The organism is Paenibacillus herberti (assembly GCF_002233675.1).
Lineage (GTDB): Bacteria > Bacillota > Bacilli > Paenibacillales > Paenibacillaceae > Paenibacillus_O > Paenibacillus_O herberti.
In genome coordinates, this window is the sequence record NZ_NMUQ01000002.1 from 1 (window position 1) to 230,686 (window position 230,686).

The window sequence follows — 230,686 nt, forward strand, 5'->3', positions numbered from 1 at the left end:
TTGACTTGCTTCACTCGTTGTTCAGTTTTCAAAGAACAAATTCGTTTCGACGCTTACCGGACAGCTCGTCCGTTTCTTGCGTCCCAACCGTGTATCTCTCGGCCGGAATTAGAATATACCATATATATTTGAGATTGCGCAACCCTTTTTTATAAAAAAGTTGATTTTTTTTCGCAAATAGCCTTTTTAACTAGTGTTTAAACCTGTTTCTTCATTATATGCATTTAAATTAAGGATAAAGTTATGTATCTACTGCCCCTAAAACATTCGGATTAAGCATGAACAGCAGCTCCATCCTCCACCATTGCAATGAGTTAGGCATAACCGTTACACCTCAAACCCAGAAAGCATATGGGGCGGTATTAATTGAGGACATGATCTGACGGGTGGGACAAGCAAACAAAAATAGGGCTTGCGTTAAAAATTATTAAACATTAAATTATATTTAACGTTAAGTTAATTTGAATGAATTCAGTATTGAATTAGCTTCCTATACGAATGGAGGTTTTTTGTGAATATCCCCGCGGCCCAAGCACAAGCACAAACAATACCCGCTTCCCCTATGCGTGCTTTAAGATTCCAGAAAGCTTTCTTAATCCTGCTAGCCGCAAGAATGGTAACCCGATTCGGAGATTCAATTGATTCCATCGCCTACAGCTGGATGGTCTACCAGCTTACAGGTTCCAAGATGCTTATGGGCAGTCTGTTTGCGTTGAATTTTGTTCCCGGAATTCTGTTCAGCTTGTTCGCTGGTGTCCTGGTTGATCGCTTGCCAAAAAAGCAGCTCCTGTTCTTCACCTATGCCATGAGAGGCACAATCGTTGCACTGACTGCCTTTTTGCTATGGAAGGGTTGGCTTCAAACATGGCATCTGTTCCTGTTCACCTTCTTGAATTCCACCTTGGAATGCTTTTCGAGCCCGGCTGAAACATCGCTTGTCCCGCGCCTTCTACCTAAACCTCTGCTGCTTAGCGGCAATTCTCTCAGTACATCCGTGTCCCGTATATCCGAGCTGGCTGGCCTTGCCGTAGCGGGTGGCATAATTTCTTGGATAGGATTATCCGGCGCCATTCTAGTAGATTCGATAACGTTTTACCTTTCTGCCCTCCTCCTTCTTTTACTTCGCATCCCTAATGGAGAGCCTCTGGATGAAACTGATGCTGATCAGGGTAAGGCAACCACAACTCCAGACCGTGATTTCTGGAAGGAGCTCAAACATGGGCTGTCTTTTGTCCGATCTCAAACTCTTATCCTCTACACCTTGCTCACAGGAGCCGTACTCAATTTATGTCTAACACCAATGAACGTTATGAATGTCGTTTACGTGGAAGAGGTCCTTCATTCCGGCCCGATCACCTTGAGTACTCTGGGAATATCGCTCATGTCCGCAATCATTCTTAGCAGTCTGGGACTAAGCGCATGGGGCTCCAAGTTCCGAAAAAGCTCCCTCGTTGTTATAGGCTGTATGCTGCTTGGAACAGGTCAAGCGTTATACTACGTTCCCACTCTACTAACATGGCAGCCGCTTGTCGTTGCGGGATTCGCAGCCTTTATAAGCGGGTTTGCCATTCCTTTCATCAACACGCCCTTATCTACCTATATCATGGAGGTCACGCCTCATGCGATGCTCGGCAGAGTAAGTTCTCTTTCCTCCATGATCGCCTTCTTATTTATCCCAATTGGCTCCTTGACCGTAGGCGCGGTTGGCAGCTTCATTCCAGTTCAGACGCTTTATTTAGCCGCTGGCCTAATGATGTTTGCTCCCGCCCTCTTTCTAATGACGCGGAAGAATTTTATGAAAATATAGTATACTGGGGCTAGTCCCTACATCTGCAGGCAGACAGGAGTGGCCACTATCGAAACGAAGGTACTCAAGACAATTGAGGAGATCCGCATCTTCTCTGATCCTTACCGTATGAAAATTATGAATCAATTTCACAAGGCCGAACGACCTTCTACAATTAAGCAAATCGCCGATCTGATGGGAGAGGTTCCTGCCAAGGTTTATTACCACGCGCGCAAGCTTGAAAGCATCGGACTGCTTGAACTTATAGAGACCAAATTGATCAACGGTATTACGGCCAAATATTACATTGCTTTCGAAGGCAGCGTGCATATAAACCGGGATGATGTGGATGAATCGATTAAGACAATGTTTGCTTCCGAATCCCAAAAGCTTGTCGCCCGCTTGTTTGATGACAGCAAGAAGAAGTATATGCAGAATCAAGTTTCCGATAAAACGCGAGTCGGCACTCTGATCAATAGCGATCTCTACATGACGCCGGAAGAAGAGGCTGAACTCGTTGAATACTTGATGCAATTCGTAAGCAAGCATGGCAAAAGGACACGGCCGGAGCAAATGGGCTACAATTTCTTCTACTCGCTTTCAAATTCAGAGGAGTAGGCAAAGGGTTGTGCGGCGGTAGCCCACAGGCAACCCGAGATTGGACAAACGCATAAACGGGCCGAGTGCAGCTGGAATAGACTGTATGAACCCGTTTTTGCGAAGGATGAGATGATGTGAGGATAGATCTGGGCTGCGGGGCTGCAAAACATCCCGGTTGCACGGGCGTTGACAAACTGCCGATGCTAGGAGTCGATCTTGTACATGACTTTGATAATCCATGGCCGATTGACGATAATTCCGTAGATTTTGTAATAGCCTCCAATAGTCTGCAGTACGCAGCCGACCAAGAGCGCTTAATCCAAGAAATTCATCGAGTCTGCCGACATGGAGCCATCGTCTGTATCACTGCTCCATACGCGCATGCTTCTGTTCATTTGGCCAACCCTCATTACCGTCAGCTGCTGAGCGAGCAGTCACCCCGTTATTGGACGCCCCACCCGGTGTGTTATGTCGATCCAGACGAATATCACTTTGCAGCTGAAAAAAGCTGGTCCCTGTCGCCTAACGTTCACAACGACCTCGGCGAATATACAGGCTTCCCGGATCAGTCTAATAGGATAGTTCCAGATCTTCGATTGGTCCGGTTGGAGTTTTTCTATTTCCCTCAATACGAGGGATTATATGAACCGCATGAGCTTTCTCTGCTACGGCAAAGCCAGATGAATGTCGCTCATCACTTCATGATGCATCTTATCGTAATTAAGCAACCTATCCCGGAGGATGAAGTGTTGTGGCTCGCCGCACAGCCGATGGAGGAGCCCGCATATGCCGCAACTCTTCGCTTCCCCTTATTCAGTGGTAAAGATGAACCGTTTCTATATCCGGGGCCGCTCAATCCATTGCTGACGACAGGGTCAGAACGGGAAGTTGCAGGCAGGGCCCCCGCTGAGCAACAAGCGGTAGGCGGATCTCAGCCGGCGAATAACCAAGGCGCTGGCGCGAGCCCGCTTAGAGCAGTAACCGATCAAATACGAGGGAAACACCCTAGCCGAAAAGGCAACCGTAGCCAAAACAAAAAAAGTACTCCTTCAACCAAACGCCCGCTAAAGCGAGCCAGTGAAAAAGGGCGGACAAAACCAACAAAATCTCGATATAGCTGAACGAATAGCCAGGCTCTGGATCGTGAGCTTCATCTTCAATTGTTAGATGATGTCTAACAATTGAAGGTGCAGTTCAATTGATTCCGAGGCCTGGCTTTGTTTTGCCTACCATCGTCATGCTGAGAAGGCTAAAAGCTAAAACTACCGCCCCGCCCGCAAGTTATACTTGGCCGTCGACAATACGGCGGGCAGTCTAACGGCAGGCATTTGCAGCCGCATATTTTCTTTACTACTCAGCCAATAACCTAGTGGAGAAATGGAATAAGAAGCCCCTGGTTCCAGCACGACTCCATCTGCCAGCTCGAACACCGCATAATTTCCCGAAGTGCTGCCGATGCGATATAGCGCAGTGAATGCTTTGCCGCCACCTGTTCCGCGCAGCTCCAGCCGCCGCCCCACCAGCTGTTCGCCATTAGGCTCACGAGAGAAGCGAATCTCCAGCTGGCCAGAGCCCACCGCGCGCAACGAGCGGAGTGAGAGCGACGGGTTCGAGGGGTACGCCGCAGAAGCGGTAAAGGCATCCTGCCCAATTCGGGCCCAATCGGAGCGTATGGTATAACGCTGGCCGGGGGTGAAGGCATAGCCGGTGGGTAGTCGAAAGCGCGGTGCTTGTTTTCCTTTTAACAGCTGAGTACCTGAAACGTAGTGCGCCTCAAGTGGCTTGCCGTTATCTGGTACGATCCCAATGGATAGACCGTCGAGCGGCGGGACAATCTGGAAATAGCGCCCATCATGCACATTGTCAGAGCTAAGCTCAAAACCACCACCTGGAGTTGGCTCACCTCTATCGGCGATCGTAACTATGGCATAGTCAAATACGCCGTCAACAAGCGAGCTGCGCAGCTCCACTGTATCAGAAGCTGTCTGAACAGCCTGGCGAAAAAAGAGTCGGTCAACACCTGCCCGAAAGCCCAGCTTGTCACCGCCCCGAAAAGAGCAGGCATAACGCGTACCCGGCTTCTGTAGTGAGGTTGGCACGATGTAAGCCGCTCTGGAACCAGTTTTGAGCACCGGACTTCCTGTTACCACTAACCCACCGCTAATCTTGAAATAGACCCTTGCGGCTACTGCCTCAAGCTCATCAGCGGCAAGCGGCTTGCTGAACACAATTTGAAGCGAAACAGGACTAAGAGCTTCCGCATGGACGAGCTCTTTTGGGACGTATTTGGCGAGAGCTGTTGACGGTAATTGGAGAGAGGGCTTGAGAGCGAAACCAGCCTGGGAGGCATCTTTAATCGGCTTTCCCGATCCTTTGGCGCTTTCATTGCGCCAGCCAGTGCGCCAGCCCGGGCGAAGTCCACCGAGCTCTCCTGCAAATCCTCGTTCCGTCGAAAGTTCCGTACTAACCTTGTAATGCCAACCGGCATAAGGTGGACAGTCAGAATTCAATATGTCGAGCACCGTATGAGCACCTTCATCTCTGCTGAAATAGCCGCTAGCCTAAGTTATGCGCCATGTTAATTCAAGGTGTATTTCGAATTGGGCCGGCGAATGCTATTATGGAGCTATACTCACAATTCGAATATCACGCATTTTTTGCTCGATAGGCCAATCTATGGAGCGCTTGGAGGCAATAACAATGGAATCCAAAAAATATAATATCGCCGTGGAGGCGACGCTGGACGTCATCGGTGGGAAATGGAAAACCGTCATCCTCTGCCATTTGACTAAAGGCAAAAAGCGCAGCTGCGACTTTCTCAACCTAATGCCGCATATTACACAGAAAATGCTCACTCAACAGCTTCGCGAGCTGGAGCGGGATGGCATCTTGAGGCGGATTGTATACAATCAGATGCCTCCCAAAGTAGAGTACGAGCTGACGGAGTATGGCTGGACTTTGGACGGTATACTGACAGCTCTATGCAAATGGGGAGACTGTCATTTGACCCGTACGTATGGAGATAAGTTCGAAGTGTTGCAGGAGAACGTTTTGACGAGGAGATAAACGAGCAGCAGCAAAAGGCCGGAGGGGCGAGCGCATATGCGCTTATCCCTCCGGCCTTAGCTTTGTAAAGATGGACAGCGCAATTCGCGCCGCCTCAGTCAGCCAATCGCGCCTCGTCGGCGATGCTCTGAATGCTCTCCGCCGAAATCGTCAGCAGCGGGTAGTCGTCTCCATCCTGCTGACGTCGCAGCGCTCGCTCTTTGAAGTAGCGGGGACTTCCCTCGCCCATCTCCTCGTCGTAGAACAGCAGCATGGCATCGCTTTTGCGGACGAGCAGGCTATCGCGGGCAGTCAACTGCCAAACGCCCTCATAAGGCTGCTTGCTGACGCTGGCATGGTGGTCTACTTGGCGCAGCAGCCCTTCATAATAGAGCTTGCGGTCTTCTTTCCATTTCTCATCCACATTGGCATAGGCGGTCAGGATCGATATTTTAAGCTGCGGATAATCCCGCTTCAGCTCCAGTGCTGCTTCTACCGCCCATAGATCAAAACCGATTGCCCCCGGCGATAACAGCCATTCCAGTCCGTCGTCCAGCAGCGGCACGAGCCGACTCGTCACTGCCGCCTTGATGAAAGGAATCGCCTCATGCTTCTGCGAAAAAATATTCAGCTCATGCGCTCGGTATCCCGTCGCGAGCAAATTCACAATGCCAGCCAATACTGCTGCTCCTTCCGTCTGCCGCCGACCTTAGTCTCCAGCTGCTTCCAGCAGCAAATCTGGCGTCTCGCCAGCCGGCAGCTCCTGCACCTTGCGCAGCTTGCGCTCGATTGCGCGAGAGCGAACCGAAGCAGCATCGATAGAGTTGCTGGCTTCCTGCAGCTTTTTCTGTGTTTTGTCCAGCAGCTCACCGAACTTGCCAAACTCCGTCTTCACCGCGCCGAGTACCTGCCATACCTCGCTGGACCGCTGCTGGATCGCCAGCGTCTGGAAGCCCATCTGCAGACTGTTCAGCACCGCAGTCAGCGTAGTCGGCCCTGCAATAATGACCCGATACTCGCGCTGTACCTGCTCCCATAGGCCAGGCCGCCGCAGCACCTCGGCGAACAGTCCCTCCACCGGCAAGAACATAATACCGAAGTCGGTTGTATTCGGCGGATCGATGTACTTGCTCTGGATGCTCTTCGCCTCTTGCTTGATGCGTGTATCCAACTGTTTCGAGCAATCGGCCGCAGCAGCGTGATCATCCGCGTCCAAGGCGTCCAGCAGCCGCTGATAGTCTTCAATCGGGAACTTCGAGTCGATCGGAAGATACAGCCACTGCTTGGGATTATGCTTGTCGGGAATGCGGACTGCAAATTCTACCCGTTCGCTGCTGCCGCGCTTCGTAGCGGCGTTGCGCTCGTACTGCTCCACAGTCAGCGTCTGCTCCAGCAAGTTGCCGAGCTGGATTTCGCCGAGCGTGCCGCGCGTTTTGACGTTAGTCAACACCTTGCGCAGGTCACCGACGCCGCTGGCCAGATTTTTCATCTCGCCAAGTCCCTGATGCACCAGTTCTAACCGCTCGCTAACTAGCTTGAACGACTCACCGAGCCGCTGCTCCAGCGTTGCATGCAGCTTCTCGTCCACCGTTGCACGCATCTGCTCCAGCTTGATGCCATTGTCCTCTTGCATCTGGCGCAACTTCTCCTCTACCGTGCCGCGCATCAGCTCCAGCTTCGTCTCATTTACCCGTGCCAGCTCACCAAGTCGCTCAGAGAAATGATCCAGCAGATGTTTCTGCTGCTGCGCCATATCGTTCATATTGCCCATCAGCATACGGTTCGTCGCGTTCAGCGCCGCCGCAAGCTCCTCACGGCTCTGCCGATCTGAGGCCGCCGCCTCTTGGCGGGTCTGACCAGCCTGTTCGGCGCTGTCCCTGCGCAGCTCGCCGCGCAGCCGATCCAACTCAGCCCGCAGCTCAAGCACCAATACCGCCTGCGAGCCTCGGCCGTCGCCGCGCCGGTTCATAAGCAGCAGCGCAAGTCCAGCCAGGATGATGACTTGAAGCCCCAGTATGATGTAGATCATGCCGAATTTCCTTCTTTCCCTCAAGCATCCTTTAATTAACGTCGGACGGTATCTCTACCACCCGAGTAATACGTATCAGTCAGACTGCCGGGAAAAATAATTTTGCAGCCCCTCCGCGATTGCTCTAGCCGCAGACCGCTGATAGCTGGAGTTGCGCACTTCTTCCTCGTCCTTCTTGTTGCTCAGGAAACCCAGCTCCACCAGAACCGATGGCAGGCGGTTCTCCCGCAGCACATGATAGTCGCCGAAGGCGATGCCATTGCTGCGCAGGCTCAGCCCCTGCAGCTCCGTTTCCACCGCTCGTGCTAGCGGAGCGTCTTTGCTTTTGGAGTAATAAAACACGAGCGAGCCGCTAGCCTTGTTGGTCGCGGAATTATAGTGAACGCTGATGAAGGCGTCTGCCGCAACGGCCGTCTTGACCCGTTCGGACAAGGCTGGCTTCTCATCGTCCTCGTTTCGCGTCATCACCACACTCGCGCCGCGCTCGCGCAGCTCTTCGACCAGCAGCAGCGAAGTGCTGAGCGTGAGATCCTTTTCCTCCGTGCTATGCGTCTTGCCGATCATACCTGGATCGCTGCCTCCATGCCCCGGGTCAACGGCAATGAGCTTACCCTGCAAACTGCCTCGTGAAGAGGAGGCAGCTGTCGGGCCGAGGCCTTTGCCGGAACTCTTCGAAACGCTGCTGCCCACATACTGACTGCTCATCCACCCGGTCTGGCCGGACTCAGTTGTAACGCGGCTCCAATTCCCTTGCTTTTTGAGCCGTTTTACCAGGTCTCCGGTCGACACGCTTCCAATGACGGCGTAGCCGGCGCCTGGACCGCTGCGTAGTCGGACTCCGCTGCCGGAAACCTCGTTCCATACTTCGGTCGACGTCTGTTTTAAATTCTCTGCTCCGCCTTTATTACCGGAAGAGGAAGCTTCTACGAGATAATGCGCGGCCGCCCATCCCTTAATGCCGTTTCCGCTAACTTGAGCCCAACCATACTTTTCGTCCGACACTTGCACAACTGTCCCTTGCTTCAAATAACCCTTTACGGTCGAACGGCTGTCCGCATCCTTATATACTGCGAGCGATTTGGTCCCAACCTTGTAGCTTGCCGCAGCGGCTTCAGCCGCCGGACGATCCTGCCAAGCAGGAAGCAACAGCATAGCCGCCAACAGCAACAGTGATATTTTACGAATCATTCCTGTCCTCCTTCTCGCTTATCCGCGAACCTCAAGCACCGCTTCCTGCTCCAAGGCGTCGTAAATGAGATGAAGCTCCTTGCCGTCCAGATACCATAACTGATCCTCTTCCATGAAAAAGACCAGTCCTTCCGCCACTTCCCGGAGCCCCGGGGATCTCGATTCATCCTTCATGATGCCGAGGGATAATCCTGGCTGCACGCTACCGCATCCTCCCAGACGCACGAAGACGCGTAGCTGATCGCCCTCGACTAACCCTAGCTCCTGCTTATACCAGCGCGCCGCGTCCGGCTCTATGACCAGTTTCATGTTCCCGTGCTCCTTCCTCCCAGCTACAGGGACAGCTCCCGATCTGCTAGACTCTATTGTTAGCAGTATTTGCTAGATTCGAGGATAGTATAACAAAGGCCGGGCGATTAGGGCCAGCATGAAGGTGTTTCTATGAATAAACTCTCATCAGAAATGGAAAATGGTTCCGGAAAAGTTAACAGAAAATTCTTCTGAAGAAAACCGTTTCTGCCCGTCGCGGGTCTAATAGGTGATGGGAATTTTAAACATTTTTAGCGAATCATTTCAGCAGCAAGCAAAGGAGAGTCTATGGACAACCTGGAGCCTATCGACAAAATGAAGCTGGCTGCCAAAGCAGTAAGGGGCGACGAGGAAGCCTTCCTCGCATTAATGGATGCGGAGCGGCATCGCATGAGCCGAATCGCGGCCGCTTGTCTGCATAATGAGTCCGACGTTCTCGAAGCGATTCAAGAGACGGTGTGCCGCGCCTGGCTCAAACGGCGCGATTTGCGCCAACCGGAGTTCATGAGCACTTGGCTCGTGCGGATCCTGCTCCGTGTTTGCACGGATGAGCTATCCCGGCGCAAACGCCAGCCTGCATATGGCCGCGTCGACGAGCAACTGGAGCAGTTAGGAGCGGAGCGCTTCGGCGCAAAGGGCAGCATGGACGAAGCGGAGCAAATAGCCGGACGGCTAGACATGGATGCGCTGATCGAATCCTTGGAGCCTCCCTATCGGGAGGTCATCCAGCTCAAGTACGGACGAGACATGACACTTATGGATATTGCAGCAGCGCTGGAGAAGCCGCCCGGCACAGTCAAAACCTGGCTCCACAAAGCACTGAAGCAGCTGCGAGGGCAGCTCCCGGCACCCGCGCCGAGAAAGGAGGAGCAGCATGGAAAACGAAGTTAACACCGCCGTTCAACCAATTGATGACGAACGGCTTAAAGTGGCCATCCGCTCCGGCCTGGAGCGGGGCAAACGTCAATTCGTGCCTCGCCGCCGCAAACGGCTCAGCCTCGGAATTGCAGCTGCGCTCATCTGCCTTTTAGTCGCGACGGCTGGAGCAGCCAAAGTTTCCCCCGCCTTTGCCGAGGCGCTGCAGCGCATTCCGAGCCTGGGCATTTTTCTCAAGCTGATCAACGAGGACACGGCACTTCTCAGTTCCATCGATCAAGACCTGTTGCAGCCAGTCGGTCAAACCGTGGAGAAAGAGGGCAAACGACTGACCGTCGAAGCACTGATCGCCGATGATCGGCGGCTCGTTATTTTTTACAGTACGAATATGAGCGGTGGTTATGATGGCGGTCTTCGCTTCGATCTCTACGACGAACACGGCAAAAGCTTGGGTGGCGCTCTAACCACCGATCATGTCTTTACGGATAATGCACAGTTGCAATCTAGCGGGAATGAAGATTACATTGATCTCCTTCTAGACCATGGAGAAAAAATGCCTTCTAAAGTCCGGTTTCTGGCTTTGCAGAATGGAACAACGCTAGAGTTCGATCTCGTAATTGATCTAGATCGCTTTGCAGGCATGATGCGCAACTATGAGATTAACCAAACGATCGAGATTGACGGGCAGAAGCTACATGTCGTAAGAGCCCGCCAATCCCCGTTAATTCTGGAGCTCATCGTTCGAAAAGATAAAACCAATACGAAGGAGATCCCAGGCTTCGTTAATCTCAGGCTGCAGGATGACTCCGGCCGATCATGGTCTAGCGGCATCACCTTTATCGGCGATGAAATGAGTTTATTTTTCAAAAATGGCTACTTTCAGAAACCGAAACGGCTGACGCTGCTTGCCGATGGATTGTTTATGTTCCAGAAGGGGCAGAAGGTCGTGGTCGACTTAGAAAAAAATATAATGTTGGAAGCGCCGGATGACAGGTTATCGCTTGGCACCGTTGATCCTAGATTCCAGAGGGATGGAGATGACTTCAGAACCTTTGCGATAACTCTTACTGGCTTAGATGAGATTGATCAACTCCGGAGGGGCGGCAATATCCTCTCCTATAACTTTATAGATGCTAACGGGGCGGTCCATCCTCGTGCTGAGGTAAATGGAACATTTACAACTAGCTTAAGCAGACAAGACAATGAAACATCCATGTACTATCCGATTCTTCGCAAAAAATATCCGCAGCCGCTGACGTTCACGGTCATGGATTATCCAGGTTATGTGCTTCAACCGATTGAATTGGAACTGATTCCCTGATCAGGAGTCGTAATGATGTGCCTATCACAGGGAATTAAGGATTAAGAGATTAATGAAGAAGAGGAAGTCCATCGGCTAGAGCCGACTGGATTCCCTCTTCTTTTTGGGGAGTGGGCTACGGCGGTCAGCAGCATCTATAAGATGGACATAAGATGGACTAGAGGAACTAACGGGGGAACGTTTGCGCCTCCCGGGGAAGCTCCATCACTTGATGAAGATACTCGGTCATCCGCTCATCCTCACTAGTGGGATAAAGGCATCCAAGATGCCGAGCTACCTCCTCCCCGGTCTCACGGAACAGCTTGGCGGCCGCGAACAACGCCTCCCAAATTTCTACGTAGGAGGAGCCCGGATACGTCTGCATCAGCCCATCCCAGATGTCTGCGGAGACGCAGCTCTCCAAGTATTTGCGGTTTTTGCCAACGCTTAGCGAGAAGCCGGTTTCAAAGCCGACCTTCCACTCTAACATTTGCAGCAGCATCGGGCGCATAATTTCATTGAGATGGTCCAGCGCAAAAAGAATTTCCCGTCTCCACAGCCCTTTTGCCACGTAAGTAGATGTCATCCAGAATTCGTTGCGACAATCACTAAAAAATGCCTCCGAAGGTCTCTGTACGTGATAATCCTCATCCGTCGAGGGAGAAACGCTCGGGAACAGGCCGTCCTTATCGAGCAGCACCTGCATCAGCTTGTCTTCTGTGACGTAAACTTCTGCCTCATCGGCCGGAATGAGCGTCAGATCCAGCTTGTTGCCATCCTCGAATAAAATAAGATAAGAAAAACGCCGTCCAAGCTCAGCCGGGAAAAGCTCCATCGCCTCCGGTGTTTGCAGCAGCAGTCTCGCTCCAAAGCGGTCGATCCAGCTGGAATCAGCCTTGAAAGACTCCAACTCCGACACCAGGTAGCTGATATCGTAATCCTGAAACAGATCGCGCGGCACGTTCGGATTCGTTCGTGAGCCTTCGAGTGTAGCAGCCCTGATGCGGTCATCGGTGCGGGCAGTTTCCAGGAATAGCTCCATCATTTCCTTTTCAGATCGCATGTTCGCCACATCTCCTTTAAGGTCAAGGCTATTTCTAGTGGTACTATGAGCGGGATTATTAGCGATTATGAAAGCAAGCCTACGAGCAGCTATACAAGCATGTTTATAATATATCAAAATAGGCCGTCGCTCGATTAAAGAGCTCTTCTGAATTAGGCTCGCTCGGGAGCCGATTCAGCCAGTCAGGCTGCCTATCGAATGCCCGGCGTTGATCAACTGTTTCGAATTGGTGTGTTTTATCCAGCCTACTCTCCAGCTCCAACAACGCCGACAGCACCAAATGGCTGCGAGCCTCGCCCCATCGGCTTCGGTATTTCCACGCCGTTTGCCAGGCCTGCTCCATCGTCATCCGGCGCAGCGGCTGTAGACAGCATGCCCAGCGAATTAAATCAAAGGGCTCCCCGCCTACGGCGACAAGCTCCTCGCTCCACCCGTCGTAAACTCCGCAGCTCAGCTGCAGTACAGCATAACGACAGAGCTGTCGATCAGTTCCAATTCCATGATAGCGGTCCAGCAAATAAATCTGCATGCCTGTGAGCGGCAGCATCTCAGATGACTGCGCCTCGGGCGCAGCCGGAGACGTGGTCGCTGGAGGCGTGACCGATGGCGTGGTTGGTCGCACGGTCGGAGGCTTGGCCCGGGCCACAGTCGAAGGCGTAACCGAGAGTGTGGCTGACGGCTTGAGCGTTGGAGCGGTCGGACGCATGGCAGTAGGCTTTGCAATAGGCGTGGCAGTAGCCGAGAGTATTGTGGCCTCTCTTTTTGCAGCTTCCAGTTGCATAGAAAGAGCTCGGACAGATAAAACGGATACAGTGAGAGCTGGCACAGCCGTGAGGCGTTTTTTTACGAACAATCGGGGGTCATCTTCCTCAGCTTTTGAACGAGTTCTGGAATTTCTGATCATGTCTCATCCTCCATATGTACCCTTTAGAGACAACAATAGAGGATGAGCAGTCAAATTGCGGTAAACGTTCGCTCCAAAACCGTAAAAGTTTCATAAAAAGAAACCTTCCTGCGAAGGATGTCAGAGAAAAAGTTGATCGGTGAAGTCATTATGTAGCGGACAGACCCTGCTCAACTAGACTAATTAGCTCCTGGATATGGTCCGGATGAGAGGCGATCAGGTACGGTTCGGGGTTCATGCCGACAAAAGGCTCTCCGCTAAAGTCGGTTACCACTGCGCCTGCCTCGCGAGCAAGCAGCAAACCTGCATATAGATCGTCGCCCTCCGAATTGTACAGCACCATCGCATCCAAATCGCCGCGTGCCAGCATACACCACTGAATGGCAGGCGCCCACAGGCGCAGTACACGTTTGAAACTTCCCTCCAGATGATGTTTCAACGCTAGGACTCGTTTATCTTTGCCGACGATATGCCCTTGAATCCAACCAACGGTCATCTTCGGGACTGAAGGGCTTCGCCGAATGGAAATCGGGAGGCCGTTGCACTCCGCCCCTTTTCCTTTTTCAGCAACATAGAGCAGGTCCAGATGCGAGTCGCAGATGACACCAAGTACAGGCTCCTTGCGGTACAGAAGCGTAATAGACACCCCGTAAACCGGTAGACCAATTGCGTAGTTATTCGTGCCGTCCAGCGGATCGACCAACCACAGCCAGTCTCCCTCCACGCCTCTCCAGCCGGTTTCCTCGCTGCGAATCGCATGATCCGGGAACGCATCAAGAATATGGCTAATAATGACCTCCTCAGCAAGCGTATCCGCTATCGTGACCAGATCACCATCCTCTCCCTTTTCCTCGATCTGCTTGTCCTTCGTAAAATAATCCCGCGCCAGCGCACCTGCCTCTCTTGCCGCCTCAGTGGCGATTTTTCTTGCCTTTGGCAATACAGAGTTGATTGGGGGTTCCATATTCTCTCATCTCCATTCAGTCTGAACTTGGGGTTATCCTTTTGCTACCTTCTAGCATGGAAGAATAAACCTATAGAAACAAGGTACACAACAAGTAAAACTATTTAGTGATGGGTTTGGAATGTAAGTAGCGCGTGGTTATAAGATGATAGATAGGGGCTGGATTGCAGAGGAACTCCAATAACTTAGCAGGTTGGGGGCGTACTCAGCCTACTCCGTATGTAGGTGTAGGGGTGCTGCAAGAAAGGACTGTATGCTTGCTTATCCGTCTGTATGCTTCCTGCTAATCCGTCTGTATGCTGCTTATTCGTCTCGTGATGGAACTTGGACGTAGTCGTTTACTAACTTCTGAATGGTTCATTGCAGTTAGTTATCGCGGGTACATATCCCGAGCAGGTCCAGACCGAGTATTAGCCTAGTCGCGTGGGCTTCGCACAAAGGTGTGCCTAATGCTAACGGAACTCAGAAGCGTTATTATCGGTAAATCGGCTCATTTTCTGAGCTAACGAATCTGAGAGAGCTTATTCGACCCCTGTGCACCAAAAAATTCGATTTTAACGAGGAATAACGCGTCTCAGTTTCTTTACAATCCCAATCGTATCCAATTCAGCCAAATAGCGCTTCTGAGATCCGTTACGGCCTCCCGCGTTTGAGTCCAGTTCGTTTCGTTGTAGGGGGAGTCTTTGGTCGTTGCGCACGAATTGCCCGGATCTTTTCCTCCACTCTGACTCTTTGACGATTCATTATCCGATATCAGCTAATGGAAATGGACTTCCTCGCTCTACTCCTCTTCGCCTTGGAACAAAACAATAAACCCGTGTGTCGCATCGGCGACAAAACGGGCTTCCAGTAGACAGTCGAAGCTTGAGTGCAGGAATGATAGGCTTTTGGGCAGGGGTTGCAGGCCCGCCTTCCAGGCCGGATTGGCAGACTATGTTTGCAGACTGGAAAACTAGACTTCAGACTATCAGACTGTGCTTACAGACTGTGCTTACAGACTGTGCTTACAGACTGTGGTTACAGACTGTGCTTACAGGCTGTGCTTGCAGACTTTCTTTCGGCAAATTCGCTTGCCTGTTCAACTCCAATAGCGACGTGTGGCGCAATACTCAAAGTAAAGTTCGTAGCTTTCGTCAAACTTTACGAGCTCAACGCAGCGGCCTGTACGTGGAGAATGAACCATTCGCCCGCCGCCGGCATAAATGCCGACATGATGAATGCGTCCTTTACCCTCCTCATAGGCGAAGAACAGTAGATCGCCCGGAGTCAGATCTTCTCGCTCCACAGATATTCCCTCCAGAGCCTGGTCAGCAGCGTCGCGTGGAATGAGGAAGCCGGCAGCAAAGTGCATGCTGTAAACAAGACCCGAGCAGTCATAGCCAAAAGAGGAGACGCCACCCCACAGATAAGGCAGACCGAGGTAGCGCTTCGCCTCCTCGACGATGATGCGCCCGGCATGGCGTCCGTTCGCAGAAGACACAGCAGCTCCGAGAACCTGCCGCCGCTGACTCACTTCGGAGTTGCGCAGCAGACCGCTGCTTCCTTGAGGAAGTTGAACCTGTACCCACTCTCCCTGCCCCGTCAGAACAGGGAGCGCAGTGAGAAAGCTCAGCTCCAACCAAGGCTGCGGCTCGCAGTCGTCTTCCATAGCACCGCGATGCAACCATGCGCTTTCCGCTGTGACTACGGCCAGCAACACGTCAGCTGTATCTGATTCTATCTGCAACAGCTCAGCAGCGTTTGAGCCTACCTGTATTTCCCCAATTGTACCCGGGCCAGCAAGCAACGCGTCAGCTGTGACGAAGTCCACAAGCGAAGCTTCCGCTGGCTCAAAAACCAACTGAGCCAAAGGCATCCAGCCTCGGTAACCAAGCGGCTCCTTGCGCGTGCGCTGAGAAGGTGCGTAAATCTGCGCCCAACCATCCTGCTCCGTAGCCACGAGCACCTGCTCACCGAGCAGCAGTTGAGTTTGTAGTCGGTTTCCCTCGCTGAGATCAAGCCGCTGCTCATACGGCATGCTTCCGAGCCAACCGCGCACATCTGCCGGTGATGCCAACGCCGGAGCGTCCAGCTCCCTGGCATAACCCGGACCAGTCCATACCCCTGCCACGTTCACAGCGACGCGTGCTTTCTTTAAGCTTACCTCGGTCATGTGCCATGCCTCCTTCAAAATTGAATTCGTCATGCTTCATGCTGAATGAACTTTGCATTCAACATGCTCTATGCCAGATAAGCTTCAGCTTCATAAGCTTTATTCCCTAAAGCTTGAATTCGCCATGCGCCTTGCAGGTTCCTGTCAAAAACAGTTTCCTTAGCCTATACTTATCCCGTTCAGCTTCCCATAGCCTATGCATTGCAACTAATGCGTCTCCTCATGTAACAAACATAGAAATCAATCCCGGCACGATATAGGAGGCAATATTCGTCAGCCCCCTCCTTTCAAGTTGGCTCGCCCTAATTGCTTCACACCTAAATCTCCTCCATTTCTCGCGAGGGATTAGAGGGAGTGAGAACGCTAAAAAAACCAGCAAAAGCGAGCCAGGTGAATGACCGCGTTTGCTAGGTTTTGAAAATCTCTGTACCGGAAGTGGGTCGTGCCCACCCTTTCCGGCCGTTATTGTTCAGCGACGACTGCGCATCGCCGACAACTGTATAAATGTTTACTCCTAGAAATCGCGAAGACCCATCCCTATTTCTTCTTGAGAAAAATCTCGGTCATAGCCGCGGCAAGCTCCGTCTCCGCAGCCGTGAACACATGGCCATCCTTGGCATCGTCCAGACCGTTCATCGCATAAACAAGGCCCATGCCGGTGTCGGGCTCGAAGTACATCCCGCTGCGCAAACCGTAAGCATCCCCTGCTTGGCCAACCATCAAACGTCCGGGGAAAAGATCGCGAGTCCGCTGCAGCTGCAGGCCGCTCTCGCGATAAAAGCCTTCTTGCGGCTCCCGCGTCCAGTGCTGACTCAGCATATCTTGAACCGTACGCGCCTGCAGCAGGCGCACGCCGTTCCGCTCACCCCGACCGGCAAGCAGCTCAAGCCAGCGAGACAGATCCGTAATCGTCGTCCGCAGTCCGCCTTGAGGCTCGAAAAGCGAGCCATTCACACCGGGCACATATTCGCGAAGATCGGGTTGATCAGGACGAACACCCCGACCAGCATCGGCAGCGGCTATGTACTGGCCCGTGGCAGAATCCCGCTCGTATAGAACAGCCAGCCGATTGGGATCATCGATATCGTCCAAATTGAAGCTTGAATCAGTCATGCCAAGCGGCAAGAGCAAATGTTTGCGGCAGTACCGGTCGAATCGCTCGCCGCTCAGTCGTTCCACAATCGTCGCCATCACAATGGCACCGAGATTGGAGTATTCATAACCAGCCGGATCGCCCGGCGGCTTGTCCCCCCAAAGCTTGGTCGGCTGCCAACCCCCTCCGGGCATTAGCAGCTCCGATAATGGAAGCATCGGCTCCTGGCGTGATGCGGCGGCGAACCCCTTGTATTCATCCCGCAGTCCGCTCGTATGAGTCATCAGATGGCGGAGCCTGATTGACTCTTCCCGATGGAGCGGGTGGCGCAGCGGTAGACCAAGCAGCCGCCCGACATCGTCATCCAGGCTACACCGTCCTTGCTCTACCAGTTGCAGCAAAGCTACAGCCGTAACTGTTTTAGCAATGGAAGCGATGCGGAATATCGTTTTGTCAGTGACGGGAAGCTTTCTTTCAATGTCGGCTTGGCCGACGTTCCCCTTCCAAACGACACGGCCGCGAATGAGGAAAGCGCAAGCCATTCCGACGATTCGGCGGCGTTCCGCCACTTCCTGTATTTTCATCAATACTTTGTCCGGCTTGCTCATGGGTCGTTATTCAGCCTCCTTTCGTGCAGGTTTACAATTGCTACGATTATCTCCTCGAGAGCAACAGAACGTCAACCCTGGCACCCTTCTATCTACTAGAAACAAAATAAAGCCGACTCTTTAGCGAGCCGGCTCTATCTATTGGCTTATGCTTCCTGATTCTGTTGCTGCTCCATCGCCTGCAAAGCCTCTTCGGGAATGTCGCCTTGCTCAATACGCCCTTCTATATAACGGATGAACGGAACGACAAGCTCGGGGTCGAACTGGCTACCCGTACAACGTCTCATTTCATCGAGCGCTTCATGGAAGGACTTAGTGCGCTGATATGGCCGCTCGGTTGTCATCGCATCAAAGGAATCGATGATACAGAGCATGCGAGCCAGCCTCGGAATCTCCGTCCCCTTGAGAGCATGCGGATAACCGTTGCCGTCATAACGCTCATGATGCAGCTCCACCAGCGGCACAAGATCGGCGTATTTGCCGGTCGCCAGAAGAAATTCCTTGCCAAACGTCACATGTTTCTTAATAAGCTCCCATTCATCGCTGGTCAGCTTGGCACGCTTGTTTAGCACTTCGCGCGGCACTTCGAGCTTGCCGATGTCGTGAATCAGTGCACCGAGAATGAGCATCCTCCGCTCTTCTTCGCATAGGCCGAGCACCTCCGCCATATCTACCGCATATGAATAAACACGCTTGGAGTGTTTGAAGGTGTAAACATCCTTGGATAGGAAAACCCGAATCTGCTGCTCAAGCTCATTGATTTCATGCTCGAATAGCTGCGGCAGATAAGTCTGCTCGCCATATATCGTGACCACATTTTTACCTTTGGATTTTGAAATATACATAGCGCGGTCGGAAAAACCTACAAGCTGTGATTTCTCGAACGTGTCGGAGTTCATTTCCATAACGCCTGCAGAGAAGGAGATGCAGCCATGAGGCAGCACATCAACACCGTCAAAGGGTGAGTTGTTGATTCTTTTGCGCAGCTGATTGATGAACATCCGGGCCTTATTCTTGTCCAGTCCCGGCATGATAATGGCAAACTCCTCGCCTCCGTAACGGGCGCAGACGAACTCATGGGATTGGCATTCTTCTTTGATAATGGAGCCGATGAAGCTTAGTAGCTTATCCCCTTGAGGATGACCGTGCAAGTCGTTGTATTTCTTGAAATCGTCTAGATCCAGCATGGCAAAAGAGAACGATTTGCCTTCCTCGCGATAAAGCTTAATATATTCATCCAGCTTCTCTTCCAGATAGCTGTGGTTAAACAATCCGGTACGTTGGTCCTTGTTGGCTTTGTCATTGAGTTCGTGATACATGAGGAACAGTTGCTTAAAAACGTGAGAAAGAAGAACCGCAATAATCAGGAACAAAAACAACCCAAAGAACCCCGTCTTCAAAATCATGATGACCAAAACAAGAGAAAATAAAAGGATACCAATGTAGGCAAACAATGATTCTCGAACGAAAAGGGCTAATATTGGAATCAATTGGTTTCGGTATAACAAGAAGAAGTAGGCCGCTACAAGCGATATATTTACAACAAAGTAGGCCAACAGAGCTAAGACGAATGCATATAGCTCATCGGCTTTAAAGTCTCCGAATGTTCCGCCCATAAGTTTAAAGGCCCAATAAGCGCCACATATCATGGATGAGTATGTAATGAAATTATAATAATGCTTCCACCAAGGAACATGATGGCGATTAAATATAATAACGACCGTGCTGACAAGCAGAACCATAAGCGAAAACTGTGGTCCATATATAAATAAAGATGCCAAAAATATGGTAGAATCCATTGATTGGTGATTGCCTTCGGGGGGGTAGCTTATACATAAAATATTCAAGGAGAATAGCTCCTGCAACCATCGCATAAAAGATAACCCAGTCTTTACGAGCTAGCGAAAAACCATCAGGCCAAAAAAAGGATATGAACAGCAACGTGCCCAGAAAGCAAATTGCTACCACTAGCCATTCCTTTGGTTTAAGGACTAGTGTTAACCGTTGGTGACCGCGCATGTCATTCTCCCCCATATAAATATAAAAAAGGAATCAGAAGAATTCTCTTCCGACTCCTAACCGTTCGGATATCCTTAACCTACTCTAAACCCTGAAGTCAGAGCGACTGCTACGGAACCAAGGATAGCAAGATTAAAAAGAATAATTTTAACATTAACCTTTTTCATTTCTGCTCACCTCCTTTCCTATAAGTATAAATCTACACTGCCTGTTCTGATAAAGCAGCGGATTCATCTTTTTTAGGCTTGGACAATAATTGAAACAAATATAGAAACACTCCTACATTAATAACAACATCCCCAATGCTGATGGCCTGGCTTCGAGGATACGGGGGACCCAACGGGATAATATCTCCTAAGAAGGAAAGCCGAGTGGATTCGTTCATTAAGAAGTGCTTGGTTACTGCATCCCCACTCTTGAGCATTTCTGTATAAATCGGATCAAGTACAGCGGCCGCCTCCAAAGCAACCGGCATCCGTCCACCATTTGCCAGCATTACGGCGAAATTGAGCAGCACGCCAACAAGAATGATACCCAGTCCTTGTTGATGACGGTTGAGCCATAAGAGCGAAATCCCCGTTACATAGATGACGATATAAAAGTAACCGTTGAATTGGGCAAAGAAAGTAAACTTTTCCTGTAAAAAAAACAAACCGAATTGGACAAGCAACAAAACCGGGAAAACCCATCCATATCGAATCTGGATGTTTGATAGAGCAATCAGACCATTTTTCCAACCAGCCCGGATAAACCCTACAATTAGCCCTAGCAGGATCCCATCATATACCATGCATCCGGCTCCTTCTCGACGGCATTATCATTATTCCAGTAAAAATCTACAATTACCAACATTTGTACACGGCAATTATAAAATGATCATAGGAACCTAGTCAATATGATCTAAGTAGCATATCCTACTCTTTTTTGCACATTGGTCCTATTGACTTCATGGTATGAAGCCCGCTTTTTGTCGAGAGAACCCATCATTATTCTGATCTACTAGTCCTATTGTTATGGGTAATTGCATCCAAGTGGGTAAAAAGTCTGTCAAATATTATTTTATATCTGGAAGATTAAGTAGGTTTAATCGACAGTAAAATTACGCTAAAAAAAGACAAAAAAAAGTCGACCACATGGGATCGACTTTTTAAAAAGGCAAAACATTGGCCGTTTCAGGCTGGCTGCGCGGTGCTCGCAGCACTGCGGCTCCGCTCGCCGCTGCAACCGCGGCTGCTGCCACTGTTACTGCGTCACCCACCACAGCCGCAGCAGGAGATGCTACAGCGACCTGTACCTGCACCACTGCTCCGCCGCCTGTCGCATGCAGCTCCAGAATCGCTTGCAGCGCACGGCGGGCACCCTCTACGGGTTTGTGCCGGGCCGCGTTGCGACGCAACCGCGCGCGCAACGAGGAATGGGCTAACACCTGGCGTAGCCGCTCCAGCAGCTCATTGCGGCTGCCTGCTTCCAAAGCGGCGCCTAGTCCCGCCAGATAAGCGGAGTTTTCTTGTTCTTGGCCTGGAATCGGCTTGAACAAAATCATCGGCAGCTCCTGTGAAAGCGCCTCGGACACGGTAAGTCCGCCCGGCTTAGTCACCATGACATCCGCAGCCGCCATCAGTTCGTGCACGTAAGGCACGTAGCCTGTCAGCAGCACGCGATGATGGCCCTCGATCCCTGCCAGACGTTCCTGCAGCTGGCGGCGCAAGCGGTCGTTATGGCCACATACGATGATGAACTGGGCTCTTGGCAATACCGACGACTCCTCCAACAAACGCATAATGCTGCGCCCGATCAGTCCATCCCCACCGCCCATGACCAAAATCGCGGGCAAGGACTCATCCAGCCCATGCTTGCGGCACAGCGCCTTACGATCGTAGGCCTTGCCGAATTGGGACCGCACGGGAATTCCCGTTGCTACCACTCGTCCCGGTGACACGCCTTGCGCGATCAAAGCCTGACGAAGCGGCTCCGCCCCAACGATATAACGATCGGTGCCAGGATGGATCCAGTAGCTGTGACGCGCGTAATCGGTCAGCACGGTTACAGACGGTACACTGGTAAGCCAATTCTGTTTCAGGTAGGACATCGCTGCAGCTGCTGCCGGAAAGGTACTCACAACGACCGTTGGCTGCATCTCCTCCAGCAGCTGCAGCATCCGCTGCGTGCGGAAGGTTCTGAGCTGCTTGAACAGCGAGGATAAGCGATTCTCCTCTCTGGTCGCACGGTACAGATAGCCGTATACCAATGGTAACCCCTTGATTCCCTGCATGTAGCAGAACCTGCTGACCGAATGGAGCTTGGGATGCGTCCATTTCATATAATCCACAACCCGTACCTCGGCGTCCGGGGCAGCTCCTGCTGCTGCCTCCGCAATCGCGCGCGCTGCCTGGTTATGACCCTCTCCCAGCGTTCCGGTCAGGACTAGGATTCGTTGCTGTCCCCTCGCACACACGTCTGCTTCCTCCTCTAGCTTCATCTTCCTGCTATACACGTACAATCCAGCAGGCCAGACAAGCTCCTCAATACATTATACATACGGCGCTGAGCGGGAAAATAGTCTGCCTATGCGCTTCAATCCGCCACATGATGTAATAATATCTCTGAAGAAAAGCTTACTCCGTCAAGCGCCGAGCGGCTACCGACTACAGCCTATTCCTTCTCCTGGACTAAAGGCTGGCTACTGCTCCAACTGCCGACCCTCGTACTGCCGGATCGCCTCGCGAGCCTGCTCAGGGATTTCGGTGGACCGGCCGCTGGCCGTATCGATGAGCACAACTGCTCCCCGGCCTGCCGCCTTCAGCTGATCTTCCACCGTCAACGCATAGTGGATATCAATGGAAGAGCGGCCTAGCCGGGCTATTTTGACATGGAGACGCAACTTATCCTTCAAATAGATCTGAGCCAAATACTGGCACTCCAGATCCGCTACGACGGACACTGTCTTGTCGCTGAATAAATCCTCTGTAAGATTCAAATTCTCGAAGTACTCTATTCTTCCCTGCTCAAAATACATAAAATAACTTACATTATTTACATGTCCCAGCATATCCGTCTCGCAATAGCGGATTTTCAGCGGAATGGAAAACTGGAAGCTGTCCAGCCAGGCCTGGCGGTCCGGCCCCATAAACTCGCCTTTGCTCACGTCGGAAGTCCCCTTTGCGAATCATATCCTGATGTTTCAGTCTTACCCAGTCATCAAGCAGGATAGCATGCCGGCCCGGCTCCGCACAACCAATTGAAGCAAGCTTCCAAGTTTCAGAGCAGCCGAAGCAGCCCGTACCGCATGGCGATCCCTGTGACCAGACATACTGATAAAACAACGGAACAAACAGGGGGCTGACAAAGATGGATAGACTGGAACGAATCGTGCCAGCGATGGAGGGCTTTGGCTTCCGTGCGGCAAAAGGGCAGACGATACGCGTCACGGATGTGAATGGGGAGCAGGTGGCTGATTTTGTCGTATACCGGGCGGATGACCCTACCGAAAGGATCGATCCCAATGTGACGATGGATGCCTTACATAAAATGAAAGTTGTCCCCGGAGATATTCTCTACTCCAACAAGTATCAGCCGATTCTCACCGTGCTTAAGGATGATTGTGGAGTGCACGACTTTATCAATGCCGCGTGCCGGAGAGAAATGTACGAGCTGCTGTACGATAAAAAGGAACACCCCAGCTGCCATGACAATCTTAGCCTGGCTCTTGCCGAATTCGGCCTTTCTGAGCCCGATCAGCATTATCCGTTCAATCTGTTCATGAATACCGTAATCGGCCCCGACGGAAGCATCACGGTCAAACGGCCGGTATCCCGTGCCGGCGATTCCATTGAATTGCGTGCCGAAATGGATTTAATCTGCGCGATTTCCGCCTGCCCCTGCTCCGAGAGCGAATGTAACGGGTACGTCTGTACTCCAATTCGCGTCGAGGTGTATTAGAAAGGACGACCCCTGAATAGAATGTGGCGTGAACAAGCATGCGGAGGGATGAAGATGAACTCTTTTTTGAGCTATGTCGTGCTCGGTTTGGCACTCAGCGCCCCGATCGGTCCGATCAATGCGGCTCAACTCGACAAGGGAGCCCGTTTGGGCTTCATGCATGCCTGGCTTGTCGGGTTAGGCGCAATGGCGGCAGACGCCTTGTACATGCTTATGATCTACTTCGGCGTCGCTCATTTCCTGGATACGGAGTTCATGAGAACTCTGTTATGGTCATTCGGCTTTTTTGTACTTGTTTATACGGGCATTGACACAATGCGCTCCTCCACTCTCCCACTGGAAAAAGGCGCTGCCGGATCAGCCTCTAAGCTCGGCTCTCTGCGCACAGGCTTCCTGATGGCGCTGCTTAATCCGCTCAACATCCTCTTCTGGCTCGGCATCTACGGCTCAATCATCGCCGGAAGCTCCGGCCAGGGCGGCCTCTCGCTGCTGCTCCTGCACAGCACTGGAATTTTTGCCGGCATCCTGCTCTGGGATGTCATCATGGCCACGCTGGCGAGCACGCTTCGACGCTTCGCCAGCAGCCGCCTTTTGCAAGGCATATCCGGCGCTGCCGGGCTGTCGCTGGTCGTTTTTGGCCTTTATTTCGGCTGGAAGGCTGTCCAGCAGCTCGCCGCTTAAAGACAAAGCTTCTTAATCCGGGACGTACACCCATGCCCCTTCCCCGTCATACGATGGCTCGACGGATGAAGAAGGAGCATGGACGAATGGCAATGCTTTATGACAAACGAGCAATCGACGAGCTTGGCAGCAAGCTTGAGCCGTGGCAGCAGACTGCCTGGCGCGATTTTGGCTCCATCATCGCGGATGATGCCAATACCTACCCCTGCGTGCCTGGACGCCAGGGGTATTTGACCGGCAGCTTGCGTTATGGATTCGCTGCCGATCCCCGCAGTCCGCAAGCTGCCCGCGACCTGGCGTCTCTTCTTGAGCAGTACGGGCCAATCGCGCGCAGCACCGGAAAATATGCTTCGCTGGCTGTATTTTTCCATACCCCGGAAAGACACGCTACACCCGAGCAGTATGAAGCCTGGTTCTGGCAGTTGCTCAGCCGCGTTTCCTTGCATGATAAACAGCCATGGCCAGCAGATATTCCCCGCGATCCGAGCCATCATGAGTGGGAGTTCTGCTACGGGGGCGAGCCGTACTTCGCCTTCTGCGCTACACCCGCTCACCGGCTTCGCCGCAGCCGCTCCTTTCCCTGCTTCCTGGCGGCCTTTCAGCCTCGCTGGGTGTTCAAGGAGATCAATGATTCCACTCCTTTCGGGAGAAATATGAAGAAAATTATCCGACAGCGCCTAGCCGATTACGACGATGTCCCGGCCCATCCGTCCCTGAAATGGTATGGCCAGCAGGACAATCAGGAATGGCAACAGTATTTTCTTCGGGACGACAACAGCTCACTGGAGCGATGCCCTTTCCTTAGCGGTAAACTAGTGCTTCCGCCCCATGAGTCGACTGGCTTGCCGAGGGAGCATAAGGAGGAGCCGATCATTCGCGTCAGCAGCGTGGAGAGTGTAATCACTGTTAAAAAAGTTACTACTTAGGAGGATGACCAGATCCCGTTTGACAACAACAAAACGAAGCGAGACTCGCGTTTGGTGAAGGTCAAACAGAAGGTTCCCGGGAGTTTTCGAACGACGGAAAGAGCCCGGCAATTCACTCGAAGCGCAGTCTGGTTTCGACGATCATGAAGCAGTAGCTGGAGCTGCTCCCTTCGCTTGTCTCAGCCTTGTCAGGGCAACTACGGCTTAGATAGGCCTGAGTCGTACTACCAAATCAATCTCGTATTGATATGGTCATGCACAATTTGTATGATTTTTCACTCAACATGCATTCGGGTCGTGCTCATATTTTGGATATTGTATGATAAATCATTCAAAATGGCTGGACATAGGCGACGAAAGATGGGCTTTGTATGTTTTATCACACAAAGTGTTGAAAAGAGGCGGCTATAAACCGAATTTTATACGATAAATCGTACAAAAAAAGTTGCGTTGCCCACGAAAGCCGAGTTCAAACCCTATTCCATTCAAATCGAGAGGAGAAGCACGCCCCGATGATCCTGCACAGCGCAGGATTATTCGGACATTTTCATTTACCTATATAGGTACCTAAGTAGTTACTAAAAAAGAACGACAGACGGACGGAGCAGGGAAGCCGTGAGAAATAACATGAAAAGGAGGAGAAGCCGTATGTATCAGACGGCCCCTCCTCCTTGTCTACCTTGTCCTCGGCTGGAGCTTTTGGTCACGGCTCCGGCAAGCTGCGGCTTTGCCGCCTTCCAGCGCCGGCTCATGAATGCCGTGACAGCGGCGACGACAGCCGCAATGGCCAAGCTGACCCAGAAGCCAGGTCGTCCCGACGGCTCTGCAAGTGCTCCAGCGACCGCAGCTCCCATGAGCAGAATAGCTCCCCAGGCTTTTATTTGCCCCCATACTCCAGGCCGCTCAAGCTTTAGGTAGGAGAGCGTAATCACCATCCATACATAGAGCAGCACGATTCCACCGGCGGTAGCCAGATGCTCGAACAGGCTGCGAGGCATAAGCAGCGCCAGAATGACTGAGATAGCCATCCCTCCGGCGTTCACAAGCAGAGCGGGGAGCGGCAGCTTTTTCTGGCCAATCGTCTTGCCTGTCCATACCGGTGCATCGCCTTCCTCGGCGAGCGTCACCAGCATCGTAGAGACACCGTAGAGAGAGGCGACCAGGATGCTGAAGCCCGCTATAATAAGCACCCCATTCAGCGCATGCACAAGAACATTCAAACCAAGCTGCTCTAGAACAAGAATGAACGGACTGATCTCCGGCTTGATTTCTGCTGCCGGGACAAGCAGCATGGCAAGTCCAATGGAGCCGATGTACAGCACGGTGATTAAAATCAGCATAATCGCACCAGCCTTAGGGGCTTCCTCGGGCTTTCTCAGTCCCGCCGCCATGAAGCCCATCACTTCGATGCCACTGAAGGCATAGAAGGCATAGAGAAGCCCTTTCCAGGCGCCGAGCCAACCGGGTGCAGCCGCTTCAGCCATGCCGGACGGCGCCTCGTCAGGGATTGCCGTGCCGCGTAGCAATAAAAACGCCACTATGGCGATGAACATTATAACCGCCGCGATTTTGACGATTGCGAAGAGATTTTCCGCTTTGTTGATGCCGCTTGAACCGAGCACGACGACGAGCAGTGCCAGGACGGCATACCCAGCCGCGAATACCCACAGCGGAACACCGGGCAGCCACACTTGTGAGAACAGCCCCAGCGCAGTCAGTGTGCCGCCCAGAATGAGCAACTCGGAAAACCAATAGATCCAGCCTGTGCCGAAACCTGCCCAGCGGCCGAAAGCCTGCTGAGCGTAGGTGCGGAAGGACCCTTTGTCCGGGTTGCTGGCAGTCATTCGCGCCAGTGCACCGTAGACGATATAGGTCGAAACGGCGACCAGCAGGAACAACGGCAGCACAAGCCAGCCGCTTTTTCGCACAGCGATGCCGGAACCGAGAAAAAAAGCGGTGCCTATCGTACAGCCTGCCCCAAAAAGCGATAGTTGCCACCACGGCAAATTGCCGGAGCTTCCCCTCATGTCCTCATCCCCTGTCCGGGGTAGGTTGGCTTATTATAGGAGGAAATATCCGCAAAAAAGCCGAAGCTGTCGACTCGACCGATGGAGTCTCGCCCTCGCATCGGTCCATCTATAAGCTTTACTGCGGTTCCGTTTCGCTGCTTCTTGCCGTCATTCTCTCGATGGAAAAATCGACCAGTTCGCGCTGCGGTAGCAGTTTCGCCAGACAATCCCCGATGCGCCCGCTCCGGACGTCAGGATACATCTGCTCAAATGCCTCACCAATCTCGTTAAAATCGCTATCGTCATATTCAAATTCCTCGAATTCCACCCACTGGCGGACTCCATCGACAAGCATAGGCGCACCTTGCCGAACCAGGTGTTTACCCGGCCAAGAGGCGCGATTCTCGGCCAGATGAAGTGATGTATTACTCCTATGATCGACACCGAGCAGCAGCACATAACCGCCATGCTCGTAGATCCGGGCAAGCGGCGACTGATCGCCCAGTCCGAAATCCAGCGCATGCTCCCGCAAAATCGTTTCGGCAAGCGGGCCGCGGGCTGTGAAGCTCGTTTGCGGGTGATTGCTGCGTAACGTGCCGTCCTGGCAGCGGAAGCTTTCGGCAATCACTCCCATGCCCCGCGTCGCGGTTAAATCAGTCCGGTAAGGGGGCATCTCGGCACGAATGATCGGCCACCATGCTTCAGGCACCGGCGGGCGGCACCAATGGGACGGCTCTGACAGTTCGCCCGTTTGCGCTGGCATGACCAGCGTTCCTTGAGGTCCGATCGCTTCCTCCAGCGCCTCGATAACAGCTTGGCTTTTTCCAGGGATCCAGCGGTTGAACGATTTCATCGAGGAATGAACCAGCAACGTCATCCCCTCACGAACCCCAACGTCCTGCAGCCCCTTTACGATGTCGGCCCGTGTCAGCGGCCATTCTTGGTCATAAATACTCACAGCAAGTAGCTCCCTCCCCATGCTACTAGCTTATCAGACTGCTCGCGGAGCAGCAGGGTAGAAAACGGTTTTAGCCATTCGGTCAGGACAGCTGTGTCCAGCGTGGCCACATCTCGACCGGATTGAGCTCGTAGACTTCTTTTTGACGGAACATGAACTGCTGCATGATGAACTCCCGCCGCAGCGTCGCGAAATCCGGATGGAACTGCACAATGAATTCGTTGATCTCTTTCTCGGGATAGGCCCGGCCTGGCTCCAGCTTCTGCGCCAAATGCTCCAGCACAACGAGCTTCTTCTTGAACTGCGCCGGAATGCTCTTCAGCCTGCCCTCTTTGTCGATGAAACTGCGCAGAACGCTTGCCCTGAACTTCTCCTTGGCCGCTTCCTGCTCCAGTGCTTGGAGCTTCTGCCCTTCCTCGTCCATCTCCTGTCCCCCCTTGTCTGAATGACTATGCCGCCTGGAAATAAGTTCCTCCGCCGCGCCAGCTCCTGCGTGCAGTAAATAGTTGTTCAGGGAAAAATAGATCGTATTTTTATCCCGGCGTTCCTGGATCAAACCGGCCTCGCGCAGCTTGGTCGCATGATGGGTAATCGTTGCTGGCGTGAGCGACAATCGCTCGGCCAGCGTCATCCCGTTCAGCTCACCGTCCGCCAACAGGATCAGCATGCGGACTCTCGTCGCATCCGCCAGCGCTTTGTGATAGGCAACAACCTTTTCCAGTTGCATGCTCCTTCAACTCCTTAGCCATTTATCTAATTAGATATTATTTAAATTTGATTGGTTTGTCAATGGATGTTGAATGCACCAAGCAGGTCAGTTAGGCCGCTCTGGCCAAGGTGCTTTCATACATCTTCACGCGCCGCGATGGCGGCAATCGCAGGTTATATTGCGGCATTAGGTTTGCCGGAGAGGTGACCACGCCAAAAACGGGCATCCCGCAAACTAACCGTGGCCGGGATGCCCGTTCTTAATCCACCTTATCCTTGTCCTCTACCCTACACTGCTCAATGACGTTGGCGGTTGGACCGATAATCAGCCCCACACCTGTCATTAACAGATCTTTTCAAGCGTTCTCTCAGCCATTGGCTCCGTGCCAGCACTCCTTGTCGGCGGCAGTGATTTTGCCGGACATGTCCGCGATCGTAACCGCCGCAAGCCGGTCCTCCAGAGCTGCTTGAGCGGCGCGCATCTCCACTTGCAGGTCGGACTCGATCCCCCTGCCTACCGGACAGGCTGGATTCGGATGCTCATGAAAGCTGAACAGCCCTTCCGTAGCGGCCGACTCCACGGCGCGATAGACGTCCAGCAACGTCACTTCCGCAGCACTGCGGAGCAGCGTAGATCCGCCGACTCCTGCTCTCACTTCTATTAGACCGGCCTTTTTCAACATCCCAAGCAACTTGCGGATGATGACCGGATTGGTGTTGACGCTCCCAGCGAGAAAATCCCCTGTACAGGCTTGCGGAGAGACCGCAATCAGCGTCAACATATGAACAGCAACAGAAAAACGGCTGCTGATCTGCTTCATCGGTTAGCCCCCTTTTTGATTGTAGCCATCTTAGTGTTAATGCGGGACAAAGTCAATCCTTCCCGAGATGCGCCAGCAATGCTTGCAGAAGATGCGCAACAGCGGCTAGGCTCAATGAAAGAGGTTTGCGTTATTCTGATCGAAGAGAGGTTGTGGGGCATGGAATGGGCTAAAAAAATGAATGCTGCGCTGGATTATTTAGAAAGCAACTTGACCGGCGAAATTTCATACGCCGAAGCGGCGGCAAGAGCAGACTGTCCCGCTTACCACTTTCAACGGATGTTTTCTTATTTGGCTGGATTTCCGCTGTCCGACTATATTCGCAGGCGCAAGCTTACATTGGCGGCAGCAGATTTGCAAGTCGGTGGGAGCAAGGTAATCGACATTGCTTTGAAATACGGCTATGAATCTCCGGAGGCTTTTACCCGAGCTTTCGGCCAGCTACATGGCTTGGCACCTGCTGAAGCCCGGAAACCTGGCGCAAGGCTCATTGCATGCCCTCGCTTGACCTTTCAATTCGAGCCTCTGGGAGGACTGAATATGAACTACCGCTTGGAGAAGCTGCCTCCATTTCGCACAATCGGCATGAGCGCAAGAGTGCAGACGAATACTGCATTCGAAGAGGTCCCGATATTATGGGGCAAAGCTGCAGAGCAAGGAGCTTTCGCTCGGTTCATTGAACTGGGCGAACCAGGGGGACCACCGGGCATCCTCGGCATCTGTGCCGGTGGAAGCTGGGGACAGGGGGAGGCTTTTGATTATATCCTGGGGACGGTATCGAGACAGCCCGCTCCGGGTGGCTGGACAGACATCGATTTCCCCGAGTCGCTCTGGGCAGTCTTTGAGGCAGAAGGTCATCCGGAAAAGCTACAAGAGATCTGGTCCCGGTTCTACCGGGAATGGCTGCCTGCCGCTGGTTATGAGCTCGCTGACTTGCCTGCAATCGAAGCTTATTTGCACCCGGAGGAGAATCGCAATGAGCTGTGGATTCCGGTCATCAGCCGGGCATAAGGAATATGCGTCTCTTAAAACTAGCGATGCTAGACCGGTCATTACGTCAGGTTCCCCCCGTTGAAAGAACCTTAGGAGTATAATAGAGACAGCTACAGGTTTCTATTTCATGTTTAGGGGGAAACAAAAGTGAAAGCTTTTCTGTTTGATATGGACGGAGTCATCATCGACAGCGAGCCGCTGCACTTCGATGTAGACATCGAGACAGTCGCCGGACTAGGCGCAGTCATTGACCAGCATGGATTGGAGCCATATGTCGGCATAACCAATCCTGAGATGTGGAAGGCGCTGCGGGAGCAGTTCGGCTTCAAGCCCTCTGTTGCAGAGATTATCGAGCTGCAAATGAATCGCAAGCTCGCGGTGCTTGGAGCGAGCGCATATGAGCCCATAGACGGCATTCGTGAACTCATTGATACTCTTAAGGAGCAAGGCATTCCAATGGCCGTTGCTTCCTCCTCTCCTCGCGTGTTTATTGAGGGGGTGCTGAACAAGTTCGGCCTGCTGGAAGAGTTCGGCTGTATCGTCAGCGGTGAGGAAGTACCTCAGGGCAAACCGGCTCCAGACGTATACCTGGAGGCGGCTCGTCAACTTGGCGCTGCTCCTGATACCTGTGTCGTGCTGGAGGATTCGCGCAATGGATTGCGTGCCGCCAAGGCAGCCGGGATGCGGGCCATCGGCTTCCGTAATCCTAATTCAGGGAATCAAGACTTATCGGAGGCCGATTGGATCGTCGAGCGAATCCGTGAGATCCGCCTCGATGAGCTGTAAGCGATAAGTCCTCGTTCCTCTTCAAACAAAAGGTCCTAAGAGCAGATTACCTGCCTTTAGGACCGTTTTGTTTCGCTGTGCAATTTTATTTTGCAACTGGCTCAAACCGACTTAGGAACAATCTGCATAATCCCCTGGAGCATCGAATGGAAGTGCCCCACATACACCGCAGTCGAGAAATGGTCCCGGATGTGCTGCTCTCCGCGAATGCGGATTTGCTCGCGGTATACCACATCCTGCATGAGCTGGTAAGCGCCCTTCGCAGCCTCTTCGATGTTGCCGCGCGGATAAAACTTGCCCGTCTTGTCGGGAATGATGAAACGCTTCACGCCACCTGAATTTGTTGATAACACCGGACAGCGGCATAACATCGCCTCCGCCACCGCGTATCCAAAACCCTCGCGGATCGAAGTGGACAACAACAGGCCGCCCGAATCTCCGATAATGCTGAGATAGTCAGCCATCTGCGAATGGGGGACGTTGGAGCGGACCGTCAAGCGCCCGGCGAGAGGGGATGTTTGCATCCAATGCTCAAAATCAAGCTGCTCCTGCGGCTCGCATAGATCAGCATCCACGAACATCCACAGTTCCATTTTCGGAAATGCAGGTCCCAACCACTCGGCAATAGCCAGAAATTCGCGCCAGTTCTTGTTCTTCTCGATTCGTCCAATCCAACCGAGAATCTGCTGAGGAACGATTGGGAAGCGCGAATAACCGAAGCTTTCTGTGTCCAAGGGATCGTCAAAGCAGAAATGCGGCATCTCTGGAAAAGTGCTCTGCATTAGCTGTTCCAGATGCTTCGTCACGGGATAAAGAAATCCATCTGCACAGGAACGCAACGTACTTCCAAAATCATGCAGGAAAATCCGCGCCATTTCCGGTGTGCCGAGTCCCTGTACCTCGAAAATAATACGTCCGCGGTAACCACTCATCCGGATGTGTTCGAGCAGGAGGACATAGGAGCAGACGATTATAACATCATACTTCTCACGGTGGATCAACTTGGTAATATCGGCGAAGCTCTGCGATACAAGAACGGTGATGCCAGATATATTTTGCAGCCCTCCGCCTCCATTGGTATACAGCAGATGGCATTGCAAGCCGCTCGCCGTTAGTGCGCGAGCGCGGATTCGATTAAGAGTCTCCATCCCGCCGCTTGGCGTTGAAAAGATGAGCAGAATCTTCATATTAGTTCACCGCAGTCGCGGTCACAGCAAGCATATGGGCGCATGAAGGCGCACCTCCGGCGGCTAGATTTGTTCCAGCGTATGCTTGCCCCTTTCGGCCCGTGTGGATTCACGCCTGTTCCCATGCAAGCTCATACCCGCCGTTGCTCGCGCACAACCGCTCCCCTATGCACATCTAGTTCGCCGCTGTATTCCACGAGGCCGACTTCGCAGCCATCTCCAATCACAACCCGTGCGCCGCGTACAATGCCAGCCGTCGTGCGCTCCATGTAAATATCATCGCCCTTAATGGTCTGCGCAGACAATCTATTCTCAGTCGAAATCGGCAGCAGCTTATGCCACATCGATCGGCTCCAGTCGCTCTCGCCAACAACCTCGATCCGGCTCGCTGTAAGTTCTCGGATGATGCTCTTCCCTTCAAGCTTCAGGCGCAGCTCTCCCGTGCTCAGTACATCAAGCTTCAGCTTGCCTTCGCAGATCAGGCGCTCCGACTTGCAACTACCATGAACTTTCAGTCCGCCGTTAACTTTAATCTCCCGGGCCAAGATGGACTCTTCTACACTCAGCTTGCCATTAACTAAGCAGAGCTCCGTTACGAGCTGTCCCGCCACTCCTGCCATGCCATTGATATCGATAGTTTCCGCCTTGATGGAGCCCTTGAAATCAGCCGTCCCATTCACAACCAAGCTCTCGCTGTCGAGGTCCTCACGTACCGATGCAACCCCATCAATTTTCGTCTTGCGAGCCAAGCCGCCTTTCAGAACCCCGATACCGCTAAGCTGCCTATCCTTCCGTTCCTTGTGCTGAGTTCCACCCGTCCTGTGCTCCATATTTGTCTCCTCCTTCGGTTTGGCTGTCGCTTAACGCCTCGTTCCATACTTGATGGAAAAAGATTACCACAAGCCTGACGCTTCAGGCATCGGACGCAGGACGGAGAAGCTCCTACAGCGGGGGACTATATAAAACACCCGAACTTGCATGTTAACCAATCAACATCCCCATAAGAGATAGGGCAACCGAGCTTTGTCCCCTCGTTTAATTCAGACTAAATCTCGATCTCATGATTTCAAACGATACCCCGCACCGTGTTTCCCATTTCTGGCGGACAAGAAAATAATCGAACAAGTTGAAATCGTACTAATTTGACGACATCAATAGAACTCGTCAAAACTAGGTAGGTTTATATTGAGCAAAATCAGATAAGGTTTAATTTCGACAAAATAATCTAAAAAACGTTCAAAATCGTCAATGATAATTGCCTCATTCCCATACTTCTTAATGTAGGTCTGAAGCAGTGTATATGCAAAAAAACTCCCGGCAAAGGGAGCTTCCAGAATGACGAGCTTACACTTTTAGAATAACGAGCTTGGTTTAGAATAAAGAACTTACTTTGGCATAAGACAAAGTATTCTTGATATAAGAGGAGTCGCTATAATACTTGGCACCGGACTCAAAGCTGATGTACAGATTCCCCTTGATGATCTCCATTCCCTCGGACATATTGGGGATTTTGATCGTTTTTTTGTGCGCGGGCGATGTCTGCTTGGTGTAGATCATTAGATAACTCGGGTTGTTGCGCCCATACGACTGCGAGAATAATAGATGGTTATCCGTCACCGCCACTCCCTGCACCTTCGCCGGCGTTTTGTACGTGTTGATTGGACTGGTGGAAGGATTCTCGGAGCTGTTGAGGTTGTAACGGTATAGGAAGGACTGGTTCTTTTCGTCAAAACGACCTACATACAGGTCACCGTCCGCAACTGTCGCGTAAGAGGAAGCCTTGAGCTTGAAACCTTTGTTCAGCTTCAGGCGGCTTTTGTTGTTGGCACTGGCCAGATCACTGAGCTTGTAGCGGAGCATATTGTAATTGGAGTCCCTCGACGAGGTGGAGGAAGCGATCCACAGATAGGACTTGGAAACACCCATGCCCCCCACATGACCCTTGTGATAGATACCGCCGGATTTCTTCTCATCCTCCACATAAACGTTTTTGACGAATTTACCTGTCTTCGCGTCGACAACAGCGATGAGACTATTTTTTGCGAGAGTTGGCTGGTTCTTATTGTGATAAAAGTAAGAGATCAGAATCCAGTTTTTGTCCGGATAGTAGGTCAGCCCTTGTGGAACATAGTGCGTCGTGTTCAGGTTTGGAATTTTCGGCCCTTTTTTGAACAGATCATGATAGGTCAAAAAAGGAGTTATGGCTGCCGCTGCCTGCTGCGGCTGGGCCGTCAACATTGCTCCTAGCGAGATAGCCGCCGATAAGACTAGCAGCTTGAGCCTGCGCATCATAGACAAGGGTCGCACCTCCAAGATTATCTTGTTGTTCCCTATACTTATACAGTTCGGGAGCGAAGTAAACTTGGGAGGGCATGAATTTTCAGGGCTGCTTGGCCCGGGCTGGGCTTATCTTCGAGATTTTTTTTATATGCTCGTCCAGGATGGTGTCTCGCTCACCTACAAGGGAACGTTCGGCTACGCTCCCATCTTTGCATCTCCAGTTCTTTCAGTAATGACTCTGGCCATTGGTACGGATCTGTTCCATATAGCGCTAAAATCGCATACACCCAGCGATCTATGCCAAAAGCTACGCAACCCGAATGTAGAAAAAGGTTATTTTCATCGACTATGCGAAATTCTTTGCAAAGAGTATCTTTTACATTGTTAAATGACGCAATTGAAAAGGAGGATTCTTTTTGCTTGATATTCACAACCAACTCATATTTCATGTTAGACATCAATTGGTATTGCTGCTTAACCGCATCTTTAGGGAAATAAAACGGATCATGAGCGGTTTCGATTTTTCCTGAAAACCCTAGTCGCTTAAACATTTCCCATATATCTTCCATAATCAGATTCCTAATATATTCTACGTATTCGGGAGTGCCAACAAATACAATTTCCCGCATCTTAAATTCATTGAGGCGATGTTCTCCCAGTCTCCAGTAAGCCTCATGTCTAAAGCAGGTTCCTACGGAAGTGAGCAACAAAGGCTCATTCAAGGTAGAATTTTTCAATTCTTCATAACAATGAAAACACACTGCGGGAGAAAGCAAATAATTAGAAGTACGCAAATATTTATGATATTCGTCGTCATCCTTTACTTGCTCCAGAACAGCATTTTGGTGTGGAAATTCAGATACCGCATAAAGATTTTGCGGGAAGCTTTTAATATAAATATAGGCTTCTGTAGGAATAATATTGATTTCATGAATTGAGTCAAACAACTCGTCCAGTCTATCGGACTCAATTCTTCGACACCGGCCTCGGCCAATGCCATTGGACACCACGCTTCCACTGTTCGTTAACAAATCATTGTGTTCTTTGGACAAATCAAAATACGTAAGCTGTCCGTTAAAAGCAGTCCATTCGACGCTGACATTACCCAAACTATCTTCCAAAACCTTTGTCATTTGTACAATTTGCCAGATTTCATCTTCAGTTACTTCACAAGGCACCGGAGTCTGGTACCATTTTTTGTTCCAACGCAATAATCTCATATCAAACTCATATTTGTAAGGAATAGAGTACACTTCTTGCAAAGCGATCTCTCCATCCAACGTAACCTCATACCGGGAAGGAATTTGTCCGTCCTTCCACATACCATTAAATCCACCGTTAATCGTTTCAATGATGATACGGTTTCCTATTTGTTTGGAATATCCAGACTTTTCAGGCTGCGGGAACTCGGATATGCATACAACCGTCAGGCTGTGGTCTTCGCCTATTGCTTGCAAACGCTCATACAGTTTGTCCGCTTCGCTCGGCATTCTGTAGTAGCCTTCGTCTATTCTTATTTCCAATAGTTCTGTCCTAATTCGTTGTTGCAAAGCCTGAACATCTGCCATCGTTAACTGTTGTTTTTCATAACAGAAGAAACCGATAGCTGACGGCCTGATCTGATTTCGTTTCAGAATAAGCCGCGCCCAATATTTTTTGTTCAGATGATGTTCAATAGTCGTTTTGCACGAAAAATGTTCATGAGTATGTAACAATACGTATACCTCTTCCTCTTCATACCATGCGGCATGTTTGGGAGATGCTACAGTTCTGTTTCGGGTAATCGGCCTGCACTGTGTAATGTAAAGCTGGCCTTCCCTGACTCCCCATTCCACATCTACGCTGCAACCCATAATACGCTCTAACTCAAGCAACAAATTGCGCAACTCGCAGAGTATTTCGGCACTCATTTTATCGTCTGCCGCCGGTTCTTTGTCCCGGTCGAGCAAATACGTATGGGGCTCTACCAGTCCGTCTACCAATAAGCTGCAATCTCCCTCAACCATCTCGACTCTTATGCCGCTTTTATTGTCACCGTCACGATACGAAGAGAATGCTATCCCTGAATGGTCAAAATGGATAAACTCCTGGATCAGCAAATGTATTTTTTTAGGATAGTCTCCTAACAAGGTCAAAACCTTATTGGAATAAGCGCTTAGCCAGCAGTCCTTTATTCCTCGCCACAAATCGTACCAAGTGCTTTGTACTGTACAACTTTCGTATATGCCCGCCATACTACTAGAATTTGTATCCTCATTATCTGCCGAACTTCTCACAATAAGCGTTGGAGACAGCTCTTCACAAACCTGAATTAACCAACGTTTAGTCCTATCATCGGGTACTAAGCTTTCAATGATCTCCCGCAAAGTCGAGGATCGATACAAAATAAGATCGCCTTGTGTAGCCCTAAAAAACTCCTCATATTGTCCGCTTGCTTCGATTCTCATCATGAGCATGTCAAAGGGGACAATAAACCCTCGTGGTATTGGGATACAATGAGCTGCAAGTTTATTCAGCGCATTTGCCTTGCCTCCCACATCGATTTCATACAGGCCATCCAGCCTCTTAATCATGCTTTTCACTGATTCATTCACCTCACACCATTTTCTGTTGGAAAAACATATTGCGATACAAGGGAGACGTCTCCATTAGATTCTGGTGTTTTCCTTCAGCCGCCACTTCGCCCTGATGCAGCAAAATCGTTCGATCCGATATCAAAACAGACTGCAGGCGATGCGTAATAATGATAAACGTCATATCGGACATATAATCTCTTATCCCTTGCAACAGACGTAGTTCAGACTCGTGATCCATCTGCGATGTTGCTTCATCAAACACTACAATTCGAGGACGTTGCAAAACAATGCGCGCCACCGCCAACCTTTGGCGTTCTCCCCCTGACAAACTGCTCCCTCTCTCACCGATAACGGTATCAAGGCCTTCCGGAAGACTCTCAATCCAACGATCAATCTGAGCAAAACCGCATGCTTTCCAAATATCATCTTCCGTAGCCTTTGGATTAGCCAACAGCAAATTATCACGTATAGATAAGTTAAATAACATACTGTCTTGCATAATAATACCGATTTTTCGGTTCAATTGGTCTTCGTTAATCTCTTGCACCTTCAAAGTATCATTTAACAAAACAATGCCTTCCTGCGGCTGTAACACACCCAACAGCAGTTTCGCTATGGTAGATTTGCCGCTGCCGCTTGCCCCGATAATAGCTAAGCACTCACCTGGATTTACATGAAAATTAATCTGTTTTAACACAGGTTTTGTCCCATAGGAGAATTGAATATGGTGGAAACGTATAGTCCCGTTAAAATGTCGAATATCTGTGAGCGGTTTAGGTTCGACCTGGCCCATATCTAGCGCTTTAAGAACACGTGAAATGTTGGGCTTATGCTCTTGAAGAAGCACATCCAACTCGTTAATTTGTCCTAAACTGCGAAAAGCCTGGTCATAGTAGCTCATAAAAAGGACAAGCGCACCTATTGTAAGTTCTCCGCTAATAATGAAGATGCCGCCGATAAAATAGATATTAAGCTTGGTAACAAAAAAGTCTTTGACGGAAATAAATGTCCGATTTGCAGTCCAAAACAACTGCTTTTTGAAAAAAAGACGGCTTAGTCGCTTCCAATAGAAGGTAAAGGATATTTCTTTTCTTCTCTCCAATCGAAATGACTTTACTTCCTTCCATTCCTGGAGCGTCTCCTTTAACCATTCCTCATAAGAAGAATACAAATTACGATGCTCCTCGGAAGTTCTGTATACTGTTTTTCCAAGCCATCTAGTCATCCAAAAGGACAGCGGGATAGAAATAAAACCGATAAGGGCAAGCTTCCAGTTGATCCATAACATTAATCCGGATAAAAAAACTAACAGAAGCATGTGATAGTAGTATTGAATGATATGCTTTTCCGGAAAAAGCGATACAATTTCTACATCATTATCAATTTGATTTTTAAGTTCGCCAGTTTGCATGGCGTTAAACTTCTGGTTGTACCATCGCGAATAGTTGCGCCAAAGCATTTTTCGAATCCGAAGGGTTAGCAGGTTGGACATTCGATTTCTTGTGCTTGTTGATATAGTTAAAAGAATTGTTTCCAGCCCATATGAAACAAGATATCCAATAATAACAACACTCAGCAGAAATAACTGCCCTTCGATCATCACTTCGTCAATTAATAGTTTGTATAAATACGGGGTTGCCAACGTTAGCGCAAGAAGCAAAAATTGCAGTAAACCTAACCTTAAAAATATCTTTCTGCGGTTGGCAATATACTTTGAAATATTCCGAATCACTAGCGTTGCATAAACCTTCACTATAAAATAAATTGAATATTCAAACACACTATCGATGTCAACAAAACCAAAAGGTCGAACTCTCCTTAGAGGTAGCTCTGTCCATTTGGTAATTTATGTATATACGAAATGAGTTCCGACAAACCTGTTTTCTGGCTCTTGCGATTACGACGATTCGCTTCGTTTACGACCCGTTGACTTCCGACTCGGTGGACGATGGATTCGATTCAGCCAGTGCTCACTCGGTTTCCACAACAATACGTTTAGCCACCGGCTTAACTGCAGCAGAGAATGTGGCGTCTTCGTGTCCTGTTTCACCAGCACCAGCAGGCAAAAGGCAATCAGCCCGATCCAAATCTGGTTGTGCACAGCACGATCACTTGTTCCGTAAAACCGCTTGATTCGCAGATGCTGCTTCATCCATTTAAAGAACGTTTCTATCACCCAACGGCTCCGGTACATCGCCGAAATTTCATCGCTTGTCCGATCAAAATGATTCGTAACGAGAATCAGCTGATTTCCCTCTGAATCGGAAGTTTCAATCATGCGGAATTCATGTTTGGCTCGCTTTTGTGAGGAGCCGATCCGTACACGTTCGTCCATTGTCACCAAACTGCCAGTTGGGATCTCAAATGACTCGATCGGCTCAATAACAGCGTTGTTTTTCAGCCGTGTCACGAAATGAATCCCGCGCTCACTGTACGAGTCAAACGCCTTGTAGTCCACGTAACCGCGGTCAAACACATAAGTGACGCCTTCCTCATCGATGAGCGAGTCCATTTGGGTCCGGTCATTTTTCTTGGCGGGTGTAATCGTCGCGAATTCAGGAAGAACGTCGTCTTCGCCAACAAAAGCTAGACGCAGATGAAGCTTGATGCCCGCTTTCGTTTTGCGAAATTGCGCCCACTTATACGTCTGCAGACAAAGCGAAACCGTCGTAGAATCGATGATTTTGATCGCATGCCGGTCTCCAAGAGCCGTGTATTTCGATACGATCTTCTTGGCCAATTGCTCGAAAACATGCCGAAGCAGCTCCGGATCGACCCCATTGTTTTTCCGGCAAAGTTGGCTGGACGAGATGGACTCAAATCCGAGTTCGTGCTGGAAGGCTTGACTCAGCAAATCATCTGCAATGCTCCTAAGGCCCTCCCGCTGATGCAGTTGAGCGTGCAAAAACAGCTTGAGATATGCAGTCGTCGTGAGCTTTTTAACATACGCATCCTGGCGAGTTTCGGCGATTCGATCTGTGAACGTTTTCGTAAAAATGGGTGCAATCCATTTACCAAATGAAGAAAATAGGGTATCCTTATCCATGCGCTAATCCTTTCAGTGGATTATGGACAGGTACTACCTCCCATATCTATTGTAAAGGATTTTTTTGTGCATGTACGATGAGATAACTCAATATTTCGAAAGTTTCGAAAACATTTATGCAACGCTAGTGATTCCGAATATAGGATCCTCGTTCTGATTGGTTATACCAGCGCATCTTTTGTGTACCACCGCCTTTGCTCGCTAAACAGCTCATTAAAGATCTGGCATCTCTCCAGAAGCTCTGGTATTGTTCCGCAATCTGCCACTTTCCCTTGATTCAAAACGATGATCCGATCAGCTTCGCTAATGGTTGAATAGCTATGAGCAATTGTAATCATTGTTGCTCGATTTTTAAGAGTACGAATAACCGTCTGCAATGCTTGCTCCGCCGCACCATCCAACGCAGAAGTAGCCTCGTCAAAAACGATAATTTGCGGGTTTCGAAGCAGCACTCTCGCAATCGTCAATCGCTGAAGTTGTCCGCCGGACAAGCTTGCTCCTTGCTTTCCGATGACAGTATCCAGTTTCTCAGGCAATTGTTCGATTTCGCTCCGTATAAAAGCTTTTTCGCAAGCCGTCCAAATCGCTTCCTCGCTAAAACGCCTATCTCCCAACGTTATATTGCCTCTTATTGTGTCTTGAAAAATAACACTTCGCTGGTTGACAACTCCCACATTTTTACGCAAATTCATAACAGAGTAATCACTGACCGGGCGCCCATTGATATAAATTTCTCCCTCATTAATTTGGTACAATCCTTGCAGCAACTGAATGAGAGAGCTTTTTCCCGCTCCGCTTTTTCCTACAACAGCTACATGTTCTCCTTGATGTATTTGCAGGGATAAGTTCTGATACACCTTCTTTTCTCCGTAAGAAAAATGTACGTTTTGAAATACAATTTCGCCTTGCGCGAGTAACAGACCGGTGCTGCCTTTCGTCTCTTCGTCTTCTTGAAGAACGGCAGCAATGCGATTGAGGGAAACTATATTTTTTTGCAATCTCATCGAAGCTTGAGCCAGATTGCGGAACATATCACTTATGATCGTAAAATACATTAATGTAGCGATTACACCTCCTACAGTAAACAAATCCCTATAAACGAGAATGGTTGAAACGGTAAAAATAGCAAGCTGTACAATGAGAACCAGCAACAAATTCATGCGCTCCGAAACAAACTCGATTTTATCTTTTCCTACCTTTGCTCGAAGAAGCGCAACCTGTTTACTAACAAACTCCCTGCTTGCCCAACGATGCTGCCCGAACATTTTAATTTCCCGAATTCCCGAAAGCATCTCAAATAACCAGCTTGTCATCTTACCGTATATGCTTCGATGCTCATCAATTTTTTTATATGCACGAGCGTTAATCATTCGATTCACATAATAAGAAACCGGCACAATAACCGCCACCAAAATAGCTACCGTAACATTAAGAAGCGCGACAAGGCTTATAGCTGTAATCAGTTTCAGTGTATTGGCAATAACATAGAATACATTCCAATGAATAAAGTTCATAAACTCATCAGCATCTTGGTTAATTACGGCAATCGCTTCGCCAGTCTCCAATTTTGTAAGCCGGCTAGCCTTAGCATTCATAAACTTCCTGAGCACTTTACGGCGAACATCATAAACAAATCTGGTAACCAAATATGACCATACGGTGTTCAATACAAAATGAAGTGACTGCTCGCCGATAAAAATAAAACCATAGCTAATGACGATGAGAATAAAAAATTCCATGTTCTTTTTGTAAAACACTTCATCAATTAGCAATCCGAATATATATGGGTAGCTCATTGCAATAACCGATGTTGCAATGACACAAATGAATAGATTGATAAAACTCCATTTAAATGGTCTCATTAGCGATAAAATTAAAGTAATTCGCTGCCTTGTGTTCATATATCACCTATATCATATTATTTAATTTTATCTATAACTCTCTCCTTGCCCACAACAATACTCCCTTTAACCAACTCATCGGCCAGCGTATCCGAAACACCAAACTCAGTAATTACTTCGTTGGAATCAGGCAGAGCAATTATAGTCGCCCCACCCTCTTTTACAATGACAGCTTGAAAGGCTGCCCTATACTTTCTGGCCCCGCTATACCAATAAATTTGGGTGACCGTCTCTTCTCCTATCGCTTCATTTGTTTCCAGTGTAAGAGTATAGCTCCCCGATTCAGATTGCGAAAAACTCCCGTCTGCCGCAAATTCCCGATCAATCTGATAGACAAACAAGCTGTAATAAACGAATAACCCAATCGTCAAAGTCAGCATTATCGAAATAAGCGGAGTTTTAACAACCAGTTTGAACCAAAAATTAGCAGCTTTTCTCTTTCGCTTCATGATTGCTCCTCATTTTTTTCTAATGATATATTTTTCTAAAACCAGGTAGTCCAAGTCTATTGTCAGAAAACACTTCACCGCATCCATTGGACTCTCTACAATCGGCTCTTCATTATCATTAAAAGATGTATTTAAAAGTACTGGCACACCTGTTTCTTTGTAGAATGCTTCCAGCAATCCGTGAAGAACAGGATTTATCTTTTGGCTTATGGTCTGTACACGACCAGTGCCATCGTAATGCGTTACGGACGGAATCACTTCATGCTTAGCGTCATGAATCGGCGGTACAAACAACATATAGTGCGAGGGATGCTCCATAGCAAAATATTGCGTTTGGTGTTCCTCCAAAATGATCGGTGCAAAAGGCCTAAACGGCTCTCGGTGTTTGATTCTTAAATTTATAGTATCCTTCATATCCGGGTTTCTCGGATCGGCAAGAATGCTTCGGTTACCTAATGCGCGAGGTCCGATTTCAGATTGTCCGTGGAAAAAACCAATGATGTTGCCTTCTGCTATTTTTTTGGATACCATTCCAAACAGATCGACAGGCTCCTCTACCGTAATGACATCCTTGTAACGGTTTAAGGCATCCTCGACGTCATCATTTGAATACGTTTTACCTAAATAAGGGCTGAAGAACGAATTCGCTGGCTGCCAAGGCTGATCGCCAATAATAAAATTGCCATACAATGCGCTGCCGATAGCTGTTCCCGCATCACCGGCTGCCGGTTGAACAAATATCTTTTTAAACGGAGTATGCTCCAGTATTTTGTAGTTTGCCACACTATTCAGCGCTACGCCGCCTGCTAAACATAACGTATCAACTTTGGTTTTCTTGTATAAATATCGGCATAACTTAATAATTGCATCTTCGGTATGATACTGTCCTGCATAGGCCAAATTTGCTTTCCGCTGAAAAAGATCGTGGTCGTTGGTGGCAGCAGACAAAATTCGGTCGATAAACGTATTCATAAGACTAATATGCTCTCTCGTCAGCTTATAACTGCCAGTTTCCGCAGAACACTCATAAAACTGGGAAAACTCATCCACATAGGTATCCTGACCATACGCGGCTAATCCCATTGTTTTTCCTTCTTGCAAAAACTTAAATCCTAGTCCCCGCGTCAATGTTAAATAAAAGGCACCCAACGAGTTTTCAAATATAGGCTTTTCTCCTAGCCGATCCAAATGACCCGACACATTATGAATGAGCTCAATATTTTTTTCTTTGGCGCAATAAAAGACACTGTCTCGTTTTGTGCTTCTTCTCCACGTACTGGGCTGCCGTATCCGTCGATGACAAGAATTGCCGATTCTTTGAATCCAGACACATAGTATGAACTACATGCATGTGCAAGATGGTGGTTCATAAGGTGAATTTGGTCTTTATACTTTTCATAAAACTTAGGATCCAAAATATCGTTTCCTACAATGTAATCAATATCATCTATTGTTAGGCTATGAGCCTTCAACACATACTCCGCAGAGCGGCATCTAACCGCCTTCAATCCCAATCCTAATGAATGTTTTATTCTCGTTATTCTTTCCTCTTCTATAGCCGCTTCTACCTGTCCGTCTATAACCAGACAAGCAGCAAAATCATGATTGGATCCGCCAAGGCCTAAAACCTTCATTTGTCTATCTCCTTCTTGTCTATATTTATGGTGATAGCGAATAGCCGGAAATGTTCATTGTAATCCAAAATAATTGATGCGATATGCGTTGGTGTCGGCAATTCAACCGACAGTACCGTTATTCTTCCAAGTTGTGGGATAAGCTCGACTTGTCCCGTTTCAACCCTTGTGAGTTGTCCAGCCAATACAACCGGTGTTTGATGCTTAGACTGGCTGGCGAGCCAATGGGCGCCTTGCACAGTATGAACGCTCCTTGTCCCCTCGAAATCATAAAATTGTATAGCGACCGGAGATGCCTCAGTAAAGGCCGCCAGCAAATAAACCTTGCGGATTGGCTCATCAGCAACAATCGGAATGTGCTGACCTTGAGCTCTTACGTGGTCATTTGTCTCCCCATCGTATACAGGGAAGGAAAAAGAGACTTCTTCATTCCACCAAATACTTTTAGAGGGCAGATCATGCGCCAAAAAGAACGTATCCTTATAAAAATAAGCTGGTTTGTCAAAACTTCCGAATGCCCTGTGATTCATATATTCCTCTAGCGGGACATGCTTCATTTTGTCCACACGCACATTGGGTTTCATTCCATCCACATCTATCAAACTGGCAGCAATCGGATGCAGAGACTCCAAAATGGCTTGTTCCAATCGAGAAATCTCTTCCAACTTTTCGGAAACTCTTCTCAACACAGGCTTTGCATTAGATGAATACGATGCTTTGATCAGCATAATTCTCAAGTTATCCCATTGTTTTGAGCAAAGGTTTAACTGATGCCTAATTCCTTCCGCTCGTTGATCCTGAAAATATTCAATTGCTTCAGCAAACAATTTTCTGCCTTGACTGATCTTAATCAACCTCTTGAATAATGGCGAAGCCCACCACTTGTCCTGATATCTCTTCACTTCCTCTTCATAATTAAAGTGCAGCTCAATATCTTGGGAAAATGCCACAATATCATCAACCATATTATGAGTAACCGATAATTTTTTTACAGTACAGGTAGCCGCTTCTTCAAAAGTCAATGTTGCGTCTGGCTTGCCAAGATCACAAATGGAGTAACACACGCTGCTGTAATGATAGAGGGCACTTGCCGGCAGTTCTTCCCGTTCTTTAACAAAAAATCCGTCTACACAGGTAAACATACGGCTTCGCGAATTATATCCTATAACTATCACAAAATGCATATTATGGTATTTCTGATAACCGGGATCCCATGGGCACCAGTACGCATCAACAAACATGATGATAGGTTTATTTCCTCGAAGATGATTGTCTATGATCGAAATCATCTCATCAGCGCTATCCGGCTGGTATTCCGTAATTTGTATGCCGTGATATTTCTTCAATAGCGGAAATGTATCATCCATATGGGGGCTGATTCGGTCTCCGGTAACACTTAAAGTATCATACTCTCTTCCTCTGAAACCAAATCCCCACTTCCCCAAAAACATAAGCTCAAATGATTTCCCTCAAGACGTTGCGATAGAAATAATCTGCGACTCCAAACAATTCAGTGTGCTGTGCTTATATGGTTTTATATCCGTAATCAATTGGTCCACAATCCTTCCATTTTATTTGAAGCAAGGAATGATATGCCGACCCATTGTTTCACAAGCTGATTCGTCCAAATAACCGGAAACGAGGAAGTAATCAACGCCTATATCTCGATATTGCCCCAACTTGTCTGACACTTGCTTAAAACTGCCTACAACCGTTAAACCGACGGACCTGCTAACTTCAGAAAGTCCTGCCCATAAATGCTCTTCCACCCATAAATCATGTTGATCCTTAAAATGCTTATTATTTCGAATGCCCACCGAGTCTACTTCATTTAAATACATTTTTGTAATTTTTTTATGAAAACCCGAAAACTGTTCGTGTTTCTGATAAGCTATTTCAATAGCTTCGTCTTGCGCTGCTTTGGCCAATATATCAATATAAATACCGATTTTAAGAGTGCGATTTCGCAATGCAGCTTCATGTTTCAGTTGCTTAATCCTATTTTTCAAATGTAAAGTCGTGTCTGCATAACAAATCATCACATCGCCGGCTGATAAGGCAACCTCAGAGGCTGCTGAAGAACTGCCAGCAATAAACAGCCTCGATTGTCCTTCAAATTGCGGCTGCACTTCAAGATCACTGTAAGAAAAGTTCATCCCATTAAAATTAGTTGTTCCCTGCATCAAAAGCCGCATGCACTTTACAAATTCATTGGTTCGTTTATAACGATGTTCGTGAGAAGGGAAGTCTCCGCCTGTGAGAGATTCTTGTTTAATCCCCCCCGTTACAATATTCAGATCGAAGCGGTCCCCCATTAAATAATGGATAGAGGTAAGATTTTTAAGCGTAATGTGAGGCAATAGCATGTTTGTGTTCTGGGCCACCAAAAACCGCACACGGCTTGTATCTTGACACATCATCATTGTCAAAATCCATGGATCGAGCGCTTGCTTGGCGCTTGCAACCAGAACTCCGTCAAAACCATATTTTTCTGCGTCCACTGCCTGTTTTCTGCATTCATTCACATCTGAAACAGGTAAAGCCCAACAAAATTCCATAGTTCTTCTCCTATTTGGTTTTAGTGTGGTTAGCTCATTTCAAATAACTCCTCATGATCTCTTGATTTCCATATATAGACTTAAGCAATTTTCGATATGAATGATCTGGTTTTGCATGCCGGTTTATTCGCGTATAATTTGCAGCTTGTCATGGTTTAGAAAGTCTGTGCGAAGACGACGTGCTACAACTCTCTGTCATCGCTAAAATATCCCAAACCGTTTCTATAGATACACCTTTAGCGCTTTTTCGGAGCAGTACCGTAACCCGTCCCTCATGTTCTAATGGATTTTCCACATAACAATATACGGGAAGGAAACGTACAAATGGCTCTAACATCCGTTCTCCTCGCATGGATCAAAAAATGATCTGGAATCAACTGATCTTCTCTCACTAAATAAATTCCCGGCTCGCTTATATCCACATATCTTTTTGTTATCCATATCGGTCTGCAAGATTCCACACCCAGTATCTTATCCGGGAGTATATGTTGCATCCCTCACTGTGTGTATAGAAGTATTGAAAAACTTAACGCAGTAGAAGGACAGTTTTTCGATAAACCTGAGATCAATTCAAAATAGTCAGCGGGGCAGACCTTTGAATCACAAGTGTATTGATGTGCATTATTCTCGAATACAATTTTGATTTTCTGTTACTACTTAGGTACAACATTCTGATTAACTCGAAATCTTGAATACCATATGCTGTGTTTTGAATCTGTTAGGCATGTTTATTGTTCATCATTATTAGGCCGCTTTACTGGGGGAGTTATCAATATAGTAGATCAACTGTTGATTTCACACTAAATTTCCTATATAGGTACCTGAGCAGTTACGATTTTCTCCGAGAAGGATCTTTCATACACGGCGAATTCATGAACCCATATCTTTCTACATAAATCAACAAGGCTTTTCTTTTGAGCACGTTGATAATAAGAGGTTTCCGTCGTAACTATTCCAGTTCCCGTCAACTTCGTCCAATCTTGTTTTGCATCGCTCATCCAATCGAGATCCGTTGTATAAATATAGGTTCGTTTTTCGATTCGTCCATGTCCCTTTTCGAATGTGCTGTGAGCTTGAAAGCCCCTAATTATGATTCCGTTTAATTGCTTGAATAAACACTTCTAATACTTTGAATTCATCGTTTTCAATTTTTTCAACATATGAGGACATAGATTTTAATAACCGTCTCTCATTAGTGATGTGATATTTGATCATGAGAGATCTGAGTATGTCGCACTTTTTCTCAATACCTTCATACATGGAATATATTTCTTTCAAATTTGTTTTAAGCACGTATTTTTCAAGGTAATCCAACCGTAATAGCATGCATTTTTTATGTTCCCATAATAGCTGAAAGGCATGTTTACTTAAATATCCCCCAACAGATACTTCTTCGATATGTTCAACAAAATCTTTATATACATCCATGCCGAACCTACAAGGAAGGGGATTCCTTAGGGATCTATAATTCTGTGAAGTATCTCGAGAAAAAAAGTAGTCCTCTAGTTGATGAACCATATTGGGTATATCAAAACAATACACTGTTTCTCGGTTAAATTTGAATAAAACCAAATAGTTATCATAGTTGTACTGAACATTCATTTCAAGATAAGCTTGCTTCACTTGCTCGAATGTTGCGGTTGATCTTGTAAATTTCCCTCCCGAAAAAAAACCGGCGGTGCGAAAATATTTATCGTTATAATCATATCCATATATTAATATCATATGAGGAAAACGAAATTTCTGAAATGCTGAGGATTCTGGGATATAAAATTCATCAAGATGGATAAAGACGTAATAACTATAAATGAGCAAATTCACTTCCAGTAAACTGTAAAACAAAAAAGAAGAGAGACAAAGCATTCTCCTTGTGGTAAAAAGTAGTCACCACAACTGATTTTCACCAAGGAGAAATTGCTATGTCTCATACTGCCATCCTACCCGATCATGCCGCACTTCGCAATTACTTGTTACAACACCGGTTACCGCTGTATTTTTCTAAGCCGGTCGTGGCACATATCGAGACATACATGGCGGCGGCTGCAGCGAAAGGTTTTCGTGGCAAGGTAGTGGATCTAGCCGAGTATAGTAGCTGCCACCGTACGACACTTGGGCATTTTCTGGCCGAAGGCAAGTGGGATGAAGCGGTGTTGCAAAACAAAGTCAAGGTCGAATCACTTCGGTACGTGGTTCAAATAGCCAAGCAGACAGCAGAGCCGCTGTTTGTTATTCATGATGATACGATCTCCAAGAAGACAAAGCCTTCGTCACAGGCGCAATCTCCGATGGAGCAGACCGGGTTTCATCATTCTCACTTGGAAGGAAAAGTGGTTTGGGGCCATCAAGTTCAAGCGACGGTGGTCCAAAGTAACGACACTTCTTTGATCCATTCCATTGACTTGTACGACAAAACGAAAACGAATCCCGACGGCACGGTGTATACAAAAATAGATCATGTGTGCGATATAGCCGCTACGCTGCCTCTTCCGCCTCATGGCGGTTACGTGCTTGTGGATTCTTGGTTCACTTGCTCTCGCGTAATCGACAGCTACGCCTCTGCTGGCTACCATCTTATTGGTGGTCTTAAAACCAATCGGATTATCTACCCGCAAGGGATCCGTATCTCCCTAAAGGATTTTTCCGCCCATATCCGCAAAGAAGACGTTCGCCTTGTGACCGTGAACGGAACTTCATACTGGACATACCGATATGAAGGCGCCTTGAACGATATTGAAAATGCTGCCGTTCTGCTGTGCTGGCCGGAGCAAGCGTTTGGTGTGCCTAAAGCGCTACGCGCTTTTTTGTGCACGGATGTTTCCTTGGATACGGAAACGATTTCCATGTATTACAGCAAGCGTTGGCCCATTGAGATTTTTTTCCGCCAGTCCAAAAACAATCTTGGCTTCGATACCTACCAGGTTCGTTCAGCAACGGCATTTACCCGCCTGTGGGCGTTGCTGGCTTGGACACATTTGTACTGTACTACAGGGTTAGGGCAACCCTGCCCTTTTGGCGAAGGATTGCGTACGGTTCGGAAGCAAGTCCAACTGGACCGACTTCAGTTTGTCTACGATTGCGGCAAGAACGGCATTCCATTTCACGTAGTTCGTGAACAGTTCAAGTTGGCTTGACCTATTTTGGGATTTTTTGTATCCGTTTTTGCTCATTTATAGGTACAGATATGCAAAAGATATGCAACCGTTTCTTCCTTACCGTAGTTCGTGACCCGGACGTGCTTGAACTCAGCCGTCCGCATGTGAAACAACTCAGCAAGCCTAATCATCTTCTCATCCCTGGGTTGCGTTCCCCGACCGCCTTAAGAACAAGCTGCTCGAAGGAGAGCGCGTTCATTTTCATCTTCGTCAAGATGTCAAGCTGACTCTCGCCGACTTGATTCCCTGCTCAAGACCGACGGAGAGCGGGAACAGATAAAAAATAACAATCCGGAGAAGCGTGACTCCACCAAACGATCAGGGTTCCGATAGAATCAGCTCATGCGCGGTATTCGCCGACTGGAACCGGTTGTCGTTGTAGATAAAACACATCTGCTCGATCGGGAGATGCTGGAGAAAGTGCGTTTCTTGCTTCATTTCAAGATTGATGCGCAGAGCCCCATGGCACTATTTCTCGTCGGGCAGAGCGAGCTTTGGGACAAGCTTCGGCTTCAATTCTACGCAGCGATTCGTCAGCGGATTGATCTATAGTGTAAGCTGCCCTACTTCGACCGCTCCCAAGCCGGTGAGTATCTGAAGCGTCAGTCAGCGTATGCCGGCACAGATCATGAGATATTCTCCGATGAGGCGGTGAATGAAGTTTACCGATTTTCGGGCGGATCGGCCAGACTCATCAATAAGTTGTGTACCCACTGTCTCATCTACGGCACCCAAATCAAGCGCCGCATCATTGATGATCATATGGTGAATCACGTTATTCAGGTGAAGTGTCGTGAACGAGCCTTGGAACCGGATGGCGTATGATCAGGAAGTGAATAGCTGGTTTGTCCAGCTAGAGGAAAAAGCTTATCCCGTTTATTGTGGGGAGTGCTTCGAAATTCGCATTGGTGACCACGGAATCCCATCTCGGATCGAAATTAACCGTCATTGGAGCATAATCATGAGAGAAGCACGATTTAACTTGAGAAACAAGGACATTTACCATATTCGATTCGTTTAACAGAAATGGGAAAGCCGAAACATCTCGGCTTTTGCGTTAATCAAGTCTCTATGGACATGATTACAATCAGACCTTGTACAGCTTACGCGATCATTTTCTGAACACTATGGATTAGCAATAACAATATGCGCCTGACTCAAAACAAACGAGTACAGGCACATAAAAGCTATCGAATGGTACGCCGTACATCGTGGCCGACGGATGTTCACCCCTTGGTTAATATGTTTGCCGATCGGTCGAATCGCTCGTTACGTGCGATAGCCGTCCTCTTCATGCAAAGCAGCGTATTTGTTAGTATGCAGAAAATACAGCCCCATCTCCTTCACCTTCAACCCGATGGAGCGTTCAAGCTCTTGCCTATAAGCTTCTACCTGAGGCCGATAGAAAACCGTGAACAATGCCTCATCTCCCGGCTCGAAAATATCCGTCTTGAAATCGACAATGATCCAGCCGTCCCCTTCCTCGAACAGAAAGTCGATGACGCCTTTGAGATGCAGTGTCTCGGGAGGAGGGGAAGAGGCAAAGAATCTCGGCACTGACGGAGCTTCAAGTGCGCTGCCAGCGAGGGAGGGCTGCTCCTCAGCGTTAGTAAGTACGGCAGCAGTGCGAGCGGCAGCGTCGTCTTCCATCTGCTCCGCGCTGCGCACAGTGCGCAGCGTAAGCTCATGCACGCGGCGGCGTGCCGCCAGCGCGCGCTGCCAGAGCGGATGCGCCAGCACTTGCTCCAGCATGAGCCGCACATCAGGCAAAAACCGCGCTGCCATGCCCTCCTCTTCCGCAATCAGGCGGATGCGAGGCTCAAGCTGCGCCAGCGGCTGGCCCTGGCCAAGCAGCTCTATGCAGCGATGCACCGTGCTGCCAAAAGCCATGCCGCGCCCCTCCGCAGGACGCGGCGGCTGCGCCTGATTGGACTTGGCCAGCTCCGTCACCGACGCGGTGCGATAGGTCGGCCGGGCAAGCCTAGTCAACAGTTGCTGCGCTGCGCGATCCTCAGCCGCCTGGTCATGCCAGGCGTTATACTGCTCCGGCGCTGCCGGTTCCAGCTCCGGGATGTGGAGCTCCCGGGCATCAACAAGACTGCTCTTCAGCGGGCTCCATGGATCGATGGCTGGTCGATCCGGGTAACGGCTGACGATGAGCAGTTGCTTCGGTCGGGTGACAGCGACGTAGAGGAGGCGCTCTTTTTCAGCGTTCAGGAACAGCCGCTCTCGCTCTGCCAGCTCCGTCCAACCCGGCGGATGAGCGATCATCTCATCCTGATAGCCCACACGCCGCGTAATCGTGAAATATCCCTTAGCTTCTTCTCCGGAAACGCGATCCACATGTTCCGAGGCATCATGGTCAAACTCGCCCGCCGGGCAAGCTAGCAGCACAACCGGTGCTTCCAGCCCTTTGGCCTTATGCAGGTTCATTACCTGCACCGCGCTGCGTCGCCCGGCGAAAAGCTCGCCGCACTCCGTGCCGTTCGCCGAAGACATAGCCGTCAGCCATCCGCTCAGCTCCGACCAGCTGCCGCAAACGAGCGGATCTTCTTGCAGCTGATGCAGCAGCTTAACGATCGTCCCTGCTCGCATCGAGCCGGATGTACGCACAGCGGCGAGCGGCAGCAAGCCAAGCTCCTCCATTATTCGCAGCAGCACGCTAAGTGCTGGCGTGTTGCCCCGTACTTCGGACGCATAAGCGGCCAATCGCTCCAGCGCCACATACGTCGGCATCGCTATTTCCGACACTTCGGAGCGCTCCGGTAAATAGCGATATGTGAGCGGAAAGCCCTCCATTTTATAATGGTAGAGGGCATTGTCGCTGGCGCTGAACAGCATGCCCTTCAGCACAGCAAGCAGCGCGATCCGGTCATCCGGATCGTTCAAGCTTTGCGCGAGCAGCGCCAGCGCACCAAGCTCCTCAAACCTCGCAGCACTGCCGGAGGTGACCGACGGAACGCCGTAAAGCTCAAGATTTTCCGCATAGAGTTGGATGAACTCGCGTCTTTTCAGCAGGATGAGAAAATCACCCGGCTCCGCGTTACGCAGCGTAAGTCCACCTTGGCCTCGCTCTTGAATGAGCAAATTACCCTGGCATGCCCAAGCGATATACTTCGCCACTCGCTCAGCGTCTTCTTGCGCAATCGCCTCCTTGCCACCCGGCAGCTTCGAGATCGTAATTGTATGAACGCCGTGCAGCGCCCGCTTGCGGTCGGATGGGTCGGGGGCTGTCGTTGCCATTTTCACAAAGGCTGCCTGCTGCTCCGTCTCCGTCCGCGGGAAGCGCGAGTTGAACTCATAGTTCACGAACTGCCCGATCGCCTGCACCGAGCGAAAATTAGAGCCAAGCTGCAGCACTTCACCACAGACTGCGATCCGCGCCTTCACCCCGTTGTAGATGGAAATGTCGGCGCGGCGGAACCGATAGATGGACTGTTTCGGGTCACCGACGACAAAAAGCGAACCTGGCTTCGGCACAGCGCGCCTCCAATCGGACTCCTCCGGGTCCGCCCCCGTCAGCAGGAACATCAGCTCGGCCTGAATCGGGTCGGTATCCTGGAACTCATCAACGAACAGCCGGGTATACCGCTCCGAGAAAAAAGCACGCACCTCCGCATGCTCCCGCAGCAGCGCCGCTGCTCGCATGAGCAGATCCTGAAAATCCAGCAGCCCGCGCTCGCCGCGCAATCGCGCCGCATGTTCCACGGCTGGCAGCACGAAGCGCAGCGCCAGCGGATAAATATGCTCGCGCCAGCTGCTCATGAAAGGCTGCAGCACCGTGATCTGCCAATGCTGGAAGCGGTCGCGGAACTCTCTCGCCTTCTCTTTGTCCGTCCAGCGGACTTGCGTGACGTTAAGTTTCTTTTCAAAGCGTTTGGCCAGCTCCAGCACGCGCAGATCATCATGGAGCCCATGCAAGCGAATCAGATTGCGCCCATCGCGCACCAATTCTTGCAGCGCGTCCCAGCCCTTGTCCGATTTCTGTGAAGGGATGTATGGGGTGGCCTCCTCCAGCATCGGCGGAAGCGATAACCGGATGAGGTCAAAATCCGGTCGGGGCGTTAGAGTTGTCACAACCGTGACATCCCGATATTGGCATGCCCGCAGGTAAACCTGACGCAAGTCTTCGACATGGATGCCGAGCAGCTCCAGTTCGGCGAGACTCGGAGTGGAAGCCGATACGGGCTCGGCTGCGTCCTCCGCTTGCTGCTGGGCAACTGCGGCTACGGGCTCAGCTGCTTTCCTCGCTTGCTGTTCGGCAACTGCGGCTGCGGCTGCGGCAGTTATTGCCGTTGCCGCTGCGCGTTCCCCGCCGCCGCTGGTTGTACGCTGCAGCAGATAATCGTCCCATGCAGCATGTAGAAATGCTTCCGCCTCATCGTCGTCAAGCTCGCGGAACTGCGGATCAAGCCCTGCCTCGATGGGGCGTTCGCGGAGCAGCTGTCCGCAAAACGAGTGGATCGTCGCAACCGTGCAGCGATCCGCCTCGCGCAGCGCTTGCTGCAAGCGGGCAAGCGGCTCACCGGGTTCAAGCGATGCGCTGCGGATGCGCCGCTCCAGCTCCAGGCGGAAGTGAGTTTTCAGCTCACCCGCCGCCTTGCGCGTGAACGTGATGGCGGCAATCTCGCTCGCCCGGGCTGATCCTGTTTCGATCAGCGCCAGCATCCGCCCGATGAGCGAGGTTGTTTTGCCGGAACCGGCGCCTGCCTCAATGAGGAAAGTTGTATCCAGATCGCGAACGATCCGCTCTCTTGCCAGCGCGTCGTCAAGCATACTTTTCCGCCTCCTTCAGAAATCGGATCATGGTCTCGTTCTCGGGATTCTGCCTTTTCTCTCGGGCCAGCTCCGCCTCGTTGCCGCACACGGTACGATAATCGCACCAGCCGCAAGCCCGCTCGTCGGCCGGGACCGCTGGGAAAGCTCCCCCTTCAATTGACGACAGTAAATAGCCGGTCAGCTCCGCCAGCTCTTCCCTGCGGTTTTGCAGACGGAGGATTTCCTCGCCTCGACCCCTCTCCGTCGGAAAATAATAGGCAGACTCCATGACCCGAGCCTCCGGATCGATGCCGCTGCGCCGCAGATGCTGCTCCACCGCTACAGCATAAAGCGCATGCTGCAGCTGCCTGCCATTTGCGAAATAGCCGTTCTCGTCGTACTTGCGTGGACTGCCCGTTTTATAGTCATAAATTTTGTAACGATGTGGCGCCAACTCGTCGATCCGGTCAATAAAACCTTTGACACGCATCGTCAGCCCGCTTGCCAGCACAACCTCCAACGGCTCCCCGTCCTGCCCAAGCTCCAGCTCGAAAAACTTCGGCCGCCCTTGACCTTCGCGCCTTCGCTCACATTGGTAGAACACGGCGGCATCACGCCGGATCGCTTCGCTCTCCTTTTGCAGGATGGAGGGGCTCGGCGACGGCACAAACGCCTCGTATTCCTTCAGCATCTCTTCCGTGATGGTGCTCAGCAGAGCTTCATCATGCTGAAGCGGGCCGCTGCCCGCGCGATCCGCGAGCTCCACCAGGTACAGCTGATATAACCGATGCAGCAGATTACCGCGTTGCGCCGCATCAAGCCAGCGGGCTCGGTCGTATACGGTCACGTCCTTATCCCGGATTTTGAGCACCGTGGAGAAAAAGAATTTTTTCGGACAATCGGCGTAACGCTCTAACTGCGTCACGCTAAGATGCCCCTCCGCTGCGGTCCCGTAACGGACCGCGAAGCGTGTGCTGCTCAGCATGCCCTCGTACTCCGACAGCTGCGCGGAGGAAATGCACTGCGCCGCCTGCAACCGGGCGGAGGCGAACGGGTACGAGCGCGCCAGCGTAGTCATACCGCCGCGCAGCCGCCCGCCGGAGCCGGCGCTCAGTCGCTGCAGCCAGCGGTCGGAAGCGTCGAGCGGGAGACTTGAAGGCTTTGAAGTGCTTGGGGTGCCCGCTATAGTCCATTCATCCTCGCTAATACTCGGCTCAGCCTGTGAAAATCCCGAAGCCTGCCCCGCACTGCTGAGAACGCCTGCCTCTGCATCGGGAATGCTTGCCTCATACCCCGTAGGCTGGCCAAGCAGCCCCTCAAGCCCAGCCAAATCCAGCTCGGGCTGGTTGCTCCATATTCGAGCCACCTGCAGCAGCTCGTAAGCGGGCGCGGTTTCCTTTTGCTCTGCATGGTCGTAGCAGCAATAACTTAGGGTTAATCGGCCTTCGATCCGGACAAAGCGTAAAGCCCGCTCCCTTTGACGGCGCTCCGCCAGCTCGCTCGACAACGGGAGCCCGCCAATCCGGGCCCGTTCTGCGTCGAGCAAGACGGGGTCCTGCCGGATTGAGGCGGACCAGAAGCTGTCGCTCATGCCGAGCACGAACACATGCGGCCGCCCCGTTTCTCCACCGTCCTGCAGCGTCGACACATGCAGCTTGCCGCTCTGCGGACCGCTGCTGCCAACACGGATGCCCTGCACCATGTCGCTTACATAAAACAGCGCCTGAACCTCCGGCACAGCTGGCAGCTCCATTCCCTCCAACGAAGTTTGCCGCTGCTTCAACTCAGCAAGCACAGCGATGTCCTCCTCGCATGTCGGCGGCGCACATGCCGCCAAAAAAGCATTCAGCCCGCGCAGCACCGTCAGCGGCGTCCAACTCTCCAACCGTGGATCCGGCAGCGCAGCGAAGAGATCGCGGAATACCGCTGCAAGCACGCGGCGCGGTTCCGAGGGCTGGCCGCCAGCTTCCACCGCAGCGGACGCCTCTCCCGCCTCTGCCAGCAGCGCATATCTCTCGCGGCTCCAGCCGACGCCGCTTCCCTCCAGCGCGCGAATCAGCTCGCCGGAGAACAGCTCCTCCGACCAGGCCCGGAACGTAATGCTTCCGTGACGGAGAGCCTGCAGCAGGCTCTCCGTCTCGTAGCCGTTCCCGACCCAGTCGAGATACGCCCGCGCCGCCCGGCCAACACGGGCGTGCGACACCGACCGCCCGGCCGAATACGTGGCCGGGATACCAAGCGCGGCGCATAGCGATTGCACCGCGCCTTCATACCCGCTGTCCGGCGGCACAATCATCTCCGCCCGATCCAGCGGTATCTCTGCGCCGATTAGCCGGCGCAGCGCCTCCCTCGCCTCCGCCAACTTGCCGGCGGCGCGGAACATCTCCAGCCCGTCGGCCCCGATCCCGGCCGCCGTCGCTGGAAAAACCTCGCCCGAGCGCAGCACAATCACGCTGCCCCCGGCCACACATTCCAGCATCCGCCGTTCCACCGGCGTCAGGGCATGGAGCGACGGAACAATATACAGTTCCGTCGAACCCTGCCCCTCCAGCTCCGGCAGCAGCTCCAGCAAACGGGCAAAGTCACTCATTCCGCCTTCACGGAGCGCCTGCTCATAACGAACCAACAGCCCCTGAACGTATCGCCCCTTACGCGCGTCTACGAAGCTCTCCGGCTGCAGCTCGCTGGACGGGATACCTGCCATACGCAGCTCCGTAATCGCCTCATGAAAAACGTGAACAATGCCCCGGGACAGCAGCTCCCGACTAACATAGGGTTCTGCTTCCTCCTCAGCCATCAGGAACATCAGGCGTTGCACGATCCAGAAAGTCTCTCCGTTGCTCAGCAGACGGACGCCGCTTGTCGCCAGCGCTGGCCTAGCTAGCTTGGTGACTGCGGAGCGAAGCGTTTCCACCTCCATGCCGAGCATGGGACCGCATTCTGCCGCCGCTCGCGCCAGCCACTGCTCTCCCTGCTGAAAACGTTCCGCCAGAACTATTTTCCTCCGAAACGGGTCCCTGCGTGCCAGCTCAAAGAGCTGCCGGCTCCATCCATCGTCCATGAGCTTCGCCTCCCTCTCTTCCCTAGCATTCGAGGGTTGCAGCCGCTTTCCTGCTCCCTATTCCCGTCTTCGCCATGACCTTATAAATAGCGAGAAAAGTCGAGCTTTTTCTACTCTGAGTACGTCCATACTCTCACCCTTCCCGCTCAGCCACAAAAGAAAAAGCTCGCAGCAAATGCTTGCGAGCCTTATACTAATTCAGTTCTAATACGCTTTTCACAAAATCGGTTTTTGCCTCTGTATAAGCTTCCCTATCATCATTGGTTTTCGCTGCTAACTTCCTTTTTAACTCAGCGTATTGCTGAGCCAATCTTGGCTGTTCACGAAGTTTATTACGGAATTTAATCTGCTTTTCCCAATGCTCCTCATCATCTTCTAACATTAGATGCAGATGACATTCTCTTTTATTATCTTTAACTTTAACGAAAAATCTTCTCCATTCTCTTCCATCCAGTTCTTTTGGAACATAGCTCCAATTCTCGGCTTCCAATCTTTCAATGATCTTTGCCAAATCACCGAATGAATTGATTTTTGCCATCATATCAATAATTGGTTTTGCAGGCAGATTAGGAATAGATGTACTTCCAATATGCTCTATTTCACTCACTCTGAATTCAGATAGAAGTTCTCTTAATTTTATAATTTCGTACGTTCCTTTTTCTATCCAATTAGGATCATAAGCTTTAATTTCTATTTTTTCTGTGGCCCAGACTGGCCAGTTGCTCTCATCATGTTCTTTCATAAATTTCCTCCAAAAATTAATCGTCACTATAGTCAGAACTTCAGTTAGCCGATGAAAGCGGTTGAATTGAAGTCTAGTTTCATTTTTCTCGAAAATACGCTCAGACGGCCCGTTTGTACGAGGATACATCGGGATTTGTTTCGGCAATCCATTGCATGAACTCGACTGGGGATCGCTTGCCTAAGCTCTGGTGCATCTTGCGGTGGTTGTAGAAATCCATGAACGAATCCACGGCCTGAAACGCCTCTTCAAATGTACCAAAACGCTCCTTACTCAATAACCAGCGCTCCAGTGTGGCATGGAACGATTCAATGTAGGCATTCATATTGGGCGTTTTCGGAGGGATTCGTTCATGCACAAAGGTAAGCTCCTCCGCCAGCTCTCTAAACGCCTTGCTCACAGACAATATATTCAGAGATTTGCAGGGCGCTTAACCAAACGTCTAACAAATCATAATTGGGTTAATTCGGCAAAAAAAGTTCCGACAGCCTACACTATCGGAACTTTTTTTAGGATTTTAGTGTCGCCTGACTTATTCTTCAACTAAGTTCCCGCCGAGCCAACATACTATATTCCTCGCTCGCCACGGCGCAGCGCTACTCATTTCTCAACCAATACACACGCTTTACATAAAATACGATAACAAACACCGAAAAGACCATTAACCAAACGTAACCATTAAACCACATATCGTTCGTATACTGGTTCAACCAGCCGAATCGGTATACTTTAGAGTCCGGATTATCTGTCCATCCTCCAAGGGCATGTATCCGATTACGAACAAAATTGTATTCTTGAAAACCTGCTATCAAAAAGACGAATAACGCAGTTAAAGGAATGAAACGGTTCATTCTCATTTTCTGAATCACCAGATAACAAAAAAATAAAGCCCCAACCAAAAATATAAAAAAGGGAGGGATAAAAAGCAAGCCTAAATTGCCGTTTCCTGATATTCTATACGGTTTGATTGTAAACAAGGACAACAGGCAGATAGCCGCCGAGGACAACAGAATAAAAATAATCAACCAAAGGAGTCGAGTTTTGTAGGTCATACAGCCTCCCAGACGATCTAAAAGATCTGTTGAGTTGTTTACTCCCAATTCCATATCGGATATCCCATATCCATATCTTGATCATTAACTGTCCAGCTTGCCCAATGTGTTCCTGTGTTATTCTGACCTCCATCAGGATCTTTGTAACCAAAATAATCAATACCAGATACATTTTTGAATCCATTCCCTGCCACAAAATGGTGGTTAACTTCTACTCCATCTGCAACCCAAAAATCAAATCGTAATGCAACGGGACGATTTGCACTAATTCTTTCCTTGTATTTTGCCCATCCACCCAATGGATCTGTTGCTCGCATTGAGCCTACTCCCCATCCAGTTGGATCATAATAGTGATTGATATGAAGAAAATATCCTTGACGCCAATTGGACATTGAAGTTCCAAAAGTGGAGGCGTTCAGCTCGAAATAAAGATGATCGATAAATTGGTCGTGACCTCCATAATCAGATGAACCTTTGACAGGTTGACCTTCAATTGCTTTCAAATAATTGGCAATCATTGCAGCTGTCGTTGGCCCGCAAGCAGAACTAGGGTAGTCAACACCGGGTGTTCTTTGCCAGAGCCTTGGAACAGCAAGCTCTATATTTGTCGCTAATGATGTATTGAAACTACTCACATTTGTACTACTTTGCTTTAAAATAGTCCATTTATATCTTTATTTTTTTCAATTGGTTTAATCAAATTAAGTTTCTTGTTTTTCTGAATTATCATCTCATCAAGCTCTTCTTTATTAGTTGCAAAAACAAATTTCGAAGCTCCTAGGTAATATATTTTTTGAGAATCATTTAAGTGATCTGCAACAGTTTGATTTAAAGTCTCACCAAATTCTAAAACAGGCTCTCTTTCTAAAGAAGAAGCCATGATAATATAACCTAGGAGTTTTGAGTCGCTAATTACATTAAAAAGGTATCCTAAATGGTAATCTTCCACATCGTATCGGTTTTATATTCTAAATCACCCTTATCCCAATTTGGGATTCCTGTTTGCTTTATAAACAGTATACCAAGTTCTTTTGCTTCTTGTGCAGTTACTCCAACTTCCATTGCAGTTACTCGATCTTGCTGAGCAATTGCAATGGAAGATGGAAAAATAAGAAACAGCAATGCGACACTCAAAAATGAATTTAACAATCTTTCATCTCGCCCCACCTCTCCTAATCAAAACAAATTTAAAATACCCCTTACATCTAAATAAATTAACATAAGATATGTAATTTGTTTGCCGAATTGTAGGGCCTATCCAAGAACAAGATGAATCATTTTCAGCTTGACCAACCACACAAAAAAACTGTAAAGTCTTGCCCCGAAATTTAACGGAAAATATCTCGCATAAGGACAAAATTACGTCGATTAAACCGGATCTAATATTGAGGCTCCTGCTTATTCTGGAGCCTCTTTAATTATGGAGAACAGCGAACGAGGTGGAGCTTATTCCACTTCCGCCGGAGCTTGAATATAATCTAACCCACCGATGTTATTCTCTGTTATGCCAGGACTCCCGTTCCTACTCAATCTACTCGTTCAACCAACCCTAACCCCGCTCTTTAACACCAGCAGCAACCGCCTGCCCGCTCAGTCCAACATAAGTCGCGGTATCCGCGATAATGAAAAGCCGCGCCGTATCTGGAATCGGATCGTCCAACCTGCGGATAATTCCGGTATCGTCATGATCGGCAACGAGCAGAGCGCCGCGATCCTTGAGCCATTCATAAGCGTCGTTGTAGGTGTTCCACTCCGGCCTTTTGGAGATAGCGTACAGTTCATCTCCCTGATCCTTGCTGAGCAAGTTCATGAATAATCGCGAAGAGCCCTGGTTCACCGTTGAGCTCGCGATCAGATGTGAGATCGACTGTTGGGACAAGATCAGCTCATCAACTTTAGCGTGACGGAAGCTATGGCGATGATTTTCTTTGAGAATTTCCGCGATCGTGTAAATTTCGCGCCCTTTGCGCTCCGCATAACTCTCTAGCGTTGTAGCAATCAGCAGCGTCTGCCCATCTGCAAGCGAGGAATTATCAACGCCCTCCGGTGAGAAAATGATGACCGCCTTGCAGGCGAATGCATTCGCTCTTTCCAGCGTGTCGTATTCCGTGGCATCACCCTGAATATAATGAACACGTTCCTGAGCCATAGGATGCTTCGGCTGCTTGGCAATAAGCACGATATCCCGGCTTGGATCCGCAACGAGCATCTCCTCGATTGTATCTCGGATTTTATCCTCGGACCAACCGATGACGACGTAGTGTCCTTCCCCTTTATAGACCAATCTGCCTTCCTCCTTCTGCTTCTTCCAATTCACAAAATTCTCGGTCGTCTTGCCCACGATGGCACCGATTACAAACAATCCTGTCATAATGACGATTATTCCGAACAGCATGCCGGGAACCGTCACCGGAAAATAATCACCGTAGCCCACCGTAGTCGCCGTCACAACAACCCACCATAACGATATGAAGTAGTTGGTGAACTTGTCCGGCTCCAGCGCCTGGATGATTAGCGGACTTAGCAGAAAAAAGAACACCGCAAAAACGGTAAGCGTCCTGCCGTCCAGCTTCACGATTTTTTTGACTGCATTATAGAAAAAAAGCACAGCGGTATCCTCCTCGTATGCACCTTTCCATAATATACAACATATTCCTGGTACTTGTTCGGTCGGCTTTTACACTTATCATCTCTCGCCCAATCTATCTTCCAAATACTTTTTCAGTGAGGGATCGCAACAATAAACGTAACAGCCTTTCATCCCTCTGGTTAAAAGTACTTTGTATATATTTGAAATCAATTTTTTCAGTTCATCACGGTTATGCTTTAGCCCTTTTTTCCCCGCTGTATCCTTATATTCATTGTAATCAGCATACAGTTCATAATTTTCAATATCATACTTTAGATCGTTTCCTATGATGACACCTACATAATCAAATTCAAGCCCCTGTGTGGTATGAATGCATCCCACCTGATTAACCCCGTCTGGATGCACCGCCCAAATGGATTGAATCGCTTTTCCATTCCAAGGCATAGAAAAACTGTGCTCTGGAATAACAACATCTTCAATTTGCCCGTTAGAGTTGCCTTCGTTTGTCCATGACCATGCAAATCCGGCTGTCATCCGAGCTTTTAAGCCTTCAGATTGCTTCTGACGAATGAGGTTAAACACTTCGTGCGGATTATCGAGAATTTGAAAATCAAATGCATCTCGGTCCCATCCGTTATAATTTCCTGTTTCTCTAATATGTAGAACATCATCAATCCAATTCAGATACCCGTCTGCACCTGAACACCGAAACTGAGCATGAAGCTCATACTCATAAAGGGTAGATTTCCTTTCCTTGGCTACCCGTTTGATCTCAGCAATTGTACCGATATCATTAGGCCTAATTCTTTGATGATCATCCACAAAAAAGACATTTACATTTGAGCTTTTTATAACGTCATCTACTTGATTGACTCCTTTGTACATATAGGTGCCTTTGCCCTTTAATCGATGGGCTTCATCAACAATCAGAACGTCAAATTCATTCTCTTTAGAATCAACAAAGCTGCCTGAACCCATAAATAAATTCTTCGTCCTAGCTTTTGATAAAGTTTTATTCTTCGCTAACATTTCAACCATGACACTGCGGAACGAAGCATTTGGAGCCACAAAAATCGTGTTGAGTCTTTCTCTTAACAATCCGCCCATGGCGTTCATGGATATGACGGATTTGCCTGTACCCGGACCACCTTTTACAATTATGGTCGCTTTATGATCCTGTCTTTTGGCATAGCTCATAATAGTTTCATAAGCAACTTTCTGCTCATCCAATAAGATGAAATCATCGTTACCTTTAAACAAGCCATCTATATGGTCAATCAAAGATTTTGATGGTACTATTCGGCCATTTTCGATTTCATATAAAAGGTCTACGCCATTCCCCTTGCCCACATATTTAAAAAGGAATTCCTGAAGCTTTCTCGTTTCCTCTGCGAAAAAAAGTGGAGCTTCTGCAATAACCTTCTGATAGTGGTCAGACTTCAATGGTTCCGGATTTTTCGCGTGATAGTTATGCAAAAAGGCAACCGAGTGCCCTTTGATTCCTTTGGAATAGACATTTTCATTCATGTCATACATGAACTGCCTGTATGACCAAGCCTGGTAAGAAGGATGGGTCGTCTCTCTTACAGCTCCATTAATCACTGTACGTACGAGATCCTCTTTCGGACTGGCTTCTGCTGTGTCCCATTGCTTCAACTCTACGATAATAAAATTCTTCTCGTTTTCCTGGTCGTGGCCGGCAATCACAAAGTCGATTCTTTTACTCGTGGAGGGAATGTTATATTCAATCAAAACTCCGCAGTCATCTGCAACCTTGGAATTTCGAATTACTTTGTCCATGAATTGCATAGAGTTGTTCCATGCACGCCATTCTGACTGAGCTGGACGTTTACCTAGTTTGCTTATGTAGGCCGTTTCAATAGTTGGAGCAATGCGGTTTTCTGCAACGTCCTCTTTGAACTGTTCAACAGAACTGCTATACACAATCATGTTATCCTCCCGTAAACTTGCCTCAAACTCCATCTTCCAGGAATTATATACCTAATTATGTAGGCATTAGGTCTGGATGGCTAGGCATAATTTCGCGTATCGCTACCCGCTCTCGCAATCAGCTCAGCAAAAAGCTCTTTTCTCAAGTCATTCCCGTCCTGCAACCGAGACAGCTCAATCCCCTTCAACTCCACATGTGCTTCCTCATCCTGGCCAGAGAACCATTCGCCACAGGGTTTGAACTCCATAGAAGTTTCATAGGCAAAATACTTTAGCCACCAAGATTGGGGCTTCAAACCTTTCTGTAGAATACGACCAGTTGCACCAATCAGGCAGGGAATTAGGTTCTCATGGTTTGCATGGTAGAGCTGGATGTTCAAACGGGGGACTGATTAATATCCTTATTGTGCTCGCTTCCGATCCTGTTACCGTTCAAAGGCAGGAATCCCTCTCTGGACAGCTGGAGATCCGCCTCACGGAGCATTAGAATGCTGCTGTTTATTATCCGCCTCGTATTCTCGATTGACACTGTCATCGTATTGTTCGAGTTCATTTTTTATCTCCTCCGGCATCCGTCTTTGTAGGACCGCCTTCCGGACAGTCTAACTGAGCATAAAGCGACTGCCATTCCCTCCCCCGATGATTCTGTTATCGGTAAGGCAACGCATGGAGCTTGAGCTTTATGTCGCAAAACTCGCAGCGCCTCTGTTGACAGCTCCGTTATACAGCCCTCTGAGGAGGCGAAACTACTATCTATCTAGAATAGTAGCGGAGGCTCCGCTAGTGGTGGCGACAACTACGCCGCTGGCACTAGCTGTAGTATTTACCGTAACAGAAAACCAGATCGTTTCTTTAATATACATTGTTATTAAAACGGCTCCTATAAGTTGTCCTTGAGGATTGTAGATATTAAAACTAGCAGTGGCTGTGCCACTACAGTAATAATAACCACAGCTTTTGGTGGTTACCTGAAAATTCGTACTCCCTCCCGGAGGGACGTTATGATCTGCAAGGATGGGGAACGGGGTGGCGAAAGCACCTGTAAATTCCTGTGCTATTAATGTATGAGTAGCTGTTTGGTTGTAAACGTCAAACCTTCGGACATCGTTAATCCGAATATCGTTGCCTCTCTGTTTATATTCTTGGTCAGGGCTGCGAGAAACGCTCATCACAATAACCAATAAAATAAACAAAACTAAAACCATTCCTATATTCATATGAAATCCTCCCTATGTTCTTCTTCCATTAGGGTATGTGGAATTCATAGAATAGTGTGGACTCAGTCTAACGTGATAGACACAGCCTAGAAAGCTTAAGGCTCCCTCTCCATCAATATCCGCACTACCCTCCAATGTAAACCGGATGTTATAATGACCGAGTTGACATTTCGAAGGAAGGCGGTTTCTCCCATGACCATCAAGCTTCGCGGGCATCATCTGTTATGTCTGCTCGGATACCGGGGCAAGGGGTACTCGGCCGACTTTTGCGTTAATATGACACAGGTGTACGAAAAGCTCCGCCAAGAGCCACAGACGAAAATCGAGCTGATCGTTGGCCCCGACGACATCTGCGCTGCATTTCCGACTGATCAGGTATCTCATTGTCGGAACGACAGCGTCTACCGCAAAGACGAGGAGATTGCCGAGCTCATCGGCATTGCAGTGGGGGAAGCCTGGCCATGGGCCGCTATTTGTGAGGCCGTTGCAGCTCGCGTACAGCCAGGCGATGTCGCTTCCATTTGCCGCGACTGCCAATGGGAGCCTTACGGCATGTGCCGGGAAGGCGTCGCGCACATCCATAACAAGCCGCATTTGCGGAAGCTGCCGGAAGCTTGACGGCATATGCTGGGAAGGCGTCGCGCACATCCATAACGAGCCGCATTTGCGGAAACTGCCGGAAGCCTGATGCCCATAAGCTTCTAAATACAAAAACAAGCTCCTGCCATCAGCCGGGAGTTATCCGTTGGATAGCCCTGCATGTGTATCCTGCTTATCTCTGTCCGCTACTTGCCTTTCGGCAGTGCTTCAACCACAATCTCCACCCATTTGGTCGGGCTATACAGCGATGTCGTTAGTATGGATATGGTCCTGCATAATTTGTATGATTTTTCACTCAAAGTTCATTCGGGCCGTGCTGATTTTCTGGATTTTATACGATAAATCGTACAAATTAGCTGGGCATAGACGACGAAAGCTCGGTTTTGTATGTTTTATCACACAAAGTGTTGAAAAGCGGCGGCTCCAAACCGTTTTTTGTACGATAAATCGTACAAAAAAAGTTTCGTTGGCCCACGAAATCCAGGTTCAATATAGGTGTCTATAAAGTTTCTCTACACACTAAAGCTCCCGCCATCAGCCGGGAGCTTGTTCATTCCACTACCTCTTTTACCCGCCATACACGCCCTACGCACATGCTCTACGCACACGCTATACTCGCTCTACACGCTTTACACTCTCTTCACTCATTCACGCTCTACTCACACGCGCTTTACACTACTTCACCGACCCCAGCATCCCCTGCACAAACTGCTTCTGCAACAGGAAGAAAATCAACAAAGTTGGAAGCGTCGTTACAACGATGGCCACCATAATGACCCCATAATCCGGGCTATACGAGGATGACAGAGATGACACAACGAGCGGCAGCGTTTTTTTATCCTGCGACTGCAGGGCAATGAGCGGCCACAGGAAGTTGTTCCAGTAATTCATGAATGTAATAATCGCCGCCGCCGCATAGGTCGGCTTCATCGTTGGCATATACACTCTGGCGAACAGGCTCCATTCGTTCAGCCCGTCTACACGTCCCGCTTGCAGGAGCTCCCGCGGGAACGACTTCGTATTTTGCATGAAGAAAAAGATCATAAACGCTGTTGTAATGCTGGGCAGTATGGCCGCTGCCGGCGTATCAAGCAGCCCCATCTTGCTGAACATGCGGAACAACGGAATCATAATTGCGGCAAATGGCATCATCATCGAGAGCATAAGCACGCCGAACAGGCGATCCTTGCCCCTTGTACGATAAATTTCGAATCCAAACCCAGCCATCGAGCTCAAAATCAATGTCGCAATCGTACCAACAACCGCAATCAACGTAGAATTCCAGAAAGCTGTGCCGAGATTAGTCATCTCCAGCAGCTTTGCCACGTTGTTAGAAAACTCAGCACCGAAGCTGAACTTGCCCTTGATTACTTCTGCGGAACTGTTGGTCATGCCGATCAACATCCAGGCAAAGGGGAATAGGGAAACGATCGACACGGTGATCAAAAAGAAATGGATTGCTCCTGTACCAAACTTCTTCATTTCTTCTCGCCCCCTACCTTCAGCTGGAGGAAGGCCAGCACGGCAACCATAACGACGATTGCATAAGATACGGTGGCGGCGTAGCCAAAGTTAGGTGTATACACAAACGATAAATTATAAATATATTGCGAAATCGTCATCGTTGAGTTGCCTGGCCCGCCATTCGTGAGGTTGACCACTTCATCAAACAGCTGGAGTGTTCCATTTGTTGAAATAATGGCGGTGAACAAAATAATCGGCCGCAGCATCGGCACCGTAATGCTGAAGAACTGCCGCATTTTCGAAGCGCCGTCAATCGAGGCGGCTTCGTACACGCTGGAATCAATATTTTGCATCGCTGACAAGTAGAAAATCATGTTGTATCCCGTCCAGCGCCACGTAATCGCCACCACGATAACAACGCGCGCCCATACAGGGTCCATGAGCCAGACGACTGGCTCATGGATCAGTCCAATGGACAGCAGCATCCCGTTCAGAACTCCGTCCACCGCAAAAATGCTCTTGAACAACACCGCGTAAGAAACGAGCGAGGTTACACAGGGAAGGAAGATGGCGGTGCGGTAGAACCCTTTGAATTTGAGCTTCGGGATGTTCAGGAAATAGGCAATGATGAGACCAAGGAACAGCATGAGCGGCACTTGCACAACTAGATAGAGCAGCGTATTCCACACAGCCTGCCGGAACATCGGGTCTCCGAACAAGCGCACATAATTGTCCATCCCGGAGTAATGGTATACATTCCCTCTGCCGGATTGGAACGATAGAAATAACGATTGAATCATAGGATAGAAGCTGAACAATACGATAATAATTGAAGGCAAAAGAACGAACTGCCATCCCATGAGATTGGATCTAGTTAATTTGCTGTTCATCTTTTCACCTGCTGCCTTCTATCTTATTGCACTTGCTGTTCAAACAGCTTTTGAATGTTGGCCAAGCTTTTGGCCAGGTCAGCGCCGTTTAAGATGTTCGGGAGCTCATTTTTGAGCGAATCCTTCGCTTCTTGCGTGTACATGCCCAATGAAATACCAGGCACTTCCTTCGACCATTTTGTAAAGTCGGTATAAATCGCTTGGCCGCCGAAGAAGTCGGACGTCTGGCTGTAAGCTTCGCTTGAGAACGCCGGAATGTAGGAGCCTACTCCACCTTTTTCTTTCAGGAAACGCTCATAAAATTCGCTGCTGCCGCCAATTGTAGTTGCCAGGAAATCCATCGCAGCTTCCTTATTAGCAGACCCCTCAAGCACGAACCAGCTTGATCCGCCTTCATTAGATGCGTTCACCGCGCCATCGATGTTCAGCTTAGGAATCGGCGCCACTTTCCATTTCCCGCTTTGATCTTTGGCTTCCATAATGCCGGTCACTTGCCATACACCGGATACAACCGTTGCTACATCGCCAGAGTTGAAGCTGCCTACATACTCACTCCAGCCTGTTACCGGCTTGGCAATACCAGCATCGGCAATCGCTTTGTAAACACGCAGCGTTTCGGTCATGGCTGGATTGTCGACAAAGTTTCCTTTGTTATCCGGAGTGATATACCAAGAGCCTGCGGATTGAAGCAAAATAGACGTCAGAGATTCATCATTCGGGTTCATCGTAATCATATATTTGCCTGTTTTTTCTTTCACAACTTTGCCGATCTCGATGAAACGATCCCAGGTGATATTCTCCAGATCCGCAGCCTTGAATCCGGCTTGCTCGATATAATCGGAACGATAGAACATTCCCGTCACACCGATATCAAAAGGTACACCGTACACTTTGTTATCCACTGTGAGCGCATCCACTTTAAACGGAGAAAACTTGCTGAAATCGACCTTATTCGTAAACTCGGCGAATGTGCCCGGATAGGAAGCGACGTACTTCTGAATGTTAGGATCATTAACGAGTAAAATATCCGGCAAACCGCCTTTTACACCTGATGCCAAATTCGTATTCAGCTTCTGCTCCAAATCGACTTTGGCCATATCCACGATCTCAAGCTCAAAGCCAGGATGATCCTTGGCATACAATTCCTTCGCGATATCAAGCGCGCCTCCATTAAAGGCACGATCCCATGCCCAAGCGACCACCTTTTGTTTGGCTTCGCCAACTGGCTCCGTCGTATTGCTTGTGCCGCCTGATGTATTCGTCGTTTCCGATGATCCACATGCTGCCAATAGTGAAGCCGTTACCGTGCCAAGCAGTAATAAAGATACTCTCTTTTTCAATGTTTTCAGCCCCTTTGTATGTTGTAAGCGCTTTATGAATATGTAGTTCATTCTAGAGATTAAATAGGCCCTCGTATAATTCTAATTCGGTTTATAGTAGCATTTTTTATGGTTGTTGAAGATGCACCAGGATTGTTGTTAGTAATATTTATGCATGGTAGAACTTTTTTTGTATGTTCCAAGGCTGCGGGGGCCGAGCTTACCGATATCCATAAAGTTGGTGTAAGATGAGGAATATATTTCTTGCAATGGGGTGTAAGTATGGATCGGCATGGTCCAATCTATCGGGTTATGATCGTAGACGATGAAGCTATCCTGCGTACAGGAATGCTGCATCTATGTCGTTGGCAAGACTTCGGAATCGAGATCGTAGCTCAAGCCGCCAATGGCCAAGAGGCGCTGCAGCAAATTGAGCTCGTTCAGCCTCATGTTGTCCTTACGGATATCGTCATGCCGGTAATGGATGGGGTCGAATTAACCAAGAAGTTACGCGTTCAATACCCTGATATAAAAATCGTCGTTTTGAGCAGCTACAGCGAATACGATTATGTGCGCGAGGTATTTAAATACGGGGTTACCGATTATTTACTCAAACCGAAGGTATCGGCAAGTGAACTAGTCGCTTTGATTCAGACTTTATGCAGCAGCATAGAGCTGAATCGCGAGTTGCCGCAATCGTATCAGCCGCTAGATCCCTCCCTGCTGCTTGGGCGCTGGCTGAGCAGCGAAGAGTCCGATCATCAGGAGGAGTTTCCTATTGAACTCGCCAAGCAATATTCGCTAGATCGCTTCATTTTAATTAAAGCTAGCACAACCCTAGTGCTCTCCCGAACTAAGTGGAACCAGGGCCAGATGGAGAAAATCATCCTTGAACTGGCCGCAGAGCAGCTTTCCGCTTGGCGTTATAATTGTGTTTTCCTTAAAAATGAAATTCTGCTGCTCCTCCATTATGAACAAGCGGGTTTTAAGCAGGTCGCGTCAGCCCTGCACGAGTTTGCCACAAACGCCAAGCTGTCATTAACTTACCTTTCCTTCGTCCGCTCTGTGCCATTCCAAGCCTTCGATGAGATCAAGCGAAACCATGAGCGGCTGTCACCTTTCCTCGGCAAAATGATCTATTTCATCGACCAGTCGCTCGTAGCCGAGACGGAAATCGATAGGGTTGTCGATCAGGTTTCCTTTGATCAGTCGCTGTTTACGGCTGCGCTCCGCTCCTTTGAAGTTGAAGAGGCGCGCGCACAGTTGAAAGCGTTTTTCTCCGAGTTAACGTCCACCCGCGCCACCGATGAATATAGCTTGAAGCGTCTGTCGCAAAATCTGATCTACACCGCTTTGAGCGTGCTGGAGCAGATGAAACAGCCTGTATCTGAGCTGACTAGGTCCCGGTTGAAGCTGTTTAAACGGATCGATTTAGCCTTCGATGTTCAAGAGCTGGAAGAAATTCTGCTTCATTTCCTCGATGAGCTGAAGCTGACTCTTCCTTTTACGGATAAACAGCAGTCCATCCTGCTGCAGCAAATCTACACGTATGTGGATGATAACTATGCCAGCGATATTTCATTATCGGAGATGGCGGGTCAATTGCATATGAATTACAGCTATTTATCCACTTATTTTAAGCAGCGGACCCATGAAAATCTGACTTCCTATATCAATCGAGTTCGGATTAATAAAGCCAAGGAGCTGCTGCTCCGCCAGCATTTAACGGTGTCAGAGATCAGCCGTTTGACCGGCTACTCGGATCATAACTATTTTTCCAAAGTATTCAAAAAAAGGACCGGAATGACGCCCGTTGAATACCGCAATCATACTTCTAGTGGAGACAGGTGACAGGCATGCTGCGAAAGAACAGTATTTTTATCAAAATCGTGATCCTCATGCTCTCTGGCATTCTGATCCTGTCGTTTGTCTTGATGCTGGCTTCCTCGTCCATCTCGGAGCGGATTCTGCTGAATCAAGTTGTGCAAAGCGCCTCCGCCAACATGAAGCTCGCTAAGGATGATCTAGTCAATTACAACACTGAAGTCGTCAATATGATGATCCAAATCAATCGCAGCAAAGAGTTTAAAAATTACATCACAAAACCTGCCGTCACATCGCTAGAGCAAGCTAATCTCGTACTTGCTTTAGGCAAATATATCGATTTATACAAGGATTATTTAAGTCCGGAAAATTCCCATATTATCGTTTCGGCCCTTCCAGGCACAGGCGGCAGGCATTATTCCAGTAACTCTTTGAAGTGGGATAAAATCCCTCAAGATATTGTTTCTACCTATATGACCGTTGATGGAGCGATTCCCAATACGATTCGGTACAACGGCAGCTCCAATTTGTTCAACGAAACGGTTCGCTACAGCAATTACATGTTCGCCACCAAGCCGTTAATTGACCGCAACAACTGGATGTACGGGTATGTTGTCGTGGTCATGGACGAGCTCAATATCGCGCAAAAGTACAAACCTTATGTCTCTGAAGGAATTACGATTTCACTGATCTCCTCTAGTGGAACGGTGCTCTCCAGCAGTATAAAAGAATCCATTAACAAGCAGAACATTCCCCTGCTGGGCAACGCCAAGAGAGCTAGTCAGCAGCAAAGCGGCATCTGGTCCGACGGTGATAACAAGCAGACATATATTTCATACTACTTGCCCCAGTTTGATGCTTATTTGCTGGAAGAGATTGATCAATTAACCGCCTTTGCGCCTCTGTACAAAATATCATCTGAAATATTCAAAGTGGTCGGCGTCGTGCTTGTTATCAGCCTGCTGTTCGTCTACTCATTCAGCAAACGGATTACTCAGCCTCTGTACAAGCTGGTGAAAACGATGCAATCGACAAAAGGAGATAATCTGAAGTTTCATCCTCTGCAGGAAGGCGGCGGTTATGAAACGAATGTGCTGACCAAATCCTATAACCGCATGATCAAAGAGATTGACCAGTACACCGATAAGCTGGTTTATGAACAGAACGAGCGTCGGAAAGCCGATCTCAATGCGCTGCAGATGCAGATTAATCCGCATTTTTTGTACAATACGCTGAGTTCGATCAAGTACCTCGCCAAAATGCATCGCTCGGATCAGGTGGATCAAACAATCAACAGCCTGATTTCCATGCTGCAAAGCACGCTCGGCTCAACCGAGGATCAGATTACCCTTGAAGCCGAGATCGAAACGCTGAAACATTATGTATTCATCAATCAGATTCGGTATGGAGAGCAGTTCAGAGTACACTATGAAATTGCCGAAGAATGTTTGCCGCTTCTCGTTCCCAAGCTGATTATTCAGCCGTTTGTAGAAAATGCATTTTTCCATGCCTTTCCGGGGCATTCCAGCGGCAATATCCATCTGTTCGCTAGGCAGCTTGACGATGAATTGACCATTGAAATCATGGATGACGGCATCGGCATGCCGAGCACAATGGAAGATGTAAAAGAGAAGAAAAAACACCGTTTATCCGGCATTGGAATTAATAATGTTCATGATCGAATCCGCTTACTGTTCGGCCCCTCTTACGGGGTGCAGATCGAAAGCGAAGAGGGATACGGGACGGTGATTCGGATGAGGCTCCCGGCGAGAAAGTGAGGGTGATTCTACAACTGCTCCCTTCGCCTGTTTCAGCCTTGTCGGGGCAACTGCGGCTTAGATAGGCCTAAGTCGTAATTAAGTCAGTCTCGTATTGATGAGGGCATGCACATTTTGTATGATTTTTCACTCAACCCGTATTCGGGCTGTGCTGATTTTTTGGATTTTGTACGATAAATCACTCAAAATGGCTGGGCATAGGCGACGAGAGCTCGGCTTTGTATGTTTTATCATACAAAGTGTTGAAAAGAGGCGGCTATAAGCCGGATTTTATACGATAAATCGTACAAAAAAAGTTGCGTTGCCCGCGAAAGCCGAGTTCAAACCCTATTCAAATCAAATCAAATCAAGAGGAGAAGCACGCCCCGATGATCCTGCACAGCGCAGCCATTTTCTTCTACTATTTCGACAATAAAATTAACCCTGGCCTGATAGGCTGCATGATAATAGGCCCGAACACCCCCTCCGTAATCTTACATTTGACGTCAGTTGTCTACTAGATTATCCTCCTATAATAAGCCTGCTATTAATCTAGGCTACTATGGAGAGGGGCAACAACATGAGCGCAAAAGTAAGAATTGGCATTGTAGGATACGGAAACCTAGGTAAAGGAGTCCACAAAGCGATCCAGCAAAACCCCGATATGGAGCTTGTTGCCGTTTTTACCCGGCGTGAGCCTGAGACGATGAAGTCCGCCTCCGGCGAGGTGCTGTTCGAAACAATCTCCCGCGCGGAAGTGTACCTGGACCGCATCGACGTCATGATTCTCTGCGGCGGTTCGGCAACGGATCTGCCGGAGCAGACACCGGCAATGGCGTCGATGTTTAGTACGGTGGACAGCTTTGATACCCATGCCAAAATTCCTGAATTCTACGAGCAAGTAGATGCTGCAGCTAAAAGCGGCGGCCATGTTAGCGTCATCTCGACCGGCTGGGACCCTGGTCTGTTCTCTCTGAACCGCCTGCTGGCTGAATCCATTCTGCCGGAAGGAACGACTAATACGTTCTGGGGCAAAGGCGTTAGCCAGGGCCACTCCGATGCAATCCGCCGCGTGGCGGGTGTCAAAGCTGGCGTACAGTACACGGTTCCTGTTGAGGCTGTAATTGACCAAATCCGTGGCGGCGAGACGCCGGAGCTGTCCACGCGGGACAAACATTTGCGTCAATGCTTCGTAGTAGCTGAAGAAGGCGCGGATCAGCAAGCCATCCGGGAAACGATCGTCTCCATGCCGAACTATTTCTCCGATTATGACACTACAGTAGAGTTCATCTCCGAGGAGGAGCTGGCTCGCGATCATAGCGGCATGCCGCATGGCGGCTTTGTCATCCGCAGCGGTGAAACTGGCGATGGCACGCGCCAACTCGTTGAATTCAGCCTCAAGCTCGACAGCAATCCTGAATTCACCGCGAGCGTTCTAGTAGCCTACGCACGGTCGGCTTACCGTCTCAAACAACAAGGACAAAGCGGCGCCCGTACCGTATTCGATATTCCATTCGGCCTGCTCTCTCCGAAGTCGCCTGAAGAGCTGCGTAAAGAACTGCTGTAAAACGGACAAGCCTCAGGTTTCAGCTAGCTCATTCACTGTTATTGATACCCTTTGCTTCGATGAAGCAAAGGGTATTTTTATGCATCATAAATTATTTTTATCAACCACTAAAAAAGATGTAATTGGTATATAATCCTCATCTGACTCTATAATAGTGCAAAGTTTAGGTAGAAGAATACAAAACGAAGGGGGAACTTGATCGTGAGCCATTCCATCCTTATGGATTCAGAAGTGCGGGATTACATTGATTCTGTCTACGATACGGTTGTCCGCCGCAATCCGAATGAAGCGGAATTTCATCAGGCGGTGCAGGAGTTTTTTGAAAGCATGGAGCCAGTCATTGCCAAGCACCCTGAATATCGCAAACATGCGATTCTGGAACGGCTTGTCGAACCGGAACGGCTGATCAGCTTCCGTGTGCCTTGGGTGGATGATCAAGGGCAAGTTCAAGTGAATCGCGGCTTCCGCGTTCAGTTCAACAGCACTCTTGGCCCTTACAAGGGCGGCATCCGCTTCCATCCCACGGTGAGCGCAAGCATCATCAAGTTCCTCGGCTTCGAGCAAATATTCAAGAACGCACTGACCGGCCAACCGATCGGCGGCGGCAAGGGCGGTTCGGACTTTGATCCAAAGGGCAAGTCCGATATGGAGATCATGCGCTTTACCCAAAGCTTCATGACCGAGCTGCATAAATATTTAGGTCCCGATACAGATGTACCCGCAGGAGACATCGGAGTCGGCGCACGGGAAATCGGTTATATGTTCGGGCAATACAAGCGAATCCGCGGCGGGAATGAGCCAGGAGTGCTTACCGGCAAAGGCGTTGGGTACGGCGGTAGCCTCGGACGTACCGAAGCAACTGGATACGGCTGCATTTATTTTGTGCAGGAAATGCTGGCTTCGCGCGGTCTGGACCTCAGCGGACGCCGGATCGTCGTGTCCGGCAGCGGCAACGTATCGATTTTTGCCATCCAAAAAGCGCAGGAGCTCGGCGGAATTGTCGTCGCTTGCAGCGACTCGGCGGGATATATTTACGATCCGCAAGGCATACAGCTGGATACGGTCAAACAAATCAAACTGGTCGATGGCGGACGAATCAGCGACTACATTGATTATCATCCCGGAGCGGTTTACCGTACCGGTAGCACCGAAATTTGGACCGTCCCTTGCGAAATCGCACTGCCATGCGCTACGCAAAACGAGCTGGATGAAGCTGCGGCGCAACTGCTCGTAGCAAACGGCTTGCTGGCTGTCGGCGAGGGAGCCAATATGCCGTGCACGCTGGATGCCGTTCATCTGCTGCTGAGCGCAGGCGTGCTGTTCGGTCCGGCCAAAGCAGCCAATGCCGGCGGAGTTGCCGTCTCCGCGCTCGAGATGGCTCAGAACAGCATGCGTCTGTCCTGGAGTTTCGAGGAAGTGGACAACAAGCTGAAAGATATAATGGCGAATATTTACCGCAGCAGCCTGGAAGCTGCCGAAGAGTACGGTTTCCAGGGCAATCTCGTAGCGGGATCGAATATCGCCGGCTTCAAAAAAGTAGCTAACGCCATGATTGCACAAGGCGTCGTATAATCAACGGCTGCTGCATCTCCAGCGCCAAGCAAAAAAACCATCCTTGCAGCGACCTGTTCGCTGTAAGGATGGTTTTTGCGTTGTAGGCATTCGGCTTTTCAAGCAATCTGGTATCGATTCCATAAAAACCGATCCAGCTGCTCGTTTTCATGGAAACTATGCCTCTGACAGTGTGCTTTCCTTTTCTTCCAAAAGCTCTTGACGGTCCACCGTGCCGTCATCCAGACGCAGCCAAGACTCATATGTCCGTTGGCCTTCCGTCAGGTTAATAATCCTCGCTCCACGCGGGAAACCTTCCCTACCGTACGTATGATAACCGGTGGCGCGCCCGTAGCTTAACGTGATTCCAAACATCGTGCCTGCGTAATCGTTGACATGATCATGTCCGGTGAACACACCCGTTACATCGCCCATCTCCGCCATAGAGGCGAAAAAGCCAGAATTGACCTTGCCACAGCATACATCCTCGTGCCGTTGACCGCGGCAGCCGCCCTTTTGCCATACTTCATCGTGCTCGGGAAGCGGGATATGGAAAAAGGCTAGTGATGGAAGCGGATTGCCGTCATTGCTCTCCGTGTAACCGCGAGACGTTTTGCGATACCAGTCGATCTGATCGTGGCGCAGCCAGCTGTAACCCGACACAACCGAGCTGATAGGCGAGTATTCGCCAGTGTCGAGGAAATAGAGCACGCTGGCAACATTGCCATCGCGGCCTTGCACCGCAAGCTCATAGTTGCCATACCCGGTAATACCGGGCGTATGCCCTGTCAGGCTGCCTGGAATAGCCATCAGGCCCTGCAGCACTTCTTCGCGAGTGGCTTTTGTATTCCTCTCGGCATCGTGGTTGCCCAGTACGCCCGCCCATGGGATACCGCGGGAAACGACTGGCTCGACCGCCTGTCGAAGCGCTTTCAAAGGATCGTCGCAGCCAAGCCCATAAATGATATCACCCGTAAATGCGACAAAATCGGGCTTCTCCGCATCCAGTACCTGCTCCATCAGAGCTCCGGTCAGTTGGTCTTCTTCGTTCCCGTTCTGCCAATGCAAGTCGGTGAACTGGACGATTTTAAACGTTCCGTCCTCGCGAAATTTAAGCAAGTTAGACATTAGTGAGACTCTCCCCTCGATTGCAATTTTGAAAAGAAAGGACTGCACGGACTTAACAGCGGCCAAATCTGCTGATGCATTAATTGTACATCGTGACGTTGAATCTGTCAGGAGTGAAAACCATGCCAAGGTCAAGAAAAATGCCTCTGCCGGAAAATAAAATAAACCTATCGTCCAAAATCCGGCTCTGAGCCCTAGATACAGGCTTACAGATCGGGAGATCGGACAATAGGCTCAGTCGGCGAAGCGACGATTCGTTATTTTTGCATAGCGTCGGGATACACAATCGTATTAAAAACTTTGCCCGACTTCTCATCCTGAAGCTTGATCGTTGCCTTGTAGTCTTCCGGCTTGGCGCCGGAGAACAGCTGGTAATACATCGCCGGCAGCGCAAGACCCATAGCGGCAAAGCTATCCAAGCTGCCTTCATAAACTTCTTGCTCCACAATGAGCGTAAACTCGGAGAAGCTGTCGTTATGCTTCACGTCCTTGATTGACTTGAAGTTCTCTCCGCTCTTCACATCCTCTACGGACTGCAGAAGAGCCTGCTTCATGCTGTCCATCATTTCCTTATATTTGCTATTCGAAATCTTATAAGTGATGGAGCCATCCGCATTTTTGACCGTTTCATCAATGCCATCCTTCTTGGCCTGTTCGACCACGGCATCAATATCCTGTCCCGTGAACATGGAAGCAGGCAGCGTAATTTCATGGTTCAGGATTCCCTTATCTACTTCAATGCCGCCTTTTCCGGAAGCACTTGCCGCTGGACTCGCCGGTGGGCTGGCTGCCGGGCTTACCTCGCCCGAAGCAGGAGTTTCCTTATTCGTGCTGCTACCGGCAGCCTCATTGGAACCCGCTTGATTACCGCATGCAGACAGCAGCAGAGCGAGCACCGCCGTAGCGGCCAATACCGATTTCTTCATTTTTAATCCTCCGATATTCTTTTTGTCATGCAGACCCTTATTGCAATTCCCTCTGTTCTCTATCGGAAAATTGCAGTAAAAATTTAGCTCATTATTATTATTTATGGGATGAAATTTTCATGCCGTTGAATTTCAGTTTACCGAAAAGGACCAGCTCTCGCGCAGCGCGCTTAGGAACCAATCGTCCAGTTGAACGGAATTCGGTCCCGCTACTGCCGGAAGCTCCGACGCAAGCTGCGTGTAATACGCCAATCGCTCAGCGAGATAATCCTGAAGAATTGGGATTGGAGGCTCGTTGTCCAACTCCTCCCCGCTTCTTTTGCGGAACAGCAGCTCATCCACCACATGCTTTAGCTCACTCCCGTCCGGCAATAAAGCTTCCGTCAACTGTTGAAATTCAACTGGCGGTATACTGCCTCGCTCCTCTAACCACTGACAAGCGAGCGTTGAGCGCAGCACTTGAACGCTCCCGCCACCTGTGGAGGTGGGGGATTCTTGCGAACAGAGAAGCAACCCTTCCCTTTATTAGCAAGCGATCCCTGCGGTTCCCGCAGTTCAGTTGGGATTTCCCAATAGTCGCAGACCTTCTTGTCTGATATTCATACTGGCGTTATGATCGCGATCATGATGGGTACCGCACTCGGAACAACTCCATTCCCGCAGGCTCAGCTGTTTCACTTCGCGATTTCGGCTTCCGCACACATGGCAAAGCTGGCTGGATGGGTAGCTCTTTGCCACCGTCTGGATTTGACGGCCATACCAAACCGCCTTATAGTTCAGCATGGTACGGATCGTTGCCCAACTGGCGTCCCCGATCGACTTGGCCAGCTTGTGATTTTGCATCAGGTGACTTATTTGCAGCTCTTCTAGACAGATCGTTTGGTTTTCACGAATCCACCTGGTGGACAGCTTGTGCAAAAAATCCTGCCGACAGCTCGCGATTTGTTCATGGATACGCGCCATCTTTTGCTTTGCTTTTGTATAATTTGAGCCGCCTTTTGTACGTCGCGACAATCGGCGCTGCCAGAAGGCCAGCTTCTTTTCGTATGGGCGCAGATGCTTGGGATTGGAAACGACTTCTCCGTTACTGCACACTGCAAACGATTTGAGGCCCAGATCAACGCCAATAATGGATTCCAGTTCCCTAAGCGGCTCAATCTCTAGTTCGCATAGAATCGATACAAAGTATTTCCCACTTGGGTTTTTCCGTACTGTAGCCGAAAGAATTCGACCGTCCACGTCTCTGGACTTGGCAAAGCGGACCCATCCCAGCTTAGGGAGTTTCAGACGTTTGCCTTCAATCGTAATATTATCGTTGGTATATTTGGTGGTATAGCTTTGGACGGGATTCCGTTTCGACTTGAAACAAGGCATCTTATTCTGTTTCTGGTGAAACCTCGCAAAGGCATCCGCCAGGTTGCGAACGCTGGATTGCAAGGCAATGCTGTCCACTTCTTTCAGCCAGGAAAAGAGGCCTTTGAGGGACGGAATTCCAGTTGCACATGTGTTGTAGGTCAATCCTCTTCCTGTTTCTTGATAAGCTTCATTCCATTTGCCAAGGAAGTGATTGAAAACAAAACGGGCGCATCCGATGGTTTTTTGAATCAGAATCATTTGTTCTTGAGTCGGATAGATTCGAAAGCGAAATGCCTTGTGATGCAACATTTAACCATCACTCCCGACCCGTTTATCCCCCCCAATTATAGCACGTATGTTCGCTTTTTACACCAAAAAAAATGCCGATTCATCCCCACCTTGTAGAAGGTGGAGTATTCTCGGCAATTTTAGATAAAAATACTTTTTCAACCTTACCCGATCGCTCTGCAAGTAGGTTCGAAAGTTGCCCGTGGCCAGGCTATGATAGTGATGCAGACATGACTTAGGCGAGTACAGCCCTGGAGCCGCCTTGCGAATTCCTTCGATGACGGTGCCCCGTTCCAGATAGCAGATTGGTGAATATAACCACTCCAGGAGCGGTGGATTGGACTTGGCCAAAAGCTGTAGTGCTTTTCGTAGGTCCCAGCCGCTCAGATCCAAGCTGTCGCTGATGGGACGTTCGATAACATCCCGACCCGGATGCACCTTTAAATACCACTCCATCGGCCTGATATAGAGAAAACGTACATCGTAATCACTATCCTTGGAAGGAAAACCCCAGGCACGGCTGCCAGACTCACAAACGTAGAGAATTCTGACGTTCTCCTCGCGCTCGATGCGACCCAGCTCGCTTCCAATCTGTGTCCATTTTTTAGTATCAATCATATTTACAGCCCCCTTGATTTCACCTCAGCCATCGCGCTTCTATAGGTGATTGTCTGTTGTTGGAGCTATCATGTCATAGCCGGAACGAATGGAACAGGGTGGATGTATGGCGAGAGATGGAAGATCTCTTTTCGCAGATACATAGGACTATTATCATATCGTTAATGAATATATTTGCGGAAAATAGGAGGTTAGTCGCGCATTTCGTCGAATTTATCATAGGTAAATTTAACCAATTGGAGGATCATTCTTTATGAAAGACAAAGTAAAAGGTTTAGTTGTTGGGGCAATACTCGGAAGCATGATTGCCGGCGGATCAGCCTATGCCGCAACCAATGTAAAGCTTAGCGTTGCTTTAGAAAATGTGAAGCTGATGTTTGACGGTGTACATAAACAAACGACACAAGCTATTATTTATAATGGTCAGCTGTATGTTCCAGCTAAAAGCGTGGCACAGGGAGTTGGAGAGGCTTTCGTTTATGATGGCAAGAATAAAACCGCTTGGATTGGGAAAAAAGAGGGCCAATTTAAATACTTGGATGAGATTTCTTATGCACGCATGGATGGGGATGAATACTCAAAAGGAAGTATCTATTTCAAGAATTGGAAATACCCATCGGGTCTGAAGTTCAATATTGCGAGCAATCAATATTTACATGGGATTGGTTCCATTCTTGATTCGGGTTACAACACTGGTGAAAAAAATTCAATTGACTATAATTTAAAGGCTCAAGCTAAAAACTAGCGGTTGATCATTTCAACCAGATAGACGATGTCGATTGCATTCAATTAAAATGCCTGCTTTGTAGAACGTTTGATTAGGCATAAAATAGCGCCTGCGCTGATAAGCTTTAATGCGATTGTGTCGTCCTTCTACGGTGGCATTTGTCCAGCGGCAGCGATGGTAGTTCACGATTTCCGCTTCCCAATTTCGCATGGTTTTTAGTGCGCTGCGCACCGCATCATGATTCACCGATTCGCCTTGCTGGCACCAGCGCTGAAAGCCAAGACAGGCAACATGGACATTAAGGGAATGGTCATACCATCGGGAAAAAGCTTCTTTCCATTCCCATACTTGGCGTAGCAGCGGAGAGTAACCAAGCAGGATATCGAGCTCAGTCCTACCTTTATCTGACAACGTCTCGGCTGGCGGGTTGAGTAGATGATGGTGGCTTTTCAGGATGGCCCTGGCTCGTGGTGCGAGCGTGTGTTGGACCGATTTCCGCACGGCCTGGACACTTTCTATCACATAACCGTGAACATGAAAACGATCTGCAATGCGGATTGCATTCGGAAAACATTCGCGAATCCACGTGTGATACGCCTGAGCCAAATCCATCACCACCGCTTTGGGTTTCAGAGCCAGAAAGTCGGGATGTTGCTTGGCATACGCACGCAACGCTTCTAGTTTTCGACCCGGGAACAAGTCTAGCATCGTTTCGCCGCGAAGGTTGTGAATACCGGTATTGTAGGTGTGTCCTTTTTTAATGGCAAAATCATCGATTCCAAGTACTAGCCCTGAAGTGTTTTGAGCTTCACACCAAGCCTGTTCCGTCAAGCGTTTGCTTTCTGCTGGAAGGGCATCCTGATGCATGCGCTGTACCGTACTGACAGGCACTTCTTGCATTTTTGCGCTATGAGTTGCTGTAGAGCCAAAAGCTTGTTCCACCGTTTGGGTGCGGAAAGCCCAGCTATATCGCTGTTTAGGACCCACAAAGTCATACATCCAAACGAAGCTGATTTGGCAACGTGTGCAAGCCATGCGAATGGAAGGCACATGCAGATAACTCTTTTTGCCAAAGATGCTTAGATGACGAATCTTGCGCGAAGCATTACGACCATCACGCTTCACATCTTGTTCGGAATGGCAACCGGGACAAGGTTGTTTATACGTAACAGGCGATGCCTCTAAATGAACTTCCTTGGTGTCTATGGAAACGATTGTATGGAGTTGTAACTCTGGTAATCCGAGAAGTTCGTTGATATAATGTAGTGGCATCTGTCATTTCCTCTTTTGTTGTTGGGTAGGACTTTCAACAATACAGGATTTGCAGATGTTTTTCCATTTTTATCCCCAGTTAGGCTTACTTCGATTTTTCAACCACTAATTTTAGTTTTGAGCCAATTTAAATGGTAAGTTTAAAAGGTTGTCTGGTTTTGTAGGGATAGATGATTTTACGAAGGATACAAATAGTACAGGAACAGTAATCATCTTAGGAGATGGACAAGAAATTTTCCGTAAAGATGGACTTAAAGGCGGCGACCTTCCGCTCGAAATTAACGTAGATCTTACCGGAGTATTAAAACTTCAGATTCAATTCGAGAGCTCGACTAATAGCGGTGGGCAGATTGACATCGTAATTGGAGATGCTAAACTACTGTACTAATCAACTAACCCCTTTGAAGACAATCTACGTCTTCAAAGGGGTTTCTTCCTTGTTTCGATGGTCGGTTTTACTAGGACTCCTTCCCCTTAACAAACAATCAAGATGAACTCATGATTATCCCTGTCATCTTAAAAATATTGATTATCCGAATCGTGTTCTCTGCATCCATATGTACTGGAATACATCCTACATGTAAAACACATTTGACATATGTTCATCATTTATATACATTGAAGATGTAAAATATCTTTTACACTCTCAGGAAAAGTGGTTAGAGGAATGAACAATAAGATAAAGGAGTTCCGTGAAGGGCTAGGCTTCTCGCAAGGAAAACTAGCTGATCTTTGCGATGTTAGCCGACAAACAATTAATGCGGTTGAGAACAACAAATACGATCCTAGTTTACAGTTAGCCTTTGATATTGCGAAAAATTTAGGAGTTACCGTTGATGAACTTTTTCTGTCGGAAAGGAAATGAACAAGATGAACACAAGAAAAATCGCTTCGATCCTATTGTGCGTAGCCGCTTTGGTTGTAATAGCATTTACAATTTATAAGCTAAACATTGGGAAGCAGGTTGGACTTAATGAAGTTATTTCAATCAGCACCTTGGTAATGATGTACTTCTCCACTATCACTTGGGGAAGCAAGCATAACAAAGACGGTATTTTGCAAGAAGAGGAGCTGGGCCAGCGAATTACGGAAAAGAGCTCTAAAATAGGCTATTTAATTCTAGTTGTTCTCATACTCGGAGCAGTAGCTTTAGACGAATTAATAAATAACAACGTTAATGTTTTCCTCCTAGCACTGCTCGGCTTGTCCATGATCCTGTTGCCGATGATCGAGTTCCTATACAGCCGAAAATATCGGTGAATGAGATCTTATTTATTCTCTAATGTTGGCATGGCAGAGATTTCATTCATGTGATATATTAATTCGGTGAAGCATTCACACGTAAAAGTGAAATCAATTCTTAAAATTAACCAAAAATTGGGCTATTCTATTAATTCAAACAAGGATTAATCGTAATTTTCACCGAAGTTAGATAACACGAAAAGGAAGGGAGAGGATGATGGATCACACAAATGTCGTTTGGCTGAGCTCGGTAAGAAGGTTATTTTAAGATTAAACTGGAGGGAACTAATGAAAGCACTGCTACTAAAATGGAACCAGATGAGCTTGGTAAAACGAATTCTAGTGGGTATTATAGCCGGTGTTATTCTAGCTTTATTGCTTCCTAGTGCAACCGTAATTGGCATGTTTGGATCTCTGTTTGTATCTGCCTTGAAGGCAGTTGCTCCATTGCTTGTCCTGTTTATCGTAATGTCTGCCATTACCAAACATCAAAAAGGTCAAAAAACGAATATGAAGGAAATTCTTGTCCTCTATGGATTAAGTACGTTTCTGGCCGGACTGATCGCAGTTATAGCCAGCTTTATTTTCCCGGTGAAATTGTCGCTCGTCACGGGTTCCGCAGAACTGACACCTCCCGACGGGATTGCAGAAGTATTGGAGACGTTGCTGTTCAGCGTCGTTGATAATCCGGTGAGTGCACTCATGAACGGCAACTATATCGGAATTCTCGCTTGGGCTGTCGTTATTGGCATTGCTTTAAGAAGTGCCAACAACCAGACCAAAGACCTTCTCACCCATTTATCCGATGCAATATCCCAAGTCGTAAAATGGGTCATCCAGTGGGCGCCGCTTGGCATTATGGGGCTTGTTTTTAACTCTATTACTACAAACGGACTCTCTTCCCTGCTCGATTATGGGAAGCTGCTACTGATCCTAATTGGCTGTATGTTATTTATGGCGCTAATCGTTAATCCGTTAATTGTTTATGCGAATATTCGCCGGAATCCTTATCCGCTTGTGTTACTTTGCTTAAAGGAAAGCGGCATTACGGCCTTTTTCACCCGCAGTTCAGCTGCAAATATTCCAATCAACATGAGGCTTTGCGAAAAATTGAAGCTGGATTCGGACACCTATTCAGTATCCGTTCCTTTAGGCGCTACAATTAACATGGCCGGCGCAGCGGTCACAATTTCAGTGCTGACCCTTGCCGCTGTCCATACCCTTGGCATTGAAGTCGATTTTGGCACGGCACTCCTTCTTTCCGTCGTGTCCGCTATAGCTGCGGCAGGTGCCTCAGGCGTTGCTGGCGGGTCGCTCTTGCTCATTCCGCTGGCTTGCAGCGTATTCGGCATCCCCAATGAGATCGCGATTCAGGTCGTCGGCGTAGGCTTCATCATCGGCGTTCTGCAGGATTCGTTTGAAACGGCGCTCAACTCTTCCTCGGATGTGCTGTTCACAGCGACAGCTGAGTATGCCAAGGAGCGTAAGGCGGGCGGAGATATTGCTGTTGGGGCATAGGTAGCCCCGAGTTTATAGATGGAAAGAAGCCTCCAAATCCACATCAAGTTGTGGTTTTGGAGGCTTTTTTGCTCTGATCCCGGAGTGGGCCGCATAGCATTAAAGACAATGGGTTGATGTCCATCCTGTCTAATTGATCTATCTGTTGTGTAACCGACTCTCAACTAATCGTAGATGAGACGGCTTCACTTAATTTGACTCAATATTTAAAATTGGAATATCCAATTCATTCTGGACAAAGCTCATGTCAGAGTCTCTAGAAACTAATGTAAGTTCATGAGCCAACGCTGTCGAAATAATAAGCGCATCTGGAGTTTTTAACTTACGTCCTTTACCTTTAAGATCCCTGCGAAGCGTTCCGGCAATCTTCGCAATTTCTGATGTAACATCGATACATCTTTTTATAGTAAACAGCTTTTCTGCACGAAGTTGTTCCTCGTGTTTTAATCCTGCGAACACTTCAGAAACCGTAATTGCAGAAAAATAAATTGGCATTTTATCACGGGAAGCCTGTTGAACAAAATCGATAACATTAATCTCGTTAATAAGAATCGCAATCGCAATATTCGTGTCCAGGAGATAACCTTTACTCATGCATTCCAGTCCTCACGCGATCTATTGACTTCTTCAAGGAGCTCTTTCCCTCGTTCAGGCGTTAATGAACCGGCCGCCTCCAAAAGATCATCAACGGAGCAATCTTCCTCCTGAGCTTCAACTGTTTGCTTTTCTAGGTCAATCAATACACGAGAGTTATTTATATTGAGTTTTTGAAGGATAGATTTTATTGCACTCGCTGCTTGTTGATCCATTTTTTTGGAGATCATCTTCATCCCTCCATTGTGTAGCTTAATTAAGTCATTATAACATACGCGATGTTGTTTCAATAATTATCATTAATCGTCAAGATCTTGGGACGTTCTTTACTGACATGTTGGTTTCGATGCCAGGGATATGTGGACGCTGAGCTCATCCAGACTTGGATTCATTGTGAATTCGGTCGGTCCTTTACGCTTCGAGGCGTCTCCAAACTGCTGGTAAGACTCGGCTTCAACTACACCAAAGCCACCTATACGCTAGATTTTCCGTAATCAGCCTGACGTAAAGCCTTAGTCGTCGACATCGATCAAATACACCCGCTCCCGGAATCCGCCGCGCGTCTCCGCCTTTTTCTCTCGGAGAGCTTCAATCTGCTCCCAGCTCGCTCCATGCGCAGCCGCCATTGCGCGTATGACCTCGAGCATATCAGTGAGCTCTTCCAGAGCTTCTTCCGAGTTTTTAACTGCGAAATATTCGTCTGATTCTTCTTTGAGCTTGCGATTCAGTTCGACGGTATATTCTTGTTCGTCCAATATGCGGGTACGGAATTCTTTGCCCGTGGATTGAATGATGTTAGGAATCAGATCGCGAACGAGTTTGTTGTATGTGGGCATAATAGATGTTTCCTTTCATGGAAAGTTTAATCTTCCTGACGACGGCTTTCTTCAACAGCCTCCTTCTCTCGTTCAATGTAATCCAGCGCTTCTTGATCATATGAGATTTCACCGCAATGGGTACAACGATTAGCTGGCACTGCCGGAATGGTACACTCTATTTCTTGAACTATGATCTTTTTATATTCCATAAATACTTCTGATCCCTGCTGCCCGCATGAATCGCAGATTCTATCGTTTATACTTCCATCCAGCTCTTTAAATCTCTTAACTTCCTCTTTGTCTCCATCGCACAGTCCTAAATCAATTTCTAGTTCGAACAGAAACTCGCATATAATATCGTGGTGCTCATCCGACAAAGCAGAGCTAAGCTGATATTGATTCAATAAACTGACCAAGCAAAAATCCGCAGGCAAATGTACGCCATTTACTGACTTTATTACGCCAAGCTCTTTTAACTCTTTGTTTGTCAGCATATGTTCCTTCCTTTCACTGTCAACAGAGGCATCTCTTGTCTATGCTAGTCCTACGTCTGAACAACTATGACCTCTCTTCTCTAAGTCTTTCTACGAACGCAATATCCGCCGGGGCAAATTCAAACTCCGTCAGTTCATTTGCATAAACCCATTTGTACTCATCGTGATCAACCAAGATAATATTCCCGCTCACCAGTCTGGCTCGATATGCATATAAGCGAATCTGTGTTGTCCCATAGCTATGATCATTCAATCCAAATGCTTCATATGGATCTATACTTATATTCATTTCTTCCAGCAGCTCTCTTTTCAAGCATTCCTCTGCCGTTTCGCTGCTCTCAATTTTCCCACCGGGAAATTCCCAAAACCCTTCCTGCGCCTTGCCTTTTCGGCGCCTTGCTATGAGAATCTGGCCTAACTCATTCTCAATGATGGCTGCTGCCACCTCAATCATACCAGTACACATCCTATCCAATTGCTTTATTGGCTACGGGGACCAGTTCCGGAGGCATTTCATGCTTCAATTTCCAGACAAAACTCATCGGCTTATTGCCCTCATGCCGCACATATTCAGCTTCCCCTAAAAAAACGAACGAGGATGTATAGTTATTTTCTTCTTTAAATTCCCGGACGAACAAAACAATTCGATTTCCCGTTTGTTTATGTTGAATGTATCTCTTTGCTGTGTTGGTCTCTTCCGAAATTCGGCTTTGAGTCTGCCAATGGAATAGGCGCTCATTAATCGCATAGTCCTCATAAAGGGTCGACGGAGAGAAGTCCTTATCCGATTTATTTAACGTAATAAAGAAAATATCCGTTGCCTTTTCCTCGAGATACTTTACCCCTTCGCGGAAAGACGGTGCCTTCTCTTCGTTCCAAACTCCAAAGGCTGCAAGTATCTGATCGGTTGAATAGTTACAATGTAAATCTAATGGACACGGGTAAGGAAGCTTGTTTCTCTTATCCACAAAGGTGATATGTGCGTAATTATATTTTAAAATTTCTAGAATTTCTTCTCGCAGCGTCAAGTTCTCAAGGATAAATTGGACCCCTTGGCTAATATCGTTAAACCCTTGCTTGGAGGGCTCTGAGCGGAAGAAGGTATAGTAGAACAGATTCAACATCAAATGTTCTTCCTCCGTTTCCACCTCCTTTTCACCCTCGATATAGGCGATTAAAAACCCCAAGATTCTACGTGAGTTCATGCTTAGCAATGCCGGAATTCTCTTTATGAGTGGCTCCATATTATTCATACCCAGCGACTCCAGCAAACCTGCTTCAGCCATTAACCCTCGTAATGTCCGATTACCGTTGCGTCCACCATAAAACTCATAGAGACTCATGTTATGATATCGCGTAAAATTGTCCAGTGTTAAGCTTAACCCGCTGTCTTCTGTGAAATATTTGATCTTGCCAATTAGATTTCTACGATTAATTGTTGCTTGCTTTAAATTCCGTAGAATATAATCCCTGGCCTGTTTCTCAAGCTGGACAAAACTACCACGGGGCAAACTTGAAAAACCATGTTCAACATAATGTTGAATCGAATGCTTTGTTTTGCCTAGTAGGGCTCTGAACTTGTCTTGAAAGCGATATTCTTGATGAGCCTGACCAATAAAATCAAGAACCGTCAAACATTCCTTACGATCCGCTAGCCGGAGCCCACGACCAAGCTGCTGCAGAAATACAGTCATACTCTCGGTTGGCCGCAGGAACAATACCGTATTTACTTCTGGTATATCCACCCCTTCATTATAAAGATCCACAACGAAGATGACTTTGACATCCCCCGAGACTAATTTCCCCTTGGCCGTGTTACGTTCCTCATCGGTGGACCTGCCATGGAGTGCAATCGCAGAGATACCCGACTCGTTAAATACCTTCGCCATATAAAGAGCATGATCCACACTCACGCAAAACCCAAGCGCTTTTACCTCGTTGATGTCCGTCGTGTATTTCTTTAAGCTCGTTAAAATTTGACTTGCTCGAATTTTATTGTGCGTATAGAGCTGCTCCAACTCATTGAGATCGTATCCCCGTCTAGACCATTTCACCTGTGACAGGTCAATGTTATCCGTTACTCCGAAATAATGAAAAGGAGCCAGTAACTTGCGATCGATTGCATCTGTAAGTCGAATTTCTGCCGCAATTGTATCATCAAAGTAATGCAGAATATCCTTTCCGTCCATTCTTTCAGGCGTAGCCGTCAATCCTAATAAAAGCTTGGGCTCATAATAAGCTAACAGCCTGTTATAGGATGGTGCGGTAGCATGGTGAAACTCATCCACAACGATGTAGTCATAAAAATCCAAAGTCGTTTTTTCCGCAAGCTTGATTGAATTAAAGCTCTGGATGCTGATAAATAAGTGATCCACAGAACCTGCTTGATTACTACCAACTTGAAGCTCTCCAAAATTCAGATCCTTCATAATGAAGCGGAAAGTGTCCAAGCTTTGCTTTAAAATCTCTTCCCGGTGGGCGACAAAAAGCAGTCTTGCTCTTGGGTTCCGCCCGGCAAATCGTTTATAATCAAACGCAGAAATAACTGTCTTTCCTACACCGGTAGCAGCGACCAGTAAATTCCTCGTTCTCCCGTAAACAACTCTTTGCGCTTCGAGCTTTTCGAGAATTTCCTTCTGGTAGTCATAAGGGGTCAATGTAAAATGAAAAGGAATTTGAGCGCTCCCCTGCATTTTTGATTTGCTCAAAGCTTGCCGCAAAAGAGTTTGATTAGACTCCTCTGTCGGATCAAAAGCTTTAAACTCACGATCGTTCCAGTAACTCTCGAATGTAGCCTCAATCTTTTTGAGTACGTCATAGGAGTCCCTCTCCGTCACCTTGAGATTCCATTCCAAACCGCTTGTGAGCGCAGGATTCGATAGGTTGGATGATCCTACATAGGCTGTCGTAAACCCCGTATCTCGCTGAAATAAGTAGGCTTTGGCATGTAGCCGGGTCCGATCCGTGTCATAGGAAACTTTAATTTCTGTGTTCTGCAGCTTGCCAAGCTCGATGACAGCTTTATAGTCCGTCGCTTCCATGTAAGTTGTTGTAATTACACGAAGGTGCCCGCCATTGGAAGTGAATTGCTCCAACTGTTCGATCAGGCAGCGTAGTCCGCTCCATTTAATAAAGGAAACTAACAGGTCGATGCGATCCGAGGTTACAATTTCTTGTTTGAGCTCGCTCATCATATTCGGCTCAGAGTGGGCACCTGTGAATAAGGAGCTTTGAGATAATGGCGTCGTGGGCCTGTTGATCTTGGTTTCTTTAATACCACGAATATGATTGAGCTTAGAATAAACGTAGGTTAATAATTCACCTCGTTCATCTAACTGCCACTCCTTCAGTTCCTCATGCCCCAACGTACTTTTCAGCGACTCGATAATATCGTTACAAGCACGAACCTGCATGAGAACGGCATGCGCGTCATCGCTGCTTTGTTCACGGACCATTTTCAGCGCTCGGCGTGTTACTGCCGCCAAATAATTGGACAGCTGTTTACGCGCCTCCTCCGCATCGAGCGCTTCAATTCCAATTTCATAAAGAGATGGGTCCAGCTCTGAGAGTTGTTTCCTTGTCAGTTGATTGATTAGCTGCTCGTAAAGACCGAGTTTCATGTTGCACCTCGTTTAAAGAAAATTTCGAATTCAACCGATAGATGTGACTATAATACCAATATAAACCATTAGATAGTCCGGAGGTTCTAAACTTTGATTCAAAATATATTGCAATACTATATCGATTACGAAAATACGATGCGTTTTGCCCAAAGTTCCCTTGCTGATAGATGTGAAGGAGAATATTATAACCGAGGTATCGTGAAGCAGGGTTCTTTGCTTTATTCGGATATGCAATCGAAAAAAATCAGATTAATTCAGAAGAGATTATTACATCTATTGAACTTTAAAGGCTCTGAAATGCAAAAGAACTTAACCAGCCTTTTAAATGATTTAGTTCCAAGTTTTCTTGACGGGACGATGGACGTGGATACATTTCTACAAACCTTAAATGTTAATTCTCATCCTAATGAAAGAGCTATGAGGACATTTTTAGGAGAAATTATCCAAAATGACCAATTGACCTTATGCTACCCTTTACTAACTAAAGTTGTAAAGAATAAAAAAATCGTTCACCCTTTGATCGTGTTTACGTGTCGATTAAACCAGGACGATACTTTACATGTAGAAAAATTCACCATTAGCCGTGAGGCCCTAACAATCGTTGCAGCCTATTGCGACGACCAGTCACATATGGATACGGAAACAGTAAAAAGCAAAGAAATAACCGAGGTCTTGCATGCTCTACGAGATTGCAAACAATCAAACATAGACGAAATTTTAAAAATTCTATATCGGGAGCTAAATATTAAATTCGATCAACGGGAACCCAGCTTTCTTGAAAACCCTAAATACTTTAAACCGTTTGAAGGCTGGCGAATGCTTGAGCAAGCTTTTGTAACTCTAGATTGGTTTGGGGATCTCATTGAACCTATCTTTCGTAAAGAGCTGCATCGAGTCAAAAACCGTATGGAGTCTCTTCCGTCGAATCTATTGAAAAAGTACTTGGCTGGAGACGACAACAGCCAGCTATTTGAATCATGCGAACAAGCTGAAGCTGATTTGTTCCATTGGGGCAGTTACACGGATCAATATCCGTTAACGAGAAACAATGGCAGATTATTGGCCGAGGAGAAAAATCAGAACTGCTTTCGGTGAATGGTCCCCCTGGAACAGGAAAAACGACTCTTTTAAAAGAGCTCATTGCCGACTATACCGTTAGGAAAGCGTTGTTGTTGGTGGACAATTGGGATACTTCTTGGGAACAAATCGATGCCGGGAATAAAAAGAAAGCTGTATACCGTTCACCTCTAGGCGGCGTCAATCCCTATTCTATTATCATAACGAGCACGAACAATACCGCAGTTGACAATATCGGCACCGAGCTAAGAAAAGAAATCCCCTTTTTAAACTCATTTCTAAATACACTAGCCGAACCTCCGGAGGATACTTCCGGCTTGTTTTGTGCACGCTTAGGCAACAACTCAAACATGGAGAGCTTCCGTTCAGGGCTGGTAAAGGCTTTACTAAACGGATTACGTAGCGACTCGCAGATTCAGCCTTCACTTGGAGTTATAGAACGATATCGGAACCATCACAACTCCCTTGATTGTATTCGTAAGCTCCTGAATCAATGGACTCTGCAGAAACGACAGCTCAGCTCTCACCTTCAAGTGTTTGTAGGCAGCGAAGAATGCTTAAACCAAGCAATATTCGCCTATGAAAAAAAGATTCAAGAGAAGCAACAAGAAATGATTGTTGTGGAGAAGCAAGTTTATCAATATAAAACAGCATTCTATGAAGCAGATGAGCAGTTCAAACTACATCAAGCTGCCGAGAAAAAAATTTCAACCCAGCTCCCAGATCAGGAAGAATCGATCAAGAACGCTTATTCGATTCTTGAGACTTTTCGTCAAAAAAAGCAAAGCTGGCTACGCTTCTTCCTGCCAAGCTATATAAGCTATCTGCGGAGCTATGTTTCTGAATCTTATATTGAGATAGAGCTGATCTCCAAAGCTAAACAAGCTCTTCACGACTCTAACGAGCAATTAGTCTCCCATGTAGCTCAGGCACGGCTCAAAAACGATGAGGCCTGTCAATTTAACGAAAAGGCAGAAACTTGCCAGAAGTTATACGATCAGCTCCAGTCAGAGATAACACTATTGTCAGAAGACCTTAGCCAATTAATTAACTGCCTGGGGACTGGTAAGCAAGTATCGTCTGCTATCCTGCAGGAAGATGAAGATTTAGATATCTGGTCGGCCTCCCAATACCAGTTGACCAATTCATCCGTACTGTTGAAGTTAAGGTATCAGCTCTTCCTAGATTCTCTGGAAGTCATCGAGCAATATATCATCAAACACAGGCAATTTATACTTCACAATATGGAAAAGATTCTTGGCGAACGATGGTTTCAACCTTTCTATAGCGTTGACCATCAAAGAGACGCCGAGTATAAAGAAGCACTTTTAGCATTGTGGGAAACCTTTTTCATCTGCTTCCCGGTAGTCACAACAACGCTTCATTCTTTCAAGGAAGACACGTTTCAGCTCCTCCCAGGAGTTGTCGATACGGTGTTCGTAGATGAAGCTGGGCAAATTCTGCCTCACTATCTTTGTGCTCCGCTTTATCGAGCAAGAAGAGCCATTGTTGTCGGAGATGTAGAACAATTGGAGCCTGTCCGCACAGTGCAATTGGATTTAATTAATGACTATAATAGCATCCCGGAAACCCTGCATGCATCGGTTTGCGTGGAGCGAAACAGCGTTCAACATTACGTTGACCGTAATTCCGATTGGTTTGAGCTTTTTAAAGGCCAAAGGGTTGGATTGCTTTTAACCGAGCATAGACGTTGCGAAGCTGCCATCATGCGCTTTTCAAATCAATTTGTTTATGAAAATAAGCTTGTCATCACTAATCCGGACAGTCACGACCAACTGTTCGGGCGCAACATGCTTGCATTTGATGTACGTGGAGCTAATAAAAGGAATGCGAACGAAACGGAGATTCAATTCTGTCGTCGACTAATTGATAGATACAAAGAACTATATGGTCCCGAGATTGTGTCGGAGATCGCAATTATTGCACCATTTTATAAGCAAGTACAAGAACTGTCTCGAGCGATTCCTGAAGTTAAATCCGGGACGGTTCACTCTTTCCAAGGTCAGGAAAGAAAAATCATTTTATTTACCTCCGTCATTGATTCCTACACCGGAAAACTAGCCGGATTGAGTTCATTCATCGGCGGCAAGAGCAATATGCTTAACGTGGCCCTATCAAGAGCCAAAGAACAATTTGTCTGGATTGGCAATCTGGATGTTATGCGGAACTTAAAGAAAGATAACTTCTTGCATAAACTTTACAAAGTCATGCTTGAAGTAGGAGCGTGCTTTAGCCCATATGACAACGAAAATATTAGAGGCCATTTTAAAGATAGTCATGATGCAGAGGCGTACCAATTATACGCGGACACTGTCAGCGGAGGTCCGTCGGCGAGTCCATTCCAGAACTACTTGAAAGAACAATTTCCGGCCGGAATTATTCTGAAGCCTGCCCAACACCATGCGCTGCTGCTTAAGGCCATCCAATTGGCATCAAAGAGTATTCGGATTCTCTCTCCATGGATGATGTATACGGTAGTTGATGAAGCATTTCGTCAATCTCTTCGTGAATCGATGGACCGTGGGGTGGATATCCGAATTGGCTTTGGTTACAAACCATCTAAATTAACATTGGCAGATATTGATAAAATTGTGCAGCTGGACAACTTCGGCAGTGGATTAGAGAAAACCCGTGATGCCGTCGAGTCTCTGTTGGGAATACTGGGGGATCGCCTGGCTTACGTCCCTCCCATTCACAGCAAGATTTTGCTTATTGATGATCAGTTTCTTTTTATCGGATCGCATAATTGGTTATCCAACAAAGGCAGGCAAAACCGAGATGAAATAAGCTGTCTACTTATGAAACGGGAAGCCATAAAGTATGTACAAGAACAATACCTAGAGCCTTTGTTAAGTAAGGGTTTGGACGATACTGGGGATTCGCAATTTATTTAATTCCAAATCAAAGGCGCTGATAGCTCAGCGCCTTTTTTAGGCTAGTTTTTATCGTACCAGCCAACGATAATCTTGTCTGCAATCCACGATGTGATCAATATACACTGTTTTATCTTGAATCTGATACAGCACCAAGTACCATTTCTCTACAAACATTTTATGATATTTATTAGGCGGAATAAATTCGGCGTCAAGGAACGGAAAACGCTCCGGCATCCGCTCCAGCGAGCGAATTGCCTGCAACAATTCGTCTTTTGCCCTACGCGCAGCATCAGGGCTCTTTTCAGCTAAAAAACGAATATGGCTTTCCAGCATTTGTCGTGCACGATTAGAAACAAGAATTTTATAGCGAGGCATTTTTTCCATGTTGTACCTCATTAATAATCCGGTCCAATTTATTGTCCAACTCATCAGGTGTCACGCCAGCGTGTCCAGCCAAGCGATCCTCTTGAACAGCCAACAGCTCTTCACGCAGCCTAAGCATTTTTTCTCTGCGGGAGAAAGCTTCAATATCCATCACAACCAGATCTCCCTCGCCGTTTTTGGTCAAATAAACCGGTTCTCCGGATGCTTTACATAAGTCGGCAATCTCATTATAGTGTTGTCTAATACTCGCGGAAGGCTTGATTAACATCTCGCTCACTCCTTGTGTAGTTATACTGTAGCTATATTATACCCATTTCATACTATGCGCTCAATATTCCTTTACTTCTCCGATTAAAGTTGAAACATTCGCGGCTCTGTCGAGAATTTTACCCAATGCATTCCATCACTCTATCGAAGCCCTTCCGTTGAACGGTTACTAAACTTATTTCCCCTCTACACCCCCCACCCATTGTAAATGAGAACCATTATCACTTATAATAAATGATAGTTTATAATCTTTAATCCGTAATCACCAGCCCAACAAGTCAAGAAAGGAATGAACTGGCTCATGAAAGTGAGTGATCATCTATTACTATGGAATCATGCCTCGATTAAGGTTGTGGATGTGCGTCACACGGTCATGGAGCCGGGGGATGAGCTGCGCTCCTATCGGTTGCCTTCCAGCACTTTTATCCTTACGATTCGCGGAAGCGCGCAGGTGTGGATGGACGGAAACACGATTTTCGTCGATCGGTTCCATGTGCTGCACGGCGGCAAGGGAATGTGTTTGGACATCACCGCTCAGGACTCTTTCGAATTTTATATGATTTTATATAAAGCCATTCTGGCCCTGCCTGCACGCCAATCATTAGTAAAGCTAATGGAGACGGACAATCCTTTTCAATTGCAATATAACTTTGCTCCAGATTATCCGCTTCCTTTATACCATCGAGTAGAACGGATGGAAAGCGAGTGGCTGCACCCTAGCATGCTCGAGAAGTTACATATAAAAATCTTATTCTATCAATTTGTCCACGAGCTTTTAAGTCAGATGAGCCAGCAAGGCATTCAAGGTAAAAAGGTCGATCTTGTCTCGCAAGCGATACGCTACCTTCAGGATCATTATGGAGAGAGGGTAACGCTTGACGAGCTTGCTGAGCTGCTCGATTGCAGCGTGAGCTATTTGTCGCGGAAGTTTAAGCAGACTGTCGGCAAGAGCCCCATTGACTACATGATTGCGCTTCGCATCGACAAGGCAAAAGAACTTCTGCTGAACACGGACGCCACGCTGCAAGAAATTGCGGAGAGCGTCGGCTTCTCGGATGACAGTTATTTTAATCGAATGTTCAAAAAGCAGGTGGGCCTGTCGCTTGGTCAATTTAAAGCAAAGGTTCAAAATAATCCTGCCGATCGTTCAAGATATGCCATTGTCCCACGCAGACTCAGTCGTTATATTGGTAATGGTTATGAAAATCATTCTCAATACAAGAAAGTGGGAGTCTCTTCAATGTACAGAGGAAAAAGAACACCAATGGCTGCATCCTTAATGCTTTGTTTTATTTTATTGCTTAGCGCTTGTTCGTCAGGTACGTCAAATACAAACTCTGCAAATAGCAGCTCTAACTCGGCGGGCGCCAATGTCTCGACAACGTCCCCCGCTCCAACGGATGCGACCGCGGCCGAAGCGCCTCGCGTCATCAAACACGCAATGGGAGAAACAACGCTGACAGGCACGCCCCAGCGTGTCGTTATTTTGACAAACGAAGGCACGGAGGCACTGCTTGCGGTAGGCGTTAAGCCGATCGGAGCTGTCCAATCCTGGAGCGGCGATCCATGGTATGACCACATCAAGGATGAAATGCAGGAGGTTACAGCAGTCGGTGATGAGCTGCAGCCGAATATTGAATTGATCGCCAGCCTGAAGCCAGACCTGATTATCGGAAATAAGATTAGACAGGAAAAGATCTATGACCAACTGAATCAGATCGCTCCAACGGTATTCGCGGAAGACTTAAGCGGAGATTGGAAAATCAATTTCAAGCTGTACACGGAAACTCTCAATAAGGCCCAAGAAGGCGAGAAGGCAATGGCCGAATATGACAAGCGCGTTGCCGAGATAAAAGCCAAGCTTGGCAGCAAAGCGGATACCAAAGTATCGGTGGCACGCTTCTCGGCTTCTCAAGTCCGGATTTATCAAAAGCAAACGTTCTCCGGTGTTATCTTGAACGATCTTGGCATCGCACGTCCGGAATCACAGGATAAGGATAGTTTCATTGAGAAAATGACTAAAGAAACTATTCCTAGCATGGACGGAGACGTCTTGTTCTACTTTGTTTCGGAGGACCCAGGCAAAACGGATGCAGCCAAAGTCGTCGAAGAATGGATGAACGATCCCCTGTTCAAAAAATTAAATGTCGTGAAAAACGATAAGGTTATCAAAGTGAATGAAGCGATTTGGAATACGGCGGGTGGATATAAAGCGGCAAACCTGCTGCTTAATGAGATCGTTACCTATTTTGACATCAAGTAATTTGGCATAAAAGATGTATAAGCTGACGTCGTGAGAACATGACGTCAGCTTTTTATGATGAGAGGAATGAACTTATATGGCTATAGGGCTGCACAGCCGCAGGAGCAAACAGGCAGGTTTAATCATTGGCTTACTGCTGCTGCTTGCCGGCATGCTTGCCAGTATTTTGTACGGCATTCATACCTATGAGCTCAGAGATGTATGGCTGGCCTACACCCAATTCGACGATTCCGAGGCACATATTATCATTACGAACACAAGGATGCCTCGTGCACTCATTGCGGCAGCGGTAGGGGGAAGCCTCGCTATTGCGGGAGCTATCATGCAGGTACTGACCAGGAATCCACTAGCCTCCCCTTCTATATTCGGCATTAACTCAGGTGCTGTATTGTTTATCGTAATCGCACTGGCCGTTCTCGGTTCTTCGCTGACGATGAGCGGAATGGTGTGGATCGCCTTGGCTGGCGCAGCCGTCACATCGCTGCTTGTGTTTACGCTTGGCTTCCAGGGTTTGAATGGCTTTGAGCCGATCCGACTCACACTAGCCGGTGCATCCGTTGCGGCATTTGCTTCGTCCATGACTTCCGGCATTATGCTGGTGAATAAACAATCGCTTGAGGATGCCTTGTTTTGGATGATTGGTTCGGTGTCAGGTAGAGAAATCGATCATCTGCTCATTGTGCTGCCCTATCTTTTAATCGGCTGGATTTTGTCGCTGCTGCTGTCAGGTTCCTTAAATGTAATGGCGCTTGGTGATGACAATGCCAAAAGTCTGGGACAGCGGATGCTGCTCATCCGGGTACTATCCGGTATTGCCGTTGTTTTACTGGCAGGCAGCTCCGTCGCCATCGCTGGTCCTATCGCCTTCATCGGCTTAATTGTGCCGCATCTTTGCCGGTATCTCGTAGGCAACGACTACCGCTGGCTGCTGCCCTATTGTGCCTTAACGGGCGGTCTTCTGCTCGTATGTGCAGATCTTGCCTCGCGTTTCATCCTTATGCCCAAGGAAGTTCCAGTCGGCGTGGCTACCGCGCTTATTGGCGTGCCATTCCTGATTCATGTGGCGAGGAGGAGAAACCATGCATAAAAGGAAAAACCAAAAGGCAGTTATTCTAATAACTGGACTTAGTCTCGCCATGCTTGCGCTAGCTATCGTTTGCTTGTCTATTGGAGGGATGAGCATCCCTCTTAAGGAAACCATTTTATCACTCATCGGCAAAAACGAAGCAGCAAGCGACTTGATCATTATGCAGTTTCGTTTACCGCGTATCCTCGCTGCCATATTAATTGGGGCTGCTCTAGCAGTTGCCGGTGCCATACTTCAAGGCGTCATTCGCAACCCGCTAGCCTCCCCGGATCTGCTGGGCGTGACAGGAGGCGCTTCGGTAACCGTCGTGGCGTTTATGACCCTATTCACCGGTTATAGCGTTCACTGGGTACCGTTCATCGCTGTTGCTGGTGCGATTCTTACCGCTTCCATCAACTATGCATTAGCTTGGAAAAATGGTATTTCCCCTTTCCGACTCGTCTTAATCGGTATAGGCATATCGACCGCTATGGGCGCGCTGACGATGTTTTTGCTTATTAGCGGTCCTGCCTATTTAGCCGCACAGGTGTTGAACTGGATGACAGGAAGCATTTACGGGACGAGTTGGAAATATATCGGGGCGCTTTGGCCGTGGGTCGCCGTTTTTATTCCATTGTCCATCCTTTACGCCAAAGAGTTGAATGTGCAATCGCTGGGAGAAGCGACTGCTATCGGACTCGGGAGCAGGCTTCAGATAAGTCGGATGGTCTTGTTGTTTTACAGCGTTGCGCTCGCGGGAGCTGCCGTCGGCGTGGCTGGGATGATCTCGTTTATCGGATTATTGGCGCCTCATATGGCGAGACGGCTTATCGGCAATTCGTATAAGCTGGTCATTCCGGTATCGGCGTTGCTTGGCGCTATGATTCTTTTGCTCGCGGATCTGGCCGGGCGGATGCTGTTCCAGCCGCTTGATATCCCTGCGGGAGTGTTTACGGCTGGGGTTGGAGCTCCGTTTTTTATGTACCTGCTGTTTAAACGGAAAGCTGTGGGATGAGGGTTTGGATGCGGGACGAGTGTTCTGCTGCGGTAGACGTTAAGCTAGACCTCAACAAAAAAGAGCAGGTGCCGCGGGCGCCTGCTCTTGGTGTTCCTGTACAGAAACATGTGTTAAGGGATTAATAAAATCTTTCCCGTGCTTAACCTGCTCTCCAAAAATCGATGGGCTTCCACGCCGTCTTTCAGACTATAACGTTTCGGGTCTTCGATTCGCAGACGTCCTTGCCGCATCTCTTCAAAGAGCGCTTCTGATCTCTTGATTCGATCAAGATGTGTTGTAACATGATTCCAGAGATCGCCACCGGACAAGGTTTTTGAAGAGTCCATTAACATGCGAGGGTCAATTAGTGGTGGGTTTCCTCCGGACATGCCGTAAAAAACAACAGATCCCTTCGCTTTTGTTGCTAAAAAACTATCCATTAAGGTAGTCCCTACGGAATCAAACGCAGCATCTACACCTATCGAGCCTTTGGACCAGCGAATCACTTGATCTGCCCAATTCGTGTCATAGAGTATGATTTCATCGGCGCCAGCTCTTTGCACAGCCTCTCGCTTCTCGTTCGAGGAAGTAAGCCCAATTACTCTTGCTCCTTTGGTTTTACAGAGCTGTGTCAATAACTGCCCAACGCCGCCAGCAGCAGCATGCACCAAAATATCATCACCGGATTGAACCACATAGCTGTCATTAACCAAATAATGCGCCGTCATCCCCTGAAGCAGTATTGCCGCCGCCTGATCAAATGTAATATCCGCAGGTAATGGAATGGAACGGTCAACAGGTACCGCTACGAATTCAGCATTCGCATACGGTACATCCGCAAACGCAACCCGGTCTCCGACCTTTACATTGTCTACGTTCTGAGCCACTTGTTCAACAACTCCGGCTCCCTCATACCCTAAAATATATGGCGGCTTTCCAGCTAGATGATAGTCACCACGCCGTCTGTAGATGTCGGCAAAATTCAGCCCAATAGCTTTCATTCTTACTATTATTGTCCCCGGCTCCAGCTTGGGCTCCGGGATTCCATATATCGAAGCACATCCGGCTCACCGAATTGTTCAAAAATTAATGCTCTCAATTTCCTGCCTCCAAACATTAATTACTATCCCAGTCGATCTTATCACATTCATTGGCTTATTCTACGTTCACCTTGTCACTGCTGTGTCTGTTCTGCCCTCATTCAAACAATCGTTTATGCTTATTAAAAAATTGATGAAAAAAATGTACATTGTCCAGTTCAAACCATTCCGCCGTTTGCAAAGGGGTTCTATCTAGATCATAGATTCTAGCATTCAGCGTACCTAAAACAAAGGGGGAGTGAGTAGCGATAATAAATTGACTGTCAAAATATCGCGCCAGCTCATTGATCTGTTCTGCCAGTTTAATTTGATTGGCGGGAGTGAGCGACGTTTCCGGCTCATCCAATAGATACAATTGGCCAGGAAGCAAATATTCCTCAAAAAACTGCATGGAGGTCTCTCCATTGGAGTATTTTTCTTGAGAGAACTGAATATTCTCCAGCTTCTTTTTAAACTCATATGAATGTTCATATTGTGCCGCCTGAGCCTTGCTCATCCCTTTGTTGATTTCCTCATACAATATCCCGTCACGCAGCATGGTGGATTGCTGTATCTTCTTAATTTCATACAAAATATCCTCGGACTTCATGTATCTGCTTCCCTCAGGAAGCTGTTTGATTTCACGCTCTCGATCATCATACCCAAGCTGATAACTGCTCAAATTAAGAAAACGCTGAGCACTATCACTATGACCATAGCTGGGCATTCTCTCAGAGCCTGTGACTCCCAATTTATTGGCAATGACATTCAGTAAAGTGGATTTTCCAGAGCCGTTGTTACCATACAATACAGTAATTTGGTCAAACAAAAGAACCTCTCCAGCCATGTGTTTAAACACATAATCAGGATATATGTTAGGATTTCGGTCCGTAAAGGAAGAGAGCTTGAAGCTTCTCAGATAAATCATTGGCAAACTCCTTCTGCATGTCTTCTGATTTTGATTCTATTTTACCAGAAAAAAGACATGATTTTCTCAGGTGGCCGCTTCCTCTCTTCAGGCTCAACATTATCCAAATATTGCACTGCACGTAGCTTGTCGTAACATTGCCCTATATTCTGAATGTGGGAAAGAGAGTATATGAAAGGTACATTGATGTTAATTGTCCCATTAAAAAACTGCACCTTAGTTGTTAGATGATGTCTAACAACTAAGGTGCAGTTCAATACGGAGCGATTTAAGCTTTTAGGCTGAAAATGTATACCTATTTACTTCAGTTGATACTCTAATGCCGTTCTTTTTCTATTGCACGAATTTATCTAAACGGTACCACAGCCATTGCTTCTACTTCGATTAGATACTCTGGCTGCGCAAGTGCTTGCACCCCGATCCATGAGGAGGCTGGCGGGTTCTCAGTACCAAAAGTCTCTGTGAGGACCTTTGCGATAAGATCAGCGTCTGGACCTGACTGGAAGTTTGGAATGTAGAGCCTTAACATTTGAATATCATCCGTTGTACCTCCAGCGGCTTCGACGGCGGTAATTACTTGCTTCAATGTCTGACGCAACTGCCCTTCTAGACCCTCTGCATTCATATGGCCTGTGGCATCCCAAGCCACTTGACCCGCAACGTTGACGATTCGCCCAGGCTCGCTGATAACTACCTGAGAGAATCCCCAAGGTTTGCTAGAGAATAACCCTGGCGGTTGAATTGTCTGTCTTGGCATTATACTACTCCCCTTATTAAAAAGTTGAATGACAGCATACAATGCGGTGATTTCTTCGGGTCCAGACTATACAAACGATTGTTTAAACTGTCTTATTTAATTCAAAAGAAATCTGAAAGCTATCTCTAGCTGTATCAATCCTTGACTAGCAGGCAGACCGATTCAACATGACTCGTATGTGGGAACATATCCACCGGTTGCACCTCAACAGTCTGGTATCCACCAGCCTCCAGCACCTGCAAATCCCTGGCCAAAGTGGCCGGGTTACAGGACACATAAACCACTCTTTCCGGCTGCATCTTTAGGATCGTATCGAGCAGTTGCTCGTCGCAGCCTTTGCGCGGAGGGTCAACGACGATGACGTCGGGCGTAACACCTTCCGAGCGCCAGCGCGGAATGACAACCTCGGCTGGGCCAGCCTCGAAGGACGCATTCGTGATGCCGTTCAGCTCGGCATTGCGCTTCGCGTCCTCGATCGCCTCCGGCACAATCTCAACACCATAAACATTGCCCGCACGGCGGGCCAAGAACAGCGAGATCGTGCCGATGCCGCAGTAGGCATCGATGACATTTTCGCTGCCGGTCAGGCCGGCGTAGTCGACGGCGGACTGATAAAGCCGGAGCGTCTGCGCCGGATTAACCTGATAAAATGATCGTGCAGAAATAGCAAAGCGGAGCCCGTCCAGCTCGTCGTAGATGACGTCGCTACCCCAAAGGGTGCGAGTTTCATCACCGAAGATGACGTTGGTCTGCCGCTTGTTAATGTTCTGCACGATGCTTTTCACTTGCGGCAAAGCTTCGCGAATGCCGGCAATCCAGTCCTCCAGGCGCGGAATGCGCGGACCGCTCGTGACCAGGACGACCATCATCTCGCCGGTCACGAATCCGGTCCGCACGACGACATGTCGGAGAATGCCGCGCCCGGTTGTTTCATCGTAAGCGGAGATGCCGACGCGGTTACCGATGGATTTGACCTGCCGCACCGCAGCGTCGTTGTTCTCGTGCTGGATGAGGCACGCGTCCATGTCGACGATGCGGTGCGAGCCGCGGGCGTAAAAGCCGCCGATCAGGCTGCCGGCCGCGCCGCTGTCCAAGTCCGCCATCGCCATGCCGATGGGGACTTGGGCTTTGTTGCGGTAACGCCAAGGCTCGTCCATCCCGATTGTCGGATGGACGAGTATGCCGCGTAAGCCGCTGGTTTGGCCAGCCGCTGCCGCGTTGCCGTCGGCGACTAGCTGGCTGTCACCCCTGTTAGAATCCTGAACCTCCAGCTTGCCGATTCGCTGAAGAGAATCGATCACATGCTGGCGTTTCCAAACTAGCTGCGCCTCGTAGCTCATATGCTGAAGCTGGCAGCCCCCGCATTGCTTGTAAATCGGACAAGGAGCATCGACGCGATGAGGGCTAGCTTGCAACAATTCGAGCTGCTTGGCGTAGCCGTAGGTCTTTTTGACTTTGAGCACTTTGGCGCTCACTCGCTCGCCAGGCAGCGCGCCTTGGACGAACAAAGTGAAGCCGTCGACACGGCCAACACCTTCACCTTCATGCGTCAAGCCGATAATGTCGAGCGTGACGGTATCGTTTTTGTTAACTGGCAATGCTTGTTTCATCATGGTCATCCGTTCTCTATCGTAGTAAAGGCCTGCGGAGCAGCGGTGCTCCGGGGCACGGCGGCCTGCAGGCCGAAATTCATGGCACGGGCGGTTGAATGCGCTGGCTCCAGGCCTGCATCGCATGAGCATAAGCTCTCGCTTCCTACATACAAACATCGCACGAGCGCGAACTCTCTCTGGCTATACCAACATCGCATGAGCGCACTCTCGCTGGCCCTACGCCAGTATCGCATGAGCGCAAGCTCGCACAAGCGCGAGCTAGCTGGCGAGCCCAGCGCCCACTAGTATTGAGCTTTCCCTTCCTCATCCACAAAGATGTTCAAGTGGGAAGGAAGTACCGTAAACGTGCAGGGGAGCGTGCCGCCGTATTCGCCGTCGAGGTTCAGTTGGGCGTAATCGGAGGTTGTGACGGTCAACTGGTTTGTTTTGAAATGGACGATATGCGGATCATTGAAATGCTCTCCGCGCAGAGCAAGCGTGACGATGCGGATAAATTCCGCGAGGTTGCATTTTTTCAGCACGAGCACCTCGAACTGGCCGTCGTCCAGGCTTGCTGCCGGAGCCAGCTTCTCAAAGCCGCCAACAGAGTTGCTGTTGCAGATTAGGAACAACATGATCTCCTCGTGAATGTCCTCGATTCCGTTACCTTGGATGAGCAGCTTCATAGGTCGCAAGCGAGTCATCTTCTCCAGCCCCTTCATATAGTAGGCTAGCTGGCCGATCATCGTCTTTAGCTTGCTTGGCACCTCATACGTGAGCTCAGTCAGCGAGCCGCCGCCGGCGATGTTGATGAAGTATTTTTTGCCGGCGCGACCGACGTCGATAGGACGGGTGTACTGCATCGTGATCAGCTCGCAGGCGTATTCCAGATTGCGGGGAATACCGAGCGCGCGGGCAAAATCATTCGTCGTCCCTACAGGCAGGATGCCTAGAGGGGGGCGGTTTGGCTTTTCACCGAGGCCATTGATGACCTCATAAAGGGTACCGTCGCCGCCGGCGGCGATAATCATGTCGAAGCCGCGATCCGCGGCATCAGCAGCTGCTATGGATGCATCGCCCTCGCCGCTTGTGGCATGCGTGCTTGTCTCGATGCCTCCACGCTCCAGAAGCGTCAAGATTTCGCCCAGTCTCCTCTTCATCTCTTCACGACCGGATGTTGGATTGTAGATTAAACGCGCTCTTTTGTATCCGCTGCTCATGCTTCATCCTCCTGCTCTATCCAGCCACTGCTGGGCCTGCTTTGCCATCCAACGCGCCACAGCCGCGTCCGGTAGCATTGCCCGACCATTATATTCATATTCTAACTCTCCGAGTCGCGCGGGAATCACAGTTGATGTGAAATATCCTTGACTAAGGAAAACGGGTACGACGATTACCCTTTCCTCGGGCCGCTTGCGGCGCATCGCACGCAGCTTGCATGCCGCCTGATTGGGAAGCAGCATCGCATATTCTGCGCGGGCAAAGCCGCCGCCCACCCTCAGTCGCTCCGCGATTCGGCCCAGACCGTCACGCCAGCGTCCGTGAAAAACGGGCTCTATCGAGCCATGGCCGATTAACAAGAGCGCTTCACGGGACGGATCAAGCGACAGCTCTCTCACCTGACACAGCAGCAGCTCTGCGATCTCTGGCTCATCATCAATCGGCTTACCGGGATGAATACGCGCTCCTCCTGTACGAAACGGGTCGAACTCGCCTTCCCTGCGTCCTGCCGGAGGCTGTCCGAATGCCTGCATAATGTCGTCTACATGCGTACTGCCGGAGGAAACGAACAGAGGCAGGACATAGATGTCGGTTGCCCCGAGCGCCAACAGCTCCTCCACCCCGTCCTGAATTAGACGCCCAGTCACAATCTCCAGGAACGACGAAATGACCGGCACAGGGCCGGTCAAATTTGATAGGAGTGCTGCCGCTTCACGAACGGCTTCATCCACGAGAGCCACCCAATTGGGGTCTCTGGAACCATGGCTGATAACAAGAATAGAAGGAATAAATGAATTGCTGTGAGAACCCTTGCCTGCAAGGTCCAGCGTCTCGTTAGCGGAATGCAGATATGCCTCCGCCTTAGGCAACGCTTCTTCCGGAGCTGCTGGTGATCGTCCTTCTTGGCTCCGAAGGAACGGCTCCCTGCGGTCCTGCGGCTTCATTAGCGGTTAAGGCGATCCAGTGTCATCTTATAACCGTCATTGCCATAGTTCAGGCAGCGCTTAACGCGGGAAATTGTAGCCGTGCTGGCTCCAGTCTCCGCTTCGATCTGATTGTACGTGCTGCCCTTACCGAGCATGCGCGCAACTTCCAGACGCTGGGACAATGACTGTACTTCGTTGACGGTGCACAGATCATCAAAGAAAATATAACATTCCTCAACGCTCTTAAGCGTGAGTACCGCTTCAAATAGTTGGTCAATCGCTTTATCATTCAGCTTCTTGAGCTGCATCAACTTCACCCCTGTAAAAGAATCCTAATCTCCATTTTATAGTGATGCGCTAGAGAAAACAACTATCACCGTGTTCACGCTTTAGAGAGTGAATGAATTTTGCAAGCGCTATCCTGCACTAACATGCCCTTCCTCCCCTAGTCCGTGCCAGTCCCCCTCTGGGTTTTTCGGCAAAAACCGGGCGAACGTCCAACCCAAATCCCATTAATGACCATACACTATACGAAAAGCGGAGGCTAAATCCGCAATCCGACAAGGATGTGAAATCCAAGTGAATCCCAACTATCCTTACTACTACCCTAACGAGCCGTATCGCAACACTCCTAATGGCCCCATACAGGGAAGTGTATTCCCCGGCCTCGGAGAAGCCTTTCCCTACAACAATAATTCGCCGCAAACGCTATTCGCGCCGCCGGCTAAATTCCCTACGAGCAGCCCAGCGCCGTCGATTGGTCCATTAGCAACACTCCCAGCGGTTGCCGAAAAATCGACCAAGAGCGGCAGTCTATTCTCTCTCGACAAGCTGAGCGACCTGAAGGGCATCGTCGACAGGATTGGCGGCCTGGACGGCATCATAGGTACGATGACCAAGGCACAGAAGGTCATCGGTGGCGTACAGCAGATGGCACCGCTCATCAAGCTGATGATGGGCTCCTTCGGCAAGAAGGACGCCGATGATTCCAAGCTGGTCGATCTTGAGGATGATGAATGGACACCGCCCAAGAAAAGAAAAAGTACCAAGAAAAAACGCCGTACTAGCAGCGGCGGAGGCGGAGGCTTTGCCAAAGGTGGAGGAGGCAGCTCCAAAAGCGGAAGCAAGCGTCGGCCCAGCTCCAAGAAACGGCCGGGCTCCAAGTCGGGCTCCAAGTCCAAGAAGCGCCGTAAATAGCGCCAGGACGAGTAGCAAAAAAAATAGTTCGCTGCTCATGCTATGGACTTCTGCGTTCAGGCGAACATGCTCCGCCAGTAACCACCGTTGCCTTCTCTAAGCCCTAAGCAAGCTAGTACTCTCCACACTCTAATCTTCTCAGTGGTCGACATACGCACAGCCAATACGGTGGAAGTGCGGCTGCAATGTCCTTTAGCCGCCTACTAGTCACACTCAGCGGCACAAGGCATGCACCCGGCTTTCCGCGGGGTCACACATCACACAGAGCTAGCCCAGCGGCTAGCTCCGCTGCCAGGCCAGTATCAGGCTCAGTGTGAAGTGTGACCATCTTTAATCTGTGCCTCGCCTCATAACAAGGCACAGTTCCACCCAACTCTACCCTGCACCTAGCCTCTTAGCCTAGGCAGGCTCCTCCTCCTGCCCTGGCAAGCCAGAGAAAACGCTTGCAAGATAAGCCCCAAAAAAGCCCGCTTCCACCGATTTCATCGGCGCAAGCGGGCTTTCAACTATAGTGCTTTGATGTAAGGATCTAAGTTGTAAGTATCTACTGGGCTACTCTAGAGGAACAGCCACTTGATGATTTGGAAAATCGTCGCGCTGAGGAACATCGCAATCGGAATTGTAATGAGCCAGGAAACGATAATCCGCCCAGCCATGCCCCACTTAACGGCCGAGAAGCGCTTCGCGCTGCCGACGCCGAGGATGGACGAGGTAATGACATGAGTTGTACTAACAGGGAAGTTGATCATCGTGGCCGTCAAAATGACGGAGGCCGCGCCAAGGTCAGCAGCAAAGCCGTTGACTGGCTCGATTTTGAAGATCTTCGTACCCATCGTTTTGATGATCTTCCAGCCGCCGACCGAGGTACCAAGCGCCATCGCGGTTGCCGCAGACAGCTTGACCCACAGAGGAACGTCTAGATTATCCTGCAGTCCGGCAGAAACGAGGGCAAACGTGATAATACCCATCGCCTTCTGAGCATCGTTCGTACCATGCGTGAACGCTTGGAACGCAGCGGTCAGAATCTGACCCGTCCGGAAGTTTTTGTTGATTTGATGCGGATTTGCCCTCGCGAATACTTTTTTGAGAATCCACATGAGGGTAAATCCGATAGCAAAAGCGATAAATGGTGAGAAGATCAGGGCCTTGATGATGTCAGAAAAACCGCTCGCATTGATTGCGCCGAAGCCCGCTGACGAGATGACCGCACCGGCCAAGCCGCCGATCAACGCATGAGAGGATGATGATGGGATTCCGAACCACCAGGTAATAAGATTCCAAATAATCGCGCCGAGCAAGGCTGCGATAACGATCTCCTCGCCATTTTGCAGGGTGGCCGGGTTGGCCACGCTGCCGCCGATAGTCTTGGCGACACCAGTAAAGCTGAGAGCGCCGACGAAGTTCATGGTCGACGCCAGGAGAATTGCGGCACGGGGCTTCAACGCCCGAGTGGAAACCGAAGTGGCGATAGCATTGGCCGTATCATGGAAGCCGTTGATAAAGTCGAATGCTAGTGCCAAAAAGACCACTAATGCCATTACAATATATACTGTATCCATAACGGTAAGGTTGGCTCCTATCCTTAGCTGTTGCGCATAATGATGGATTCAAGCGTGTTGGCGACATCCTCGAAATAATCCGTCGTCTGCTCCAGCATTTCGTAAAGCTCTTTGCGCTTGATCAGCTCGATTGGATCTTTCTCTTTGGCAAACAGCGCCTTGATGCTTACACGCAGCAAGTCGTCAGCCTGATTCTCCAGCTCGTTGATGGCGATGTTTGGCTCGCGGATGGCAAGCAGCTTCTTCTGCGTGAGCAAATAGATAGCTTTCTTAACCTGATGGGAGTTGCGGACGAGGTTGTCCGCGAACAAGCGAATATACTCATCCTTGTCCGTTACCTGGTACATCTCAAAACGGGAAGCACAAGCCTCGATTTCGTCGACCACATCGTCAAGAGCAGTCGTCAGCGCCATAATGTCATCGCGCTCAATTGGCGTGATAAAGGTCCGATTGAGCTCAATGATCATCGTATGGGTATAACGGTCACACTGACTCTCGTATTCTTTCATTGCCTTAGCGAACTCGCCGACATTCGACAAATCATCCACGCCTCTGGCAAAAAACTCTACGGTCTCGACAATCGTATCCGCCATTTCTTCCAGCGTTTTGAAGAAAATATTCTTCTTAGCCATGTTCGTCCCCTTTGCTTTCAGGAAAATGTTACTGCCGCCTTTTCAGGCCCAACTTATCTTATCACAGTTCATACTCATGTTGTAAAGGAATTGTAAAGACAAAATAGGCCTAATGCAAAAATTGTCGTATCTTGCCGCATCGAAACATTCCAGCGTTCGACTCTCCATTCAGTTTTTACCTAAAAATTCTAATTTATGTAAATAATAATTCGTCATTTCCGCTCAACTCAAAAAAGAAGGCTCTCGCAGTGGAGACACCTTCTTAACGTATTCATATATTGCAAGCGCCCGGAGCTATCCTCAACCGAATTGCAGTCGCTCACCGAGTCCCGGCTTGTCCGGGATAATCAAAAAATGCGTCTGCCCAGGATACAGCGCCGCCTCTGTAGCTCCGTCATACAGCCGGATGGGATCATCTACAGCGCTGCGTTTCCATTGAACTTCCCGCGCCTTGCCTCGCTGGAACAACATCGCCTTGCCACCCTCGGACAGATCGACGGATCTTCGTCCCGCGTCATCCAGGACGCGATGCGGAGCCTCCAGCACAACTACGTTGTCAGCTGCGAGCTGCTTGCCATCATTCAGATCCGTGTGCGGCTCGTCATTGATGAATCTCATAAACCGCTGCGCCCCGGAGTCATACCGGTATGAGACCTTGTACGATTTCAGCAAAAAGGTAACATCGAGCGTTGTCGCCGCGCTGCCAGCCGGCTGCGCAGAATCTCCTTGTATGAACGGATACGAGCGAACCGTGCCCTGCTGGCTGGTTTCGAAGCCTTTTCTGTCGATACCGGCCGCAAGCTTCTCCAAATTCGTGTACAAGTTATGTGGTGCTTTCCTAGACTTGTCCCTCCAGAAATAGGACCCTGCATTCGTAATCTCATCCAGATGATTCAGCTTCTCTTTGGAAAGCTGGGCATATCCGTCCGGGCTGCCCCCGGCATGAATCATTATGGCATCCTGACTTTTAGCTAGGTCGATAAAATACGGGCGAATGCTGCGTACCGGGCCGATTGCTCCCGTCAGCGGCTGGCTCTGAAACACGGCCAGGATACGTGTGACCTCTCCTTCCGCCAGCACTTCATAGAGCAGGTCGGCGGATCCCAGCCCGGATTGCGGCCTCGCTTTGGGATGGTTGTTAATCATCACGAGATACGGTCTTGCATCAATCGGCCCCTGCACGCCTTTGCCGGTTAACGGCGCTGTGAATGCAGGTACGATCGGAGTTGGCGAAGCGCTTGGCGCTGCGCTAGGAGCCATAGTTGCAAGCGGCGGCGGATCCGTCTCGACAGGAGCTTCCGCCTGCTCGCTGCAAGCCGAGAGCAGCATGGCCATTATGAGCAATCCAGCAACGCTATTGACGTTTCTTTTCACTTGTCCTCACCCTACTTCATCATAGACCAGGGGACAACATATGGAAACTATTTTCGCCGAAATTCCTCTTCCAGAAGTGTGTCCCTAATCTTCCTCAGACGGATAATGATTCCAAAAGCAGCTCATACTACGTGCATGCCGGGAGCGGGAACAATCCCTGTGCTGGAAATCAGGCAAGAAAGGAGCTTTTTCGGCATGCGAACTTCGTCTACCATTGGAGTCTGGGCCTGCATCATATCCGTTACGCTCGCTAGCGGCGGGGTCGCCAATGTTCTCGTTCCGCCTTATCTTCTATCAAAAGCCGACGGCGATGCATGGCTGTCCGTGCTGATTGCCCTTCCCTTTGTGTTGATCTGGTCCATTGGACTATGGTACGTCATCCGCAAGCTGAACGGGGCTTCCCTGCAAAAATGGCTGAGTACCCAATTCAACCGGCCCGTCTCCTGGTTGATCCGGCTACCCGTCATTTTAATGCTTCTAGTACAAGCAACTACTGCCTCCTGGGAGACCGGACATATCGCCGTGCGGAGCTATATGAACCAAACTCCACTCTGGGTCATTATATTCGCTACTACTCTTCTATGCGTCTGGACCGCGTATTCAGGCTTGCGCTCCATAGCTTATAGTTCTATCGTCCTTATTCCGATTGGCTCGATTCTCGATGTTCTGCTGGTGGGGCTGAATCGCAATCATATGGATTATCGCATGCTGCTGCCCGTGCTCGAACATGGCTACCAGCCCGTTATTAACGGAGCCTTTCTGGCTGCAGCAGGCTTGACTGAGATTTGGCTGCTGATTTGGCTGCAGCAAGAAGTAAAGGGAAGCTTTAAATGGTGGCAGCCCTTCCTACTCGTGCTGTATCTTACCTGGCTTGAGCTCATTCCCGTCGTTCTGAGCATAGCCGTGTTTGGACCTGACCAAGCTACAAAGCTGCGCGGTCCTATTTTGGAAATCTGGAGAAATACCTCGCTTGGGTATTCGATTGAGCACATCGACCTGTTTGCTATCGTACAGAGGACGGCGAGCAACTTTGCCCGTCTTTCGCTCCAATTCTATATCATGACCAGTTTAGCAGGCTTCCGAAGCCCAAAATCCAGAGGTATCTTTATGGCGCTGCTCGCCTTGGCCGTGGCCTCGATCTCTAGCTTACCCATATCCGACTCTACTCTGATTGCATTTCTTTTCCAATTCCAGTACCCGGTATTCATTGTAATGGTGCCTTTAGTGACGGCAATATTGGCTTTTATGCTCCGATGGAGACCCCCAGCACAAAGCTCGAAGGAGGCTGCTGAAACATGAACTCTAACATTCCCACTAATTCAGACCATTCTTCTGCGGCCATTGCCGCTGCCTCTGGTTCAACTGCCCGATCCGAGCATTCGAGCCATGAGCCGCTGCCCAGCCTTGAACAGTTAAAGGAATGGTTTGCCAGAAGCGACGATGTTTCTTTGGTTGAAATCAAATCCGAAGCAACAATGGACAACCCAAGCCCGCACGCAGATAAGAATGAAAGTGCTGATGGACACTTTTCACATCAGGTCCTCGTATTCTGTGGCTCAATGACCGACTCCAAGCTGCTGCATGAAGTCATTCTGCCGCAGTCTCGCTCCGGCCTATCCGCCCAACCCACTTTCAAAATGGCAGAATCCAGTACTAGCACGGTAGGAGCCTGGCAGGAACTGAGACTGCCGAGACCTCTTGTTAATCGTCCGCAGATGACTTGGCACCAATATATGGTCAGGTTGATCTTTGAAGGAAATGCAGTCCTGATTCATGACGATCAAAATAAAGCCTGGTCGATCTCCTCCGGTGCGGTGCCTGGACGCGATCCCTCTGAAGCCGCGACAGAAGTATCCGTACGCGGACCAAAGGACGGCTTTGTGGAGCAGATGCAGGTCAACTCTGCTTTAATTCGCTATCGCCTGCGCAGTCCGGGGTTATGCTGCGAGGAGTACAGCATCGGCAGCCACTCCGCAACGAAAGTAGCTCTTATGTATGACGGTGATATCGCAGATCCTCAGCTCGTGAACCGGATCCGGGATCGATTACTAAAAATTGATGCTGAAGATATCCTTTCTACTCGTCATCTCGAGGACCTCCTCGCCAACAAGCCTTGGTCTCTGCTGCCGCGCAGTACTTATACCGGCAGGCCCGACTTCGCGGTGCAATGCCTGAATTCCGGAAGGGTTGTTATTTTACTTGATGGGAGCCCAACAGCAATTATTGCGCCTGTCAACTTGTTCTTGTTGATGAAGTCTGCTGAAGATGCGCAACAGAGTTATATATTCGTCAACTTTTCGCGGATGCTTCGTTATATAAGCCTGGTTATATCTTGCTTTTTGCCTGGTTTGTATGTCGCTCTCAGTGTTTTTCATGTCGATCAGATTCCATTCAGCCTGCTGGCTACGATTCTCAATTCGCGGCGGGGGCTGCCTCTCAACATGGAACAGGAAATGTTCCTGGTGCTGCTGTTGATCGAAATCTTCCGGGAAGCCGGGGCCCGGCTTCCCGGATCGATTGGCCAGACGCTGACCGTAGTCGGCGGCCTGGTCATTGGCGATGCGGCCGTCCGTGCCGGCCTCATCTCCCCGACCATGATCGTCATATCGGCAATGACCTTTGTCGCTGGCTCGACTTTGGTGAATCAGAGCCTTATCGGCGCCGTGACACTCGTCCGCTTCTATACCTTTTTTGTCTGCTCACAGCTCGGCATATTCGGCTTCATGCTGGCGGTTATCAGCGTCCTTGTCTACGTCACTCGCATCGAGTCTTTTGGCGTGCCATACCTGGCGCCACTTGCACCTCTGCAGATCAAGGATATTCCATCCGGTTTATTTATCGAAACGTTCCGGAAAACGCCGAAAAAGCCTAAAGCTCTGCATCCACAGGAGCCGCTGAAATGAGACCGTTCTACCTCCGTAGCGTATGCGTAATAGCCATGGCGCTCATTATGCTGATTTTAAGCGGCTGTAATGAATTCAGGACAAACAGGGTCTATGTGAAAGCAATCGGATTTGATTATCGAGACGGGGAATATATCATTCATGCCCAGGTACTGGATTTTTCCAACGAGGCCAAAAGTGAATCCGGCACTATCGCGAACAGTAAAACCCCCATCTGGACAGGAGAAAGTCGCGGTAAAACCCTCGATGAAGCAACAGATCAGTTATTGAATACTTCGCAGGAGCGGTTAGATTTTTCCCATGTGACGTCGATCTTGATGTCCCCCGGAGCGCTTAAAAAAATATCACGCAACGATTTGTCCCAGCTGCTCGCGGAATATCCCGAAATACGTCTCAATATTTGGATGTACGGAACGAATTTGCCAATTGATGAAGTGTTCATTACGAAGTCGTTTTTCAATAGTTCGAATACATCCTCGCTGCTGCATTCCCCCGAAACTGTCTATAGGCAGCGATCGGCTATTGAGCCTGTATACTTCTTCAAGCTAATTAGGGAGATGGACCATCCTGCAATGTCTGATTACGTTCCTGAGATCAGCATCGACAAATCCACCTGGAAAACGGATCTCAAGGATAGTCCTAAGCTGGACATTACGGGCGCTCACTTTTTTCAAAACGGGAAATATAAAGGCAGGATGAGCCGAGATCAGCTTGCGGGCTGGCCTTGGATGAATCCAACCATGAGGCAATGGGATTTGAACGTACGGATAGGGGGCAAACGCTTCGGAACCGCAACTTTCAGCCGTACAAAAGTGAAGGTACGATATCGTATGAATGCAAGCAACGATCCCGTGTTCGATGTCGATATCCATGCAAAAGCCGTGATGTCTTTCCGCCAAGATAAAACGCCTCTAAAAGAAGTAGGACAGGCTGCCGCTAAAATAATTGAAGCTCAGATACGCACCACGTTTAGAAATGCACTGGACAAACAAGTGGATATCTACCAGTTCACTGAAATTTACTATCGCAAAAATTATAGGGATTGGTCCAAACGAACTTCCGCAGGCAATCAGTTTATTCTGACGGAGGATTCTCTGGGAGGGATCCGGGTAAAGATTGATTTGCAGATTCCAGGAAAATATAAACCTTGATCAGAGCATCCGTCAGATGCTCCAGTCCAGCCACTGTTCATGGCGCTTTTCCAATCTGGACAGCCAGTCTGCGCTTACCCGGATCGCTTCCTCCTGATGAGTCCGTGTGGAGTAGGTGTGATCAGCTTGGAAAATGATTTCCTTGTCGCATAATCCATCCCCACGCGTCCAGAACATCTTCTGATACAGGAAGCTGTAATCAGCCGGGATCACATCATCGCTGGTGCCGTGCACCAACAATACATCCCCGCTGAAACGGACTGCGGCCTGGAACGGCTGATGCTGTTGCAGGGAATGGAAAAAGGTAGGCTCAAGCGTGTAGCCTGCATGATCGGTCGACCCCTTCAGGACGGCCTCGTCATAGCTGCCGCGGCCGACAATACGCACAATATCGTTGAATGGATAGCCGACAGCAGACCAAAGAATGAGCCGGTTTACCCGCTTATCCTTGGCAGCTGTATACAGCGCAACTGCTCCGCCAAGGCTATGTCCAAGCAGCGTCACCCGCTGCGGATCGACGCAATCCATCGACAGCACATAGTCAAGGGCGGTGCGCGTTTGTTCAACCATGGAATCGAAGCCGAGAGCGCCGTAGCTACCCGAGCTTTCTCCACAGCCGCCATAGTCAAACCGTAGCACGAAAGAGCCTCCGGCTGCGAATGCCCGAGCCGTCTTCACAAACAGTCGATCTACTCCGATGCGACTGCCGATGAAGCCGTGGCAGATGACAATGACCGGTTGGCGCTCCTCCGAAGCTGCCGGATAATGCAGCGTTGCCGTGAGCTCCAGTTCCTTATGACGCAAGATCAGCTGTTTTTCCATAGGTATCAGCATCCCTTTCTCCCAACTCTTTCGCTACTTACGGAAGAGTTTTTTTATATATAATTATTCCGACCAATTTAGTGTGATATAAGTTGAATTCAGCTTATCATCCGCCATAACCTGTTGTCAATCTCCATCAGCCCATCTACTCGCCGAGCAAGCGCCAGGATGAAAAAATCGCGAGCCGCCTTAGTTTAAGGACAGTTCGCGATTTCATGCTTCATAATTGAGCTTCGTCTATAGTGCTTTCCTGTCGTCTCCGAATGGAACGGCTTCTTTTGAGTTACTCTAATACCAAATCCCTCAAAGTGAGCAAGGAGGTTCACAGCATGCCTGTTATTTTGGATTGGATCACCCGTCACTGGGTATCGGTGTCCGTGTCAGCCGCCCTGCTGGCGGCCTGTCTGTTCGTACTCGTCAATCGCAAGTCGTTGTTCTACAAGGAATAGAAATGGTCCTAGAAGCTCTCGCCTTCTTCTTGGTGCTGGAGCAATACGGGAAAACGCAACATAACGGTAGTGCCTACACCCGGCTCGCTATCCAGTTGAAGAGAACCTCCATGCAGTTCCACGATCTCCTTGCAGATAGCAAGGCCAAGCCCGCTTCCGGAACGGGATAGGCCACCTTTGTAAAACTTCTCTGTCACATGGGGCAAATCTTCGGGTGCGATGCCGACGCCATTATCGGCCACGATAAGCACCGCATGATGTCCTTCCCGTGAAGCACTGACGCGCACCGCTCCTCCCTCGGGAGTGAACTTAAAGGCATTATCAATCAAGTTAATAAGTACCTGACGCAGCCGATTAGGGTCACCCATCACTAGCAGCGGTTCCGGCTCCAGGAAGCTCAGCAGGCGAACGCTTGTCTCTTCCTGGCGCACCATCTGCTGTGTTACGCATTCACGCACCGGCAAGTTGAGGTCCAGCTCCTCCAGATGAAGGTCCATGCTACCGGAGCTGAGCTTGGAGAAATCGAGCAGATCCTCAACAAGCCCCGTCAGCCTCTCGGTTTCCCGAGAAATAATGCCTAGCCCCTCTTGGACTTCCTCCTGACGCGATTCGGGGGACGCAAGCGTTTCGCTCCATCCCTTGATCGCAGTTAGCGGAGTACGCAGCTCATGCGATACGGAGGAGATAAAATCGTTCTTGAGCTTCTCACGTTTATTCAGCTCCACAGCCAACGTATGCAGCGTATCGGACAGCTGTCCAATCTCGTCCCGCCCGCCAGAGCCGCTCATCCCTCGCTCCCAGTCCCCATCCGCCATATGCCTCGCTCGCCGAGTCAGATCTCGAAGCGGCCGCACGATCCGATTCGCCATCCACATGCTAAGCATTAGGAACAGCAGGATGACAGCGGCCGCCGCGATCAGCGTGAACCGCACCAGTAACGACACCATTTTGTCTACTTCCTTCAGCGAGGCCGAATAGCGGACGATCGAAATGATACGGCCTTCCCGAAGTAGCGGCGCAGAAGCAGCCACTATGCTCTCTCCAGTGGCATCGTCATTGCCGTACCAGGCAGCAGAATCGCCCTCCGCCGCGTTGACGACATCCGGCGTGCGGATCGTGCGGCTGTCACTGAAGCCGTCCGAATCCATAATCATGCGGCCGTCCGGCTGCAGCAATTGGATGCGAGCGTTCGATTCGGCCATATTTTGCAGCATATAGCTGGCTCGCTCATTAAGCCCCATCCACTGCATGGACCGCGCATGCAGCGACATCGAGGTCACGACACGCTGCTTCATAGCGCTAGAGGCGCTCCCGTAATAGTAGTTCAAGATTAGAGTTAAAAACATGCCGCCAATCACAATAACGGTCAGCATGATGAGCAGCAGATAACTAAATACCATCTTGGTCCTGAGGCTCTTCATCGCGTCGCGCCTCTGTACCATCGGTAACCGAAGCCCCATACCGTCTCAATTATGACCGGCTCGGAGGGATCATCCTCCACCTTCTGGCGAATCCGACGAATATTGACGTCGACTACTTTGAGGTCTCCGGCATAATATCGTCCCCATACCTCGGTCAAAATCTCATCGCGGCTCACGCTTTGGCCATACCGATCTAACAGCAACTTCACGAGTGACCATTCTGTCGGGGTCAATAAGATCTCCCGATCATTTTTCCAAAATCTGCGCTCACTATCGGAAAGACGGAACGCTCCATAATGCCGGATATCATGCGGCGGTCTAGGCTCAGGATTAGGGTGAGCTGTCGCAGCAGAATAGCCCGAGCTTGCCTGCGCTGTGGCAGGCTGCTTATGCTGATTCGCAGCTTGGAGAGCCTCGTAACCGGGCAGTAATGCTGATTCACGAGTACTGATGCCAGCAGCCTCAGCGGAGCCTGCTTCCGGCAAAGGAATAAAGCGGCCATTGGTAGGGCCGGCTGACTCTTGAAGGGTTCCGGTATTAGGCTGCTGCTCGTTGTTGGCTTCTGCTGGAGTTGCAGCAACGGCATCGGGTTCGAACTGCCGCTCGTTGTTGGCTTCTGCTGGACTTGCTGCAACGGCAACGGGTTCGAACTGCCGCTCGTTGTTGGCTTCTGCTGGACTTGCTGCAACGGCAACGGCATCGGGTTCGGCCGGGTCCGGCAAGCGCATCCGCCTGGCTAGCGAGCGGATGCGCGCCATCAGCTCGCCGGGGCTGAACGGCTTTTGAATATAGTCATCCGCCCCCAGCTCAAGCCCCTGGATCTTGTCTTGCTCCTGTGACTTCGCTGTGAGCATAATGATGCCCATCGTCGGATATGCTTCGCGCAAAGCCGAACAAACTTCTAGTCCGGATATGCCGGGAAGCATAATGTCCAGCAACGCAATATCCGGTGGCCCATGCTGCGCAACAAGTTGCAACGCCTGTTCACCGCTGCTTGCTTCCATCGGCTCCATATCAGAGCGCTTCAGATTGATCCGCACAAAACCGCGAATGGCTTCCTCGTCCTCAACCAGCAAAATTTTCACCGCTTTCCTTCCCCTCCCTTCTCTCCGCATCGTTCTATATGACTCCATCGGGCACTAAAAATGCCGCAGAAATAATCAATTGGAAGGCAGCAGCCTCAGGGAAGAGGCCAACTGCTCATGGGTCATTCGCATCGCAACATAACGATTCAACTCTTCTTTAGGCCAGCCATCTTCCTCCGTCGGCTTTTTCTCCTCAACAGCTGAGTAAACGATCCCTCCGACAGTACGCAAGCTGACAAGCTTGCGCCCCTTGCCCTCCATCCGGCTCGACCAGCTATCCCATTCTTTGATAGGTACACCGTACAACGTCCATAGCGGGGCTCTGCGACCTGACTTGGCATTGTAATACTCCAATTGAATGATTAAGCTGTTGTCATCGCTCGGACGGGATAGTGTGAATTGGCCTCTCCAGCGAGATGGGATTTGAACCGATATGCCATTTTTATAATCATTGTACTCCAAAGAAATTGGGAGGAACATTTCCTCGTAAACCGATAGCTTCGGCTCTAACCTTAGCTCTGGTTTTAGATTTGGCCGTGTCTTGGGAGGCCGTGCCTGCGGTGGCATCTCTGTAGCCTCGCCGTCAAAGTATACCGCGCTGGCCAGATCCCCGTTCCACTGCGTCCATTCCGTGTAATAAATAGGATTGGAGTCCATTGGGCTGTTCAGCATGGTGGAGCTGGCCGATGGGCTGGGAGTCGCCGACTGGCCTGGAGCAGGCACCTGCTCGCGCCATTCCAGAATTCCGTCCCCGTTAATATCGGTGTGATCCATCGATCCCGTGCTGTAGCCAAGCTCCTTCTTATTGGAAGGTGGATAGACCTGTTGTAAACCTTCGTTGATCCATACGGCCATAAGTGAGACCGAATATTGGGCTCCGGCGATTCCTTCAACGATAACGCCGTATTTATTCTTGGCAATCTTGCCAATTGCAAGACCCTCATAAAAAGTAGCAGACTGCAAAGGAAGCAAAGCCGAACGGACAAGATCTCCCTCACCTAGCCGGTAAACCTCCAGTTGGGGCTTGTTCGGGCTGTCTGGACGCCGGATAAGCACCAGCTCCTGCTTACCGTTTCCATCCACATCACCGGTATCCGCCCACTCATAGCTGAGCTCCGCAATCGGCTTCAGCAAACGTCCCTCCTCCGATTCCTCAAAGGAAGGCTTCAGCATGGAATAAACCTGCACCTCGTACTGCTGCCAGCTCAAGGTGTTGCCCGGCTGATTGACCGCCCAGCCCGCGATTAGCTCCGGCCGCTTGTCCCCGTTCATGTCGACAAAAGACAGCCATTCCAGACTTACGCCTACGCCAGAACGCAGCACAGCCCATGGCTTCCATTCACCAGCCTCCTGGCGAGCAATCATTAAACGCGAACTGCCGTATGTCTCAACGTAGGTCAATACGGCCTCTTGTTTGCCATCTCCGTCCATATCAATGGAGCGAATCGCCTCCGACTGCCGCTCCCGTGCCGGCAGAGACAACGAGCTTCCGACAGGAAGCAGGTCTCTCAGCTTCGCAGTAACTCCGCCAGCTTGCTGGACTGTCTCAGGCGCGCCTAACAAATCAGCAGGCGCGGCCGTATAACGGCAACCAGCCATAACAAAAATGAACGCCGCCAGCACCACCAGCAGTTTGATCTTGCTTCGCTTCTTAAGAGTGGTTGATTGGCTCCAGTTAGGTTGATACCGACGGACCCCAGTAGCGGAAGAGGGATGCTCCCTGTCCACTTTTGGACAGGAGGCATCCCCTCCGTCTCCAGCACCGGAAGCGACGGCAGTCTGCCTTGCCACTTCCGGGAGACCGGATCGGTTATTGAATTTAGGATCGTTTCCATTGCTCAAGCCTTCTCCGCGCCTCCTCTTCCGGCCGTTGATGACGGCTTCGCTAGTCTTATCGACCGCGCCTTCAACCCGAATCTATTAGTTTAATGGGCCGTTCCTTCTTTTCCGACTTATGGAAGTTTATCCACGGTTACGAAGGAATAGCCTTTATCTCGCAAATCGTCGATGATCAGTGGCAGCAGCTCCGGTGTTTTCAATTTGCTGCCGAAGGAGTGCATAAGGATATTGCTGCCGGGTTTCGTGTTTTGGTTGACGTTAGCACGCATATCCTTTACGGATGTACCTGCCCAGTCTCGGGTATCGACATCCCATAACACCTGCTTGCGGCCTGTATTTTTCAGGTAGGCTCTGAGCTGGGACGAGCTCGCCCCGTAGGCTGGGCGGAAGAAATTTGTCGTGAAGCCCACAGCCTCTTTAATTAGTTTATCATTATCCTCGATTTGTTGCTTAATCTTTGACCTGCTTGATTTTCCCAAGTTCGCATGATTATTGGAATGATTACCGATTAAATGGCCTTCATCAACGATGCGCTTCATAATTTCAGGGTACTGCTCCACCTGGACACCGACCACAAAAAATGTCGCTTTAATGTTTTCACGCTTAAGAATATCCAAAATCTTGACCGTTGTTTTCGGATCCGGCCCATCATCGAAAGTAAGCGCGACCACCTTGTCGCCCCTCTTTACGATGCCCTTTTTCGCATTGGACACATCCGCGGGATTCTTAGTCGACTGCGGCGATGTAGGAGGCTGAACAGCGATTGGCTCATTGGAACTTTGTGCTTTGCCTGTAGCTCCATTCTCGGATTGGACGACGTTGAAGCCTCCAGCCTCTACTTTGCCCGCCAGTTCGGCCTGTCCGCAGCCGCTGGCTGCAGCAGTTAGGACGATGGCCAGCGGCAATATAAGGAACGGCTTGGCGAAGCGGCCAGCCATCGTATGTATATTGGAAATAGAATTGGAATTAGATTTATTGGGGCCGGAGTCAGAAGATGGGTTATGTTCAGTAATCATGATTGCAAACTCTCCTATTTCTATCAGATGAATCTATCGTATCAGACCTAATAAGAGGAGGAGTTACAATCCGGTTACACTGTATGACAGCATTCCTTACCGTTCGACACCAGCCACTCTAATACAATTGACCCTATAAAGTTCGTATTCGGCATGATTGTAAAGGGGGTCGGCTTGGCATGTCATGAAAAAAAACAGCCTGTCCCAGAGCTGGGATCAGGCTATTGTCGATTCTACCAGAGCTATTGTGCCAATAGCAGCACGATGGAAAATAGGCCAAAGCAGATGTTCATCAGATAGAGAAATGAAACGACTTGAACGGGCTTGAGGCCGGCGGCCAACAGCCGGTAGTGAGCTTGCGAAGCATCCGCCTGGTAGAAGGGAACGCCATTGCGGATTCTAGAAATTACGACGCGCACATTATCCAAAATGGGTACGCCCAGCGAGAGGATCGGGATGAACAGCGACAGCATAGTCGCTTGCTTGAATGCCCCGTCAAGCGCGATGACACCGAGCATAAAGCCTAGATAGGTGGCTCCTGCATCGCCCATGAACACTTTGGCTGGCGGGCGGTTGTACAAGAGATAACCGGCAGAGATGCCGACCGTAATGACGGCCATCATCGCCGAGCTCTGCTGACCCATGACCAGCGCCACAACGAGCAGCGTACCCGCTGAGATGGCAGACAATCCCCCGGCTAAGCCATCCATGCCGTCCGTGAAGTTGATGACCGTGGTCACTCCGAAGATCCACAGAACGGTGAACAGGAACGAAAGCCAGTCCGGCAGCGTCACGTAGGAGCCATTGAATGGATTTTCAAATCCCGAAAAAACGATGCCTGAGAGATAAACAAGAACGGCTGCGGACAATTGGACCGCCATTTTCGGAAGGGCCGGAAATTCCTTGCCATGTGTTTTGTACCAGTCATCCACCAGGCCAATTAGCAGAATCAACAGCCCCCCGCCAAGAATGGCCAACGACTGAATCCATGAATCGCGGACGAAAATTAAGTAAACAGCGGTAAAACCCGCGAATATAGCGATACCTGCGGTGAGCGGAATCGGCTCTCGATGTATTTTACGCGCGCTGTCCGAGCGCGGTTTATCTACGAATCCAATTCGCAGCGCGACCCTGCGAAGCGGCGGAATTAATGCGACAACAATGGCGAACGAAATTATAAAAGCGATGAAATAACTCATTTCCCTCTCCCTTCGCTTGCATAGGCTCATTCAACTGGATTACCTTCTCCGTACCTGTATGAGTTCACTGTAATAGACATTAGCTTAATGCCCTGAATAGTAAATGAAGCGAAGATTAAAGCAACCTGAAATTTGGAGTGGTTTAAAAAGGAAAAGGAACAGCCCCGACCCGCCGGATACCGGCAGGTCGGGGCTGTTTTTACGACCGTGGACAAGAGACGGGCCTACATCGAAGGAAACAGCCTGACAGAGCGGGTTGCTTGTATTCCCCTCTGTTACTCCACCGACTGAAGCGCTTTGAGCGCAATATCCGTACGGCATTGCATGCCTTCAAAAGAAATGGCGGACACCGCTTCATAAGCTTTGGCGCGTGCTTCCGAGATGTCGCCGCCGAGGCCGACGATGCCAAGCACGCGGCCGCCGTTTGTGACGAGCCCGCCGTCCTTCAGTGCCGTACCCGCGTGGAATACAAGTGCTCCCTGCGCTTTGGCAGCTTCCAGACCGCTGATCGGGCGACCCTTCGGATACGAGCCCGGATAACCTTCCGAAGCGACAATGACGCATACCGCCGCCTCATCATTCCACTTGATCTCGATATCGGCCAATCGGCCTTCCATCGCAGCCATTATAATATCGAGCAGGTCGGTGTCCAGACGCGGCAGCACAACCTGGGTTTCTGGATCGCCCATGCGGGCGTTAAATTCCACCGTTTTGACACCATCCGGCGTCAGCATAAGCCCGGCGAACAGGAAGCCGCGGAACGGACGCCCTTCGCTAACCATAGCACGAGCCGTCGGCTCAATGATGTTCACGATCGCATCGTCAACGAGCGCCTGTGAAATATGCGGCAGCGGCGAGTAAGTACCCATGCCGCCGGTATTTGGACCTTTGTCACCGTCGAAGATCGTTTTATGATCCTGGGCAGGCACCATCGCCCGTACCGTTTCACCGTCCACAAAGGCCAGAATACTCATCTCCTGGCCAGTCATGAACTCCTCGATGACAACCTGGCTACCGGAAGCTCCGAACACTCCGCCTAGCATCATGCCACGCAGCGCCTCCTCCGCTTCCTCCAGCGTCGCTGCAACGGTGACGCCTTTGCCTGCGGCCAAGCCGTCGGCCTTAACGACGATTGGCATCGGCTGGCTGCGCAGGTAAGCGAGCGCCTGCTCGAAGTCCGTGAACGACTCGTAACGGGCCGTCGGAATGTTGTATTTGCGGAGCAGATTTTTCATAAAAATCTTGCTGCCCTCGATTTCCGCAGCCTTGCGGTCCGGGCCAAAAGCAGGGATACCCGCAGCCTCGAACTCGTCGACGATACCCGCCGCCAGCGGATCATCGGGGCCAACAACGACGAGATCGATGCGGCGATCCTTCGCCAGCTGCACCAGCTCGGCGAACCGATCCACCGCGATCGGCACGCACTCTGCAAGCTCAGCTATACCTGCGTTTCCAGGCGCGCAGAGCAGCTCCTCTACCTTTTCACTCTTGGCGAGTGACCAGACGATGGCATGCTCACGGCCACCGCCGCCAATTACTAGAATGCGCATATTAAGATTCCTCCCGCCTAGTGCTTGAAGTGACGAACGTCCGTAAACACCATCGCGATGCCATGTTCGTTGGCTACCTTGATGGACTCCTCGTCCTTGATAGAGCCGCCTGGCTGGATAATTGCCGTGATGCCCGCTGCTGCGGCCAACTCGACCGTATCACCCATTGGGAAAAAGGCATCGGAGGCAAGTATGGCTCCTTTCGCCTTGTCGCCTGCTTGTTCCACGGCAATGCGCGCCGCGCCTACGCGATTCATCTGGCCAGCGCCAACGCCGACCGTCATGTCATCTTTCGCCAGTAAAATCGCATTGGACTTCACATGTTTGACGACCTTCCAGCCGAACAACAGTTGCTTCAGCTCCTCCGCCGTCGGCTGACGCTCCGTAACGACTTTCAGGTCAGCCTCAGCAATCGTATGCACGTCGCTTTCCTGTACAACCATGCCACCGGCAACGCTTGTCAACACCCAGTCGCTCTTGCGGCCTTCCGCAGCGGCGAGCTCTCCGGTTTGCAGCAGGCGGATATTCTTTTTGCGACTCAGAATTTCCAATGCTTCCGGCGTAAAGTCAGGCGCAAGCACGATCTCCAAGAAAATTTCCGACAGCAGCGACGCTGTATCGGCTCCGATTGTGCGGTTAGCCGCTACAATTCCGCCGAAGATCGACGTTGGATCAGCCGCATAAGCTTTTTGATAGGCTTGATGAATGTCGCTGCCGACACCTACGCCGCAAGGATTCATATGCTTCACAGCAACAACGGCCGGTTCGCTGAATTCCTTAACGATCGCCAGCGCAGCATTGGCATCGTTGATGTTGTTGTAGCTTAGTTCTTTGCCGTGCAACTGCTCGGCAGTCGTAATATTGCCCGCCTCCGCGAGCGGACGGCGGTAAAATGCGGCGCGTTGATGCGGATTTTCGCCGTAGCGCAGGTCCTGCACCTTTTCATAGGTGACTGTGTAACGCTCCGGAAGTGGATCGCCGCCCAGCTTGGACAAGTAGTCGCCGATCAAGGCGTCGTAGGCTCCGGTATGGCGGAACACTTTGGCTGCCAAGCGCTTGCGGGTGTCCAGCGTCGTATCGCCGTCCTGCTTGATCTCCTCCAACACGCCGGCGTAGTCGGCTGCATCCACAACAACGGTGACAAAAGCATGGTTTTTGGCAGCGGAGCGCAGCATTGTCGGGCCGCCGATATCGATATTCTCAATGGCGTCCTCGTAGGTAACATCCGGCTTCGCAATCGTCGCCGCGAAAGGATACAGGTTAACGACCACAAGATCGATGTAGTCCAGCCCCAGCTCGCGAATCGCCTTCTGGTGCTCCTCGTTGTCGCGTACAGCCAGCAGGCCGCTGTGTACAGCAGGATGCAACGTTTTGACGCGCCCGTCCATAATTTCCGGGAAGCCCGTTACTTCGGAGATGCCGATAACCGGGATGCCTTCCTTTTCCAACAGGCTGTGTGTGCCCCCCGTGGAAATGATCTGTACACCAGCTGCTGCCAGCTCCCTCGCGAATTCAACAATGCCCGTTTTGTCCGATACGCTGATTAGCGCCCTGCGAATGGCCAAGTTGTCCCCTCCTGGTTCTATGATTAAGTAATGAGTTCTTGAGTCTTACGGCTCCCTCGTCTCGTGGGACGGGGGAGCCGTTGAGGCGGCCGTTGTGTCGCGCCGTTGTGGAGCTGTTATGACAGATGCTATAGCGTCTGTAGTGGAGCCTATAATGACGCCTGGTAAGGCAATGGTAATACGAGGTGTTACCATAAGCGGCTGTACCGGCTTTGTTCCACCCTATATAAAGCTGTACACCAACGAAAAAGACTAGGCCAAGAAGGTCTAGCTGATCGCTAACGGAACTCAGAAAGCTTATTCATGCCTTTTCCTCTCAATAAGCCTCGATATGCTGCAAATAACGCCGCTCAGTTCTGTGACAACCTCAAGCCCATCATTTAGAGCCAAATAACGTTTCTGAGTTCCGCTAGAACGTTACCGGGTTACTTGGTGGCAGAAGCTTCTGAGCTACATTAGTTCGATTGTTGATCCATTAAATCAAATGTTGGACCATTTGCCGACCTGCAGCCTACCGACTTGCTTATCGACTTGCCGACCTACTTGTCCGCTGAAGCTTCATACTCGCCAAAGTCCACTGCCGCATCAAGGCTAACTCTTCGACCGTTCAGCGAGACCCGCCCTTCGGCGATGGCGCGCACGGCCCACGGATACAGCACATTTTCCGCCGCATGAATTCGATCGGCCAGCATGGCCTCCGTCTCGCCCTCGCTTATGTCCAACGTCCGTTGCGCGATGATCGGACCGCTGTCCAAACCACCGTCGACGAAATGAATCGTCACGCCACTCACTTTGACACCATGCTCAAGCGCCTGGCGAATCGCATTCATCCCCGGAAAAGCGGGCAGCAGCGACGGATGGATGTTGATCATCCGGCCGGCATAAGCCTCGACAAGCACTGGCGTCAGGATGCGCATATAACCCGCAAGCACAATCAGACCAACGCCGCGGCGCTGCAATTCTGCGAGAATTTCCGCCTCATACGCCTCACGGGAAGCGTAGTCCTTGGGGGTGAACACCCAAGCATCTATACCAGCGCGGCGAGCCCGCTCCACAACCGGAGCGTCCGGTTTGTCGCAGACGAGAAGCTCGATGGAGCCTCCGAGCTTCACCTGCACCGCTGCGTCCGCAAGCGCCTGAAAGTTGCTTCCTTGACCGGAAGCAAACACGGCGATGCGCAGCTGATCAGCCATTAAACGTTGGCTCCCGTGAAGGTGACGATGCGGCTGCCTTCCGTCACCGTACCGATCCGGTAAGCCTGCTCGCCAAGCTCAGCCAGCACGGAAAGTGCCTTTTCGGCTTCATCCGCAGGCACAACAACGATGAGCCCGATGCCCATGTTGAACGTTGTGAACATGTCGCGGTTCGTAATGGTACCTTTTTCCTGCATGAGCGAGAAAATCGACTGGATCGGCCAGCTTCCGTACTGGATGTCCACATTAACATGATCCGGCAGCACGCGCGGGATGTTCTCAATGAAGCCGCCGCCTGTAATATGGGCCATGCCCTTCACGGTGACACGCGAAACCAGCTTAAGCGCCGGCTTGACGTAGATGCGGGTTGGCTCAAGCAGTACGTCGCCTAGTCTTTTGCCATCCAGCTCCGGCAGTGTATCCTGCAGGCTGTAGCCGGACTGCTCCAAAAGCAAGCGGCGCACCAGTGAATAACCGTTGCTATGAATACCGCTGGAAGCGAGACCGATTACCGCGTCGCCCGGTGTTATCGTCGTACCGTCGATGATCTTCGCTTTATCCACAACGCCAACCGTGAAGCCGCCGATGTCATACTCCTCAGGAGTATACATGCCCGGCATCTCTGCCGTTTCGCCGCCGATGAGCGCGCAGCCTGCCTGTACACAGCCTTCAGCGATTCCAGCAACGATGGCCTCGATTTTGGATGGCTCGACTTTACCAGTCGCCAGATAATCAAGGAAGAACAGCGGCTCCGCGCCCTGTACGATAATGTCGTTGACACACATCGCGACAGCGTCAATGCCGATCGTATCATGTTTATCCATGGCAAAAGCAAGCATCAGCTTCGTGCCGACCCCGTCCGTGCCGGAAACAAGCACCGGCTCCTCGTACTTGTTTTTGTCGAGGCCGAACATGCCTCCAAAGCCGCCCAAGCCGCCCAAAACCTCAGGGCGCATCGTTCTCTTGACGTGCTTTTTCATGCGCTCGACCGCTTCATTACCCGCTGCGATGTCCACGCCTGCTTGCTTGTAAGCCTCTGCCACTGACCGTCACTCCTTGCAAAATGGATTGGACTGCCGCCTCACTCCGGCTGCACAGCCCGCTATATGGATCGAATTGATATTCTAGCAGCTGCAGCTCTTATCCGAGTTCTCATCGACCGGAGTCGGGTATTCGTTGGTGAAGCAAGCAAGGCACATGCCTCCGCCCTTGTCATTTCCCGGCACCGAAGCCGCATCGATCAGCCCCTCAGCACTTAAAAAATAAAGCGTATCGGCGTTGATTGCCTCGCGGATCTCCTCCACCGTTTTGGAGGAAGCGATCAGCTCACGCCGATCCGGCGTGTCGATGCCGTAGTAACACGGATTAGCGAACGGTGGGGAGCTGATGCGTACATGCACTTCTTTTGCGCCCGCCTCGCGCAGCAAAGTAACGATCCGCAGCGACGTTGTGCCGCGCACGATGGAGTCGTCGATCATGACGACACGTTTACCCTGCACGATTTTGCGCACAGCGGACAGCTTCATCTTAACGCCCTTCTCGCGCAGCTCCTGGGAAGGCTGGATGAACGTCCGGCCGGAATACTTGTTCTTGATAAGGCCCATCTCATACGGGATGCCCGTCTGCTCGGCATAACCGATTGCAGCGCTGATGCTGGAATCAGGTACACCAACGACGATGTCAGCGTCGACAAACGCTTCAATCGCCAGCTGGCGTCCCATCTGCTTGCGCGCAGTGTGGATGTTGACCTCGTTGATGTCGCTGTCCGGCCGAGCGAAATAGATATATTCCATCGCACAGCTGGCGCGGCGTCCCCCTTGATCGAAGCGGTCTTCCTGCAAGCCATCCTTGTCCAAAATAAGCAACTCACCCGGTTGAACGTCGCGTACATACTCAGCGCCTATCGTTTCGAACGCGCATGTTTCTGAGGCGAATACATAACCATCACCGAGACGGCCCATGACGAGAGGGCGCAAACCGTTGGGATCGGAAGCGACTAGCAGGCGCTCATTGGTCATAATCAGGAAGGCGAAGCCCCCAATGATGCGCTGTAACGCGTCTTTGGCCGCACTCACGAAGTCTTTCGGCGAGCGGGCGATCAGATGCGCGATAACTTCCGTGTCGCTCGTCGTTTGAAAAATAGAGCCCATATTCTCCAGCTCCCGGCGGATCGACGGGGCGTTAACGATATTACCGTTCGTCGCCACCGCCAAGTCGCCGTCGCGATACTTAAAGATGAGCGGCTGAGCATTGCCGAGCTGGCTAGCACCCGAAGTTGAATAGCGTACATGGCCAATCGCCCGGTCGCCTGGCAAGGAAGCGAGAATATCGGTCGTGAACACCTCTTTGACGAGTCCCATGCCGCGATGATAGGCAAAGCTGCCGCTTGCACTGTCGACGGTGCAAACACCGGAACTTTCCTCACCACGATGCTGCAACGCGTGCAGGCCGTAGTAAGAGAGCGAAGCCGCGTTCGGTGTGCCAAACACACCGAACACGCCGCACTCCTCCTTCAGCTTGTCAAACATATCGTCCCGCCCGATGCCTTCGTTGTAATGGGATTGCTCCCATGCCTGCGACACCGTGCGCAGCTCCTCAGACCCAGGACGAACCGCCGCGGAATGCGACGAACGTCCAGTTGCAGACGCCAGGCGGGCAGGGGCAGAGCCCCCTACTCCTACTTGCATTGCCGTTGCGTCAGCAGCGAATGCCGCTGTAGACAACGCAGACGCATCAGTTTGCGCCCCCGCTTTTGCCGCAAATCCGACCGTTCCGCCTGGCATGCCCGCAACATCGGCCGCTCCATATCGGGAGCCGAGCTGAACCGCTATGTTTACTTCATCAGACATGGAATCGCATCCTTCCACACTTTCCGGAGCTCGTCGACCTGCGTCTTGACGCCCGGTTTGCCGTTCACCTTGATGACCAGTTCTTCTCCACCGACCGTACCGATCTCCACATGCGGAACGCCGCGCTCCGCGAGCAGCGCGAGCAGCTCCGCTTTGCTCTCCTGCGATGCGCTCAGCAGGATGCGCGACTGCGACTCGCTGAACAGCGCATGATCCCCGCGCAGCTCCGTCGCCACATTAACCTCGGCGCCGAGGCCGCGTCCGAAGCAGGATTCTGCCAGCGCAACCGCCAGGCCGCCTTCGGACAAATCATGCGCCGAATTGACCAGACCGCCGCGAATTGCTGCCTGAACCGTATCCAGCAGGCGCTTTTCGACCGCCAGGTCGATACCTGGAGGGCGACCTTCAGCTTTACCTTGCAAAACATATTGCAGCTCACTGCCGCCAAGCTCAGCATGGGTGTCACCAAGCAGAATAACCGCATCGCCCCCGCGTTTGAACTCCTGCGTCGTGATGTAGTCGATATCGTCGATCAAGCCGACCATACCGATTACCGGCGTTGGGTAGATCGCGCCTTTGGCGTTCTCGTTGTACAAGCTGACGTTACCGCCGATAACTGGCGTTTCCAGCACGCGGCAAGCTTCGCTCATGCCGTCCGCAGACTTCTCAAGTTGCCAGAACACTTCCGGCTTCTCTGGGTTGCCGAAGTTGAGGTTGTCCGTGATGGCCAGCGGCGCTGCGCCGGAACAAACGATATTACGTGCAGCCTCGGCAACCGCGATTGCACCGCCCACCTCTGGATCGAGGTAAACGTAGCGGCTGTTGCAGTCGGTCGTCATGGCCAGCGCCTTGCGTGTGCCCGGAACGAGCACAACCGCGGCGTCGGAGCCAGGCGGAACTGCCGTGCTTGTACGGACCATATGGTCGTACTGTTTGTACACCCATTCTTTGCTCGCAACCGTCGGGGATGCCAGTACTTTTTGCAACGCCTCCGTCAAATCGGTCACTTCGCTGTAAGCAGCCGTGTTGATCGCAGCGTTCGCAGCGAAGTACGCAGGCTCCTTGGATGGCTTGTTGTACACCGGGCACTCGTCCACGAGCGCTTTGACCGGCATGTCGGCAACTTCCTCGCCTTGATGGAACAGGCGCAGACGGCCGTCATCGGTTACTTTGCCGACTTTGGCGCAGATGATGCCCCAACGATCGAAAATCTCGCGCGCCTGTGCCTCGTGCTGAGGCTCGATGACGAACAGCATCCGTTCCTGGGACTCGGAAAGCATCATTTCGTAAGCGGTCATGCCCTCTTCACGCTGCGGAACCTCGTCGAGATACAGCTCCAGGCCGTTGCCTGCCTTGGATGCCATCTCAGCGCTGGAGCAGGTCAGGCCTGCCGCGCCCATGTCCTGAATGCCGAGCACGATGCCGGAATTAATCAGCTCCAGCGTCGCTTCCATAACGAGCTTTTCCATGAATGGGTCGCCGACTTGAACGGCTGTACGGTTCTCTTCCGATTCCTCGGACAGCTCAACGGAAGCAAAAGTCGCTCCGTGAATACCGTCGCGGCCTGTTGCCGGGCCGACGTAGAATACCGGGTTGCCAACGCCTTTGGCGACGCCGCGCTGGATTTTGTCATGGTCGATAAGGCCGACGCACATCGCGTTGACGAGCGGATTTCCCTCGTAGCTTTCGTCGAACATAACCTCGCCCGCAACGGTCGGGATGCCAATGCAGTTGCCGTAACCAGCGATGCCGCTGACAACATGCTCGAAGAGATATTTAACACGGTCGCTCTCCAGGTTGCCGAAGCGCAAGCTGTTCAGCAGCGCCACCGGACGGGCTCCCATCGAGAAAATATCGCGGATGATGCCGCCAACGCCAGTTGCTGCGCCTTGGTAAGGCTCAACAGCGGACGGATGGTTATGGGATTCGATTTTGAACACGACGGCCTGGTTGTCACCAATATCTACGATGCCCGCGCCTTCGCCCGGTCCCATCAGCACCTTCGGTCCCGTAATCGGGAACTTCTTGAGGATTGGCTTGGAGTTTTTGTAGGAGCAGTGCTCCGACCACATAACGCTAAACACGCCGATCTCGGTGTAGTTGGGCAGACGACCCATAAAGCCGCAAACGAGCTCATACTCCTGATCCGTCACACCGAACTGCTGGTAAATCTTCTGCTCGGAGATTTGCTCCGCTGTCGGTTCCTTAGCTGTTAACTGCTGCGCCATGCTGTTCCCTCCATGCGTTCAAAATCGATGTAAACATCCGCTTGCCGTCCTCGGAACCGAGCAACTGATCCACAGCGCGTTCGGGGTGAGGCATCATGCCAACAACGTTGCCACGCTCATTGCAAATACCTGCGATGTCATGAAGCGAGCCGTTGGGATTCTCGTCATTTGCGTAGCGGAATACGATCTGATTGTTCGCCTTCAGCCGCTCCAGCGTCTCGTCATCGCAATAGTAGTTGCCTTCGCCATGCGCAATCGGGATCGAGATAACCTCGCCCTGAGTGTATTGGTTTGTAAAAGGAGTTGCCGCATTCACGACCTCAAGAGGCGATTGATGGCAAAGGAACTTCAGATCCCGGTTGCGCAGCAGCGCGCCCGGCAGCAGTCCCGCCTCGGTCAGAATCTGGAAGCCGTTGCAGATGCCAAGCACGAATTTGCCAGCCTCGGCCGCCTTGACGACCTCGCTCATAACGGGAGCAAAACGCGCAATCGCGCCGCAGCGCAGATAGTCGCCATAAGAGAAGCCGCCGGGCACGAGAATGGCGTCATAACCGGACAAATCAGTCGCGGTGTGCCAGACATAATCGACGGACTGCCCGATCGTTTCTTCAACCGCCTTGAAGCAATCGATATCACAGTTGGAACCGGGGAATACAATGACCGCAAACTTCATCGGCTCAGCCCTCCAGCTCGAAGCTATAGTCTTCCACGACGGTGTTCGCGAGCAGCTTTTCGCACATGGCGCGTACGCGTTGCTCGGCTTCGGCACGGTCATCCGTATCCAGTGTCAGCTCCAGGTACTTGCCGATGCGGACTTTGTCTACTTCCGCGAAGCCCATGCTGTGCAGCGCTCCCTGTACCGCCGTTCCTTGCGGGTCCAGCACGTTTTGCTTGATCGTCACGTATACGGTTGCTTTCATCGTGGCAACTCCTCTTATGGGGGAATGTTAGTTTGTGAAAATAGTTTAAGTATCAAGGACAGTCAAGGACGGTCAAGGACGGTCAAGGACGGTCAAGGACAGTCAAAGCCAATTCAAGAGCCATAACACATACTGTCCGAAAATCACTCCACACAGGGGGCCGATCCTCCAATCGCTCTTGAACCCGGATGGCTTCAGTAGAAAAACCTTCATAGGTGGCCATCCTTGCTTCAAAGGCGAACGCTTCCCCACCACTCCCAGCCGCTACCGCAGGCCGGATCAAACGGAGGAAAAGCTTTTCCGGATTCAGCCCCCTCCGCTCCGCTTGCGGACAAGTTGGGCACCGGGCCAGCATTACCGGTTAAAACCGGCATTGACCAAAACAAGTTCAAAAGCACCTTCCCCCAACGTTCCGTTGTGAGGGTGGGGAAACAAGGATGCTTCCACCTTGTTTCCAGGCCCGCGCCTCGTGGGCTTGTTGCAAAAACCCGGTGTTATGTCCTGTTGTCAGGACACACCGGCAGGGCCTATTGCCCCGGACGGGGCAAACCGCTAGGGCTTGTTGCTTGCCAGACCAGGGCACACCGCTAGGGCTCGTTGCCAAGCCGGGCACAACGCGTGGCCTTGCTGCCACACCTTGTTTCCAGGCCATGCTTTGGGCCCTGTTGGACGGGCATGCGACTCGGCTTTGGCAATAAAATGAAGGAACCTGGCTATAGTAGCGATTGAAAGTTCGCAGAGACTCTGCTGCTAAAAACCAAGTTCGCTTCTACAGCTCTTTGCCAGTCAACAATTGGTAAATACCACGATAGCGGGATGTTGTCTCCGCTACGACGGAGTCTGGCAGAGGAGCGGGTTCGCTGTTTTGATCCCAATCGGAACCTAGCAGATAGGTGCGGACCGGCTCTTTGTCCATACTGTCGATCTCGGTATCCAACTCATATTTATCCTGAGCCCAGAAGCGGGAAGAATCCGGCGTGAAAATCTCATCTATTAATATAATCTCGCCATCGATCAGGCCAAATTCGAACTTGCAGTCCGCTAGGATAATGCCGCGCTCCAAGCAATACGCATGTGCGAATTCGTAGAGCCGGATGCTCCGATCGCGAAGCTGCGCCGCGATTCCGGCGCCGGTGATTTCTTCCATTCGCGAGAAGGGAATATCCTCGTCATGGCCGACGTCGTTTTTGGCCGCAGGGGTGAAAAGGGGCTGTGGGAAACGCTCGTTCTTACGCATTCCCTCCGGCAATGGGATGCCGTTGATCGCACCCGTTTTACCATACTGCCTCCAGCCTCCGCCGGTAATGTAGCCGCGCACGACGCATTCGATGTCGATCCGCTCCGCCTTACGAGTCACCATGATGCGGTTCCGCAAAGCTTCCTTGTCCGCTTCGGCAACAAGATCGCCCAGCAGCTCCACATCGCTATGGATGACATGGTTCGGCTGGATCGCAGCCGTTTGCTGGAACCAGAACGCGCTCAGTTGGTTCAACACATTACCTTTGTCCGGCACGGCCGGATCGAGCACGTAGTCGAATGCGCTAATGCGATCCGTGACGACGATCAGATAATGCTCACCGAGATCGTACAGCTCGCGTACCTTTCCTTTGTACAGCAGTGGCGCCTTGATCAGGTCCGCTGCCGTGGACAGCGCCTTGGAGGCAACAGCCATCGGTTCTCCCCGCCTTTTACCGTTAGGATGAAATCAATATTGAAATGGGTTGCCCAATTCCTTACCGGGACGGGACGCGCATCGGCATCCCGTTTTCAGCTACTAGATCAGCTCCAGGCGGCGGAAAATCGTATCCACATGTTTCAAATGCCAGCTCGGATTAAACGCATCGTCGATCTCTTCAGCACTCAAATGCTCGGTAATTTCCGGCGTCGAGCCGATAATATCGCGGAACTGGCGCTGCTCTTCCCATGCTTGCATGGCGCGCGGTTGCACCGTATCGTACGCTTGCTCGCGGCTGAAGCCTTTGTCGATCAGCTTCGTCATGACGCGGCCGGAGAACGGTACGCCGAACGTGCGGCCCATGTTGCGCTTCATATTTTCCGGGAATACTTGAAGATTCTTAATGATGTTGCCAAGACGGTTCAGCATGTAATTGAGCAGCATCGTTGCGTCCGGCAGAATAACGCGTTCCACGGAAGAGTGGCTGATGTCGCGCTCATGCCAGAGCGGCACGTTCTCGTAAGCGCTAATCATATGACCGCGGATAATGCGAGCGAGACCGGAGATGTTTTCGCAGCCGATCGGATTGCGTTTATGCGGCATGGCGGACGAACCCTTTTGACCCTTGGCAAAAGGCTCTTCGACTTCGCGGAACTCACTCTTCTGAAGCGCACGAATCTCAGTCGCGAACTTGTCCAGCGAGGTGGCGATCAGCGCCAGCGTCGCCATGTATTCAGCATGACGGTCACGTTGCAGCGTCTGCGTGCTGATTGGTGCCGGCTTAGTGCCGAGCTTGCGGCAAACAAATTCCTCAACGAACGGGTCGATGTTTGCGTAAGTACCGACTGCGCCGGAAATTTTACCGAATTGAACACCGTCCGCTGCGTGGCGGAAACGATCCAAGTTGCGCTTCATTTCCTCATACCATAGAGCGAGCTTCAGGCCAAAAGTTGTCGGCTCCGCATGTACGCCATGCGTGCGGCCCATCATGACGGTATCCTTGTAGGCAACGGCTTGGCCGCGCAGAATTTCGATGAAATTCGTCACATCGCGCTCCAGAATCTCGTTGGCCTGGCGCAGCAGATAACCCGTCGCCGTATCAACCACGTCGGTGGAAGTCAGGCCGTAATGCACCCATTTGCGCTCAGCTCCAAGCGTTTCAGATACCGAACGTGTAAAGGCGATGACATCATGGCGCGTCTCCAGCTCGATCTCGCTGATCCGATCGATGTTGAAGCCAGCGTTTTCGCGAATCGCGACTACATCTTCCTTGGGAATAACTCCGAGCTCCGACCATGCCTCGCAGGCGCAAATCTCAACCTCCAGCCACGCTTTGAACTTATTCTCTTCCGTCCAGATCTCCCGCATCTCGGGCCTGCTGTAACGCTCCAACATAGATTGACTCACACCTTTTAATTAATGTATTGAAACTCTTAATTGATCGAAAATATACCTTTGTTCATTCTAACGCAACTGAGCGGCGTTATTTTGCAATATTATCTAAAATCAGGCCTCGTTCTCTGCCTGCCAAATACCTGTACCCTCGATCCAGGCCAGCGCAGCGTCCGTGTTCGGCGCCAGCACGTTGACATGGCCCATTTTGCGACCGGACTTGGCTTCGACCTTGCCATATAGATGAAGCTTAGGCGCAGTGCCTAGTCTCTCAGCCTCGCTGTCACGGGCAGCCATGCGTTGAATGATCGGCTCCAGATGTTGACCCAACACATTGACCATGACTACTGGACTCATCAGCGATGTATCGCCTAGCGGCAGGCCGCAAACAGCACGCACATGCTGCTCGAACTGCGAAGTGCGGCACGCCTCCATCGTGTAATGGCCGCTGTTGTGGGGGCGCGGAGCCAGCTCGTTCACGTACAACTGGCCATCCTCAGTCAGGAAAAGCTCGACCGCCACAAGACCTACTGCTCCGAGGCCCTCAACGATGCGCAGCGCCAACCGTTCGGCCTCCGCCAGGACGGTCGGTTCCACTCGAGCGGGAACGATCGACAGATGCAGGATGTTGTCCACATGGATGTTCTCCGCCGGTGGAAATACTCGGACCTCGCCATGCGAGCCCCGTGCAGCGATGACGGACAGCTCCTTGCTGAAACGAATGAACTGTTCCAGCACCAGCTCTGTGCCAGCCTTAGCAAGCTCCGCATACGCCGCCGGAATCTCTTCCTCGCTGCGAATGACCCACTGGCCCTTGCCGTCGTAGCCGCCGGTGGCCGTCTTCAGCACCGCAGGCAGGCCGAGTCGCTGCACGGCTTCGCGCAGCTCTTGCTCGCTGCCGATCTCGGCGTACGGGGCAACTTTTGCCCCGGCCGCCTCAACTGCGCGCTTCTCCCGCAGCCGATGCTGCGTTGTGTACAGCAGCTGACTGCCCTGAGGCACGTAAGACTGCTCCATGAGCATGGCGGCGACGCCTGCGTCCACATTTTCGAACTCGTATGTGATGACGTCGCATTGCTCCGCCAACTGGCGGGCTGCCTCGCGATCGTCATAGGCTGCCTCGATGCTGCCGCCTACCTGGGCGCTTGGCCCGTCCGAGGCAGGATCAAGCGCGATAAAGCGATACCCCATCGCACTGCCGGCTAACGCCATCATACGGCCAAGCTGACCGCCGCCGAGGATGCCGACAGTTGCTCCCGGCAAAATGGTGCGAGCTTCGCGCAGCGGCACCGCCGCTCCCGCTCCGTTGCTCTGCAACGGTGCATTGGCATTACCTTTCCCCTCGACAGCTCCCGCCCCGTTGCCCTGCAACGGCACAACCGCTTCGCCGCTCGTTAGCGCCCCGCGCTTGTCGCTGGCGCTCACAGCTCTTCCCCGCTTGCCAGCACCTGCTGGCGCACAGCTTCGCGGCGTGCCCCAACGCGCGCCTGAACTTCCGGCTGGAACGCGCCGAGAATTTGCGCGGCCAGCAAACCAGCGTTGGCACCGCCCGCGGCGCCGATTGCCACTGTGGCGACAGGAATGCCGGCTGGCATTTGTACGATGGAGAGCAGTGAATCGAGCCCGCTCAACGCGGAGGACTTAACGGGAACGCCAATAACCGGAAGTGGGGTTTTGGCCGCCACCATTCCGGGAAGATGAGCCGCACCGCCGGCCCCCGCTATAATAACCTTGAGCCCGCGCTCCACTGCTGTTTCCGCGTACTCAAACATGAGATCTGGCGTACGATGGGCCGAAACGACCCGCTTCTCGTAGGCGATGCCCAGCTCGTCCAGAACGTCGCAGGCCAATTTCATCGTCTCCCAATCAGACTTGCTGCCCATGATGACGCCTACGCTTGCACCCATCTCATTCATCCCGCCTTCGCTACATTATTGGATAAAATAATTGGACAAAAAAATCCCGTCGGTAAGACAGCCCGGCCGTCGCTTCAATAAAGAAGCAGCTAGCGCAGCCATCCAAGCCTACGGGATTCATGCAGCTTAGACCTGCTCCAAGGATTGTCATCCAGGCAGACGCCGCCAATTAGCGGATCGGCCAATCTGGCCGAACCAAGCTATCCCGTAGTCCGGCGATTCCGGTCGCCGGGTAGAAACGTTCGGGCCGATTCCCGAAGATATACGAGGTATATGTGTTACATTGAGCCTCAAGCCACGCCTACTTACAAGATTCGACATCTCGCGGGCGAGCCAAACTCGTTTCGAGCAACATTACCTCCCTAGTGTACCAATCCGACTGGGGCATGTCAACTATAAAACACGAACGATAATTATATACCAAACAATTAAAGTTCGCTTTTTAAAAAAGAAAGTTAAAAAGAATCCATGGGGATTCATTCACATCCCATGATAGATTACAGCCGCTGTAACTGCTAATGGCCGGTTCATTCAATCATTCTCTACCCTGCCAATTAACAGCTGCAATCAGTGCCATATATCGTAAAACCGCATCGTACCCTGCCTTTTGTCCGCCATAAGGCAAAAAGAAAAGCCAAACCGCCACAATGGCAGTTTGGCTTCCATGATATAAAATAGGAGTGCTTACCCGGCCTCTCGCATGTCATAAATACTAACATCAATAAGCGTATGCCTAAGCTTTCCAGAAGCAAAACCCGAACATCCCGATCCCATGATTGCTCAGCTGATCCAGAAAGTTTTATCCTTAGCGGCAATTCGCTTACCTTCCGGCGCGATCATGCCAGTGTAACCGATATAGATAAATCCGACCAGGTCTTCGCCTTCCTTGAGGCCGAAAGCAGACTTCATCGAGGGATGTTGCATCGGTTCGCCGCTGCGCCAAACCGCCCCCAGCCCTTCCTCATAAGCCGTGAGCAGAATGTTCTGCACAGCACAATGGACAGCCGCCAGCTCCTCAGACCGAATGACACGTGGATTGGTCGAAGGTGAGCAACCAACCGCGATCACGACAGGTGCCCGCATTGCCTTGGCTTCCTCACGCGAGAGCCGCTTTTCCTTCTCCTCTTCGTCGAGGTCACCCAGTCCATCGAGCGCTGCGTTAGCATAAGCACTACCTAGCACACGTCTTCCTTCGCCGGTCATGACGAAAAACTTCCAAGGCTCCGTGTGATGGTGATTGGGGGCCCAAACTGCAGATTCCAGGATCCGCTCGATCTTTTCCTTCTCCACCGGCAGGTCCAGCACCTTGCCAATACTCCGCCTTTGCCGAATTGCTTGTTGAAGCTCCAACTGCTTCCCCTCCTTGTCGATTCAAGTATGGTTATGAGCTCTTCGGATCCGTTCAATTATTATTATACCTGTCAAATGCTTGCTGGAAAAGAGAACGGCCCGAGCGGCACTTTGCTGAATTGGTAAATGCCCTTGCTGGGACCGGCGCTCAAGCCCAGCCTCCCGGTCTAGCCCCTCAAAAAGAAGACAATTAATGCCGCATTGGCTCATAGATATAAACTTGGAATCCAAGTGCGGGCGTTTTGCGCAAGCTCCCGCCGTTACCTTACAAGTAAGGCGGTGATTGAAATCCCTTTAATCGTGCGGGCAACATTCAATGCAGCAGGCGCGATGACCTTTACGGGCAATACATTAGGCCTGAGCCGCTCTGATACTGCCGGGGTACCCGGCACGACCGACAGCATCGGTGCGTTCATCACGACCAATACCGCAGTCAGGTACGGCACCTACCCATTTGGAACGACCGATCTGTATACGGCTAACAGCTCATCTGCCATTTTGACGCTTCCCGCCGGCAGCACGGTGCTTTACGCCGAGCTGATCTGGGGCGGAACTTACGTCAATGGCAGTGTCAACTTAACTACAGCGATCAACAACCCCGTCACCTTCATCACGCCTGGTGGCACGAATTCTATTGTCCCCGACAGCGTCACGGCCCAGACCGGAATCAGTGTTTCCGGCGCCCTTGCCTACGTCCGGTCGGCTAATGTCACTACGCTCGTGCAGGCAGCTGGAGCCGGTACCTACACGACCGGCAGCGTTGTTGGAACCATCGTCATCACCGGCGATTCCACTGTGAATCATTGCGGCTGGACGCTGGCCGTCATCTACAGCAATGCTTCGCTGCCGCTCCGCAACATGTCACTGCGGGTCGGCTCCATCTTTGTCAGCACCACCGGCTCAACGACAACTCCCATTACAGGTTTCGCGACGCCGATATCGGGAGCTCTGGGCGCAAGAGCGCTGTTTAGCTCGCAGGAAGGGGATGCCAACCGGACCGGAGATCAGGCTTTGTTTGGCCCTACCTCCACTTCGCTTACGGCGTTGTCCGGCACAAACAACTTTGCGGCCAATTTTTTTGCATCGCAAATCAACAACGACACCGGAGCGCTCAATACGACAGGATCGTTCGGAACGCTCAACCAGACAAATGGTGCACCGGGCACGAATATTATCGGGGGACGGCAAGGCTGGGACATCACCAATGTAGATATTTCATCCACGCTGGTTAATAGCCAGACTAGCGCTGTCCTGACGTTAACGACGTCCGGAGATACCTACATCATGAATGCCAACGGCATTCAGATTAACATCAACTCGCCCAATGTGACGGTGGCCAAAAGCGCAAACGTATCCGGTGCTGTCATCGGCGATACGATTACTTACACGGTTACGATCACAAACAGCGGGACCGCCAACGTCACGAGCGTTGTGCTTACCGATCCGCTTCCGGCGGGCCTGAGCTTCGTCAGCGGCAGCGTAACGGTGGCCGGGGTCGCCAGACCAACGGCGGACATCCGCAGCGGCGTGGCGATTGGCACGCTGGCCTTCGGCACCAGCGTGACGTCCACTTACCGGGCCGTCGTAACCGCTCTGCCCAGTCCGCCGCAGCTCAACAATACGGCGAGCGCCTCCTTTTCCTTCCTCAACATCATAGGTGGCAGCACAATTACGGCCGTCATCCCGTCCAACACGGTGTCAACTCCGGTCTACGCGCCGGTGCTCGCCCTCGCGAAGTCAGCAAGCACGGCGGCGGCAACAGTCGGCGATACGATCACGTACACGATTCTCGCTACGAATAGCGGCAGCATCGCCGCCTCCGCCGTGCTTACGGACAATATCCCAGTCGGCAGCACGTATGTGTCGGGCAGCTTCCGAGTGAACGGCTCCGTCGTTCCCGGCGCCAATCCCGCCACAGGCGTCTCAATCGGCAGCGTCGCGGCCGGAGGCAGCTCAACGATTACGTTCCAGGTCATCGTCACCTCCTTGCCTACGCCACCACAACTGACCGACCAGGCGACAGCCGCCTATACGTATCAGCCGCCGGACGGCCGCACCCTCTCGGGATCGGCTGCATCGAACACGCTGACGATTCCGGTCAGCCTTCCCAGCGTCAGCGTAGTTAAAACGGCCAGCCTGCCCGATCTTACCGTTGGCGATACGATGACCTATACGAGCGTCATCACGAACAGCGGCATCGGCGCCCTGACAAATGTAATCCTGACCGATCCGGTCCCAGCCGGTGCTTCCTTCGTGTCCGGCAGCGTGACGGTCGGCGGCATCGCCCAAACGACAGCATCGCCTTCAGCCGGTATCTCAGTCGGCACAATTTTAGCAGGAACATCCATCGCAGTGACGTTCCGAATCAGCGTCGTTTCGGTGCCGACAGGCGGGCAGCTGTCCAACCAGTCCAAAGCCGCATACAACTCTGGCTCGCTAACCGGCCAGGCTTTATCCGGAACGATCCTGACGCCGGTCTATCAGCCCGTTATCACGCTGACCAAATCAGCTGGTACCACCTCCGTCGTGGTCGGCGATACGGTCACCTATACGGTGAACGCAAGCAACAGCGGCAATATCGCTGCTGCCGTGACGATAACCGATTCAATACCGCTCGGATCTTCTTTCATCCCCGGGAGTGTGACAGTCGGCGGCACGCCGGTGCCGGGAGCCAATCCGGTGACTGGCATCAGCGCCGGCACCATCGCGCCGGGAGGCAGCATTCCCGTGACGTTTCAACTGCTGCTGAACGTACTGCCATCTCCACCTGTGCTGGCTAATCAGGCGGCAGCCGGTTATAGCTACACTTTGCCTAGCGGAAGAATCCTTAGCGGCGGTGCGTTGTCAAACACCGTGTCCTTGCCAGCTTCGTCGCCGAATGTGTCCATAGCCAAAAGCGCCAGTGCATCCTCTGCTGCCGTAGGAGATGTGCTGACCTACACGCTAACGCTGCTAAACAGCGGCGCTTCTCCGATTAGCGGTGTTATCGTATCCGATCCGTTGCCGCCGGAGTTAGTCTTTCAAACGGGTAGCGTGACTGTGAATGGAACTTCCGTCTCAGGAGCCAATCCCAATACTGGCATCTCCATCGGCAACATCGCCGCAGGGGGCGGCGCCACGATTGTGTTCCAGGCAGCGGTCAACGCAATACCAGCCTCAGGCTTCGTCCAGAACCAGGCCAAGGCCGCCTTCACCTCCGGCGCTTTTGCCGGGGCCGCTGCATCGGGAGTTGTGTCGGTGAGCGTGCTGCAGCCCGTATTTACCATCGTAAAAACAGCCAGCTCAAGCGCGCTGACTGTCGGTGACACCTTCACCTACTCGCTGAGTATAAGCAACTCCGGCAATACAGCCGCTGTGCTCACGGTGAAAGATGTTCTACCGACTGGACTAACATTCGTCGCAAACACCGTGACCATCAATGGAGCGCCTGCTCCGGGACTTGACCCGCAGGTTGGAATTGATCTGCCGCTCATCAGTCCCGGCGCCGTAGTGCTGATTGCTTTTGTCGTGGCCGTTACGTCGCTTCCATCTCCGCAGACGGTCAGCAATTCCGCCTCTGGCACCTATTCCTACACACTGCCGGGAGGCAGACAGATTATCGGCACGCTCTCATCGAATACGATCGTCATCCCGGTATCCTCCCCGAACGTGAGTCTGGTCGGGAACTTCAACCAAGTTTCTGCCATCGTTGGAGATACGCTGATTTATACCGTTGTAGTCACCAATAATGGTGTTTCTCCGGTTAATAACGTCGTGCTCTCGGACATTTTGCCTCCTAACACCGCGTTTGTACCTGGCACGGTCATCGTCCAGGGGATTCTGCTCCCTGTCACATCGCCTGCATCCGGCATTCCGCTTGGCACTCTGGCTCCGGGGGCTTCAGCCACCGTCCAATTCGAGGTGAATGTAACGATGGCCATACCATCCCAGATCAACAACCAGTCTATCGCCAGCTTTACTTCCGGCAGCTTCTCCAGTACGTCTGCATCCAATGTGACGAATACACCGATTACACAGCCGCAGATCTCGCTGACTAAAACGGCCAGTCGCACTGCCCTTACACTCGGAGATACAGTATCCTATACGATCGTCGTTGCAAACAGCGGCAATCTGCAAGGTAATGTGACGCTTTTTGACACACTTCCCACCGGTATGTCCTTCGTGCTCAACAGCGTGTCGGCAAATGGAGTTCCGCTGCCTGGCGCCAATCCGACCGCGGGCATCAACCTCGGCAATGTGCTGCCTGGCGCGAGCACGGCGGTCACCTTCTCCCTGTCCGCCGATACGCTGCCAAGTCCGCAAATCTATGTCAATCAGGCGTCTGCCACGTATTCCTTCATGCCGCCGGACGGCCGGACGCTGAACGGTTCCGCCCTATCCAATACAGTTAGCATCCCTGTTTCGCCGCCTAATGTCACCGTGGTGAAAACAACGCCTCAGCTCGATGCCGCAGTCGGCAATACGATCAGCTACAGCATCGCCGTATTAAACGGTGGCATCGATCCCATCAACAACGTTGTGCTGACCGATGCACTTCCCGCAGGGACGGCGCTTGTCGCCGGAAGCACAACGGTGAACGGCGTGCCGGTCGCCACGGTGCCTTCCGCCGGCATTCAACTGGGTACCCTTGCGCCGGGAGCCAGTGCTACAGTAGCGTTTAGCGTTACCGTGACTAACGTCCCGCTCGGCGGTTTTGTTGGCAACCAGGCTGTCGTCAGCTTCACCTCCGGCGCGCTTTCCGCTACCGTCCAATCTGGGCTGATCTCAACTCCGATTTATCAGCCAAGCTTGGCCGCAGTTAAAACCGGGAGCACAACAAGCGCGACGCTCGGCGATACGATCAGCTACACAGTGGCAGTGACGAACAGCGGCAATTACCCCGCTACTGCGACGGTAACCGATCCAATCCCTGCCGGTACCGTTTTAGTGCCGAACAGCGTTATCGTCGGCGGTGTACCGCAGCCGGGAGCCGATCCGTCAGCCGGAATCTCGATCGGCGTAGTCTCTCCGAGCCAGACCGTGCTGGTGTCCTTTTCGCTGAACATTACGTCATTGCCGACGCCGCAGGTCATTACCAACCAAGCAAGCGTAGCTTATAGCTTCACGCTGCCGAGCGGAAGTACATTTACCGGCAGCACCTCCTCCAATTTACTTCCGATCCCGGTATCGGCGCCGAATCTGTCGCTGACTATCGCCGCAGGGCTGACTGCCGCTTCCGTCGGCGACACGATCCCCTATACGGTTGTGTTAATCAACAATAGCTTGTCGGCTCTGAGCAACATCGTGTTTACCGATCCGCTGCCTCCAGGAACGGCATTCGTACCGGGCAGCTATGCCGTGGACGGTATTATTATTCCGGGAGCAAATCCGGCTGCCGGAGCTCCCGTCACCGGGCTTGCTCCGGGGGCCTCAGCCACCGTTACGTTTTCTCTGTTGGTCACCTCACTGCCGAGTCCGGCTCAAGTATCCAACACGGCATCGGCCAGCTTCACGAGCGGAACCTTCTCAGGAGCAGCCTTCTCCAACACGGTCGTCACGCCTATTTATCAACCGATCTTGGCCGCAGTCAAAACGGCAAACACCTCAAGCGCTACGGTCGGAGACACGGTTGTGTATACGATCACGTTGACCAACACGGGCAACTATCCCGCCACGACTACCGTATTCGATCTCATTCCGCTCGGCACAAGCTTGGTGCCCAACAGCGTCATCGTCGGAGGTGTGCCTGTTCCTGGGGGCGATCCGGCCATAGGCATTCCGGTTGGCTCAGTGAATGGCACTCCAGTCAGCGTCATGTTCTCCGTCGTCATCATTTCACTACCCGTCGGACAGCAACTGTCCAATGGGGCGACAGCTGCCTTCGTCTATACCCTTCCGGATGGCCGAACGCTGAGCGGATCCGTGTCCAGCAATGTGCTTTCCTTCCCTGTCTCCTCGCCCAATGTGCAAGTAGCCAAAAGCGTAAACGCAATTGATGCAGTAGTCGGGGATACGCTTGTCTACACGATAAATGTGGCAAACAGCGGCATCGAAACGGTCAACAATACAATTGTTTCGGATGCTATTCCAGCGGGAGCTGCTTTTATCGCGGGCTCCGTCACCGTAGGCGGAGTCTCACAACCGTCGGCGAATCCAGCCACAGGCATCACGGTCGGCAGCATCTCTCCAGGAAGCAACGTTAATATAACGTTCAGTGTGCTCGTGACTGCACTGCCAACGCCGCCAACATTGACCAATACGGCTGCCGCAGCGTTCACCTCCGGCGCTCTCGCCGGAACCTCCATCTCGCTTCCGGTCCTTACACCGGTGTACCAGCCGATCATCACACTCGTCAAATCGGCGGACAGGACCCAGGCAACTGTTGGGGATACGATTACGTATTTCTTGACCGCTACCAATACCGGGAACTATCCAGCTACCCTGACCGTGTCGGACACCATTCCGGCAGGAGCTGTATTTGTCAATAACAGCGTGCAGATCAATGGCGTTCCGCAACCGGGAGCCAATCCGCAGACTGGCGTTCCCGTTGGTGTGCTGGCGCCGGGAGCAAGTGTGAACATCGTCATTTCACTGCAAGTGAATGTAAGCACGCTGCCGCCATCACAGTCGCTCAGCAATCAGGCCTCGGCCACATTCACGTTTAGCCCGCCTGACGGTAGAACCATTTCAGGCAGCGTGACTTCCAATACGCTTGTTATCCCTGTGTCCTCACCGGATGTGACTGTAGTCAAAAGCGCCTCATCTATCGATGCCGTTGTCGGAGATACACTGACGTATACCATCGTGGTGACGAACAGCGGCATTTCGGCGGTCAGCAATGTCGTCCTTGTCGACCCTGTACCAACAGGAGCAGCTTTTGTGCCAGGCAGCGTCACACTGAATGGAATTCCATTGCCTATCGCAAGCCCTTCATCGGGCATTCCGATCGGGACGATCGCAGCAGGAGATTCCGCTACGGTAACCTTCCAGGTGACAATCACAACGGTAGGCCCCTGATGGCTCCACCCTATGAAAATGTGCAAAATCAATCCATCGTACAGTATGACATTGGGACCGGCAGCGCTACGGCCGCTTCCAATGTCGTGACCACATTTGTCGCCGGGCCGCGGATTCGCTTGGGGCTGACCGCTTCCGTAACCGAAACTACAGCTGGCTCGGTCGTCGTTTATACCGTGACCGCCTTCAATGATGGCAATTTGGCCGGCGAGCTGACGGCGGGCAGCAGTATCCCGCCGGGCTCGGCCTTCGTGCCCGGCAGCGTTACACTCGGCGGCGTACCGCTGCCTGGCGCCGACCCGAGTCAAGGCATATACCTTGGCTTAATTGAGCCGGGGAAGAGCGCCTCTTTTTCCTATCAGGTCCTGGTCGGCGCCTCGGTTCCAAGCGGAGTGCTCATCAATGAAGCGTATGGCTCCGCCTTATTCCGCACTCCCAGCGGCCGCGTCTTAACCGTCGATGCAGAGCCTGCTTCACTGCGCATTCCGGTGCGAACGGCTTCAGCTTTGGCGCGGTTATCCGCCAGCGAGTCCGTTGTCGCCCCTGGAGACATCGTCGAATATGTGCTTGTCATCAACAACGACGGCGCTGTGGGGCTGAGCGGAATGACAGCCAGCTTCATCTTGCCGCCCGGATTGGAGTTTATTGCAGGGAGCGTTAATGTGAATGGCTCTTTTTTGCCGGATGCCAATTCTCTGATCGGAATTCCCGTTGGACTGCTGGGAGCAGGAGCTGATATCGGCGTATCCTTCGCGGTTCGCGTAATCAGTTCAGCCGCTTCGGGGCTGCCGACCGTCGCTCTTGTCCGTTATATCGTCGGCTCACAAGAAGAAACAACGCCTTCCAATGCGGTAGAGCTGCAAGTCACCTCAGACCCGCCCATCGTTACCAAGTCGGTTGACACCCAGCAAGCGTCTCCCGGCGACATTCTCTCCTACGTCGTTACCGCAAGCGTTCCAACGGGGCCTCCGCAAGACGCCGTCCTCATGGATTCGCTCCCAGCAGGGCTGCGATATGTACCGAATAGCCTGCTCATTAACGGTCAACCCTCGCTCTCTCAAAATCTGGCGGAAGGAGTGTCGCTTGGTCCCGTCTCCGGCATCTCCCCGGCAACTGTCTTCTTTCGGGCCGAGGTTCTGCCCATTCAGGGACAGCCGCTTTCACAGCTGTTCAATGTTCAGAACAGCGCGGTTGTCCGTTTCACCGGACAGGAAGGCATCATAACCACGGTGGAGACGGAGCCAGTGCTGACAATCATTTCAAGCGCGGCTTTTCGAGTATCTGCACAGCCGGATGTCTACGTCAGCGAGCCAGGCGAAACGGTATGGATTACGATTACGGTAACGGCCGTCGGCAGCCAGCCCGCAGAGGGTTTCCTATCCGGCTTCGTTCCTGAAGGAATGATGCTGCTACCGGATACATTGACCGTCGACGGTGTGCAAATATCGATCCAGGACGGATTGCTGCCGCTCGGATTGCTGGCGCCCGGTTCCGTTATTCTCATCCGCTTTGCCGGACTCATTGCTCCGAATTATGCCGGCGACGAAATGATCGGCACAGCCGCCCTAAGCTGGCGCTACACAATTGAAGATAGAACGTATCGAGGGTTGTCTTTTGCAGCTAGATATACGATCGCAGTAGAAGGGCATGTGGAGTAATAAGGGAGGGGATCGTTTTGCCTAGCTCCGTGTCAGTCGTACTGACGGCAAATAAAAGCTTTACCATACCGGGAGACCTCGTGCAGTATATCATAACGATTTCGAATGACGGCTCGCTGCCGTTGAATAACTTGATTGTGCGTGTTCCGCTGCCGCTCGGGCTGGACTTTCTTACTGGAAGCGTTAATGTAAACGGCCAATTCGTACCTGCAGCCAATCCGCTTATCGGCGTTCCCATCGGATTTCTTGGGCCGACAGCAGAGATCGGCGTTTCTTTTTCCGTATTCGTCAGCAGCGACGATGCTTCAGGGAAGCCTGTCATTTCATCAGTCACCTTCACCGTGGATTCCGTGGAATCGATCCTTTTTTCGAATTCGGTGCAGCTCATCGTCTCTTCCGAGCCCCCTGTAGTAGCTAAGCGGGTCGATGCTCTCCAAGTTTCGCCAGGCAATGTTGTTACGTATGTCATTACCGTCGCCTTGCCTTCAGGACCGACCCTTTCCGCACTGCTGACCGATGTTATTCCGGAAGGGCTCAGCTACGTGCAGAACAGTCTGGCCATTAACGGACGGCCTTCTGTATTACAGGACCTGGCAGCAGGCTTGCCGCTCGGGGAAATATCCGAGGCAACCCCGGCCACGGTGTCCTTCCGGGCGGCCGTTTTACCTTTGTCTGGTTTACAGCCGCTGCAGGCAGTCAATGTTGCCCGAGTCCGATTCAGAGACCTTACAGGATTCACGGCTGATTTTACGGTTCTCTCCAATCCGACGATTACCGTTGTAACGGTGGCGGATTTTAGAATTACCGCTGTTCCAAACACATTAGTAAGCGAAAAAGGAGAGACGGTACAGGTTCTAATTACGATTACATCGATCGGCAGCCAGTCGGCATCCCTGACTTTAAGCGGATTTGTTCCGTCAGGAGTGACACTGCTGCCGCAAACATTAACCGTTAACGGCCAGCCGGCTCAGCTCCAATTCTCGACTCTTGAAATTAGCAACGCGCCGCCTGGCTCTGTTCAATTGGTTCGGTTTTCATATCAGATTTCAGCAACTTTTCCCCGATTGTTCTTTACCGGAAACGCATTCCTGGCTTGGCGGTATACACTCGAAGGACGCAGATTCACCGGCTCGGCCATGGCGCCGCCATATCAAATTACGGTGCACGATATTTCAGAATAAAAGGCGGTGATAACAATGCCAGTAACCCTTGTCAAAAGCACCAATGTACCTAGCGTTGTTCTTGGCGGCACGATTACGTACACCATTGTCATTACAAATAGCGGACCAGGCGGTGCCACGAACGTCGTAGTCACAGATCCATTGACTCCGGGAATTAATTTTGTCGCTGGAAGCGTAACGGTTGATGGAACCTCACAGCCCAGCGCATCGATTTTAAGCGGCATCCCCTTGGGAACCATTGCCCTTGGAGCGACCCAAACGATTACTTTTCAAGCCCTCGTAACCTCCCTGCCCGCTCCGGTAATCAACAATACGTCAAGCGCCGCTTATGTTCCTGAGGGCGGGACCGAAACCGTGACCGTGCTATCCAACCAGCTATCTATTCCGGCTGGACTGGCAACCGTCACGGTTGCCAAATCGGCTAGTCTGCCCGACCTGACAGTTAGAGATATTCTGACCTACACCAGCGTCATTACAACCAATGGCGTCGATATGCTGACAAATGTCTCATTCACGGACCTCGTCCCGCCAGGCACTTCTTTTGTGCTCGGGAGCGTTACCGTTGACGGCGTGGTCGCTCCTGATGCCAATCCCGGCACCGGCATCCCGCTTTCTAATATCGCGGCAGGAGCATCCGTGTCAATCTCCTTCTTCGTCAGCATCGATTCACTGCCGCCCAGCAGAAATGTTACTAATACTTCTTCGGTCTCCTATATGTCAGGAGGAATCAGCGGAACCAATCTCTCCGCACCGGTTGTCAGGCGCGTTTTTGTGCCGATCTATACGTTGGTCAAAACAGTCAATAAAACCGTAACCTTCGTCGGCGATATCATTACCTACTCGGTAGTAGTCACGAATAACGGAAACATCACCGCAAACCTGTCCGTCGTCGATCCGGTACAGACCGGAGCTACGTTTATTCCGAATACTGTAACCGTTAACGGAACTCCCGTTCCGGGAGCAAGGCCAGGCCTCGGCATTTCCCTTGGCAATTTTCCGATAGGAGTGAGTGCCGTCATTCAGTATCAAGTGAGGGTAAATACGATCCCAACTCCTCCATTTGTGATGAATACTGTGACTGCAACGTACGACACTCTTTTACCTAGCGGAAGAGCGATAAGTGGTTCGGTCCCCCCTTCTTCCGCATCTGTATTCGTGGTTGATCCCAGAATAAGCTTGCAGTTGGAAGCTTCGGCCGCGGCGGCAACAGGAGGCGAGACGCTAGTTTATACCGTAACCGCGACAAACATAGGCAACGCTAACGCGCAGCTTACGGTTACAAGCTCCATTCCGAGTGGAGCCCAATTCGTTGTGAATAGCGTGACGGTTCAAGGAACGGCGCAGCCGGGAATCAATCCTGAGCAAGGCGTTGATTTGGGCACGATAAGTCCCGGGCAGAGCGTATCTTTTTCCTATCAAGTCATCGTCTCGATTCCCTTATCGGTCCCCGATCTGTTTAATACGGCTACTGGAGCAGGTTTATTCGAGGGCATCGTACCTGCAAATGTTGCTCCAGCCTCTCTCATCGTACCCATACAACTGGCGCAAGCCAGCCTGAGCACGGTCGCTTCCTTCGTCGTACCCGGTGATAGGGTCGACTTTTCACTAGTCATCGTCAATCAATCTACCGTGCTGGATCTGGACTCCGTCGTCAGCTTCGTTCCTCTGCCGCCGGGTCTGGAGTTCATACCCGGCAGTGTGACCGTGAATGGGATTACCGTTCCAGTCATAAACCTAGAAGCAGGAATTCCTGTCGGCATACTTGCATCAGGGGCGCAAATCGGCGTTTCCTTCTCGGTTCAGGTGACGGGCGTCGAAGCTTCCGAGCAGCCTATTTCTGCTTCCGTACAGTATTCCGTCAATCAGCAGGGGCTCTTTACCGTTCAATCGAACACGCTTGAGCTTATTGTTGTCGACATCTTGCCGCAAGTGACAAAGCAAGTGGACGCCGCTCAAATATCGCCGGGAGATATTGTATCCTATGTCGTTCAAGCCCTTGTCCCTTCCGGTGAGCCACTTAACGCTGTGCTCGTTGACAATGTGCCAGCCGGACTGCAATACGTTCCGAACAGCTTGCTCATTAATGGTACTCCGTCCGAAGCTCAAGACTTGTCCGGGGGCGTCCCTCTCGGTCTTGTGTCTACACTTGAGCCGGTAACCGTGTTTTTCCGCGCCTTGGTCCTGAACATTCCGCCGCAATCCATTTCGCAGCCGCTTCAAGCTAGCAACTCCGCACTCGTAAGTTTTAGCACCGGAAACAACAGGGTTGATATCCTATCTCCGCCCGCATTATCCGTTATTACAACAGCTGCATTTCGCATCATCGCGACTCCTTCTCCTCCCCTCAGTGAAGCGGGAGAGATCGTCACCATCTCGATTTCAATTACAGCTATCGGCAGCCAAGCGGCAGAGGGCTCCTTGTCCGGGTTTACTCCTGCGGGATTTTTGTTGTTGAATGAAACGATCACTGTAAATGGCCAACCGGCTGCTCTCGTGAATCAAAACATTCCCTTGGGCGTGCTGAATCCTGGAGACGTTATTCAGATTCAGTTCAATTGTTTCATTCCGTTTGATTTCATAGCAGCTACAACCACGGGTTCGGCCATTCTCTCCTTCGATTATGACCTTGAGGGCAGGATATACCACGGCATGGCGGCCGCTCCCTCCTACCAGATTGTAGTGGAGGAGATTTTGGAATGAAGCGTTAAACACAAAAAGGCCGTCGCGCACACCATAAGCAACGCGGGCAGCAGCATCAATAGCTCCATTCCCATTCATCCTACTTCACGTCTTTTCTGTGTATAGACGGAGTAAGAGCCTGGTATGTACCGCTTGCCGAAAAAGAAAGAAAAGGTGCCCCGCAAGCAGATAATACTGCTTGCGGGGCACCTTTTTACCAGTCGAACGACGTTGCCGTGTTCAGGTCCAAGCTCAAGCCTAAACCTAAGCTACCTTCGCTTTCGCAACGAGTATAAGTATTAGAGCTGGAAGTTGCTTGAACAACTTTATCACTCTTAGTAAAGACCTCGTTATAGCTGTAAGTCTCGGAATCACGACTCCATTTTCTAAAGAGGAGGAGCCCGCTTCTCTCAGGTTCAGGCCCGAGTTGCCCTCACCTTCAACAAGCAAACCTGCGTATGCCCCCCGTCTGTCAGACTCATCGAGCTTGCGGAAGGCTGCAAAGGTTTATTAACCGGCGATGTCATCGACTCCTCGTCATAAGACGGTCGTTTCACAAATCCCCAAGGGACTAATAGATTAATTTACCAGTTACAACTACTTTCTTCTCTTTGCCCTCCCACTCTAATTGTATGTCGATAAGTTTATTCAACATAGTAATTGCTTCACGTAGCGGAATAAGCATTTTTTTGTCTTTTGTGATTGTAGATAGTTTCATGTTAATCGTTTCAGTTTTTCCATCCAATGAAACTGTTACTTTTTTTGAATTCTTATGCCAAAAAATTTGATCATTAGCTTCGTCACTGAATTCAGTAATTATCCTGGCGATTTCACTCGTTTCGTTATTCCATCGATTGGAAGCATCTATTATACTCGTTAAAGTTTTAAACTTGACGTATACATGGCCATCTACTACTGTGAAATCTTTTTTAGCAGAATAAACTGCGCCATTTGCTTCCAATTGTATTGGATTTGACGCTAACGCTGTAGGCGAACCGTGAAGCAACAGACTTGAAACCAAAATAGAACTGCCCAATAATACCTTCTTAAACATATTCCACCTCGTTAGGTCACCGCTCACTTATAAATTACGACAGTGAGCGGCAACAGATTAATGTTAATAAATTTTAAACGATTCTGAGACAGGATTTGTTCCAGACTTAATGTAATCTATACTTCCTCCATGACTCCATGTTTCATTACTGAGCCCGGAAACATCGGTAGGAAAAACAGAAGCTGCTCCATCATTTTTAAGGAATTTAAAATCAAACCACTTACCGTACGAAGCATACGGAGTTGAGAATTTTGAAGTAGGTGATGGAGCATTATTCATTGCAATGGAAGCAACACGTTTAACTCTAACATTTGAAGTTGACTGACCTGTTAAAGTCAACTCATACAACACCGATGCACCTAACAGGAATCTTATTTTTAGTACGCTTTCCGATGTCTTATAGTATACTTTGTAGCTAGATATTACTTGGCCTGGGGTTTGTTTCCGAGCAGTGTCTATATAAAACCCAGGTTTTGTACCTGTCTTGGTTCCTATATGCGGCATCTCCGCTCTAAAGTAAGGAAACCACCCAGTACCTTGTGATCCACTATAAGTCGTAAAACCTGCTTCTGTATAATCACCAATACCTGTATACATTAGTGCTGCTTCATCAGCCGCTTGTCCTACACTTGCATTATATTCAGGTAGAATCATACTTGTTGCAAAAGTTCCTGTATACGCACTTGTATTGGCAGGTGTTGTAATTCTGTTAAACGCCCCTGTTTTATAACCATTAGGATTATTGGAATTAGGCAGCAGTGCAAATGCAGATGGAGTTCTTTTTACTGCTGGCTTTTTTGGGGAAGATGAAAACAACGAAATCGTTTTAGAAAATTGTGTTGGAAAACCTTTCTGTTCCACTGGAGGCTCATAAGTATCCTGCGTTACGTACTGAAATCTTTCTTTTATTGCCCCTTCGGTAGAACTAAGGGCGGACGTTATGTCTCCCTCAGAATCAACAACAATCTTGACAACCTCAATATTCTTGAGCGCATCAATTTCTTCATGTGCAGTTTTCCAGTCCAAACATTTTTTGGGTCGGTTATTAGTGAGAAATAAAGCACAGCTAAGGTCATCCTCGGTCACATCATTGAAGTCATGACCTTTTGGAAAAATTCACGTAGAAGTCCAAACGCATTCTCACTTAAACACAAAAGGCCGTCCCCCTTCAAGCCCAGAAGCTCGAAAGGGAACGGCCTTTGTTGATGCAAGCTAAACCGATGGTTAGACGCTTGAGCAGTTCCACCCCATCGTTAAGGCAGTGGACTTGCCTTGTTTAACACTTTCCAGGTTCGGCTTAACCTGCGCCCAGCATAAGGTAGCGGAGCACAATCAGCACAGCGAGAATCCACATGAGAGGATGAATCGCATACTTGCCCTTGCCGGTGCCAGCACCGCTTTTGCCCGCCAGATTGGCGATCAGTGCCAGCAAGACGTACGATACAACGCCAAACGAAATGCCATTAGCGATGTTGAACGTAAACGGCATTAACACGATGATGAAGAAGGAAGGAACAGCATACACCATATCTTTAAAATCAATATCTTTCACCGATTGCATCATGAGCAGGCCAACCAGGATAAGTGCGGCCGCTGTGGCAGAACCCGGAATGAGTGCAACGAGTGGAGCGAGGAAAAGCGACAACAGGAAGCAGACGCCAGTCGTAATGGCTGTAAGCCCGGTGCGTCCGCCCTGCGCGATGCCGGAAGAGCTTTCTACAAAAGCCGTCACCGTGCTCGTTCCGAGGATAGCTCCGCCGCTGACGCCGACCGCGTCCACGAACATCGCTTTACCAACACGTTTTTTGCCTTCTTCGGGATTTTTCATGAACCCGGCGCGGTTGGCCGTGCCGACCAGCGTACCGAAGGTGTCGAATAACTCCACAAACGTAAACGTCAGCACAACAGTGACGATACCCACATTCAAAATGCCAGCAAAATCAAAATGCCAGAAGTTCAGCTCGCTGAAGTTAGGAACCCAGTCTTTACCAGTCATCGCCGCCTGGACGTCGAGATTGCCCGTGAGCCAAGCGATCAGCGTTGTACCGAGGATGCCCCACAGGAATGCGGCGGGAACGCGCAGTACCATTAACACCGAAATAAGCAGCATGCCAATGACAGTTAGATAAACGGATGGAGTGTGTAAATCGCCCATATGGACAACCATCGTCTCCGGCGAAATGGTCATTACACCGCTGTTTTTCAAGCCTAGCGCCGCGATGAACAGGCCAATACCAACCGTGATGGCGTGCTTAAGACTATCGGGAACGGCGGTAATCAGCATTTGGCGTACTTGAGTAATGGTGAGTATTAGAAAAATAATTCCAGAAATAAATACTGCCGTTAATCCCATTGCCGGCGAAATCGGCAAATCCGTACTTTGCGAGGCAATTATCGTTGCGGCGAAGTAAGCATTAAGCCCCATTCCCGGCGCAAGGGCAACAGGGAAATTGACGAACAATCCCATCACAATAGTGAAAATACCTGCGGCAAGCGCGGTTGCGAGAAACACTGCGGTCCAGCTAAGGCCAGATGCCGACAAAATGCTGGGATTGACGGCCAAAATGTAAGCCATCGTCATAAAGGTCGTAATGCCCGCCATAATTTCTGTACGAACGGTCGTACCATTTTCCTTGAGCTTGAAGAAGCGATCCATACTCTCTGTACCCCCTGAAAATTTGAAATGGCTGCTCCTGCGGACGCTTGATGCTCGAGCAATGATGTGGTCTACCTGCTGTCCGGCAAAAAAAAGAGAGACGAAATTCAGCGGCTGTTCGGCAGCCTTACTGAAGCGTCTCTCTTGGGCTTTCAGGGTGGTTAACTCGTCCGCGTCGTGCCGACCTCTATGACCTAGAATCCGGCTGCAAACCGGAATAAAAGACATAGAAGCCGACGCGACGGCTGTCAGAAGACAGCCCGCACCCTGAAATTTCGTAGCCTGGTCATTACGGTGACCGAGTAGAGACTTCCGGGCCAATTCCCGGAATTATACGAAAGTTAATTAAGTTTTTAATGAGAATGTAACTTATTTTAAATCTTTTCCGACAAAAGTCAACTCAATTGTTTGAAATTCGACTGTTTTTCCGAACATTACCTTAAATCAGCCCGATTTTGTTCAGAAATAGAGCTTCGCCGGCTAAGCAGCAGTCCGACCAGGGCAAACAACAGGAAGACTCCCCCCAGTAAATAGAACAAACTGCCGGTAACGCCGTAGCGTAGACCGAAACCTCCGACGACCGGACCGGCAATGCTGCCGAGCGAGAAATGGATAGACGCCAGCACATTCGCTCCCGGAAGGAGATGGCGCGGCAGCAAGTCCGCTGCATAAGCCAAACCTAACGAGAAGAAGGAGCCGACCAGGCCTCCTGCCACGGCAAGCAGAATGGCGATAACGAGCACATTCGAGCCTGCCGCCGGAATAAAGGCGAACAAGATGCCGCCGCCGAGTCCGCTGCCGATCAGCACAGGCAGTCGTCCGGCCCGGTCGCTAAGCGCGCCAAGCGGAATTTGCAGCAGCAGCCCGCCAATGCCGAGTGCAGGCAGCAAGGCACTGATTGCTTCACGATCCAAACCGATTTTGGAGCCGTAAAGCGGGAAGCTGCTGTTCATCGAAGCTTCCATAATGCCGTAAAGCGCCGCCGGGAGCAACGCGAACCAGGCGATTCGGTAGACCATTTTGAACCGGGCGACGCCTCGCACCTCTTGATCTCGATGGATCGGCTCTGGCCGATCCTGCGGCAGCCGCAGCGCAAACAGCAGCACGGCCGCATAAAAAGCCGCACTTATAAGAAAAGGAGCCGACTCGCCAAAATGCAGCAAATTAATGCCGAGCGGCCCGATGCTGAAGCCAATTCCATAAGACATGCCGTATAGAGAGATAAATTTCCCACGCTGCCTTGCTGGTGCACGACTGACCATCCAAAGCTGGGTCGCGAAATGCAGCCCGCTATCACCGATACCGATGATGATGCGCAGCACAAACCAAGCGACCAACGAACCGGATGTTAAGGGAAACAACAGCGTAGCGACAGTTATCATAATAATTCCGGTTATAATGACGGCTTTGAAGCCGAAACGGCGCACGGGGCGCTCAATGAAAAACATAGTGGCAAAAGTACCGATATATAAGGCCATAGAATTGATGCCGTTAACATCATCGGGCACGCCCGCGCGTTCCAGCAAAATTGCCAGCAGCGGAAGCAGCAGCCCTTGGCTGATTCCAGCCGTAATGACAACCGCAAGCAGGACGAGCAAGCGATAACTAAGTATCCGCTCTTCCGGCTCCGGTGGCCATGTCGAATTTGAGTTCATTTGAGATTCAGAAGCTCCTTTACTAATTTGGGGAGGACGGACAGTCCAGGGGCGGGTTAGCGCCGCGGTTAGTTCGTTGGGGGACAAGACAGCTCTACGGATAGTCGAGTTGATCCAGGGTCATGGCAGCTCTGTGCCTTTAAAGGCTGTACCCCGGGAAAGCGTCATCCAGACAAAACATCCCAGAAAAAACAAACACCGGAACCCTGGTTGCCCAGGATTCCGGTGAAACGCTGCATGAATGAAGCTATAGCTTCCAAGTGGCCATACTATTCATACATCATGTTGTTCGGTATATCAATTGTAGCGGGTGAAATCAACATTTTCAATAGCAGATAACTGGCATTTCCATCAAGCATATACAGGGAGAGATATATTCTTTGGTTTTCAGACATGTCCTAGAATGAGAGTCAAATAGTTTGATGTTTAACCGCTATTTTAGATTTATTAAATCTTTCCACCTACACCCTTGAACTTATCTACAAAGGCTGAGATTTTCTGAAAAACGCTCTGTTTTTTTGTTAAATATTGAGGATTAAGAGGACTCATTTTAGGAAGAATTTCATTAAGCTCCGTTCCATTGTCACTGGCAAATTCTTTTCTTAATGAAGTTAATATATATCTTTTTGCAGCCTCTTCATTAAGATTTTCAGTATTAATTAATTCTTCTGCTTCACGTTTTTGCTCAGTTTGAGCAAATGAGAAGAAGGCTTCAATAATACTAGCTTTGTCTTGAATACTATCTAGATCAGCTTGATTGATAAAATCAACTACCAAGCTTTCTTTAGCTCGGTTTCCTATACTAGAACGAATTAAGCGACGAACTTCTTCCACCAAGGATGCTTTATCTTTCACTTTTTTGTTATGCTCAAATATTAGTTCAAGAATGTAATCCAAATTGATCTCTTGGGATTTTAGAAGATCCACTTCAAAAACAACATCATCCCAATCCACAGAGGAATTACCTTTTTCTTTGCCAGTCTTCTCACGGCGAATCCAATCACGAATATCATTGTAGGAAGAACGATAATCTTGAACAGTTCTTTCTTCTAACACTTGAATCTGTTGCATAACAGCTATATCTTCATCCGTTACATAGTGAGTAGACTTAAAATCTTCTACTGCTTCGGGGTTAGTCATATCTATTGTTTGTAAAGCTTTTAAACCTGAGAACTCATCATAGTTCTGTAGTATATTTTCAACTCGCAAATATTCACCAAACAGCTTTACAAAATCTTTCTTATCCTTTTCAGTTTCAATCAAATCCACTTCAGGAAAACGTTTCTTTAATTCTTTTACTACGTCAACGTATCCACGACGGGCGTCACCCGTTACCACATCGGTGAATCCTTCCATATACTCTTTATAACTTTTTTCTAGCACCACATTCTTAGTATTTTTATCTCCGAATAGCGTAATTGCGTCTACTGTTGCTTGTTCTAAATCTCTAAAAGTAACAATATTCCCAAAGGTTTTGGTGGAATCATAAATACGATTTGTTCTTGAGAAAGCTTGCATTAATCCATGATATTTAAGATTTTTATCAACAAATAACGTATTTAATGTAGGTGCATCAAACCCAGTTAAGAACATTCCTACAACAATCAATAAATCAATCTCTTTATCTTTAACTCGTTTAGCAAGGTCGCGATAATAATTTTGAAATTCCTTACTTTCTACGCCGTAGTTGGTCTTAAACATAGCATTATAGTCTTTGATGGCTAAACTCAAAAACTCTTTTGCACTACTATCCATTGCTGAAGGTTCAAACGTTTCATCAAGGATTTCACCTATCGAGCTTTGTTCTTCATTCGCAGCGAAGGAGAAGATTGTCGCAATCTTAAGAGATTTGCTACTCTCATGTTGTATGTTTTTTAATGATTCATAGTAGAGTTTGGCTGCGTCAACACTACTCACAGCAAACATGGCATTAAACCCTTGTCCAGTCGCATTTAAACGATGGGTCTTTATTCGGAAATTATGGACAATATACTGAGAGATTTCTTTAATCCGCTCAGGATGTAGTAATGCTTCTTTATTTTCTGCTGCCGAGAGCTTCTTCTCGTCCTGTTCTTTTTCAATAGATTTGAACTTGGGACGTACATCGTTATAATCTACTTTGAACTTTAATACTTTCTCATCTCTAATGGCATCCGTAATGACATAAGAATGTAACTCTCGGCCGAAGACAGAAGCAGTCGTGTCAGAACCTAATGCATTTTGTGGGAAAATAGGCGTACCCGTAAATCCGAATTGATAGAACTTCTTAAACTTCTTTTTAATATTTTTTTGCGCTTCACCAAATTGTGAACGGTGGGCTTCATCAGATATAAATACCACGTGCTTATGATAGATAGGTAAGTCCGCTTCGCTTTTCATTAGGTTGTTCAGTTTTTGAATCGTCGTCACAATAATTTTGTTATCATCTTTATCCATGTTACGCTTTAAGCCTGCAGTACTCTCTGAACCATTAACACTGTCAGGAGAAAACCGTTGATATTCTTTCATTGTCTGGAAATCTAAATCTTTCCGATCTACAATAAAAAATACTTTATCGATAAAATCCAGTTCAGTAGCCAATCTAGCTGCTTTAAAACTAGTAAGCGTTTTCCCCGAACCTGTTGTATGCCATATAAATCCGCCGCTTTCAATGGCACTCCACTTGCGGGATTGGTATGTACTCTTTATTTTCCACAAAATTCTCTCTGCAGCAGCAATTTGATAAGGACGCATGATCAACAGATTATCGCTCACATCAAACACGGAATATTTCAGTAGTATATTCAACAAAGTATCTTTCTGAAAAAATGTAGCTGTGAAGTCCTTTATATCTTTAATTAAGATATTATCCGCTTTAGCCCAATTCATCGTAAAATCAAAACTATTTTTGTCCCGTTTCGTCGTATTCGCAAAATATCGGCTATCTGTCCCATTAGAAATTACGAATATCTGCACATATTTAAAGAGAGAGTTGTCAGAATTAAAACTCTCTTTGCTATAGCGATGAACCTGATTAAAGGCTTCACGAATCGCAATTCCACGCTTTTTGAGCTCTACTTGCACTAACGGTAAGCCATTGACCAAGATGGTTACATCATAACGATTAGTATTCGTTCCTTTTTGTTCAAATTGCGCAATGACCTGCACTTTATTGTTTGCAACATTGTTTTTGTCTACTAGATATATATTTTGAATATGTCCATCATCGAACACAAAGTCATAAATATAATCGTCATGGATTTTACGAGTTTTATCAATGTGGTTATCGCTAGGTTTATCTAAGTACTGCTCACAAAATCTAATCCATTCCGTATCGGAAAACTGCATGTGATTCAGATTTTGCAACTGCACACGAGCATTAGCAAGCAAAGCTCCAGGAGTTATGATACTTGGTAGGTGCTCGTACCCTTGATTAACTAGATCTTGAATCAATTCCCGCTCTAAGTTAGTTTCTGTTTGATAGCCAATCCCTTGTTCTGCTATCTTCGTATACTTATCTAACACGATATAGCTATTTGCTTCTGCGATGGGTTTGTAATCGTACATTCGACTTCCCTCCTTAAATCTTGTTAAACCTATATAATTCATTAATTTCATTAAACAGATGTCTTAATATATTCTTGTCATCATTTGTGAGCTCAACAATTTCTTCACCCGAATGCTTTGAATGACTGGATAAGTTTAGAATCCTGTTTTCATATCCTACACCGCTTCCTCTGACTGGCACTAATAAATCTTTCCAATGAGAATAGCCTAAGAACGTGGAGGTTTTCTCCAATGTATTTCGAAGGAAATTAAAATGATATTTATATATTTGCCCCGATTCAATTGCTTTTTCGATTTCATTCATTAGAAAAAGATGATATGAAAACGGTGAATCATTGTTCTGATCTTTTAGTTCGAATGTGCCCACTTCATTCTTTTCTAATCTATGCTTTTTAAAATGTTTCTTATCGTTGTAACCTGTTCGTCTATCAGAATTGTTAAACTCACTACACAACACATTATAAAATAGAGGATTATGTGTGGTTATAATAAACTTAAGGTCTGACTCATTAGATTTGATTAATTCTGCTAAATTTACTGCTAATTCAATCAAGTGGTTATCATCTAAAGAACTTACAGGATCATCTATGAATACATACTTCAGCTGGTCGAACTGATTTGTTTCTCTATCACTTGGTTCAGCTACATTTAATATTTCAATAACTTGTTTAAGTAGAGAATAAAAAACACTCCATACAAAGTTACTTTCTTCTCCTTTTGAAATTTTAATGTTATCTGAGAGCTCTTCATGACCCCTCTGATATGAAAAGGTGATTTCTGTAAAAGAATCGACTGTTACGTTATTTCCATTCATATCTTTAAAAGTATATTCTTCATTAAAATGTGGTGTTAATTTTTCGTCGGTATAATATTGAAAATTAGATATAATGTTTCTATCTTGTCCTTGCTCTTCAAAAATCCATTTTGTAAATGAATTGGGATGGATTTTAAGTTTTGGTTCAGCATCATGTTCTAAATCATTATCCCAATAAAATAGATCTTCTGTAAAAGCATTGTAATAGAGAATCCTCTTACCGTTCACCTCTAACTCCTCAATCTCGACATCCTCCTCGACAGATTGTGTTAGTAACGATTTGAACTCTCTTGAAAGTCTTGTTTTACCTGTTCCATTAAATGCATAAATTAATTGGACTTTTTTGTTGTTACTATCTAAATTTCGTGCTACTTCATTTAAACTTATTCCCATATTAAGCTTCTACCTCACTTTTCGGAAATGAAAGCAAAATATTACGGTAATATTCATATTGTTTTTGACGCAACTCTATTTCACGAGGCAATCCCTCGGTAATTGAAGAGGTCAAGGCATCGAATTTGTCTAATATTGATACGATGCGATTTTGATCTTCAAGTGAAGGTAGCGGTATCTCGAATTTCTCCAATTTCTCTCCATGTACTCGAATAACCTTTGTTCCTGTTCTACTTTTCTTTTTGTAATCAAAAAACATAGGTGTTTGGAGATAATACGCTATATACTTTGGATTTTGGTTATGCTTAAATATATAAGTCTCTCCGCTGACACAGACCTCATCTTCACCAAACCAAACTAAAGGCTTACAAACATCTTCGATATTTTCACTTGTAGTCGCGATAATTAAATCGCCTTTCTGAGCTTTTCTCAACTTGGTTGCCAATGTTGGTGAAACGAAAGATTTTGTCTGATATGCAAAATTCCCGTAGTAAGTATAAATTTGACCATAATGGATACAGCCTACACCGCTCTCTGCAAAATCACTTTTTTGCAAGCCGCTTCCTCTAACAAAACTACCTATCTCCCCAAGCGCTTTCCACTCAACTTCACCCTCTTCAAAAGTCAACAACTTATCACGGTAATAAGTATATTGACTTTTACGAGCTGTAAGCTCTGTTGTAAGCTCTGTTGTAAGCTCTGTTGTAAGCTCTGTGTAGGAGTCCAAAATTCTGACGATTTCCTCTTGTACTTTTTGAGGGGGGATGGGAATTTTCGCTTGGCCTAATCCAGAAGCGTTAATTGCTGAGATTTTTCCCGAAGATATATGTTTCTTAATTTGGTCATGAAATTGTTTGGTTCGCAAAAAGTATGACACGTATTTTGGATTCAATGAACTTCTAAAGGAAAAACAAGCGTCATGAATGACAACTCCCGTAGTCCCCAGCCAAGCAGTGCCTATTCCGATATCTTCAATTGTTTCGCCTGCGGCAACAATTACTACATCACCATGATTTGCAACTCTTAGTTTTGAAGCTAGATCGAAACTTACAAATGATTTAGTTGTTTCTGCCCAGATGTTATAATGTGTATACATTTCACCATAATGAATACATGGGAAACCCTCTTTATACATGTCGGTTTTCACAAATCTCTTACCTCGTGTAAATTCACCAATTTCACCCAAGGCTTTCCACTCAACCTCAACCCCCTCAAGGAGTTTCTCCATATAATTCGGTTTACTCATGATTTAATCCCCTTAATAACGTCATCAATTTCGGCACGAAGTTGCTCTATCTTTGCTACTGTCGTTTTTATTTCTGCACTCAGCTCATTTATATCTATGACTTCCCGTGTGTCTTTTGCTTCCACATAGGAACTAACAGAAAGGTTGTAATCATTTTGAACAATTACATCATAATCAACGGATTTTGCAACGTGATCAATATCTTCTTTGCTATCAAACATGTTCATAATCTGCTCAATATGTGCATCTGTGAGTATGTTATTATTGGTTTCTTTTTTATAGAAATCTACACTACTTGCGTCAATAAACTGAGTGATATTATTTGTTTTATGTTTAGATAGAACCAAGATATTAACTGCTATTGATGTTCCAAAAAACAGGTTAGGCGCTAACGAAATTACCGTTTCAACAAAGTTATTATCAATCAAATACTTTCTAATTTTTTGCTCAGCGCCACCTCTGTAAAATATACCAGGGAAGCATACGATTGCTGCCCGACCTTTACTTGAAAGATAACTAAGCGAGTGAAGCACAAAGGCGAAGTCAGCTTTCGATTTTGGAGCTAATATGCCTGCTGGAGCAAATCTCTCATCGTTAATAAGGGTTGGATCATCATTACCAATCCAATTCACGGAATAAGGAGGATTTGATACAATGGCATCAAATGGCTTATCGTCACCATAGTGAGGATCTAATAGCGTATTCCCTAAAGCAATATTAAACTTATCGTAGTTAATGTTGTGTAAAAACATATTCATACGCGCAAGATTATACGTTGTATGATTAATCTCCTGCCCGTAGAAACCATCTTCGATGATATGGTCATCAAACTGTTTTTTTGCTTGTAATAGCAATGAACCCGATCCAGCTGCTGGGTCATAAATCTTATTAATGCTTGCTTGCTTGTGTATCGCTAATTGTGCAATTAGTTTGGAAACACTCTGCGGTGTAAAAAATTCCCCTCCAGATTTCCCTGCGTTAGCAGCATAATTTGAGATTAAATACTCATAGGCATCACCGAACAGATCAATGTGACTATTCTCAAAATCACCAAAATTAAGCCCTTCAACACCTTTTATGACAGCAGCCAAACGACTGTTTTTATCTTTCACAGTATTTCCCAGTCTATTGCTTGTGGTGTCGAAATCAGCGAACAATCCTTTAATATCTAACTCAGATGGATAACCGTTTGCTGAACTTTCAATAGCTGAAAATATACCAGCTAAATCTGTATTCAAGCTTTCATTTGTATTCGCAGTTTTTGCGATATTAACGAACAAATGGCTCGGATATATGAAATACCCTTTTGTTTTAATAGCATCGTCTTTAATTTCTTTCTTTATAATAGCATCAGGAAGTTCAGCATACTTGACACTTTCGTCTCCAGCTTCAATATACCCAGAGAAGTTTTCACTAATAAAACGATAAAATAGCGTTCCTAAAACATATTGTTTGAAATCCCATCCATCAACTGAGCCACGGACATCATTGGCTATCTTCCAAATTTGAGATTGTAGTTCGGCACGTTGTGCAGCACTTGACATTTGTATACCTCCGATTATTTTTCATATAAATTAATTTTAGAAGCACTTCTAAATAGTTTAAAGTTTTACTTCCACCTTTAGTTTCTTTACTATACGTACAGCAATGCAGTGTTCTTTTCTTACTTCTAACGTGGCGTTTAAGGGCATCTGTCATAATCTGTATATCCATTTTTATTATGCTTTCGCAAAAATACCCTAATGACACGACTGTAATCTACATCATACACCATGCCACCGTGATGAAGCCGATCGATAAGAAAATACATGAAGGAATTCCCTAGCCATCTTTACTATGTCCTTGTGCAGTTTTAAATGTAAAGGATGACACCTACAAAGCCACCGATTCCACATGTGTCGTGACTGGATTCGACTTGTATTGTTGGGATCACTTCAATAGCAGGTGGTTTTATGTTTCGCGCGTTTCACGCACCCAACAGGCTAAAGTCTAAATAAAAACTCCCACCGACAATCATTCGGCGAGAGTTTTTGGCGACAATCTTGGAGACAATTCAAAAGAATTTTGGTCTCAGAAAGTCTTATGAGTTTTACCTAAACGGCATAAAATCAACGTCTTTCAGTGTATAAAGTGTCGCTTGATTATTCCCACTCGATCGTGGCAGGCGGCTTCGACGTAATGTCGTACACAATGCGGTTGACATTGTCGACCTCATTAACGATGCGCACGCTGATTTTCTCCAGTACATCCCAAGGAATACGCGCCCAGTCGGCAGTCATGCCGTCGATGGACGTTACCGCGCGGATGCCGACCGTGTAGGAGTACGTGCGGGCGTCGCCCATAACACCTACGCTGCGCATGCCCGGCAGTGCTGTGAAGTACTGCCAGATTTCGCGATCAAGACCGGCTTTGGCGATTTCATCGCGCAAAATAGCATCGGATTCGCGAACGATTTCCAGCTTCTCCTCGGTCACTTCACCAAGGACACGGATGGCCAGTCCCGGACCCGGGAACGGCTGACGCATAACGATCTCATCCGGCAGACCGCATTCGGAGCCGACTTTGCGAACTTCATCCTTGAACAGCGTTTTCAGTGGCTCAACAAGCTTGAACTTGATGTCCTCCGGCAAGCCGCCAACGTTATGATGGGACTTGATTGTTTGCGCGGTAGCCGTGCCACTCTCTACGATATCCGTGTACAGAGTTCCCTGCGCAAGATATTCATAACTCGCGAGTTTATCGGATTCCTCCTGGAAGAGGTAAATGAACTCGTTGCCGATAATTTTACGCTTTTGCTCAGGATCGCTCACACCGCTCAGCTTGCCCATGAAGCGCTCTTTGGCATCGATCTTGATAACTTCAATGCCGAACTTACCGACAAAAGTTTCCATTACGCCTTCAGCCTCGCCCTTGCGAAGCAGGCCATGGTCGATGAACATACAGGTCAAGCGATCGCCGATCGCTTTGTGTACCAGCATCGCAACAACGGAAGAATCCACGCCGCCGGACAGAGCGCAAAGCACACGGCCGGTTTCGCCTACTTGCTCACGAATGTCGCGAATCGCGTCATCGATGAACGTTTCCATGCTCCAATTGCCTTCGCATCCACAGATCGTGAAGAGGAAGTTGCGGATCATGTCATTGCCGTAAACGGAGTGACGAACTTCTGGGTGGAACTGTACCGCGTAAAACTTCTTCTCCGGATGGCTCATGGCCGCGATCGGCGCATGTTCCGTTCCCGCATCCAAGCGGAAGCCTTCCGGCATTTCGACGACGAGATCGGTGTGGCTCATCCATACCGTCTGGGTATTTTGCAGGCCAAGCGCCAAGTCAGCGCCTTCCAAGAACGTTACGTCTGCACGGCCGTATTCGCGCTTGCCGGCGCGCTGAACTTTGCCTTTAAGCTGGTGGCTCATCAGCTGCATGCCGTAGCAAATTCCGAAAATTGGCAGTCCGAGTTCGAAAATCTCTGGGTCCACCATCGGAGAATTTTCTTCGTAAACGCTGGCTGGTCCTCCTGAGAACACGATGCCCTTAGGCGCCAGTTCACGCAGCTTGGAAGCTGGTGTATTGTATGGCAGCAGCTCACTGTAAACGCCGAGATCCCGGATGCGCCGAGCAATCAGCTGGTTGTACTGTCCTCCAAAATCGAGAACAACGATCATTTCATTAGGCTTGTTCACGCCCGAACCTCCCTCAATCAATTGGACTCATTATATCCAAGCTGCTTCCGGCCAGTCAAGGCGCGTCCCGGATTGTCGACATGGGAGAAAAAGGCTGTCGGATCATGAGGTTATACAGTTTAAAGCAGGTGCAGGGCGGCGATGGTGTGGCGGACGGCGGATGGTGTGCAGGTGGGGCGGACGGCGGATGGTGGGGCGGACGGCGACTGGTGGGGCGGACGGCGACTGGTGGGGCGGACGGCAACTGGTGTGGCGGACGGCGGATGGTGCTTGAAAGAGCTTAGCCGGGACGCGGTGCTTGTCCGGCGGACGGCCAGGCGCGCCGGGCTTGCAGTGTGGCCGCGCAGCTAGCGAGCTGCGCCGGCGTCGGCCCGCGCCAGGCGGCCGGAGCGCCGAAGCGCGCGCCCTCGGCCCAGGCGGCGAGCCGGCGAAGCTGCGCGCCGGCTTCCGGCGCCAGCAGCGGCGCGAGCGCTGCGGCGCGCTCGGCCGGCCCGGCGGCGGCGGCAAGCGCAGCCGCCGCCGGGCCCGCGCCGCCGCGGCGCTCCAGCGCGCGCAGCAGCGCCTCCGCCGCGGCGAGCAGCGCGGCCCGCTGCGCGCCGCGGCGGGCGCGTTCCGCGCGCGCCTCGGCCGCGGTGCTGGCTGCGCCGGCATGGCGCGCGTAGCGGCGCAGCGCCAGCGCGAGGCGCAGCCGCTCGCGCAGCGCCGGCGACGCCAGCGCAGCCGCGGCCGCGGCCAGCGCTGCGCCGGCCGCGAGCGGGCCGGGCTGCGCGGCAGCGCGCGCTAGCGCGGCGGCCAGGCGCGCCGCGTCACCGGCGGCCTCGCGCAGCTGCTCCGCCAGCGCGGGGCTGGAAGCCTCCGCCCCGCGCGGCGCCTCTCCGGCGGCTTCGCCTTCGCCGGAGGAACCTTCCACAGCCGGCGGCAATGCCGCTGCCGGCTGCTCCGCGCCTGCGGCGTATCCCGGCGTCGGGTCGAACGGGACCCAGCCCGCGCCGGGAAAATAAACCTCAACCCAGGCATGCGCGTCCGCCGCGCTTACCTGGTACAAGCTGCCGCTGGCATTAACGCGTGCCAGCGCCTCCCGAGCGGCGGCCGGAGCTTGCTCGGCCGACAGCTCTTCGCCGGGCGCAAAACCTTTGACCCAGCGCGCCGGAATATCGACCGACCTGAGCATAACGACCATCGCGGTGGAAAAATGCACGCAATAACCTGCTTTTTGCTCAAAGAGAAATTGATCGACCAAATCCTCACCCTCGCCTGGAACCTGTGTGTCCGTAAGCGTGTAACGAAAGCTCGTCTTCAAGTAGTCCTGCATGGCAAGCGCGCGGTCATAACGGTTCTCTCCCGCATCCTTCGCAATCTTCTGGGCCAGCTCCCTGACCCGCTCCGGCAGCTCCCCCGGCAACTGCAGGTTGGCCTTCAACTGGAGTTCAAGCTGCTCCTGCTCCACAGTACTGCGCTCTGCCTGTTCCACATCACTACGCTCTGCCTCCCCCACCTGGCGAAGCATGTCCGCAGCAGGCTCGTCTAGCCGTGATTCTACCGTATATGTCAACTGTCCCTCCGCAGCATCAGGCATGTAGATTGCGCCGCCGCCGAACTCCTGAAGGTAACTCGCCTGTTTCTTTTGTAATCCCCCAGATAGTGATTCCGCCGCGATTAGATCCGGTTCCACTCCCGATACCGGCAAAGGCAGTCCATCCATCATCTGAGGTAACCAAACGGTTTGCCGGATTAGTCTCGCTTCTGCTCCCGGCCCCTCTTTTGCCGCTCTCTCCGTGCCAGTTACAAACCCTGCCCCGCTCTCCGCCTTTTTTTCAACATCCGTCTTTTCTGCTCCGTTCCCCGCCTTTTCTGCCCCGCTCCCCGGTGTCCCTCCACTTCCACCTGCCTCAGCATCACTTCCGCCGACCTGTACGGCCAGCAGCTCGCGTGTGTCATCTCTCCAACCTTGGCCGGTGTAAGCCGATTTTGTTTCCATCCGCCAGTACAGCGGTTTGGGGGTCAGCGCCCAGAATAGTGGTTTTTGTGATAAAAAAAGCGGAGCCCCAAGCTGCGCATCGCTCTCGCTATAACCCGTAGCTGCCGCCCCCGCGCCCGTTCCGGCGCCTTGGGAACCTGGCTGGCCGGAGAATACAGGCGCGCTGCGCGGCCTTCCCTCTCCGGATGATCCAGAGTTATTGTCGCGGATAGCCTGCTGCATCCCCAAAGCCCATTCCGCCGGTCCATCCGACTGGGCCTTGCCCCAGGAAAGAGCTGCTGCGCCAAGCGGAATCATCGCAGCTACGGCCGCACTTGCCGCCCACCAGCGCCAGCCCGGCATCTCTCTTCGCGGCGCGTTCTTTTTCATTACAGCCGAGGCGGCTGGGGTCTCTTCGATCTTTCTTTTCAGCCGATGATAGGATAACAACGCCGACAATAACAGCCCTTCCGCAGCTGCCCGAGCGAGATTAGAAACCGTGTCCAACCCAAACCACTGGTTCAGCGACCAGAGGTACAGAGCCGTCAGCGCCAACAGCCCGATTCCCCACTGGCGGATCCACACCAGCATTTGAAGGGCGGATAGTAGAATCGACAGTCCTCCCAGCAAAAAAACCGCCTGCCCGGTACCGGACATAGCGACTGGCCCCTCTCTAAACAACGCTTTGGCATCATCCAGCAGCTGTACGGGCAATCCGATTAGGCTTTCCAGGGTAGTTTGCTCACTGCCGCCCAACCACGCCGCTCCTGCCAGTATGACTACTAAGCGGAGCAGCCACGCCGCCCAGTCCGATAACAGCAGCACGCCAATCAGCATAATACAGGCTCCAAGCGCAAAAAGGATGCCGAGGTCGTACACATCGGTCCACTGGGGCAGCTTTTGGAGCGGCAGCAGCCACTCAAATAGCAGTGCAAGCAGCAGCAAGCTGGAAGCCGCTCGCAGGGGCCAGCCCAGCAAACCGCCGACATGCTCTTTGATATCTTGCGCTCGGGAAGCCGCGCTTCCCAAAAACGCCTTCCCCGCGACGGCATGACCGGCTCCCACTAGGCCTGTGTTCGCATGCTTAGTGCCTGTTAATCCGTTTGTTAGCCTAGCTGCTTGCTTTACGCCAGCTTTCCCATTTACACCCAAAGCACCGCTTACTCCCTTAACGTTCCCATTCAGCGCAGCTCCCTGCAGTACAAGTCCGTTCCCCGGTAATCCGCCGTGTTCAGCTCCATGCCTGCCAGCCATGTCCATCCTCCTCCCTTATGCTTAGCCTTCCTTTCCATCCCTGGCGTCTGCTTGCGTCCAAAGAAAACCAGGCCAACGATACACCCGATTTCTTAGCCCACTGCTCGCGCTCTTGCCTTGCTTGAAGGGGCAGCGTGCTCCTAATCGGAACATGCAGCTCTAATCCACAGCGAGCTGCACGCGACAGGTCCGCCAGTTGCTCCCACAGCTTAATGTCCCATCCAGCAGTTAAAATAACGATGCGGCTACCAACCGTTAACTGCTTTCCAAGCAGCAGTCGCTCTAGTGACTCCGCAGCACCGGCTCCGGGAGCCGGCACTGCCCGGGCCAGCAGCAAAGCCGCAGTCCGCGCAGCCCGGCTGTCTCCCGGTGCAACCTTAACTTCTGCCTCCGCGCCAGCTTGCAACCTCACGGTACAGCCGTTAGCGCCAGCATCCATCAGTGCCCGGGCCGCAAGTCCGGCGCAGGCATCCAGTTGGCCATCCGCTCCCGTCTCTCTATAACTGCGCTGATCCAAATCAAGCAGCACCAGCATAACTGGCGATGCTCCATGTTCATCCAGCCGCGTGTGCAGTCCTCTGCCCTTCGCAGCCAGCCGCCAATCGATCCGCCGTAGTGAATCGCCTTCGCGATAAATACGGTTAAGCGGCCCCGCTCCGCCACGACCGGCCGATTTCCCGCCTCCCTCACCGGCAAAACCACCCGGCTCCGAAGCCTTCTTTTCGGACATGGACAATGCCCTAAATACCCCTGTCTCTTCCGGCTGAGGCAGCACGGTGAAGCTTCCCGGCGCAGCAAGTTTCAACATGCCGCATGCGAGTCCGAGCGGGTCCGTAACAACTACTGTCGCCGGAGCGAATTGATAAACACCGCGTCCTAAGCCGCTGACCCGATAATGAGCCGTCCATTCCTTACTCAGCCACGGCAGCAGCCAGCGAGTCAGAACAAGCGGCTTCCGCTCTGCGGCAGCAAGGTTTTCCAGTTGTTCTCTTACCTGAACAAGTAGCAGCGGCGGCATCCACCGGCCATGGAAAATAAGTCGTACCGACAGTTCCCCTTCCTTGCCGCCCGGCTCAAGGACACGCTCCACACTTAGTCCACCTGCAGCCGCCCACAGCTTAGGCAAACACGCCATGGCCAGCACAGCTGCCGGCAGTCCAGCCAAAAACCAATCTAGCGCCGTCCCCCTTAGGAGGACAGCGAACAATGCCGCACCGAATAGCGCAGCCAGCAATACAAGCGCAGTCCGTCTTGTCCGAGGCAGCCCCGCTGCATCGCCAGCTTTCATCTTGCAGCCGCCTTTCCAGCTGCGGACAACGGCGTCTCCGCCAGCAGCCGCGCAAGGGCTCGCAGTGCCAGCTCACGATCCGGCTGCCCGTAAGCTCCTCTGGCGGCAAGCCGATGCGCCAGCACCGATGTGGCGACAACCTTCAGGTCTGCCGGTCGCACATAGTCCCGGCCCGCGATATAAGCTGTCGCTTGCGCAGCGCGCAGCCAATCCCGCGATGCGCGGGGGCTCGCGCCAAGCTCCAGCTCGGGAGCGGATCGCGTCGCTTGGACAACGCGCACCATATAAGCGAGCAGCTCCGGGCTGCAATGTACGGAGCGACTTTCCTCCGCCATGACTTCCCATTGACGGGGGGAGACGACCGGCCGCAGTTGCTCCGGCGCTTGCTGCTCGCCAGCGCCCATCATTTCCAGCATGCGAATCTCCTCGCGAGCTTCCGGATAGCCAATCGACAGCCTCATCATGAACCGATCCATCTGCGCCTCCGGCAGTGGAAAAGTCCCCTCGCTGTCCAGCGGGTTTTGCGTTGCAATAAGCAGCCATGGTGAAGGCAGCTTCCTTGTAGTCCCATCTACCGTTACGCAGCGCTCCTCCATTGCTTCGAGCAATGCGGATTGGGTACGTGGCGAGGTGCGGTTGATCTCATCCGCAAGCACAACATTGGCCATGACCGGTCCCTCACGGTAAATGAACTCCCCTTTTCGAGCGTCCCACACGGCCGATCCCGTCAAATCTGCTGGCAGCAGATCGGAGGTGAATTGGATTCGCTGAAACTTGCCTCCCAATACGCGCGCCAAGGCGCGTGCGAGCAGCGTTTTGCCTACACCGGGGACATCCTCTAGCAAAATATGCCCACCAGCCAACATAGCCGTCATCGCCAGTCCGATGACTTCTCCTTTACCAAGCAGCACGCTCTCCGAACGAGCGGCCATTCGCGCCAGCAGCGCCTGTCGAGGTTCCGGCCACTCCTCCTGCAAGCGAGATGAACCCCATAGCGTTTCCCCTGCTTCAAGCCCCTGGCTCTTCCTTTGCACCGGCCCTTCCTCATGCCCCTGCTCATACCTGCGCCCCGACCCGTGCAAATTCCCCCACGTCTCTCGCTCCTGATCCGGCTGGTTTTGCATGTTGATCCCCTCCCATCCGCTCCCAATCTAGCGGTATCTTCTACTAGACAGTTTGGCCAGCGGTTGAGAGATTTAGACTCATTCCTACAAAACACGCTAAAGTGGCTGCCCCCTTAGAATCGATGCGTAATTAAGCTGGCGGCAGCGGCGTCTACGATTTTGGATAACAAAAAACAGGAGGAGGCTGAGCCCATCTCAGCTTCTTCCTGTTTTTTGTGATAATCCCTCTCGCTTCGCTTCAACACTAGGAAAACTAGAAAAAATCAGAGCGCCTCAGCTTGTCCATACACATCTAATGGAACTGAGAGAGCCTATTTCCCCTCAAAATGGGCCAAAAATTATCTAAAGGAACTGAGCCGCGTTATTTGAGTCAAAAAACGCGATATTACCGTGAAATTCCCCAATAACGTTTCTCAGTTCCGTTACGCCTCGTAAACCCTCCATTTTGCTGAAATAAGGCTCCCCAGTTCCGTTACACATGAAGCTGCTTTAAAATCATGCACACGAAGCTCATGAGTGCCTCAGATTCGAAAACGATTTAGCGCTATCAGCCTATATGCTGTACTGGCGCCATAATTAGGTTGCCGCCCCAACCAATTTATGACCCTATTTGTATCTCCGTCTGCATCTCTATCTCTATCTCTATCCATCCTCAGCAGCAGCACCACTGCCAAGCCATGCCTCCGCCAAACCTGGCGAAACCTCAATCCGGGTGAGAGAATCTTCCATCAGCTCCAACACCTCACTAAGCGGAGCATACAATCTACCTTCTCCATTGAGGAAAGCTGTATCCCGATTCAAGCTGCCAATTCCGGAATATCCAATAATCGAAGCTGTTCCTTCCGGTGCATTCCAGATCACCCCTCCGCCCAGCGCCTCTACCGTACGCCGTACCGGCACCGTTAGCTTCCCGTCCACAACAAAGTATTCACCATACCCGATCCGTACTTCTCCATAGCCGGATTGAAGCAGTAAATCCGCTTGAAGCGTGCCGTATGTTTTGGGTTTGACCGGTGGATTTACCGTCTCTGCGCCCTTTCCTATGGCTGGTAAAACAGCGCCTTCCCCGACTCCGTTGCTTGCCGCCGCCAGCCAAGCCTTACTGCTCCGCAGCTGGTTGCTTTTCTCGGCAAGTGCGGTTATTTCCGCAGCCTGCGGCGCTTCACGTTTCCATTTCATTTTCTTCGCAACTGGAAAAACAGGAGACTTTACCTTCGAGGTTATAACAGCGAAACGGTACCCTTTAGCCTTATAAAATTCAATGATAGCCGGTAAAGCCTTAACGGATTCCGCATGTCCTGTCCCATCATGAATCAGCACCGTCATCTCTCGCTTGAATGGAGCCGATGTTGCACCTGCTATTATTTCCTTGGCTGGTACGCCGACTCGCCGGGAATCCCCGCTGTCCACATTCCAATCCACCATCGTATATCCAGCAGCCTTCATCGCTTTAAAATACCCAGCATCAAAGTTGGTGAACGTTCCTCCTGGAGCCCGTACCAGATTAGTCGCAACTCCGGCGTCTAGCAGCGCTTGTTCGGTGAGCAGTGTCTGGCGTGCATAGCCTGCGAAGCTGCTGTAAATATCCTTGTAAACATGATTATAGGAATGGTTGCCGATTGCATGACCTTCCTCCTGCACTCGGTTAACCCGTTTCGACTGTTCCTTCACATTCTTTCCCACCATGAAAAAGGTCGCCTTGACCCCATATTTCCGCAAAATGTCCAGCACATCGCTGGTATGTACACTCGGCCCGTCGTCAAAGGTGAGATAGACCGTTTTGTCCTCGGCGGAAGGCTTCTTCTCCTCCGGCTTGCTTGAAACAAGCTGTGCGGTGTTTCCCGCTTTACTATCTAAGGCTCCAGAGGAATCCTCTTGCAGACCCTCAGTCTGCAAGCCCGGATTACCCGATTTCTTTTCCGCAGCCAAAACAGCCGCCTGCTTCAAAGCGTCAAGCAGTTCCGGTTCGCCGATGCTTGGAGCTTGAGCGGCCGAGGCCACCGAAGCCGCTGGCGGGGAGGCCAACTGATGCAAGCCTTTGAGTCCCGCTCCTTCTCCTCCCATGCCAATCCATCCAATGCAAATCGCCGCTCCTAATGCGATCAGACGCAGTTTGTTCATTCTAGCCATTTCCCGTCACCCTTTCTATTCTGCGAATCTATTTGCTAGATTCTATGAAGCTGAGGGGCGTTGTATGCTAGATGAGAGAAAAGTTGGCCTGCTTGATTGGCAGATAGATGCGATTAGCTCGAAGGAGGAGCTGTTCTCGAGGGAGACACTGTGTTGGAAGGTGATTTTTTTATCCACTCGCGAAAATGGTAGGGATCGTCCGTCACAATGGCATCCGCTCCTGCGGCAACGGCCTTGACTGCGTCCCTCCTCCGGTCTATCGTCCACACCATAACGGCCATGCCACTGCTATGGATGCGGCGAACATAGCGAGGCTCAGCCAGTTTCATGCGGATATTAGCATAGGTCGCAAAGTCCGCCATCTCATGCAGACGCGTCTCCTCCAGCTCTTCCACCCGGGAAATAATGACGCATAGCGGCACAGACGGCAGTAAGTCATTGAATCTCCGCAGCGCCGGAAGGCCAAACGACTGCACAATGACGGGAGCTTTACGCCATGCCGGGCTGGAAGCGGAAGACTCCAGCCTCTCCTCACCGGTCAAGTTATGACGTATTAACGCATCGGCCACTGCCCGCTCCAAGCCCGGCTGCAGCTGCGGGTCCTTGAGCTCTAGCAGCAAGCCGACCCGCCCTCCATAACGGCGAAGCACCTCGTCGAGCATCGGGATGCGTTCGCCTTTGAATTTATCCGAATGCCAGGAACCAGCGTCGAATCCTCTAAGTTCGGATATCGTCCGATGTGACGCAATGCCTTGTCCATTCGTCGTCCGATCAAGCGCCGAATCATGCAGCACAAAAGGAACCCCATCACGCGAAAGCTGGACATCCAGCTCGATGTAGTCCGCCCCGTTCTGTACTGCGTGATCAAAAGCAGCAAATGTATTTTCGGGAGCTGTGGCCGAAGCCCCTCGATGCGCAATGACGAGCGGCCTGGCAGGTCCGATGGGAGTCGCCGCAACACGGATCACTCCGGAATTTTGGGAGATGAATGAGACGGCTGACGGCAGGCTCTTTGGCGAGTGTATACTTTCAGACCGGGATGGCTTTTCCAAACTGCCAGTTAGAGCCAGCGCCTCAGCCGCACTTGCCTGAGCAGGAACGGCCAGCAGCATCCCTGCCAAGAGCAAGATGAAGTATTTTGGGGTTACGGAATTGCTGTGTCTGCTCCTAACTCGCCGTCCTTCTCTCATGTCGCGTCTCCTCTTCCAATTGTGTCCTATCCTTACTATGTCCAAATTTGAAAATAAATCCTTAAAATTTACCAAAATATATTGAAACGCAAGCCCGCCCGGTTCAGGATCTGGACGAATGGTTTGATGTTCTCTACTATTTTGGACGCAAAAAACCGTTCCTTTGTAATGGGTTGGCTGTCGCCTCCATTTACTAAAGAACGGTTTCTTTTTTGTGTTGCCCCGAATACTACTTAATTCAGGCTGGCCAGAACCTCAGCCGCATGCCCCTTTACTTTGAGGCCGCGCCATTCCTTGACGAGGCGTCCCTCTTCATCAATCAGGAAGGTTGAACGGACGACGCCCATATACTCCCGTCCATATAGCTTTTTGAGCTGCCAGACGCCGTATAATTCAGCCACTTCATGCTCCTGATCCGACAACAGCGTGAATGGAAGTTCATGCTTGGCGCGGAAGTTGTCATGAGACTTGACGCCATCAGGGCTAATGCCCAGCACGACCGCTCCTGCGCCGCGGAAGCTCGGTTCCATGTCTCGGAAATCGCAGGATTCCTGCGTGCAGGCAGTCGTGTTGTTTTTAGGATAAAAGTAGAGGATAACTTTGCTTCCCCGATAATCGGAGAGTGAAACATGAGGCTCCTCCGCCCCCGCTGCGGGCAGCGTAAAATCTGGAGCGGGCTCGCCTATTGTGAGATTCGACATGGTGGAATTCCCCTTCAATATTACGATATTAAGCCAGCTCTAAGAGCCAGCGCCCCGGTACCTTTTGACACCATGATTCCATACAAGCATCCCGAACGTCATAAACACGATGCCCATTACCGGCGTCAGCAGCGCCAGCTCAGCAAGTCCGTCACCGTGATCCCCGAGGAAGTAGGATGCGGGAATGACTCCAACAAAGGCAAACGGAATGAGCCAGGTCAGCACAAAACGAATGAACTTGTTGTAGATGTTGATGGGATAACGACCGTAGTTCTGAATATTGTACATCAGCGGCAGGATGCCGGTCGGTGCATCGGAATAAAAAGCGATTGCCGTCAGTGCCGTATAAATGCCGCCGTACACAAGTACGGCACCTAGAACAAGCAGGATCATCACCGGAATATCCCAAAAACCTAGCGGCAGTCCAAGCTGTATCCAGCAGGAGACCATAATGATGACGCCCCCGAGGGAGCCAATCAGCGAAGGCGGGTCCATATTTTCCAGCGTTACCTGGAACCAGTTATGCGCCGGGCGCGTCAGGACACGGTCCATTTCGCCTTTTGTAATGTAGCGCTCGCTGAAACTCCAAAGATTGAAAAACGTAGAGAAAATACCGAACGGCACCATGAAAAAGCCATAAACGAAAATGACTTCCGCTTCGCTCCAGCCGCCGAGCGTCGGTGTGTGTTGAAAGACGATCAGGATAAAGATCAGGTTGACCGCTTGGAAGCTGAGGTCAGCCAAAACCTCGATCCAGAAATCGGCCCGGTAGGTCAGCTTTGTTTTTGCGTAGTTCTTGAAATAATCCCAAAAAAGGGACAAATAGAAACGAATATTCATGTTATCCTCCCTGTACGAACAACCGGCGCCGCGCCGCGCGCCACACCAGCGCAATCGGAATCAGCAGAATGGCGAACCAGAGCAATTGAATTCCGAGCACACCGGCAATCTCATTAGACGGGGTACGTCCGGTGAAGACAGAGCTTGGCAAGTACGTAATCGCCTGGAACGGCAACCATTTCATCGTTTCACCCAACCAGCCGGGGAAAAAGCTAATCGGTACAATAACGCCGGAGAATAAGTCAACGGCCACGCGTTTCAGCCTCATCATGCCCTCGCTGCTCTCGACGAAAAAGGCAGCCAATCCCGTCAAAATATTGATCTGCGAGTTGATCAGGAAAGCAAAAAACAGCATGACAAGATATACTGCCCAAGTAGCAGGGTCGGTTGGCAAACGCACCGGGAACAGCAGGCAAGCCAGCGCCATGCCGGGAATCATAAAGAGGAGGAAACGGAATAGTCCTTCCCCGAAGCCCTGCATCATTTTGACCACAAGATAGTTGTAGGGACGAATCATCTGGATCGCCACACTGCCATCGCGGATCTCATTGCTGATTTCTCGATCGAGATTGTTGAAATAAAAGGCGCGCGCCATCCAGGACACAGCGACATAAGTTGTCATCTGCCCAATCGTGAAACCGGCCAGCGTGGTCTGACTTCCGTAGATGGCTCCCCATAAGAAGTAATAAGCTCCAATATTAATCGCATAAATAATGATGCCGCTGTAATAATTAACGCGATAAGCGAGCATCATCAAAAAACGGATGCGGATCAGATCCACATAAGCACTACCCACGGCGAATCGGCTCCTTCCCTTGCGGGCGGACTTCTTCCCCGGCATTTTCAGCAGCGTCTCCGTCTGCGGCGTCCGGCATTTGTGCGTCCGAGTCGGTCAAGCTATCCCTGCCCTCCAGATCAGGTAGATCCAGAGCGTCACGGCCAGCTGGCTGTGTTGGTCCAGCTGTGATTACTTCAATCTCCTGAACTACGTTGCCTGATGAAGCGGTAACTTCTGTTTCCGCATTTTCGGCTTTAGCTTCAGCTTCGCTTTCTACAGCCAGCTCGGCTGCACGCGTTTTGCCTGGTGACGCTGCATCCCCGGACTGGTAAATTTCGCGGACAATGTCGTCCGTATTGGTTTCAATAATCTGCATATCGCGAATGTCGAGTCGGGATTCACCTACGACACGAGCCAAAGCGTCAGCTACTTTGACTTCATTCGGCAGCCACATCGCCGCTGTGACGTCGCTGTCCGCCCGCCAAGTCACGCCCGGCAGGCCTGCTGTCAGCTCAGCCAGCTGCTGCGGCTTGACGCGCTCGCCGAACTGGAATGTAATCTCGCGACCGCGACTCCAGCGGCTTTTGAGCTCGTCTAGACTCCCATCGTAGATGATGCGCCCGTCATCCAGCATGATAACCCGTGTGCAAAGCGCTTCGATATCCTGCAGGTCATGTGTCGTCAGCAGAATGGTCGTTCCTTGCTCACGATTCAGCGTCTTGAGGAAGTCGCGGATCTCGGTTTTGACCACAATATCAAGGCCGATCGTCGGCTCGTCAAGGAACAGAATCGACGGATTATGCAGCAGGCTGGCTACAACCTCACAGCGCATGCGCTGGCCGAGACTCAGCTTGCGCACAGGACGATTGAGCAAATCGCCCAATTGCAGGCGCTCGACCAACTCATCCAGCCTTTTGCGATAATCTGCTTCCGACACACGGTAAATCTTGCGCAACAGTTGGAAAGATTCGGTTACGGCAATATCCCACCAGAGCTGCGACCGTTGGCCGAACACGACCCCGATGCCGCCGACAAATTTCTCCCGATCCTTGTGGGGAATGAAGCCGTTCACCCTTAGATGTCCAGCTGTCGGAACGAGAATACCCGTCAGCATTTTGATCGTGGTGGATTTTCCAGCTCCATTCTCCCCGATATATCCGCAAATTTCCCCTTGGGGAATTTGGAAAGAAATATCTTTGACTGCCGTAATTTCGCGATATTCGCGCTTGAATAAGTCCTTGAGGGCACCGGAAAGCCCCTCTCTATTCTTCTGAACGCTGAACTGCTTGCGCAGATCGCGCACTTCTATAGCCGGCATGTTGCTCATGACTGGCCCCTTTCTTGTTACTGCTCGACATTTCCCGGGAAATGGCAGCTACATTTCTGCTTCCTGCGGCAAAGCTTGCGTCCTGCCGACCCCGGAATTATAATTTTATGATATGTTACGACAGCTAGGGGAAGCAAGCGACGGGATTCCGCTTCCACATGGCGTAGCATGGCGGATCTTCAGTATAAGCAGCTACGACGGGCCTACCGGGCATTTTTCGATGGAAATTGCCTCGACAGGGTTCACGATTATACGCAACATTCCGATTTTGAACAGAGACTGTGTTAGTGAAAGGAGTTTTTCCTTCCGGATGGAAAGCAGAAAAGACCGGCATCAGCCGTCTGGCAAGCCTAAACCTGCCAAGACTAAGCCGCCAAAAAGCAAAAAACGCCGCACCTGGCTATGGGCTCTATTCGCCACCGTGCTCCTGATGGCGGCGTTGATCGCTTTTTTTATTATTGACAACTTCAACGCATTGAATGGGCTTGAAAAGAATCCGAAGGATTCCATTTTCGACCAATACGAGAACAATCAGGCGCTGGAGAAACCTCCCGAGTGGGAAGGTAAGGAACGCGTCAACATTTTGTTCATGGGCGGAGACGGTAGAGGCAAAAAAACGACCAAAGAACCGGCTCGTTCCGATTCCATGATGGTTGTGTCGATTGATCCTGTCACTAAAAAAGCTCATCTGTTCTCACTGCTGCGCGACACTTGGGTCGACATTCCCGGCAACGGCAGCGGGCGCGCCAATGAAGCGATTGTACTCGGCGGTTACAAGCTGAGTATGCAGATGATGAGCGAGCTAACAGGCCTAGAGATCCAATATTATGTTTACACCGAATTCGAGGGTTTCAAATCACTTGTCGACGCGATTGGCGGCATTAATATCGATGTCGAGAAGAATATGCGATACACCGACAACGCCGACAAAAACCGTTACGACATTAATCTCAAAAAAGGCTACCAGGAGCTAAATGGCGATCAGGCGCTGCAATATGTTCGCTTCCGCCATGACGCCACAAGCGACTTTACACGCACAGAACGTCAACGTAAATTCCTGAGCGCCGTTGCAGATAAAATGCAGAACCTTGGCAATATTGCCCAGCTCAGCACGATCATCCGCAGCGTCAGCCCATTCATCGAAACGAATCTGTCGCCAGAAGACATGATTCGGCTCGGCCAGCTTGGCTTCGGGCTGCAAAATGCAGGCACAGCTCAGCTTCCGCCGAGCAGGCTGCTTACCGACAGAAAGATTAACGGAGCCTCGGTGCTGGCCATTACTGACGAGGACGAGCTGCGCGAATACGTACAGAAAGTACTCACAGAAAATCAAAATGCACCTTCTGGAGCCGAGAATAACAGCTCGAACAACAGCGCGAATAACGCCTCGCCTTGATGTTAGGCATCGGGCTGGCCTTCAAACAGCAAAACCAAGTGCGGCCCGTTTCGGCCCCGGCACGACAAAGCAAATAAACAACTTCAGTTCCCATTCGGGAGAGCAGGACGACCTGCTCTCCCCTCTTTATTCCCAATTCCCGCTAGAGCATCAGGAGGTAACCAACCTATGTCCTATACATCCGACTCATCCTTCTCCATTCCCGGCACGTCCCGCGCCCGCTCAGAACAGCTGTATAGCGAGGCTCTTGAACATATCGTCGGCGGCGTCAACAGCCCGAGCCGCTCCTTCAAAGCTGTCGGCGGCGGCGCGCCCGTTTTCATGAAGCGTGGCCAAGGCGCATATTTCTGGGATGTCGACGGGAATCAATATATCGATTATTTGTGTGCGTACGGCCCAATCATTACCGGTCATGCACATCCACATATTACCGAAGCGATCAGTCGTGCGGCCGCAAGTGGCGTGTTGTACGGCACACCGACAGAACTGGAAATCCATATGGCCCGCATGCTTAAAGATGCCATTCCGTCGCTCGACAAAGTCCGCTTTGTTAACTCCGGCACCGAAGCGGTCATGACGACAATCCGTGTCGCGCGCGCCTACACGGGCCGCAACAAAATCATCAAATTCGCCGGCTGCTACCACGGCCATTCCGATCTTGTGCTCGTCGCAGCTGGCTCCGGGCCTTCCACGCTTGGCATTCCAGACAGCGCCGGCATCCCGCAGAGCATTGCCAGTGAAGTCATTACCGTTCCGTTCAACGATATTCCCGCGCTAAAAGCCGCTCTGGAACGCTGGGGCGACGAGACGGCAGCCGTCATGGTCGAGCCGATTGTGGGCAACTTCGGCATGGTTATGCCGCATCCAGGCTTCCTTGAGGAGTTATGCCGTCTCACCCGCCAAGCCGGAGCCATCGTCATTTATGACGAAGTCATCACTGGCTTCCGCTTCCACTATGGCACGACTCAGACATTCGGTGAGTTCCCTGACCAAGCAGCGATTGAGCCTGATCTGACGGCGCTTGGCAAAATCATCGGCGGCGGCCTGCCGATCGGCGCCTACGGCGGCCGCAAGGAAATCATGGAGCAGGTCGCTCCGCTCGGCCCTGCTTATCAAGCTGGCACGATGGCTGGTAACCCAGCCTCCATCGCAAGCGGCATTGCTTGCCTTGAAGTGCTTCAGCAGCCAGGCGTATACGAGCGCATGGACAGACTCGCCGCCGGTTTAGCGGACGGGCTTGCCGACTTGGCTTCCCGCCACGGCATTCCGTTGACGGTGAACCGTATTCGCGGAGCGTTTTCCACGCATTTCTGCGATCATCCGGTCACGGACTACGAGCAGGCGAAGGACACGGACGGCGAACAGTTCGCCGGCTTCTTCCGCCTCATGCTGGAGCGCGGCATCTGCTTAGCTCCGTCGAAGTACGAGGCCTGGTTCCTGACAACCGCGCATACAGAGGAGGACATCGCCCGCACGCTAGAAGCGGCGGCATCCGCTTTTTCCGAAATGGCTCGCTGAGACTGATTCATTCGCATAAAATAAGCGGGTCCTAAAAGCCCGCTATACCAGCAAAACGGGAGGAGACTGAGCCAAGCTCAGTCTCCTCCCGTTTTTATTGCCCGCATAAGTTAAAATTCTCGCTGAGATTCCTCCGCTGCTGAATCGGCACGGCCTACTCCTCAGCCAATTTGTGTTTTGCACGAGCTCCGATCAGACTGATGCTTAACGATGCTAATGCAAAAAATATAGCTATTCCCATCAGGATAACAAAAAAGGAATCGTCAAAAGCGGTGCGCCCGGCCGCAATTAATGCCTCGGATGCTTCAGCCGGCAGTCCATCTGCAGCCATTATTGCTTCATCTAAGCTGTCTTTTACATTTGCAGGAACTTGAAGTCCTTCCGGAATGACCATGCTGAGCGAATAAACAAAACCTGCCAAACTACCAACGATCGCAATTCCGGCTGCACCACCGACTTCATACGCTACTTCTTCAATCGATGCGGCCATCCCCGCTTTTTCAGGCGGCGCGGAACTCATAATGGAATGAGATGCCGCCGTCATGCCTATTCCCAAGCCTGCTCCGAGGAGCGCCAGTCCGATAATTTGTCCCGTTATGCCGGCATCAAACTGAAAGAGATAAATGGCCGTCCCTACAGCCGCCAACAGTAGCGAGAAGCTTTTGATGCGGATGACATTATAACGATGCAAAACCTTTCCGGCCAGCGGGCCCGCCAGAATAGACGCGGCCGGTATGCTTAACGTCATAAATCCCGCTTGAAGCGGACTCAATCCTGCTACAAGTTGAAGCCGTTGAGTTACGATATACTCTATGGCCAGCAGTCCAAACAGGCCGACTGCAGCCGTAATACATCCCGCCATAAATGGAGATAGTTTAAAGAGAGCCAGATCAAGCAGCGGGTTGGAGCTTCTGAGCTGGCGACGAATAAAGATGATCATGGCGACAATCCCGATAACAGCGCTAATCGCAGCAAGCGCCGGGGAACCTTCGCGTTTGGCAAATTCTTTTATGGCAAAAACAATGGCCACCAAAGCGATCATAATCTGGGCGGAGCCAATAAGATCCCACTTTGTATCTTTATTGCCCTCATGACTTGGAACGTACACCAAGGTCAACACCAACGCCAAAATTGCTATCGGAACGTTGATCAAAAAGGCAGCTCCCCACCAATAGTACTCCACAAGCAATCCGCCTATGATTGGGCCAATTCCCGCTCCTCCAGAAGCGATGGCCGCCCAGATTCCGATTGCTAGTCCAAGCTCGCGCGGATTAGTAAAGGTCATTCTGATAATGGACAATGTAGCAGGCATCATCATCGACGCTCCAACAGCAAGGAGAATCCTTGCGACTACTAACACAGACGGACTCGGAGCAAAAGCGGCCAACAGCGAGGTTGCCGTAAAAACAAGCAGACCAAGCGCGAATATTTTTTTGTGGCCGTAACGATCCCCAAGTGTGCCCATCGCCGGTAGCAGACCTGCCATGACAAGCGAATAACCATTTAAAATCCATAATTTCTCGGACGCCGATGCGCCAAGATCATAGGTTAAGCTGGGTAAAGCTGTATAAAGAATCGTCGAATCCATTACAATGAGCATAAGAGCGCTGGATACGACGGCCAAAATGAGCCAGCGTTTGAATCCGTACATTTTCTTTATCCCTCCACATGAAGTAACTAGAATTTTGATAAACCCAACTCTAAACTATAGGGTTACCCTGTAGTCAAAAGTTTTTTCATGGAGTAAGATTTAGGCTCATCAATAGTAAATTCAGATTCGGAGGAGTTCCAAATGCCGGATAACAGCAGCCGCTACATCACGATCAGCCAACTAGCCAAAATAAGCGGAGTAACCAAGCATGCCCTGCTTCATTACGATGACATCGGTCTCTTAAAGCCCGAATTCATTAATGCCAGCGGTTACCGTTATTATTCGTACCGACAATCTTACATATTAGATATTATTAGTGTGCTTAAGAAGGCCGGAAGTTCCCTACAGGAAATAAAGAGTTTTATCCAGAATCGGAACGCTATAAATCTGATCGAGCTATTCAAACAGAAGCAACAGGAACTGGAGATGGAGCAGCTTCGAATCGGACGGATGCAAAATATATTAAGAAATGCCATTCAGATGACAGAGAAATCGATGGAGGCGTTTAGGGAAGTTCCATTCTTAGAGGAATGTGAAGAGGAGTATTTAATCGCGACTCCGCTCGAGCAGGGTACCGAAGAGGAGTTTAACGCCAAACTAAGCGAACATCGAAGCTACTGCGAAGAACACTTTATCTATCATGAATTTCCGATTTGGGCGGCTTACAGCAAAGCAAGTCTTGAATCCGGTATTTTTTTCTGGGGATATATAGCCAATAAGCTTCAGGAGCCAATTTCGGGAGAAAGAATGATTACCAAGCCTAAAGGGCTTTACGCGGTTATGGATTATAAGGGCTCTTACGAGAGCACTCCAGAAGCTTATTTCATCCTCAAAGAGTACATCGAGCGCAACGGAATGAAAATAATCGGGGATGTGTATGTAGTGGATATGCTCACCTATTTTTCAGAGATTGATCCCGATAGCTTTGTCGTTCGGGTCTTCATAGAGGTTTCAGTTTAGGGCGTAAAGGAGAGAACTCGATGAACAGCTGGACAGGCAGCAAAATTAGGCTAAGACCGATTGCCCCCGAAGATTGGGAGTTGTTCCATGATAATGACCAGGATGTAGAGGGTGCGCGAGCGGCGGACATGATCTTTTTCCCACGTTCGGAGGAAGCCACCAGGGTCTGGGCGGAAAAGAAGTCCGAGCAGGAGCCCGAAGGGGATAATATGTCGCTGGCTATCGAGACATTGGAAGGAGAGTTGGTCGGGAGCATTGACTCGCATCATTGTGAACAGCGCTTCGGCAGCTTTCAATACGGAATCGCCTTGTTCCGTCCCCACTGGTGCAAAGGATATGCATCCGATGCGGTGGTAGTGTTGCTTCGGTACTTTTTTCACGAGCTGCGCTATGAAAAAGCAACCGCCCATGTATACAGCTTCAACGAAGCGTCTATGAAATTTCAAGAATCGCTCGGCTTCCAGTTGGAAGGCCGGCTGCGTGAGCAGATGTTTACCAATGGCCGACGCCATGATGAACTGATCTACGGCTTGCTGCGCCGAGAGTTCGACCAGCTTTATCCGCCAAGTTAAATAGTTGCCTTACACTGGTTGCTAATCCCACTCCTCTCGCGGCATAGCAATCAGTGTGAAGGTTCTTTTGCGTTCGCAAATTGATGTATGCTGAAATGGTCGATGGTCGAACCCATAATCGCATTCCTAAGCGGATGCAGGTTCGGGGTCACTCGGAGCTCTATGCCAAGCCCTGCCAGCCGCTCTAGCAATCCCTCCAACCTTATGATCTCCAACGGCCCCACCGTTTCCCGTGAAATGTAATAACCCGCTGTCTCAGAAAACAGCTCAAAGCTGTCAGACGGCAACTCATAGCGATAAAGCACCACATTCATAATACGATCCAGCCATCCCGTTTCCACCGCCATGACCCTATCCGCCGCCGTATGCCCGAAAAAGCGTTCCTCATCCTCCTGAGACATACTCCCGCCTCGGGAGTACACAATTCTAGGACAGGCTCGCGGCACGAAAAACATGAATTCATGAGCCTCGTCAATCGCCCAGACAACCGGCGGCATATTCGTTCGACTCGCCTTTACGCGAGGTATGAACGTCTCGATGCTGCTCTCTTCGCTGAAATGATAGAGCTTCATGGAGCGGCCAGCATTCTCATCGCCAACAGCTTTAACTGACCCCTTAATCGCCTTTTTCATCCGTTGTCCCCCTCCCCGTCATCCTATCCACAAGCGTTGGACTTCGATAAGCCTACCTTCACTAAAGCTCAACTTGTAAACATCGGGCATAGAAGCAGTCTGCCAGAACTCGAATCCATAACTTGGGTCGAAATAATTCAGCAAAATCGTCATGATATTCCCGTGTGTACCGACAGCAATTCCCTGACCCTCGTATTCCCTAAGCAGCCTCTCTATAACCGGAATGACTCGCTGCTGAGCTTCATTCGTAGTCTCGCCGCCGGAGAGTGCATAATCCTTATCTGTAAAAGAAAGACGAATCGCCTTAACGCATTGCTCCCAAGGAACTTCCAGATCAACCCCCACAATGGAGCGCTCTCGCAGCTCCTCATACGTCTGGATGATCAGCCCGCTGAGCTCCGCCAGCGGCTTCACCGTTTGAATCGCCCGCTCGTAGGGACTGGAGACGATTAGCCGGATGTCCTCCTTCGATAACATTGTCGCAACATGGCTCGCTGCCAGATGTCCCTTTTCAGAAAGTCCTCGATTGCGCTCTTCTCCATGTCTATAAACGGACTCTGCATGACGAATCAGATAAAGTGTCGTGATCATAGAATGCTCCTTCCAACTTAGTAATGTTTTCCATACTTTTAGTATAATGGGTTGCCTATCTGGAAGGTAGCAAAATTCTATAGAAAACGCTTTCTTTAATTGATGCAATCCGTCATATCTCTCTGAGCCTGGCTCATATGCTATACCAGCAAGTCATCATTAAGTCTGCTTTCAAAACCTGCAGAGAGGGGAAATGATCATGCCATCCATCGTACTTCAGCTAGCTTATTTGGTCATCTTCGTCTGGTCTATCTACCATCTTGTTCAGGATCTCCGTGTCTCCCGCAAGGATTGGTTAACGCTTCTGCTGCATCTGGCTGTGGCGATTATCTCACTGAGCTGGCTCATGGATGCTTTAGGATGGAAGTTGTAAACATCGTTAAACCGAAAAACCGTTTCAGCCACGAGTGGCCTGAAACGGTTTTTTGTTGCAAAAAAAGCAGAATGAATCAGTCACCCCAGCTTATTGTTGGGAATAGTTTACGGCCTAAAAGCAAATGTTGCGTTCGGGTTCGACGCACTTACAGTGTAGCTGCGGTTCTCCCCGCTCTCCCAAACGAAATTGCCGCTCGCATCCTTTTTGAGCGCTTTATATTGGACTACCGTGCCCGCTGGAAGCTGGGCGGTTACCGTCCAAGTCGGATAAGATGCGGAAGAGCCTGGACCAATCGCTTTGTTTACATCCCAGCTGCCCAGTTCAGGAATACTGCCGGAAATATAAACATTTTGACCCATAACAGTTGTAGCGTTCTGAATTGTAAAAGTGACATTCACAAGATTCTGAGCAGGCGGTGTTGGAGTTGCAATGGTATTAGGATCATTGTACAACACAGCTATCTTTCCAGCAGCCAAGCTACCGGTAATACGGCCATTCGAAACCGTGAAGCTGCCGCCTCCTGAAGCTTTATTTGTATAAGTGCCGTTTGCCATATTCGTAACAGAGTTGATTTGCATATTCCCACCAAGGTTGACGATGACCATGCCCTTCGTGCCACGCTCGATCAGCATCGTTTGGTTGCCCTGAGTTCTCAGGTATTCACCCTCTGCAGCCATAGCGTTATGGAATTTATTGACCGCGATGATATCGCCGTCCTTCCACAATCCCTTGCCGGTTGCGCCAAGGTTGCTGCCGAATTTGCCACTACCAGCTGGACGATCGAAGAAGAGCGAAGTCGTTTGAGCTCGTGCCGCGATGAGCGCCCAGCCCATTTTCAGCTGATAATCGGTCATAGCCGTGGACTCACTGCTGTCATTAGCATAAGTATCATGGGATTCTACCCAAGTAACGAGCTTAGATGGATTCACATTACCCGCGACAAAAGGCTGAGCCAGCCCGACATTCACATTGCCGCCAAAGCCAACCGCCAAACGGACTTCTTCACCGTATTTCGAAGCGGTTACGTTCATGTGATTCGCATATCCGGCAATATTATCAGCGCCGCCCTGCAGAATTTCCCCGTAGTTGTACAAATTGGCCTTGTTGTTCAGCGAACCCAACACCCGAGTCCAGAAGTTCGAGCCGGCCGGGTCCTCAGGAAGCTCGATATGTTTCGCCGCATCGAAGCGGAAACCGTCTGCGCCAAGGGCGACCGCGTCATTGAGGAAAGCGATGATTTTATCCTGCAGCTCCTGATTGGAGGTATTGAGATCCGGCAGACCGATACCCCACTGAGTTACCTGCCAGCGGTCATCCCAGTTCTCGATGCCTCTTTTTTCATGCCAGAAAAATTGATTATTAAGGATAGTAGGATCGACATTGGTTGCAGGCGTGTAGGTAAGATTGCCTCCGCCCGCATTACCGGTATGATTCGCGACCACATCAACGATAATGCTGATGCCATACTTATCTGCTTCCGCATTCATCTGTCTAAATTGCTCTCGAGTGCCTAGCTGCGTGTTGCCGATGGTGAAGTTCGTTGGCTGGTACAGCACCCACCAATTGCTGCCTGCAGTGGCAGCCTCTTTATTACCTTGGATCGGGGAAGTCTGGATGGACTTGAAGCCTGCGGCCGCTATGGCTGGGAGATTCGCTTTAATGTTGTCGAAGGACCAGTTCCACGCATGGAAAATAACACCGTCCTTCGTTGCTGCCGGTAAAGCACTGCTTTCCGCGGCAGATGCCGTACCCATGAAGCTTTTACCTTCATAAGCAGCATAACCAGCTCCGACTATTGTTTGCAGCAGAACGGCGCCAGCGAGCAGTATGCTCCAGCGTGGCTTCATTTTTTGATTTTTTTGGGACATGAATTATTCTCCTCTCAAAGTAAGGGCAAGTACAATTTGCAAGCAGATGGACATTCCGTCATGAGGCTTATTGTTAACGCTTACAAATCAACTGAATTCCACGTTTGTTTGCGGTTCCCCACCTCCTATTGGCGATGCTGCGTGTGCGGTTGACTTGCCACCGGAACGGATCTGGTACGTTACGGAATCGCCCTCTAGTGGGATCTGATTGACTGCTCCGCCGGTGTAGATTTGCTGCTCTGCCGTTGCAGTTTCACTCTCCGTCGACACGGATTTGCCCATTGCAAGATCTGAGTATTCACTAGATGCAAACGCTTGCATGATCTCGCATCTCCCATTATGCAAACCTTTGCACAGACTGTCAACAAAAAAATTGTCGAATCTTTCCACACGTTTAATTGATGACTCCCATCGGATTGGAGCTCGTAGGACCATTGGACCTGCTATGCTCACTACGATTCATTAGTAATAGAACATGCGGCTGTACATTGCTTTAATAGGCCGTAGTTCGTAGTTTTGGGCTCTAATTCCTATTCTTCGCTTCTAGTTCGTGGTTCGTGGTTACTGGTTCGTTGTTCCTGGTTTCTGGTTGTTGCTTGCTTCTTCGGCTCAATGTTGCCCCATACTCTCGGCTATTCGTTGAGCTGCACTCTAGATCACTCGTTAAATTGCACTCTAGGTCATTCGTTGGACTTCGTTCTAGGTCACTCGTGGGAACACCCTGGATAGAATGCACCAGATCCTCATGTCTGTCAGTTATCTTGTTCGACTGCTCACCGATTCTTTGGACGGTCCAGAAAAGCAAAAACAGATCTCCCCAAAGTAGGGAAACCTGCCGAGAATGACAACATTATTCAGGGAATGAGCTGACTATGTACTGCAAGTTTTTTATTCTCAGTATTCAGATCCCGTAATCCGCTGCTCTATTGCGCCTGTCTGCTTCGACTCGCCCTCTTTCGGCTGGCTCAAAGCATATATGGCATAAATACTGCTTGTTATGATCAGTATTATGATTGCGCCGACGAGTAGAAAAGCCCAGCGTGGAACTTGTTTCTCTGGCATGTCCATTTCTCCTCCGAAGTTAAAATCTTGTTCTCCTCATTGCCCTGTATTCTCATTACTTTGAACGCTTGCAGCATCGGTTTTATTATGAATTTCGTTGCTGCAGACACTTGCCAATTTGATTATGCTGACTCCGTTAATGGTATAATGCCATAATTATTACGATTCGCATAGGAAAGGCTGGAAGTTTTAATGAAAGCATGGACCATAGCGGCTGCGGCCACCCTGCTCTTTCTGGGCATTGTTTGGTGGGTACCGCAAAATGGAACGACATCTCTGGACGAAATCGTCCGTGAATCATGGAGCCTAAAAACGGGCAATCAGCCGAGTTGGCTGCTGCAGCCGTTCAATATTCTAGCTTCAACAGTCGGAGCCGCTGCCGTAACGCTGGCGGCTGCCGCCATATTCTGGCTACTGCGGCTGCGCAGGGAAGCATTCACAATCGTCGGAACGGTCGCCGCCGCGCTGCTGCTGAACTATGGGCTTAAGCTGCTGTTCGCGCGCGAACGCCCGGCGCATGAAGGCTGGCTTGACGTCGTCGGCTATAGCTTTCCGAGCGGTCACGCCATGACCGCCATGGCGCTGTATGGCATGCTGGCGGTGATCATCTGGAACTGCGCCCGAACCTGGGCGGTACGGCTGACGACAGCGTTTGTCTGCACGCTCTTTATTGCAGCCACCGGCTTTGCCAGGTTATACTTCGGCGTGCATTACGCCACTGACATTTTGGCCGGCTACGCGGCTGGCCTCGCTTGCGTGGCTATGGCCGGAACGTTTCTCGTCCCATCGGACGGAATCGACGCAAGGCGTAGGAATACCCTCAGCACCTCATTTCCTTGATTTTACCTATGTGAAAGTGAACAAAAATTAGGCATCTAAAATATGAAGCAGATCCCTTCTAATCTCTCTTGCCCAAACGAGACCGCTAGCCCTAATATCTTTAATATATGGGTTATACCATTTATACGGCGCTAACCAATCGAATTGATTAACGAGAGTGAACAATACCACAGTTTTATTTAATCCGGAATATACGACTTGGGCTTGCGTTGTGGAAAAAGGCGTAATATTGAGTTCAAAATGATGCGTTGCGCCGGGAACAAGAGGATCCGTAGGAGCACCCAAATTCTCTCTTTCTGTTAACGGACTGAGCGACAGGATGAAGCTGCTCTGATTGACGATATCGAATCCTTGAGTTAGTCCCTGCGGCAGCACCGGACCATCGAATCGACTAGCTTCCAACAATCCAGTCACTATAACAAGCAAAATAAACAAAACAAGAACAAGTCCCACTCTGTGTTTGCCAGAATTTATGTTTTCTGTTTTTTCATAAATCATCTTAAACTCTCCTTCACCCGATTTAGAGAAACTACTTATCTCTAATTTATGAAACTAGGGAAAGAGAGGACACACTACTAGCCTTGTAACAGAGCCCGATTTAAACAGTGATACGCAAAATCCCCCTCGCCGGTAGTTTCTGACCGAGGGGGATTCGCTTATTTGCACCTACTTAGGACAGGCTTTCTCCCCTGCCATTCCGATAGAATGCTCTGCCTATCATTGCAGAACTGGAAATACTTTGGCCCTAAGTTGTGAGCACGGATACTTCTGTCAACTTATGGTTAATCTGTTCCCGCTTGCGAAGCAGCCAATCCGCCTCCTGAGGATAAGAACTGAACGTCAGCGGACTGTCCAGCCCCTCCTCCAGCAGCTCCATTACGGCAGCGCGGCCGATATGCTGCTCCAGCCCTTGCAGCGCCCGCAGGTCCTGCAGTGCTTCGCGCATAACCTGCAGTCGAAGCGATTCCAATGGTCCGTCCGGGCCGGGATAAACGATGAATGCGTCACCCGCAGGGAAGCTTCCTTCCGCATCCGTGACGCGGAAAGGGTCAATCGCCTTAGTGGAATACTGCGTGTACCAGAAGTTATACCCCCACTGGAGAAAACCCACGATGTTGTACTTATACAGCTGCATACCAAGAATCCGGCTGCGAACGGACGGAAACGCAAAAAATCGGTTGGCTACGCCTTTATACTGAACGCAACAGTAATAAGTCCACAGATTCTCAACGCCGTGTTCGAGGAACGGCTCGATGTGATTGTTGGCCGGAACCGGAATCGGCACAAGGCCCTGTTCATAGAACTCGTATTCCGAGAGTGCGTCGAACACTTTAAAGCCCTTAATATGCCGCTGGAGCAATTCGCTGGCCGAGCGATATGAATCGATGGAATGCATGGTCGGCTCGTCGGATACATGGAAATAAACGCTGTCCTTCAGGCCATTTCTTTCAATAAACCGGACCAGCTCGGGCAGGAACTGCTCCAAAAAGGAACCATATTCGTCTCCCGCTGCATCCGTTTCCCAGCCAAACAGCTTCTCTTCGCTGCCGTTGACGGTTCCGACAACTTTAGGCGCATGTTTGGCTCCCCACTGCGTAAACAGATGGCTCATCTCAAAATACTCCACGCCCGCAGCTCTCGCCATGTTCACCCAGCGCTGCAGCCGCTCAAAGCCAAAGCTGTAACCGCTTCCGCTTTTTTCTACATCAATGAGCTGTACAGTCGGGCGTTCTCCACCGATCCGGGTATCCAGGGGCGGCGTGAATAGCGGAGTCAGCAGCATGTTGATGCCGCTGTTTACGGCGGTGCGAACGAACTTCTCCACGAGTCGCCAATGCTCTTCGCTCCATACGTCGACATTGTAATGCGTCGCGATACAGTCAGTGTGGAACCATTCCGTATGGATGAGGCTCTGTGGCGGAAGCGATGCAGGCAGCAGCTCCAGCTCGAAGGTCGCCGCACCAAGCGTTTCACCCTCCTCCGATTCCAGCGACAGAGCGATGTCGTAGCTGCCCGGAACGGCGCCGGAGTCCGGCTCCACCGTCACCCAGAGCGCGCGCCATTGGTTTGGCAGGCAGACGAGTCCGCCGTTTATCGGATATAGAGGGTCGGGATATAGGCCAGGGGTGTCGCGGAGCAGAAAGCCGTCATGATCGGCGTAAATTGGAAAATCTGCAGGCACGAGACCGACTTCTCGGATCGTCATCAAACCCGGCAGCGCGCTCTTTGCTTCGGCCCGGACATGTTTAACTTGACGGTCCGAACGGTAGGCAAGCTGAAATGAATACGTCTCGTTTAGCAGCGCCGAAGCTTGCTGGAACGGCTCCGCATTCAACGGCTCATCAGCAAACACTTTAACTAAAGAATGAACTGTTCTCGTTTCAAAAGGAAACTTATTCAAGCCACTTCTCCCCTTCGGTTCGTATCGTTGGCAACCCTCTAATTAATTCGCTTACTTCGAGCCGCACTCCTTCAACCTAGCCCTTCACAGCCCTATCCGCATATACGCTCATTGCATCACGCATGAATACGGCCAGCCCTTCACCAAACTTGTCGATGTTGCGGGTGAAGCGCTCGTCATCAACGTACATTTGGCCGAGCCCGCGGAACATTTCCGGCGTATACTCGCCAAATTGACCCAAGCAGCGGTACCACTCCCCGATTGCTGCCTGGGCTTCACTCGACTCCGGCTGCAAATGCCGGACAGCAGCGAGCCTGCGGTACAGCTCGTTGAACGCTTCCTGGTCCTGCTCGGTCATACCTTTTGCCCCCTCATTTGCCCCATCTACCGCCTTGTCTCCCCAGCGCTCCCTTGCCTCCTGCTCATACGGATTGCTGCTGGAGTCAAAACCCTCAAAACGTTCTGTATCGCTCATTTCCATCTCTCCTTCGGCATGCTGAATCGTCTTTTCGACGTTGTTAATCAAAACGTCCAGCCGACGCCGCTTTTCAAGCAGCATCTCCCGGTGCAGCCGCAACGCTTCGGCCTCGCGGTAGGCGGGATCTTGCAGGATGGACTTGATCTGTTTCAAAGGGAATCCGAGTTCGCGGAAAAACAAAATCTGCTGCAAGGCTGCCAGATCTTTGGCCGAGTAGAGCCGATAGCCAGATTCGGTAGCTTCCTCCGGATGAAGCAAGCCGATCTCGTCATAATGATGCAGCGTCCGGACGCTGATGCCGGCCAATTGGGCCACTTCCTTCACCTTGAGCATATCTTCGCGCCTCCTCCTTCTGTTTCAAGATAAGGCCTCACGCAACGTGAGGGTCAACATCTTTTTTCAAGCGAGAATTGCAATTTATGGTATAGTAAAAAATGAATTTGCTTGTCCAGCCAAGGAGGCTTCCCACTCATGAGCAACCCGATTTCTTTCCCGCGCAAGGCACTTCGTCGCCTGTTGCCGATTGTTTCCTTAAGCCTCATATTGCTGATGACGGCATGTGGCGGAGGCGGCTCCGCGCCTTCCAACGATGATGCTATGAACCATGCCGAGAGCGGCGCACAAGACGGGCATGGAGACCATGCCACCACGGATATTCAAGAGGAGACCGCTTCTGCTTCCGAACTGCCTAAGTTCCTGGATAATCAGCCCGAGCAGGTTCGCATCATTTACACAGCTACCGCGAAGGCAACGGATCTGCTCTCCCAAATGCCCTGCTACTGCGGCTGTATGAAGAACGTCGGCCATAAGAGCAACCTGAACTGCTTCATCAAAGAAGTGCGCAAGGAAGGCACCATCCTGTGGGACGACCATGCGACCCGTTGCGGAGTCTGCCTGCAAATTGCCGCGGAGTCCATCTCTATGAAGGTGGAAGGCAAGTCGGATGAAGACATCCGCAAATCGATCGACGAAATGTATGGGCGCAGTTAAAACCTACTAAATACTCTTTTTTTAAAAGAGCCGTCCCGTAAATCATCGTTAGATGACCGGAGACGGCTTCTTTATCCTTATTGAGCCCGCACCGTTCTATGATTTCTCTCATAGACTATACTTGATATAACGAGCGCGGGAGGACATAGAATGGAATTTGAACAAGTTAAAATCAGTCATTTCAATGGATTAAACCTAGGAGTCATTCTCGTATTATTTATTTTGCTCCTTATTGTTGTCCGCATCTTCCCCGGCCCCTCCGAAGCTTCTGACGGCAACATTTCAGTGCTCGCCTCAATAGGCTTTGATATTGATAATTCGAGCAACATCCCATTAACAAGAACGTTTATTTATGGAGATTTTGAACAACCGTACCCATCTGCAAACCTTCCGTCAGGCGGAAGTAACCGCTTTGAGCTTAAAATTGAAGTTTTTACAGTTACCGCAGGCGTTATTGTCTACAGCTCCCCAGGGATAGAAGTTTCATTTACGCCATATAACTCCGCTTGGCCTACTTTTAGAACACCCGATATTAATAATATTAAAACAACAGGCCCGATTAAAGCAGAGAAAGCCTCTAACACGCGTTTGGTTATTTCTAATTTGTCCCTTTAATATTAGGATAGGAGTCCCATGACGGCATTTAATCAGTCCGGAAGAGAAGCCATAAGTTGCTCCAGCTCCTGGCTGCAATGTTCAGCAGAGGTCCATGCCGGCCCGGTTTTCTGCAGCAGTCTGCTTACGAATCTATTTACATTCTGCGGAAGTTCCAGCTCCTCTTCCCAGCTAAGCTCCTCCTGCCCTTCACGATATTCATAACCTGCATACATCATGAATAGAAAAAAATGCCCAAGTCCGTACAAATCGCTCCCCGCTTCAGGCCGTCTCATTCGACGCTTCGCAACGGACCAACTGCTCTCTGAACCGCTGCTGGCTTCAAGTGGGTCCGCCTCCTTCAAAGCGAGCCGCAGCTCCTCGGGGAGCTGTTCCCCAATACGACAGGATAGACCGTAATCAATTAGATACAAGCGGCCTTCTTTGTCCAGCACATTCGGTATGCGAACATCCCGATGCACGAATCCAGCCCCATGCAAATAAGCAAGCGGCTGCAGCAGCTCTTTCAAAACATCTAAGGCTTGCTTTAGAGAATACACCTGGTTTTGCTCTATTAGCCTATGCTCCAAGTTTTCTCCATCGATAAGCTCCATGACAAGCGCCTCATGACGGCCTTGCTTCTCATATCTCAACCACTTAGGAATTTGGGGATGGTTCAATTTTTGCAAAATCCTACTTTCTCTCTCCAGCAGCAAAATACCGATTTCCTTCTTGCTTGGCATGCTGCGTTTGAGTAAAACCTGATTTCCCGTTGTCATATCTATACATGCGTAAGCTTGTCCGTAGCTACCCCTGCCGATAAAATGTTCGATCCGATAACGCCCCATCCAAACACTGCCGCTCGCAAGAGGAAAATCCCGCCAATTATTAATCATTTCCTTACATTTGGTCGCGACTACAGTCCACATATACTTTTACCTCCAGCAGCTTCTGCTGCTTCCTTTTTACAACTTTTAAGAAACTTTTAGCCGTCTTCATTCGTAGTAGTACAATACGAGAGCGTACGCTTTCGATACCCGTCCTGTTTCAAAAAGCTTGAGCAGTTGCTTGAAGGTTTATTCTACTTATTCAGGAGGTTAAGAATATGCTAAAACATCTACTCAAACGTTTACTATCTTCTCTTACGGGAAGTAAAAGCCACAGCAGCAGACGACATTACAGCAGCAGTGATCACCACCATAGAAATAGTCGTCCCCAGCGCGGCCACGGTTATTATAAGAAAAAGTACAGCAGCTATTCAAGCTAGCTGGTAAGTACGCTGAATGATAACTACTTCACCCATCTACGATTGGCATTCGTTCATTCCCATCATAAAAACGGGCTGTCCCTGAGGTCTTCACAGACCATTGGGACGGCCTGTTTGTTTGCTCTAAGCTTACCATTTTAATCGCTCCATGCGCCAAAAGGGAGCTTCTGACCCGAAGGCCAAAAGCTCCCCTATCTATGTTAATCCCTGCTGAAGCTCACTGAGCCATTGTTACCTTAATTAGCGGTCATCTTCATCGGAATCGTCATCATCCGACTCATCCTTATCGTCATGATCATCGTCATCGTTGTCATGATCATTATCGTCATCATGATCATCACGATCATCGTGATCGCGATCGTCGTCCCTATCCATACCAGTGATCTTGCCCGTTGCTGCATCAACTTCAAGCTCGACGATCCCTTTGTCAGTGAGCAGCTTTACTTCGTAAACCAGTCTGCCGTCATCACGATCGCGATCCACGTCAATTAGCTTGCCAGAAACCGCCTTTTGTGCGATCGCAACCGCTTGCTCCTTCGTCACAGCTGCCCCCGTATTGCTAGGTTTCGTATTGGTAGCCTTCGATGCGGCCTCAGCCTTCGAGACTTGCAATGCTTTCCATGCCGCTTCAGCCTTTGAGGCGACTTCAGCCTTCCATGCCGCTTCAGCCTTTGAGGCGAACTCAGCCTTTGAGGCGAACTCAGCCTTTGAAGCTTCTGAAGCTTTCCATGCTGTGACTATGGAAGTGTCATTCGACTGCTGGCTCTGCTTTGGCTGAGAATTCGTGCTCGGCGCAGTTGAGCTATTCAATGGTACGACTTTTTCTGCTGTTTGCTCGTCATCACCGCCGGCGTACTTGCCGAGGAATGCCCCACTATAGGCATCAATATGAACTTCATACTCGCTGCCAGCAGCATCAATTACATCGACTTCGTAAAAAGCTTTGCCCTTGCTGCGCTCCAGCTCGATGCCCTCTACCTGGCCTTTTGCATGCTGCAATGCCTTCTCGCTCGCTTTGTCCATACCGATCATAGAACCGGATTGCGCAGCGAAAGCTGCGGTTCCGCCAACAGCTCCTGCGATCAGGATACCTGAGAAAGCCACCGCCCATTTTTTCCTGCTTTTCATCATATTCCTAATCATGTTAACACTCCTCATCGTTTTCGCTTGGGATCCAGTACTCTTACAATGTACCGTCCTTGAATGAGAAGACTCTTGGAGTTAGATTAGAAATCGGTGATAAAGGGCTAAGACTATCATTTTCCATGATCTTCTACCCGCTTAATCCTCTTCTTTGTCGTCCTTATCGTCCTTATCGTCCTTATCATCACTGCCTTTTTCATCATCGTCATTATTGTCATCGTCAGCCGTTTTATTTTTTTCGTCCCATGTGACCGACATTATTTTGCCCGAAACGGCGTTCACTTGCACCTCAGCCTCTCTGCCATCGGCAAGTTCAACCTCAACTAAATAATCGTTGTCACTGCCACGCTTGACTCCCTGTGACTTGCTCTTGGTATGTGCCTCAGCCAGCTTCTCGGCACGCTCTTCCGTAATGCCGACCGGCTTCGGCTTTGGCTTTGGCGTGCTGGAAGGAGCAACCGTTTTCTGCGGCGGCGAGGGCTTTGGCGTTTTGGAAGGTGTAGGTGTAGGCTGCGGAGGAATGCTCCCCGTCCCGGAGGATGGCTTCGGGTCCACTGTACTTGGTGAGCTCGTAGGCAAATTTGTCGGTCCCGGACTCGGCGTGCCTCCTGGCTGCAGCGTGCCTGTAGACACTTTTCCTGGCCCTACTGTTCCAGGAGTCGGAGTTGCACCTGCGATAAGGCCAAGGCTTTGAATGGACATAATGTCCCCGTCCCGAGCACTGACGCCGAGTTCGTATCGATTTTGCCCGCTGAGCAAAATAAGTGTGTACCGATCCCCGCTGAGCCGGGTCTCTTCAATCTCCCCGTCATAATTTGCTAGGACGACTTTTTCCGCCTCCATTGCAGTGAGTGAAGACTCGCTCGACCAAGGCCTCTCTATAAGGAGCCAGACAGCAAGCGCCACGAGGGCGACCGCCAAGCCCAGCAAGGCTGAAAGCCTGTGCCTACGCAACCTCATCTCTCCCCCTCCTCCTTTTTGACCCTTTGGGAGAAGGATACTTGATCCCCATTAGATTTTGCTGAGAGAGTGATCGTTGCCGTAGTTCCCAGCCCCTCCACACTGTCCAAAGTCAGCTCCGCACCGATCGCATCTGCCAGCTCCTTGCCCAGAGACAATCCAAGGCCAGCTCCGCCGATACCCCGAGTTCTGGACTCATCCACCCGATAAAAGCGGTCAAACACCTTAGGAAGCTGCTCCTTCGGAATGCCGATTCCGCGATCCACGACGCGCAGCAACGCGCCTCCATCGCTTTTCCGAGTGACGGTGATGACAATCTGTTCCTCACTGTATTTGCGCGCATTGTCCAAAAGAATGAATAACAGCTGCTTGAGCTTGCCCGCATCGGTCCATGCCAGCACCGACTGTTCCATCTGCTCTGGAAGATCGACCGCGATTTCTCGTCCGTAAGCATTACGAAAAGCCCTTGCCGATTCCTCCGCCGCTGCACCCAGATCCACCTGCCCGAGCGATACCAGCCACTGTTCTTTGGGCCGGGCAAGCAGCAACAGCTGCTCCGTCATCTCTTTCATCCGTACCGACTCGGAATGAATGGCCTGAATGGATTCTTCCAATAACTCAGGCTTGTCCTTGCCGCGCCGAAGAAGAAGACTGGCATAACTTTCAATGACCGTCAGCGGCGTTTTCAACTCATGGGAAGCATTGGATACAAAGCTCTTCTGCTTGTCGTAGTTGCTTTCCAACTGATCCATCATGCTGTTGAACGTCTCTCCCATCTCAGCCAGCTCATCCCGTGCACCGTCACGCTGTTCTAGCCGCCTGAAGCTTCCGCTGCCCCGGATTTCTCTCATCGTCGAGGTCATCGCCTGAATCGGATGCATAACCAGCCTGCCGAGCAGCCAAGATGACAGGAACACCGGCAGCAATGCGAGTATAGTTACCGCAATCAGCACTCGTCTCAGAACGCGGAGATCATCCGCTGCTGGCTCCAGGCTTTGCAACACCTGCACATTGGCAACCTCACCTGCACTCCAGATGACCGGAATTGAAGCATAGCTGAAAGTTCGCCCCTCAAAACGGACCGTCCGCGCCTCTCTCTGTTCCGCATAGGTTAACTTCCAACGGCTCAGCTCCTGCTCGCCTTCCGAGGTGACTCTGCCTTCTACAGCTCCGTTAACGCCCACGACACCGAGCATTCCGTCGAGCGGCACATAAGCGCGCAGCAAATCCTTCACAGCAGCCGCGTCCGCTGCTTGTCTCAGGCCTGCGGCAGCCGTGACGGCCTCCGCCTCGGCTCGGTCTAGCTCACTGTTCATCGACATACGCGAGAACAACGCGTAAATGGATAAATTCATCAGAATGATGACGGCGGCGAATAACACGGATGAGTAGAGGTGGATTTTGCTGCGCAGCCTCATGAGCTTTCCCTCAACACATAACCGATGCCGCGAACCGTGTGAATCAGCTCCTGTGAAAAGCCCATGTCCACCTTTTTGCGCACATATCGAATATATACATCCACCACATTGGTATCTCCCACGTAGTCATAACCCCACACAGCCTGCACAATCTGGTCCCGACTCAGCACCTGGCGCTTGTTGCGCAGCAAATAAACCAGCAGGTCGAACTCGCGGGGAGTCAGCTCTATGGGCTGGCCTTCCCGAGTCACCTCGCGCGTGCCGGGACTTAGCCGCAGCTCGCCCGCACACAACCAGTCCCCCGGCTCGTCTGTGCCTGTCCCCTCTCCGCCCCCGACCGGAGGCCGCAGCCGTAGCGCAGCTCTTACTCGGGCGAGCAGTTCCTCCATCTGGAACGGCTTTGTTATGTAATCATTCGCTCCTTGGTCAAGGCCTGCCACCTTGTCCTCCACGGAGTCTTTGGCCGTCAGCAGCAGAACCGGCGTCCTTGAATCGGCAAGCCGGATGCGGCGAAGCAGCTCGAAGCCGCTCATGCCTGGCAGCATCACGTCGAGCAGAACCGCGTCCCATTCCTGGGAGCGGTATAGCTCCAGTGCCTGAGCTCCGTTTGACGCCCGGCCGACGCGATATCCCTCGCATTCCAGCTCGATCTCCAGCAGCCTGCCAATCTTGTCTTCGTCCTCAACGACGAGAATCGCCTCATTCACGGCTTTCCCTCCCGGTTGTTTCGCTCTCAGGCGCTATTTTACCGCATTCCCGCACAAAGCCAAAGCCCCTTAAGATTTCCAGCGGGGTAATTCGGCTTCGCTATTCACAGTCGAGCAGCGCTGCTATGTAAGTAAAAATCGAGAGAAAGAGAAGGCTGGTTATACGTTTAGTAGACAAAAAAAGAGCCCAACGGTTGCCCGCGAGCTCTATTGGATGATTGTCTTGTTTGTTATACTAGATTCAAGTACATACATGGCTGTTGGGCGGTCAGGCTAATCTCCCGGAAGGGAGGTGATGCCATGGAGGTATATCAAACGCTGACGTTGATGATTTCTTTCGCAACGTTGATCGTGCTGATTCTTTCCTTCAACAAAAAGAAATAGACCGCCCACCCGTGACAAGGTACGGTCTATTCTTTGGACAAACCTCAGTCTAAGCCCACCGCCCATAAAGCGGCTATGTGCCCGGGTCACAGATGCTGTAACATCTGCGGCCCTTTTTCTAGTTTAATCATAGTACGTATCCTTTAGACACGCAACCAATTAAATATCACGATCGATCAAGCTCCACGCTCTCCAGTAGCAACGCTCCGCCTATGGCGGTTAAGACTAGCCGGTGCAGGCCCGGCGCTAAAAGCGGAAGAGGATCCGAAAGCACCGCGCTGCTCCAAGTAGAATCTGCGGGCAATTGACCCAACGGAACACCGTCCAGCTCCAACTCCAGCGCCGCTCCGGTCTTGGCTTCCTCACCCGCCGCCATCAGCCGTAGCTTCAAGCTAAAGGGTGTGGGAGCGGAGGGCTTTGCTGACGTTGTCTCGATAGAGGCTTTCGTTATCTCAACGGAGGTTGCCGCTGTCTCAGCCAAAACAGAAGCAACGGCCTCCGCAGCGATTGTAAACTCATACGCCAGCCAGCCGCCTTCCGGCAACTCAACGCAAAGCCCATCACCGACATCCCAACGATGCCAGCCCGGCTCCGTTCGAGGTAGCATCGGTTCACCATCCAACTTTCGGATTGCAAGGCCGTCACCTCGGCGATAATCACTTTGCCACGTGATCTGATCTCGCTCCGAATCCTTGAATCCAAAGCTCTCTCCCTCGCCCTTATAACCATAGTGAATCGCTGGAATACGCATCGGAGCGCGGCGCAGCAGCGCATTCACTACCTCCGAACGGTAATCGCATGCATCGAATAACATACCGTCCAGATAGCGGCCAAGGATACGGCATGCCTCCTCCGGCTCCGGTTTATTTCCACCTTCCAGCCAGTTACCAAGTTTTTCCCAGCCTTCCGGTTTCGGGATGGAGCAGGGTGAGTTGATAGTGTCTATTTTTTTCCACGTCCAAAAGTTCCAGCTGATCCGATGATCCTCAAAAAGTCGAAATGCCCCCGCGTACCAGTCTAGATCATTCTCTCCGCCCTCGCCCATGAAGATGGGCACATTCCAGGCATTGCGAAAATCCAAGTACTTTTGAATGCTCTCCGTGTCTGGATTGTTCCAATACTTATGAAATTGATAGAGCACGTTATCGTCAAGCTTCTCAGTAAAAACCGTCCAATCGGTCGACCAATGGGCACCTTCCAGAATTATAAGATGCCGCTCGTCAACCTCACGAATCGTTGCGATCATGTCACGATAAAGAGGCTCCAACCAATCCTTGTACTTACCGTGATAATCTGGCAAAGGCTCGTTCAGCAAGTCATAACCCGCTACGATCCATTCATCCCTGTAACGCTGAGCCAAATAGCGCCACAGATCAATAGCTGCTTGACGATGCTCTGCCGAAGTGAATAGCTCCGGCTGATCGTTTTCGGAGTCGTCGATGTTTGCTCCCGTTTGGCCGCCCGGTGCACCATGCATGTCCAAGATGACATAAACTCCCCAAGTCCGGCACCAGTCGATAACCCGATCGAGCAGTTCAAGCTGGTCGGGGTTATAACCCTCTTCATTCAGCTCGCCTTCAAGCAGCTTCCTTGCGTTGAAGGGCACTCGAACCGAATTGAAGCCCTCCAAAGACAATTGACGAATGTCAGCCTCGGATGTATAGCGGTTAAAGTAGGTTTGCCAAAACGTAGCCGCATTCCGTTCCCCGATCAGCTCCGTCACCATCCGCTCGATCCGCCGCGGACGATCGCCTTCTGCCGGTAGCTTCCACATATAGCCCTCCGGCAGCAACCAGCTGCCAAGCCCGACTCCGCGTAAGATCAGTTCCTCCCCTCGCCCGTTCACGAGGCGCTTACCTTCTGCTTTTACCCATCCATCTACTTCCGGCTGCCGGTATAGCTGACTCTTCACACGAATCCCTCCAATCTAAATGGCGACGGGCCGGAGCGGCCACAGGTTGTTTCGCTTCAAGTAGCTTTTGCTTCTTGCTTTCGACGCTGGAGCCGCTCCGGCGGCTTTCAAGTAGCTTTTGCTACTTGCTTCCGGCACTAGAGCCGCTCTCTTGGCTTTTCAAGTAGCTTTTGTTTCTTGCTTCCGGCACTAGAGCCGCTCTCTTGGCTTTTCAAGTAGCTTTTGTTACTTGCTTTCGCGCGCTACCGGACTCTCAGGTGGAGCGTCCTACCTCCCCGCGCCGCTCCCCTGTTTCAAACTGCGGTATTCCAGCGGCGTGACGCCTTCCGTCTCCTTGAACACACGTGTAAAATGCTTCACATTATCAAAGCCAGCCTGGCTGCTGATTTCGTACACCTTGAGCTCAGACTCGGCCAGCAGCTCCTTCGCCCGATTCAGCCGCAGCTTGCGCAAATAGGAGGAGAAGCTCTCTCCCGTATGCTCCTTGAACGCCTGGCTAAAATAAGTGTAGTTTAACGAGATATGGTTGCTGACAACAGCCATATTCACATCCTCTGCGTAATGTTTTTGCAAGTAATCGACCGCCTTCTGCAAGTCCTTGCGTTCCGTATGCGTGCCGCGAACTGTGCTGACGAATGCGTCCAGCCGCTCCAGCAGCTGCTCAACATGGCCATAATAATCCTCGAAGCGCTCGAAGTTCTCAATATGCCCCGCGCTCTTGTACAGTTTGAGAATATCGATAGATTCCTCGCCGTAACTACGGAACACACTGTCAAAAACCTCCTCATTCAGTCGTCGGCTAATGCCCTCAAGATAGCCGATTTCACATCGACTGATCAGTCGAATGTCCAGAATATACTGAAGCTGCCGCTTCATCTCCGCCAACCTGCCCGTGCCGAGCAGATTGGATAAGCGACGAATTGCCTCAATCGGCAGTTGGCAGCCGGAGCTGAGGCTCCGCAGACTGTCGTAGGCAAGCAACGAAGAACCGGGATGCAGCAGAAAATACTTCTGTACCTGCCGCGCCTGGCTGTATGCTCTCCTCAACTGACCTATGCCTTGCGATCGTGAGCTCAGCGATAAACGGCAGCCCAGCAAGGTATGGCCCTCCAAATGTTCCGCCAGCCGCCGCAGCTGAACTTCCTCTCGTGCTAGGAGCACGATATTCCCGTCCCGGCCCTCATGCAGCACCCAGTCGCTTTCGCTCTCTAGCAACTGCTTCAATCGGCGCTGCATAGCCGAAAATTCACCCCCTTCTTCATTAGGCCTACCGGCTCCTTGGCTGAGGCCAAGCTTCTCCCCGACATCGTTGACCGCTCCCTGACAGCGGCCAAGCTCCACCCCTGCAGTGACCTCCCCCTGGCTACGACCAAGCTCCACCCCAGCGCTGACCACCCCTTGGCTACGGCCAAGCTTCATCCCAGCTGTGACGGCCCCTTGGCTACGATCAAGCTCCGCCCCTGCGGTGAACGCCCCTTGGCTGCTGCCAAGTCTCACCCCAGCGGCCGCTCCTGCCGCTGAGATCGTGCTGCTGTGCGAAGCTCGATTCACGCTGCCCATACCCCGAATAATGCCGAGCGTATACTCCCCGGACAGCCAGCCGAGGTTGGCCTGCTCAAGCTGGTTTTGAAGCCGCCGCGGATCGGTATCCTCCCGCAATAGTTCCTGCACAAGCTGACTGGAAGTCTCCCCCGGCCAGAGTGTTGTCCTTGCAGCTGCTGGCTCTTTTTCATCCATATGACGTGCTAACGCGCTTCGACGATCAAGCTCACCTTCCAGCCGCTCAAGAACTCCGAACAGCTCCTCACGAACAATCGGTTTGAGCAGGTATTCCTTCACCTGATACCGGATCGCCGCCTTCGCGTAAGGGAAGTCATCATGTCCGCTCAAAATAATAACCAAAGGAGCTGCCCCGATTGTTCCGGTGGCATTGGTGGTTCCGGTAGTTCCGGTGGCTCCGGTGGTTCCGGTGGTTCCGGTGGTTCCGGTGGTTCCGGTGGTTCCGGTGGTTCCGGTAGTTCCGGTGGCTCCGGTTATCCCAGTCGCGGTCGCGCTGAACTTCCCTTCAGCTCCACTCACTTCGCTGAACTTCCCTCCAACTCCACTCACTTCGCTGAACTTCCCTCCAACTCCACTCACTCCACCGAGCTTCCCTCCAGCTCCACTTGTTCCACCGAACTTTCCTTCAACTCCACTCCCTTCTCCGAGCTTACCTTCAACTCCACTCGCTCCACCGAGCTTTCCCTCAGCTCCACCCGCCCCGCCTTCCTGCAGCTGCTCCAGCAGCCCGAGCCCATCCAGCACTGGCATGCGGATGTCGGTAATCATCAGCTCGGCCGGGCTGGCGGCCAGCTCCTTCAACGCCTCGCGGCCGTTCTCCGCAAAGCGGAACGCATACCGCCCTGGGAACTGACGCTCGATCATCGCTTTCAGGCCGAGCCGGATATTTTTTTCGTCGTCAACAATGAGCAGGCTCCGCATCAGCGCGTGTCACCTCCGGTCCGAATGAGATGAGGGAGAGTCATCGCAATTCTCGTATAGCTGCCTTCCACACTTTCCATCCGCAACCCATACTCCCGCCCATAACTCATAACGAGGCGATGGTCGACGTTGCGCAGGCCGATGCCGCTGCCCTCGCTTCGCCGTGTTTCCGCATGGCTCCGCAGCTCCTGATAGTCCGTCTCCTCCATGCGCAGCATGCCGCTCAGCAAACGCAGCCGTTCCTCAGGGATACCGCAGCCATTGTCCGTCACCTCGATGACGCACTCCTCCAGCCGGACAAAAGCCCCAATCGTAATTGTCAGCTTGCCGGATTCGGCATCTAGGTCGTTCATGCCATGCTTCACGGCGTTTTCAACGAGCGGTTGCAGCGACATTTTGAGCACCTCCTGGTCGTAACATTCCGGCGCAATATCCAGACGCAGCTCCAGCTTGCCGTCGTAACGGATGTTCATGATCGCAATATAATTCTGAATATGCTGAACCTCGTCCCGCAGCCGCACATGGCCCCGCGTCCACTGTAGGCTGTAACGCATCATGCCGCCAAGCGAGGTGAGCGCATCGGAGATCGTATATTGGCCCTCAATTTCAGCCAGCATTTTGAGATTTTCCAGCGTATTGTACAAAAAATGCGAGTCGATCTGATTTTTCAGCGAGCGCAGCTCCGCCTCTTTGCCGGCGGCTTGCCGATTAACCTGCTCCACGATCAACTCGTTGATCTTCTTGAGCAATTGACGGTAATGATGGGCGAGCTCGCCCACCTCGTCGTTTCCGCGCACCTGAACATCAACGTGGAAGTCGCCTCCGCGAACCTTTTTCATGGAATCTCGCAAAATACGCAACCGCTTGAGAATAATAGAATGCATGAAATAAGAAAGCAGGCTCAGCACCGCCATCAGCACAACGATGATCACAATGAACAGATTGCGCGTGCGCTGGATGTCGGCCAACGTATCATCAAGTCCAACGAGGTTCACCAGATGAACGCCAAGCCTCGGCATAAAAGTCTGAATCGCCATATAGGAATGCCCATCCATTTCGAAACGACTGATTCCATTGCGCTCCTCACCGGTGAGCTGTAGTTCAGCCATAAGCTGCTCCGCCGAAGTCTCGAGAAAAATAGCCGCCGATGAATCCGTGTAAACGCTGCCGTCACGCGACACGACAATAAGCTGCGAGGATGGGTCCTGCACCGTACTGAACGTCTTCGTAAAAAAGTGGCGAACCTCCATGCTGACTTCCATAATGCCGTTATGCGTTCCATCCGCATAGGTAAACTCACGCAGGAGGGACATATGGGGTACTTTAATCTCTTCGACCGTTGATGCTCCCTTGAGAATCTCCCGGCCAAGCTGGATTTCCCACCAGACGATGCCCTTCTGCCCCATGACCGTGTCATACCAGGGCTTCTCGCGGATGCGGGATTCATTTAAGACAACCGGCCAGAACTCATGCACATTAGGATTGCTGGTGAACAGCCGGACGTTGGCGATGCGGGGATTGTTGAATAGGAAGTACTGGAATCCGGTATAGGTTTTGTTCTTAAAATCTAGCAGCCATGCCGTATCCATTTCCTCCTGGAGCTCCAGGTAATCGTTCATTTCCCGATTGGAGAGCGCCAGCTGAGCCGTCCATTCCATCACTTCGACGTTGTTTTGGATGTTCGTCTTTTCGATGTCGAGAATGCTTTCATTCTTTTTGGTCAGTTCTTGAATCGACCGGGACGATACACCACTCCAGGCATACCAGGCGAACAGCAGCACCGGGATGAAAATAACCAGCACAAACGAGAGGATCAGCTTCACCTGAAGAGGCAGGCTTCCCGAGAAGTTTTTGATCGCTGATGTCCATCTTCCTCTGCTTGCTTTCACGTTGGCCGGTCACCTTTCGCTGCAGGATGGGATGGAGCAAGCCCGGTCACTCGGGCGGTGTACCGCTCGAATGACCAGGCTTGCTGCTTAATTTTCACTACCTTAGTTGTTCATCGGCTTAATTACTCGCACCCTTATTTGTTCAAAGCTTCCAGCTTTTTGACGTTCTCTTCATACTTTTGTTGACGGTATGCATCAATCGCTTCTTGCTGGTTGCGGCCCTTCACAAAGTCATTGAAAATCTGATCAAACTCCGCATCCGATTTCGCTAGCAGCATTTTCGGCAAAGCCTTGCCCCATGATCGGTCGTTTTTGCTGCGCGCAACGCCTTCCTTGCTCGTCGGGTCCGGATCGAGGTTATCGAATTCCGCCATGCTGATCGACTTGCCCTTCGTCCATTCTTCCATCTGCTTGGCAGGCTCGACGCTCGGCGGAGCCCATTGCAGATTCATGTTGGTATCCATGAGCATCCAGTAGGTGAATGAAGAGCCATATTTCTGATCAAAAGCGGCCCGATCCTTATTCACGAGCTCCAGCGCTTCCGGCTTGAACTGGTCTTTTCCGTCTATCGTATCATAGGAAACGCCTTTTTCACCAAGGAATAGATCCTTGTTTCCTTCTTCGCTCATCAGGTAGCTGAGAAACGCAATGGCTCTCTTTTTGTCCTTCACATTTTTGGAAATGAGCGTCACCGTCCAGCCGGAAATACCAGGGCCAGACAGAGTTGGCTCTTCGCCGGCAGCGTTTTTCGGTCCGTCCACGGCGATGTAAGCCGTGTTGGGGTCCCTTTGATAGAGCGAGATATTCTGCGCGGCAAAGTCAGACCGCTGATAAAGCATCGCGAAGTAGCGGCCTTGAGCGATTTTCTCTTCCATTTGCGGACGTTTATCGATGAAAATATCTTTAGCCAGCATGCCGTCCTGGTTCGCCTGGCGGAATACCTTCAGCCACTTAACGTACTCCGGATCCGTGCGGCGATCGTACAATTTACCGTCTTTTTGACGCGGTATGGCCAGGAAGTTCTGCAAATAATCCTGCAGAGAATCATTGCCGACATCGGTGAACTCATGCAGACCAAGCGGGATGAGCGGCTGGCCGTTCACCTCCGGGAACTTTTCCTTCGCCAGCTTCAAGGCGTTCAAAAAGCCCTCCGGCGTGCTCATATCCGGCTTGCCAATCGCCTCGTACATATCCTTGCGGACGACAAACGTCTGATTGGACGTGAAGTTCTCGCCGTATTTCTCGTAGTCAGCCGGGGATGACGATGCGTTCGGGTACCCATACACATTGCCGTCCGGCTGCGTGTACCAGCCTAGCTTAGCCGGATCTGCCACTTTGAAAAAGTACGGATCATACTCGTCCGCGAGCTCGTTGAGCGGCAGTACCAATTTGCCGGCGATCATCTTTTTGACCGCCTCCTCGTACCAGCCTAGCGTGATGAAGTCAGGCAGCGAGCCGGATGCCATCATCGTGTTCAGCTTCTCTGCCTCATTGCCGGCTGGCACGATGAAGTTCAGCTTCACGCCCGTTTTTTTCGTGATGTACTCGGCTGTAGCGTCGCCGCCCCATTTTTTGTTAAACCAGCTGAAGTTGATGTACCAGTCAAATGAAATCGGAGAAGTGTCCGCCTGCCAAGCTGGAGCGCCGTCGCCCGCCGGAGCCGGGGATGCCGATGCTTCTGTGTTCGCGGATGGAGCCGGGCTTGCACTAGTCCCGCCGGTATTGGTATTGCCCCCATTGTTTCCGCCGTTATTGCCGCCGGAGCAGGCAGCGACCGAGAAGGTCATGGCCAGAGCCAGCAGAGTTGTTGCCGCTTTGCGCATCTTTCCCATTTTGTTGATGCCCCTTTTCTATAAAGTGGATGTATAAGTCGAGATCAGCCCTTGATGGAACCGATCATGAACCCCTTCACAAAATATTTCTGCAGGAACGGATAAACAATGACAATCGGGGCCGTCGTGACGACCATCGTCGCCAGCTTCAGAGATTGGCTCGTCACGTTGATCGTGACTCCGCTCGGCATCGCCGCCAGCATTTGATTCGAGCTGGACTGGGCGACAACACGGTAAAGGAACGTCTGGATCGGCTGCAGATCTGTGTTGTTAATGTAGATCATGCCGGTAAAATAGTCGTTCCACTGATACACGCCATGGAAGAGCGCGATTGTAGCGATGACTGGCATCGACACCGGGATGACAACCCGTATGAAAATGGTCAGGTCGTTAGCCCCGTCGATTTTGGCCGCTTCCTCCAGACCTGCCGGAATCTCACGGAAAAAGCTCAAAAAGATAATGAGGTTGAAGAAGCTGAACATTGCCGGAATGATGTACACCAGGAAGCTGTCGAGCAGGCCAAGATCGCGAATCAGCAAGTAATACGGTATAAGTCCACCGCCGAAAAACATCGTGATCGTCCCGATAATCATGTACAAATTGCGCCCGATCAGCTCCCGCCTGGACACCGCGTAGGCGATCATTGCCGTGAAAAAGACGTGCACAGCCGTGCCGAGCAGCGTTTTGGCGACCGTGATGCCCATCGCGGTCATAATTCCCTCGCTGCGGAACACCGCGCGGAAGTTCTCGAGGCTGAGCTCGCGCGGCCACCAGTAAATGCCGCCGCGCATAGCGTCCTGGCCGTCGTTGAAGGAGTTGACGAGCACATACCAGATCGGATACAGCGTCAGGAAACAGATGATGAGCATCAGCAGGCCGTTGAAAATTCCGAACGCCGCTTCGGCTGGCGTTTGTCTTTTAAAGCTGAGAATTTTTAACATTGGCTTCTCCTTTCTGTTACTGGGCGGTTCTTGGACGTTTCCTGGACGTTTCCTGGACGGTTCCTGGACGGTTCGCCGGACCACCCGCTAAAACAGCGAGGTCTCGTTCATTTTTTTCGTAATATAGTTGGCCCCAAGCAGCAGTCCGAGCGCGATGATCGACTTCAGCAGTCCGACTGCAGTTGCGTAGGAGTATCGTCCGTCCGCAAGGCCAGTATGGTACACATACACGTCGATAACGTTGCTGGCGCTTTCGTTGAGCGAGTTGCGCAGCACGAGAATTTGGTCGAAGTTCGAGTTCAGCACACCGCTGATCGCGAGGATGAACAGAATCGTAATCGTGCCTTTAATGGAGGGCAAAGTGATATTCCACATTTTCTGAGTGCGTCCCGCTCCATCGATCGTTGCTGCCTCGTACAATTCCGTCGACACGCTGCTGATTGCAGCCAGATAAATGATGGCCGACCAGCCGAGCTCCTTCCAAATATCCGAGGTGATGATGATCGTCCAGAAGTATTTTGGCTCCGCCAAATACGTAATCGGAGTATCGATGAAATTCAGCGCAAGTAACACCTTATTGATGATGCCGACATCCGCGAGCCAAGTGGCGAGGATGCCACCGAGAATGACCCAACTCAGGAAATGCGGCAGGTAGGTGATTGTTTGAATCCATTTTTTGAAGAGGACCGACCGGACCTCGTTAAGCAGCAGAGCGAACAGAATCGGGAGCGGAAAGCCGATGATCAACTTGATGAGACTGATGCCGAGCGTGTTACGCACCACATTCCACACCTCATCGTCGCCCAGAAACTCCTTGAACTGGTCCAATCCAACCCACGGCGCCTGCGATACCGGGAAGATGATGTCGAACTCTTTGAACGCGATAATTATGCCGTACATGGGAATATAGTTAAAAATAATCATCCAGGCGACACCGAGCAGCGCCATCACCTGCAAATACCGCTGGCTGTATATTTTTCGCAGCCATCTTCTCCACCGCTCGCTGCCCGCTTCCGGACCGCCGATCTGCGGACTAGGCATTTGCGTGCTGCCCATTTGCGAACTGACTGCCTTCACGCTCACCTGCGCGTTTGGTTCCATGCTGTGTGTCACCTCCACTTTCCTTGCCTTTCACGGCGGGCGCGCCGGGCCATGGACTAGCTGGACGGCTATGCTGACCGGGCCGGGCTCAACGCTAGTTGAATGGCCCTGCGACCGGGTCGGGTTCATGGCCTTGCCGTATCGTCATTGTAAGCGCTCTATAAGGCGAAAAATAGGCACCGGATTCTAGGTAGGGTTACTATTTTTCAGGTGGAGGGCAGGGAGCTAGTTGGTCGCAGATGATTTGTGATGGATACAGCATGATTGCAGAAGAGGTAACTTGTAGGCGAGACAGTGTGTAGATGAGAGTTGTTGATGAGATCGTTTGTAGACGATGTTGTGTAGACGAGAGTGCGTGAATGAGACAGCGTGTAAATGAAGAGTTGTTTACCAGAAAAACTCCTCATGCCGATCAACGGAACTGAGAAGCGCTATTTGGCGGCAAACAACGTTTAGAAACTTTTAACGGACTGACAAGCCTTATTTCCAGCTTTACTCTTAAGCCCCTAATTGAATTAGAGAGTACCCTGGGAAATAAGGTACACTACTAGTAAGAGGTGAGGGGCCGTTTTGTTCCCAAGCAAGTAACTTCGGCTACTTGCTTTGCCCGGCGGTGCCGCTTTCAGCCCAAGCAAGTAACTTCGACTACTTGCTTTGCTCGGCGGGGCTTTTGCCCCCAGCGCCGTGCCGAAGCAATCCCGATGTATCCTCGTACAAACGGGCCGTATAAGCGTATTTGAGAGACAAAGGAAGCTATACTTCGATTCAAACCTATTTCGCTCTGAACTCTCCAGAATTAGAGGGCCAGCCCGAGACTTGTTCTCCGCCAAAACAACAAAAAGCCGTCCCTGGATAAATCCAGGTGACGGCATAAGCAAAGGGAACGAACGGCTTAGCGGCCGTTCTCCTTCAAATATTTTTCGGTAAGTACCGAAAGCAGCTCAACTCCGACCTCATTGTGCCCGCCTTCGGGGATGATAAGGTCTGCGTACTTTTTGGACGGCTCAATGAATGCCTCGTGCATTGGCTTGACCGTTTTCAGATACTGGTCGTGGATGGAGTGAATCGTCCGGCCCCGCTCCTCGATGTCGCGCAGGACGCGTCTCAGGATTCGCACATCGGGGTCGGTGTCAACGAATACCTTGATGTCGAGCAGCTCCCGCAGGCTCTCGTCAGACAACACATGCAGCCCTTCAATAATGACGATGTGACTAGGTTTCAACTCGACAGTCTTGTCCGTACGGCGCGAGTGAAAAGTGAAATCGTATATCGGAGCAAACGCGGTTTCACCCTGCATGAGCTGTTTCAGATGGGCCACCAAAAGCTCGTTGTCGAACGCAAAAGGATGATCATAGTTAATCTTCTCGCGCTCGCTCATCGTGAGCTCCCAACGGTCCTTGTAATAATTATCCTGCGAAATGAACGTTACGGCGCCTTCCCCCATCCGACTGATGACAGACCGTGCCACGGTTGTCTTACCCGAGCCGGTGCCGCCGGCGATTCCTATAATAAGCATGAAGCTGAGCTACCTCCCCGAATACACTGCAATTCCAGTATTTTAGCACAGCACAGCTTTTTTTTCATCTTGGGATGCCAGCAAAATATTGCTAGGTGACTCTTAGGAACAGGGACAGTCACACTTCCGCCCCCAAAAGGGCTAACTCTCCCACATTATATGCTTCAAATTTACCTTCAGTTGGTCCAGCTTTCTCTTCAGTTAATTCAACTTTCTCTTCAACTGACTCAAGAGGAAGCCAATCCGCTCGAAGAGAGCCGAAAAAGTTCGAACGCAGATTCTCCAGAATCTGCGCTCAGATTCGGACAAGCGGTACGCTTCACCCGCCAGCGTCATGGTCGTACTTGCTTTGCAGCCTTCGTACTGCATCCATTAATTCCCGCCCCGCAAGCTCCTCCGCCTGCTCATAAAGCGGCTCCCAAAGGCGCATCCACTCTGCTCTCTCCGATTCCTGCAGATCCGAGATTTGCATCCACTTCCCCGCCCGCATCTCCGCCAGCTCGCTGCGACTCATCTCCTGCGCGTGCGCATTGGCCCAATCAGTCGTCTCGCGCATCGCCTCTTGGATAATGCCTTGTACCGACACCGGAAGACTATCCCAGAAAGAACGGTTCATTATGACTGCGTAGCCGAGATAGGCATGATTGCTGACCGTCATATACTTCTGCACCTGGTAAAATTTTTTGCTGTAAATATTCGTGATCGTGTTTTCACCAGAGTCCACAGTTCCGCTCTCGAAGGCCTTGTACACGCTGTTGAACTGAATATCTGTGGTTGATGCCCCCATCTCGCGGAACTGGGCAGCTACGATCGGCCCCGGCATTACACGGAATTTGAGACCGCGGAAATCCTGCGGCAGCAGCAGCGGCTTCTCGCTCGATGTCATCTGCTTAAAACCGTTGCCCCAGAAAGCCATCCCGATCATGTCGCGCTGTTGAAGCCGCTTGAACAGCAGGCTGCCCACTTCACCGCTGAACGCCTCCTCAACGGCATCTTCATTACGAAAAGTGAACGGCAAATCCATCACGCTCCACTCCGGCATCCGGCTGGACAAATTGGAGAAAGCGGGCGCAATCATCTGCACTTCCCCCCGCGCCAGAGCATCCTGCTCGTCAGGCTCGGTGAAAAGGGTCTTCTAGTTCTGCAGCACCGGACCAATTTCAATCCACGCTCCCGCACGGGGAGCGACTTTGGGCTGTCGATCGCACAACTCCAGTCCGGACGGTTTCAATCCACGCTCCCGCACGGGGAGCGACGATTTTTGCTTTGCGCATGGATCGATACTCCTTGTTTCAATCCACGCTCCCGCACGGGGAGCGACTTGGTTCTGGCCGGGCGCGTTATGGATGTATTTACGGTTTCAATCCACGCTCCCGCACGGGGAGCGACGGCAGCCGGGAAAAATTTATTGGTAATGAGAGCGGTTTCAATCCACGCTCCCGCACGGGGAGCGACGGTACCAACTCCTTGAAGCACAACTCCCTTAGCAGGGTTTCAATCCACGCTCCCGCACGGGGAGCGACAGTGTCCCCAGAAGATAATCCATATCCAACGACGGTGTTTCAATCCACGCTCCCGCACGGGGAGCGACTTATCAAATCGTTGACATCGGCATGAGGATGCTAGTTTCAATCCACGCTCCCGCACGGGGAGCGACTCGCAGAGACCATGCGACTCGTAGCCGAAGCCAGGTTTCAATCCACGCTCCCGCACGGGGAGCGACTGGATTCTTTATTCTCGGTGTCTCCCGAGGTAGTAGTTTCAATCCACGCTCCCGCACGGGGAGCGACAAGGAACGCAATACCCAAGCCGATAAGAGTGCAGGTTTCAATCCACGCTCCCGCACGGGGAGCAACGAGGAAATCGAAGCGCAGCAAGAACAGATTGCCATGTTTCAATCCACACTCCCGCACGGGGAGCGACGATTACTGCCTTCACGTTAATGCAAGGATTGTGCTGTTTCAATCCACACTCCCGCACGGGGAGCGACCAAACGCTAGGCGGTCAGGTCAAACATCACACGAGTTTCAATCCACACTCCCGCACGGGGAGCGACCTCAGTTATTCGCGCTGCCTTCGGTCGGCATTTCAGTTTCAATCCACACTCCCGCACGGGGAGCGACATTGATGGCACGATCGCCGTGAAGGATCATGTCGAGTTTCAATCCACACTCCCGCACGGGGAGCGACGCCGTCCTTGTTTTATTCCGATTGGATGGCGCAAGTTTCAATCCACACTCCCGCACGGGGAGCGACAGACGTCCGAATATAGCCAGCGCGGCGGCCCAAAAGTTTCAATCCACACTCCCGCACGGGGAGCGACTGGCCAGCGATGATATGCGCGCCAGCTATAATACGTTTCAATCCACACTCCCGCACGGGGAGCGACCCGGTCGAGATCGTCACCGAGGACGGCGAGCTGGTGTTTCAATCCACACTCCCGCACGGGGAGCGACGGAATTTCCCCAACCCCTCCCGGTCAATAAATCGGTTTCAATCCACACTCCCGCACGGGGAGCGACGGAAAGCAGTAACCGCCAGAACCAAGCTCAGATGGGTTTCAATCCACGCTCCCGCACGGGGAGCGACCACGTTTGCCCTCGGGGATGTACTTATACTCCTGGTTTCAATCCACGCTCCCGCACGGGGAGCGACTAAGATGGGATTACAACAGGAGGAATGCACACCATGTTTCAATCCACGCTCCCACACGGGGAGCGACTTCCCCCAGTTTTGCGCCAGGACTTCAGCTAAGCGTTTCAATCCACGCTCCCGCACGGGGAGCGACAGCATACCCGAAAAGCCCTTGCTGCGCCTGGGTTTTCGGCCTCAAAAGTGCGAACCTCTTAAATAGGGCCTGTCACACGAGCTCATTTCAAAGCAAAATCCCCTCAAATCCTTGCTACGCCAAATGTACGAACCTCCCAGGGATTTCATGTGAGCTTGGGGTTCGCAATTAGTTTAATCGCTCCATTAAACCCCTGTCCACTCTTCTTTCTGCCACTACATCCTTATCCAGATGGCGCTGCTCGCAGCGATTTCTTTTACTCGACAAGACGGGTACCGCTTGGTGTCCCTCCAGCCAAGCCCCCCAATCCATTCACCACATTAACCTTTAATTAGATTATTTCAGTAGCTTAACATATAGCTGCCCAACCCCGGAATCAGCCAAGCTAGGCCTGTCATATACATTCAGAAACGAGCATCCATGAGAACGGAGGGATTTGCTTGCTTCCAGTCAACGGCTCGCTACACGAGCATCAGCATCTGACATTCGTTCTTGTCCGCGGCTCCTGGGCAGAGGCCGGATACCTGCGGGAGATAGCAGCCGCGCTGCAGCGCCAAGGTCATGATGTCCACCTCCCCGAGTATCCCAGTCACGAAACGGATTCCAATTCGAGCATTACGCATGAAGAAATTACAGATGCCATCGCAGGTTATATCCTGGCTTGGAATCTGCAGGATGTCGTGCTGGTCGGCCACAGCTTCGGCGGCTCCATCGTGCAAACAACCGCGCAGCTCATACCGGACCGCATCAAAAGACTAGTGTTCATGAACGCCTTTGTTCTACTCGACGGAGAGTCTGTCGCAGACCAGCTTCCCCCCATCATCTATGAAGCCTTTAATGAATTGCGTCAAGAATCCGGAGATGACACAATCATGCTGCCCTATGATCTGTATAGAGACATCTTTGTCAATCTCGCCAGCGGCACTCTCGCCCGCCATTTGTACAGTCGCTTGCGTCCCGAGCCGGCGGGCCCTTTATTCGAAAGCCTTGATCTGAAGCTCTTTTATACCTTACAGATTCCAAGAAGCTATCTATACTTAACCACGGACGGATTTCTTCCAGAAGGTGAGGAGTACAGCTGGCATCCGCATATGTCCGGGCGGCTCGGTATTTTCCGAATTATCAAGGTCGAGGGCGACCATATGTCCACTGTCAAAACATATCCCGCCCTAATCGCCCATAAACTCATCGAGGCTTCCCGGGACTGATTCCGTTTCAAGCGATTCTGATGCCTCGATTACTTGCCAGAATACGTGATGCCCCTTCCCGCTTTGACGCTGGCCTGAACAAACGAAAGACCCCCTAACGATCACTAGGGGGTCTTCAAGTATTCACTAAACGCTCTTCCATTCACCATCCAGGGATGGGCAGGGCAATCTGCCCCACTCCGATTTAGCTCTGAAGTCCAGCTTTCTTAATAGACCCATTCTCTTCTTTGGCTTCGACAGCCTCCACCTTGTTACTGGTGCGCAGCGGAATCTCTTTCAGGAAGAAAACAAGAACGAGCGATGCGCACAGAACGAGTGTGCCTACAAGAAACACGACGGACAGCGTCTGGCCAAGTGCGTCGCGGATCTGATCGATCATTTGGACGAATAGCACTCGCGCATCCTCTGGCAGGCTGCTCTCCGTCTGCTCGATGAGCGGCTTGTTCATCAGCGTTGTCGGATTAGCAAAAGCAATCAGCTTTTCCTGCAGGGCCGGGTCAAGTTTACTCAAGTCCGGGGCAGACGCCGAAGTAAGATTTTCCTTAATGTGGCGGGCAAGGTTATTGGACATAACTGTACCCATGACGGCAATACCGATCGTGCCGCCAAGGTTACGGAACATCTGCGAAGATGCAGTCGCAACGCCAAGCTCGTTATGAGGAACTGCATTTTGCGTCGCCAGCGAGAATACCGGCATGCCCATGCCGATTCCAATACCGAAAATAGCCATGCTCAGTGCAGCGATCCAAACGCTGTTCATCACGATCATCAAGCCCATACCGATAATCATGATTGGAACACCGATCAGAGCATACCTTTTGTACTTGCCGCTTTTGGAAATTCTGGAGCCGATGAGTGCACTCGTAATAACCATGAAAATGGACATCGGCATCGTCACATAACCCGCATAAGTAGCCGAAACGCCCTCCACACCTTGCACGAAGAAGCTCAGGTAGATCATTGCTCCCATCATGCCGAAGTTCATGAGAAAACCGATGATGTTGGAAACCGTGACGATGCGGTTTTTGAACAGATGCAGCGGCAGAATTGGATTTCGCGCATAGCGCTCAATCACAACAAAGATGGTACCCGACACAACAGCTCCGACCAGCAAGCTGATAATTTCCCATGAGCCCCATTTATACTCCGTACCGGCCCATGAGAAGGCGAGCAGCAGCGGCACGATTGTTGTGGTTAAGAACAAGGAACCCATGTAGTCGATCTTTTCCTTCGGCTTGCGCTCCACTTTTGGGAAAAGGAACAGAATCATGAAGAAGGCAACAACGCCGAGTGGCAAGAAGATCCAGAACAGCCAATGCCAATCCATGTTATCAACAAGATAACCGCCGAGTGTTGGACCGAGTACGCTGGAGAAGCCGAATACTGCGGTCATGAGGCCCATCCATTTGGGCCGCTCGCGAGGTGCGAACAGGTCGCCAACCGCCATGAAGGCAGTTGCTTGCACGATACCGGCGCCAACACCTTGAATACCGCGATAGATGATGAACTGGAATACATCCGTAGATGTACCGGTTAGGAAAGCTCCGATTATGAATAATAAAATACCGGCAAGCATGAACGGCTTACGCCCGAACATATCGGACAGCTTGCCGACCAGAATGGTGGCAATCGTAGAGGTAAGCAAGTAAATATTGATCGTCCACGTGTAATAATCCATGCCGTCAAGAATGGCAATAATTCGAGGCATCGCTGTGCTCGTAATCATCTGGTTAATGGCCGCAAAGAACATAGCCGCCATAACAGCGATCATGATTGAAACTTTGCGTTTATGAGATAAATGTTCCATGGTTCGTCTTTTTCTCCTCGTCTTTGAATCTGTAGTGGTGGACCTACGTACGTTTAATCTTCCCCTACTGTAAGCTTCTCCAAGATTAGGGTTATCGTATGCAGCTCCTCTGCGGTCAACTTCGACAGGTGCACGCCTATCATTTTCTCCTTCTGTTGCCGCATCCATTGCATTACTTTCTCGCCTTCCTCTGTAATCTCCACAAAAATAGCCCGGCGATCCACCGTGTCATGCCTGCGTCTGACATATCCGCCGTTTTCAAGGCGATCCATCATAACGGTGATTGCACTCGGCTTAGCCTCCATCTTCTCGGCAATGACGGCAAGTTTGCAAGGAGCATGCTTTTTGATCAAATGCAGGACGAGTAACTGCGTTCTCGTCATTCCGCTTTCCTTGATAGTTTCCTGCATCGACAGCTCCATCGTCTGCATGAAAGCCTGGGCCGCCAAGTGGAATCGTTTGATCTCCACTTCCATTGTGTACCTCCTTGCTAAACTCAATAATATATTTATACTCCTTTAACTATTTCTATGTCAAATAAACACCGGTCAACGATTCCTATAAACGTTTGTTATAAATGATACACTTCCCCATCCAACGACAAAAAAGCCGCTTCGCATATGCGAAGCGGCTTGCTGTACAGGATCTAGCCCTGCTCAATCGTAATCTTTGTGCACCCATTCATCCTCAGGAATCTCAAAATCGTTCCCGGAGTAACGCTCCTCTTTGAATGGGTCCGCCTCGTTGTGGAAGCCGTTGCGCTCCCAGAAGCCAGGGCGATCTTCGGTCATGAACTCGAAGCCTCGCAGCCACTTGGCGCTCTTCCAGAAGTACAGATGAGGAACGACCAAGCGCAGCGGTCCGCCGTGCTTCTCGGTGAGCGGCTCACCGCCGTAGGAGAACGCCAGCAGAATGTCGTCGCCCATGAGATCCGCAAGCGGCATATTCGTCTCGTAGTCATAGTCGCCGTAGACCATGACATGCTTCGCTTCGGGCAGCGGCTCGATGCCTGCATGCCTCAGAAAATCACGAAACAGAATGCCTTCCCATACCGTATCCATCTTCGACCAGCGAGTGACGCAGTGGATGTCCCGCATGACTGTCACACGTGGCAGCCCCTTCAGCTCGGTGAAGGAGAAGCGGCGTTCTTGCTTAACCGCTCCGTTCACACACAGATCCCAAGTCTCCATATTGTAAACGGGAACGGCACCCTCATGTAAAATCGGGAACCGTTCCGTGACCGTCTCACCTGGCGGCACTCGATCGCCATACTTGGCGTCGGGCTTGATCTTCTGCATCAACGCTGCCGCATTTCGCTTCAGCCTTTTGGCTTTGTCGCTCTCATACGGTTGATTCATGATTTAGACGCCCATGCGTCTGCGTTGATTGTTAGGCTTCTTGTTCAGTTGGCTGCGCAGTTCCTTGGCTCCGCCTTGGGCGCCGCTTTGTCCTTGCTTGCCAGCCGCCTGGTCCTGTTTCTTCTGCTGCAGCTTCAGCTTTGCAGCTTCAGCCAGCGACATCTTCTTAGGCTGTTCAGCAGCTTGCGCCACTGCCTCTACGGAAGCCTCAGTCTCAGCCTCCACGGCTTCTACGGCTTTGTTTTGTTCCGTCATATATATCCCTCCATGCTTTACCGATTGGTTAATCCTAGTTGTAGTTTAGCTTATTTTGTCCCTTTACGCCATGCGTAAAACAACTATAGCCAATGCTACGGTCCCTCATGAGCATGCCCATTCTGTGTATATTCAAATGCGCATTCTCTCATGTTTCAGGAAAAATGTTCCACAAGAAGATCATCCAAACTTCGCCTGTTCACAAGGCGGCGAGACCTACTTACGCTTTGGCCAGCTCAGCCTGTAGCTCATCATGGATGTACCCGTTCGTGGCTAGCACATTGCGCACGCCTAGATGATACGGCGTTCCATCCTGATCGCCTATGCGTCCGCCCGACTCTTGCACGAGAAGCGCTCCTGCGGCAAGATCCCAGCTATTCGGGCCGACTTCCCAGTAAGCACTCAAGCGACCGGCTGCAACATAGGCAAGATGCAGCGCCGCAGAGCCGCTGGAGCGGATGCTGCGAACCTTGGGAGCGAGCAGTTGCAGCTGTGCCAGATTGCGCGGCAGAGCCGTCGCATGCTCCGGCGGAAAACCTGTAGCGACAAGGCTGTCGCGCAGCGTCGGCTCGCTTGACACGTTCATGCGGCGGCCGCGCACATAGGCTCCTTTACCTTTTTCGGCGATGAATAGCTCATCCTTCCAAGGATCGTATACGACGCCGAGAATGACCTCTCCGTGATGGGCAAGAGCGATCGACACGGCGAAATAAGGAAAGCCATGCACGAAGTTAGTCGTCCCGTCCACGGGATCAACGATCCACAAATATTCTGCATCCCGGACATCCTCCAGAGCCTTGGCGGAAGCCTCAGGTCCAGGTTCAACACCTTCCTCGCCGAGGAAGGAATGATTCGGGAAGTTCATCATGATCAGGCTGCGAATGAGCTTCTCTGAGCCTTTATCCACTTCGGTCACCAAGTCATGCGGCGACATTTTCTCGCGCAGCACCTCATGCGCGCCTACTTTGGACATGATCCACTCTCCCGCTTTTGACGCGCAATTTATCGCTACGGCGGCGAAGCTTTTGCTGCCTACTACATGATCACTCATGCTGATTCCCTCTTTTCCGATCTATATGAAAACCTTTCCATAATACCCATGCAGAATACCGATGCCTTCCTTACTATACGAACGGCATCCGTATTCTGTTTCGCAAAATTCAGGCTGCGCTTTCCTCTACAGCTGCGCCACGCCTTGCCAGATCAGTCTCACTGATAGCACCAGCAGCGTGATTCGCAGCACCCAAAGTATGGTCGATCCGCTCATCCGGCTGGCGATCCAAGCCCCTGCCTTACCGCCCAGCCAAGCACCTGGAGCAAGCGCCAGCACGAGCAGCCAGTCGATTTCACCCATGAATCCGTGTACAAAACTGCCGCTGATCGCGGATAGGAAAATCACGAACATCGACGTCGCGGTTGCCACATGCGGCGGGAAGCGGAACAGCAGCACCATGACCGGCACAAAAAGCGAGCCGCCGCCGATGCCGAACAGCCCCGAGACGAGACCCACGAGCAAGCCGATACTAAGCAGCAACGGCAGGCTGTACCCATATTCATGCTCCACGCCCGACCCGTCGGTCAGCTTGCGTGTAATGGGCCAATTGCGTGAGGCCGGCTTGATGCGATCGCGGAAAATAAGCAGCAAAGCCATCAATAACATGAAAATGCCGAAGCTCAGCTGAAAGGCTCCGCCTTGAAACTTCGACGTCAACGCGGAGCCGATCATCGCGCCGGGGCCGCTCGTAATGAACAGCAGCCAGGCGCTGCGGAAGTCGACCTTGCGCTGCTTGGCATATGTCCTCGACGATGCAAGAGCCGTCACGATTAACACAGCTAGCGAGGTGCCGACCGCTGTCGCCTCTAGGATCGGTTCTCCAGTCAGCTGTGCGCCGAGCAGCAGTAACACCGGCACAATAATGATGCCGCCGCCCAGCCCGACAATGCTGCCGAAGATGGAAGCAACCAAACCTGTCAGCAAAATCAAAATCCATTCCAGCATGATGTTCTAGTTCCCCATTTCCAGCCAGCTACAGCTCGATTGTCGATCCGTCTATGATGCGGATTCCCTCACCGCTGTCCGCTAGACGGCCCAGCTCTTCCATGAGCGTGGTAAGCGCTTTGTCCTTCGCCTTGGCCTCCAGCATGCAGTCGATCTGCGGCACGGAGTCTTTGACGCTGCGCAGAAATTCCAGCAGCGGTCCCGTCTCGACGTAATCGGCATGACCGCGTCGATCGGACAGGCTCTTCGGACTCGAAGCATGGATCTTGGGCGGGAGTCCGTCCGGTCCGCCGTCCAGGCCAAGCCGCTGCTGCTCCCTCTGCCAAGTAGCCGCGATACGCGACCATAGCTCCCCGTGCAGAGACTCCGCTGTCTCCCCACCGTCGTTGACCCAGTGGTGATGGATGTCCAGCACCATCGGATTTCCCGTCTGCTCGGCTATGTCCAGTGTCTCGCGCACATTGAACGTTTTGTCGTCGTTCTCTAGCGTCACCCGGCCGCGCACACTCGCATCCAGCGCCCCAAACTGCCGGATGAAACGCTCACCGGACACGGGTTTATCGCCATAGGCTCCGCCTACATGGATATTGCATTTGTACCGTTCGTCCAGCCCCATCGCTTCCAACATGCGCACATGATGCTCCATATCCTCCTGTGACTTGGCCAGCACCTCCGGGCGCGGCGTGCTGAACACGCAGAAGTGATCGGGGTGGAAGCTGACGCGCATTCCATGCTTTTGCACGAATTCCCCGAGCTGAGCGAAGGATGCGCCAAGGGCGGGATACGGATTCCAATCCTTTAGCGCATCATGCGTTGCCAGCGGAATCAGCTTGGAAGAAAAGCGATACAGATGAAAGTCGGAGTAGCGGTTGTTTTTGAGAATGCGCAGTGTGCTCTGCAAATTGTCTTCGGCAATGCGCTCCAGTCGGGCAAGCGCCGCCTCTCGGTCTTCCAGCTTAGAGAAGTTTTTATACGTCATCGTGCGAGAGGGCGAGACGTTTTCCAGCAGCAAGCTCATCGCGACAAAGCCAAAGCGGACGATCATTCTCGCTCACCAAAAAACATTTCGTAGGCCAGCGCCGTTTGCACACGTACTTCCTCTTCGGTCAGCTTGCGCACGAGCTCCATCTCCACTTGCGTGACCTCTTCTCCCTGGAAGTTGATTTCAGCTATAGAAGCGAGAATACGCACGATTGCGATTGCCTGATTGCCCGGCGTATAGGCAATTACTTTTTGTCCCGTCGGAAAGACGCGGAAGCCGCTTTTGACCATTTTGCCCTTACCGTATTCCAGCAGCTCGTACAGCTCCTGTTCGGATTTGAATTTGCAGACGGAATTGAATTCTGTGGCGAAACCCATGGCTCGTCCCTCCTTAGTTGTATGTAATACGGCTTGGCCGTCTCTCGGACGGTTCCCGTATGCGTGTTCAGCTTCTACCTATGTAAAAAACGCGCCTTCTCCGCGGAGGCGGAGAAAGCACGCCCTGATTCAATGTGGCGAAATCAGCTGCCGTACTCGATTTTCTGCTTATCGGTATGCCGTTCGATGGCCAGCTCAATCAGCGCATCAAGCAGTCCTTGATAGGAAAGACCCGTTTCCTTCCACATCAGCGGATACATGCTGTACGGTGTGAAGCCTGGCATCGTGTTAACTTCGTTGATCAGCAATTGACCGTCGCTCCGGCGCATGAAAAAGTCTGCGCGCGCCAGGCCCGAGCCGTCGATAGCCAGATAGGCGCGGAGGGCCATCTCGCGGACAGCTTCCGCTGTTTCCGCCGGAATATCCGCCGGAATCTGCATGATGGACGTACCGTCAACGTACTTGGCCTTGTAGTCGTAGAACTCTGCGGAGCTAACGACCTCGCCTGGCACCGAAGCACGCGGCTCGTCATTGCCGAGCACACTGACCTCGATCTCGCGCGCGTCAACAAACTCCTCAACGACCACCTTGCGGTCAAAGCGAAGCGCGAGCTCCACAGCGGCGATCAGCTCTTCCCGGTTGCGGGCCTTGGAGATGCCGACGCTGCTGCCCAGGTTGGCCGGTTTGACGAAGCAAGGATAGCCGAGCGCGACTTCAATTTCCATAATGAAAAAGGCAGGGTCCTTTTCCCATTGAGTGCGGTTGAAATACCGATAAATACATTGCGGAAGGCCCTCATGGGCGAATACTTTTTTCATGAAGATTTTGTCCATGCCGACCGCCGAGGCCAGCACGCCTGCTCCAACATAAGGAATATTGGCCATCTCCAGCAGTCCCTGGATCGTGCCGTCTTCCCCGAACGTACCGTGCAGCAGCGGGAAAATAACGTCAATCGGCTTCTCCGGAGCAGCAGCTGCGGCAGCTGCCTGCAGCGCCGTTTCTCCGGATGCTGCTCCTGTTAATCCACCGAATACCGGCGCAAGCGCGAGTCCATCCGCATTGTTGGACAGCTTCAGCTGCTCAACATTGTTTGGAGCCTCCAACAGAACGCCTGCGGAACGCCATTGGCCTGCTTTGGTGATGTAGAAGGGCTGAATCTCGTATTTATCAAAGTCGAAAGCTCCCATAACCGCCAGCGCGGTCTGCAGCGACACCTCATGCTCGCCCGACTTGCCGCCGTAGACCAGCCCGACGCGAATCTTCTCTCCCATGTTGTTAGCCCCTCCGGTAACCTATAGAAATTTAGGATGCCAACAACCAACGCCGCGCATGCGGAACCGGCTGCCAGCATCCTGATCATGCCTACATCATATCGCTAAAATGATAAAATCGGTAGCGGGTATTGTCGGTCCAGGCGTAGGAATCCCTGTAGTCCCAGTAGCGATGACGACTCGGCACTGTGTTGGCATTGACAAGCGGCATGCCGTCTCCGTCGAACGCCGTCACAACTGTCGTATGTTGAAACCGCCCGTCTCCATTCCAATCGTACGTAATTACATCGCCCAGATTCAGCTCAGCTGCGCTGTCGACCGTGATTGCGCGCATTCCGGTTGAACGTGGAAAGGACAGATAGAGATGGAGCGCGTTCGATACCGCCCAGCTGTAACTCCACTGTTCCTGGCCTCCCGAACGACCCTTGTACCACCAGCCCGATTCTCTTTTACCAGTATAGTTCATAGGCGCTTCCCCTGCAAAGACACACTGTGATACATAATTAGTGCAATTAACTTCAAATTCTTCATAGGCTGGATTGGGCTCCTGCCACCATTGATCTGCATACGCCGCGACCAGCTCTCTCTGGTATTTGGATGCTCTGGAGCGCGTATTAATTCTCGGTACAACCCCATGATTCAAAAAGGGACGCGGCGCACCAGGCGGCTGATTGCCGCTTCCCCCTCCATTGCCATAGGACTTGTGCTCAGCAAGCGCGCTATCTACCGCTGCGTGACCGTATCTGGGGCGGCGTTCGCCGACAAGCGGCTCTATCCGTGTCAGCCGCCAGTTGCTGCTTCCGCTTTCACAGCCGAGCCAAAGCCTTTCCCGCTCGATCCGCTCTTCCGTATATTGCCGTCCTTTATGCTCGATATGACGCTTTAGATGAAGCTGCAGCACAACCGACACTTCGGTTTCGGATTCGTTAATTTTCACAAGCGCGGCTTTCGTCTCGCATTGTGAGGTCAGGATGCCGCGTTCTTCTGCTCGTTCACGCAGCCGCTGCAGGCGGTGCAGCAGACGCAGCCGATGGTCGGCATCCGTCATAATGCCGGCAAGTGCGGTATCCTTCAGCTCCACCTCCGCCTGATTGCAGCCCTGTACATACTGCTGAACGGCTCCCCGCCATCCTTCGAGCTCTGTATTCCGCTGCTCACCGGCAGCCTGAGGCGGCCTTTTTCCAACCTTGATCCGTGGCATCCCTTCCCCATCCCCTCTGAACGGTATTTCTCCATCTATTGCTTATCTTATGAGGGGCGGGAGCACGAATATTCGCTCAGAAGTTAGAAACAAGCTTCATTAATAAATCCATCTAACGGGTTACATTTAAATCCATCCGGGTAATTATCAGAAAATTTAGAAAACAAATAAACGGAAGAAAAAGCATCTGTGGACGAGTTAGCGACAGGATTCAATCGAATTTTCGCTAAATTTGGTCTTTTACAAGACATGCTGTAGTGAAGTATGATAAAGTTCAGCACATTTCTATTCTGCTTAATTCCACAATATGTGGAAGCGGGGGAACCAACGCAGGCGACTGTCGTCTGCCGGGGTGAATCCGGATGTATCTGCAACACGGCTGCCGAAGCCGCAGCAGGTCGTATCTGGTAGGGCTACTCTCTGGTCCGAATCCGTCAGCTAACCCCGTAAGCAAAAAAAGGAGAGGTTCGACCATGTCTTTGCAAGAACGTTTGGTGGGCGGTCTGGATGCCAGCAGGCTCCGTTCCGCTCGCAGCCCATCCACGCACAGCGCGGAATTGGAGGCTGCTTGCTCCTCTGCTTCAGCTTTACTTGGCGCCCCGATCATCCTTGATTCATCGGAGAGGAAGCTGCCCGAGGCCGAAATACAGTTCATAACCAATGAGCTGCTCGCTCCCGAGTGGTCCACTGATGAAATGATGGTTACGAGCGAAGGGCTGGATGTCGAAGAACTACTCGTTGTCGAAGATCTGCTGTCCCATCAGGAGTTGCACATGCCAGATCGGCGTATCCGCCGCATTGACCTGTTCATCAGCCGTACGGGCTCCATGTCCATACGGGGCAGCGGCGATTATTTGGTCGCGCTTCATATTTATGCAGGTTCTTCCCTGTACCGTTCTGTTGTTACTATGCCTTATTCCGAAGCTCCTTCCGACTGGGAGAGCTGGGGCAGTTGGTTCAACTCCTTTGTCGGCGTTCCGAGCGACGAGGCGATGTCGGTGCTCTATTATGACGCTGAGTGGATTAGCGATCAAAGAGACCGCATGCTGCGCAAAGCTCTGGAGCCTGCCTCCAGAGAACCAATGCCATTTCCCGCCACTGCCTTCTGGAGAAGGAATTACCTCATCGAATCCTCGGACATCCATATCCAACTCTCGATGTAACTCGGCCTAGAAGACTTGTCGTGTTTATCCAAGACGCAGCAAAGCCCCCGATCGCTTGGCCTCGGGGGCTTTGCTGCGTCTTGGGGGCTGAGTCGCTGGCGCGAGAATAAACGACTGGGACGGCGGGTTTACCGCAGCTGCGGAATAAAATCGCAGGACGGCGGTTTAAGCGCAGCCGCGGGATATTAGCACAGGACGGCGGGTTCACCCTTAGACGCGAGAATATAAGCTTTACAATAAAAAGAAGGTTTACCGACTCTATCGCGATCTGCAGATTCTACATCCCCAGCGCCGACTACTTGCTTTGCTCGGCGGGGCCACTTTCGGCCCAAGCAAGTAACTTCGACTACTTGCTTTGCCGTACAAACGGGCCGTATGGGCTTATTTGCGAGAAAAAGGAAGCTATACTTCGATTCAAACCTATTCCGCCCTGAACTCTCCAGAATTAGAGGGCGGGCACGTTAGATCATTCGCAGCCTGTGTTTGGGGGGGAAAAAGCTCTCTCAGTTCCGTTAGCTGTGCTTAGATCGATGCAATGGATCGTGAAGTACAGCACCTACCACCAGGAGAATGATCGCGCTTGGAAACATGATATTAGCAAGTCGGACACCTGGACCTGCGCGGCAGGACAATTCCTGCGCTTAGGTTATGAAAGCTGTTCTGAAGAAATGGCAGATAAACAAAGACGGGAGGAGACTGAGCTAAGCTCAGTCTCCTCCCGTCTTGCCAATGCAATTTCATATCGGTTACAGGGCTTTGGGGACGGCCCCTTACCTTCGTTTAAGCTCTGCTAAACTCGAGCTCTTCTTCCTCGTCGCGGTTGTAGCTTTCGCGATCGAATTCTTTTTCAGATACGGCCACCAGCACTGAGGAAACCGTCGTGCCAGTTGCGTTGACTGCGGTACGGCCCATATCAACTACTGCATCAATCGCAAGCACGAGACCGAGTCCTTCGAGCGGCAGGCCGAGAGCCGTAAGCACGACCGTTGTTGAAATCGATGCCGGACCTGGAACACCGGCTACGCCGATCGAGGAAATCGTGCTAACCAACACAATCAGGATGTAATCCGAGATGTCCAGCGGTACGCCATACACTTCAGCGACGAAAATCGCGACAACAGCCGGCCAAACGCCGCCGCAGCCGTTCATGTTCATGGTCGCGCCAAGCGGAGCGACGAAGCTGGCTATACGGGGAGACACCCGGAGCCGCTTGGTTATGACCTCCAGGTTAACCGGGAGCGTCGCGTAGCTGCTGCGCGTCGTAAACGCCACGGCAATGGTTGGATACATTTTGCGCAGAAACTTAAACGGGTTCAGCTTAGCCCAGAACGTGACCAGCGAGCCGAAGGTAAGAATAAAATGCAGCAGCAGCGCAATGTAAGTAGCCAGAATTAAACTGATTAAAGGCTTGATAGTTTCAAGGCCGTAACGAGCAGCCATAGAGCCGATCAGTGCATAAACGCCATAAGGAGTCAGGCGGATGATGTACTTTGTAACTTGGTTCATGACTTGTTTCAGTGACTCAACCACTTGGCGTACAGGCTCTGCCGCTTCCGGCTTGCGGGAAGCCAGTTGTACAATGGCAACAGCGATAAAGATGGAGAAAATAAGTACAGGTACAACTTTGCCGTCGGCCATGTCACCGATTGGATTGGAAGGAACGAGATTCAGAATAACCTCCGAGAACGTCGGAATTTCTCTTTCCTCAAAACCCTCCGTCGTTTGCATCGAGATACCGGAACCCGGATTGATGACGAGCGCGACGATAAGGCCGATTAAAGCTGCGATTCCGGTTGTGCCGAGAAATAGCAGAATCGTCTTAATGCCGATCTTGCGCAGCTGACCCAAGCTGGAAATCGACGAAATACTGGATACGACCAGCACCGCAACGAGCGGAATGACGAGCATTTTGATCAAATTTACATAAATAGAACCGATTGTACCGATGCTTGTCGCATCCAGCTTCAAGGCGTTCAGGCTTGCCCCGACGACCAGGCCGATTCCCATCGCAATTAGCACCCGATAGCCGAAGCCTACCCGACGACGAGACAGCCAAAAGAGCAAACCGATGACCAGAACCGAGATAAGCAGACTCACCCAGTTGGACTCGAAGGCATTCACAAGATTGTTGTTAGGAATGTTAGCCAACCCCTTTATTTCCTATTGGTTTAGTATGTTATAGTATACTAACCAGCTTAACGTCTTATGTCAATTATTAATTACCCCTTAAGAAAATCCCCAGAGCACCGCGTAAACCACACCATTGAGTTAAAAAAGGCTTCACTCCCCTCCCTATTGCATCCAATGCAAAAACCGGCGCTCTGAGAGCGCCGGGGCTGTGGCAGAACACTATTGTTCCCCATTTATATATAGAAGAGGCTGCGTGTCGCAGAGCGACATCTCGCCCATCTCATCCCGGCAG

The 230,686-nt window shown here is 50.7% G+C and carries 186 protein-coding genes, 7 pseudogenes, 1 CRISPR repeat array and 3 riboswitches (1 of these 197 cut by a window edge); of the genes and pseudogenes, 50 read left to right on the plus strand and 143 right to left on the minus strand.

Going from position 1 to position 230,686, the window contains the following annotated elements; all coding sequences use genetic code 11:
- Positions 1 to 511: 511 nt before the first annotated feature.
- From CGZ75_RS12650 to CGZ75_RS12660, 3 genes are all read left to right on the plus strand, one after another.
- The gene (locus CGZ75_RS12650) at positions 512 to 1,807 is read left to right on the plus strand and encodes an MFS transporter (protein WP_089524693.1); all 1,296 of its coding nucleotides are present in this window, start codon (positions 512 to 514) and stop codon (positions 1,805 to 1,807) included.
- Between the two features lie 39 nt (positions 1,808 to 1,846).
- Complete coding sequence (locus CGZ75_RS12655; protein WP_245850838.1) at positions 1,847 to 2,404, plus strand: winged helix-turn-helix domain-containing protein; 558 nt, start codon at positions 1,847 to 1,849, stop codon at positions 2,402 to 2,404.
- 116 nt (positions 2,405 to 2,520) lie between these two features.
- Entirely contained in the window at positions 2,521 to 3,507 is a 987-nt protein-coding gene (locus CGZ75_RS12660) for a class I SAM-dependent methyltransferase (RefSeq protein ID WP_089524694.1), read from the plus strand.
- 141 nt (positions 3,508 to 3,648) lie between these two features.
- Here the strand turns inward: CGZ75_RS12660 and CGZ75_RS12665 are convergent, their stop codons facing one another.
- Positions 3,649 to 4,908 (minus strand): hypothetical protein, encoded by a 1,260-nt coding sequence (locus tag CGZ75_RS12665; RefSeq protein ID WP_089524695.1) that lies wholly within the window; start codon positions 4,906 to 4,908, stop codon positions 3,649 to 3,651.
- A gap of 178 nt (positions 4,909 to 5,086) precedes the next feature.
- Here CGZ75_RS12665 and CGZ75_RS12670 point away from each other — a divergent pair, with 178 nt between their 5' ends.
- Positions 5,087 to 5,452 (plus strand): winged helix-turn-helix transcriptional regulator, encoded by a 366-nt coding sequence (locus CGZ75_RS12670; protein WP_089524696.1) that lies wholly within the window; start codon positions 5,087 to 5,089, stop codon positions 5,450 to 5,452.
- 94 nt (positions 5,453 to 5,546) lie between these two features.
- Here CGZ75_RS12670 and CGZ75_RS12675 read toward each other — a convergent pair whose 3' ends face one another.
- The 4 genes from CGZ75_RS12675 to CGZ75_RS12690 all read right to left on the minus strand — a co-directional run bounded on the left by CGZ75_RS12675 (position 5,547) and on the right by CGZ75_RS12690 (position 8,957).
- On the minus strand, positions 5,547 to 6,101 hold the full coding sequence (locus tag CGZ75_RS12675) for an SLOG family protein (RefSeq protein ID WP_089525851.1): 555 nt from the start codon (positions 6,099 to 6,101) through the stop codon (positions 5,547 to 5,549).
- Between the two features lie 39 nt (positions 6,102 to 6,140).
- Positions 6,141 to 7,460: a DNA recombination protein RmuC gene (locus CGZ75_RS12680; RefSeq protein WP_089524697.1), complete on the minus strand. Its 1,320-nt coding sequence runs from the start codon at positions 7,458 to 7,460 to the stop codon at positions 6,141 to 6,143.
- Positions 7,461 to 7,535: 75 nt separating this feature from the next.
- Positions 7,536 to 8,648, minus strand: coding sequence for an N-acetylmuramoyl-L-alanine amidase family protein (locus tag CGZ75_RS12685; RefSeq protein ID WP_089524698.1), 1,113 nt, complete (start codon positions 8,646 to 8,648; stop codon positions 7,536 to 7,538).
- 18 nt (positions 8,649 to 8,666) lie between these two features.
- A complete protein-coding gene (locus tag CGZ75_RS12690) occupies positions 8,667 to 8,957 on the minus strand; it encodes a HesB/YadR/YfhF family protein (protein WP_089524699.1) in 291 nt (96 codons plus the stop codon).
- Between the two features lie 288 nt (positions 8,958 to 9,245).
- On the opposite strand from CGZ75_RS12690, the gene CGZ75_RS12695 reads away from it, so the two are divergent.
- Positions 9,246 to 9,848: a sigma-70 family RNA polymerase sigma factor gene (locus CGZ75_RS12695; protein ID WP_245850839.1), complete on the plus strand. Its 603-nt coding sequence runs from the start codon at positions 9,246 to 9,248 to the stop codon at positions 9,846 to 9,848.
- The gene (locus CGZ75_RS12700) at positions 9,832 to 11,154 is read left to right on the plus strand and encodes a DUF4179 domain-containing protein (protein WP_089524700.1); all 1,323 of its coding nucleotides are present in this window, start codon (positions 9,832 to 9,834) and stop codon (positions 11,152 to 11,154) included. Before CGZ75_RS12695 ends, CGZ75_RS12700 begins: the two co-directional genes overlap by 17 nt.
- A gap of 166 nt (positions 11,155 to 11,320) precedes the next feature.
- Here the strand turns inward: CGZ75_RS12700 and CGZ75_RS12705 are convergent, their stop codons facing one another.
- The 9 genes from CGZ75_RS12705 to CGZ75_RS12745 form a co-directional block, all read right to left on the minus strand.
- Entirely contained in the window at positions 11,321 to 12,196 is an 876-nt protein-coding gene (locus CGZ75_RS12705; protein WP_089524701.1) for an aminoglycoside 6-adenylyltransferase, read from the minus strand.
- Positions 12,197 to 12,299: 103 nt separating this feature from the next.
- Positions 12,300 to 13,100 carry a superantigen-like protein SSL4 gene (locus CGZ75_RS12710; RefSeq protein WP_089524702.1) on the minus strand — a complete coding sequence of 267 codons (801 nt, stop codon included), beginning with the start codon at positions 13,098 to 13,100 and terminating at the stop codon, positions 12,300 to 12,302.
- 148 nt (positions 13,101 to 13,248) lie between these two features.
- Positions 13,249 to 14,064 (minus strand): inositol monophosphatase family protein, encoded by an 816-nt coding sequence (locus CGZ75_RS12715; protein WP_245850840.1) that lies wholly within the window; start codon positions 14,062 to 14,064, stop codon positions 13,249 to 13,251.
- A 1,078-nt stretch (positions 14,065 to 15,142) separates the two neighbouring features.
- Positions 15,143 to 16,216 carry a C40 family peptidase gene (locus tag CGZ75_RS26180; RefSeq protein ID WP_281255111.1) on the minus strand — a complete coding sequence of 358 codons (1,074 nt, stop codon included), beginning with the start codon at positions 16,214 to 16,216 and terminating at the stop codon, positions 15,143 to 15,145.
- Positions 16,217 to 16,753: 537 nt separating this feature from the next.
- Complete coding sequence (locus CGZ75_RS12725) at positions 16,754 to 17,917, minus strand: serine hydrolase domain-containing protein (RefSeq protein ID WP_089524703.1); 1,164 nt, start codon at positions 17,915 to 17,917, stop codon at positions 16,754 to 16,756.
- Positions 17,918 to 18,063: 146 nt separating this feature from the next.
- A complete protein-coding gene (locus CGZ75_RS12730; protein WP_245850841.1) occupies positions 18,064 to 19,236 on the minus strand; it encodes a bifunctional diguanylate cyclase/phosphohydrolase in 1,173 nt (390 codons plus the stop codon).
- An 899-nt stretch (positions 19,237 to 20,135) separates the two neighbouring features.
- Positions 20,136 to 20,726 (minus strand): DUF5317 domain-containing protein, encoded by a 591-nt coding sequence (locus tag CGZ75_RS12735; RefSeq protein ID WP_089524705.1) that lies wholly within the window; start codon positions 20,724 to 20,726, stop codon positions 20,136 to 20,138.
- A 357-nt stretch (positions 20,727 to 21,083) separates the two neighbouring features.
- Complete coding sequence (locus tag CGZ75_RS12740) at positions 21,084 to 22,391, minus strand: MGDG synthase family glycosyltransferase (RefSeq protein ID WP_176444821.1); 1,308 nt, start codon at positions 22,389 to 22,391, stop codon at positions 21,084 to 21,086.
- A gap of 225 nt (positions 22,392 to 22,616) precedes the next feature.
- Positions 22,617 to 23,081: an acyl-CoA thioesterase gene (locus CGZ75_RS12745; protein WP_089524707.1), complete on the minus strand. Its 465-nt coding sequence runs from the start codon at positions 23,079 to 23,081 to the stop codon at positions 22,617 to 22,619.
- 203 nt (positions 23,082 to 23,284) lie between these two features.
- Here CGZ75_RS12745 and CGZ75_RS12750 point away from each other — a divergent pair, with 203 nt between their 5' ends.
- The 3 genes from CGZ75_RS12750 (at position 23,285) to CGZ75_RS12760 (ending at position 25,482) form a co-directional block, all read left to right on the plus strand.
- A complete protein-coding gene (locus CGZ75_RS12750; RefSeq protein WP_089524708.1) occupies positions 23,285 to 23,875 on the plus strand; it encodes a DUF1989 domain-containing protein in 591 nt (196 codons plus the stop codon).
- 54 nt (positions 23,876 to 23,929) lie between these two features.
- On the plus strand, positions 23,930 to 24,556 hold the full coding sequence (locus CGZ75_RS12755; RefSeq protein ID WP_089524709.1) for a LysE family transporter: 627 nt from the start codon (positions 23,930 to 23,932) through the stop codon (positions 24,554 to 24,556).
- An 86-nt stretch (positions 24,557 to 24,642) separates the two neighbouring features.
- Positions 24,643 to 25,482, plus strand: coding sequence for a YqcI/YcgG family protein (locus CGZ75_RS12760; protein WP_089524710.1), 840 nt, complete (start codon positions 24,643 to 24,645; stop codon positions 25,480 to 25,482).
- 653 nt (positions 25,483 to 26,135) lie between these two features.
- Here the strand turns inward: CGZ75_RS12760 and CGZ75_RS12765 are convergent.
- The 4 genes from CGZ75_RS12765 to CGZ75_RS12780 form a co-directional block, all read right to left on the minus strand.
- The gene (locus CGZ75_RS12765; RefSeq protein ID WP_089524711.1) at positions 26,136 to 27,509 is read right to left on the minus strand and encodes an amino acid permease; all 1,374 of its coding nucleotides are present in this window, start codon (positions 27,507 to 27,509) and stop codon (positions 26,136 to 26,138) included.
- Between the two features lie 118 nt (positions 27,510 to 27,627).
- Positions 27,628 to 28,449 carry an AAC(3) family N-acetyltransferase gene (locus CGZ75_RS12770; RefSeq protein WP_245850842.1) on the minus strand — a complete coding sequence of 274 codons (822 nt, stop codon included), beginning with the start codon at positions 28,447 to 28,449 and terminating at the stop codon, positions 27,628 to 27,630.
- Positions 28,450 to 28,531: 82 nt separating this feature from the next.
- Positions 28,532 to 29,176: a DUF2087 domain-containing protein gene (locus tag CGZ75_RS12775; protein ID WP_089524713.1), complete on the minus strand. Its 645-nt coding sequence runs from the start codon at positions 29,174 to 29,176 to the stop codon at positions 28,532 to 28,534.
- 349 nt (positions 29,177 to 29,525) lie between these two features.
- A complete protein-coding gene (locus tag CGZ75_RS12780; protein ID WP_089524714.1) occupies positions 29,526 to 29,978 on the minus strand; it encodes an Rrf2 family transcriptional regulator in 453 nt (150 codons plus the stop codon).
- 114 nt (positions 29,979 to 30,092) lie between these two features.
- On the opposite strand from CGZ75_RS12780, the gene CGZ75_RS12785 reads away from it, so the two are divergent.
- Both CGZ75_RS12785 and CGZ75_RS12790 read left to right on the plus strand, forming a co-directional pair.
- Entirely contained in the window at positions 30,093 to 30,989 is an 897-nt protein-coding gene (locus CGZ75_RS12785) for an AraC family transcriptional regulator (protein ID WP_245850843.1), read from the plus strand.
- Positions 30,990 to 31,118: 129 nt separating this feature from the next.
- A complete protein-coding gene (locus tag CGZ75_RS12790; protein WP_089524715.1) occupies positions 31,119 to 31,757 on the plus strand; it encodes an HAD family hydrolase in 639 nt (212 codons plus the stop codon).
- A 101-nt stretch (positions 31,758 to 31,858) separates the two neighbouring features.
- On the opposite strand, the gene CGZ75_RS12795 is transcribed toward CGZ75_RS12790, so the two are convergent.
- From CGZ75_RS12795 to CGZ75_RS12845, 13 genes and pseudogenes are all read right to left on the minus strand, one after another.
- A complete protein-coding gene (locus CGZ75_RS12795; RefSeq protein WP_089524716.1) occupies positions 31,859 to 32,944 on the minus strand; it encodes a glycosyltransferase family 4 protein in 1,086 nt (361 codons plus the stop codon).
- A gap of 131 nt (positions 32,945 to 33,075) precedes the next feature.
- Positions 33,076 to 33,774 carry a polymer-forming cytoskeletal protein gene (locus CGZ75_RS12800; RefSeq protein ID WP_089524717.1) on the minus strand — a complete coding sequence of 233 codons (699 nt, stop codon included), beginning with the start codon at positions 33,772 to 33,774 and terminating at the stop codon, positions 33,076 to 33,078.
- Between the two features lie 258 nt (positions 33,775 to 34,032).
- A pseudogene (locus CGZ75_RS26345) lies at positions 34,033 to 34,281 on the minus strand (response regulator); the annotation flags it as partial.
- A 34-nt stretch (positions 34,282 to 34,315) separates the two neighbouring features.
- Positions 34,316 to 35,242 carry a hypothetical protein gene (locus CGZ75_RS12805; protein ID WP_141136752.1) on the minus strand — a complete coding sequence of 309 codons (927 nt, stop codon included), beginning with the start codon at positions 35,240 to 35,242 and terminating at the stop codon, positions 34,316 to 34,318.
- Positions 35,243 to 35,397: 155 nt separating this feature from the next.
- Positions 35,398 to 37,797, minus strand: coding sequence for a PEP/pyruvate-binding domain-containing protein (locus CGZ75_RS12810; RefSeq protein ID WP_245850925.1), 2,400 nt, complete (start codon positions 37,795 to 37,797; stop codon positions 35,398 to 35,400).
- Between the two features lie 22 nt (positions 37,798 to 37,819).
- Positions 37,820 to 39,532 carry an ABC transporter ATP-binding protein gene (locus CGZ75_RS12815; protein ID WP_176444822.1) on the minus strand — a complete coding sequence of 571 codons (1,713 nt, stop codon included), beginning with the start codon at positions 39,530 to 39,532 and terminating at the stop codon, positions 37,820 to 37,822.
- 165 nt (positions 39,533 to 39,697) lie between these two features.
- Positions 39,698 to 40,846 carry an IS4 family transposase gene (locus tag CGZ75_RS12820; RefSeq protein WP_089522625.1) on the minus strand — a complete coding sequence of 383 codons (1,149 nt, stop codon included), beginning with the start codon at positions 40,844 to 40,846 and terminating at the stop codon, positions 39,698 to 39,700.
- Positions 40,847 to 41,007: 161 nt separating this feature from the next.
- Positions 41,008 to 42,747 (minus strand): ABC transporter ATP-binding protein, encoded by a 1,740-nt coding sequence (locus tag CGZ75_RS12825; RefSeq protein ID WP_089524721.1) that lies wholly within the window; start codon positions 42,745 to 42,747, stop codon positions 41,008 to 41,010.
- A gap of 17 nt (positions 42,748 to 42,764) precedes the next feature.
- Positions 42,765 to 43,196, minus strand: coding sequence for a hypothetical protein (locus tag CGZ75_RS12830; protein WP_089524722.1), 432 nt, complete (start codon positions 43,194 to 43,196; stop codon positions 42,765 to 42,767).
- A gap of 9 nt (positions 43,197 to 43,205) precedes the next feature.
- Positions 43,206 to 44,396, minus strand: coding sequence for a carbamoyltransferase family protein (locus tag CGZ75_RS12835; RefSeq protein WP_245850844.1), 1,191 nt, complete (start codon positions 44,394 to 44,396; stop codon positions 43,206 to 43,208).
- The gene (locus CGZ75_RS25815; RefSeq protein ID WP_245850845.1) at positions 44,372 to 44,830 is read right to left on the minus strand and encodes a carbamoyltransferase N-terminal domain-containing protein; all 459 of its coding nucleotides are present in this window, start codon (positions 44,828 to 44,830) and stop codon (positions 44,372 to 44,374) included. The genes CGZ75_RS12835 and CGZ75_RS25815 overlap by 25 nt, the downstream gene beginning before the upstream one ends.
- On the minus strand, positions 44,827 to 46,281 hold the full coding sequence (locus tag CGZ75_RS12840) for a BtrH N-terminal domain-containing protein (RefSeq protein WP_089524723.1): 1,455 nt from the start codon (positions 46,279 to 46,281) through the stop codon (positions 44,827 to 44,829). Before CGZ75_RS12840 ends, CGZ75_RS25815 begins: the two co-directional genes overlap by 4 nt.
- Before the next feature lie 120 nt (positions 46,282 to 46,401).
- The gene (locus CGZ75_RS12845; RefSeq protein WP_089524724.1) at positions 46,402 to 47,388 is read right to left on the minus strand and encodes an LLM class flavin-dependent oxidoreductase; all 987 of its coding nucleotides are present in this window, start codon (positions 47,386 to 47,388) and stop codon (positions 46,402 to 46,404) included.
- 1,919 nt (positions 47,389 to 49,307) lie between these two features.
- Between CGZ75_RS12845 and CGZ75_RS12855 the strand changes: the two genes are divergently transcribed.
- The 3 genes from CGZ75_RS12855 to CGZ75_RS12865 all read left to right on the plus strand — a co-directional run bounded on the left by CGZ75_RS12855 (position 49,308) and on the right by CGZ75_RS12865 (position 51,561).
- Positions 49,308 to 50,519, plus strand: a complete 1,212-nt coding sequence (locus CGZ75_RS12855; RefSeq protein ID WP_089522685.1) for an IS701 family transposase — start codon at positions 49,308 to 49,310, stop codon at positions 50,517 to 50,519.
- Between the two features lie 363 nt (positions 50,520 to 50,882).
- A complete protein-coding gene (locus tag CGZ75_RS25615; protein ID WP_217900067.1) occupies positions 50,883 to 51,092 on the plus strand; it encodes a hypothetical protein in 210 nt (69 codons plus the stop codon).
- Positions 51,093 to 51,354: 262 nt separating this feature from the next.
- The gene (locus CGZ75_RS12865) at positions 51,355 to 51,561 is read left to right on the plus strand and encodes a DUF5348 domain-containing protein (protein ID WP_245850926.1); all 207 of its coding nucleotides are present in this window, start codon (positions 51,355 to 51,357) and stop codon (positions 51,559 to 51,561) included.
- A 248-nt stretch (positions 51,562 to 51,809) separates the two neighbouring features.
- Here CGZ75_RS12865 and CGZ75_RS12870 read toward each other — a convergent pair whose 3' ends face one another.
- From CGZ75_RS12870 to CGZ75_RS12930, 13 genes are all read right to left on the minus strand, one after another.
- Positions 51,810 to 55,316, minus strand: coding sequence for a UvrD-helicase domain-containing protein (locus tag CGZ75_RS12870; RefSeq protein ID WP_089524727.1), 3,507 nt, complete (start codon positions 55,314 to 55,316; stop codon positions 51,810 to 51,812).
- Positions 55,309 to 58,359, minus strand: coding sequence for a PD-(D/E)XK nuclease family protein (locus CGZ75_RS12875; protein WP_089524728.1), 3,051 nt, complete (start codon positions 58,357 to 58,359; stop codon positions 55,309 to 55,311). Before CGZ75_RS12875 ends, CGZ75_RS12870 begins: the two co-directional genes overlap by 8 nt.
- A 193-nt stretch (positions 58,360 to 58,552) precedes the next feature.
- On the minus strand, positions 58,553 to 59,101 hold the full coding sequence (locus CGZ75_RS12880; RefSeq protein WP_089524729.1) for a GrpB family protein: 549 nt from the start codon (positions 59,099 to 59,101) through the stop codon (positions 58,553 to 58,555).
- 100 nt (positions 59,102 to 59,201) lie between these two features.
- Entirely contained in the window at positions 59,202 to 59,459 is a 258-nt protein-coding gene (locus tag CGZ75_RS12885; protein ID WP_089524730.1) for an integrase core domain-containing protein, read from the minus strand.
- 238 nt (positions 59,460 to 59,697) lie between these two features.
- Positions 59,698 to 60,207 (minus strand): hypothetical protein, encoded by a 510-nt coding sequence (locus CGZ75_RS12895; protein ID WP_176444823.1) that lies wholly within the window; start codon positions 60,205 to 60,207, stop codon positions 59,698 to 59,700.
- Positions 60,192 to 60,788: a C39 family peptidase gene (locus CGZ75_RS12900; protein ID WP_176444824.1), complete on the minus strand. Its 597-nt coding sequence runs from the start codon at positions 60,786 to 60,788 to the stop codon at positions 60,192 to 60,194. Before CGZ75_RS12900 ends, CGZ75_RS12895 begins: the two co-directional genes overlap by 16 nt.
- A 17-nt stretch (positions 60,789 to 60,805) precedes the next feature.
- A complete protein-coding gene (locus CGZ75_RS12905; RefSeq protein WP_176444825.1) occupies positions 60,806 to 61,033 on the minus strand; it encodes a hypothetical protein in 228 nt (75 codons plus the stop codon).
- 50 nt (positions 61,034 to 61,083) lie between these two features.
- Complete coding sequence (locus tag CGZ75_RS12910; protein ID WP_141136757.1) at positions 61,084 to 61,320, minus strand: hypothetical protein; 237 nt, start codon at positions 61,318 to 61,320, stop codon at positions 61,084 to 61,086.
- Positions 61,321 to 61,702: 382 nt separating this feature from the next.
- On the minus strand, positions 61,703 to 62,761 hold the full coding sequence (locus CGZ75_RS12915; RefSeq protein ID WP_089524736.1) for a potassium channel family protein: 1,059 nt from the start codon (positions 62,759 to 62,761) through the stop codon (positions 61,703 to 61,705).
- A 78-nt stretch (positions 62,762 to 62,839) separates the two neighbouring features.
- On the minus strand, positions 62,840 to 64,693 hold the full coding sequence (locus CGZ75_RS12920) for a DUF2075 domain-containing protein (protein WP_089524737.1): 1,854 nt from the start codon (positions 64,691 to 64,693) through the stop codon (positions 62,840 to 62,842).
- An 80-nt stretch (positions 64,694 to 64,773) separates the two neighbouring features.
- Complete coding sequence (locus tag CGZ75_RS25265; protein WP_089524738.1) at positions 64,774 to 65,073, minus strand: hypothetical protein; 300 nt, start codon at positions 65,071 to 65,073, stop codon at positions 64,774 to 64,776.
- On the minus strand, positions 65,070 to 65,246 hold the full coding sequence (locus tag CGZ75_RS25270; RefSeq protein ID WP_176444826.1) for a hypothetical protein: 177 nt from the start codon (positions 65,244 to 65,246) through the stop codon (positions 65,070 to 65,072). The genes CGZ75_RS25265 and CGZ75_RS25270 overlap by 4 nt, the downstream gene beginning before the upstream one ends.
- A 196-nt stretch (positions 65,247 to 65,442) precedes the next feature.
- A complete protein-coding gene (locus tag CGZ75_RS12930; RefSeq protein WP_089524739.1) occupies positions 65,443 to 65,910 on the minus strand; it encodes a hypothetical protein in 468 nt (155 codons plus the stop codon).
- A gap of 192 nt (positions 65,911 to 66,102) precedes the next feature.
- On the opposite strand from CGZ75_RS12930, the gene CGZ75_RS12935 reads away from it, so the two are divergent.
- Positions 66,103 to 66,528, plus strand: coding sequence for a DUF1284 domain-containing protein (locus CGZ75_RS12935; protein WP_089524740.1), 426 nt, complete (start codon positions 66,103 to 66,105; stop codon positions 66,526 to 66,528).
- Between the two features lie 657 nt (positions 66,529 to 67,185).
- Here the strand turns inward: CGZ75_RS12935 and CGZ75_RS12940 are convergent.
- From CGZ75_RS12940 to CGZ75_RS12950, 3 genes are read right to left on the minus strand one after another with little or no spacing between them, the layout of a single operon-like run.
- Entirely contained in the window at positions 67,186 to 67,992 is an 807-nt protein-coding gene (locus CGZ75_RS12940; RefSeq protein WP_089524741.1) for a carbohydrate ABC transporter permease, read from the minus strand.
- A complete protein-coding gene (locus CGZ75_RS12945) occupies positions 67,989 to 68,864 on the minus strand; it encodes a carbohydrate ABC transporter permease (protein WP_089524742.1) in 876 nt (291 codons plus the stop codon). Before CGZ75_RS12945 ends, CGZ75_RS12940 begins: the two co-directional genes overlap by 4 nt.
- 23 nt (positions 68,865 to 68,887) lie before the next feature.
- The gene (locus tag CGZ75_RS12950; RefSeq protein WP_089524743.1) at positions 68,888 to 70,204 is read right to left on the minus strand and encodes an ABC transporter substrate-binding protein; all 1,317 of its coding nucleotides are present in this window, start codon (positions 70,202 to 70,204) and stop codon (positions 68,888 to 68,890) included.
- A gap of 261 nt (positions 70,205 to 70,465) precedes the next feature.
- On the opposite strand from CGZ75_RS12950, the gene CGZ75_RS12955 reads away from it, so the two are divergent.
- The 4 genes from CGZ75_RS12955 to gdhA all read left to right on the plus strand — a co-directional run bounded on the left by CGZ75_RS12955 (position 70,466) and on the right by gdhA (position 76,903).
- Complete coding sequence (locus CGZ75_RS12955; RefSeq protein WP_089524744.1) at positions 70,466 to 72,034, plus strand: response regulator transcription factor; 1,569 nt, start codon at positions 70,466 to 70,468, stop codon at positions 72,032 to 72,034.
- Between the two features lie 5 nt (positions 72,035 to 72,039).
- Positions 72,040 to 73,785 (plus strand): sensor histidine kinase, encoded by a 1,746-nt coding sequence (locus CGZ75_RS12960; protein WP_089524745.1) that lies wholly within the window; start codon positions 72,040 to 72,042, stop codon positions 73,783 to 73,785.
- Between the two features lie 559 nt (positions 73,786 to 74,344).
- Positions 74,345 to 75,331: a diaminopimelate dehydrogenase gene (locus CGZ75_RS12965; protein WP_089524746.1), complete on the plus strand. Its 987-nt coding sequence runs from the start codon at positions 74,345 to 74,347 to the stop codon at positions 75,329 to 75,331.
- 219 nt (positions 75,332 to 75,550) lie between these two features.
- The gene (gdhA, locus tag CGZ75_RS12970; RefSeq protein WP_089525856.1) at positions 75,551 to 76,903 is read left to right on the plus strand and encodes an NADP-specific glutamate dehydrogenase; all 1,353 of its coding nucleotides are present in this window, start codon (positions 75,551 to 75,553) and stop codon (positions 76,901 to 76,903) included.
- A gap of 156 nt (positions 76,904 to 77,059) precedes the next feature.
- On the opposite strand, the gene CGZ75_RS12980 is transcribed toward gdhA, so the two are convergent.
- From CGZ75_RS12980 to CGZ75_RS13000, 5 genes and pseudogenes are all read right to left on the minus strand, one after another.
- Positions 77,060 to 78,010 (minus strand): metallophosphoesterase family protein, encoded by a 951-nt coding sequence (locus CGZ75_RS12980; RefSeq protein ID WP_089524748.1) that lies wholly within the window; start codon positions 78,008 to 78,010, stop codon positions 77,060 to 77,062.
- A 257-nt stretch (positions 78,011 to 78,267) separates the two neighbouring features.
- Positions 78,268 to 78,936 carry a hypothetical protein gene (locus CGZ75_RS12985; RefSeq protein WP_089524749.1) on the minus strand — a complete coding sequence of 223 codons (669 nt, stop codon included), beginning with the start codon at positions 78,934 to 78,936 and terminating at the stop codon, positions 78,268 to 78,270.
- Positions 78,937 to 79,068: 132 nt separating this feature from the next.
- Positions 79,069 to 79,395 (minus strand): DNA polymerase beta superfamily protein, encoded by a 327-nt coding sequence (locus CGZ75_RS12990; protein WP_176444827.1) that lies wholly within the window; start codon positions 79,393 to 79,395, stop codon positions 79,069 to 79,071.
- 96 nt (positions 79,396 to 79,491) lie between these two features.
- Positions 79,492 to 80,601, minus strand: coding sequence for an IS200/IS605 family element RNA-guided endonuclease TnpB (gene tnpB / locus CGZ75_RS12995; RefSeq protein WP_089524751.1), 1,110 nt, complete (start codon positions 80,599 to 80,601; stop codon positions 79,492 to 79,494).
- 111 nt (positions 80,602 to 80,712) lie between these two features.
- Positions 80,713 to 81,198: pseudogene (locus tag CGZ75_RS13000) on the minus strand (nucleotidyltransferase domain-containing protein); the annotation flags it as partial.
- Between the two features lie 253 nt (positions 81,199 to 81,451).
- Between CGZ75_RS13000 and CGZ75_RS13005 the strand changes: the two are divergent.
- A complete protein-coding gene (locus tag CGZ75_RS13005; protein ID WP_089524753.1) occupies positions 81,452 to 81,943 on the plus strand; it encodes a stalk domain-containing protein in 492 nt (163 codons plus the stop codon).
- Positions 81,944 to 81,955: 12 nt separating this feature from the next.
- Here the strand turns inward: CGZ75_RS13005 and CGZ75_RS13010 are convergent, their stop codons facing one another.
- Positions 81,956 to 83,197, minus strand: a complete 1,242-nt coding sequence (locus CGZ75_RS13010) for an ISL3 family transposase (protein WP_089524754.1) — start codon at positions 83,195 to 83,197, stop codon at positions 81,956 to 81,958.
- 136 nt (positions 83,198 to 83,333) lie between these two features.
- Between CGZ75_RS13010 and CGZ75_RS26480 the strand changes: the two are divergent.
- From CGZ75_RS26480 to sstT, 4 genes and pseudogenes are all read left to right on the plus strand, one after another.
- Positions 83,334 to 83,585 (plus strand): annotated as a pseudogene (locus CGZ75_RS26480) (NPCBM/NEW2 domain-containing protein); the annotation flags it as partial.
- 279 nt (positions 83,586 to 83,864) lie between these two features.
- Positions 83,865 to 84,062: a helix-turn-helix transcriptional regulator gene (locus CGZ75_RS13020; RefSeq protein ID WP_089524756.1), complete on the plus strand. Its 198-nt coding sequence runs from the start codon at positions 83,865 to 83,867 to the stop codon at positions 84,060 to 84,062.
- Between the two features lie 5 nt (positions 84,063 to 84,067).
- The gene (locus CGZ75_RS13025) at positions 84,068 to 84,457 is read left to right on the plus strand and encodes a hypothetical protein (RefSeq protein WP_089525857.1); all 390 of its coding nucleotides are present in this window, start codon (positions 84,068 to 84,070) and stop codon (positions 84,455 to 84,457) included.
- Between the two features lie 270 nt (positions 84,458 to 84,727).
- Positions 84,728 to 85,957 (plus strand): serine/threonine transporter SstT, encoded by a 1,230-nt coding sequence (gene sstT, locus CGZ75_RS13030; RefSeq protein WP_089524757.1) that lies wholly within the window; start codon positions 84,728 to 84,730, stop codon positions 85,955 to 85,957.
- Between the two features lie 189 nt (positions 85,958 to 86,146).
- Here the strand turns inward: sstT and CGZ75_RS13035 are convergent, their stop codons facing one another.
- Positions 86,147 to 86,551, minus strand: a complete 405-nt coding sequence (locus CGZ75_RS13035) for a type II toxin-antitoxin system VapC family toxin (RefSeq protein WP_089524758.1) — start codon at positions 86,549 to 86,551, stop codon at positions 86,147 to 86,149.
- Entirely contained in the window at positions 86,548 to 86,781 is a 234-nt protein-coding gene (locus tag CGZ75_RS13040; protein ID WP_089524759.1) for a hypothetical protein, read from the minus strand. Before CGZ75_RS13040 ends, CGZ75_RS13035 begins: the two co-directional genes overlap by 4 nt.
- Positions 86,782 to 86,910: 129 nt before the next feature.
- Here CGZ75_RS13040 and CGZ75_RS24565 point away from each other — a divergent pair, with 129 nt between their 5' ends.
- On the plus strand, positions 86,911 to 87,045 hold the full coding sequence (locus tag CGZ75_RS24565) for a helix-turn-helix domain-containing protein (protein ID WP_245850846.1): 135 nt from the start codon (positions 86,911 to 86,913) through the stop codon (positions 87,043 to 87,045).
- Between the two features lie 18 nt (positions 87,046 to 87,063).
- Here CGZ75_RS24565 and CGZ75_RS13050 read toward each other — a convergent pair whose 3' ends face one another.
- The 4 genes from CGZ75_RS13050 to CGZ75_RS13065 all read right to left on the minus strand — a co-directional run bounded on the left by CGZ75_RS13050 (position 87,064) and on the right by CGZ75_RS13065 (position 91,483).
- Positions 87,064 to 87,387, minus strand: a complete 324-nt coding sequence (locus CGZ75_RS13050) for a nucleoside triphosphate pyrophosphohydrolase (protein ID WP_089524761.1) — start codon at positions 87,385 to 87,387, stop codon at positions 87,064 to 87,066.
- 26 nt (positions 87,388 to 87,413) lie between these two features.
- Positions 87,414 to 87,863: a hypothetical protein gene (locus CGZ75_RS13055; protein WP_089524762.1), complete on the minus strand. Its 450-nt coding sequence runs from the start codon at positions 87,861 to 87,863 to the stop codon at positions 87,414 to 87,416.
- A 64-nt stretch (positions 87,864 to 87,927) separates the two neighbouring features.
- A complete protein-coding gene (gene mutT / locus CGZ75_RS13060) occupies positions 87,928 to 88,317 on the minus strand; it encodes an 8-oxo-dGTP diphosphatase MutT (RefSeq protein ID WP_089524763.1) in 390 nt (129 codons plus the stop codon).
- Positions 88,318 to 88,330: 13 nt separating this feature from the next.
- A complete protein-coding gene (locus CGZ75_RS13065) occupies positions 88,331 to 91,483 on the minus strand; it encodes a DEAD/DEAH box helicase (protein WP_089524764.1) in 3,153 nt (1,050 codons plus the stop codon).
- A 93-nt stretch (positions 91,484 to 91,576) separates the two neighbouring features.
- Here CGZ75_RS13065 and CGZ75_RS13070 point away from each other — a divergent pair, with 93 nt between their 5' ends.
- Positions 91,577 to 92,581 carry a hypothetical protein gene (locus CGZ75_RS13070; protein ID WP_089524765.1) on the plus strand — a complete coding sequence of 335 codons (1,005 nt, stop codon included), beginning with the start codon at positions 91,577 to 91,579 and terminating at the stop codon, positions 92,579 to 92,581.
- Positions 92,494 to 95,478, plus strand: coding sequence for an AAA domain-containing protein (locus CGZ75_RS13075; RefSeq protein ID WP_089524766.1), 2,985 nt, complete (start codon positions 92,494 to 92,496; stop codon positions 95,476 to 95,478). Before CGZ75_RS13070 ends, CGZ75_RS13075 begins: the two co-directional genes overlap by 88 nt.
- 48 nt (positions 95,479 to 95,526) lie before the next feature.
- On the opposite strand, the gene CGZ75_RS13080 is transcribed toward CGZ75_RS13075, so the two are convergent.
- Both CGZ75_RS13080 and CGZ75_RS13085 read right to left on the minus strand, forming a co-directional pair.
- Complete coding sequence (locus CGZ75_RS13080; protein WP_089524767.1) at positions 95,527 to 95,844, minus strand: type II toxin-antitoxin system RelE/ParE family toxin; 318 nt, start codon at positions 95,842 to 95,844, stop codon at positions 95,527 to 95,529.
- Positions 95,822 to 96,112 (minus strand): type II toxin-antitoxin system prevent-host-death family antitoxin, encoded by a 291-nt coding sequence (locus tag CGZ75_RS13085; RefSeq protein WP_089524768.1) that lies wholly within the window; start codon positions 96,110 to 96,112, stop codon positions 95,822 to 95,824. Before CGZ75_RS13085 ends, CGZ75_RS13080 begins: the two co-directional genes overlap by 23 nt.
- A 300-nt stretch (positions 96,113 to 96,412) precedes the next feature.
- Here CGZ75_RS13085 and CGZ75_RS13090 point away from each other — a divergent pair, with 300 nt between their 5' ends.
- From CGZ75_RS13090 to CGZ75_RS13100, 3 genes are all read left to right on the plus strand, one after another.
- Entirely contained in the window at positions 96,413 to 98,374 is a 1,962-nt protein-coding gene (locus tag CGZ75_RS13090) for an AraC family transcriptional regulator (RefSeq protein WP_245850847.1), read from the plus strand.
- 76 nt (positions 98,375 to 98,450) lie between these two features.
- On the plus strand, positions 98,451 to 99,461 hold the full coding sequence (locus CGZ75_RS13095) for a FecCD family ABC transporter permease (protein WP_089524770.1): 1,011 nt from the start codon (positions 98,451 to 98,453) through the stop codon (positions 99,459 to 99,461).
- Positions 99,454 to 100,455, plus strand: a complete 1,002-nt coding sequence (locus CGZ75_RS13100) for a FecCD family ABC transporter permease (RefSeq protein ID WP_089524771.1) — start codon at positions 99,454 to 99,456, stop codon at positions 100,453 to 100,455. Before CGZ75_RS13095 ends, CGZ75_RS13100 begins: the two co-directional genes overlap by 8 nt.
- A 113-nt stretch (positions 100,456 to 100,568) precedes the next feature.
- Here CGZ75_RS13100 and CGZ75_RS13105 read toward each other — a convergent pair.
- The 7 genes and pseudogenes from CGZ75_RS13105 to CGZ75_RS13135 form a co-directional block, all read right to left on the minus strand.
- Positions 100,569 to 101,554 (minus strand): annotated as a pseudogene (locus CGZ75_RS13105) (quinone oxidoreductase family protein).
- A gap of 80 nt (positions 101,555 to 101,634) precedes the next feature.
- Positions 101,635 to 102,444, minus strand: coding sequence for an AAA family ATPase (locus CGZ75_RS13110; RefSeq protein WP_089524772.1), 810 nt, complete (start codon positions 102,442 to 102,444; stop codon positions 101,635 to 101,637).
- Between the two features lie 346 nt (positions 102,445 to 102,790).
- The gene (locus tag CGZ75_RS13115; protein ID WP_089524773.1) at positions 102,791 to 103,201 is read right to left on the minus strand and encodes a RidA family protein; all 411 of its coding nucleotides are present in this window, start codon (positions 103,199 to 103,201) and stop codon (positions 102,791 to 102,793) included.
- A gap of 134 nt (positions 103,202 to 103,335) precedes the next feature.
- On the minus strand, positions 103,336 to 104,820 hold the full coding sequence (gene rlmD / locus CGZ75_RS13120; RefSeq protein ID WP_089525858.1) for a 23S rRNA (uracil(1939)-C(5))-methyltransferase RlmD: 1,485 nt from the start codon (positions 104,818 to 104,820) through the stop codon (positions 103,336 to 103,338).
- Positions 104,821 to 105,095: 275 nt separating this feature from the next.
- On the minus strand, positions 105,096 to 106,013 hold the full coding sequence (locus tag CGZ75_RS13125) for a diacylglycerol kinase (protein WP_089524774.1): 918 nt from the start codon (positions 106,011 to 106,013) through the stop codon (positions 105,096 to 105,098).
- Between the two features lie 3 nt (positions 106,014 to 106,016).
- Entirely contained in the window at positions 106,017 to 106,958 is a 942-nt protein-coding gene (locus tag CGZ75_RS13130) for a sirohydrochlorin chelatase (RefSeq protein WP_089524775.1), read from the minus strand.
- On the minus strand, positions 106,958 to 107,248 hold the full coding sequence (locus tag CGZ75_RS13135; protein ID WP_028598701.1) for a YerC/YecD family TrpR-related protein: 291 nt from the start codon (positions 107,246 to 107,248) through the stop codon (positions 106,958 to 106,960). Before CGZ75_RS13135 ends, CGZ75_RS13130 begins: the two co-directional genes overlap by 1 nt.
- 271 nt (positions 107,249 to 107,519) lie before the next feature.
- On the opposite strand from CGZ75_RS13135, the gene CGZ75_RS13140 reads away from it, so the two are divergent.
- The gene (locus CGZ75_RS13140) at positions 107,520 to 108,137 is read left to right on the plus strand and encodes a hypothetical protein (protein ID WP_089524776.1); all 618 of its coding nucleotides are present in this window, start codon (positions 107,520 to 107,522) and stop codon (positions 108,135 to 108,137) included.
- A gap of 557 nt (positions 108,138 to 108,694) precedes the next feature.
- Here CGZ75_RS13140 and CGZ75_RS13145 read toward each other — a convergent pair.
- The 3 genes from CGZ75_RS13145 to CGZ75_RS13155 all read right to left on the minus strand — a co-directional run bounded on the left by CGZ75_RS13145 (position 108,695) and on the right by CGZ75_RS13155 (position 111,702).
- A complete protein-coding gene (locus CGZ75_RS13145; protein ID WP_089524777.1) occupies positions 108,695 to 109,696 on the minus strand; it encodes an inorganic phosphate transporter in 1,002 nt (333 codons plus the stop codon).
- Positions 109,697 to 109,719: 23 nt separating this feature from the next.
- Positions 109,720 to 110,328, minus strand: coding sequence for a DUF47 domain-containing protein (locus CGZ75_RS13150; protein ID WP_089524778.1), 609 nt, complete (start codon positions 110,326 to 110,328; stop codon positions 109,720 to 109,722).
- A 300-nt stretch (positions 110,329 to 110,628) separates the two neighbouring features.
- On the minus strand, positions 110,629 to 111,702 hold the full coding sequence (locus tag CGZ75_RS13155) for a DUF3048 domain-containing protein (RefSeq protein WP_245850848.1): 1,074 nt from the start codon (positions 111,700 to 111,702) through the stop codon (positions 110,629 to 110,631).
- Positions 111,703 to 111,897: 195 nt separating this feature from the next.
- Between CGZ75_RS13155 and CGZ75_RS13160 the strand changes: the two genes are divergently transcribed.
- From CGZ75_RS13160 to CGZ75_RS13170, 3 genes are read left to right on the plus strand one after another with little or no spacing between them, the layout of a single operon-like run.
- A complete protein-coding gene (locus tag CGZ75_RS13160) occupies positions 111,898 to 113,001 on the plus strand; it encodes a GerAB/ArcD/ProY family transporter (protein WP_176444828.1) in 1,104 nt (367 codons plus the stop codon).
- Positions 112,998 to 114,605, plus strand: a complete 1,608-nt coding sequence (locus CGZ75_RS13165) for a spore germination protein (RefSeq protein ID WP_089524780.1) — start codon at positions 112,998 to 113,000, stop codon at positions 114,603 to 114,605. Before CGZ75_RS13160 ends, CGZ75_RS13165 begins: the two co-directional genes overlap by 4 nt.
- Complete coding sequence (locus CGZ75_RS13170) at positions 114,602 to 115,756, plus strand: Ger(x)C family spore germination protein (RefSeq protein ID WP_089524781.1); 1,155 nt, start codon at positions 114,602 to 114,604, stop codon at positions 115,754 to 115,756. Before CGZ75_RS13165 ends, CGZ75_RS13170 begins: the two co-directional genes overlap by 4 nt.
- Positions 115,757 to 115,768: 12 nt before the next feature.
- Here the strand turns inward: CGZ75_RS13170 and CGZ75_RS13175 are convergent, their stop codons facing one another.
- From CGZ75_RS13175 to CGZ75_RS13265, 19 genes are all read right to left on the minus strand, one after another.
- Complete coding sequence (locus CGZ75_RS13175) at positions 115,769 to 116,578, minus strand: alpha/beta hydrolase family protein (protein ID WP_089525860.1); 810 nt, start codon at positions 116,576 to 116,578, stop codon at positions 115,769 to 115,771.
- A gap of 457 nt (positions 116,579 to 117,035) precedes the next feature.
- On the minus strand, positions 117,036 to 118,427 hold the full coding sequence (locus CGZ75_RS13180; RefSeq protein WP_176444829.1) for a sensor histidine kinase: 1,392 nt from the start codon (positions 118,425 to 118,427) through the stop codon (positions 117,036 to 117,038).
- Positions 118,428 to 118,444: 17 nt separating this feature from the next.
- The gene (locus CGZ75_RS26350; protein ID WP_425436488.1) at positions 118,445 to 119,533 is read right to left on the minus strand and encodes a response regulator transcription factor; all 1,089 of its coding nucleotides are present in this window, start codon (positions 119,531 to 119,533) and stop codon (positions 118,445 to 118,447) included.
- 75 nt (positions 119,534 to 119,608) lie between these two features.
- The gene (locus tag CGZ75_RS13190) at positions 119,609 to 121,375 is read right to left on the minus strand and encodes an FG-GAP repeat domain-containing protein (RefSeq protein WP_089524783.1); all 1,767 of its coding nucleotides are present in this window, start codon (positions 121,373 to 121,375) and stop codon (positions 119,609 to 119,611) included.
- Positions 121,376 to 121,485: 110 nt separating this feature from the next.
- Positions 121,486 to 122,388, minus strand: a complete 903-nt coding sequence (locus CGZ75_RS13195) for a polysaccharide deacetylase family protein (protein WP_089524784.1) — start codon at positions 122,386 to 122,388, stop codon at positions 121,486 to 121,488.
- Positions 122,389 to 122,630: 242 nt separating this feature from the next.
- The gene (locus CGZ75_RS13200; RefSeq protein WP_089524785.1) at positions 122,631 to 123,587 is read right to left on the minus strand and encodes a glycosyltransferase family 4 protein; all 957 of its coding nucleotides are present in this window, start codon (positions 123,585 to 123,587) and stop codon (positions 122,631 to 122,633) included.
- 275 nt (positions 123,588 to 123,862) lie between these two features.
- The gene (gene purD / locus CGZ75_RS13205; protein WP_089524786.1) at positions 123,863 to 125,137 is read right to left on the minus strand and encodes a phosphoribosylamine--glycine ligase; all 1,275 of its coding nucleotides are present in this window, start codon (positions 125,135 to 125,137) and stop codon (positions 123,863 to 123,865) included.
- Positions 125,138 to 125,154: 17 nt separating this feature from the next.
- Entirely contained in the window at positions 125,155 to 126,702 is a 1,548-nt protein-coding gene (gene purH, locus CGZ75_RS13210; protein ID WP_089524787.1) for a bifunctional phosphoribosylaminoimidazolecarboxamide formyltransferase/IMP cyclohydrolase, read from the minus strand.
- Positions 126,703 to 127,241: 539 nt separating this feature from the next.
- Positions 127,242 to 127,895 (minus strand): phosphoribosylglycinamide formyltransferase, encoded by a 654-nt coding sequence (purN, locus tag CGZ75_RS13215; protein ID WP_089524788.1) that lies wholly within the window; start codon positions 127,893 to 127,895, stop codon positions 127,242 to 127,244.
- Positions 127,895 to 128,938, minus strand: coding sequence for a phosphoribosylformylglycinamidine cyclo-ligase (gene purM, locus CGZ75_RS13220; protein ID WP_089524789.1), 1,044 nt, complete (start codon positions 128,936 to 128,938; stop codon positions 127,895 to 127,897). Before purM ends, purN begins: the two co-directional genes overlap by 1 nt.
- Before the next feature lie 81 nt (positions 128,939 to 129,019).
- On the minus strand, positions 129,020 to 130,744 hold the full coding sequence (gene purF / locus CGZ75_RS13225) for an amidophosphoribosyltransferase (protein ID WP_245850849.1): 1,725 nt from the start codon (positions 130,742 to 130,744) through the stop codon (positions 129,020 to 129,022).
- On the minus strand, positions 130,729 to 132,972 hold the full coding sequence (gene purL, locus CGZ75_RS13230; RefSeq protein WP_089524790.1) for a phosphoribosylformylglycinamidine synthase subunit PurL: 2,244 nt from the start codon (positions 132,970 to 132,972) through the stop codon (positions 130,729 to 130,731). The genes purF and purL overlap by 16 nt, the downstream gene beginning before the upstream one ends.
- The gene (gene purQ / locus CGZ75_RS13235) at positions 132,950 to 133,645 is read right to left on the minus strand and encodes a phosphoribosylformylglycinamidine synthase subunit PurQ (protein WP_089524791.1); all 696 of its coding nucleotides are present in this window, start codon (positions 133,643 to 133,645) and stop codon (positions 132,950 to 132,952) included. Before purQ ends, purL begins: the two co-directional genes overlap by 23 nt.
- 4 nt (positions 133,646 to 133,649) lie before the next feature.
- Entirely contained in the window at positions 133,650 to 133,892 is a 243-nt protein-coding gene (gene purS / locus CGZ75_RS13240) for a phosphoribosylformylglycinamidine synthase subunit PurS (RefSeq protein ID WP_089524792.1), read from the minus strand.
- 769 nt (positions 133,893 to 134,661) lie between these two features.
- Entirely contained in the window at positions 134,662 to 135,564 is a 903-nt protein-coding gene (locus tag CGZ75_RS13245; RefSeq protein WP_089524793.1) for a phosphoribosylaminoimidazolesuccinocarboxamide synthase, read from the minus strand.
- 102 nt (positions 135,565 to 135,666) lie between these two features.
- Positions 135,667 to 136,962 (minus strand): adenylosuccinate lyase, encoded by a 1,296-nt coding sequence (purB, locus tag CGZ75_RS13250; protein WP_089524794.1) that lies wholly within the window; start codon positions 136,960 to 136,962, stop codon positions 135,667 to 135,669.
- A gap of 111 nt (positions 136,963 to 137,073) precedes the next feature.
- Entirely contained in the window at positions 137,074 to 138,249 is a 1,176-nt protein-coding gene (gene purK / locus CGZ75_RS13255) for a 5-(carboxyamino)imidazole ribonucleotide synthase (RefSeq protein WP_425436513.1), read from the minus strand.
- Between the two features lie 131 nt (positions 138,250 to 138,380).
- The gene (purE, locus tag CGZ75_RS13260; protein WP_089524796.1) at positions 138,381 to 138,866 is read right to left on the minus strand and encodes a 5-(carboxyamino)imidazole ribonucleotide mutase; all 486 of its coding nucleotides are present in this window, start codon (positions 138,864 to 138,866) and stop codon (positions 138,381 to 138,383) included.
- Between the two features lie 197 nt (positions 138,867 to 139,063).
- Positions 139,064 to 139,163: riboswitch (purine riboswitch) on the minus strand.
- Between the two features lie 492 nt (positions 139,164 to 139,655).
- Positions 139,656 to 140,225 carry a nitroreductase family protein gene (locus CGZ75_RS13265; RefSeq protein ID WP_089524797.1) on the minus strand — a complete coding sequence of 190 codons (570 nt, stop codon included), beginning with the start codon at positions 140,223 to 140,225 and terminating at the stop codon, positions 139,656 to 139,658.
- 330 nt (positions 140,226 to 140,555) lie between these two features.
- Here CGZ75_RS13265 and CGZ75_RS13270 point away from each other — a divergent pair, with 330 nt between their 5' ends.
- Genes CGZ75_RS13270 through CGZ75_RS13285 form a run of 4 tightly spaced genes read left to right on the plus strand, consistent with a single transcriptional unit; the run spans position 140,556 to position 152,760 of the window.
- Positions 140,556 to 147,221, plus strand: coding sequence for a DUF7507 domain-containing protein (locus CGZ75_RS13270; protein WP_425436514.1), 6,666 nt, complete (start codon positions 140,556 to 140,558; stop codon positions 147,219 to 147,221).
- A complete protein-coding gene (locus tag CGZ75_RS13275; RefSeq protein WP_089524798.1) occupies positions 147,221 to 148,879 on the plus strand; it encodes a COG1361 family protein in 1,659 nt (552 codons plus the stop codon). The genes CGZ75_RS13270 and CGZ75_RS13275 overlap by 1 nt, the downstream gene beginning before the upstream one ends.
- Positions 148,880 to 148,896: 17 nt before the next feature.
- Positions 148,897 to 150,060, plus strand: coding sequence for a COG1361 family protein (locus CGZ75_RS13280; protein WP_089524799.1), 1,164 nt, complete (start codon positions 148,897 to 148,899; stop codon positions 150,058 to 150,060).
- A 15-nt stretch (positions 150,061 to 150,075) separates the two neighbouring features.
- Complete coding sequence (locus CGZ75_RS13285; protein ID WP_089524800.1) at positions 150,076 to 152,760, plus strand: DUF7507 domain-containing protein; 2,685 nt, start codon at positions 150,076 to 150,078, stop codon at positions 152,758 to 152,760.
- A gap of 550 nt (positions 152,761 to 153,310) precedes the next feature.
- Here CGZ75_RS13285 and CGZ75_RS13295 read toward each other — a convergent pair.
- The 9 genes and pseudogenes from CGZ75_RS13295 to guaA form a co-directional block, all read right to left on the minus strand.
- The gene (locus CGZ75_RS13295; protein ID WP_089524802.1) at positions 153,311 to 153,793 is read right to left on the minus strand and encodes a hypothetical protein; all 483 of its coding nucleotides are present in this window, start codon (positions 153,791 to 153,793) and stop codon (positions 153,311 to 153,313) included.
- Positions 153,794 to 154,795: 1,002 nt separating this feature from the next.
- Positions 154,796 to 154,938 (minus strand): annotated as a pseudogene (locus CGZ75_RS26485) (IS30 family transposase); the annotation flags it as partial.
- Between the two features lie 152 nt (positions 154,939 to 155,090).
- Positions 155,091 to 156,449, minus strand: a complete 1,359-nt coding sequence (locus CGZ75_RS13305) for an NCS2 family permease (RefSeq protein ID WP_089524804.1) — start codon at positions 156,447 to 156,449, stop codon at positions 155,091 to 155,093.
- Positions 156,450 to 156,707: 258 nt separating this feature from the next.
- Positions 156,708 to 156,807: riboswitch (purine riboswitch) on the minus strand.
- Positions 156,808 to 156,883: 76 nt separating this feature from the next.
- Positions 156,884 to 158,104, minus strand: a complete 1,221-nt coding sequence (locus tag CGZ75_RS13310; protein ID WP_089524805.1) for an MFS transporter — start codon at positions 158,102 to 158,104, stop codon at positions 156,884 to 156,886.
- Between the two features lie 447 nt (positions 158,105 to 158,551).
- Positions 158,552 to 161,650 (minus strand): type I restriction endonuclease subunit R, encoded by a 3,099-nt coding sequence (locus CGZ75_RS13315; protein ID WP_089524806.1) that lies wholly within the window; start codon positions 161,648 to 161,650, stop codon positions 158,552 to 158,554.
- 13 nt (positions 161,651 to 161,663) lie between these two features.
- Positions 161,664 to 162,857, minus strand: a complete 1,194-nt coding sequence (locus CGZ75_RS13320; protein ID WP_089524807.1) for an AAA family ATPase — start codon at positions 162,855 to 162,857, stop codon at positions 161,664 to 161,666.
- Position 162,858: 1 nt separating this feature from the next.
- Positions 162,859 to 164,103 (minus strand): restriction endonuclease subunit S, encoded by a 1,245-nt coding sequence (locus CGZ75_RS13325; RefSeq protein ID WP_176444830.1) that lies wholly within the window; start codon positions 164,101 to 164,103, stop codon positions 162,859 to 162,861.
- Positions 164,100 to 165,647, minus strand: coding sequence for a type I restriction-modification system subunit M (locus tag CGZ75_RS13330; RefSeq protein ID WP_089524808.1), 1,548 nt, complete (start codon positions 165,645 to 165,647; stop codon positions 164,100 to 164,102). Before CGZ75_RS13330 ends, CGZ75_RS13325 begins: the two co-directional genes overlap by 4 nt.
- A 597-nt stretch (positions 165,648 to 166,244) precedes the next feature.
- Entirely contained in the window at positions 166,245 to 167,786 is a 1,542-nt protein-coding gene (gene guaA, locus CGZ75_RS13335) for a glutamine-hydrolyzing GMP synthase (RefSeq protein ID WP_089524809.1), read from the minus strand.
- 104 nt (positions 167,787 to 167,890) lie between these two features.
- Here guaA and CGZ75_RS13340 point away from each other — a divergent pair, with 104 nt between their 5' ends.
- Positions 167,891 to 168,070: a hypothetical protein gene (locus CGZ75_RS13340; protein ID WP_089524810.1), complete on the plus strand. Its 180-nt coding sequence runs from the start codon at positions 167,891 to 167,893 to the stop codon at positions 168,068 to 168,070.
- On the opposite strand, the gene CGZ75_RS13345 is transcribed toward CGZ75_RS13340, so the two are convergent.
- From CGZ75_RS13345 to CGZ75_RS13385, 9 genes and pseudogenes are all read right to left on the minus strand, one after another.
- Positions 168,067 to 170,997, minus strand: a complete 2,931-nt coding sequence (locus CGZ75_RS13345) for a transglutaminase-like domain-containing protein (protein ID WP_176444831.1) — start codon at positions 170,995 to 170,997, stop codon at positions 168,067 to 168,069. The genes CGZ75_RS13340 and CGZ75_RS13345 overlap by 4 nt on opposite strands.
- Positions 170,975 to 172,285 carry a DUF58 domain-containing protein gene (locus CGZ75_RS13350; RefSeq protein WP_089524812.1) on the minus strand — a complete coding sequence of 437 codons (1,311 nt, stop codon included), beginning with the start codon at positions 172,283 to 172,285 and terminating at the stop codon, positions 170,975 to 170,977. Before CGZ75_RS13350 ends, CGZ75_RS13345 begins: the two co-directional genes overlap by 23 nt.
- Complete coding sequence (locus tag CGZ75_RS13355; protein ID WP_245850850.1) at positions 172,282 to 173,409, minus strand: AAA family ATPase; 1,128 nt, start codon at positions 173,407 to 173,409, stop codon at positions 172,282 to 172,284. Before CGZ75_RS13355 ends, CGZ75_RS13350 begins: the two co-directional genes overlap by 4 nt.
- 642 nt (positions 173,410 to 174,051) lie before the next feature.
- Positions 174,052 to 175,539 (minus strand): polysaccharide deacetylase family protein, encoded by a 1,488-nt coding sequence (locus CGZ75_RS13360; RefSeq protein WP_089524813.1) that lies wholly within the window; start codon positions 175,537 to 175,539, stop codon positions 174,052 to 174,054.
- A 113-nt stretch (positions 175,540 to 175,652) separates the two neighbouring features.
- Positions 175,653 to 176,729 carry a glycerophosphodiester phosphodiesterase gene (locus CGZ75_RS13365; protein WP_089524814.1) on the minus strand — a complete coding sequence of 359 codons (1,077 nt, stop codon included), beginning with the start codon at positions 176,727 to 176,729 and terminating at the stop codon, positions 175,653 to 175,655.
- Positions 176,730 to 176,962: 233 nt separating this feature from the next.
- Positions 176,963 to 177,430 carry a thioredoxin-dependent thiol peroxidase gene (gene bcp / locus CGZ75_RS13370; protein WP_089524815.1) on the minus strand — a complete coding sequence of 156 codons (468 nt, stop codon included), beginning with the start codon at positions 177,428 to 177,430 and terminating at the stop codon, positions 176,963 to 176,965.
- A gap of 39 nt (positions 177,431 to 177,469) precedes the next feature.
- Entirely contained in the window at positions 177,470 to 178,270 is an 801-nt protein-coding gene (locus CGZ75_RS13375; protein ID WP_089524816.1) for an ABC transporter permease, read from the minus strand.
- A gap of 1 nt (position 178,271) precedes the next feature.
- The gene (locus tag CGZ75_RS13380) at positions 178,272 to 179,066 is read right to left on the minus strand and encodes an ABC transporter permease (RefSeq protein WP_089524817.1); all 795 of its coding nucleotides are present in this window, start codon (positions 179,064 to 179,066) and stop codon (positions 178,272 to 178,274) included.
- A gap of 232 nt (positions 179,067 to 179,298) precedes the next feature.
- Positions 179,299 to 180,366: pseudogene (locus CGZ75_RS13385) on the minus strand (ABC transporter ATP-binding protein); the annotation flags it as partial.
- 319 nt (positions 180,367 to 180,685) lie between these two features.
- Between CGZ75_RS13385 and CGZ75_RS13390 the strand changes: the two are divergent.
- Together CGZ75_RS13390 and CGZ75_RS13395 are read left to right on the plus strand one after the other, a co-directional pair.
- Positions 180,686 to 181,771, plus strand: a complete 1,086-nt coding sequence (locus tag CGZ75_RS13390) for an LCP family protein (RefSeq protein WP_089524818.1) — start codon at positions 180,686 to 180,688, stop codon at positions 181,769 to 181,771.
- 168 nt (positions 181,772 to 181,939) lie between these two features.
- Complete coding sequence (locus CGZ75_RS13395) at positions 181,940 to 183,289, plus strand: glutamate-1-semialdehyde 2,1-aminomutase (protein ID WP_089524819.1); 1,350 nt, start codon at positions 181,940 to 181,942, stop codon at positions 183,287 to 183,289.
- 154 nt (positions 183,290 to 183,443) lie between these two features.
- Here the strand turns inward: CGZ75_RS13395 and CGZ75_RS13400 are convergent, their stop codons facing one another.
- Positions 183,444 to 184,940, minus strand: a complete 1,497-nt coding sequence (locus tag CGZ75_RS13400; protein ID WP_089524820.1) for an MFS transporter — start codon at positions 184,938 to 184,940, stop codon at positions 183,444 to 183,446.
- Positions 184,941 to 185,081: 141 nt separating this feature from the next.
- On the opposite strand from CGZ75_RS13400, the gene CGZ75_RS13405 reads away from it, so the two are divergent.
- Entirely contained in the window at positions 185,082 to 185,900 is an 819-nt protein-coding gene (locus tag CGZ75_RS13405; RefSeq protein WP_089524821.1) for a MerR family transcriptional regulator, read from the plus strand.
- Positions 185,901 to 185,920: 20 nt separating this feature from the next.
- Positions 185,921 to 186,472, plus strand: a complete 552-nt coding sequence (locus CGZ75_RS13410; protein ID WP_089524822.1) for a GNAT family N-acetyltransferase — start codon at positions 185,921 to 185,923, stop codon at positions 186,470 to 186,472.
- A gap of 50 nt (positions 186,473 to 186,522) precedes the next feature.
- Here the strand turns inward: CGZ75_RS13410 and CGZ75_RS13415 are convergent, their stop codons facing one another.
- Together CGZ75_RS13415 and CGZ75_RS13420 are read right to left on the minus strand one after the other, a co-directional pair.
- Positions 186,523 to 187,104 (minus strand): DUF6886 family protein, encoded by a 582-nt coding sequence (locus tag CGZ75_RS13415; RefSeq protein WP_245850851.1) that lies wholly within the window; start codon positions 187,102 to 187,104, stop codon positions 186,523 to 186,525.
- A gap of 18 nt (positions 187,105 to 187,122) precedes the next feature.
- Positions 187,123 to 187,695: a histidine phosphatase family protein gene (locus CGZ75_RS13420; protein ID WP_089524823.1), complete on the minus strand. Its 573-nt coding sequence runs from the start codon at positions 187,693 to 187,695 to the stop codon at positions 187,123 to 187,125.
- Between the two features lie 199 nt (positions 187,696 to 187,894).
- Here CGZ75_RS13420 and CGZ75_RS25280 point away from each other — a divergent pair, with 199 nt between their 5' ends.
- The gene (locus tag CGZ75_RS25280; protein ID WP_176444832.1) at positions 187,895 to 188,068 is read left to right on the plus strand and encodes a hypothetical protein; all 174 of its coding nucleotides are present in this window, start codon (positions 187,895 to 187,897) and stop codon (positions 188,066 to 188,068) included.
- A 107-nt stretch (positions 188,069 to 188,175) separates the two neighbouring features.
- On the opposite strand, the gene CGZ75_RS13425 is transcribed toward CGZ75_RS25280, so the two are convergent.
- The 3 genes from CGZ75_RS13425 to CGZ75_RS25285 all read right to left on the minus strand — a co-directional run bounded on the left by CGZ75_RS13425 (position 188,176) and on the right by CGZ75_RS25285 (position 191,001).
- The gene (locus CGZ75_RS13425) at positions 188,176 to 189,939 is read right to left on the minus strand and encodes a carbohydrate-binding module family 20 domain-containing protein (protein ID WP_245850852.1); all 1,764 of its coding nucleotides are present in this window, start codon (positions 189,937 to 189,939) and stop codon (positions 188,176 to 188,178) included.
- 87 nt (positions 189,940 to 190,026) lie between these two features.
- On the minus strand, positions 190,027 to 190,260 hold the full coding sequence (locus CGZ75_RS13430) for a hypothetical protein (protein ID WP_089524824.1): 234 nt from the start codon (positions 190,258 to 190,260) through the stop codon (positions 190,027 to 190,029).
- A 573-nt stretch (positions 190,261 to 190,833) separates the two neighbouring features.
- On the minus strand, positions 190,834 to 191,001 hold the full coding sequence (locus CGZ75_RS25285; RefSeq protein WP_176444833.1) for a hypothetical protein: 168 nt from the start codon (positions 190,999 to 191,001) through the stop codon (positions 190,834 to 190,836).
- A 192-nt stretch (positions 191,002 to 191,193) separates the two neighbouring features.
- Between CGZ75_RS25285 and CGZ75_RS13435 the strand changes: the two genes are divergently transcribed.
- On the plus strand, positions 191,194 to 191,841 hold the full coding sequence (locus CGZ75_RS13435; RefSeq protein WP_089524825.1) for a phosphatase PAP2 family protein: 648 nt from the start codon (positions 191,194 to 191,196) through the stop codon (positions 191,839 to 191,841).
- Positions 191,842 to 191,868: 27 nt separating this feature from the next.
- Here the strand turns inward: CGZ75_RS13435 and CGZ75_RS13440 are convergent, their stop codons facing one another.
- The 3 genes from CGZ75_RS13440 to CGZ75_RS13450 form a co-directional block, all read right to left on the minus strand.
- A complete protein-coding gene (locus CGZ75_RS13440) occupies positions 191,869 to 192,339 on the minus strand; it encodes a hypothetical protein (RefSeq protein WP_089524826.1) in 471 nt (156 codons plus the stop codon).
- Positions 192,340 to 192,586: 247 nt separating this feature from the next.
- Entirely contained in the window at positions 192,587 to 194,242 is a 1,656-nt protein-coding gene (locus CGZ75_RS13445) for a DUF4091 domain-containing protein (protein WP_089524827.1), read from the minus strand.
- Between the two features lie 76 nt (positions 194,243 to 194,318).
- Entirely contained in the window at positions 194,319 to 195,053 is a 735-nt protein-coding gene (locus tag CGZ75_RS13450; protein ID WP_089524828.1) for a MerR family transcriptional regulator, read from the minus strand.
- Positions 195,054 to 195,191: 138 nt separating this feature from the next.
- Between CGZ75_RS13450 and CGZ75_RS13455 the strand changes: the two genes are divergently transcribed.
- Both CGZ75_RS13455 and CGZ75_RS13460 read left to right on the plus strand, forming a co-directional pair.
- The gene (locus tag CGZ75_RS13455) at positions 195,192 to 195,710 is read left to right on the plus strand and encodes a PCYCGC motif-containing (lipo)protein (RefSeq protein ID WP_089524829.1); all 519 of its coding nucleotides are present in this window, start codon (positions 195,192 to 195,194) and stop codon (positions 195,708 to 195,710) included.
- 150 nt (positions 195,711 to 195,860) lie between these two features.
- Positions 195,861 to 196,325: a hypothetical protein gene (locus tag CGZ75_RS13460; protein ID WP_089524830.1), complete on the plus strand. Its 465-nt coding sequence runs from the start codon at positions 195,861 to 195,863 to the stop codon at positions 196,323 to 196,325.
- Between the two features lie 32 nt (positions 196,326 to 196,357).
- Here the strand turns inward: CGZ75_RS13460 and CGZ75_RS13465 are convergent, their stop codons facing one another.
- The 5 genes from CGZ75_RS13465 to CGZ75_RS13485 form a co-directional block, all read right to left on the minus strand.
- Positions 196,358 to 197,233 (minus strand): serine/threonine protein kinase, encoded by an 876-nt coding sequence (locus tag CGZ75_RS13465; protein WP_089524831.1) that lies wholly within the window; start codon positions 197,231 to 197,233, stop codon positions 196,358 to 196,360.
- A 578-nt stretch (positions 197,234 to 197,811) separates the two neighbouring features.
- Positions 197,812 to 198,714, minus strand: coding sequence for a PepSY domain-containing protein (locus tag CGZ75_RS13470; protein WP_176444834.1), 903 nt, complete (start codon positions 198,712 to 198,714; stop codon positions 197,812 to 197,814).
- Between the two features lie 138 nt (positions 198,715 to 198,852).
- Entirely contained in the window at positions 198,853 to 199,674 is an 822-nt protein-coding gene (locus CGZ75_RS13475; protein WP_089524833.1) for a PepSY domain-containing protein, read from the minus strand.
- The gene (locus CGZ75_RS13480; protein WP_089524834.1) at positions 199,671 to 201,092 is read right to left on the minus strand and encodes a sensor histidine kinase; all 1,422 of its coding nucleotides are present in this window, start codon (positions 201,090 to 201,092) and stop codon (positions 199,671 to 199,673) included. The genes CGZ75_RS13475 and CGZ75_RS13480 overlap by 4 nt, the downstream gene beginning before the upstream one ends.
- On the minus strand, positions 201,089 to 201,799 hold the full coding sequence (locus tag CGZ75_RS13485) for a response regulator transcription factor (RefSeq protein ID WP_089524835.1): 711 nt from the start codon (positions 201,797 to 201,799) through the stop codon (positions 201,089 to 201,091). Before CGZ75_RS13485 ends, CGZ75_RS13480 begins: the two co-directional genes overlap by 4 nt.
- Positions 201,800 to 202,099: 300 nt before the next feature.
- Here CGZ75_RS13485 and CGZ75_RS26490 point away from each other — a divergent pair, with 300 nt between their 5' ends.
- Positions 202,100 to 202,183 (plus strand): putative holin-like toxin, encoded by an 84-nt coding sequence (locus CGZ75_RS26490; RefSeq protein WP_425436515.1) that lies wholly within the window; start codon positions 202,100 to 202,102, stop codon positions 202,181 to 202,183.
- Positions 202,184 to 202,349: 166 nt separating this feature from the next.
- Here CGZ75_RS26490 and CGZ75_RS13490 read toward each other — a convergent pair whose 3' ends face one another.
- The 9 genes and pseudogenes from CGZ75_RS13490 to CGZ75_RS13540 all read right to left on the minus strand — a co-directional run.
- Entirely contained in the window at positions 202,350 to 204,095 is a 1,746-nt protein-coding gene (locus tag CGZ75_RS13490; protein WP_089524836.1) for a glycoside hydrolase family 5 protein, read from the minus strand.
- Between the two features lie 15 nt (positions 204,096 to 204,110).
- Positions 204,111 to 204,233: a hypothetical protein gene (locus tag CGZ75_RS26185; protein ID WP_281255112.1), complete on the minus strand. Its 123-nt coding sequence runs from the start codon at positions 204,231 to 204,233 to the stop codon at positions 204,111 to 204,113.
- 129 nt (positions 204,234 to 204,362) lie between these two features.
- Complete coding sequence (locus CGZ75_RS13495) at positions 204,363 to 206,576, minus strand: helix-turn-helix domain-containing protein (protein ID WP_245850853.1); 2,214 nt, start codon at positions 206,574 to 206,576, stop codon at positions 204,363 to 204,365.
- Positions 206,576 to 208,465: a sensor histidine kinase gene (locus CGZ75_RS13515; protein ID WP_245850854.1), complete on the minus strand. Its 1,890-nt coding sequence runs from the start codon at positions 208,463 to 208,465 to the stop codon at positions 206,576 to 206,578. The genes CGZ75_RS13495 and CGZ75_RS13515 overlap by 1 nt, the downstream gene beginning before the upstream one ends.
- A 134-nt stretch (positions 208,466 to 208,599) precedes the next feature.
- Complete coding sequence (locus CGZ75_RS13520) at positions 208,600 to 210,297, minus strand: type 2 periplasmic-binding domain-containing protein (RefSeq protein ID WP_176444835.1); 1,698 nt, start codon at positions 210,295 to 210,297, stop codon at positions 208,600 to 208,602.
- A gap of 44 nt (positions 210,298 to 210,341) precedes the next feature.
- Entirely contained in the window at positions 210,342 to 211,238 is an 897-nt protein-coding gene (locus CGZ75_RS13525) for a carbohydrate ABC transporter permease (RefSeq protein WP_425436492.1), read from the minus strand.
- Between the two features lie 87 nt (positions 211,239 to 211,325).
- Positions 211,326 to 212,279, minus strand: coding sequence for an ABC transporter permease (locus tag CGZ75_RS13530; protein ID WP_089525873.1), 954 nt, complete (start codon positions 212,277 to 212,279; stop codon positions 211,326 to 211,328).
- Between the two features lie 952 nt (positions 212,280 to 213,231).
- Positions 213,232 to 213,855, minus strand: coding sequence for a uridine kinase (udk, locus tag CGZ75_RS13535; protein WP_089524837.1), 624 nt, complete (start codon positions 213,853 to 213,855; stop codon positions 213,232 to 213,234).
- A 319-nt stretch (positions 213,856 to 214,174) separates the two neighbouring features.
- Positions 214,175 to 214,975 (minus strand): annotated as a pseudogene (locus CGZ75_RS13540) (DctP family TRAP transporter solute-binding subunit); the annotation flags it as partial.
- A gap of 37 nt (positions 214,976 to 215,012) precedes the next feature.
- Positions 215,013 to 216,643: direct repeats of the CRISPR family, unit length 32 nt; unit sequence GTTTCAATCCACGCTCCCGCACGGGGAGCGAC.
- 440 nt (positions 216,644 to 217,083) lie between these two features.
- On the opposite strand from CGZ75_RS13540, the gene CGZ75_RS13545 reads away from it, so the two are divergent.
- Entirely contained in the window at positions 217,084 to 217,851 is a 768-nt protein-coding gene (locus CGZ75_RS13545; protein WP_089524839.1) for an alpha/beta fold hydrolase, read from the plus strand.
- 184 nt (positions 217,852 to 218,035) lie between these two features.
- On the opposite strand, the gene CGZ75_RS13550 is transcribed toward CGZ75_RS13545, so the two are convergent.
- The 10 genes from CGZ75_RS13550 to CGZ75_RS13595 form a co-directional block, all read right to left on the minus strand.
- Entirely contained in the window at positions 218,036 to 219,658 is a 1,623-nt protein-coding gene (locus tag CGZ75_RS13550) for an MDR family MFS transporter (protein WP_089524840.1), read from the minus strand.
- Between the two features lie 53 nt (positions 219,659 to 219,711).
- Positions 219,712 to 220,134 (minus strand): MarR family winged helix-turn-helix transcriptional regulator, encoded by a 423-nt coding sequence (locus CGZ75_RS13555; protein ID WP_089524841.1) that lies wholly within the window; start codon positions 220,132 to 220,134, stop codon positions 219,712 to 219,714.
- Positions 220,135 to 220,314: 180 nt separating this feature from the next.
- Entirely contained in the window at positions 220,315 to 221,016 is a 702-nt protein-coding gene (locus tag CGZ75_RS13560) for a sulfite oxidase-like oxidoreductase (RefSeq protein ID WP_089524842.1), read from the minus strand.
- Positions 221,017 to 221,019: 3 nt separating this feature from the next.
- Positions 221,020 to 221,271, minus strand: coding sequence for a hypothetical protein (locus tag CGZ75_RS13565; RefSeq protein ID WP_089524843.1), 252 nt, complete (start codon positions 221,269 to 221,271; stop codon positions 221,020 to 221,022).
- A 220-nt stretch (positions 221,272 to 221,491) separates the two neighbouring features.
- Complete coding sequence (locus CGZ75_RS13570; RefSeq protein WP_089524844.1) at positions 221,492 to 222,322, minus strand: inositol monophosphatase family protein; 831 nt, start codon at positions 222,320 to 222,322, stop codon at positions 221,492 to 221,494.
- Positions 222,323 to 222,448: 126 nt separating this feature from the next.
- Entirely contained in the window at positions 222,449 to 223,270 is an 822-nt protein-coding gene (locus CGZ75_RS13575; RefSeq protein WP_089524845.1) for a sulfite exporter TauE/SafE family protein, read from the minus strand.
- A gap of 28 nt (positions 223,271 to 223,298) precedes the next feature.
- Positions 223,299 to 224,315, minus strand: coding sequence for a UV DNA damage repair endonuclease UvsE (gene uvsE, locus CGZ75_RS13580; RefSeq protein WP_089524846.1), 1,017 nt, complete (start codon positions 224,313 to 224,315; stop codon positions 223,299 to 223,301).
- Positions 224,312 to 224,629: a hypothetical protein gene (locus CGZ75_RS13585; RefSeq protein WP_089524847.1), complete on the minus strand. Its 318-nt coding sequence runs from the start codon at positions 224,627 to 224,629 to the stop codon at positions 224,312 to 224,314. The genes uvsE and CGZ75_RS13585 overlap by 4 nt, the downstream gene beginning before the upstream one ends.
- 143 nt (positions 224,630 to 224,772) lie before the next feature.
- On the minus strand, positions 224,773 to 225,900 hold the full coding sequence (locus CGZ75_RS13590) for a D-alanine--D-alanine ligase (protein WP_089524848.1): 1,128 nt from the start codon (positions 225,898 to 225,900) through the stop codon (positions 224,773 to 224,775).
- A 91-nt stretch (positions 225,901 to 225,991) separates the two neighbouring features.
- A complete protein-coding gene (locus CGZ75_RS13595) occupies positions 225,992 to 227,101 on the minus strand; it encodes an amidase domain-containing protein (protein WP_089524849.1) in 1,110 nt (369 codons plus the stop codon).
- A 281-nt stretch (positions 227,102 to 227,382) separates the two neighbouring features.
- Positions 227,383 to 227,569, plus strand: a riboswitch (cyclic di-AMP (ydaO/yuaA leader).
- A gap of 5 nt (positions 227,570 to 227,574) precedes the next feature.
- Here CGZ75_RS13595 and CGZ75_RS13600 point away from each other — a divergent pair.
- Positions 227,575 to 228,264, plus strand: a complete 690-nt coding sequence (locus tag CGZ75_RS13600; RefSeq protein WP_089524850.1) for a hypothetical protein — start codon at positions 227,575 to 227,577, stop codon at positions 228,262 to 228,264.
- A 780-nt stretch (positions 228,265 to 229,044) separates the two neighbouring features.
- On the opposite strand, the gene CGZ75_RS13605 is transcribed toward CGZ75_RS13600, so the two are convergent.
- Positions 229,045 to 230,412 (minus strand): dicarboxylate/amino acid:cation symporter, encoded by a 1,368-nt coding sequence (locus CGZ75_RS13605; protein ID WP_425436493.1) that lies wholly within the window; start codon positions 230,410 to 230,412, stop codon positions 229,045 to 229,047.
- A 262-nt stretch (positions 230,413 to 230,674) separates the two neighbouring features.
- Positions 230,675 to 230,686: the 3' portion of an IclR family transcriptional regulator gene (locus tag CGZ75_RS13610; RefSeq protein WP_089524851.1), read on the minus strand. The gene runs 765 nt beyond the window's last position; only the last 12 of its 777 coding nucleotides appear in the window; its start codon lies off the right edge, out of view; its stop codon occupies positions 230,675 to 230,677.

Excerpts from the sequence above, each read along its gene's own strand:
- mutT (WP_089524763.1), bottom strand. The coding sequence starts at position 88,317 with ATGATTGAGGTGGCAGCAGCCATCATTGAGAATGAGTTAGGCCAGATT.
- CGZ75_RS12780 (WP_089524714.1), bottom strand. The coding sequence starts at position 29,978 with ATGAAGCAGATCAGCAGCCGTTTTTCTGTTGCTGTTCATATGTTGACG.
- CGZ75_RS12795 (WP_089524716.1), bottom strand. The coding sequence starts at position 32,944 with ATGAAGATTCTGCTCATCTTTTCAACGCCAAGCGGCGGGATGGAGACT.
- purL (WP_089524790.1), bottom strand. The coding sequence starts at position 132,972 with ATGGCGCAGCAGTTAACAGCTAAGGAACCGACAGCGGAGCAAATCTCC.
- CGZ75_RS12685 (WP_089524698.1), bottom strand. The coding sequence starts at position 8,648 with ATGATTCGTAAAATATCACTGTTGCTGTTGGCGGCTATGCTGTTGCTT.
- CGZ75_RS13010 (WP_089524754.1), bottom strand. The coding sequence starts at position 83,197 with ATGCCACTACATTATATCAACGAACTTCTCGGATTACCAGAGTTACAA.
- purS (WP_089524792.1), bottom strand. The coding sequence starts at position 133,892 with ATGAAAGCAACCGTATACGTGACGATCAAGCAAAACGTGCTGGACCCG.
- CGZ75_RS25285 (WP_176444833.1), bottom strand. The coding sequence starts at position 191,001 with ATGCCAGAGAAACAAGTTCCACGCTGGGCTTTTCTACTCGTCGGCGCA.
- CGZ75_RS13365 (WP_089524814.1), bottom strand. The coding sequence starts at position 176,729 with ATGAGAGAAGGACGGCGAGTTAGGAGCAGACACAGCAATTCCGTAACC.
- CGZ75_RS12880 (WP_089524729.1), bottom strand. The coding sequence starts at position 59,101 with ATGAAAGAACATGATGAGAGCAACTGGCCAGTCTGGGCCACAGAAAAA.
- CGZ75_RS13495 (WP_245850853.1), bottom strand. The coding sequence starts at position 206,576 with ATGCGGAGCCTGCTCATTGTTGACGACGAAAAAAATATCCGGCTCGGC.
- CGZ75_RS13080 (WP_089524767.1), bottom strand. The coding sequence starts at position 95,844 with ATGGAAAAAATGCCTCGCTATAAAATTCTTGTTTCTAATCGTGCACGA.
- CGZ75_RS12920 (WP_089524737.1), bottom strand. The coding sequence starts at position 64,693 with ATGATTGTGTATAGCAGTTCTGTTGAACAGTTCAAAGAGGACGTTGCA.
- CGZ75_RS12670 (WP_089524696.1), top strand. The coding sequence starts at position 5,087 with ATGGAATCCAAAAAATATAATATCGCCGTGGAGGCGACGCTGGACGTC.
- CGZ75_RS13590 (WP_089524848.1), bottom strand. The coding sequence starts at position 225,900 with ATGGGAGAGAAGATTCGCGTCGGGCTGGTCTACGGCGGCAAGTCGGGC.
- CGZ75_RS13435 (WP_089524825.1), top strand. The coding sequence starts at position 191,194 with ATGAAAGCATGGACCATAGCGGCTGCGGCCACCCTGCTCTTTCTGGGC.
- CGZ75_RS13395 (WP_089524819.1), top strand. The coding sequence starts at position 181,940 with ATGTCCTATACATCCGACTCATCCTTCTCCATTCCCGGCACGTCCCGC.
- CGZ75_RS12930 (WP_089524739.1), bottom strand. The coding sequence starts at position 65,910 with ATGAATATAGGAATGGTTTTAGTTTTGTTTATTTTATTGGTTATTGTG.
- CGZ75_RS12765 (WP_089524711.1), bottom strand. The coding sequence starts at position 27,509 with ATGAGGGGAAGCTCCGGCAATTTGCCGTGGTGGCAACTATCGCTTTTT.
- CGZ75_RS13145 (WP_089524777.1), bottom strand. The coding sequence starts at position 109,696 with ATGGATACAGTATATATTGTAATGGCATTAGTGGTCTTTTTGGCACTA.
- CGZ75_RS13170 (WP_089524781.1), top strand. The coding sequence starts at position 114,602 with ATGAGACCGTTCTACCTCCGTAGCGTATGCGTAATAGCCATGGCGCTC.
- CGZ75_RS12855 (WP_089522685.1), top strand. The coding sequence starts at position 49,308 with ATGTCTCATACTGCCATCCTACCCGATCATGCCGCACTTCGCAATTAC.
- purF (WP_245850849.1), bottom strand. The coding sequence starts at position 130,744 with ATGTCTGATGAAGTAAACATAGCGGTTCAGCTCGGCTCCCGATATGGA.
- CGZ75_RS13100 (WP_089524771.1), top strand. The coding sequence starts at position 99,454 with ATGCATAAAAGGAAAAACCAAAAGGCAGTTATTCTAATAACTGGACTT.
- CGZ75_RS13350 (WP_089524812.1), bottom strand. The coding sequence starts at position 172,285 with ATGAAAGCTGGCGATGCAGCGGGGCTGCCTCGGACAAGACGGACTGCG.
- CGZ75_RS13095 (WP_089524770.1), top strand. The coding sequence starts at position 98,451 with ATGGCTATAGGGCTGCACAGCCGCAGGAGCAAACAGGCAGGTTTAATC.
- CGZ75_RS12705 (WP_089524701.1), bottom strand. The coding sequence starts at position 12,196 with ATGCGATCTGAAAAGGAAATGATGGAGCTATTCCTGGAAACTGCCCGC.
- CGZ75_RS12775 (WP_089524713.1), bottom strand. The coding sequence starts at position 29,176 with ATGCAACTGGAAAAGGTTGTTGCCTATCACAAAGCGCTGGCGGATGCG.
- CGZ75_RS13455 (WP_089524829.1), top strand. The coding sequence starts at position 195,192 with ATGAGCAACCCGATTTCTTTCCCGCGCAAGGCACTTCGTCGCCTGTTG.
- CGZ75_RS12895 (WP_176444823.1), bottom strand. The coding sequence starts at position 60,207 with ATGGAATTGGGAGTAAACAACTCAACAGATCTTTTAGATCGTCTGGGA.
- CGZ75_RS12845 (WP_089524724.1), bottom strand. The coding sequence starts at position 47,388 with ATGGAATTTTGTTGGGCTTTACCTGTTTCAGATGTGAATGAATGCAGA.
- CGZ75_RS13345 (WP_176444831.1), bottom strand. The coding sequence starts at position 170,997 with ATGGCTGGCAGGCATGGAGCTGAACACGGCGGATTACCGGGGAACGGA.
- CGZ75_RS13480 (WP_089524834.1), bottom strand. The coding sequence starts at position 201,092 with ATGAGGCTGCGCAGCAAAATCCACCTCTACTCATCCGTGTTATTCGCC.
- CGZ75_RS13530 (WP_089525873.1), bottom strand. The coding sequence starts at position 212,279 with ATGCCTAGTCCGCAGATCGGCGGTCCGGAAGCGGGCAGCGAGCGGTGG.
- CGZ75_RS12955 (WP_089524744.1), top strand. The coding sequence starts at position 70,466 with ATGGATCGGCATGGTCCAATCTATCGGGTTATGATCGTAGACGATGAA.
- CGZ75_RS12710 (WP_089524702.1), bottom strand. The coding sequence starts at position 13,100 with ATGATCAGAAATTCCAGAACTCGTTCAAAAGCTGAGGAAGATGACCCC.
- bcp (WP_089524815.1), bottom strand. The coding sequence starts at position 177,430 with ATGTCGAATCTCACAATAGGCGAGCCCGCTCCAGATTTTACGCTGCCC.
- CGZ75_RS12730 (WP_245850841.1), bottom strand. The coding sequence starts at position 19,236 with ATGTATCACGAACTCAATGACAAAGCCAACAAGGACCAACGTACCGGA.
- CGZ75_RS13310 (WP_089524805.1), bottom strand. The coding sequence starts at position 158,104 with ATGAACTCAAATTCGACATGGCCACCGGAGCCGGAAGAGCGGATACTT.
- CGZ75_RS13020 (WP_089524756.1), top strand. The coding sequence starts at position 83,865 with ATGAACAATAAGATAAAGGAGTTCCGTGAAGGGCTAGGCTTCTCGCAA.
- CGZ75_RS13460 (WP_089524830.1), top strand. The coding sequence starts at position 195,861 with ATGGAATTTGAACAAGTTAAAATCAGTCATTTCAATGGATTAAACCTA.
- purQ (WP_089524791.1), bottom strand. The coding sequence starts at position 133,645 with ATGAAGTTTGCGGTCATTGTATTCCCCGGTTCCAACTGTGATATCGAT.
- CGZ75_RS13405 (WP_089524821.1), top strand. The coding sequence starts at position 185,082 with ATGCCGGATAACAGCAGCCGCTACATCACGATCAGCCAACTAGCCAAA.
- CGZ75_RS13420 (WP_089524823.1), bottom strand. The coding sequence starts at position 187,695 with ATGATCACGACACTTTATCTGATTCGTCATGCAGAGTCCGTTTATAGA.
- CGZ75_RS13330 (WP_089524808.1), bottom strand. The coding sequence starts at position 165,647 with ATGTCAAGTGCTGCACAACGTGCCGAACTACAATCTCAAATTTGGAAG.
- udk (WP_089524837.1), bottom strand. The coding sequence starts at position 213,855 with ATGCTTATTATAGGAATCGCCGGCGGCACCGGCTCGGGTAAGACAACC.
- tnpB (WP_089524751.1), bottom strand. The coding sequence starts at position 80,601 with ATGTTGCATCACAAGGCATTTCGCTTTCGAATCTATCCGACTCAAGAA.
- CGZ75_RS12830 (WP_089524722.1), bottom strand. The coding sequence starts at position 43,196 with ATGAAGCGAAAGAGAAAAGCTGCTAATTTTTGGTTCAAACTGGTTGTT.
- CGZ75_RS13065 (WP_089524764.1), bottom strand. The coding sequence starts at position 91,483 with ATGAAACTCGGTCTTTACGAGCAGCTAATCAATCAACTGACAAGGAAA.
- CGZ75_RS25615 (WP_217900067.1), top strand. The coding sequence starts at position 50,883 with ATGCGCGGTATTCGCCGACTGGAACCGGTTGTCGTTGTAGATAAAACA.
- CGZ75_RS13470 (WP_176444834.1), bottom strand. The coding sequence starts at position 198,714 with ATGATTAGGAATATGATGAAAAGCAGGAAAAAATGGGCGGTGGCTTTC.
- CGZ75_RS13055 (WP_089524762.1), bottom strand. The coding sequence starts at position 87,863 with ATGCTGACAAACAAAGAGTTAAAAGAGCTTGGCGTAATAAAGTCAGTA.
- CGZ75_RS13600 (WP_089524850.1), top strand. The coding sequence starts at position 227,575 with ATGTCTTTGCAAGAACGTTTGGTGGGCGGTCTGGATGCCAGCAGGCTC.
- CGZ75_RS13340 (WP_089524810.1), top strand. The coding sequence starts at position 167,891 with ATGAGGTTATACAGTTTAAAGCAGGTGCAGGGCGGCGATGGTGTGGCG.
- purD (WP_089524786.1), bottom strand. The coding sequence starts at position 125,137 with ATGCGCATTCTAGTAATTGGCGGCGGTGGCCGTGAGCATGCCATCGTC.
- CGZ75_RS12960 (WP_089524745.1), top strand. The coding sequence starts at position 72,040 with ATGCTGCGAAAGAACAGTATTTTTATCAAAATCGTGATCCTCATGCTC.
- CGZ75_RS12760 (WP_089524710.1), top strand. The coding sequence starts at position 24,643 with ATGGCAATGCTTTATGACAAACGAGCAATCGACGAGCTTGGCAGCAAG.
- CGZ75_RS13375 (WP_089524816.1), bottom strand. The coding sequence starts at position 178,270 with ATGAATATTCGTTTCTATTTGTCCCTTTTTTGGGATTATTTCAAGAAC.
- CGZ75_RS13450 (WP_089524828.1), bottom strand. The coding sequence starts at position 195,053 with ATGCTCAAGGTGAAGGAAGTGGCCCAATTGGCCGGCATCAGCGTCCGG.
- CGZ75_RS13005 (WP_089524753.1), top strand. The coding sequence starts at position 81,452 with ATGAAAGACAAAGTAAAAGGTTTAGTTGTTGGGGCAATACTCGGAAGC.
- CGZ75_RS12875 (WP_089524728.1), bottom strand. The coding sequence starts at position 58,359 with ATGGACGATGGATGGAGCCGGCAGCTCTTTGAGCTGGCACGCAGGGAC.
- CGZ75_RS12965 (WP_089524746.1), top strand. The coding sequence starts at position 74,345 with ATGAGCGCAAAAGTAAGAATTGGCATTGTAGGATACGGAAACCTAGGT.
- CGZ75_RS13305 (WP_089524804.1), bottom strand. The coding sequence starts at position 156,449 with ATGGATCGCTTCTTCAAGCTCAAGGAAAATGGTACGACCGTTCGTACA.
- sstT (WP_089524757.1), top strand. The coding sequence starts at position 84,728 with ATGAAAGCACTGCTACTAAAATGGAACCAGATGAGCTTGGTAAAACGA.
- CGZ75_RS13090 (WP_245850847.1), top strand. The coding sequence starts at position 96,413 with ATGAAAGTGAGTGATCATCTATTACTATGGAATCATGCCTCGATTAAG.
- CGZ75_RS13040 (WP_089524759.1), bottom strand. The coding sequence starts at position 86,781 with ATGATCTCCAAAAAAATGGATCAACAAGCAGCGAGTGCAATAAAATCT.
- purN (WP_089524788.1), bottom strand. The coding sequence starts at position 127,895 with ATGGCTGATCAGCTGCGCATCGCCGTGTTTGCTTCCGGTCAAGGAAGC.
- CGZ75_RS25815 (WP_245850845.1), bottom strand. The coding sequence starts at position 44,830 with ATGAAGGTTTTAGGCCTTGGCGGATCCAATCATGATTTTGCTGCTTGT.
- CGZ75_RS13110 (WP_089524772.1), bottom strand. The coding sequence starts at position 102,444 with ATGATTTATCTGAGAAGCTTCAAGCTCTCTTCCTTTACGGACCGAAAT.
- CGZ75_RS13275 (WP_089524798.1), top strand. The coding sequence starts at position 147,221 with ATGGCTCCACCCTATGAAAATGTGCAAAATCAATCCATCGTACAGTAT.
- CGZ75_RS12940 (WP_089524741.1), bottom strand. The coding sequence starts at position 67,992 with ATGAAGAAGTTTGGTACAGGAGCAATCCATTTCTTTTTGATCACCGTG.
- CGZ75_RS12715 (WP_245850840.1), bottom strand. The coding sequence starts at position 14,064 with ATGGAACCCCCAATCAACTCTGTATTGCCAAAGGCAAGAAAAATCGCC.
- CGZ75_RS13390 (WP_089524818.1), top strand. The coding sequence starts at position 180,686 with ATGGAAAGCAGAAAAGACCGGCATCAGCCGTCTGGCAAGCCTAAACCT.
- CGZ75_RS12945 (WP_089524742.1), bottom strand. The coding sequence starts at position 68,864 with ATGAACAGCAAATTAACTAGATCCAATCTCATGGGATGGCAGTTCGTT.
- CGZ75_RS13360 (WP_089524813.1), bottom strand. The coding sequence starts at position 175,539 with ATGGCTAGAATGAACAAACTGCGTCTGATCGCATTAGGAGCGGCGATT.
- CGZ75_RS13150 (WP_089524778.1), bottom strand. The coding sequence starts at position 110,328 with ATGGCTAAGAAGAATATTTTCTTCAAAACGCTGGAAGAAATGGCGGAT.
- CGZ75_RS13125 (WP_089524774.1), bottom strand. The coding sequence starts at position 106,013 with ATGAGCAGCGGATACAAAAGAGCGCGTTTAATCTACAATCCAACATCC.
- rlmD (WP_089525858.1), bottom strand. The coding sequence starts at position 104,820 with ATGACCATGATGAAACAAGCATTGCCAGTTAACAAAAACGATACCGTC.
- CGZ75_RS13085 (WP_089524768.1), bottom strand. The coding sequence starts at position 96,112 with ATGTTAATCAAGCCTTCCGCGAGTATTAGACAACACTATAATGAGATT.
- CGZ75_RS12735 (WP_089524705.1), bottom strand. The coding sequence starts at position 20,726 with ATGGTATATGATGGGATCCTGCTAGGGCTAATTGTAGGGTTTATCCGG.
- CGZ75_RS13415 (WP_245850851.1), bottom strand. The coding sequence starts at position 187,104 with ATGAAAAAGGCGATTAAGGGGTCAGTTAAAGCTGTTGGCGATGAGAAT.
- CGZ75_RS13160 (WP_176444828.1), top strand. The coding sequence starts at position 111,898 with ATGCGAACTTCGTCTACCATTGGAGTCTGGGCCTGCATCATATCCGTT.
- CGZ75_RS13440 (WP_089524826.1), bottom strand. The coding sequence starts at position 192,339 with ATGATTTATGAAAAAACAGAAAACATAAATTCTGGCAAACACAGAGTG.
- CGZ75_RS12935 (WP_089524740.1), top strand. The coding sequence starts at position 66,103 with ATGACCATCAAGCTTCGCGGGCATCATCTGTTATGTCTGCTCGGATAC.
- CGZ75_RS13325 (WP_176444830.1), bottom strand. The coding sequence starts at position 164,103 with ATGAGTAAACCGAATTATATGGAGAAACTCCTTGAGGGGGTTGAGGTT.
- CGZ75_RS13525 (WP_425436492.1), bottom strand. The coding sequence starts at position 211,238 with ATGTTAAAAATTCTCAGCTTTAAAAGACAAACGCCAGCCGAAGCGGCG.
- CGZ75_RS12725 (WP_089524703.1), bottom strand. The coding sequence starts at position 17,917 with ATGAGCAAGCCGGACAAAGTATTGATGAAAATACAGGAAGTGGCGGAA.
- CGZ75_RS13130 (WP_089524775.1), bottom strand. The coding sequence starts at position 106,958 with ATGAAGCCGCAGGACCGCAGGGAGCCGTTCCTTCGGAGCCAAGAAGGA.
- CGZ75_RS13200 (WP_089524785.1), bottom strand. The coding sequence starts at position 123,587 with ATGAGTTATTTCATCGCTTTTATAATTTCGTTCGCCATTGTTGTCGCA.
- CGZ75_RS12690 (WP_089524699.1), bottom strand. The coding sequence starts at position 8,957 with ATGAAACTGGTCATAGAGCCGGACGCGGCGCGCTGGTATAAGCAGGAG.
- CGZ75_RS12700 (WP_089524700.1), top strand. The coding sequence starts at position 9,832 with ATGGAAAACGAAGTTAACACCGCCGTTCAACCAATTGATGACGAACGG.
- CGZ75_RS13560 (WP_089524842.1), bottom strand. The coding sequence starts at position 221,016 with ATGAATCAACCGTATGAGAGCGACAAAGCCAAAAGGCTGAAGCGAAAT.
- CGZ75_RS13175 (WP_089525860.1), bottom strand. The coding sequence starts at position 116,578 with ATGGAAAAACAGCTGATCTTGCGTCATAAGGAACTGGAGCTCACGGCA.
- CGZ75_RS13135 (WP_028598701.1), bottom strand. The coding sequence starts at position 107,248 with ATGCAGCTCAAGAAGCTGAATGATAAAGCGATTGACCAACTATTTGAA.
- CGZ75_RS13430 (WP_089524824.1), bottom strand. The coding sequence starts at position 190,260 with ATGCAAGCGTTTGCATCTAGTGAATACTCAGATCTTGCAATGGGCAAA.
- CGZ75_RS12840 (WP_089524723.1), bottom strand. The coding sequence starts at position 46,281 with ATGTTTTTGGGGAAGTGGGGATTTGGTTTCAGAGGAAGAGAGTATGAT.
- CGZ75_RS12825 (WP_089524721.1), bottom strand. The coding sequence starts at position 42,747 with ATGAACACAAGGCAGCGAATTACTTTAATTTTATCGCTAATGAGACCA.
- CGZ75_RS12755 (WP_089524709.1), top strand. The coding sequence starts at position 23,930 with ATGAACTCTTTTTTGAGCTATGTCGTGCTCGGTTTGGCACTCAGCGCC.
- purE (WP_089524796.1), bottom strand. The coding sequence starts at position 138,866 with ATGGGTGCAAGCGTAGGCGTCATCATGGGCAGCAAGTCTGATTGGGAG.
- CGZ75_RS13315 (WP_089524806.1), bottom strand. The coding sequence starts at position 161,650 with ATGTACGATTACAAACCCATCGCAGAAGCAAATAGCTATATCGTGTTA.
- CGZ75_RS13555 (WP_089524841.1), bottom strand. The coding sequence starts at position 220,134 with ATGGAAGTGGAGATCAAACGATTCCACTTGGCGGCCCAGGCTTTCATG.
- CGZ75_RS13245 (WP_089524793.1), bottom strand. The coding sequence starts at position 135,564 with ATGGCTGTTGCCTCCAAGGCGCTGTCCACGGCAGCGGACCTGATCAAG.
- CGZ75_RS13570 (WP_089524844.1), bottom strand. The coding sequence starts at position 222,322 with ATGAGTGATCATGTAGTAGGCAGCAAAAGCTTCGCCGCCGTAGCGATA.
- CGZ75_RS13295 (WP_089524802.1), bottom strand. The coding sequence starts at position 153,793 with ATGTTTAAGAAGGTATTATTGGGCAGTTCTATTTTGGTTTCAAGTCTG.
- uvsE (WP_089524846.1), bottom strand. The coding sequence starts at position 224,315 with ATGATCGTCCGCTTTGGCTTTGTCGCGATGAGCTTGCTGCTGGAAAAC.
- CGZ75_RS13165 (WP_089524780.1), top strand. The coding sequence starts at position 112,998 with ATGAACTCTAACATTCCCACTAATTCAGACCATTCTTCTGCGGCCATT.
- CGZ75_RS13520 (WP_176444835.1), bottom strand. The coding sequence starts at position 210,297 with ATGGGAAAGATGCGCAAAGCGGCAACAACTCTGCTGGCTCTGGCCATG.
- CGZ75_RS13320 (WP_089524807.1), bottom strand. The coding sequence starts at position 162,857 with ATGGGAATAAGTTTAAATGAAGTAGCACGAAATTTAGATAGTAACAAC.
- CGZ75_RS13575 (WP_089524845.1), bottom strand. The coding sequence starts at position 223,270 with ATGCTGGAATGGATTTTGATTTTGCTGACAGGTTTGGTTGCTTCCATC.
- CGZ75_RS13400 (WP_089524820.1), bottom strand. The coding sequence starts at position 184,940 with ATGTACGGATTCAAACGCTGGCTCATTTTGGCCGTCGTATCCAGCGCT.
- CGZ75_RS12985 (WP_089524749.1), bottom strand. The coding sequence starts at position 78,936 with ATGAAGAAATCGGTATTGGCCGCTACGGCGGTGCTCGCTCTGCTGCTG.
- CGZ75_RS12750 (WP_089524708.1), top strand. The coding sequence starts at position 23,285 with ATGGATAGACTGGAACGAATCGTGCCAGCGATGGAGGGCTTTGGCTTC.
- CGZ75_RS13585 (WP_089524847.1), bottom strand. The coding sequence starts at position 224,629 with ATGGGTTTCGCCACAGAATTCAATTCCGTCTGCAAATTCAAATCCGAA.
- gdhA (WP_089525856.1), top strand. The coding sequence starts at position 75,551 with ATGGATTCAGAAGTGCGGGATTACATTGATTCTGTCTACGATACGGTT.
- CGZ75_RS13550 (WP_089524840.1), bottom strand. The coding sequence starts at position 219,658 with ATGGAACATTTATCTCATAAACGCAAAGTTTCAATCATGATCGCTGTT.
- CGZ75_RS12870 (WP_089524727.1), bottom strand. The coding sequence starts at position 55,316 with ATGCTTGACGACGCGCTGGCAAGAGAGCGGATCGTTCGCGATCTGGAT.
- CGZ75_RS25280 (WP_176444832.1), top strand. The coding sequence starts at position 187,895 with ATGCCATCCATCGTACTTCAGCTAGCTTATTTGGTCATCTTCGTCTGG.
- CGZ75_RS13565 (WP_089524843.1), bottom strand. The coding sequence starts at position 221,271 with ATGACGGAACAAAACAAAGCCGTAGAAGCCGTGGAGGCTGAGACTGAG.
- CGZ75_RS13180 (WP_176444829.1), bottom strand. The coding sequence starts at position 118,427 with ATGGTATTTAGTTATCTGCTGCTCATCATGCTGACCGTTATTGTGATT.
- CGZ75_RS13425 (WP_245850852.1), bottom strand. The coding sequence starts at position 189,939 with ATGTCCCAAAAAAATCAAAAAATGAAGCCACGCTGGAGCATACTGCTC.
- CGZ75_RS12810 (WP_245850925.1), bottom strand. The coding sequence starts at position 37,797 with ATGATTAAGAGGCTGGATGGCCTGTATGAAATCGATGTGGGAGGCAAG.
- CGZ75_RS12905 (WP_176444825.1), bottom strand. The coding sequence starts at position 61,033 with ATGGCTTCTTCTTTAGAAAGAGAGCCTGTTTTAGAATTTGGTGAGACT.
- CGZ75_RS13035 (WP_089524758.1), bottom strand. The coding sequence starts at position 86,551 with ATGAGTAAAGGTTATCTCCTGGACACGAATATTGCGATTGCGATTCTT.
- CGZ75_RS26490 (WP_425436515.1), top strand. The coding sequence starts at position 202,100 with ATGGAGGTATATCAAACGCTGACGTTGATGATTTCTTTCGCAACGTTG.
- purB (WP_089524794.1), bottom strand. The coding sequence starts at position 136,962 with ATGTTGGAGCGTTACAGCAGGCCCGAGATGCGGGAGATCTGGACGGAA.
- CGZ75_RS13270 (WP_425436514.1), top strand. The coding sequence starts at position 140,556 with ATGACCTTTACGGGCAATACATTAGGCCTGAGCCGCTCTGATACTGCC.
- CGZ75_RS13595 (WP_089524849.1), bottom strand. The coding sequence starts at position 227,101 with ATGCCACGGATCAAGGTTGGAAAAAGGCCGCCTCAGGCTGCCGGTGAG.
- CGZ75_RS12680 (WP_089524697.1), bottom strand. The coding sequence starts at position 7,460 with ATGATCTACATCATACTGGGGCTTCAAGTCATCATCCTGGCTGGACTT.
- CGZ75_RS12695 (WP_245850839.1), top strand. The coding sequence starts at position 9,246 with ATGGACAACCTGGAGCCTATCGACAAAATGAAGCTGGCTGCCAAAGCA.
- CGZ75_RS25270 (WP_176444826.1), bottom strand. The coding sequence starts at position 65,246 with ATGAACTCGAACAATACGATGACAGTGTCAATCGAGAATACGAGGCGG.
- CGZ75_RS13410 (WP_089524822.1), top strand. The coding sequence starts at position 185,921 with ATGAACAGCTGGACAGGCAGCAAAATTAGGCTAAGACCGATTGCCCCC.
- CGZ75_RS12820 (WP_089522625.1), bottom strand. The coding sequence starts at position 40,846 with ATGGATAAGGATACCCTATTTTCTTCATTTGGTAAATGGATTGCACCC.
- CGZ75_RS13285 (WP_089524800.1), top strand. The coding sequence starts at position 150,076 with ATGCCAGTAACCCTTGTCAAAAGCACCAATGTACCTAGCGTTGTTCTT.
- CGZ75_RS13115 (WP_089524773.1), bottom strand. The coding sequence starts at position 103,201 with ATGCCAAGACAGACAATTCAACCGCCAGGGTTATTCTCTAGCAAACCT.
- CGZ75_RS13195 (WP_089524784.1), bottom strand. The coding sequence starts at position 122,388 with ATGATTACTGAACATAACCCATCTTCTGACTCCGGCCCCAATAAATCT.
- CGZ75_RS13025 (WP_089525857.1), top strand. The coding sequence starts at position 84,068 with ATGAACACAAGAAAAATCGCTTCGATCCTATTGTGCGTAGCCGCTTTG.
- CGZ75_RS13355 (WP_245850850.1), bottom strand. The coding sequence starts at position 173,409 with ATGCAAAACCAGCCGGATCAGGAGCGAGAGACGTGGGGGAATTTGCAC.
- CGZ75_RS12800 (WP_089524717.1), bottom strand. The coding sequence starts at position 33,774 with ATGGAGCACAGGACGGGTGGAACTCAGCACAAGGAACGGAAGGATAGG.
- CGZ75_RS12865 (WP_245850926.1), top strand. The coding sequence starts at position 51,355 with ATGGCGTATGATCAGGAAGTGAATAGCTGGTTTGTCCAGCTAGAGGAA.
- CGZ75_RS13475 (WP_089524833.1), bottom strand. The coding sequence starts at position 199,674 with ATGAGGTTGCGTAGGCACAGGCTTTCAGCCTTGCTGGGCTTGGCGGTC.
- CGZ75_RS12785 (WP_245850843.1), top strand. The coding sequence starts at position 30,093 with ATGAAAGAGGTTTGCGTTATTCTGATCGAAGAGAGGTTGTGGGGCATG.
- CGZ75_RS26180 (WP_281255111.1), bottom strand. The coding sequence starts at position 16,216 with ATGACCGAGGTAAGCTTAAAGAAAGCACGCGTCGCTGTGAACGTGGCA.
- CGZ75_RS13465 (WP_089524831.1), bottom strand. The coding sequence starts at position 197,233 with ATGTGGACTGTAGTCGCGACCAAATGTAAGGAAATGATTAATAATTGG.
- CGZ75_RS12980 (WP_089524748.1), bottom strand. The coding sequence starts at position 78,010 with ATGTCTAACTTGCTTAAATTTCGCGAGGACGGAACGTTTAAAATCGTC.
- CGZ75_RS13050 (WP_089524761.1), bottom strand. The coding sequence starts at position 87,387 with ATGCCCACATACAACAAACTCGTTCGCGATCTGATTCCTAACATCATT.